Source organism: Allobosea sp. RCC_152_1, from assembly GCF_041360765.1.
In the GTDB taxonomy this organism is placed as follows: domain Bacteria; phylum Pseudomonadota; class Alphaproteobacteria; order Rhizobiales; family Beijerinckiaceae; genus Allobosea; species Allobosea spartocytisi.
Genome location: NZ_JBFUPU010000001.1, coordinates 1,185,312 through 1,350,966, shown reverse-complemented (window position 1 = coordinate 1,350,966; position 165,655 = coordinate 1,185,312). Strand labels below are relative to the sequence as shown.

General features: G+C 66.1%; 152 protein-coding genes, 3 tRNA genes and 1 pseudogene (1 of these 156 running past the window's edge). 81 read left to right on the top strand and 75 right to left on the bottom strand.

Annotated elements, in window-relative coordinates; translation table 11 throughout:
* The first annotated feature begins 101 nt into the window (after nt 1–101).
* Both AB6806_RS06325 and AB6806_RS06320 read left to right on the top strand, forming a co-directional pair.
* Complete coding sequence (locus AB6806_RS06325) at nt 102–320, top strand: hypothetical protein (protein WP_142020973.1); 219 nt, start codon at nt 102–104, stop codon at nt 318–320.
* Between the two features lie 87 nt (nt 321–407).
* A complete protein-coding gene (locus AB6806_RS06320) occupies nt 408–839 on the top strand; it encodes a hypothetical protein (RefSeq protein WP_142020972.1) in 432 nt (143 codons plus the stop codon).
* Nucleotides 840–1,027: 188 nt separating this feature from the next.
* Here the strand turns inward: AB6806_RS06320 and AB6806_RS06315 are convergent, their stop codons facing one another.
* Nucleotides 1,028–1,837 carry a helix-turn-helix transcriptional regulator gene (locus tag AB6806_RS06315; protein WP_191125150.1) on the bottom strand — a complete coding sequence of 270 codons (810 nt, stop codon included), beginning with the start codon at nt 1,835–1,837 and terminating at the stop codon, nt 1,028–1,030.
* 496 nt (nt 1,838–2,333) lie between these two features.
* Between AB6806_RS06315 and AB6806_RS06310 the strand changes: the two genes are divergently transcribed.
* The 4 genes from AB6806_RS06310 (at nt 2,334) to AB6806_RS06295 (ending at nt 11,957) form a co-directional block, all read left to right on the top strand.
* On the top strand, nt 2,334–7,160 hold the full coding sequence (locus tag AB6806_RS06310) for an autotransporter domain-containing protein (protein WP_370954296.1): 4,827 nt from the start codon (nt 2,334–2,336) through the stop codon (nt 7,158–7,160).
* A 533-nt stretch (nt 7,161–7,693) separates the two neighbouring features.
* The gene (locus AB6806_RS06305) at nt 7,694–8,899 is read left to right on the top strand and encodes an HlyD family secretion protein (RefSeq protein ID WP_142020969.1); all 1,206 of its coding nucleotides are present in this window, start codon (nt 7,694–7,696) and stop codon (nt 8,897–8,899) included.
* Nucleotides 8,899–10,869, top strand: a complete 1,971-nt coding sequence (locus AB6806_RS06300; protein ID WP_370954295.1) for a glycosyltransferase — start codon at nt 8,899–8,901, stop codon at nt 10,867–10,869. The genes AB6806_RS06305 and AB6806_RS06300 overlap by 1 nt, the downstream gene beginning before the upstream one ends.
* Nucleotides 10,870–10,880: 11 nt before the next feature.
* A complete protein-coding gene (locus AB6806_RS06295; RefSeq protein WP_142020967.1) occupies nt 10,881–11,957 on the top strand; it encodes a cache domain-containing protein in 1,077 nt (358 codons plus the stop codon).
* A gap of 535 nt (nt 11,958–12,492) precedes the next feature.
* Here the strand turns inward: AB6806_RS06295 and AB6806_RS06290 are convergent.
* From AB6806_RS06290 to AB6806_RS06280, 3 genes and pseudogenes are all read right to left on the bottom strand, one after another.
* Nucleotides 12,493–12,642, bottom strand: a pseudogene (locus AB6806_RS06290) (glycosyltransferase family 1 protein); the annotation flags it as partial.
* Between the two features lie 269 nt (nt 12,643–12,911).
* Nucleotides 12,912–13,304, bottom strand: a complete 393-nt coding sequence (locus AB6806_RS06285; protein WP_142020966.1) for a DoxX family protein — start codon at nt 13,302–13,304, stop codon at nt 12,912–12,914.
* Between the two features lie 99 nt (nt 13,305–13,403).
* Entirely contained in the window at nt 13,404–14,195 is a 792-nt protein-coding gene (locus AB6806_RS06280) for a family 1 encapsulin nanocompartment shell protein (protein WP_142021078.1), read from the bottom strand.
* Between AB6806_RS06280 and AB6806_RS06275 the strand changes: the two genes are divergently transcribed.
* Nucleotides 14,183–14,530, top strand: a complete 348-nt coding sequence (locus AB6806_RS06275; RefSeq protein WP_185747854.1) for a hypothetical protein — start codon at nt 14,183–14,185, stop codon at nt 14,528–14,530. The two genes, AB6806_RS06280 and AB6806_RS06275, sit on opposite strands and share 13 nt — an antisense overlap.
* 292 nt (nt 14,531–14,822) lie before the next feature.
* Nucleotides 14,823–15,925, top strand: a protein-coding gene (locus AB6806_RS06270) for an IS3 family transposase (protein WP_142020964.1) whose coding sequence is annotated in 2 segments (ribosomal slippage) — nt 14,823–15,084 and nt 15,084–15,925 — 1,104 coding nt in all. Because the reading frame shifts where the segments join, the coding sequence is not laid out codon by codon here.
* A 228-nt stretch (nt 15,926–16,153) separates the two neighbouring features.
* Here the strand turns inward: AB6806_RS06270 and AB6806_RS06265 are convergent.
* From AB6806_RS06265 to AB6806_RS06245, 5 genes are all read right to left on the bottom strand, one after another.
* Nucleotides 16,154–18,112 (bottom strand): FAD-binding monooxygenase, encoded by a 1,959-nt coding sequence (locus AB6806_RS06265; RefSeq protein WP_142020963.1) that lies wholly within the window; start codon nt 18,110–18,112, stop codon nt 16,154–16,156.
* Nucleotides 18,113–18,158: 46 nt separating this feature from the next.
* Nucleotides 18,159–18,857, bottom strand: coding sequence for a class II aldolase/adducin family protein (locus AB6806_RS06260; protein WP_370954294.1), 699 nt, complete (start codon nt 18,855–18,857; stop codon nt 18,159–18,161).
* A gap of 124 nt (nt 18,858–18,981) precedes the next feature.
* The gene (locus AB6806_RS06255; RefSeq protein ID WP_142020961.1) at nt 18,982–19,188 is read right to left on the bottom strand and encodes a hypothetical protein; all 207 of its coding nucleotides are present in this window, start codon (nt 19,186–19,188) and stop codon (nt 18,982–18,984) included.
* 201 nt (nt 19,189–19,389) lie between these two features.
* Nucleotides 19,390–20,586 carry a Gfo/Idh/MocA family oxidoreductase gene (locus tag AB6806_RS06250; protein WP_142020960.1) on the bottom strand — a complete coding sequence of 399 codons (1,197 nt, stop codon included), beginning with the start codon at nt 20,584–20,586 and terminating at the stop codon, nt 19,390–19,392.
* A gap of 9 nt (nt 20,587–20,595) precedes the next feature.
* Complete coding sequence (locus tag AB6806_RS06245) at nt 20,596–21,555, bottom strand: PDR/VanB family oxidoreductase (RefSeq protein ID WP_142020959.1); 960 nt, start codon at nt 21,553–21,555, stop codon at nt 20,596–20,598.
* A gap of 114 nt (nt 21,556–21,669) precedes the next feature.
* Between AB6806_RS06245 and AB6806_RS06240 the strand changes: the two genes are divergently transcribed.
* The 3 genes from AB6806_RS06240 (at nt 21,670) to AB6806_RS06230 (ending at nt 26,461) form a co-directional block, all read left to right on the top strand.
* Entirely contained in the window at nt 21,670–23,004 is a 1,335-nt protein-coding gene (locus tag AB6806_RS06240; protein ID WP_142020958.1) for a Rieske 2Fe-2S domain-containing protein, read from the top strand.
* A gap of 131 nt (nt 23,005–23,135) precedes the next feature.
* Entirely contained in the window at nt 23,136–24,599 is a 1,464-nt protein-coding gene (locus AB6806_RS06235; protein WP_142020957.1) for an aldehyde dehydrogenase family protein, read from the top strand.
* Nucleotides 24,600–24,673: 74 nt separating this feature from the next.
* Entirely contained in the window at nt 24,674–26,461 is a 1,788-nt protein-coding gene (locus tag AB6806_RS06230) for a thiamine pyrophosphate-binding protein (protein ID WP_142020956.1), read from the top strand.
* Nucleotides 26,462–26,470: 9 nt separating this feature from the next.
* Here the strand turns inward: AB6806_RS06230 and AB6806_RS06225 are convergent, their stop codons facing one another.
* Nucleotides 26,471–26,971: a MarR family winged helix-turn-helix transcriptional regulator gene (locus AB6806_RS06225; RefSeq protein WP_210245588.1), complete on the bottom strand. Its 501-nt coding sequence runs from the start codon at nt 26,969–26,971 to the stop codon at nt 26,471–26,473.
* Nucleotides 26,972–27,301: 330 nt separating this feature from the next.
* On the opposite strand from AB6806_RS06225, the gene AB6806_RS06220 reads away from it, so the two are divergent.
* The 8 genes from AB6806_RS06220 to AB6806_RS06185 all read left to right on the top strand — a co-directional run bounded on the left by AB6806_RS06220 (nt 27,302) and on the right by AB6806_RS06185 (nt 34,484).
* A complete protein-coding gene (locus tag AB6806_RS06220; RefSeq protein WP_142020955.1) occupies nt 27,302–28,153 on the top strand; it encodes an ABC transporter ATP-binding protein in 852 nt (283 codons plus the stop codon).
* A 3-nt stretch (nt 28,154–28,156) separates the two neighbouring features.
* Nucleotides 28,157–28,912: an ABC transporter permease gene (locus AB6806_RS06215; protein ID WP_142020954.1), complete on the top strand. Its 756-nt coding sequence runs from the start codon at nt 28,157–28,159 to the stop codon at nt 28,910–28,912.
* A 133-nt stretch (nt 28,913–29,045) separates the two neighbouring features.
* On the top strand, nt 29,046–29,975 hold the full coding sequence (locus tag AB6806_RS06210) for a LysR family transcriptional regulator (RefSeq protein WP_370954316.1): 930 nt from the start codon (nt 29,046–29,048) through the stop codon (nt 29,973–29,975).
* A gap of 122 nt (nt 29,976–30,097) precedes the next feature.
* Nucleotides 30,098–31,090 (top strand): ABC transporter substrate-binding protein, encoded by a 993-nt coding sequence (locus tag AB6806_RS06205; protein WP_142020952.1) that lies wholly within the window; start codon nt 30,098–30,100, stop codon nt 31,088–31,090.
* Between the two features lie 102 nt (nt 31,091–31,192).
* A complete protein-coding gene (locus AB6806_RS06200) occupies nt 31,193–32,155 on the top strand; it encodes an ABC transporter substrate-binding protein (RefSeq protein WP_370954293.1) in 963 nt (320 codons plus the stop codon).
* A gap of 42 nt (nt 32,156–32,197) precedes the next feature.
* Nucleotides 32,198–33,010 (top strand): ABC transporter permease, encoded by an 813-nt coding sequence (locus AB6806_RS06195; RefSeq protein ID WP_142020950.1) that lies wholly within the window; start codon nt 32,198–32,200, stop codon nt 33,008–33,010.
* Nucleotides 33,000–33,947 carry a DMT family transporter gene (locus AB6806_RS06190; RefSeq protein ID WP_185747836.1) on the top strand — a complete coding sequence of 316 codons (948 nt, stop codon included), beginning with the start codon at nt 33,000–33,002 and terminating at the stop codon, nt 33,945–33,947. Before AB6806_RS06195 ends, AB6806_RS06190 begins: the two co-directional genes overlap by 11 nt.
* 42 nt (nt 33,948–33,989) lie before the next feature.
* Nucleotides 33,990–34,484 carry a hypothetical protein gene (locus tag AB6806_RS06185; protein WP_142020948.1) on the top strand — a complete coding sequence of 165 codons (495 nt, stop codon included), beginning with the start codon at nt 33,990–33,992 and terminating at the stop codon, nt 34,482–34,484.
* 610 nt (nt 34,485–35,094) lie between these two features.
* Here AB6806_RS06185 and AB6806_RS06180 read toward each other — a convergent pair.
* Nucleotides 35,095–35,289, bottom strand: a complete 195-nt coding sequence (locus AB6806_RS06180; protein ID WP_429068430.1) for an IclR family transcriptional regulator domain-containing protein — start codon at nt 35,287–35,289, stop codon at nt 35,095–35,097.
* Nucleotides 35,286–35,501, bottom strand: a complete 216-nt coding sequence (locus tag AB6806_RS28970) for an IclR family transcriptional regulator (RefSeq protein WP_429068431.1) — start codon at nt 35,499–35,501, stop codon at nt 35,286–35,288. The genes AB6806_RS06180 and AB6806_RS28970 overlap by 4 nt, the downstream gene beginning before the upstream one ends.
* Nucleotides 35,502–36,226: 725 nt before the next feature.
* Here AB6806_RS28970 and AB6806_RS06175 point away from each other — a divergent pair.
* A complete protein-coding gene (locus AB6806_RS06175) occupies nt 36,227–37,120 on the top strand; it encodes a MurR/RpiR family transcriptional regulator (protein ID WP_370954292.1) in 894 nt (297 codons plus the stop codon).
* Between the two features lie 36 nt (nt 37,121–37,156).
* Here AB6806_RS06175 and AB6806_RS06170 read toward each other — a convergent pair whose 3' ends face one another.
* The 6 genes from AB6806_RS06170 to AB6806_RS06145 form a co-directional block, all read right to left on the bottom strand.
* The gene (locus tag AB6806_RS06170; protein ID WP_142020946.1) at nt 37,157–38,053 is read right to left on the bottom strand and encodes an ABC transporter substrate-binding protein; all 897 of its coding nucleotides are present in this window, start codon (nt 38,051–38,053) and stop codon (nt 37,157–37,159) included.
* A gap of 27 nt (nt 38,054–38,080) precedes the next feature.
* Entirely contained in the window at nt 38,081–39,226 is a 1,146-nt protein-coding gene (locus AB6806_RS06165; protein WP_142020945.1) for an ABC transporter ATP-binding protein, read from the bottom strand.
* 2 nt (nt 39,227–39,228) lie between these two features.
* Entirely contained in the window at nt 39,229–40,053 is an 825-nt protein-coding gene (locus AB6806_RS06160; protein WP_142020944.1) for a carbohydrate ABC transporter permease, read from the bottom strand.
* Nucleotides 40,050–40,961, bottom strand: a complete 912-nt coding sequence (locus AB6806_RS06155) for a carbohydrate ABC transporter permease (protein WP_142020943.1) — start codon at nt 40,959–40,961, stop codon at nt 40,050–40,052. The genes AB6806_RS06160 and AB6806_RS06155 overlap by 4 nt, the downstream gene beginning before the upstream one ends.
* Nucleotides 40,962–41,058: 97 nt before the next feature.
* Nucleotides 41,059–42,288, bottom strand: a complete 1,230-nt coding sequence (locus tag AB6806_RS06150) for an ABC transporter substrate-binding protein (protein WP_370954291.1) — start codon at nt 42,286–42,288, stop codon at nt 41,059–41,061.
* Between the two features lie 36 nt (nt 42,289–42,324).
* Nucleotides 42,325–43,758 carry a M24 family metallopeptidase gene (locus tag AB6806_RS06145; protein ID WP_142020941.1) on the bottom strand — a complete coding sequence of 478 codons (1,434 nt, stop codon included), beginning with the start codon at nt 43,756–43,758 and terminating at the stop codon, nt 42,325–42,327.
* 74 nt (nt 43,759–43,832) lie between these two features.
* Here AB6806_RS06145 and AB6806_RS06140 point away from each other — a divergent pair, with 74 nt between their 5' ends.
* The 8 genes from AB6806_RS06140 to AB6806_RS06105 all read left to right on the top strand — a co-directional run bounded on the left by AB6806_RS06140 (nt 43,833) and on the right by AB6806_RS06105 (nt 50,544).
* Nucleotides 43,833–43,982, top strand: a complete 150-nt coding sequence (locus tag AB6806_RS06140; protein WP_185747835.1) for a hypothetical protein — start codon at nt 43,833–43,835, stop codon at nt 43,980–43,982.
* Nucleotides 43,983–44,214: 232 nt separating this feature from the next.
* Nucleotides 44,215–44,574 carry a hypothetical protein gene (locus AB6806_RS06135; RefSeq protein ID WP_142020940.1) on the top strand — a complete coding sequence of 120 codons (360 nt, stop codon included), beginning with the start codon at nt 44,215–44,217 and terminating at the stop codon, nt 44,572–44,574.
* Between the two features lie 204 nt (nt 44,575–44,778).
* A complete protein-coding gene (locus AB6806_RS06130) occupies nt 44,779–45,120 on the top strand; it encodes a hypothetical protein (RefSeq protein ID WP_370954290.1) in 342 nt (113 codons plus the stop codon).
* Between the two features lie 56 nt (nt 45,121–45,176).
* Entirely contained in the window at nt 45,177–45,374 is a 198-nt protein-coding gene (locus tag AB6806_RS06125) for a hypothetical protein (RefSeq protein WP_142020938.1), read from the top strand.
* A 1-nt stretch (nt 45,375) separates the two neighbouring features.
* On the top strand, nt 45,376–45,633 hold the full coding sequence (locus tag AB6806_RS06120; RefSeq protein WP_142020937.1) for a hypothetical protein: 258 nt from the start codon (nt 45,376–45,378) through the stop codon (nt 45,631–45,633).
* Nucleotides 45,634–45,949: 316 nt separating this feature from the next.
* Nucleotides 45,950–46,909 carry a class I mannose-6-phosphate isomerase gene (locus AB6806_RS06115; RefSeq protein WP_185747834.1) on the top strand — a complete coding sequence of 320 codons (960 nt, stop codon included), beginning with the start codon at nt 45,950–45,952 and terminating at the stop codon, nt 46,907–46,909.
* Entirely contained in the window at nt 46,906–49,173 is a 2,268-nt protein-coding gene (locus AB6806_RS06110) for a glycosyltransferase family 4 protein (protein WP_142020936.1), read from the top strand. The genes AB6806_RS06115 and AB6806_RS06110 overlap by 4 nt, the downstream gene beginning before the upstream one ends.
* A 39-nt stretch (nt 49,174–49,212) precedes the next feature.
* Nucleotides 49,213–50,544, top strand: a complete 1,332-nt coding sequence (locus AB6806_RS06105) for a glycoside hydrolase family 130 protein (protein WP_142020935.1) — start codon at nt 49,213–49,215, stop codon at nt 50,542–50,544.
* A 290-nt stretch (nt 50,545–50,834) separates the two neighbouring features.
* Here the strand turns inward: AB6806_RS06105 and AB6806_RS06100 are convergent, their stop codons facing one another.
* From AB6806_RS06100 to AB6806_RS06070, 7 genes are read right to left on the bottom strand one after another with little or no spacing between them, the layout of a single operon-like run.
* The gene (locus tag AB6806_RS06100) at nt 50,835–51,638 is read right to left on the bottom strand and encodes an MBL fold metallo-hydrolase (protein WP_142020934.1); all 804 of its coding nucleotides are present in this window, start codon (nt 51,636–51,638) and stop codon (nt 50,835–50,837) included.
* 7 nt (nt 51,639–51,645) lie between these two features.
* A complete protein-coding gene (locus tag AB6806_RS06095) occupies nt 51,646–52,446 on the bottom strand; it encodes a TatD family hydrolase (protein WP_142021076.1) in 801 nt (266 codons plus the stop codon).
* On the bottom strand, nt 52,446–54,005 hold the full coding sequence (gene metG / locus AB6806_RS06090; protein WP_142021075.1) for a methionine--tRNA ligase: 1,560 nt from the start codon (nt 54,003–54,005) through the stop codon (nt 52,446–52,448). Before metG ends, AB6806_RS06095 begins: the two co-directional genes overlap by 1 nt.
* 21 nt (nt 54,006–54,026) lie before the next feature.
* Entirely contained in the window at nt 54,027–55,097 is a 1,071-nt protein-coding gene (locus tag AB6806_RS06085; RefSeq protein WP_142020933.1) for a DNA polymerase III subunit delta', read from the bottom strand.
* Complete coding sequence (gene tmk, locus AB6806_RS06080; protein WP_370954289.1) at nt 55,097–55,747, bottom strand: dTMP kinase; 651 nt, start codon at nt 55,745–55,747, stop codon at nt 55,097–55,099. The genes AB6806_RS06085 and tmk overlap by 1 nt, the downstream gene beginning before the upstream one ends.
* Before the next feature lies 1 nt (nt 55,748).
* Nucleotides 55,749–56,978, bottom strand: a complete 1,230-nt coding sequence (locus tag AB6806_RS06075) for a D-alanyl-D-alanine carboxypeptidase family protein (RefSeq protein ID WP_142020931.1) — start codon at nt 56,976–56,978, stop codon at nt 55,749–55,751.
* Between the two features lie 49 nt (nt 56,979–57,027).
* A complete protein-coding gene (locus AB6806_RS06070) occupies nt 57,028–58,131 on the bottom strand; it encodes a septal ring lytic transglycosylase RlpA family protein (protein WP_113252311.1) in 1,104 nt (367 codons plus the stop codon).
* Nucleotides 58,132–58,588: 457 nt separating this feature from the next.
* On the opposite strand from AB6806_RS06070, the gene AB6806_RS06065 reads away from it, so the two are divergent.
* Nucleotides 58,589–58,678 (top strand) — tRNA-Ser (locus tag AB6806_RS06065).
* A 79-nt stretch (nt 58,679–58,757) separates the two neighbouring features.
* On the opposite strand, the gene AB6806_RS06060 is transcribed toward AB6806_RS06065, so the two are convergent.
* A complete protein-coding gene (locus tag AB6806_RS06060; RefSeq protein ID WP_185747833.1) occupies nt 58,758–59,342 on the bottom strand; it encodes a TetR/AcrR family transcriptional regulator in 585 nt (194 codons plus the stop codon).
* 84 nt (nt 59,343–59,426) lie between these two features.
* Here AB6806_RS06060 and AB6806_RS06055 point away from each other — a divergent pair, with 84 nt between their 5' ends.
* Nucleotides 59,427–60,494 (top strand): aldo/keto reductase, encoded by a 1,068-nt coding sequence (locus tag AB6806_RS06055; protein WP_370954288.1) that lies wholly within the window; start codon nt 59,427–59,429, stop codon nt 60,492–60,494.
* A gap of 67 nt (nt 60,495–60,561) precedes the next feature.
* On the opposite strand, the gene AB6806_RS06050 is transcribed toward AB6806_RS06055, so the two are convergent.
* Nucleotides 60,562–61,461, bottom strand: a complete 900-nt coding sequence (locus tag AB6806_RS06050) for a LysR family transcriptional regulator (protein ID WP_370954287.1) — start codon at nt 61,459–61,461, stop codon at nt 60,562–60,564.
* Nucleotides 61,462–61,580: 119 nt separating this feature from the next.
* Between AB6806_RS06050 and AB6806_RS06045 the strand changes: the two genes are divergently transcribed.
* The gene (locus AB6806_RS06045; RefSeq protein ID WP_370954286.1) at nt 61,581–62,198 is read left to right on the top strand and encodes an FMN-dependent NADH-azoreductase; all 618 of its coding nucleotides are present in this window, start codon (nt 61,581–61,583) and stop codon (nt 62,196–62,198) included.
* Nucleotides 62,199–62,216: 18 nt separating this feature from the next.
* On the opposite strand, the gene AB6806_RS06040 is transcribed toward AB6806_RS06045, so the two are convergent.
* Together AB6806_RS06040 and AB6806_RS06035 are read right to left on the bottom strand one after the other, a co-directional pair.
* On the bottom strand, nt 62,217–62,405 hold the full coding sequence (locus tag AB6806_RS06040; RefSeq protein WP_113252323.1) for a hypothetical protein: 189 nt from the start codon (nt 62,403–62,405) through the stop codon (nt 62,217–62,219).
* A 212-nt stretch (nt 62,406–62,617) separates the two neighbouring features.
* Nucleotides 62,618–63,547, bottom strand: a complete 930-nt coding sequence (locus tag AB6806_RS06035; protein ID WP_248312670.1) for a LysR substrate-binding domain-containing protein — start codon at nt 63,545–63,547, stop codon at nt 62,618–62,620.
* Between the two features lie 174 nt (nt 63,548–63,721).
* Between AB6806_RS06035 and AB6806_RS06030 the strand changes: the two genes are divergently transcribed.
* From AB6806_RS06030 to AB6806_RS06005, 6 genes are all read left to right on the top strand, one after another.
* Nucleotides 63,722–64,555, top strand: coding sequence for a transporter substrate-binding domain-containing protein (locus AB6806_RS06030; RefSeq protein ID WP_038367363.1), 834 nt, complete (start codon nt 63,722–63,724; stop codon nt 64,553–64,555).
* 64 nt (nt 64,556–64,619) lie between these two features.
* Complete coding sequence (locus tag AB6806_RS06025) at nt 64,620–65,282, top strand: amino acid ABC transporter permease (RefSeq protein ID WP_038367365.1); 663 nt, start codon at nt 64,620–64,622, stop codon at nt 65,280–65,282.
* Nucleotides 65,279–66,058, top strand: coding sequence for an amino acid ABC transporter ATP-binding protein (locus AB6806_RS06020; protein ID WP_370954285.1), 780 nt, complete (start codon nt 65,279–65,281; stop codon nt 66,056–66,058). Before AB6806_RS06025 ends, AB6806_RS06020 begins: the two co-directional genes overlap by 4 nt.
* 24 nt (nt 66,059–66,082) lie before the next feature.
* Entirely contained in the window at nt 66,083–67,204 is a 1,122-nt protein-coding gene (locus tag AB6806_RS06015; RefSeq protein WP_112762218.1) for an enolase C-terminal domain-like protein, read from the top strand.
* 95 nt (nt 67,205–67,299) lie between these two features.
* Nucleotides 67,300–68,589 (top strand): NAD(P)/FAD-dependent oxidoreductase, encoded by a 1,290-nt coding sequence (locus AB6806_RS06010; protein ID WP_142020928.1) that lies wholly within the window; start codon nt 67,300–67,302, stop codon nt 68,587–68,589.
* A gap of 145 nt (nt 68,590–68,734) precedes the next feature.
* Nucleotides 68,735–70,489 carry a thiamine pyrophosphate-binding protein gene (locus AB6806_RS06005; RefSeq protein ID WP_142020927.1) on the top strand — a complete coding sequence of 585 codons (1,755 nt, stop codon included), beginning with the start codon at nt 68,735–68,737 and terminating at the stop codon, nt 70,487–70,489.
* 36 nt (nt 70,490–70,525) lie between these two features.
* Here AB6806_RS06005 and AB6806_RS06000 read toward each other — a convergent pair whose 3' ends face one another.
* The 3 genes from AB6806_RS06000 to AB6806_RS05990 all read right to left on the bottom strand — a co-directional run bounded on the left by AB6806_RS06000 (nt 70,526) and on the right by AB6806_RS05990 (nt 75,132).
* Entirely contained in the window at nt 70,526–71,047 is a 522-nt protein-coding gene (locus tag AB6806_RS06000; RefSeq protein WP_142020926.1) for a hypothetical protein, read from the bottom strand.
* A gap of 79 nt (nt 71,048–71,126) precedes the next feature.
* The gene (gene mfd, locus AB6806_RS05995) at nt 71,127–74,675 is read right to left on the bottom strand and encodes a transcription-repair coupling factor (protein WP_142020925.1); all 3,549 of its coding nucleotides are present in this window, start codon (nt 74,673–74,675) and stop codon (nt 71,127–71,129) included.
* A 160-nt stretch (nt 74,676–74,835) separates the two neighbouring features.
* The gene (locus AB6806_RS05990; protein ID WP_113252330.1) at nt 74,836–75,132 is read right to left on the bottom strand and encodes an FAD assembly factor SdhE; all 297 of its coding nucleotides are present in this window, start codon (nt 75,130–75,132) and stop codon (nt 74,836–74,838) included.
* A 172-nt stretch (nt 75,133–75,304) separates the two neighbouring features.
* Here AB6806_RS05990 and recG point away from each other — a divergent pair, with 172 nt between their 5' ends.
* Together recG and AB6806_RS05980 are read left to right on the top strand one after the other, a co-directional pair.
* Nucleotides 75,305–77,404 (top strand): ATP-dependent DNA helicase RecG, encoded by a 2,100-nt coding sequence (gene recG / locus AB6806_RS05985; RefSeq protein ID WP_142020924.1) that lies wholly within the window; start codon nt 75,305–75,307, stop codon nt 77,402–77,404.
* 70 nt (nt 77,405–77,474) lie between these two features.
* The gene (locus tag AB6806_RS05980; protein WP_142020923.1) at nt 77,475–78,308 is read left to right on the top strand and encodes an AraC family transcriptional regulator; all 834 of its coding nucleotides are present in this window, start codon (nt 77,475–77,477) and stop codon (nt 78,306–78,308) included.
* Here AB6806_RS05980 and AB6806_RS05975 read toward each other — a convergent pair whose 3' ends face one another.
* The gene (locus AB6806_RS05975; protein WP_081925617.1) at nt 78,309–79,019 is read right to left on the bottom strand and encodes a DUF502 domain-containing protein; all 711 of its coding nucleotides are present in this window, start codon (nt 79,017–79,019) and stop codon (nt 78,309–78,311) included.
* Between the two features lie 189 nt (nt 79,020–79,208).
* On the opposite strand from AB6806_RS05975, the gene AB6806_RS05970 reads away from it, so the two are divergent.
* Nucleotides 79,209–79,595: a YbaN family protein gene (locus AB6806_RS05970; RefSeq protein ID WP_318652288.1), complete on the top strand. Its 387-nt coding sequence runs from the start codon at nt 79,209–79,211 to the stop codon at nt 79,593–79,595.
* Between the two features lie 17 nt (nt 79,596–79,612).
* Here the strand turns inward: AB6806_RS05970 and glmS are convergent, their stop codons facing one another.
* Both glmS and glmU read right to left on the bottom strand, forming a co-directional pair.
* Nucleotides 79,613–81,439 (bottom strand): glutamine--fructose-6-phosphate transaminase (isomerizing), encoded by a 1,827-nt coding sequence (gene glmS, locus AB6806_RS05965; protein WP_370954284.1) that lies wholly within the window; start codon nt 81,437–81,439, stop codon nt 79,613–79,615.
* Nucleotides 81,440–81,559: 120 nt separating this feature from the next.
* Nucleotides 81,560–82,927: a bifunctional UDP-N-acetylglucosamine diphosphorylase/glucosamine-1-phosphate N-acetyltransferase GlmU gene (gene glmU / locus AB6806_RS05960; RefSeq protein WP_370954314.1), complete on the bottom strand. Its 1,368-nt coding sequence runs from the start codon at nt 82,925–82,927 to the stop codon at nt 81,560–81,562.
* Nucleotides 82,928–83,237: 310 nt separating this feature from the next.
* Here glmU and AB6806_RS05955 point away from each other — a divergent pair, with 310 nt between their 5' ends.
* Together AB6806_RS05955 and mdoH are read left to right on the top strand one after the other, a co-directional pair.
* Nucleotides 83,238–84,785 (top strand): OpgD/OpgG family glucan biosynthesis protein, encoded by a 1,548-nt coding sequence (locus AB6806_RS05955; protein WP_370954283.1) that lies wholly within the window; start codon nt 83,238–83,240, stop codon nt 84,783–84,785.
* On the top strand, nt 84,773–86,959 hold the full coding sequence (mdoH, locus tag AB6806_RS05950; protein ID WP_370954282.1) for a glucans biosynthesis glucosyltransferase MdoH: 2,187 nt from the start codon (nt 84,773–84,775) through the stop codon (nt 86,957–86,959). The genes AB6806_RS05955 and mdoH overlap by 13 nt, the downstream gene beginning before the upstream one ends.
* 115 nt (nt 86,960–87,074) lie before the next feature.
* Here mdoH and AB6806_RS05945 read toward each other — a convergent pair whose 3' ends face one another.
* From AB6806_RS05945 to AB6806_RS05930, 4 genes are all read right to left on the bottom strand, one after another.
* Complete coding sequence (locus AB6806_RS05945) at nt 87,075–87,956, bottom strand: VOC family protein (RefSeq protein WP_370954281.1); 882 nt, start codon at nt 87,954–87,956, stop codon at nt 87,075–87,077.
* Between the two features lie 74 nt (nt 87,957–88,030).
* Nucleotides 88,031–89,200, bottom strand: a complete 1,170-nt coding sequence (locus tag AB6806_RS05940) for a glutathionylspermidine synthase family protein (RefSeq protein WP_370954280.1) — start codon at nt 89,198–89,200, stop codon at nt 88,031–88,033.
* 1 nt (nt 89,201) lies between these two features.
* Complete coding sequence (locus tag AB6806_RS05935; RefSeq protein ID WP_370954279.1) at nt 89,202–89,831, bottom strand: DUF1190 domain-containing protein; 630 nt, start codon at nt 89,829–89,831, stop codon at nt 89,202–89,204.
* A gap of 9 nt (nt 89,832–89,840) precedes the next feature.
* Nucleotides 89,841–90,230 carry a DUF350 domain-containing protein gene (locus tag AB6806_RS05930; RefSeq protein ID WP_370954278.1) on the bottom strand — a complete coding sequence of 130 codons (390 nt, stop codon included), beginning with the start codon at nt 90,228–90,230 and terminating at the stop codon, nt 89,841–89,843.
* 133 nt (nt 90,231–90,363) lie between these two features.
* Here AB6806_RS05930 and AB6806_RS05925 point away from each other — a divergent pair, with 133 nt between their 5' ends.
* Entirely contained in the window at nt 90,364–90,750 is a 387-nt protein-coding gene (locus AB6806_RS05925; protein ID WP_142020917.1) for a GFA family protein, read from the top strand.
* Here AB6806_RS05925 and AB6806_RS05920 read toward each other — a convergent pair.
* The 3 genes from AB6806_RS05920 to tpiA all read right to left on the bottom strand — a co-directional run bounded on the left by AB6806_RS05920 (nt 90,747) and on the right by tpiA (nt 93,874).
* Nucleotides 90,747–92,375, bottom strand: coding sequence for a CTP synthase (locus tag AB6806_RS05920; RefSeq protein WP_038367398.1), 1,629 nt, complete (start codon nt 92,373–92,375; stop codon nt 90,747–90,749). The genes AB6806_RS05925 and AB6806_RS05920 overlap by 4 nt on opposite strands.
* A gap of 152 nt (nt 92,376–92,527) precedes the next feature.
* The gene (gene secG / locus AB6806_RS05915) at nt 92,528–92,953 is read right to left on the bottom strand and encodes a preprotein translocase subunit SecG (RefSeq protein ID WP_038367399.1); all 426 of its coding nucleotides are present in this window, start codon (nt 92,951–92,953) and stop codon (nt 92,528–92,530) included.
* A 156-nt stretch (nt 92,954–93,109) separates the two neighbouring features.
* Nucleotides 93,110–93,874 (bottom strand): triose-phosphate isomerase, encoded by a 765-nt coding sequence (gene tpiA, locus AB6806_RS05910; protein ID WP_142020916.1) that lies wholly within the window; start codon nt 93,872–93,874, stop codon nt 93,110–93,112.
* Between the two features lie 192 nt (nt 93,875–94,066).
* On the opposite strand from tpiA, the gene AB6806_RS05905 reads away from it, so the two are divergent.
* A complete protein-coding gene (locus tag AB6806_RS05905; RefSeq protein WP_370954277.1) occupies nt 94,067–95,980 on the top strand; it encodes a peptidylprolyl isomerase in 1,914 nt (637 codons plus the stop codon).
* A 2-nt stretch (nt 95,981–95,982) separates the two neighbouring features.
* The gene (gene trpE / locus AB6806_RS05900) at nt 95,983–97,497 is read left to right on the top strand and encodes an anthranilate synthase component I (RefSeq protein ID WP_038367403.1); all 1,515 of its coding nucleotides are present in this window, start codon (nt 95,983–95,985) and stop codon (nt 97,495–97,497) included.
* Between the two features lie 69 nt (nt 97,498–97,566).
* Here the strand turns inward: trpE and AB6806_RS05895 are convergent, their stop codons facing one another.
* Entirely contained in the window at nt 97,567–98,142 is a 576-nt protein-coding gene (locus tag AB6806_RS05895; RefSeq protein ID WP_038367406.1) for a TIGR00645 family protein, read from the bottom strand.
* A 248-nt stretch (nt 98,143–98,390) separates the two neighbouring features.
* On the opposite strand from AB6806_RS05895, the gene AB6806_RS05890 reads away from it, so the two are divergent.
* Together AB6806_RS05890 and xth are read left to right on the top strand one after the other, a co-directional pair.
* Nucleotides 98,391–98,858 carry a BA14K family protein gene (locus tag AB6806_RS05890; RefSeq protein WP_370954276.1) on the top strand — a complete coding sequence of 156 codons (468 nt, stop codon included), beginning with the start codon at nt 98,391–98,393 and terminating at the stop codon, nt 98,856–98,858.
* A 135-nt stretch (nt 98,859–98,993) separates the two neighbouring features.
* Entirely contained in the window at nt 98,994–99,773 is a 780-nt protein-coding gene (gene xth, locus AB6806_RS05885) for an exodeoxyribonuclease III (RefSeq protein WP_133564237.1), read from the top strand.
* On the opposite strand, the gene AB6806_RS05880 is transcribed toward xth, so the two are convergent.
* The 5 genes from AB6806_RS05880 to dps form a co-directional block, all read right to left on the bottom strand.
* Complete coding sequence (locus AB6806_RS05880; RefSeq protein WP_248312667.1) at nt 99,770–100,702, bottom strand: tetratricopeptide repeat protein; 933 nt, start codon at nt 100,700–100,702, stop codon at nt 99,770–99,772. The two genes, xth and AB6806_RS05880, sit on opposite strands and share 4 nt — an antisense overlap.
* Nucleotides 100,703–100,718: 16 nt before the next feature.
* Entirely contained in the window at nt 100,719–102,449 is a 1,731-nt protein-coding gene (ilvD, locus tag AB6806_RS05875; RefSeq protein WP_142020912.1) for a dihydroxy-acid dehydratase, read from the bottom strand.
* A 288-nt stretch (nt 102,450–102,737) separates the two neighbouring features.
* Entirely contained in the window at nt 102,738–103,319 is a 582-nt protein-coding gene (locus AB6806_RS05870; protein WP_113252344.1) for a YqaA family protein, read from the bottom strand.
* Between the two features lie 150 nt (nt 103,320–103,469).
* Nucleotides 103,470–106,289 carry a valine--tRNA ligase gene (locus AB6806_RS05865; protein WP_142020911.1) on the bottom strand — a complete coding sequence of 940 codons (2,820 nt, stop codon included), beginning with the start codon at nt 106,287–106,289 and terminating at the stop codon, nt 103,470–103,472.
* A gap of 147 nt (nt 106,290–106,436) precedes the next feature.
* A complete protein-coding gene (dps, locus tag AB6806_RS05860; protein WP_081925619.1) occupies nt 106,437–106,994 on the bottom strand; it encodes a DNA starvation/stationary phase protection protein Dps in 558 nt (185 codons plus the stop codon).
* Between the two features lie 243 nt (nt 106,995–107,237).
* On the opposite strand from dps, the gene AB6806_RS05855 reads away from it, so the two are divergent.
* On the top strand, nt 107,238–107,468 hold the full coding sequence (locus tag AB6806_RS05855; RefSeq protein WP_133564231.1) for a hypothetical protein: 231 nt from the start codon (nt 107,238–107,240) through the stop codon (nt 107,466–107,468).
* A 6-nt stretch (nt 107,469–107,474) separates the two neighbouring features.
* Here AB6806_RS05855 and AB6806_RS28965 read toward each other — a convergent pair whose 3' ends face one another.
* The 4 genes from AB6806_RS28965 to AB6806_RS05835 all read right to left on the bottom strand — a co-directional run bounded on the left by AB6806_RS28965 (nt 107,475) and on the right by AB6806_RS05835 (nt 110,843).
* Nucleotides 107,475–108,062, bottom strand: coding sequence for a PopZ family protein (locus AB6806_RS28965; protein WP_142020910.1), 588 nt, complete (start codon nt 108,060–108,062; stop codon nt 107,475–107,477).
* 182 nt (nt 108,063–108,244) lie between these two features.
* On the bottom strand, nt 108,245–109,561 hold the full coding sequence (locus AB6806_RS05845; protein WP_248311264.1) for a TolC family outer membrane protein: 1,317 nt from the start codon (nt 109,559–109,561) through the stop codon (nt 108,245–108,247).
* 259 nt (nt 109,562–109,820) lie between these two features.
* The gene (locus AB6806_RS05840) at nt 109,821–110,459 is read right to left on the bottom strand and encodes a protein-L-isoaspartate O-methyltransferase family protein (protein ID WP_038367419.1); all 639 of its coding nucleotides are present in this window, start codon (nt 110,457–110,459) and stop codon (nt 109,821–109,823) included.
* A gap of 309 nt (nt 110,460–110,768) precedes the next feature.
* A tRNA-Asn gene (locus tag AB6806_RS05835) sits at nt 110,769–110,843 on the bottom strand.
* Nucleotides 110,844–111,011: 168 nt separating this feature from the next.
* On the opposite strand from AB6806_RS05835, the gene AB6806_RS05830 reads away from it, so the two are divergent.
* Together AB6806_RS05830 and AB6806_RS05825 are read left to right on the top strand one after the other, a co-directional pair.
* Nucleotides 111,012–111,085 (top strand) — tRNA-Cys (locus AB6806_RS05830).
* 120 nt (nt 111,086–111,205) lie between these two features.
* Nucleotides 111,206–112,660: a cryptochrome/photolyase family protein gene (locus AB6806_RS05825; RefSeq protein ID WP_370954275.1), complete on the top strand. Its 1,455-nt coding sequence runs from the start codon at nt 111,206–111,208 to the stop codon at nt 112,658–112,660.
* A 7-nt stretch (nt 112,661–112,667) separates the two neighbouring features.
* Here AB6806_RS05825 and AB6806_RS05820 read toward each other — a convergent pair whose 3' ends face one another.
* Nucleotides 112,668–113,453 (bottom strand): SDR family NAD(P)-dependent oxidoreductase, encoded by a 786-nt coding sequence (locus AB6806_RS05820; RefSeq protein WP_370954274.1) that lies wholly within the window; start codon nt 113,451–113,453, stop codon nt 112,668–112,670.
* Nucleotides 113,454–113,623: 170 nt separating this feature from the next.
* On the opposite strand from AB6806_RS05820, the gene AB6806_RS05815 reads away from it, so the two are divergent.
* The 3 genes from AB6806_RS05815 to AB6806_RS05805 all read left to right on the top strand — a co-directional run bounded on the left by AB6806_RS05815 (nt 113,624) and on the right by AB6806_RS05805 (nt 115,905).
* Entirely contained in the window at nt 113,624–114,340 is a 717-nt protein-coding gene (locus tag AB6806_RS05815) for an alanyl-tRNA editing protein (protein WP_370954273.1), read from the top strand.
* A 168-nt stretch (nt 114,341–114,508) separates the two neighbouring features.
* Complete coding sequence (gene sseA / locus AB6806_RS05810; protein ID WP_370954272.1) at nt 114,509–115,363, top strand: 3-mercaptopyruvate sulfurtransferase; 855 nt, start codon at nt 114,509–114,511, stop codon at nt 115,361–115,363.
* Nucleotides 115,364–115,389: 26 nt separating this feature from the next.
* Nucleotides 115,390–115,905, top strand: coding sequence for a cupin domain-containing protein (locus AB6806_RS05805; protein ID WP_112762192.1), 516 nt, complete (start codon nt 115,390–115,392; stop codon nt 115,903–115,905).
* 18 nt (nt 115,906–115,923) lie between these two features.
* On the opposite strand, the gene AB6806_RS05800 is transcribed toward AB6806_RS05805, so the two are convergent.
* Together AB6806_RS05800 and AB6806_RS05795 are read right to left on the bottom strand one after the other, a co-directional pair.
* A complete protein-coding gene (locus tag AB6806_RS05800; RefSeq protein ID WP_370954271.1) occupies nt 115,924–116,139 on the bottom strand; it encodes a hypothetical protein in 216 nt (71 codons plus the stop codon).
* Between the two features lie 245 nt (nt 116,140–116,384).
* Nucleotides 116,385–116,591 (bottom strand): TOBE domain-containing protein, encoded by a 207-nt coding sequence (locus AB6806_RS05795; protein ID WP_370954270.1) that lies wholly within the window; start codon nt 116,589–116,591, stop codon nt 116,385–116,387.
* Between the two features lie 127 nt (nt 116,592–116,718).
* On the opposite strand from AB6806_RS05795, the gene modA reads away from it, so the two are divergent.
* From modA to AB6806_RS05765, 6 genes are all read left to right on the top strand, one after another.
* Nucleotides 116,719–117,522 (top strand): molybdate ABC transporter substrate-binding protein, encoded by an 804-nt coding sequence (gene modA / locus AB6806_RS05790; protein WP_370954269.1) that lies wholly within the window; start codon nt 116,719–116,721, stop codon nt 117,520–117,522.
* Between the two features lie 10 nt (nt 117,523–117,532).
* A complete protein-coding gene (gene modB / locus AB6806_RS05785; RefSeq protein ID WP_038367440.1) occupies nt 117,533–118,231 on the top strand; it encodes a molybdate ABC transporter permease subunit in 699 nt (232 codons plus the stop codon).
* A complete protein-coding gene (gene modC, locus AB6806_RS05780) occupies nt 118,228–119,325 on the top strand; it encodes a molybdenum ABC transporter ATP-binding protein (protein WP_142020902.1) in 1,098 nt (365 codons plus the stop codon). The genes modB and modC overlap by 4 nt, the downstream gene beginning before the upstream one ends.
* Before the next feature lie 90 nt (nt 119,326–119,415).
* A complete protein-coding gene (locus AB6806_RS05775; RefSeq protein WP_142020901.1) occupies nt 119,416–121,911 on the top strand; it encodes a heavy metal translocating P-type ATPase in 2,496 nt (831 codons plus the stop codon).
* Nucleotide 121,912: 1 nt separating this feature from the next.
* The gene (gene cueR, locus AB6806_RS05770) at nt 121,913–122,323 is read left to right on the top strand and encodes a Cu(I)-responsive transcriptional regulator (RefSeq protein WP_112762187.1); all 411 of its coding nucleotides are present in this window, start codon (nt 121,913–121,915) and stop codon (nt 122,321–122,323) included.
* Nucleotides 122,324–122,501: 178 nt separating this feature from the next.
* Complete coding sequence (locus AB6806_RS05765) at nt 122,502–123,920, top strand: M20 family metallopeptidase (protein ID WP_142020900.1); 1,419 nt, start codon at nt 122,502–122,504, stop codon at nt 123,918–123,920.
* A gap of 394 nt (nt 123,921–124,314) precedes the next feature.
* Here AB6806_RS05765 and AB6806_RS05760 read toward each other — a convergent pair whose 3' ends face one another.
* From AB6806_RS05760 to AB6806_RS05735, 6 genes are all read right to left on the bottom strand, one after another.
* Nucleotides 124,315–124,560, bottom strand: a complete 246-nt coding sequence (locus tag AB6806_RS05760; RefSeq protein ID WP_038367450.1) for a hypothetical protein — start codon at nt 124,558–124,560, stop codon at nt 124,315–124,317.
* A 74-nt stretch (nt 124,561–124,634) separates the two neighbouring features.
* Nucleotides 124,635–125,495 (bottom strand): energy transducer TonB family protein, encoded by an 861-nt coding sequence (locus AB6806_RS05755; RefSeq protein ID WP_370954268.1) that lies wholly within the window; start codon nt 125,493–125,495, stop codon nt 124,635–124,637.
* The gene (exbD, locus tag AB6806_RS05750; RefSeq protein WP_038367453.1) at nt 125,492–125,938 is read right to left on the bottom strand and encodes a TonB system transport protein ExbD; all 447 of its coding nucleotides are present in this window, start codon (nt 125,936–125,938) and stop codon (nt 125,492–125,494) included. Before exbD ends, AB6806_RS05755 begins: the two co-directional genes overlap by 4 nt.
* 3 nt (nt 125,939–125,941) lie before the next feature.
* Complete coding sequence (gene exbB / locus AB6806_RS05745) at nt 125,942–126,979, bottom strand: tonB-system energizer ExbB (protein ID WP_370954267.1); 1,038 nt, start codon at nt 126,977–126,979, stop codon at nt 125,942–125,944.
* A gap of 289 nt (nt 126,980–127,268) precedes the next feature.
* Nucleotides 127,269–127,619, bottom strand: coding sequence for a winged helix-turn-helix domain-containing protein (locus tag AB6806_RS05740; RefSeq protein WP_112762181.1), 351 nt, complete (start codon nt 127,617–127,619; stop codon nt 127,269–127,271).
* A 9-nt stretch (nt 127,620–127,628) separates the two neighbouring features.
* Nucleotides 127,629–128,147, bottom strand: a complete 519-nt coding sequence (locus AB6806_RS05735; RefSeq protein WP_370954266.1) for a GAF domain-containing protein — start codon at nt 128,145–128,147, stop codon at nt 127,629–127,631.
* On the opposite strand from AB6806_RS05735, the gene AB6806_RS05730 reads away from it, so the two are divergent.
* From AB6806_RS05730 to AB6806_RS05715, 4 genes are all read left to right on the top strand, one after another.
* On the top strand, nt 128,146–128,781 hold the full coding sequence (locus AB6806_RS05730; protein ID WP_370954265.1) for an NUDIX hydrolase: 636 nt from the start codon (nt 128,146–128,148) through the stop codon (nt 128,779–128,781). The two genes, AB6806_RS05735 and AB6806_RS05730, sit on opposite strands and share 2 nt — an antisense overlap.
* Before the next feature lie 15 nt (nt 128,782–128,796).
* Nucleotides 128,797–129,588, top strand: a complete 792-nt coding sequence (locus AB6806_RS05725) for a class I SAM-dependent methyltransferase (protein WP_370954264.1) — start codon at nt 128,797–128,799, stop codon at nt 129,586–129,588.
* Between the two features lie 202 nt (nt 129,589–129,790).
* A complete protein-coding gene (locus AB6806_RS05720) occupies nt 129,791–130,813 on the top strand; it encodes a DNA topoisomerase IB (protein WP_370954263.1) in 1,023 nt (340 codons plus the stop codon).
* A gap of 211 nt (nt 130,814–131,024) precedes the next feature.
* Complete coding sequence (locus tag AB6806_RS05715; RefSeq protein ID WP_038367462.1) at nt 131,025–131,324, top strand: hypothetical protein; 300 nt, start codon at nt 131,025–131,027, stop codon at nt 131,322–131,324.
* A gap of 50 nt (nt 131,325–131,374) precedes the next feature.
* Here the strand turns inward: AB6806_RS05715 and AB6806_RS05710 are convergent, their stop codons facing one another.
* The 6 genes from AB6806_RS05710 to AB6806_RS05685 form a co-directional block, all read right to left on the bottom strand.
* Nucleotides 131,375–131,791, bottom strand: coding sequence for a DUF1236 domain-containing protein (locus tag AB6806_RS05710; protein ID WP_370954262.1), 417 nt, complete (start codon nt 131,789–131,791; stop codon nt 131,375–131,377).
* A gap of 176 nt (nt 131,792–131,967) precedes the next feature.
* Nucleotides 131,968–132,156 carry a hypothetical protein gene (locus AB6806_RS05705; protein WP_370954261.1) on the bottom strand — a complete coding sequence of 63 codons (189 nt, stop codon included), beginning with the start codon at nt 132,154–132,156 and terminating at the stop codon, nt 131,968–131,970.
* 147 nt (nt 132,157–132,303) lie between these two features.
* Nucleotides 132,304–132,855 (bottom strand): single-stranded DNA-binding protein, encoded by a 552-nt coding sequence (ssb, locus tag AB6806_RS05700; RefSeq protein ID WP_038367469.1) that lies wholly within the window; start codon nt 132,853–132,855, stop codon nt 132,304–132,306.
* 217 nt (nt 132,856–133,072) lie between these two features.
* Nucleotides 133,073–133,930, bottom strand: a complete 858-nt coding sequence (locus tag AB6806_RS05695; RefSeq protein ID WP_370954260.1) for an ABC transporter permease — start codon at nt 133,928–133,930, stop codon at nt 133,073–133,075.
* Nucleotides 133,927–134,922 (bottom strand): ABC transporter substrate-binding protein, encoded by a 996-nt coding sequence (locus tag AB6806_RS05690; protein ID WP_210323676.1) that lies wholly within the window; start codon nt 134,920–134,922, stop codon nt 133,927–133,929. Before AB6806_RS05690 ends, AB6806_RS05695 begins: the two co-directional genes overlap by 4 nt.
* A 247-nt stretch (nt 134,923–135,169) precedes the next feature.
* Nucleotides 135,170–135,736 (bottom strand): biotin transporter BioY, encoded by a 567-nt coding sequence (locus AB6806_RS05685; protein ID WP_370954259.1) that lies wholly within the window; start codon nt 135,734–135,736, stop codon nt 135,170–135,172.
* A 216-nt stretch (nt 135,737–135,952) separates the two neighbouring features.
* Between AB6806_RS05685 and AB6806_RS05680 the strand changes: the two genes are divergently transcribed.
* The 3 genes from AB6806_RS05680 (at nt 135,953) to uvrA (ending at nt 142,312) form a co-directional block, all read left to right on the top strand.
* Nucleotides 135,953–137,131, top strand: coding sequence for a pyridoxal-phosphate-dependent aminotransferase family protein (locus AB6806_RS05680; protein ID WP_370954258.1), 1,179 nt, complete (start codon nt 135,953–135,955; stop codon nt 137,129–137,131).
* Nucleotides 137,132–137,371: 240 nt separating this feature from the next.
* Nucleotides 137,372–138,994, top strand: coding sequence for an ABC-F family ATP-binding cassette domain-containing protein (locus tag AB6806_RS05675; protein ID WP_370954257.1), 1,623 nt, complete (start codon nt 137,372–137,374; stop codon nt 138,992–138,994).
* A gap of 399 nt (nt 138,995–139,393) precedes the next feature.
* Nucleotides 139,394–142,312: an excinuclease ABC subunit UvrA gene (gene uvrA / locus AB6806_RS05670; RefSeq protein WP_370954312.1), complete on the top strand. Its 2,919-nt coding sequence runs from the start codon at nt 139,394–139,396 to the stop codon at nt 142,310–142,312.
* A gap of 39 nt (nt 142,313–142,351) precedes the next feature.
* On the opposite strand, the gene AB6806_RS05665 is transcribed toward uvrA, so the two are convergent.
* Together AB6806_RS05665 and AB6806_RS05660 are read right to left on the bottom strand one after the other, a co-directional pair.
* Nucleotides 142,352–143,101, bottom strand: coding sequence for a hypothetical protein (locus AB6806_RS05665; RefSeq protein WP_370954256.1), 750 nt, complete (start codon nt 143,099–143,101; stop codon nt 142,352–142,354).
* Nucleotides 143,102–143,314: 213 nt separating this feature from the next.
* Nucleotides 143,315–144,145: a putative phage abortive infection protein gene (locus tag AB6806_RS05660; RefSeq protein WP_370954311.1), complete on the bottom strand. Its 831-nt coding sequence runs from the start codon at nt 144,143–144,145 to the stop codon at nt 143,315–143,317.
* Between the two features lie 989 nt (nt 144,146–145,134).
* Between AB6806_RS05660 and AB6806_RS05655 the strand changes: the two genes are divergently transcribed.
* Together AB6806_RS05655 and AB6806_RS05650 are read left to right on the top strand one after the other, a co-directional pair.
* Complete coding sequence (locus AB6806_RS05655; RefSeq protein ID WP_370954255.1) at nt 145,135–145,452, top strand: hypothetical protein; 318 nt, start codon at nt 145,135–145,137, stop codon at nt 145,450–145,452.
* Between the two features lie 392 nt (nt 145,453–145,844).
* A complete protein-coding gene (locus tag AB6806_RS05650; RefSeq protein ID WP_370954254.1) occupies nt 145,845–147,185 on the top strand; it encodes an O-antigen ligase family protein in 1,341 nt (446 codons plus the stop codon).
* Between the two features lie 9 nt (nt 147,186–147,194).
* Here the strand turns inward: AB6806_RS05650 and AB6806_RS05645 are convergent, their stop codons facing one another.
* Complete coding sequence (locus AB6806_RS05645; RefSeq protein ID WP_370954253.1) at nt 147,195–148,361, bottom strand: acyltransferase family protein; 1,167 nt, start codon at nt 148,359–148,361, stop codon at nt 147,195–147,197.
* A gap of 241 nt (nt 148,362–148,602) precedes the next feature.
* Here AB6806_RS05645 and AB6806_RS05640 point away from each other — a divergent pair, with 241 nt between their 5' ends.
* The 12 genes from AB6806_RS05640 (at nt 148,603) to rimO (ending at nt 159,800) form a co-directional block, all read left to right on the top strand.
* Nucleotides 148,603–148,959 carry a DUF2849 domain-containing protein gene (locus AB6806_RS05640; RefSeq protein WP_370954252.1) on the top strand — a complete coding sequence of 119 codons (357 nt, stop codon included), beginning with the start codon at nt 148,603–148,605 and terminating at the stop codon, nt 148,957–148,959.
* Between the two features lie 3 nt (nt 148,960–148,962).
* Nucleotides 148,963–150,633, top strand: coding sequence for a nitrite/sulfite reductase (locus AB6806_RS05635; protein ID WP_370954251.1), 1,671 nt, complete (start codon nt 148,963–148,965; stop codon nt 150,631–150,633).
* Nucleotides 150,620–151,153 carry a DUF934 domain-containing protein gene (locus AB6806_RS05630; protein WP_370954250.1) on the top strand — a complete coding sequence of 178 codons (534 nt, stop codon included), beginning with the start codon at nt 150,620–150,622 and terminating at the stop codon, nt 151,151–151,153. The genes AB6806_RS05635 and AB6806_RS05630 overlap by 14 nt, the downstream gene beginning before the upstream one ends.
* Nucleotides 151,150–151,401 (top strand): hypothetical protein, encoded by a 252-nt coding sequence (locus tag AB6806_RS05625; protein WP_370954249.1) that lies wholly within the window; start codon nt 151,150–151,152, stop codon nt 151,399–151,401. Before AB6806_RS05630 ends, AB6806_RS05625 begins: the two co-directional genes overlap by 4 nt.
* Nucleotides 151,398–152,852 carry a siroheme synthase CysG gene (cysG, locus tag AB6806_RS05620; protein ID WP_370954248.1) on the top strand — a complete coding sequence of 485 codons (1,455 nt, stop codon included), beginning with the start codon at nt 151,398–151,400 and terminating at the stop codon, nt 152,850–152,852. Before AB6806_RS05625 ends, cysG begins: the two co-directional genes overlap by 4 nt.
* A gap of 202 nt (nt 152,853–153,054) precedes the next feature.
* Nucleotides 153,055–154,098, top strand: coding sequence for a sulfate ABC transporter substrate-binding protein (locus AB6806_RS05615; protein ID WP_142020880.1), 1,044 nt, complete (start codon nt 153,055–153,057; stop codon nt 154,096–154,098).
* Between the two features lie 4 nt (nt 154,099–154,102).
* Nucleotides 154,103–154,996 (top strand): sulfate ABC transporter permease subunit CysT, encoded by an 894-nt coding sequence (gene cysT / locus AB6806_RS05610; RefSeq protein WP_038367502.1) that lies wholly within the window; start codon nt 154,103–154,105, stop codon nt 154,994–154,996.
* A complete protein-coding gene (gene cysW / locus AB6806_RS05605; RefSeq protein WP_142020878.1) occupies nt 154,989–155,876 on the top strand; it encodes a sulfate ABC transporter permease subunit CysW in 888 nt (295 codons plus the stop codon). The genes cysT and cysW overlap by 8 nt, the downstream gene beginning before the upstream one ends.
* A gap of 26 nt (nt 155,877–155,902) precedes the next feature.
* Nucleotides 155,903–156,949: a sulfate/molybdate ABC transporter ATP-binding protein gene (locus AB6806_RS05600; RefSeq protein WP_038367506.1), complete on the top strand. Its 1,047-nt coding sequence runs from the start codon at nt 155,903–155,905 to the stop codon at nt 156,947–156,949.
* A 127-nt stretch (nt 156,950–157,076) separates the two neighbouring features.
* Nucleotides 157,077–157,514: an OsmC family protein gene (locus AB6806_RS05595; RefSeq protein ID WP_112762160.1), complete on the top strand. Its 438-nt coding sequence runs from the start codon at nt 157,077–157,079 to the stop codon at nt 157,512–157,514.
* Entirely contained in the window at nt 157,511–158,377 is an 867-nt protein-coding gene (locus AB6806_RS05590; RefSeq protein WP_370954247.1) for a sulfurtransferase, read from the top strand. The genes AB6806_RS05595 and AB6806_RS05590 overlap by 4 nt, the downstream gene beginning before the upstream one ends.
* A gap of 103 nt (nt 158,378–158,480) precedes the next feature.
* Nucleotides 158,481–159,800, top strand: coding sequence for a 30S ribosomal protein S12 methylthiotransferase RimO (gene rimO, locus AB6806_RS05585; protein WP_370954246.1), 1,320 nt, complete (start codon nt 158,481–158,483; stop codon nt 159,798–159,800).
* A 178-nt stretch (nt 159,801–159,978) separates the two neighbouring features.
* Here the strand turns inward: rimO and AB6806_RS05580 are convergent, their stop codons facing one another.
* Complete coding sequence (locus AB6806_RS05580; protein WP_370954245.1) at nt 159,979–160,305, bottom strand: hypothetical protein; 327 nt, start codon at nt 160,303–160,305, stop codon at nt 159,979–159,981.
* Between the two features lie 219 nt (nt 160,306–160,524).
* Nucleotides 160,525–161,499 carry a quinone oxidoreductase family protein gene (locus tag AB6806_RS05575; protein WP_112762157.1) on the bottom strand — a complete coding sequence of 325 codons (975 nt, stop codon included), beginning with the start codon at nt 161,497–161,499 and terminating at the stop codon, nt 160,525–160,527.
* A 135-nt stretch (nt 161,500–161,634) separates the two neighbouring features.
* Here AB6806_RS05575 and AB6806_RS05570 point away from each other — a divergent pair, with 135 nt between their 5' ends.
* Nucleotides 161,635–162,810, top strand: a complete 1,176-nt coding sequence (locus tag AB6806_RS05570) for a UbiH/UbiF family hydroxylase (protein ID WP_370954244.1) — start codon at nt 161,635–161,637, stop codon at nt 162,808–162,810.
* 137 nt (nt 162,811–162,947) lie between these two features.
* Here AB6806_RS05570 and AB6806_RS05565 read toward each other — a convergent pair whose 3' ends face one another.
* From AB6806_RS05565 to AB6806_RS05555, 3 genes are all read right to left on the bottom strand, one after another.
* Nucleotides 162,948–164,069: a CaiB/BaiF CoA transferase family protein gene (locus tag AB6806_RS05565; RefSeq protein WP_370954243.1), complete on the bottom strand. Its 1,122-nt coding sequence runs from the start codon at nt 164,067–164,069 to the stop codon at nt 162,948–162,950.
* An 11-nt stretch (nt 164,070–164,080) separates the two neighbouring features.
* Nucleotides 164,081–165,052 carry an AEC family transporter gene (locus tag AB6806_RS05560; RefSeq protein WP_370954242.1) on the bottom strand — a complete coding sequence of 324 codons (972 nt, stop codon included), beginning with the start codon at nt 165,050–165,052 and terminating at the stop codon, nt 164,081–164,083.
* 173 nt (nt 165,053–165,225) lie between these two features.
* A protein-coding gene (locus AB6806_RS05555) for an acyltransferase family protein (RefSeq protein ID WP_370954241.1) crosses the window boundary here: on the bottom strand, nt 165,226–165,655 show its final stretch. Its footprint extends 686 nt past the window's final position; only the last 430 of its 1,116 coding nucleotides appear in the window; its start codon lies off the right edge, out of view — the gene reads right to left on this strand; its stop codon occupies nt 165,226–165,228.

Here is a 165,655-nt window from a genome sequence, read left to right as displayed (position 1 = left end):
GCTCCCCAGAACCCAGCACTCTGAACGAGTGACATCTCTAACGGGGAGACCGGTGACCTTTCTAACGGGTGCCTACATCTATGATTCGCATAAGACATATTATGGAACTCAGAAGCGGTTTGGAGTGTGTTGCATTCTGCACGCAAACCGCCGTTTTCTGCGCAACGGCGCTTGCGGGTAACGAGCGATTTGGCGTGTTGCAGAAGCAGCCCGTTTCGCGGGAATATCGTGCGCGACGCAAGCCGAGGCCGAATGCGCAGCTGGTCAGGATTGCGCAGCATTCGGCCTTGGCGGTTCAAAAAGCACTGATCGCAAAATGATGTGCAAAAACCCAGACTGGCCGATTGCGCAACTGACGTCGGTCTCACAGATTCAACAGCAATGGCAAAGGCATTGGGATTACCGATATGCCTGCTGCGACCCTGAGATCGGCGATCATCCCACCAAGTCTTAGAGGCACCGTCGGCGTGCGACGCTCTGGTGTCCCGAGATTCTGGGCGTTGATTTGGCTCGATATCCTCAAAGGGTCGCTCGCGCGTTCGACGCGAAGATCTTATCTGTCAGCAATCGACCGACTGTATGATGCTGCGCATCGTCGTCATGGAACGGATTGTCTCGACCGATTGCTCGCCGACGCCGATTGGGACGCGATCGAGGACGTCTTGGCAGGCTTCTTGGTACGTCTCAGAAACGAGGCAGCGCATGCGGCGCAAGATCGATCAGCAGCTTGGGCTTCTGCCGTAACCTTCGTACGGGACATCGAGCGATTTAACAGCGCCTCCGCTGGGGCTCGAATGACGGATGTCGAGGAGGTCGAAGACGACGAGCTTCATCACTGACTCGTGCATGTCAGGCTAAAATGTCTGCTTCCGGCGCTCTGCGAAGGCCGGCAGCCGGATAACCGGAACTGGCCCATTGCTGACGCCCACATCGTCCGCTTTCGGGCAGTCGAATTACGGCAACGGGCGGAGAGCTTTAGTTTTAGCCGCCGTCCCGAGTATTTGCCTTCCGACGGCGTGCCTTCTTGCTATCTTACCCGGCCACTCCAGGCTTCCAGACCAAGCTTCCAGAGGGGCGGCAGCTTCGCGAATGGGGACACGGTATGGGCGATGGCTGCCATCGCACGGCGGTTGTCCGAGTCGACCTTGCCGTAGATCGCCTTGATGTGGGCTTTGACCGCGTTGATGCCCGTACCGAGAATGATCGCGATCTCCTCGTTCGACTTGCCCGACGCGATCAAGGCCGCGACCTCAAGCTGCCGGGGAGTCAGTTCGGGGAAGGCGAGCCGCAGCCGCTCGCCTGGCGTGAGTTTGGCGAGCGTGCGTTCCTGCGCCTGCCGATAGCTGCGCAGCACATGCGCGCGGAAGGCTTCCAGCCTGTCCCGCTCCTCGTCCCCAAAGGGCGGTCGACCCAGGACGCGGTGGCCGGCGATGGTTACCACGTAGTGCTCATGCGCCAGGACGACCGCCATGATGTGGCGCGCACCGGACGGCAGGAACACCTCTCGGGCGATGGGTAGCGCCAGGAACTCCTCCTCCGAGAAGAAATCCGATTCACGCAGAGCCCGCTCGCCGAAGAAGCCAGGATCATATTGCCAGAACGGATGCGAATGCATGTGGCGGGCGAAGGCCTGCATGGCCTGGCTGCGACGCTCGGGATCGTCCTCCACGGAGATCATCGAACGGAAGTCCCGGCTTGGTTGGTGGAACTCCGAAAAGCTCACCACCTCGGCGTCGATCAGGCGGCCGACACTGGCGAAGACAAGACCGGGCAGGCTGAGCAGGTCCGGCTGGGCTTCATAGAGAGCAATGATCTCGTTTCTAAGGTCGCCGTCCATGGTTCCTCGGCTCGTCGCGCCCAGTTCTCCAGGCGAGCGCGTCTGGCGATCATGCTCTAACGGCGATCGGTGGGGTATGCGTTAAAGTGAAAGCCTGCATCTTCTGCGTCGCATGACGCGGGGCCATACCCGTTCGGGTAGTGGGCGAGCCGCGATTCACCTGAGATATTAGCAACACACTCGGCGGTCGCGAGCGGCGGCGCGACGAGGAAACCGCTGCAGGTCCACCTGCAGGTTGTGTGGCCGTCCAGGGGGATTTCGTGAGATCTGCGCTTGTCGCCGAGACACCGTCTGCCGTTCTCGCCTCGTCTCGGAAAGGGGAAGCTGCTGGAGCAGCGGCATTGCGGCTTGGTGCGAGTCGGCGCGGTGGGCGGACCGCGCTGTTGCTCGGCAGCATGGCGCTCGCCGTCAGGAAAGCGATGTGAAGCATGTCCGCCGCACTGGTTCTATCATGCCCCCTGCCCCGCTAGGCAGACGGCTATCCAAAAAGATTTCCTTGGCGAGCACAGGCGTCCTGCTGCTCGTCCCGGCGGAGCGTGGGTGGGCTGACGATATCAGTCTGAGGGGGAACGTCATCGATGGCGCAACGCCGGCCATCACCCAAGTCATCACGGATATGGGCGTTTTCCTCAATACGAGCACCGTGACGATTTTCGGCAACTTGACCTTTGGCTGGTCCAATCCCGGCGATCTCGTCATTCAGAACGGCGGCACGCTATCCAACGTCGAAGGCGTAATCGGCTACGGGGTAGGAAGCGTTGGCTCTGTCACGGTGTCCGGTCCGGGCTCCACCTGGACGAATAGCGGTAACCTCTATGTCGGCGGCAGCGAGGCCAGTAATGGTACGCTCACCATTCAGAACGGCGGCAAGGCGTCCAACCTCAATGGTGGGGTCGGCTACGGCGTAGGAAGCGTTGGCTCTGTCACGGTGTCCGGCCCGGGCTCGACCTGGACGAATGCCGGTGTCCTGTATGTCGGCGCTGGCGGCGTCGGCACACTCACCATTCAAGGTGGCGGCAAGGTCTCCAGCGGTTACAGCATGATCGGCTACGTTCTGGTGAACTCTACCGTCGCCTCTGGCGCCGTCACGGTATCGGGTTCGGGTTCGACCTGGACGAACAACGAACTCCGGGTCGGCGTCAACGGCCCCGGTGCACTGACCATCGACAGCGGGGGCACTGTCGTTACCACCAACTTAGTGCTGGGCGATTCGACGGCAAGGGCCTCGGGCACGCTGAACCTCGGCGCGGGCGGCGTGCTTGAAACCGGCAGCGTTCAGAAAAGCGACGGAACCGGCATCTTCAATCTCCAAGGTGGGGTGCTTCGGGCCACGCGGGACAACAGCAACTTTATCGCAAACTTCGGGCCGACCGATGTGCGTCTTTCGGGAAGCAGCACGATCGACACGCAGGCGTACAATATCGGCCTCGCCCCCGCATTGTCCGGCACGGATGGCCTGGTCAAGCAGGGCACGGGCACGCTGACGCTTTCGGCGGTCAATACTTACACCGGCGGCACCCTGATCAATGCCGGCACCCTGGCGCTGGGGCCGGGCGGTAGCCTTGCCGCGACCAGCGGTGTCAACCTGTTCGGCGCGGGCGCGGTTTTCGACATCAGCGGATCGGGTGCAAACCAGACGATCGGGGCTTTGACAGGCGCTGCGGGCACCAGCGTCGCGCTCGGCGCCAACACGCTGACCCTCGGCGATAACGGGCCTGCTACCTTCGGTGGCTCGATCGGCGGCACCGGTGGCGTCGTCAAGCAGGGCGCGGGCACGCAGACGCTGACCGGTGCGAACATCTATGTCGGGGGGACGACGATCAATACCGGCACGCTGGCGCTCGGCGCGGGCGGCAGCCTGTCTGCAATCTCCGCTGTCTCGCTTGCCGGGGCCGGTGCCACTTTCGACATCAGCCTCGCAGGCGGTGACCGGACTATCGGTTCCTTGTCCGGTGTCGCCGGCAGCACCATCGCGCTCGGCTTCAACAGATTGACCTTTGGCGACGTGACGAACCAGATTTTCGCTGGTTCGATCGATGGTGACGGTGGCATCAACAAGCAGTACTCCGGCAGGCAGACACTGACCGGTACCAGCACCTATGGTGGCACGACGCTGGTCTCGGCCGGTGAGCTGCGTGTCGACGGTGCGCTGAACGGGCCGGGAGCGCTGACCGTGGCGGCCGGTGCGACGCTGTCTGGCACAGGCAGCATTGCCGGTGCCGTGACCGTCAACGGTACCCTGTCGGCGGGGCATAGCCCCGGCACACTGACGGTTGGCTCGCTTGCGCTGAACGGCGGCTCGACCTCGGTCTTCGAGCTGAATTCGCCGGGCGTGGTCGGCGGCAGCGATCCCATCGCCGGCAACGACCTCGTCGAGGTCACCGGCAATCTCACGCTCGGCGGCACCCTCGATGCCCGCGCGGCTGCCGCCGGCTATTATCGGTTGTTCGATTATGGCGGCACGCTCGCGGGCAGCTTCGCCAGCCAAGGCGTGACCTCGACCCGGAGCGGTTTCACCATCGCCAGCGCGCAGGTCGAGACGGCGACGGCAGGACAGGTCAACCTCGCCGTGTTCGGCACCGGCCAGACCCTGCAGTTCTGGGACGGCACGAACACAATCGGCAACGGCACCGTCAATGGCGGGGCCGGCACCTGGGCTCCCTTCGGCACCAACTGGACCAATAGCGCCGGCAGCTCCAATGCCGGCTGGGGCGGCTCGGTCGGCGTCTTCGCCGGCGCGGCCGGCGGCGCGGTCAGCGTTGCCGGCACGGCGAGTTTCGACACCCTGCAATTCTCGGCCAATGGCTACGCGCTGAGCGGCGGGACGCTTTCAATCCTGCCCGCGGGCGGCACGTCCGGTACATTCAACGTCGATAACGGCGTCATAGCCAACATCGCCTCGACGATTGCCGATGGCAGCGGCACGGCCATCGCCAAGGCCGGCAACGGCCGGCTCGTGCTCTCTGGCAGCAACAGCTACAGCGGCGGCACGGCGGTCGAAGGCGGCGTGCTGCAGATTTCTGCCAATGCCAATCTCGGGGCGGCCTCCGGTGGCTTGAGCCTTAACGGCGGCACGCTCGCGACCACGGCCAGCTTCGCCTCGTTTCGTCCCGTGGCGCTCGACGGCCCCGGCGGCTTCGACGTGGCGGCAGGCACGCAGTTCGAACTCGGCGGCACCGTCTCCGGGGCGGGCAGCCTGACCAAGCTCGGTGCTGGCACGCAGATCCTGACCGGGGCGAACACCTATACGGGTGGCACGACGATCAGCGGCGGCGTCTTGCAGATCGGCAATGGCGGCACGAGCGGTTCGATCATCGGCAACGTCGTCAACAATCGCACGCTCGCCTTCAACCGTTCGGACGATATCACTTTCGCCGGCACCATCTCGGGCGGCGGCGACGTGCAGAAGCTGGGGGCCGGCTCGCTCACCCTGACCGGGACCAACAGCTATGGCGGCACACTGATCCAGGCCGGCACGCTGATCGGCTCGGCGATGAGCTTCGGCCTCGGTCCGATCCACAACAACGCCGCGCTGGTCTTCGACCAGCCAGGCGACGCAACCTTCGCCCAGGCGATCAACGGCACCGGCACCCTCACCAAGCGCGGGGCAGGCAATCTCAATCTGACCGGCGACGGCAATCTGATCGGCGCGACGACGGTTGAGGACGGCAAGCTCTCGGTGAATGCCTCGTTCGAGAACTCGGCCGTCACCGTGCTCTCGGGCGCAGCGCTCGGCGGCAGCGGCACGGTCGGCTCCACCACGATCCAATCGGGGGCGACCATTGCCCCGGGCAACTCGATCGGCACCCTCAACGTCAATGGCAACCTGACGCTGGCGCCGGGCTCGACCTACGAGGCCGAGATCGCCGGCAACGGCACCTCCGACCGCATCGCCGTGACCGGAAGCGCCATCGTCACGGGCAGCCAGGTCGGCGTGACCGCGCTTGATCCGCAGACCAGCTACGTCAACGGCGAGCGCTACACGATCCTCACCGCGACAGGCGGTGTCACCGGTAGCGCCCCCGGTGCGGTCTCGCGCTCGGCCTTCCTCGACCTCTCCGTCGACCAGCAGCCGGACCAGATCGACCTCATCATCGCGGTCAAGGGGACGCCTCCGGTCACTCCTCCCGGCTCTGGCCCAACGCCGACACCCCCGCCAGCGATTTTCGAGACCGTGGCGCAGACGCGCAACCAATTTGCCACCGCTGGCGCTCTCGACACGCTGCTGCAGGTCGGCGGCACGCTGGCGCTCTACAACAGCCTGCTGATGCTCGACGCGCCAGGTGCGCGCGCCGCCTTCGACTCGCTCTCCGGCGAGGTTCACGCCTCGGCGAAGACGGCGCTGATCGACGAGAGCTGGCTCCTGCGCAACGCCGTCAACGACCGACTGCGTTCGGCCTTCGGCGCGGTCGGCGCGCAACCCATGACGACGTTGAACTACGGCTTCACTGCCGATCTCGCCCCAAGCGTGAAAGGTCCGATGCCCGAGCTCAGGTCCGACCGCTTCGCGGTCTGGGGCCAGGGCTACGGCTCCTGGGGCACAACGGACAGCGACCGCAACGCTGCCAAGTTGACGCGCTCGACCGGCGGCTTCCTCATCGGTGCCGATGCTGCGGTGTTCGACACCCTGCGCGTCGGCGTCATTGCCGGCTACAGCCGCTCCGAGTTCGATGTGAAGGGCCGGCGCTCCTCGGGCGAGAGCGACAACTACCATCTCGGCCTCTATGGTGGCGGGCAATGGGGCGCGCTCAACCTGCGCACTGGCGCGAGCTACACCTGGCACGACGTCGAGATCAGCCGCACTGTCGCCTTCGCCGGTTTCGGCAATAGCCTCAAGGCCGACTACAATGCCGGCACCGCCCAGGTTTTTGGGGAGCTCGGCTACCGGGTCGATCTCGGCCGGGTGGCGTTCGAGCCCTTTGCCGGCCTGGCCTATGTCAACCTGCATACCGATGGCTTCCGCGAGACCAGCGGCGCCGCGGCGCTCTCAAGCCGTGGCGGCGACACCAATGTAGGATATTCCACGCTTGGACTGCGTGCCGCGACCAGCTTCGATCTGCGGGGCGTGGGCCTGACCCTGCGCGGCGGATTAGCCTGGCGCCACGCCTTCGGAGACGTCACCCCGACCGCAACGCTGGCCTTTGCCGGCAGTACACCGTTCTCGGTCGCTGGTGTCCCGATCGCGAAGGACGCCGCCCTGCTCGAGGCGGGGCTCGACCTGGCCATCGGCCAGAGCGCCTCGCTCGGCCTCTCCTATACCGGGCAGCTCGCCCAGGACGCGCAGGACCACGCCTTCAAGGGCGTCCTCGCCGTCAGATTCTGAGGTTACCCTGGCTCCGCAGCGAACCCGCTGAAGGTCCGACATGGGACGTTTGAGGTCATGCCGTTTCAGCGTTCTAGAGGTCCGCTTACAGGCGATGAGCAAAGTTCCGCTGTCGGCGCATCGCAGTTGCTGGTCTGCGCTAGCCTCCACCCTTCGGCGAAGAATTTCCCTGGGCAGTGAGATAGGCGCAGAACATATCGGCCAGGCCGTCGGCGTAAGCTTGGATTTCCATGGCGGTCCTCGGTGTTTGGCCTGTTTTTGGTCCTCTCCGATCGCTCGACAGCGAAAGCTGTGGAAACCCAGCCCGGCGGATAACGCCTTGTTTCCAGGCGGCCGGTGCGTCCGAGGCCGCTTCTGACGCAAGCTACCAATGTGCGCATTCGAAGTGCATTGATGGTTTCGTAAGTCCTCGATTTTTGCGGCGCCAGAAGCTTGGACATCCATCCGCAGCTGGGGACTCTTGTCTGGTAACGATTTGGTAAGACTCGGTCCGCGCCAATGCCCGTCCGCGACACGCGTTCGGGATAGGGATCATGAAGATCTTTCGGATCGCCGTCGGCCTGCTGCTGCTCGTTGGTGGCCTCTACGTCTTGATCGGCGAGCATTTCGCTGGAACCTCGGCCGACGCGACGGTGAATGCCCGCATCAACGTGATCCGCGCCCCGATCGAGGGACAGGTCAATCTTGCCGTCCGGAGCATCGGCGCGCGCGTGAATGCGGGTGAACTCGTCGCCGACATCACGGATGAGCGCTTCGACACCGCACGCCTTATCGATCTAGAGCGCGACCGCGACAACCAGCAGATCGAGCTGAAGCGGGTGGCCACGCAAAAGGAAGCGATCAGCAATGCTCGCGCTGGCTTTGCCGCACAGCTCGATAATTACCAGAAAGGGCGCGTCAGCCAGATCGAGGCGCGGATCGCCGAGGCGAAGGCCAATCAGGATGCCGCGGCGGCCCGCCTGCGCGAAGCCGATGGCACCCTCAAGCGCGCCAACGACCTGAGCGATCGGGGCGTACAGACCGCAGCCAATCTCGAACGCGCCCGCGCCGCACAGGACGTGGCGCAGCAAGAGCTTGAGAGTGCCCGCCAGCGTGGCAGCTATTTGAACACCGAACTGGCTGCCGCCCGCACCGGCGTTTTCATCGGCGACTCCTACAACGACGCGCCCTTCTCCTCGCAGCGTGTCAGGGAACTCGACCTGCGGCTGGCCGAACTTGCTTCCGAACAAGAGCAGATCGAGGCCCGGATCGCGGGGTTCGAGAAACAAATCCGTGCCGAGCGTCTGAGGCTCAACAAGCTGACTTCAGCCGTGCTGACGGCCCGCGTCGCCGGCATGGCTTGGGACTTTCTAGTCGACGATGGCGAATATGCTCGCCGGGGTCAGGATCTGGTCAAGCTCGTCGACTGCCGCAGCCTCGTCGTCACCGCCAGCGTGACCGAAAGTCTCTATGATGACCTGTCCATTGGTACGCCGGTCCAATTCCGGCTGTTCGGCGACGATCGCATCTTTGAGGGCACGGTGACGCGTCTCGGCGGTTCTGGCGCCTCGGGGCTGTATACCAATCTTGCGGTGGGACCGAGCGCCGAGCATCTCGAACGGTTCGACGTCACCGTCAGCGTGCCCGAACTTTCGAACCAGTCTGACCTCTCCTGCGCCATCGGCCGCACCGGCCGCGTCATCTTTTCGAACGGCCCCATCGCCACCCTGCGGCGCTTCCTGACCCGTTACGGTATCTGATGCTGACGCTCCCTGCATGGCTGTCTGCCCTTGCCGGAGCGGCGGTGGTGGTCGGCCTGCGGTTGCTCGTTCTTCCGCTTCTCAATCCCAAAATGTGGCAGTGGCGGGCTCTTCTGCTCGGTGCAACCATGTTCCTGGCTTGGCGTTACATAATTTGGCGCTTCACCGACACGGTCGCGCCGCTGGGCTGGACGGCCGATGCATTCTTCAGCTGGGGCTTCGCGATCCTCGAAGCACTTACCGTCCTGTCCTCGACCATCGCCTTCATCATCCTGTCGCGGGTCAAGGAGCGCAGCCTCGAGGCCGACCGTCATCGCGATTGGTGGAAGCCTGGCCCACCGCCACAGGTCGATATCTTCATAGCGACCTACAACGAGCAGCTTGAGGTGCTGGAGCGCACCATCGTTGGCGCCAAGGCGCTCGGCTATCCCGCCCTTCGGATCTTTATCCTCGACGACGGCCGGCGGGACTGGCTGCGCGCGGTTTGCGAGCATCACGGCGTCGAATATCTGATCCGTCCCGACAACGCCCATGCCAAGGCCGGTAACATCAACCATGCCTTGCAGTTGCGTGCCGGAGATCCGGACGCGCCTGATTTCATTGCCGTGCTCGACGCTGATTTCGTGCCGCATATCGACTTCGTCGAGCGCGTGCTTGCGCTGTTCCATGCGCCTGATGTCGGCCTGGTCCAGACGCCGCAGCACTTCTTCAACCCGGACCCGATCCAGCACAATCTTGGGATTAGCTCGGCCTATCCCGACGAGCAGCGCCATTTCTTCGATAATGTCGAGCCATCGCGCGATGCGTGGGGCATCGCGGTCTGTTGCGGAACCTCGTCGATGGTGCGCGTCCGTGCCGTAGAAATCATCGGGGGCTTTCCGACGGAGAGCGTCACCGAAGATTTCCTGCTGACCCTGCGCCTATCGGAGAACGGCTGGCGCACCGTCTACCTCAACGAGCCCCTAACCGAAGGCCTGGCTCCCGAGGGTTTGCAGGAGTACATCGTCCAGCGTGGTCGTTGGTGCCTGGGCATGATGCAGATCGTGCGCAATGTCTACAGCCCCTTCGGCGAAAACCGGCTGAGTTTCCTACGACGCCTCAGCATCTTCGATTCTCTGCTCTACTGGAGCACCACCTTCCCGTTCAGGTTGGCGAGCCTGATTTGCCCGCTGCTCTATTGGTGGGGCGGCGTCGCCGTCGTGAACGCTTCGGTCACAGATATTCTCGTCTACTATCTGCCCTATTATCTGGCGGTGATGATCGTGTTGAACTGGCTGTCGAAAGGCCTGTTCATCGCTATCCTGAACGACGTGGCCCAATTGGTCGCCGCCTGGCCGATCACGCGGGCGGTCGCGCTCGGACTGCTGACGCCCGGGCCGCATAAATTCTCGGTGACTGCCAAGGGCGGCGATCGCACGAAGGTCGTTGTGCAATGGCCGCTGATGATGCCGTTCCTGCTGCTCTTCGCGCTCACCGTCGGCGGCATGGTCGTGCCGCTGACCTCGGACTTTATTTTCAATCACGCCGCCACCGCAGGCGACGGCATGGCTGTCGTCATGTTCTGGACGGTCTACAACCTCTTCGTCCTGCTGGTCGCGATCGCCGCCTGCATCGAGCGGCCGCGGCCCAACCGCCCGCAGCGCCAGATCGTCGAGCCCGTAACCCTGCTAATGGCAGGGCGCGAACAACGCGGCTGGCTGGTCAATCTTGGCGTCGGTGGCGCGCGCATCAGCGGGCTGAACGATTTGGAGCCGGGCATGACGGGGCGGCTGCGCCTGCCAATTATCGGGGACATTGAGGCGCGCATCATCGCTCCGACACAAGACGGCTATCGGGTCGGTTTTGCGCCCACGGCCGACCAGCGGGACCGCATCATCGCGCGGCTTCATACGGCCAGCGCTGCGCCTGGAACCAATCAGGGCAACATCGCGCTCATGATCCGCGAGCTGGCCCGCACGTTGACACGTTGACGGAGGAACGGATGAGCAGCCGTCTCAGCCTGCGCACCATCGCATTCGTCGGAGGCAGCATTCTGATGCTGGTTCCAGCGCTCATCGCCGGTTCCACATATACCGGCGCCTTGCAGAAGCGCGCCGAGCAGATGCTGGTCGATCGCTTGAAGGGGCGTGGCGAATTAAGTGCCAATCTCCTCGCCAAGAGCCTGCATCAACTATGGGGCGAGGTCGACGCGCTCGCCAAAACCCTGGATCCATCGGCGCTGCCGGAGGCACGCACCGCCATCAACCTGGTCGCGCGGCTCGACAATCGCTATTCGTGGATTGGCGTCGCCGATGTCGAGGGAACCGTGCTCGCGGCCGCCAACGGCCTCTTGGAACGGGAAAGCGTGGCGCAACGTCCCTGGTTTCGCCGCGGCTTGAGCGGGCCGACCGCGATCGACGTCCATGAAGCGCAATTGCTGGCGAAGCTGCTCCCGGCACGGACAGAGCCCTATCGCTTTATCGATCTATCCGCTCCCATTCAGAAGGCCGGCCAATCGCCGAGTGGCGTCGTCGGGGCGCATCTCAATTGGAGCTGGATTATCGACAGTCTCCAAGGCTTTCAGGCTCCTGGCATCGACGTCCTGCTGCTGTCCCGTGATCGCACCGTCCTGATCGGGCCGCCGGAACTAACCGATAAGCCCCTAATGATCGGTTCGGCCCAGGCTGCGAACCGCACGACGTCGAGTGTGCTCGACGAACGCTGGCCGGATGGCAAGGATTACGTAACCGTCGTCGTCCCGGCGATTGGTTATGCCGATCTGCCGAGCTTCGGATGGTCCCTCCTGATCCGTCAGAACATCGACGCTGCTCTCGCTCCGACGCGCGAGCTGGTCCGCAATTTCTGGATGACACTCGGTGGAGGGGCGCTGGTTGCTCTCGCCTTGCTTTGGCTCGCAGCAAACTGGCTGGCAACCCCGATGACGCGCTTGGTGTCTGCGGCCGAGGGCATGCTGGGTGACGGCGAACAGAAGCCACCTCATCCCGAAACGCGCTACGCCGAGGCCGAGCGTCTCTCCACCGCACTGGTCCGGCTACAAACGCGGCTGCACCGGCACTGAAAAATCAACTCGAAGGCAGACCCCTCGCGGCGTTCAAGCATGCTCTGCGCCTTGAAGGTCCGCTTTTGGGACTGGGTCGAATGTCCGGTTGTGGCGCATAGCTCCTCTCAGGTCATTGTCGCAACCCATCACTACCGTCTGATCGATATCGCTCGCTGCGCCTGTTCTGGCGGCATGGTGCATGAATTCCGGGAGTGAAGAACGGCTCTGCCCGTCGCTTGGGGGCCTCATCCTGTCGAGGGCCCAGTCATCTTGGCTGACCTCACCGCGGGTTGCGCTATCTACGCGGCAGCGCAGGGACAGCCCGTCCTATCTTTACCATTCTCTCTTTTTTACACGCATAGATTGCGTAAATGGAATAGCCTCTCGATCCGAGATGGTCTCTTCCCTGCCCCATCCGGCACTGGGGCCACGCGATGACAAGGATAACGATGTCCAGCCGCCGCGCATTTGCGTCAAACCCATTCCACCTGGTTCCAACGAGCGAGGCCTGATGTCGCTGATCGAACCGGATGCGCGCGCCGAGATCCGTCCGCGCCAGCTTGTCACGATAGAAGCGGCTCGGCGTGATCAGGCGGTCGAGCGTGCCGCGATAGAGCCCGAGGCTGCGATGGACCAGCGTCTCCATCAGGACGAGCCCGCTGACGGCAACGGAATCCTTGACGCAGCGATGGAGGAGGACGTTGGGAGTCGATGAAAGCCTAAACGGCGCGCCCGGCTGGACGACGAAATCGACTGGCGGGTTGATGATGCGCTGGATCGATTCACCGTTCCAGTTGCAGCCGAAGGTGTGGAGGCTCCCGTGCACGCCACCATCCTGAAAACGGAGAGGCCCAGGTTGAATTGGCGCTCAGCCCGGGTCTGTACGCCCTGCTAGACGCAAAGCGACGACCTATCTCTTTGTTTCGGCGTCAGATCTCTTCGAAACATCGATTTGATTTTCGGCCCTATGTTCTAAGGCAAGTAAGCGAACAGGCCGGTAGGAGCGCCTCCAAAAAGAGCCATCGAACCTGCGCCAACAACGGTCAAGGCAAAGAAGCCGCCCGCCATCGTCAGGTTCTTCAGAACCTCGGTGATATTGTTCCTGTGGGCGTCATAGCCCGTGACGAGACACCAGAGACCCAACAATGTGCTTGCGGTGCGCACCGGGTACCCAAGAACGACAGCGAGCCCCCCAACAAGTTCGCAGAAGCCGATCAGATACGCGAAGAACACGGCATCGGGTAAACCAAGCGCTTGCAAGCCTGGAACAAGCTTGGCCTCCCCGCCCCGCAGCTTCAGGATTCCCCAAACGACGAACGGCATGCCCAGAAACAACCGTGCGAGAACAAGACCTGCATCGGACATATTGATTTCCTCCCGTATTGCCGCCCTTCCCGTAAGAGAAGGCCATGATCGGCAAGGTCAGCACCGAGGCGCTGGCGACCCGACGCTCCGTCCCGCCGTTCACGGACTGCGCGGCGTCAGCGCGACGGCGGCCTCCGAGGTGAGCATGCGGAAGGTGAAGCTCTCCTGGAGATAAAGCTCGACCGTGGTCGCGGAGTGGCTGAGATAGCCGATCGAGAGGTCCTGGCCGATGTCGAGCGCGAAATCGCCGCCGCGGGTGGTGAGCAGGAAACCGCCCTCGATCGCCGGCGCCCAGATCACCCCGCCATCGACGATGCGCTCGAGATGGTGGAAGATCGGGTAGCCCTCCTCGTTGCCGCCGCTCGCCGCCCGATAGGCCTCGCCGCCCAGCACCAGCGCATAGGGACCGTTGCAGCCGGCGAGCTTGAGGTCGCTCAGCGCCCTGGCGACCGCCTCCGGATAGTCGTCGAGATCAGCCGGCAGCGGTACCGCGGCATTGCTGCTGCCGGCGCGGATGCCGCCGATCCCGGCCGCGGCATAGCCTTCAAAGACGGCACGGTCCTCGGCGAAGGCGATCGTCCTGGCCGCATCCTTCAGCGGCTGCCAGTCGGAATCCTCCGAGCCGCGCTCGACATCGTCGATCGCCTGTCGCGTCAGCGTGAAGGGAACGCGCAGTTCGACCAGCGGCTGCGCCTCGCGCAGCAGGGAGCGGATGCCCTCGCCCGGCGCCTCGATCGGGCGCGTATGCCCGGTCCCGACGGCGGCGTAAGCCGTCCCCTTCGGCCCGTCCACGTCGACGACGCGCCGCGCCGCCAGATAGCGCTTCAGCGTGCGCGAGGCCTCGTCCCCGATCCCACGCCAACCAGCAGCGGCGCGAGATGCGCGGCAAATCGCCTCCCAAAGGTGCGGAGCCCAGCAGCGGACATGCCGGGTCGAGCCTGAAGGCAACAACGCTGTCGGCTGCCCTGAAACGACTGAATGCCGAGATTCAGCGTCGCGCCGAGATGGCGAAGAACCATAGCCTGATCGAGAACGCCCAGCGCGCGCTCGAACTCAAGATGCACGCGCAGCAGAACAACATCCCGTTCAACACCCGGCACGCCAATCGGGGCATGCACGACATTCCGGACAAGGAGGTGAATTCGCTGATCCGCCCGGCGGAACGGGGACGCCTTCGCAAGGCATCCCATGTCGCCCAGGCGAAACGCGATTCCTCAGGTCACTGAAAACCTCGACAGCGCAGCGCGGATCGGAGCCTCGATTTTCCCGGTCGCCCGGCAGGTGCGGATAGGCCGCACACGGCGCGCCCGCATCCGACCTCATCACCTCCGCCATAGGATCCCCCTGTTATTTGGTCAGGGTGTGCATCTGCTACGCTTGCGGCATTCAGCCTGAGTGAGGTCGCCCTTAGCGTGAATCTGGCGGACGTGAAGGCCATGATCTGAGCCCTTAAAACTGGATCGCTTTGGGTTAGAGTTTTCCGTGTCGTTTCCCATGGGCTGGGAGGAGCGGAAGACGATGAAGGATTCGAAGTTCTCGGACGCCCAGAAGGCGTTCATCCTGAAGCAGGGCGCGGACGGGATTCCGGTGGCGGAGATCTGCCGGCGAGCCGGGATCAGCCAGGCGACCTATTTCAACTGGAAGAAGAAGTATGAGGGGCTGCTGCCGGCCGAGATGCGCCGGCTGAAGCAGCTTGAGGACGAGAACCTGAAGCTGCGCAAGCTGGTCGCCGATCTCGCGCTGGACCGCGAGATGCTGCAGGACGTCATTCGCCGAAAGCTCTGAGGCCTGGTCGCAAGCGCGAGCTCGTCGGCGTGATGTGTGGCGAATGGCAGGTATCGATCCGACGGGCCTGTGCGGTCCTGGAGTTCGACACGTCCAGCTATCACTACAAGTCGTGCCGGCCCGATCAGGCCCCCTTGGCAGCCCGGATCAAGGCGATCTGCGAGACGCGCATTCGCTATGGCTATCGCCGTGTCGACGTGCTCCTGCGGCGCGAGGGCTGGCAGGTCAATCAGAAGCGGATTCGAAGGATCTACAATGAGTTAGGCTTGCAACTTCGGAACAAGACGCCCAAGCGTCGGGTCAAGGCGAAGCTGCGCGAGGATCGCGCGCCGGCGACGCGGCCGAACGATGTCTGGGCGATGGATTTTGTCCATGACCAGTTGGCGACGGGCCGTAAGGTCCGGGTTCTGACCCTGGTCGACACCTTCTCGCGCTTCTCGCCGGCGGTCGATCCGCGCTTCAGCTACCGGGCCGAGGACGTCGTCGCCACGCTGGAAAGGGTCTGCGCCAAACTGGGCTATCCGAAGACGATCCGGGTCGATCAGGGCTCCGAGTTCGTCAGCCGCGATCTTGACCTGTGGGCCTATGCCAAGGGCGTCACGCTCGACTTCTCGCGGCCAGGCAAGCCGACGGACAATGCCTTCATCGAGGCGTTCAACGGACGCTTCCGCAGCGAGTGCCTGAACACCCATTGGTTCCTGACCCTTGCGGATGCGGGCGAAAAGATGGAGGCTTGGCCCAGATACTACAACGAGGATCGGCCGCACGGGGCCATCGGCAACAAGCCACCGATCCTGCTGCAAAATCCCGGCGGAGCACCCAGCCCGCCGCCGTGATTGAAGGCCGGAAACTCTACCGTCCGACGCTCCAGCAAATGGTCTCGGATCAGGCCGGGTGCTCATGTAGCGCACCGTCGAGGCGCATCGTCCGTCTCCGTGAGTGACAGACTCTACTCAAATCTGGAGAAAGATCAGGGTCTCAGGTCACTGTCGCAGCGCAACTGGTGGCATTCGCGATCTTTGCGCTCCGGCGCCGCGGCTGGCGCAGAACCATGCCCGCTTGACTCAGTTCACCTGCTCGACATCCGAAATGACGCCTTCGAAATAAGCCGCCAGCGCCGCGTAAGCATCCAGCGGCAGCACATGGGCGATGTATTGGTCTGGTCGCACGATCACAAGGCAGCCGCGCTCGCGGTCGATGCCGCGCATGTCGAAGATGTCCTGGCAGGAGTGGAGATCGGGACAGAATATCTTCTCGTAGTCGCGCAGACCTAAGCGCCCTTTCCGGGGCAGAAGTAGCTCCGGCATCGCCTCCAGCTTGAGATCGCGATGCCCCTGTTGGACGATCGCACGCAAATCTATGACGGCGTCGACATCGTCCCCGGCCCGCCGGGATCGCCGGACCGGCGACGAGGGCGAATTCGCCAGGAAGTCACAGAGCGCACGCAACCGCGAAGACCGCGTCGCCGGATCGCTCCGATCTGCGAAAGCGTAGAGCCGCCATCGGCCATCGGCCAGCGCGACATGACCGAGTTGGACCGGCTTGGCATCGGCCAGACGCACCACCGGCGCGGAATGGAAGCGGGTGCCGATCGACAGCCCCCGGGCCAGATCGGCATACGTCGGCTCGCCTGTAAGCAATGACGGAGCGTAGCGGGTTGCCGTCCCGGCCGTATAGCGCCCGTGTCTGACGAAATAGGCCTGGACCTCCTTCGGGTCGACACCTTCGCTGTCCGATGCCGATGACTTCAAGGGCGCGCTGAGCATCTTCGCCCATTCACGATCGAAATCGATCAGCTCCCGCGCGATCGCCCGTCGTTCGGACGAATAGCTGTGCAGCAGTTCCGGCCCGGATCGCCTCTGAAGGACGGCCGCGAGTTTCCAGCCCAGGTTGAAGCTGTCCTGCATCGAGACGTTCATGCCCTGCCCCGCCTTCGGGCTGTGGGTATGGCAGGCATCGCCGGCGATGAAGACGCAAGGCGGGCGGCCTTCCACCTCTTCGGCCGGCACATCATCGAACTTGTCGCAAAGGCGCTGCCCGATCTCATAGACGGACCACCAGACAACCTCATGAACCTCGAACGCGTAGGGATGTAGGATACGTTGCGCCGCGGCGATCAGGTGCTCGACGCCGAAATTGCGGTTCGCGACCCGCTCATTTTCGCTGAGCTTGTCGAGCTCGACATAGATCCGGATCAGATAGCCGCCTTCGCGCGGGATGATCAGGATCGAACCCTCGCCGGCCGACTGGATCAACGTCTTCAACCGCACATCCGGGAAATCGGTCACGGCCAGCACGTCCATGACACCCCAGGCCTGATTGGCGGAATCGCCGTGCAAGGCGCGCCCGATCGCTTTGCGCACGGCGCTACGGGCGCCATCGCAGCCGACGACGTAGCGCGCCCGGACGGTCTCGATCTCGCCCTCCTGCCCAGGATCGAGACGCTCCAGTTGCACCGTCACACGATGCGGCGACGCGCCCGACTCGGCCGCGCTGCCTATATCGATCTGCAGATCAACCAGACGCCGCGAATAGCTCGGCTCCAGCCGTGTCGGCGCCTTGCGCATGACGTCCAGGAAGAAGTCATGCACCCGCGCCTGGTTCAGGATCACATGGGGAAATTCGGAGAGTCCGTCCTCGACGTCTTGGATCCGGCCATGGCGGATGATGTTCTCCGGCCGCTCCGCGTCGGGCTTCCAGAACGAAACCTCGTTGACCCAGTAGCTTTCCTTGAGAACCCGCTCGGAAAAGCCGAAGGCATGGAACATCTCGATCGTCCGGCATGCAATGCCGTCGGCCTGTCCGAGTTCCAGGGGCCCGCTCTTCTGGTCGACGATCCGGGTCTTGATATCGGGGAAAGCAGCAAGTTGCGCCGCCAGCGTCAGGCCGGCCGGCCCGCAGCCGACGATGAGGACATCGACCTCCGCCGGCATGGTTTCGAAGGTCGGGGGGGGCTCGTTGCCCTCAGGGCGTTCGGAAACGTTCGGATCGCCGGCCCGAAAGCCATTCAGATGAAACTGCATGGAGGCCACCCTCGGCGCTTGGGACGATTGATGCCAGCGAGACCGTTCAGCTTCGCCGGGCGCGCGCCTGTTCCAGCCACATCTCCCAGGGGCGATGAACCTGCGCTTCGATATTCGCAACGCAGGAGCGGCTTTCGCCCTCGGTGAGATAGGTTACCTCGCCGAGCTGCATCGCCTGCAACTGGTAGCGTGCATTAAGTTCGGCATAGACCGCGCGATAGACCGCCTGCTTGATCGAGCCGCCCACTACCGTCGAGCCATGACCCCGCATAAGCACGATGTCGTGGCCGTCGAAATGTTCGGCCAGGGAGCCGCCGAGGTGGCTGTTGCTGATCAGGAGGTCGGTTGCGTCGCCACCGGCTTCGCGGATCTCGAAAACCGGCGCGCCCTGCCCGATGAAGCCGGCCATGTGGAACATCGCCCTTAGCCGCACCCCCTTCACGACGCTGAGCGGCACGATCGAATGTGAGTGGCTATGGACCACGGCCATCACATCGGGACGCCTGCGAAAGATCTCGGCGTGGATGAAGCGCTCGAGATAAACCCTGCGGCCGGCTGCGTTCACGGCCTGGCCGTCGAGCGAAAATTCAACGATGTCCTCGGCCGTGACTCCGCTCGGCGCCATGTTGCGGGCCAGCAGGAAACGGTCTGGGCGCTTGTCGTGGCGCACGCTGATATGGCCGAAAGCGTCGACGACGCCCTGGTCGAAGAGGATGTGATTGGCAGCGACGAGCTCCTCGATCATCTCCTGCGATGGGGAGACGGAGGCGTCGGCCGTATCGGCGACGTCGACCGCGATTGGATGATGATGTTCGCCATGATCTGACGCGCACATAGTTCGGTTCCTCCCAAAATCGCCGGTCGAGAGCCTAGCGTCGGTTGGCCGGCTCTTCCGGAGCCGGATTGTTCGCGGTGGAGGCTAGGATCGCGATGGTGTCCTGCTCCGCCGCAGCGGCGCTCTTATAGCGGGGCGCCGTGGTGACCAGCGGGCGCTCGGCATCGGCCGGATAATAGATCTCGATCGCGAAACGACCCGTGGCGTGGTCCTCGACAGGCTCGATGCGGATGAGCGGCATGGCGGATTCCCTGGCGGCGCGGCTGCTGTGCGTAGGCTGAACTAGACCGTGCGCCGCCTGGCCGGTCCAAGACAAAAAGGCTTCTCCTGCCAAGCTTTTTCATGCCAGGCGGGACGATGTTACTGGCGGCCGGGCCCAACTGGATCCGCCCGGGCCGAGCCGACCGGTCGGCAAACTCGTCTCCAGCTTTGCGATATCGGCTCAAGCCGCTGCGACCTGGTGGCGAAGGATGACCTCCCGTCCCCTACGCGCGGATTCGAGGATCGCGAGGCAGACTTCAAGTGTCGCCATGCCCCAGGCGCCAGAATGCAGAGGCGGAATGCCGCCCTTCGCCGCGGCATGGAGCTCGTCAACCACCTCGGCGCGCGGCACGGTTGGCGCCGGCACCGGCTCGAGCCAACGTTTGTCATCGGCATAGACCATCACGCCCTCAGCGAGGGGGCGCAGATCGGCCTGCTCGCAGCAGACCGTGATCGGCCCGAAGTGATTATGCGCGGCTGTCACGGGCGCCGCGACGGGGCTCTTCGCCACGCCATAGGTGCGGGTGTTCTTGAGCGCGGTTTCCTCCTCCGGCGTCGAGACCTGCGCCAACCCGCGCCGCGCGCTGCCATAGCTCTCAGGGTCGCGCCGCTGGCCCATCTCGCCGATCCAGCCGAGTTGCTCGTCGCTGTCGTAGCGGCCATAGCCGCTATAGGTCAGCATCGCGCTGGCCCCGTCCTTGAAGACGAGGAACGCCTGGTAAGCTCCCTCGGTCGGGCGTGCCGGATCGAACCGTCCGGTGGTGGCCCGCACGGTCGCAACCTGCCCGCCCCCGAGCAGCCGGGCGATATCGACCTGATGGGCACCCTGGCTGAACACGACGCCGCCCCCTTGCGCGGTGTCGAGCTCTTCCGGACGGCGCGGCCGGTAAAGGAAATCGGTGTGGTTGGACGCCGTAATCATGCGCGCGCGGCCGAAACAGCCCGAACGAATCAGCTCCGCCGCCTTCAGATAAGGCGCGTCGAAGGAATGGCTGTGCCCGACCAGGAGATGCACGCCGCCGGCCTGCGCCGCCTCGATCATCGCCCGGCAACCGGCGAGGGTCAGGGCCATTGGCTTCTCGACGAGGACATGCTTGCTACGGGCCGCCGCGAGCCGGACATGGGCCACATGGAATTGGTGCGGCGAGGCGATGTAGAGCGCCTCGACCGCCTCGTCGTCGCAAAGCTGCTCGACGCTGTCATAGCTGCGTGCCGGGGCATCAGGCCGCGAGAAATCGCTCTCGAACTGCCGGCGCGCCTCCGCGCGCGGATCGGCGGCGGCGACCAGCCGCACGAGCGGATGATGCGCCAGCGTCGGCAGCATCAGCATGAAGGCGCGGCCCAGGCCGACGACGCCGAGACGGAGCGGTTCGTTCATGGCAAGCCCCTAGAGATCGAGCATGAGTTCGGCGGATTTCGCTCGTGACACGCAGATCATGATGTTGCGGGCGCGCTCGTGCTCCGCCAGCGCCAGATCGCGATGCTCGGGCTCGCCCGAGACGAGCCGCGTCCTGCAAGTGCCGCAGGTTCCGCTCTCGCAGGAGGACGGCAGCACCTTGCCGGCCTCGCGCAGGACTTCGAGGATCGACTTGTCGACCGGGACCTCGAAGCGCTCGCCGCTTTTCGCCAGCGCGACCGTGAAGGGGGTGCTGTCTTCCGGCCGGGCCTTAGCCGCACCGAAATCCTCGAAATGCACCGCCGACGACGACCAATGCCCGGTCATGTCGCGCACCGCCTCCATCAGGCCGCGCGGCCCGCAGCAATAGAGATGGGCGCCCTTCGGCTCCTCCAGCACCGGCCAGAGGTCATAGGCCTTCTCCGGATCGCCGCCGTCATGGTGGATCACCACCTTGCCGCGGAATTCCGGGCTCAGGAACTCGTCGCGGAAGGCCATCATCTCGGGTGAGCGCGTGAAATAGTAGAGCTTGAACGGCTTCGCCCGCGTCGCGATCAAATGCTTGATCATCGCGCGGATCGGCGTGATGCCGATGCCGCCGGCGATGAAGATATAGCTCGAGGGACCGGGCTTCAGCGCGAAGTCGTTCTTCGGGAACGTGATCTCGATCTCGTCCCCGGCCTGGGTCTCGTCGATCAGGCTGATCGACCCGCCCCGGCCGCCGAGCTCCTTCTTGACGGCGATGACATAGTGGTCGGTCTCGTCGGGGTCGTTGCAGAGCGAATATTTCCGCATCTCGCCATTTGGGACCCGAACGCCGAGATGCGCACCGGGCGTGAATGGCGCCAGCGCAACGCCGTTCACCGGGCACAGCTCGAACAGGCAGATGTCCTGCGCGACCATCCGCTTGTCAGCGATCGTGACCCGTATGGTCGCTGTTTCCTCGGTCATGTGCGCCTCCGCCCGCCTCTCTCGACAAGGGCTTGAAACCGGAATAATCTAAGACTTAGATATCTAAGTAATTGACGATTGGCTAGCCCCGACCCGCGACTGGAGAGATCGTCCATGCTGACCCGTGAGGAAAATGAACTGCTCTGCCGCGTCGAGGGCGAAGCCCCTATGGGCGCTCTCATGCGGCGCCACTGGGTGCCGGCGCTGCTCTCCGAGCAGCTCGTCGAGAGCGACGGCGCGCCGGTTCGCGTCCGGCTCTTCGGCGAGGACCTTGTCGCCTTCCGCGATACGGACGGGCGCATCGGCGTGCTCGGCGAGTTCTGCCCGCACCGCAAGGCCTCGCTCTTCTTCGGGCGCAACGAGGAATGCGGACTGCGCTGCCTCTACCATGGCTGGAAGTTCGACGTGGACGGCAAGGTGCTGGAGATGGTCTCCGAGCCGGCCGAGAGCGGCTTTGCCGAGAAGGTCCAGCACAAGGCCTATCCGACGCAGGAGGCTGGCGGCTTCATCTGGGTCTATATGGGGCCGAAGGAGCTGATGCCAGAGTTCGAGGCGCCGCCCTGGGCGCCGACACCGGAAGCCAAGGTCTCGATCGTGAAGATCGACCTACCCTGCAACTGGGCGCAGATCATGGAGGGGCAGATCGATTCCGCCCATTCCTCCAGCCTGCATTCATCGGATATGAAGCCCGCCCGCGTGACGACGGCCGGTGCCAACGCGACGCACTGGACGCGGCCCTCGACCGATAAGAACCCGCGCATCCAGGTCCAGCTCACGAATTACGGCTTCCGCTACGCCGCGATCCGCCGGCCGATCGTCAATGCGCAGACGCATGACTATATCCGGCTGACGGTGTTCGTCGCGCCCTTCGCAGCTCTGATCCCGCCGAACGCCTCCTACAATGTCGCGACTGTGATCGTGCCCAAGGACGACGTCTCCAGCTATTTCCACTTCATCGCTTGGGGCAATGACGACTGCATCGACCAGGAAAGCTGGCGCAAGTTCTGCGTCGCGCAGGTCGGCATCGATCTCGACAAGACCTACAAGCCGATGCTGCGTAACAAGGCGAACAACTACCTGCAGGACCGCAAGGCAATGAAGCTCGGCGACTTCACCGGCGTGCCGGGCATCCCGAACCAGGACATCATGATGTGGGAGTCGATGGGGCCGATCGCCGATCGCACCAGCGAGCGCCTTGGCGCCAGCGACATCGCCATCGTCCAGTTCCGCCGCGTGATGATCGATGCCGCCCGCAAGCACATCGCCGGCGGCGAGCCGCTCGGCCTGATCGAGCCGCATATCCCGCAGGCCAAGCTGCGCTCCTATCAGGGCATCGTTCCCAAGAGCGAGGATTGGCGCAAGCTCGGTGCGTCGAGCGAGGAGGTCGCCGCGCTCGACGGCATGGAGCAGGACGAGACCGAAGCCGAGATGGCGGCGGCGCGGGGCTAGAGAATTCGTAGTCTTCGCAACTGCGAAGAAGCTTTTCGGCATCGCCGCCAAAGCGGGAAAGTCTTTGAACACCGGCCAGGGCTGCGCGAGTGTTCGCGGCGACGACGTGCACCCTCGCCGTGAGATCCGCCATGCTCGACAAACCCGCACCGACAGGCCGCAGCCTCTATATCGGCGGAAGCTGGCGGCATCCGCTGTCGGGACGCTATGTCGCCACGCTCAATCCCGGCACGAACGAGGCGATCTGCGATGTCGCCGAGGCCTCGTCCGCCGATGTCGATGCCGCGGTCGCAGCGGCGCGGGCGGGTTTCAAGACCTGGCGCCAGGTCCCGCCCCTCGAACGCGGACGCATCCTCAAGGCGATCGCCGCCATCGTGCGCGAAAACGCCCGCGAGCTTGCCGGGCTCGATGCGGCCAACTGCGGCAATCCGGTGCGGGAGATGCTCGGTGATGCCGCGATCGCCGCCGCCCAGCTCGACTTCTTCGGCGGCCTCGTCACCGAGATGAAGGGCGACACCATCCCGATGGGGCCGGATGCGCTCAATCTGACGGTGCGCCAGCCGCTTGGCGTCGTCGCTCGCATCCTCGCCTTCAACCACCCCTTCATGTTCTGCGCCGGCAAGATGGCCGCGCCGCTGGCGGCCGGAAACGCCGTCATCATCAAGCCGCCCGAGCAGGCGCCGCTATCGTCGTTGAGACTCGCGGAACTCGTCGGCGGCCTGTTGCCGGAGGGCGTGCTGAGCGTCGTGCCCGGCGGGCGCGAGGCCGGCGCGGCGCTGGCGAGCCATCCGGGCATCGACAAGGTCGCGCTCATCGGCAGCGTCCGGGCCGGTCGCGCCGTGATGAAGGCGGCGAGCGACACGATCAAGCCGGTGCTGCTGGAACTCGGCGGCAAGAACGCGCTGATCGCCTATGGCGATGCCGATCCAGAGCGGGTCGCCTCGGCGGTTGTCGCCGGCATGAATTTCACCTGGTGCGGCCAGTCCTGCGGTTCGACCAGCCGGGCCTTCATCCATCGTGACATCTACGAGGCGGTCCTCGCCCGGCTGCCGGCGAAGCTTTCCGGCTACGTGCCGGGCATTCCGACCGACGAGGCCACCACCATGGGCGCGATCGTCAGCCAGACGCAGCACGGGCGCATCCTCGACTTCATCGCCTCGGCGAAGGCCGAAGGGGCGCGGCTGGTCTGCGGCGGAGGCGTGCCGGATGCCCCCGGGCTCACCAAGGGGTTCTATGTCGAGCCGACGATCTTCGCCGATGTGACGCCGCAGATGCGGATCGCGCGCGAGGAGATCTTCGGCCCGGTGCTCTCGGTCATGCCCTGGAGCGACGAGGCGCAGATGCTGGAGACGGTCAACGCCGTCGAATACGGTTTGACCTGCTCGATCTGGACCAACGATCTCGTCAAGGCGCACCGCACCGCGCTGGCGGCGGAGGCCGGCTTCGTCTGGATCAACGAGGTCGCCAAGCATTTCCTGGGCACGCCCTTCGGCGGCTGGAAGCAGTCGGGCATCGGCCGCGAGGAGTGCCTCGGCGAGCTCATCGCCTTCACCCAGGAAAAGAACATCCATGTCAGCCTGAAGCTGCCGGGCTGAGGCCGCGAGGGTGCGCGATCGCGGCCTGAACCCGGCCGCGCGTGCACCAGATAAAAACACTCGGAGAAAACGCCATGAACGACATGACGCTGTCCGGCATCGATGTGCCCGTGGCATCGAGCGACAACGGCATCTGGGGCAGCGACGTGGTCGCGCAGATGCTGCGCGCGCTCGATATCCCCTATCTCGCCCTGAACCCCGGTTCCAGCTTCCGCGGCCTGCATGACAGCCTGGTCAACCATCTCGGCAACCAGCAGCCGCAGATGCTGCTCTGCCTGCATGAGGAGCATGCCGTCGCCATCGCCCATGGCTACGCCAAGGTCACAGGCAAGCCGATGGGCGTCATCCTGCACAGCAATGTCGGCCTGATGCATGGCGTGATGGCGGTCTACAACGCCTGGTGCGACCGCGTGCCGATGCTGATCTTGGGCGCGACCGGGCCTGTCGACGCGGCCGAGCGCCGGCCCTGGATCGACTGGCTGCACACGGCAAAAGATCAGGGCGCCCTCATCCGGCCCTATGTGAAATGGGACGACCAGCCCGTCTCGGTCGCCGCCGCGATCGACTCGCTGATCCGCGCGACCAACCTGACGCGCAGCGCGCCGCAGGCCCCGACCTATGTCTGCCTCGACGTATCCATGCAGGAGAAGCGGCTCGAAGAGATGCCGCCGCTGCCCGAACCGAAGCGCTTCGCGGTCGCTTCGCCCGGCGTCCCGGCCGCCGCGGAGATCGCGCGGGCGGCGGAATTGCTGCGCAACGCCAAGGCGCCGCTCATCTTGTTCGGCCGCATGTCGCGCGATGAAACCGATTGGGGCCGCCGCGTCGCGCTGGCCGAGCATCTCGACGCCGCCGTGCTGACCGACATCAAGACGGCAGCCACCTTCCCCACCGACCATCGCCTGCATGCGGCCAAGCCATCCTTCTTCCTCGACGCGCAGGCGGGCGAAGCCATTCGCGCCGCCGACGTCATCCTCGCCTTCGACTGGATCGACCTCGGGGGCACCTTGCGTCAGGCGGGCGGACCACTGTCGGCGCAGGTAATCAGCGTTTCGCTGGACCATCATCTGCACAATGGCTGGAGCATGGATCATCAGGCGCTCGCGCCGGCCGACCTGCATCTCGCCGCCGAGCCCGACGCGACCCTGCACCTGATCGCCGATGCGCTCGGAGTCGGGCCCGGTACGGCGCCGGCCATTCGCCCGACATTGCCCGCGCTGGCCTTCGACGGAGAAAGCCCGCTGGATGTCGTGTCGCTTGCCGCAGCCCTGGGCGAGGCGTTGCAGGACGAAGTGATCAGCCTCGTTCGCCTGCCGCTCGGCTGGGCGACGGAATCCTGGCATTTCCGGCATCCGCTCGACTATCTCGGCATCGATGGCGGCGCCGGCATCGGCTCGGGACCGGGAATGCTGATCGGCGCGGCTCTGGCCCTGAAGGACTCAGGCCGGCTGCCCGTGGCGGTGCTGGGCGACGGCGACACCATGATGGCGGCTTCCGCGCTATGGACCGCGGCGCATTACAAGCTGCCCTTCATCGCCATCGTCTCGAACAACCGCTCCTTCTTCAACGACGAGATCCATCAGGAGCGCGTCGCGAAGCAACGCCAGCGCCCGGTCGAGAACAAATGGATCGGCCAGCGCATCGACGAGCCGGATATCGACATCGCCGCCATCGCCACCGCCCAGGGTCTCCGGGGCATCGGTCCGATCAGGACGGTGAACGACCTGCGCGATGCGGTCGCCGAGGCTGTGAAGGCGGCCAAGGCCGGCGCCTCGGTTCTGATCGATGCCCGGGTCATGCCGGGCTACAATCCCGCGATGACGGCCGGCCTGACACGTCATGCCGGCGAAAAGCCGAAGGGCTGAGCGCCGGGCTCAGCCGGTCTCGGTCGGCGTATCCGGCACATCGGCGAGATTGCGCTGGACGGCGGCGAGGTAGCCGAGAAAGCGGGCTCGATCGTCCGGCGAGAAGCCGGCAGTCGCTTGCTGGACCACCTCCTGCGCCATAGGCAGCAGGGCGGCCTCGAGCGCCCGCCCCTTCGGCGTCAGCAGGACGTGCAGCTTGCGCCGATCCTGCGGGTCGCGTTCGCGGCTGATGAAGCCAGCCTTCTCCATGGCCGCCAGCGCGGTCAGTGTCGTCGGCTCCATCGTACCGATCCGGCGGGAGAGCTCGCGCTGCGTCAGCCCGTCCTCCTGCCAGAGCGCGCGCAGGAAATACCACATGCCGGTGGTGACGCCGTGCGGCTCGATCTTGCCCTGCAGGTAGCGCTGCGTCGCGCGGTTCGCCATCCGCAACTGGTAGCCCACGCTGCCTTCGAAGGGCAGTTCCCGCGGTTCCGCGATCGGCTCGCCCTTGTCCTCCGCTATGCTCGCCACGGTCGCTCGCGTCTCCGGCTGCCTCGGGAACAGTATAGGCCGCAACCCGACAGCCGATAGAGTGTCCGGGAACATCCGCGCCCATCGCGAAAAGTTTGTCAGGCCAAGCAAGATAATCTTGGACCTGACCGGTAGCGCTTCACTATCGTTGCGGTCGCGTCGGCTGCGAACCGCAACCAAGACGGCTGCGCGAGGGAAGAACGACATGCCGCCGACTCCGTCGGTCCTCGATCCTATCCGGCGCCCGCGCGCCGCGCATCGGCCGCTTGCGAAGGCTGCCGGGCGAAGGTCGGGGCGATGAGCGATGGCCAGCCAGGGGATGAGCGCGCAATGCCCGCTTCTGCCACCAAATTGCGTCTAGCCGAGACCGTGAAAGAGGCCGACCTGGTCATCGACCGCGTGACGATGCGGTTCCAGACGCGCGAGGGCGTCGTCACCGCCGTCGACGACATGTCGTTCTCGGTCGAGCGCGGCGAATTCGTCTCGATCATCGGCCCGTCCGGATGCGGCAAATCGACCGTCTTCAACATCCTGGGCGGGCTGGTGCGCGGCTATGAGGGCCAAGTCAGCGTCGGCGGCGACCTGATCTCGGGCCCGCACCCCTCGATCGGCATGGTCTTCCAGGAGGAATCGACCTTTCCCTGGCGGACCGTGCTCGACAACGTCGCCTTCCCGCTCGAGGTCAAGGGCGTGCGCAAGGCCGAGCGCTACGAGACGGCGCGGCGCTTCATCGACATGGTCGGCCTGAACGGCTTCGAGCAGCGCTATCCCGCCGAGCTTTCCGGCGGCATGCGCCAGCGCGTCGCCATCGCCCGCACGCTGGTGTTCGAGCCCAAGATCCTGCTGATGGACGAGCCCTTTGCCGCGCTGGACGAGCAGACCCGCCTCCTGCTCGGCGACAAGGTTCTCAAGATTCAGGAAGAGCTGAAGCAGACCACCCTGCTGATCACGCACAACATCACCGAGGCCGTGCAGCTCTCCGATCGGGTCATCATCATGACCTTCCGCCCCGGCAAGGTGAAGCGCATCGTCGACATTCGCCTGCCACGGCCGCGCACGGGCGATGTCGTCGGCAGCGAGGCCTTCGGCCGCCATGTCGCGGAGATCTGGAACGATTTGCGCGAGGAAGCCTCGCGCGGCATGGCCGAATCCGAGGCCGGCGCCCGTCGCAGGGGGGCCTGAGCCATGTGGCTCACCAGAATCCCGCCGCTCGCGATCGGCTTCGCCACGGTCGCCCTCGGCCTGGGCGTCGTCGAGATTCTACTGCTGCTGGGCGTGCTCAACCAGTATGTGATCCCGCTGCCGTCGACCGTCCTCGGCAGCTTCGGTCGGCTCTTCGCCGAGGAGCAGTTGCTGGAGCGGCTGACGACCACCGGCGGCGAGGCTTTGGCCGCGAGCGTGCTTGTCGCCGTCATCGGCGTCGCGCTCGGCGTGCTCTTGTACAAGGCCCGCATCCTCGCGCTCGCGACTGAATCCTGGGTGGCCGGCATTGCCGCCGCGCCCGTAGTGCTCGCCTACCCACTCTTCCTCGTCATCTTCGGGCGCAGCACCGTCACGATCATCGCGATGGGCTTCGTTGCCGGCATCGCGCCGGTCATTCTCAAGACCCTGGAAGGGCTGAAAGGCGTCAGGAAGAGCCTGATCAATGTCGGGCTCAGCTACAACCTGACCCCCGCGCAGCAGTTCTGGAAAATCGAATTCCCCGCCGCGATCCCGACGATCTTCGTCGGCGTGCGCCTCGGCCTCGTCTTCGCGCTGATCAACCTGATCGGCGTCGAGTTCCTCATCAATTTCGGTGGCCTCGGCCAGCTCATCAATGATCTCGCGGAACGCTATGATCTTGCCGGTGTTTTCGCAACGATCGTGTTCGTCATCCTCGTCAGCGTCGTGATTTTTGCGGTGCTCGAGCGCATGGAGCGCTGGTTCCGGCCAAGGCACTGAACGACACGCTGCACAGATGGCAAACCGGCCCGATCGAGACTGGAGTGCGCCGTCCGCCACTCGCCCCACGCCTTGTCCCGCTGGCTGAAGCGCCGCATGATGGGCTTCAAGAAAAAACGCCCGGGAGGCCGCGATCAATCTCCGCCAGCTCCGCTATTTCGTCGGGATCGCCGAAGTCGGGAACATCACCAAGGCCGCCGAGCAGCTCAATGTCGCGCAACCCGCTTTGGGTCTGCAGATTCGTCAGCTCGAGCAAGATCTTCAGACCGAGCTTCTGCTGCGCCATTCGCGTGGCGTCGTCCTGACCCAGGCCGGAGAACTCCTGCTCGAGCGCGCGCGGCGCATCCTGCAGGAGGTCGAGGACGCAAAGCGCGACGTCCGGGCGCTGGCCGGCAACGACCAGGAAATGCTGACGATGGGCCTGACGCCGAGCATCATGCTCCAGATCGGCCCCGATTTGCTGATCGACGCCAAGAACGGCATGCCCTCGGTCTCGCTCAGCCTGGTCGAGGAGCTGAGCCATGTTCTCATCGCCGCGATGGAGCGCGGCGAGCTCAATGCCGCCTTCGCCTATGGCGTCGACGAGCCACGCCCGGGGATCGAGCGGACCGCGCTGTTCGAGGAGGAGCTGATTCTCATCAGACCGGTGGGCGACGGGCCGCTGCCGGAGACGGTGACCCTCGCGGAAGCCCTGAGCCACGATCTCGTGCAGGCCGGCGAGCGCGACATGGTCCAGCGCCTGCTCAGGGCGGCGGCCGAGAAATTCTCGCTGCCGCTGCGCATCGTCTACGAGGCGCAGTCCATCCCGGCCATGCGTGCGCTCGTGGTGCGCGGCGTGGCGGCGAGCATCATACCCTATGGAACGGCCATCGAGGAATTGCGGGCCGGAAAGCTTGCCATGCAGCGCATCTCGGACCTGCCGCCGAAGCGGACGCTCTACCTGATCAGACCCAGCGGCGCACCGGTCTTCCGTCAGCAGGAGGCGGTCGACCGCTTTTTCGCTTCGGTCACCGATCACCTGCTCGAATCCCTGGGCACGCTCGCGCGTCGCGTCGGCACCTGAAACGTTTGCCATACGGCGCGCGTCTTGTTCTCATTTCGCGGAAGTCTTTGTGCCCTCGCCCAGCGCGGCGCACTCTCCCACAAAATGATGGCGCGCCATGTCGCGCCGGCTGGGAGGAATGCGTGTCCAATTTGCGCCTGTCCATCGCCATCGGCGACTATGATCGCAACCGCCCGCTCATCGACGGAGCGGTCCAGATCGACGGTGTCGACCCCGTCTTCATGAAGCTGGTGCCGGAGGAGATCTTCTTCCGCGCCTTCCGCCATGCCGAGTTCGACGTCTGCGAGGCCTCGCTCTCCAGCTTCACCCTCAAGACGGCGCGCGGCGATAACCCCTATGTCGGCGTGCCCGCCTTCCTGTCGCGGGCGTTCCGCCACACCGGCATCTTCATCAGGACCGATCGCGGCATCGCCCGCCCCGAAGATCTGCGGGGCAAGCGTATCGGCTGCCCGGAATACCAGCTCACGGCCTGCGTCTGGATCCGCGCGATCCTCGAAAGCGACTATGGCGTCAAGCCTTCCGAGGTGACCTGGGTCCGTGGCGGCCTGGAGCAGCCTGGCCGCGCCGAGAAGATCAGCGTCGAACTGCCGCCGGACATCACGGTCGTGCAGGCACCGGCCGATCGCTCGCTCAACGAGATGCTGATGGACGGCGAGATCGACGGCTATATCGGGCCGCGCTCGCCGCCGGCCTTCGAGGCCGGCCATCCCAAGATCGCGCGTCTCTTCCCGGACCCGACAGCCGCCGCCGCGGACTATTTCCGCCGCACCCGCATCTTCCCGATCATGCATGTGCTCTGCGTGCGCTGCAGCATCGTCGAGGCGCAGCCCTGGCTGCCGGCCGCCTTGCTGAAGGCCTTCGAGCAGTCGAAGGCGGCTGCGCTTGCCAAACTCGCCGACACTTCCGCCACCAAGGTCACGCTGCCCTTCATCGAGGAGCAATTGCAGGCAGCCCGCGCCCTTATGGGGCAGGATTTCTGGTCCTATGGTGTCGGCCCCAACCGGCATACGCTGGAGGCGTTCCTCGAGGCCCATCACAGCCAGGGACTGTCGGCACGGCGGCTTTCGGTCGAGGATCTCTTTCATTCCAGCACGCTGGAGGCCTTCAAGATCTGACAAGGGCGGATGGCCGCCAGACTTTCGACTTCGCCGCAGAAGCGAAGGCAAGACGACGACAAAGCCAGCCGCACTGAGCTGGCGATAAGGGAGGACCGGATCGTGACATTCAAGACGGTTACGTTGACGCTCGCCGCGATCGGCTTCGCGCTGTCGCTGGCGCAGGAGGCGGCCGCGCAGGACAAGCTCAAGCTGGCGATCGGCCAGCGCGGCAACTGGGACACCTCGATCTCCGAGGTCGGCACCAGGCTCGGCATCTTCAAGAAGCACAATCTCGAGCTTGAGATGCTCTACACCCAAGGGGGTGGCGAGACCCAGCAGGCCGTGCTCTCGAACAGCGTCGATATCGGTGTCGCCGGCGGCATCATGGGCGCGCTCTCAGCCTTTTCGAAGGGCGCTCCGATCCGCATTATCGGCGGGGAGACCACCGGCGCGAAGGATCTCTACTGGTATGTCAAAAGCGACTCGCCGGTGAAGACGCTGAAGGACATGGAGGGCCGCACGGTCTCCTATTCGACCAACGGCTCCTCGACCCATGGCGTGGTCAACGCCTTCGTCAAGGAGAACAATCTCAAGATTAAGCCGACGGCGACCGGAGGTCCGGCGCCGACGCTGACCCAGGTGATGTCCGGCCAGATCGATGTCGGCTGGGCGGCGCCACCCTTCGGCCTGCCGCAGCTCGACAAGGGCGAAATCCGCGTCGTCGCGACCGGCAACGACTCCTCGACCTTCAAGAACCAGACGGTCCGCCTGCTGATCGTCAACACCGCCACACTGCAGAACAAGAAGGCGCTGATCGACCGCTACATGGCCGCCTATCGCGAGACCATCGATGCCATGTATTCCGGCGACGCCGCGATCAAGGCCTATGCCGATTTCGTCGGCATCCCGGAGGCCATCGCCAGGCGCACGCGGGACGACTTCTTCCCCAAGGAAGCGCTCAACCCGGACAAGATCGTCGGCCTGGACGAAATCGTTCCCGACGCGGTTGCGCTCAAATACACCGCCCAGCCCCTGACCAAGGAACAGCTCGGCGAGCTGATCCAGATCCCACCGCGCAAATGAGCCCGTCTCCCGGTGGCCCCATCGACCAGGAGTGATGGCGCGATGACGACAGCGATCCTCGGGCGGACAGATGCCCACCCGGCAAAGATGAGCCAGGCGCGAGCCGTGCTGCTGACGCGGATCGGCATCATCGTCGCGATTCTGGCGCTCTGGGAGGTCACGGCGCGCTCGGGACTGCTCTATCGCGACGTCGTGCCGTCGCTGCTCCTCATCGTCGGCGCGCTCGCCCATCTCCTGATCGAGCCGAGCTTCTATGCCAATCTCGGCGTTACCGCGGGCGAGGTCGCGCTCGCCATCCTCATCGGTGGCGGCGCAGGGGTCGCCGTCGGCATCCTGCTCGGGAGCAATCGCTTCCTGCAGCGTGCCTACGAGCCGCTGCTGCACTATCTCGGGCCGACTCCGAAGATCATCTTCTTTCCGCTCCTGATCATGTGGTTCGGTGTCGGGCCGGGCTCGAAGGTCGCGATGGGAGCGCTATCCTCGTTCTTCCCGGTCGCGATCAGCGTCGCCGCCGCGATGCGCGAGATCGACACCGTGCTGATCCGGGTCGGCATCAGTTTCCGGCTCAATGTCGGCCAGATGATCGCGAAGATCTATCTGCCGGCGATGCGCGCGCCGGTCATCAACGGCCTGCGCATCGGGCTGGGGGTCGCGATCATCGGCACGCTGCTGGCGGAGACCAAATTATCCAATCAGGGGCTGGGCTATGCGGTGATCCAGACCTACGCGACCTTCGACATGCCGCGCATGTACGCCCTGCTGATCGTCGTCTTCCTGCTGGCCGTTGGCGTGAACGCGGTGCTCGGGCGCTATGTCGAGCTGCGCGCCACCCGGCGGCATTCCCATGCGCACTGAACCTGCCGGCGGCCCTGCCCTCACCGCAAGGCAACAGGCTGGGCTGCCCGCCTCGGCCTATTGGCTGGCGGTGCTGCCGCCTCTGTTCTGGTCGGGCAATTTCCTGATCGCGCGGCTGATGCGCGACGCGATCCCGCCGGTGCAGATGTCGTTCTGCCGTTGGAGCCTGGCGCTTCTCATCCTGGCCCCGTTCTGCTGGCGGCCCATCGCCGACTCCTGGCCACGCATCCGCGGCAACATGCCGTTCCTGGCGCTGCTCGGCGCGATCGGCGTGACCGCGTTCAACTGCTTCGTCTATGCAGCGCTGCACTACACGTCGATAGCCAACGCGGCGCTGGTCAATTCCCTGCTCCCCGTCGTCACCTTCCTGCTGGCCTATCTCATCCTGAGGGAGACGCTGAAGCCACGACAGCTCGCCGGCATCGCGCTCTCGCTCTGCGGGGCCGTCCTGGTGATCGGCCGGGGAGACCCAACCAGGCTCGCCGGGCTCGCGCTCAACGGCGGCGACCTCCTGGTCTTTGCCGGCATGAGTTGCTGGGCGCTCTACACCGTGCTGATCCGCTGGCGGCCGGCAGGGCTGCCGCCGATCGCGCTTCTCGGCGTCACCGTCTGCTTTGGCGTCCTCTTCCACCTCCCGGGGGTCGGCTGGGAATACAGCACACAGGGCGGCTTCGCGCCGACCGCGGCGATTGCCGGAGCGCTCCTCTATTTCGCGATCTTCCCGTCGGTTCTGGCCTATATCTTCTGGAACCGCTCGGTCGCCACACTCGGCCCCGGTAAGACCGGCATGTTCATGCACCTTCTGCCACCGAGCAGCGCGCTGCTCGGCTTCGTCGTGCTCGGCGAGACGATCACCTGGTTCCACCTCGCAGGCTTCGCCATCATCACCGTCGGCATTTGGCTCGTCACTGCCGCGCCGCGCGGAACTGGATCGTAGCTGCGCTCATCATTCGCCTATCGCGACGCGGAATCGTCTCGAATGGTGGCGGACACGCATGACTGGGCCCGGCGCGCCGGACATCGGCTGTCCCAGGCCTTCGGGGCAATGAAGCAGCGTATGAAGGAAGAGGAGCAGGAAGGCGAGCTTTTCCGTATCGAAGACCACATCTTCCCTCCCTTTCGATTTCACGCCGAAATGGACGTCCGGGTCTCTTATCGATGGAGAAAATCTGCCGCGGACGATTGGACGTTCGGAAGCATTACCTTCACCCACGTTTGTAGGCATCAGCCTGCCTACTGGGAGTCTAGCCCGAAGAGGAAGCCCAGCGCGGCCAAGCAAGCCGCTGCGCTCCAGGACAAAATGGCGGGAACCTGGGAACACTTTCGCCTGACTGCGCTTTGCACCCTCAGGGACTATTTTCGGGAAGGCGGGGACGGAAGCAGGATTCCTGAGACGTTTCGAGTTGTGCCGGACTCCCAAGGGCATCTGGACAACTTCAGCGCTCGCTTCTGGCAGGCGAAGCCTTCGGATTGAGGCTTGCCCATGCTGTTCGAACGCCTCGGATCAGACTACCGCCACGGATCTGGTGCGCCCGGTGGATGACGGGCGTGTTGGTGATGAACCCACCGCGCGCGGGAGGGCACGCCCGCTGCCGCCCTACTGGATCGGTGCAACCTCAGCCTGCGCCTCATTAGCCTTGGCCAGCATGGCCTCGAGCTTCGCGAATATGTCCGGCTGGAACACGAGGTTCATCACCTGCCCATCAGCCCGTAGCTGATCATCGTCTCGCCCTGCGGATCGGTCGTCAGCACGATCCGCTTCACGTCGACCACGTCGAGATCGATTTCGGGCAGCTCAGTCGGCTCAGCCATTAATCCTGCCTGGACAGGGCGCCAGCGTTCGTCGGGTTTGGCTTGCGCGACTGATCACGTCGCCAGCATTCATGAATGCTATGGAACACCTCCAGATGCTTTAAATTACGGCTGGGGCGCTAGGGTCGATTGCGGTCGCCACGCCACCTGCCACGCGGCAAGGTCTGCTTTCCGGCAACGAGCCAATGTCCGGAAGTGACGCGTTCGTCATCGTCGTGAGGGTTGGTATGGCCAAAAAGTCTCCGCCAGCTGTCCAGTTTGCGTGCGGGTGTTCACTCGGCCGGCAGCCGTGCTACGAGATGCATTGCCGCAGGCACGATGGCATCGGTCAGTTTGCGCTCGGCCGCCGCGTCGAAGCGGCTCATCAGCGTCGAGAGCGAGAGGGCGCCGCGCAGATGCCCGGTGCTGTCGATCACCGGGGCGGATACTGCCGCGACCTCCGGATCGCGCTCGCCGCGCGAGATCACGAGGCCGGCGTCTCGGATTGCCTGCAGCGACGCGTCGCCGGCTCGGTGAAGGCTAGCAGGACGCGTCTCGTCGCCCCGCGGCCAAGCGGCAGGCGAACACCCTCATCGAGATGATGCCGAGCCGAGCGCGGCGAATTCAGCCGATAGCCACAGATGCGCTGATCGCCGTCGCGGATATAAAATGAAGCCGTCTCCTGTGTGGCCTCGACCAAAGCGCGTTGAGTCGGACGGACATACTCGCCAAGATCGAAGCTACGTCGATAGAGCGAGCCGAGCCGCCAGAGTTCAGGCCCGAAGCGAAAATTGCCATTGCTGCCGCGCGTCAGGAAGCGTGTGTGTTCGAGCGAGGCGGCGCTCTTGCTTGCTGTCCGGCTGAGGTGACTTTGCGGCCGTTGGCGGGCGCCGAAAGCACCCAGGCCGAGTTGTTCCTGGCTTGGCCGGACACCAGCGGAAACCCCGTCGTTTCGGCCGTTCTACCGACTGTCCAATCACCAAGCCTGATTGGAGCCGATGATGGCGAAAGTCCCGTCGGGTGAAAAGAGACGGCGAAATCGCGATGATGAATGCGAGTGACTTCGGCATGCACAGGGTCGTTCGACATCGCCGCCATGCCGTGCGGGCGCACCACGCTGCTTCTGCGGTCTTCGCCGGATTTCCGCCGCGAAGACCAACACATTTTGATCCCAGGATCCTGGGGCCAAGGTGAACCGTAATTGGATTATGAGTGGAGTACGCGGCGAGACGTAAGTTTATACCTAGAATGGAGCCGTCGCGAACCGCGAGCTTCACTTTTCGCCGGATTGAGACGCCGGTTTGCGACCGGAGCAGCGGTTCCTCACATCATCCCGACCCATGCCCATGATCGTGCCGTTGACGAGACGGCCGGTTTACGATGCAACGTTGAGGACCATCGCGGTTGATCGGTACTCATATCTCCATGACGAAACCGGATGCTTCCTCGCTCCCCCGCTCGCTGGAAGCACGCATCTTTGCTGCTTATGCCGGCCTGACACCGTCCGAGCGTCGGCTCGCGGATGTGCTGCTGCGCCATCAGATGACTATTTCAGACCTCACGGCGGGCGAACTCGCAGGGATGGCCGGGGTCTCGAAGGCAACGGCGGCGCGGTTGTTCCGAGCCCTCGGATACACCTCCGTCCCGGCGGCCAAGCACCAGATTCGAACCGACCAGCTCTGGGGTTCGCCGCGCGCCGGCCTCACCGATCCCGACCGGGCGCCGTCCAGCGAGGTTTCGTTGCAGCACGTCATCGAGTCTGATCTCGTCAATATCCGGGATACGGCGGCAACCCTGTCCGAGGAGGCACTGGTCCAGATCACCGAGGCGATCGTCGCCGCGCGCCGGCTCTGGATCATGGGCCTGCGCAGCGGCTACGGGCTTGCCCATCACGCCGCTCACTATTTCACGCTGGTCAAGGACGACGTCCAGGTCCTGCCTGCCGGCGGAGCCTCCTATTCCCACGAGATCGCCTCGATCGCTCCCGGCGACGTCTTCATGATCATCGCCTTTCGCAGGCGCCCCCGACTTCTGCCGGTGATTCTCGCCGAGGCGGCGGCCAGCGGGGCGATCACCGTACTGATCACCGATCTCAGCATCGACGAGCGTTCTGCCGCCGCCCATCACGTGCTGCGCTGCCGCTGCCAGTCGCCCTCCCCCTTCAACTCCTTCGTCGCGGCGGTGCCGATCATCAATTTCCTGGCATGGAGCGTCGCGGCGGCGTCGGGGGAAGCCAGCCTGGCGCGCTTCCGGCGCGTCGACAGCCTGGTGAGCCTGCTCGACGACGTCGCGACGCCGAAGCTCGATCCGCGTCGCTGAGGCGGGCCGCGGCCGAAGCCGTCTTGCTGCGGGCCCTCAGGCCGGCGCAGCCGGGCGCGCGTCGATCAGTGCGTCGTAGGGGATCGGAGCTGCGGTCAAATGACCGTCCGCGATGCCGCGCTGCCAACGCTCATAGCTGGCGGCATCGATGCGCGGCGTCGTCCACATGCCGCAAGCCCGGTATTCGTTGGTGAGGCGGACGAGGAGATCGGGCGAAAGACGCGGGAAGGTCTGTGCCAGAAACTCCGCAATCTCGCGGGCATCATGCGCAAGCACCTGCTCCATGCCGCGTCCGAGGCCGCGCATGAAGCGCCGTTGCCGGTCGAGCCGTTCGGGGGAGGCCTCGCCCTCGGCGTAGTAGACGCTCCATGGCACGTCGCCTCCGACGATGGCGAGCGGGGCGGCCACATGACCGACGCCGGCGAGCTCAAGCGCCGCGGCGTTGGGATAGTCGATCGCCAGGAAGTCGGCCATGCCACCGCGGAACAGGTCGGACAGCATCGCGCCGTCGAGATCCTGGATGAAGCCGACCTCGCGCGGGTCGATACCGTTCTCGCGCAGGAGGAGCTTGACGAAGAGCCCGACGCTCGCACCGTTGCTGCCCTTCATTGCGATGACTTTGCCGGGCAGGTCACGCCAGGAGAAGGACGCTCTCGGCTGGCGGCCGAGGAGGGCGAGCGGCGCGCGCGCCGCCATCTGCGCGAAAGGCACGTAATGCTTGCCCCGGCCGCGGAACATGGACGGCACCCAGATGCCGCCCAGCACGGCATCGGCCGTGCCGTTGCCGAGCTCGTCCAGCACCAGATCCCAGGGCTTGGGCACGCTGACCGTGACCTCGAGGCCCTCTTCGGCGAAGTACCCCTGTCGAGCTGCGACATATTCCGGCAGATAGTTCAGGCTGTGGCCGGTCGCGCTGATGTGGAAGCGTTGCATGGCAGGAAATCCCGCTGGCTGGAGAGATCAGACCGTGAGGCGTCGGCCGGTTTCGGCATCGAACCAGGTCACATCCTCGGTCGAGAAACCGAGCGTGCAGCGTGCGCCGATCGCGATGCGCCGCACGCCGGGCATGCGCACGAAGATGAGGTCGTGGTCGAGCAAATGCTCCTCCGACGCGCCCGTGAGCAGCCGGCAGCCGATGACCGTCTCGGCGCCGAGGCTTTCCACGACTGCCACTTCCGCCGGAAGCGCCCCTTCGCCTTCGGGGAGTAGCCGCAGCTTTTCCGGGCGGATGCCGAGGATCTGCTTGCTTCCGCCCGGCACCGGGCCGGCATAGGCGAAGCCGAGGGAGGGCGGCACGGTCAGGCGGCCCCTGCCGGCGACGACGGGAATCAGGTTCATCGCCGGAGAGCCGATGAACCTGGCCACGAATGTATTGGCGGGCTCCGCGTAGATCTCGTCGGGCGTGCCGATCTGCTGCACGACGCCGCGGTCGAGGATGATGATCCGCGTCGCCATCGTCATCGCTTCGATCTGATCGTGGGTCACGTAGACGAAGGTCTTGCCCACTTTGTGGTGGAGCGAGGATATCTCGGCGCGCATCTGCATGCGCAGCTTGGCGTCGAGATTGGAGAGCGGCTCGTCGAGCAGGTACACCGAGGGATCGCGGACGAGGGCGCGGGCGAGCGCCACGCGCTGGCGTTGCCCGCCCGATAGCCCCGCCGGCCGACGCTCCAACAAGGGTTCGAGCTCGAGCTGGCGGGCGATGGCCTGGGTCCGCCGGGCGATGTCGGGGCTGCGCATCAGGCGCCGGCGCATGACGGAGTTCAGTCCGGGCAGATGATGCCAGGGCCGGAAGGCATCCATGACGAGCGGGAAGCTGATATTCCCGCGCACCGTCATATGCGGATAGAGCGCATAGGACTGAAAGACGAAGGCTATCCCCCGCTGCTTCGGCGTCCAGTCGTTCGCCCTTGTCCCGTCGAAGCGCAGCTCTCCGGAAGAGATCTCGGTCAGGCCGGCGATCATCCGCAGCAAGGTCGACTTGCCGCAACCCGAAGGGCCGAGCAGCACCAGGAACTCGCCGTCCGGTATCGAAGCCGACAGCGAGGGAATGATCGTGGCTTCTCCGAAGGATTTCGAGAGCTTATCGAGAACGAGTTCCGGCATGGCTATCCTTTGACGGCTCCGGAGGTCAGTCCGGAGACGATGCGGCGCTGGATGAGCAGGAAGAAGGTGATCGCCGGCAGGCTGAACAGCAGCGCCGTGCCCATGACCACCGAGAGCGGCGTCTCGTACTGCCCGATGAAGGAGGCAAGCCCGACGCTGGCAGGCCACAGCTCGCGATTCATCAGGAAGGTCGAGGCGAAGAGATATTCGTTCCAGCCGGCGAAGAAGGCGATGACCGCCGCGGCAGCGAGGCTCGGCGCCACGAGGGGCAGCACGATCATGCAGAGGATGCCGAAGCGCGGGCAGTTGTCGACCTGCGCCGATTCCTCGATCTCATAGGGCACCGTGTCGATGGCCCCCTTGATGATGAAGGTGGCGACCGGCAGGGAAAAGGCCGCGTTAGCCAGTGCCAGACCGGCGAGATCGTTCAGCAGGCCAAGCGTGATGAACATCGCATAGAGCGGCACGAGGATCAGCGCCTCGGGCACTACCTGCGTCATGAACAGCAGGAAGCCGACCAGGCCGCGCCCGCGGAAACGGAAGCGGCTGAGCGCGTAGCCCGCCAGCGAGCCGAGCAGCAGGCTCACGACCGTGGTGCCGGCGGCGATGACGAGCGAATTGACCATCCAGCGCCCGGCCGGCACCTCCCGTATCGCGGCGAGCAGGCTGCCGAGATTGCCGAGCTGCGGCCAGGGCACCTGGCGGCCCACATAGAGCTGGGCCTGGTCGGACAGCGCCGTGGTCGCCATCCAGTAGACCGGGAAGCCCGCCAGCAAGGCCAGCAAGACGACGAGTAGAAAGCGTGGAAGCTTGCCCAGAGATGTCATCGATCCGCCATCCAGCGTGCGCGCCGCCTGTCGACCGTCTGGTGAATCGCGGCAATGAGAAGGGCGAGGAGGAGCCCGACGGCGCCATAGGCGCTCGCCATGCCGAGTTCATGCGCCTCGAAGGCAGTCTGGCGAATGCGGACCACCAGCGTCGAGGTGCTGCCGAGCGGACCGCCTCCGGTGAGCAGATAGATGATATCGAAGCGCCGGATCGACCACACGGCCACCAGCAGGCTGGCGAGTTGCACCGCCGGCAGGATGTGAGGCCAGGTCACGGCGCGGAAGACGTTGAGCGGGTCGGCGCCGTCGACGCGCGCCGCCTCCCGCACCTCCTCCGGCACCGATTGCAGCGCCGCCAGCACCACCAGCATGACGAAGGGCGCCACCTGCCAGATCGTGACCAGGAGGATGGAAGGCAGCGCCCAGTCGATGCTGGTCAGCCAGCGCAGGCGCGAAAGGCCGATGCCGGTCAGGATCTGGTTGAGAACGCCGGAGCGTTCGTTGAACATCCACAGCCAGATCAGCGCTGCCGCGACGTTCGGGACCGCCCAGCCGAACAGCAGCACCGCGCGGATGACCGCCCGCCCGCGGAAGGGCCGGTTGATCGCGAAGGCTGAGACGACACCTAGCGCAACGCCCAGCACGACGGCGCAGCTCGCGTAGAGGATCGTCGCCTTGAGCGAGGCATAGAAGGCGGGCGTCTCGATCAGTCGCGCGTAATTCGCCAGTCCGACGAAGTCTCCCTCGTTCGGCGTGGCGAGCTTGGCATTGGTCAGGCTCATCCACATCTGGCGGGCGAGCGGCCAGAACATGAACAGGCCGAGATAGGTGATCGGCGGCAGAATGAAGGCGTAGGGCAGAGCCCTCGTGCCGAACGGCCTCGCTGCGGATAGCGCCCTTGCGGACATCGATTCACGCCCCTCCCCGCGACCGTTTCGTCGCTCGGCTTGCTGCTTTGCCTTCGCCTGTCGCGCGCCCTGTGAGAGGCCTGCGTCCCTACCCGTCCTAGAAGCGCGCGAGTGCCTGCTTCTGGGCCTCGTCCAGCGCGGTCTTCGGGGCGACGCCCGCGACGATCACCTTCTCGACGGCCTCCATGACCAGACGCATGATCGACGGCGTCTTGGTTTCGTAGCCCGGGATCAGCGTGCTGCGTGCCTTCAGTGCGAGCGCGGCGAAGGTGTCGGCCCAGGGATTGGCGGCGCGGAAGGCGTCGGTCAGCGGCACGTCAGTCGCCAGCGTGTCCGGTCCGGATGCCTCGCGCAAGGCTTGCTGACCCTCGCGGCCGAGAAGCCAGGACAGGAAGGCAAGTGCCTCGTTCTGGTTCTTCGAATGGCGGGAGATGCCGACGAATATCTGCTGATAGGCGCCCGGCTGCGGGAAGGGCAAGGCGGCGGCGCCGACATCGCCGGCGGCGAGCGGCCCTCCGGACGCGATGTTGAGTGTGCCGCCGCTATTGTCGATGCTGAGGCCGATCTGGCGCTGCTTGAAACGCATGCGCTGGGTCGGCATGTCATCGCCGATCGGCACGATGCTGGCGTCATAGACCTTCTTGAAGGCCGCGACAGCCGCGACCGCTTCGGGGGTGTTCAATGTCAGCTTGCCCTGGCCGTCCACCCAGTTGGTGCCGTAGCCATAGGCCCAGTTCTGGAAATCCATGAACCAGCCGGAGAAATCCGCCATCTGGTGCCGGGAGGAGAAGCCGACCGCGCCAGTCTTGTCCTGGATCGCCCTGGCGGCGGCGATCAGCCCGTCGATGTCGCGGGGGATCGCAACGCCGGCGGCCTCGACCAGCTTCTTGTTGTAGATCAGCGCATAGGGAGCGCGCTGCCAGGCCACGCCCAGCCGCTTGCCCTTGAAGACGCCCTGCTCGTTGGTGACGTTGAGCGCAATGCCCTCGGCCGCCTTGTCGAGCGGGACCAGGAAGCCGGCATCGGCGAGCGAGAAGAACAGACCTTCCTGCATCAACGCGATGTCAGGGCCCTGCCCGGCGCCGAGCTCGGTCGTGATCTTGTCGTTGAAATCGGCCGAGGGGATCGCCTCCTGCTGGAATGTCACATGGGGCGCGACCTGCTGGTACTTCTGCAGTGCGGCCCAGAGGCTCTTGCCGCGCAGGGCGTCGAGCCATTGCGAATTGGCGACGACGAGCGTGACCGGCTTCGCTTGTGCCCGCGCCGGGAGCGCGGCGGCAGCGCAGGTCACGCCGAGTGCGGAAACGAGGCTACGGCGCGTCAGCATCATCGCAATCCTTTTTTGCAGCGCAGGCGCTGGCTTTCAGAGCTTGACCCGGTGAGGTTCCAGCGGCGTGTGGCAGGACAGGTTCTCCGCCCCATCGGCCGTGACGAGATAGCAGTCGCCGACATTGCAGCCGGCCACCATCGGATCGAGCCACTGCGAATGGAGCACGAAGGTCATGCCCGGCTCCAGCCGGTCGTGGTTGTTCGAAGCGATGTTGTAATGCGTGAATTTCGGCATCGAGACCTGATGGCCGACATTGGGATTGTGCGGGCCCAGCGTCGCCGGATAGACATGCATCAGCCGGCGCCCCTGCCGCTCCCAATCCTCGTCCGGCACCGCCTGGCGCGGCACCAGCCGCGGCGAGCCGTCCTCGTTGGCCTTCCAGTTGTAGGGCATGGTGCGGCTGTCGGCGGAACTGAGATAGCCGCGCCGGATATAGGGCTCGAAGGACGCGTTCGCGACCTCCGAAACCAGCGCGCCCGGCTTGACGCGCACAGCCGCGGCGCGCACGCCCTCCACGCACATCTCCAGCACCTCCTCCTGCTTCGGCGTGATCGTGCCGATCGCGATCATGCGCGCGATCTGCGCGTTGTAGCCGCGATAGGTCGTGGCGGAGATATAGAGATTGATCAGGTCGCCATCGCGAACGACATGGCCGTAGGGCTTGCCGCAAGCCGTGCCCCAGCGATTGATGCCGATCTGGTAGCCATCGCCGCTTTCGCCGCCACGGGCGAGCTGGGCATAGGTGAAGGCGGCGTAGATTTCATGATCCGTCACACCCGGCCGGGTGACGTGATAGGCCGCCTGGATGCCGATATCGGCGAGCTGGGCGGCGGCGCGCACCAGCCTCTGCTCGGCCGGGCTGCGCAGGCGCTGCATCCGGTCGACGATATCCTGTGCAGCGATGAAGCTCGCCTTCGGCAGCTCCGCCTTCAGCCCGTTCCAGTACCCTGCGGAGGTGGCGTCGCCGATCGTGCCGATCTGCGCGCGGGCGAAGCCCTGATCCTGCAGGAAACCCGCGACTGCCGCGACGACGCGATCCACCATCCTGCCCGGGCGGTTATAGCTCTCGCGCCCCCAGGTCCCGACCTGCCAGATGTCCTCGACCAGCAGCGGTTCGCCGGCCGGCGGCAGCAACACCGAGGAGGAGAAGAACGAAAACAGCGTGAGGGGCTTGTCCTCATCGGTCGGAATGACCAGCACGCCTTCCCGCGCCCAGTCGCAGATATAGCGGAGGTAGGAATTGGAGACGTGATACCAGCCGATGCCGTCGGCATGCACCAGCGTCACATCGTGGCCTGCGACGGTAGCCTCGCGGCGGATGCGGCGCAGCCGGTCGACATATTCGGCCTCCGGCAGCGGATCGACCGGCTGAAAGATGAAGCTAGGCTCAAACCCGTCGAGAAGCCGCTCGAGGCGCCTCGCATCGATCCCTGCAGCAGAGTTCAGACTTACGACGGCCCGGTTCATGAGTATCTGTCCGCAATCTCGATAGTCCCGTCAGGCAAGATTACGATGAAAACTGGGGGGGTGAAGCTCACATCATGCCGCTTGACGCGGCAATGAGCCCGCTAAAACGCCATTTGGAAAAAATCGGCGAGGTCATGAAAAAAAGAAACTGGGTCGAACACCGCGCCGGCCGGAAATACCGCGAATTCTGCGGTGCTCCTTCACAGTCGGCTCCCGCAGTGTGAAAAAAAACGCACGCCTTCACGCGAAAATGCTTCACCCGGGCCCGCCAACCGAGGCGCAGCTGATTACGGAATAAGCCGCGCCTCCCACGCATGACGGGCGACACGCACCGGCTGCGGAGCTCTTTCCCGGTGGTGTCACGTTGATTGCCTGCTGGACAAGGAAACGAATTCGAACTCGTGGCAGGCTCAGGCCGTCGGCGCGCAATCGCAACTCGATGAGGCGGCCGCGCTGATGCTGGGCCAAATCCTAGAGAAGCATGGACTGGCGGCCGAAGCGTTACCTCCAACCGCGCTGTTGGCTCCCGGCATGGAGCGCCTTGCCGAGCGCGGTCCGGCACTGATCTGCCTATGCTATATCGGGCCGCACAACGCCGCTCACATGAAGTATGCCCTCAGGCGCCTTCGCCGCCGCCTGTCGATGGCGATCCTCGTGCTTGGTAAATTGTCGCCGGTTCCCAGTCCCCTGGCGGATATCAAAGGCCCCTTGCCGACGAAGTGGAAACCTCTCTTCGAGGCATCTGCAGGTTGTGCCTTCAGTTCGCAGAAAAAAGAGGCACAGCAGACGATCAAACGCCTCATCTCAAATGAGTAGAGATTTGTAGATGAATAGTCTGAACTAACTGAATATTAATTGGAATTTCCAGCGTCATAAACTCATATAATGCGTGAAATAAAATTGATATTCGACCTCGCCTTGGTGAGAAAAATAACCTGAATTATTTTCTGTTTCCGTGCTATATTATTTAACGGAAGATTTTCATTCCGCAAATCGGAAGGGTTTTCCATGAAAATCCCCTTGCAAACCAAGCCTGCCATCTGGGGTGCCGTTGGTGGCGCGATTGCCCTTGCCGTTGTCGGATTCACCTGGGGTGGCTGGTCGACGGCGTCGTCGAGCGAACGCTTGGCGAAGCTCAGGGCCGAGAATGCCGTTGTCGCGGCCTTGTCTCCGATCTGCGTGAGCAACTTCCAAAAGCAGCCCAATGCCGATGCCGCCCTTGCCGAGCTGAAGAAGATCAGTTCGTGGAGCCAGGGCGATTTCATCGCCAAGGGCGGCTGGGCCACGATGATCGGCAGCCCGTCGCCGGACGCTGCCGTCGCCAAGGCCTGCGCCGAAACGCTCGGCACGGCCAGGACCTGAGACGATCGGCGACAGCCGCACGCAGCGACATCGCTCACGATCACGAGCCATTCCGCGTGAGCAGCGCGGAGATGGTGGCGATCATGTCGCCTCCTGCTCCGCAAGAGGAGTTTCATATGGCCAAGGGACAGACGCGCGGCAATCGAGAGGCCAAGAAGCCCAAGAAGAAAAAGGAAGCGGCGGCAGTGCCCGTGTCCGCAAAGGGCCTGCCAGTAGCGCTCGAACTCGCGGGAAAACCGAAGAAGAAGAGCTGACATGAATACCCGCAGCCGGGAAACCACGGTCACATTCAGGAAGCCGTTCAGGCTGAGCGTGTTGGACCATACGCAGCCTGCCGGCACCTACCGCGTGGTGGTCGACGAGGAGGAGATTCCAGCCGCCTCGTTCCTGGCCTATCGCCAGATCGCCACCATGCTGCACACGCCGTCGCTGTCTTCGTCGGGCAGCTCACAGGTGTTCGCGGTGAGCCCGGGCGAACTGGCCAGCGCGTTGGAGGCTGACCTCAGCGCTTGAAGCATTCCGGTGTGGAGGCCCGCGCGACAGCCTCCGCAGCGCCGGCACATGCGATATGCGCGGCGGAGGAACGCGATGCGTCACTCCGCCATCGCGCGTTTCGATCCCGAGTCGAACGACCGGATCGATCCGATCGCTCGTAAGATTGCTCCAAAACCAGGAGTGCGGCTGTGGCGTCCTTCCGAGCCGCGCCAGCCAGCCGAGGCCGCTTGCGATAGGCGATCGCTCGCGCCGGCGCCAGCGAACGGCCGCTACCCAAGACCGGCGTGGGACGATCCGTCGTCGATGGCCGGCCGCACGAACCAGGAGCCCTATCATGGCGCTCGAACAAGCCTGCATGGAACTGATCCCCAAGCCCTGGGGATCGACCGACCTGCTTCCCTGGAGCGGAACCGGGCATCCCGGCATTCCGATCGGCGAACTCCGGTTCCAGCGCTGCGACAAGCACGCACCGGAACCGGCCCTGCTGCTCAAGCTCCTGTTCACGGAGGAGGCTTTGTCGATTCAGGTACATCCGGACGATGCCGCCGCCCATGCGATGGGGCTGCCGCGCGGGAAAACGGAAGCCTGGTACATCCTGTCCGCTGCATCCGACGCGGCGGTCGGAGTCGGTCTCGAGGCTGCCGTCAATCCGGAGCGATTGCGGGCGGCCATTGCGGATGGCTCGATCGCCCAGCTCGTCGCATGGCACAAGCCGGCCGCAGGCGAGATCATCGCCGTCCCGGCCGGGACGATCCACGCGATCGGCGCAGGCCTCGTGCTCGCCGAGATCCAGCAGCGCAGCGACACGACGTTCCGTCTCTTCGATCATGGCCGTGCCCGCGACCTTCATATCGAGCAGGGCGTTGCCGTGGCTTATGCCGGGCCTGCGGAACGCACCGCGCCGGCACGGCGCCTGAGCGGCGTCCGGACCCTGCTCGTCGCAAATCCCTATTTCGTCTTCGAGCGGATCGACCTGCCTGCCGGATCGATCTGGGAGCTCGATGTCCGGTGCGAGACCTGGCTGGCTGCCATCGCCGGCGACGCCAGGATCGGCGCGTTCGAAATCGGCGTTGGCCAATGCTGTTTCATCGAGGCGCAGGCCGCGCGCATCGCGCCGGGCGAAGCCGGCCTGTCCTGCCTCGTCGCCTATGACGCCGCAACGCCCAACCGCGATCTCCTGCAACGGGTCGACGGGGAGGGCATGCCCCGGTTCCGCGAGACGGTTTCTCCGCCGACCGGGCCGCCACAGGCCGTTGCGAGTTCGCCAGTTCCGTCCACGGAGGCACGATCATGAGCCCGACCAAACGCATCGCCTTCATCGGCAACTCGCTGCCCCGCCGCTGCGGGATCGCGACCTTCACCACGGATCTGCAGCAGGCGATCGCATCCTCCGACGTCGACACCTCCATCGTCGCCATGAATGACGTGGGCGAGAGCTACGACTATCCGTTTTCCGTGCACTGCCAGATTTCCGACCAGCGGCTCGAAGACTATGCGCGTGCGGCCGATTTCCTGAACGAGGGCCGCTTCGATGTCGTCTCCCTCCAGCACGAGTTCGGCATCTTCGGCGGCGAGGCCGGGAGCCATATCATGGCGCTGCTGTCGCGCCTGACCATGCCCGTCGTCACGACGCTCCACACTGTCCTGGCCGAACCGAATGCCGCGCAGCGCGACGTGATGGAGCGGATCATCGATGCCTCGGCCCGCGTGGTCGTCATGGCGGAGAAGGGGCGCGACCTGTTGCGGACCGTCTATCGATTGCCGGCGGACAAGATCGAGGTGATCGCGCATGGCATTCCCGAATTCACCTTTGTCGAGCCCGATGAAGCCAAGGAGAGGCTGGGCTTCGCCGATCACTCCGTCATCCTGACCTTCGGCCTCTTGTCACCCAACAAGGGCATCGAGGTGATGATCGACGCGATGCCCTCGATCCTGAGGCGGCGTCCCGATGCGATCTATGTCGTTCTGGGCGCCACGCATCCCCATCTCGTCCGCGAGCATGGCGAGGCCTATCGCGAAAGCCTGATGGCGCGTGTTCGCGAGCTCGGGGTCGAGGATCACGTCGTCTTTCTCGACCAGTTCGTCGATCAGGCGACGCTGCTCGGCTTCATCTCCATGTGCGATGTCTATGTCACGCCCTATCTCAACGAGGCGCAGATGACGTCGGGCACGCTGTCCTACAGTTTCGGTCTGGGTAAGGCCGTGGTTTCGACGCCCTATTGGCACGCCATGGAATTGCTCGCCGACGGGCGCGGCATCCTCGTGCCCTTCGGCGACGTCGTCGCCATCGGCAACGAGATCGCGGGTCTGCTGACCGATGCGCCCCGGCGCCAGGCCATGAGGCTGCGTGCCTATGCGAGCAGCCGCTCGATGACCTGGGAGCGGACCGCGAAACGCTACCTCGCCGCCTTCGAGACGGACCGCCGAGGTCGTGTACTGAGCGCCGTTGCGGGCTTGAGCCAGCCGAGTGCCCTTCCGGCGACGGTCCCGCCGCCGGAGATGCAGACCGGCCACCTCCTGTCCATGTGCGACGATACCGGGCTGTTCCAGCACGCCGTTCACTCCGTGCCGGACCGCTCGCATGGCTATTGCGTCGATGACAACGCCCGCGCTCTGCTTCTCGCCAACACCCTGAGCGGTACCGGCGAGACGGGTCTGCCGGACGCACTTGCGACACGGTTCGCCTCCTTCATCCAGCACGCCTGGAATCCGGATCGGCGGCGCTTCCGCAATTTCATGAGCTTCGATCGGCGCTGGCTCGAGGAGGCCGGGTCGGAAGACAGCCATGGCCGCACGCTCTGGGCGCTCGGCGTCTGCGCCCGTGACGATGCGAGCACTTCGCGGCGGCAATGGGCTGCCGCGCTCTTCGCCGAGGCCCTGCCCATCATCGAGCGTTTCAGTTCCCCGCGCGCCTGGGCTTTTGCCTTGCTGGGCCTCGACGCTCATTGCGCCACTGCGGTGGCCGCGTCCGTGCGCACGCTTCTCGCCGACCGCTTGCTCGGCCTCATCACGGCGGTCGAAACGCCGGACTGGGTCTGGTTCGAGGAGGGGCTCTCCTATGACAATGCGCGCCTGTCCCAGGCCCTGATCGCGACGGGACTGGCGATGAAGGCGCCGGCCTATATCGAGGCCGGCCTGCGCTCGCTGCGTTGGCTCACGCATCTACAGACGACGCGGGCAGGCCTGTTCAGGCCGGTCGGCTCGGAAAGCTTCGGCGACCGGCGCAGCTCTCCGAAGGCTTTCGACCAGCAGCCGCTGGAGGCGACGGCGGCGATTTCGGCCTGCCTCGCAGCCTGGCGGGCCGATAACGACCCGCAATGGCGCAGCGAAGCCGCGCGCGCTTTCGCCTGGTTCCTGGGCGACAACGACCTCTCCACGCCCCTGGTCGATCTCGACACCGGCGCCTGTCGTGACGGCCTGCATCGCGACCGACCGAACGAGAACCGCGGTGGCGAATCCGTGGTATCCTACCTGCTCAGCCTCGCCGAGATTCGCCAGCTTGCCCGCGTCAGCGGGGATCGCCCGAAACTGGCGCCGCTTCGGGCCTTGCATGCCTGAGCCTTCGGCGACCTTGCTCAAAACAGATCGGCGGACGTCTTGTCCCAGCCCAGTTTCCTAAACCGACAGACCCTGCATCTGCGTCCAGACCCGTCTCGGGTCGTCGTGCGTCGGTTCGGTCCCGCCGGTGAGCCACAGGATTTCAATCCCGCCGAGAAGGCCAAGGCGAACCATATCGTCAACCGGGTTCTATCGCTCGACCCGGACGAGGCGGCGAATCTGCTGGCCGAGGTGCTCGAAAACTTCAACGGCCGGCACCGCAATCTGCTGGAGAGATTCGAGGCGCGCGCCGATGAGATGGAGGATGCCTTTGCCGCTCACGGCGCCTTCACCAAGGTCCAGCGCCAGCTGGTCGGAGCCTATTTCCTGCACGAGTATTCGTTTGAGGCGGCCGCGCTCTTCAACCCGAGCATCATCGCGCATCCCGACCAATCCAATGCTCCAGCCGGCGGGCTTCGCTTCATCCTCAGCGTTCGCGCGGTTGGCGAGGGGCATATCTCGTCCCTGACGTTCCGGTCCGGATCGATCGCGGCGGATGGCGAGGTCAGCGTCGACCCGACCTCGCGCCTGGCGACGATCGCCACCTTGCACAACCGGATGGCGCGGCTCGATGGCGAGGATGTCGAGGTCGTCTTCGCAGCCGATAGCGACATCAGCGAGCGGGTGATCTTTCCCGTGACCGCGGCACAGTCGAACGGCATCGAGGATGCGCGCTTCGTCGCCTTCGAGGAGGATGACGGCATCGTCTATCGCGCCACCTATACGGCCTATGACGGCAGGTCGATCCGCTCCGAGCTGATCGAGACCCGAGACTTCCTGTCGTTCCGGCTGTCGCCGTTGCGGGGGGCGGCTGCCGTGAACAAGGGCATGGCGCTGTTTCCGCGCAAGCTCGGCGGCCGCTACGCGATGATCTCCCGGCAGGACAATGAGAACCTCCATCTGATCTATTCGGATGATCTCCTGACCTGGGACGGCGGGGTCGCGCTCCTGAAGCCGCGATACCCGTGGGAGTTCGTGCAGATCGGCACTTGCGGCTCGCCGATCGAACTCGACGAGGGCTGGCTCCTCCTGATCCACGGCGTCGGAGCGGTCCGAAAATATACGATCGGGGCGGTTCTGCTCGACAAGGCGGACCCATCGAAAGTGTTGGGACGCCTGCGCCAGCCTTTCGTCCAGCCCGAGCCTTCGGAACGGGAAGGATACGTGCCGAACGTCGTCTACACCTGCGGCGCGATACGCCACCGCGACTTGATCGTCCTGCCTTATGCGGTCTCGGACACCTTCTGCCATTTCGCCACGGTGAAGGTCGCAGCCCTCCTTGAAGCCATAGAAGCTGAAGATAGCTGGATGCGTGCCGGCGCACAGGAATAGGCCGGCTACAGCGCCAGTTTTAGGGCGCGCCGGCCCATTCCTGTGCACGGGCACTCGCCGATAGCTTCACAATGCAACACGTCGATCGTTGTTTTTTGCAACAGATCCTCGTGTGTTGCCTTTTCGAATTTGCGTTATGCAACAGACCGTTGTTGCATGAAGCTGCAACTGCAGAATTCTCCAAGTTACACGTAAGACATTGCACTTACGAGAGTATCGAAGTGCAACAGTTGCCGAAACCGCTCGATCTGGAACATAAACTCATGCCGAAACACGGCCAGGGCCGGATGTCAGGCCCGTGTCTCGATGATCAGTCCATCATACGCAACCTCGATATTTCCCTCCAAACGTTTGGACAGGCTCGCATAATCGAGATCGGCATGGAGGTTCGTCAGGATCGCGCGCTTTGGCTTCAACGCTGCGATCGTCTCAAGCGATTGCGCGAGATGGAAATGGCTCGGATGCGGCGTCTCGCGCAAGCAATCGAGGATCAGCACATCAAGCCCCGCCATGGCCTCCAGGGCGGCCGGCGGGATCAGACTGACATCCGGCAGATAAGCCAGATCGCCGAAACGGAAGCCGAGCGCTTCGTAATTCGGCCCGTGCTCGACGCGGAACGGCAGCGCCTCGATCGGGCCTCCGGGGCCGTCGATCGTCCGGCTGCGCCCGGCGCTGATCTCATTCAGATCGAGGATCGGCGGATAGTAGCTGCCCGGCGGCATCTCGAAGAGATAGCCGAAGCGTCCATGCAGCGAAGCCTGCGTCGGCTTGTCGGCATAGATGGGGATGCGACGGTGCATGTGCAGGACCAGCGCGCGCAAATCGTCGATGCCGTGGGTATGGTCGGCGTGGTCATGCGTCATCAGCACGCCGTCGAGCGCCGGAACCTCGGCCGAGAGAAGCTGCTCGCGCAGATCCGGCGACGTGTCGACCAGCACCCGCGTCGTGCCGTCCGGACCGGAACGCGTCACCAGGATCGAGCAGCGCCGGCGGCGGTTCTTCGGATCGGCAGGATCGCAGGCGCCCCAGCCGGAGCCGGGCCGCGGCACACCGCCGGAGGAGCCGCAGCCGAGGATCGTGACCGTCAGCGCCATGGCCGGATCAGGCGACCTGCGCCACGGGCGCGGCGTGATCCATCTTCCAGTAACAACGCTGCGCGTTTTCCGTGGTGATCCGGGCGGCCTCGTCGAAGTCGACGCCGATCGTATCGGCCAGAACCTTCGCTGTCTCAGCGACATAAGCGGGCTGGTTACGCTTGCCTCTGAACGGCACGGGCGCAAGATAGGGCGCGTCCGTCTCGACCAGCAGCCGTTCGCGCGGAACCATGCGGGCGATCCGGCGCAGGTTCTCGGAGGTCTTGAAGGTCAGGATGCCGGAGAAGGAGACATAGAGGCCGAGCTCGACGCCGGTCATCGCCAGCGCTTCGCCGGCCGTGAAACAATGCAGGATGGCGGGGAAGGCGCCCTTCCCCATTTCCTCGCGCAGGATCGCCGCCATGTCGTCATCGGCCTCGCGCGAATGGATGACGAGCGGCAACTGCGTCATGCGCGCCGCGGCGATGTGCGTGCGGAACCCCTGCGCCTGCGCCTCGCGCGGGCTCGAATCGTAGTGATAGTCGAGCCCGGCTTCGCCGATGGCGACGCAGCGTGGGTGACGGGACAGCTCGACGAGCCGTTCGGCCGTGACGTCGAGCTCCTCATGCGCCTGATGCGGATGGGTGCCGACCGAGAACCAGACCGAGGGAAAGCGCTCGGCGATTCCGGCATAGTCCGCGAAACGCGCCACCCGTGTCGAGATCGTCACCATCCGGCCGATGCCGGCGGCCTCGGCCCGCGCGACATAGGCCGGCAGGTCCTCGGCGAAATCCGGAAAGTCGAGATGGCAATGCGTATCGATCAGCATCACGCGGCCTGACCATCCTCGGGCTCGACATAGCGCGGGAAGACCGCGCTCGGCGCCGGCAACGCTGTCCCGCTGCCCAGACGACCGGCCTTGCCGAGTGCCGCGAAATTGCGCGCCTCGGCCGGAACGCCAAGCAGGTCGAGCAATTTGCCCGCGGCCACCGGCATCACCGGCTGCACCAGGATCGCGACCTGCCGGATCACCTCGATCGTGACATAGAGCACGGTGTCACGGCGGGCCGGATCGGTCTTGGTCAAGCGCCAGGGCTCGTTGGCGGCGAAATAGCGGTTCGCCTCCGCCACCACGGCCCAGATCTCGGCGAGCAGGCTGTGCAGGGCGAAATCCTTCATCGCCTCGCGCGCCCTGGCGAGCGCGCCGTCGGCCATGGCGAGCATCGCGTCGTCGGCCTCGGTCAGCGTCCCGCAAGGCGGCACCCTGCCCTCGCAGTTCTTGGCGATCATCGAGAGCGAGCGCTGCGCGAGATTGCCGAGATCGTTGGCGAGGTCGGCATTGATCCGCCCGACGATGGCGTCATGGCTGTAATTGCCGTCCTGGCCGAAGGAGACCTCGCGCAGGAAGAAATAACGCAACTGGTCGACGCCATAGGTCGCGGCGAGGTCGAACGGGTCGACCACATTGCCGAGCGACTTCGACATCTTGGTGCCCTTGTTCAGCAAGAAGCCGTGGCCGAAGACGCGCTTGGGCAGCGGCAGCCCTGCCGACATCAGGAAGGCCGGCCAATAGACCGTGTGGAAGCGGACGATGTCCTTGCCGATGATGTGGACGTCGGCCGGCCAGTAATGGGCGCGCGGGCTCGCCGGATCGGGAAAGCCCGTTCCGGTCAGGTAGTTGTTGAGCGCGTCGACCCAGACATACATGACATGCTTCGGGTCGCCCGGAACGGGCAGCCCCCAGTCGAAGGATGTGCGGCTGATCGAGAGATCCTCGAGCCCGCCTTTGACGAAGGAGACGACTTCGTTCTTCCGCGTCTCGGGCGAGACGAAGTCCGGCACGTCCGCATAAAGCTTCAGCAGCGCGTCCTGGTATTTGGCGAGGCGGAAGAAATAGCTCTCCTCCTCGACCCACTCCACCGGGGTCCCCTGCCCGCCCAGCCGCGTGCCGTCGGGCTGGAGGGTGGTCTCCTCTTCGCCGTAGAAGGCTTCGTCGCGGACGGAATACCAGCCGGAATATTTGGCGAGATAGATGTCGCCATTGGCCTCCATCCGGCGCCAGAGCTCGTCGGTCGAGATCTTGTGGTCAGGATCGGTGGTGCGGATGAAACGGTCGAAGGAACAGCCGAGCGCCTGCTCCATCTCGTGGAAGCGGGCCGCGATCCCGTCAACGAACGCCTTCGGCGAAAGACCGTTCTGAGCGGCCGTGCGCTGCACCTTCTGGCCGTGCTCGTCGGTGCCGGTCATGGCGAAGACGTCGTAGCCGTCGAGCCGCTTGAAGCGCGCGATCGCGTCCGCGGCCACCATCTCATAGGCGTGGCCGATATGCGGCGGCCCGTTGGTATAGTGGATCGCGGTCGTCAGGTAGAATTTCGGGGCCGTGGCCATCATCTGTCCGAGAGCTTCGCTTCACGCTGCGCGCGAGCGGGAAACCGCAGCCGACAGATCATGAAACATCGACATCACCAGCGGGCGGCGGTCGAGATTATAGGTCTCGACCTCGCGCGCCGAACGTTCCAGCTTTTCCCATACCTCCGCCAGCGGTGCAAGGCGCGCCGGTTGCGCCGCAGCATGCGCGTGGAGATGGTCGGAGAGCCAGCCCTGCACCGTCTCGATCATCACGGCGAAGTCGCGCTCGCCGGCCTTGCCGGCGACGTCCTCGGCCAGCGCCAGCAGGGCGGCAAGGTCGATCTGCGGCAAGGCATCGAGCCGTGCCCGCACCGCCTCGACCAGCGCTAGCGTCTCGGGATCGACATAGGTCAGGGCGCGCCTGACCGAGCCTTCCGCGAGATGGGACGCCCGCAGCAGGGCCGACGCGTCGAACGGCGTCTCCATGCGCTCCAGGGCGATGCTCCCGGCCTCGAGCACCTGCTCGGCCGGCAAAGGCTCGAAGCTCAGGAGCCGGCAGCGCGAACGGATCGTTGGCAGCAGCCTTCCCGGCGCATGGGCGACGATGAGGAACAGCGCCCTTGGCGGCGGCTCTTCCAGCAGTTTCAGCAGGGCGTTCGCGGTCGGCCGGTCCATATCCTCGGCGGAATCGACGATGCAGATGCGCCAGCCGCCTTCCGCCGCGCTGGCGCCGAAGCGGTCGATGACGCGGCGAGCCGCATCGACGGGGATGTTGCTGGTGTAGCTCTTGCCGTCCGGCTTCAGGCTGCGGCGCAGCAGATGCAGATCCGGATGCGAGCGGGCCATGACGCGCCGCGTCGCCGGGTCGTTCTCCGGCATGGCGAGGCTGTCGCTACGGGCCGCCCGCTCCGAGGGATCGCCCGCCGCCAGCATGAAGCGCGCGGCACGATAGGCGAAGCTCGCCTTGCCGATGCCCTCCGGGCCGCCGAGCAGCCAGGCATGATGCATCCGGCCGCCGCGCAGCGCATCGAGGAAGGCGCGTTCCTGCGACGCGTGGCCGATCAGGGCCAGGGTCTCGCGCGGATGCGGCGCGATGGGCAGCCGGTCTGGTTCGTCGCTGGTCTCGCGCATCAGGATTCCGGTCCGATTGGGAGGCGGTCGCGCAGGGCGTTCCAGGCGGCGTCGGCGAGTTCTTCCGCCGGCAGCGCCGCATCGATCACGACGCAACGTTGCGGCTCGCGCCTGGCGATGTCCAGATAGGCCCCGCGGAGCTTGCGATGAAAGGCGAGCGCCTCGCCTTCGAAACGATCGACGCTCTCGCCGGGGCTGCGACGCTTGGCGGCGCGGGCGAGACCGATTTCGGGATCGAGATCGAGGATCAGCGTCAATTCCGGCATCAGCCCGTCGATGGTGACCTGTTCGAGCTCGCCGAGCAAACTCGCGTCGATATCGCCGAGGACGCCCTGATAGACGCGGGTCGAATCGATGAAGCGATCGCAGATCACCCAGTTGCCCTGCGCCAGAGCCGGGCGGATCAGGCGGTCGATATGGTCGATCCGCGCCGCCGAAAACATCAGCGCCTCGGCAAAGGCGCCGTATTGTTTGATGCGGCCGGCCAGGATGGCCTCGCGGATGGCTTCCGCCTTTGGCGAGCCGCCGGGCTCGCGCGTCGTGACGACGCTCGCGCCGCCATCGCGCAGCCGTTGCGCCAGCGTCCTCGCCAGCGTCGACTTGCCGGCGCCCTCGCCGCCTTCCAGCGTGATGAAATGACCGTGCTGCACGTCAGGACCGCGTGATCCGGGCGAGCGCCTGACGAACCCAGCCGGTCGAGACTTCGAGCAAGGCATCGAGCGCCCGGCTCTGCAAACTCCCCGCCTTGACCGTCTCCGCGGCGTAGAGCGGAACCTCCAGCGTCTTCACATCGCCGCGCGAGACGACGAGCTGCGCCACCGCGGCGCCTTCCTGCACCGGCACATTCAAGGGGCCCTGATAGACGATCCGGGCCGAGAGGCGCTCGCCCGTGCCACGCGGCAACAGCAGGCTGACCGCGCCCTTGGTCCGCAGGGCAATGCGGCCCTTCTCGCCGCCATAGACGCTGGCCTCGCCGATCACCTCGCCATCGGCGAAGAGCTGGCGCTTCTCAAAGGCTCGGAAACCCCATTCGAGCAGCTTGCGGGCCTCGGCGGCGCGGTCCCGCCCGTTCTTGAGCCCGTTCACCACGACGATCAGCCGCTGGCCGTTCTCGATGGCCGAGCCGACCAGCCCATAGCCGGATTCCTCCAGATCGCCGGTCTGCAATCCATCCGCCCCGATCTCCATCGTCAGCAGCGGATTGCGGTTGACCTGGCGGATCTTGTTCCAGGTGAATTCCTTCTGGCCGAAGATTTTGTAGAGCTCGGGGTAGGTCTTGACGATGTGGTTCGCCAACAGCGCGAGCTCGCGCGCCGTGACCCGCTGTTCGGGATCGGGCATGCCGGTCGCGTTGCGGAAGACGGATTTCGTCAGGCCGAGCGCCCTCACCCGCTCGGTCATGATACGGCCGAAGGTCGCCTCGTCGCCGGCGATCGCTTCGGCCAGCGCAATGGCCGCGTCGTTGCCCGCCTGGACGATCAAGCCCTGCAGGATGTCGGAGAGCTTGATCCGGCTGCGCACCATCGCGAACATCGTCGTGCCGCGCGCCGGGGCGCCGCCCTTGCGCCAGGCATTCTCGGAAATGCCGATCTCGCTATCGAGATTGAGCCGCCCTGCCCCGATTTCCTGGAAGGCGACGAGCGCGGTCGCGATCTTGGCCATGCTGGCCGGCACCATCGGATCGTCGGCCGACTTCTCGTAGAGAACCGCGCCGCTGTCGGAATCGAGCAGGAAGGCGAAGGGCGCCTGCGATTGGAAATTCTGGGCTCGCGCTTCGGGAGCCGCGACGAAGACGAGAAGCAGCAGCGCCAACCCGCGCAGAAACCTTCCCGCGAGGGGGAACGGCCTGCCTTGCGATGTCGGGTCAAACGTCGCGCTCATACTCCGATCTGAAGCAGAGCGCCCCGGCCGAGGTCAAGCCGGGCCAGCGTCAATTCCGTGCCAGCGATTGCAGCGTCTGCGGTGCCAGCCGGTTCAGCGGGTGATTGCCGGAGAAGCGCTCGCCCGGCGCCTTCTCGGGCGTGGCGAACAGGCTTGCGACATTGCCCCGCACCGGCGGCAAGGTCGTACGCAGGGTCGCGGGAACCGCGACCGGCCGGGCTGCGTTGGCAATGGTGTCGAGATCGAACGGACGGTTGGGCGGCAGCGGCGCGGCATGAACCGGCGTACCCGCAGCCGTCGAAACCGGCGTATTCAGCGGCCTCGAACTCGCCGAGGCCAAGCTGGCGACGACGGGGTCGCTCGGCGCGACGACGCGCGGCTGCGGCGGCGCATAAGCCTGCGCGACCGGCTGGCTGGCTGGCGGCGCGCTGACCGGGGCCGGTTCAGGCTCGAATGCGGGCTGTGTGTCCAGGTCCGGGGTCGGCGTGCGCGTGGTCGACACCCCGCTCGCGCTCGCGACCATGGTGCGCGCGCTGGTTCCGGGGATCGGAGCCGGCGAGCCGTCCGTGCGCAGCGTCGCAAGCAGGAGATTATCGTCCGAGCCCGCCAGCGAGGCCTGGCCGAGATATTCCATCTTGATGCGGGCCGTGCCGAGATGGCGGAAGGCCAGCGCCTCGGCCGTCTTCTGCGAAACGTCCATCAGGCGGCCGCCATGGAACGGTCCGCGGTCGTTTACGCGCACGATGATCGAACGGTTATTGAGGAGGTTGGTGACGCGCGCATATGCCGGGAGCGGCATGGTCGGGTGCGCGGCGGTGATGCTGTTGCGGTCGTAGACTTCGCCGTTCGAGGTTCGGCGGCCGTGGAAAGCCTCGCCATACCAGGAGGCCGTGCCGACGGCGCTGTAGCCGACGGGCTTTTCGAATGGGACGTAGCGCTTGCCCGCGACCGAATAGGCTTTTCCGACCAGCAGGCGCCCCCCGCCCTTCGGTACCGGCTCGCCATCGGCGATGACGCGCGGGCTGGCGGCGCCGTATTTCGACTGCGGAAAGGCGCCGATTTCCTTGGAGCGGCGACCGGCAACCTGATTTCCGGCGCAGTTGGCGACGAGCAGCCCGGCGAGAACCACGCAGCCGAGTCTTGCAATGGACATGGAGCCAGAGGGCGCCGTGATCGACCCGGAGTCTTCGGAGGACGTTTCCATGGTCGACAAGCGAGCGCCTCGAATCATGCCGTCATTCCGTCTTTCAAGCCAAAAACGTCGCGCCGGACCAAAGTCGCAAGCGCGACCTTGCCGAGTTTTCGGCTAATTCCATTAAGGGATCGTTAAACGAAGACAGCGCGACGCGCCGCCATCGGAGGGCCATCCCCTGCCTTGGAGCGGGCACAAAAGTGTCGGAAAACGGACACGTGTCAACCCGATCCGCCGACCCTTCGGTTTTTTCGGGGGAACGTTGCGCCTATGCCACGCTCGGAACAGGGTGGTCGCCGGGCCTCGAAAGCGGTCGAAAATCGCCGGATCGGCGTGATTTTGAGCCGAACGGCTGTGCACGGGACAGCTTCCGGGCCACTTGCAAAATCTGTGGGCGAGCGGCATTGAACGGGCCACCGGAAGGGTGGCCGAGTGGTTTAAGGCAGCGGTCTTGAAAACCGCCGTGGGTGCAAGCCCACCGTGGGTTCGAATCCCACCCCTTCCGCCATTGGTTGCCGATCACTGCATCGCCGCCAACTGGCATAGCGAACCATACCCCCGACACGCGCTCCAACACAGAACGAGCTTCATGGTCCAGCGAGGCTGCCTGGCTCGTCTTCGGCACCCAACCCCCTGAAGATGAGCGCTATGATCCTCGCTGCCTGAGCATCCCTGCCGCGATGGGATGGGATTTGCCAGAGGACTCCGAGAAGCATCAAAACATCATCGGCATTTGCATCGCGATCAATCGCGCCGGCGGTCTCGCATGCAGCGATGAGTGAACGCACTGCCAACAGCATCTGCTGATAGGTTTCGCGTTCGTCATCCTCGGACGTGGCCCCTTGCAGAAGTTTTGCCACGCCGCGCTTCATGGCGCTGGAATCCGCCACCTGGGCGCACCACAGACGAAATGCCTCCAGCGGCGGATGCTCCTGCAGAAGCGTGGATGCGAGAGCCGCAAGGGCGTTGATCTCCTTGCGATAAATCGCCAGGGCCAGAGCTTCCCGCGTCGGGAAGTGCCGATAGAGCGTGCCTTGCCCGACTCCGGCTGCCTTGCCGATGGCGCTGAGCGGCGTTTCGGGATCGGCGGTCAGGGCCTTTCGTGCCACCTCGAGGATGCGATCACGGTTGGCGCGGGCGTCCGCTCGCAATCCATCCTCTTGTGCAGCCATATCGCCTCTTGACTAAGCGGACAATTGTCCGTTATTTGGCAACAAGCGGACAGTTGTCCGAATATAGTGCATGTGGAGACGGACATGCAATATGCCAAGCTCGGCCGGACGGGCCTCGATATTTCGCCTATCGCTATTGGCTGTATGGGGTTCGGGGACCCGTCGCGCGGTTACCCTTCCTGGTCGCTCGACGAGGCAGCAAGTCGACGTCTCGTTCGCCATGCACTCGAGGCGGGCATCAATGTCTTCGACACCGCCAATTTGTATTCGAACGGTTCCAGCGAGGAGATCCTCGGGCGGGCCCTGAAGGACTTTGCACACCGCGAAAACGTGGTGATCGCCACCAAACTCAGCGCCCCCATGCGCGACGGACCCAATAGTATGGGGCTATCGCGCAAGGCGATCATGACCGAAGTCGATATGAGCCTCAGGCGCCTGGGCACCGACTATATCGACCTCTACCAAATCCATCGTCGTGACAGGACCACCCCCTGGGAAGAAACGCTCGCGGCCCTGAACGATGTCGTCAGGGCCGGCAAGGTCCGCTATCTCGGCGCATCGTCCATGAAGGCCTGGGAATTCGGCAAAGCGCTACACCTGCAGGAATCCAATGGCTGGGCCCGCTTCGTGTCGATCCAGGATAGCTACAATCTTCTCGACCGCGAGGAAGAGCGCGAGATGCATCCGCTTTGCATCGATGAAGGGGTGCAGACCATCATCTACAGCCCTCTCAACCGCGGCCGGCTGGCCCGGCCGTGGGGTGTGACCACTGCACGAGCGGAAAGCGAAGCGGTCTACAAGCTAGGAGCAGCCACGGCCGACAGCGACAAGCTGATTGTCGATGCGGTGGGGGCGATTGCGGAAGAACGGGGCGTCGGCCGGCCCGTGATTGCGCTGGCCTGGTTGCGTCGCAATCCTGTGGTGGCAGCTCCGATCGTCGGTGCGCTGAAAGCAGAGCATATCGACGACGCCGTGGCCTCCCTGTCGATCAGCCTCACCGACGAGGAGGCGGCACGGCTGGAGGCGCCCTATACGCCGCGGCTCGACCATCAGGGAGTGTCAGACCCGGCCATGCTGCGCCGCGCGGCTGAAACAGCCACAGGATACAGCATCAGCCGTCTCCCCGTCCGTGAACTGAGCCAGGTGACATGAACCTTGCTCGTTCTGGCGACTGACATGTCATCTTCGAGGCGATACTGACGACAACTGTTTGACCGGATCAGAGCGACAGCCGGGCCTGCAGGTCGTTAAGGAGCCACCGGCCAGCCGGGCCAGGTACATGGTCCGCCATACGGGCGGCGTAGATGGTCAGGGCGTTCGCCGGGTCACGGGCATCTTCGGCCAGCTCGAGCCGAACCAGATTGCCGGCTGCGAGATGATCGGCAATCAGATACTCCGGCATGCGGCACCAGCCGAAGCCGGCCAGCAGGAAATCCAGTCTGCGGCCGAGGTCGACAAAGCGCCACCGCGTGGCGCTGGCCAGGCCGTAATTGTTCGCTTCCCGATCGACCGGATCGGACAGGACGAGCTGGATATGGCGCTCCAGGTCGTCGCGGGTTGCCGGACGACCAAGCACTGCCAATGGGTGTTCGGCGCTGACCACGGGCGTCAGCGCCACGCGCAGGATCGGCGAAGCCACGACGTCCTCGGGCACCACCGGCAGCAGCAGGCAGAAGGCCAGTGCGACGTCGCTGCTGCGCAAACGACGCAGCGCCCCGCCCAGCCCCTCGGTCGAGAAGCTGATGGGAAGATGCGGATAGGCCTGGTGCAAAGCGCGCAGGCTTTCGATGAGCGGGGCGGTAGGCACCAGCGGATCTATGGCCAGGGCGAGCTCGGGCTCGATCCCGCCTCGCGCACCGATGGCGACGGCCTCGAAGCGTGCCGCGCTCGAAAGCACCAGTCGGGCCTGATCGACCAGAACCCGGCCCGTTTCAGTCAGGCGGGGGCGATGGGTGCTGCGGTCAAAGAGCTGGACGCCCTGCGCGGCTTCCAATGTCGCTACCGACTGGCTGATTGCCGATTGCGCGCGGCGCAATTGCCGCCCGGCCGCTGAAAAGCTGCCGGTATCAGCAATCGTCACCAGGACGCGCAATTGGTCGAGGCTGAGACTGCCGATCATAATCCATCTCATTAGCCGATAGAGATGATCGGTTTATTATCGCTCCCGCCGCTGAATAGAAAGCCCTACATGTCGTCCACATCTGTTCCGGCTGTTCAGCCCAAAGCCTTGAGGACGCCATGCCCAACCTTCTCGTTGTCGAAACCAGCGCGCGCGGCGAGGCTTCGATTTCCCGTCAGCTGACCAAACGCCTTGTCGCCAATTGGCTCGAGGTGCACCCGGATGGCGCGATCGTGCGGCGCGACCTGGCCGTGGATGCGCTGCCGCACGTGACCATGCCGTGGTTATCGGCTTATTTCACGCCACCGCATGCCCATACCTCGGACATGGCCGAGCAACTGCGCCTCTCGGACGCGCTGGTTGCCGAATTGCTGGCAGCTGACGAGCTTGTCGTCGCCACGCCGGTCTACAACTACAATATCCCGGCCAGCCTCAAAGCCTGGATCGATCACATCGTGCGCAAGGGCGTAACGCTTGGCTTCGACGGCAAGGGACTGCTGATCGGCAAGAAGGCCACCGTGGTGCTGGCATCCGGCGGCATCTATGGCGAGGCTTCGCCCATCGACCACCTCAATTTTGCCCCGCGATACCTCACGGCCATTCTCAACGTCCTCGGTATCACCGATGTGAGGATTATCCACGGTGAAGGTGCCAAGGCCGTGGATATGGGTGAAGCAACGATGGACAGGTTCATCGACGCCGTCGTTCCGAAACTCGATCGTGCCGCGGCAGCCTGAGGCCGTTATCGATCGAAGTCAGCTCAGCGCGGTCCAGACCGCGTGACACAAGGACATCGCCAGGGCGAACACGGTTCCGGCGCCGATGGCGACCGCCAGGCCGACAGCAAAGTCCTTGAGCCAAGCGATTTGCTCATGCCGCTCGGAGGCTTGAAACGAGACAACCGCGGTGCGGCTTGTGTCGTGACGGTACTTAGTCTGACCCACGATGACATCTCCCGGTCCTGTACGGGCTACCGGGGCAAGCTGCGTTCCAGGGCCGTCGTCGGGAGGCGCGTTGAGCCGGCCGGTATGGGCAGCGACAGGGCATCTTCCAAAAGCTCAAAAGCCTACTTCGCGGCGGGTCGCTTTTCGGAAGGCCGGTCAGATCATCGTCCGGTACCTTCAGCCGCCCTGCCGAACGACGGAGGCGACGCGCATTACTGCGTCTTCAGCTTTCGATAGGTTCGCGTCTCGCGCGTGACCCAGCCGCGGAACGCCACGACGCTCGGCAATTGCGCCTTTCTTTCGGGATAGACCGCATAATAGGAGTCGCCCGACAAGATCGGCGGTCCAAACGGCATATGGAGTTCGTTTCGAGCGAGCTCGGCTTCGATGTAGCAGACGGGCACGATGGCAATGCCGATGCCCTGGACCGCGGCATTGATGAGCATCTCGGTGTGCGCGAACCGGGTTCCCTGAATTCGGCCCTGATAGTTGAGCCCGGAAAGCCGCAGCCAATGCAGCCACATGCTGGGGCGGCTGGCGTTCTGCAGCATCGGGAATTTCGCGAAATCCTCGTTTTCGAGCTTCGTTCCGAGCTCCACCAGCTTGGGCGAAGCCACAATGGCAATCTCTTCGGCAAACAATTCGACCGACCTGGCGTTCAGCCAGGTCCCGACCCCTCGCAGAATGGCGATGTCGAGGCGCGTGGTTTCGAAGTCCAGATCCGCGGGCGCCAGCGTGACTTCGATCGGGATCTCCGCATGCGCGCGGATGAATGTTTCGATCCGCCTGGGGAGCCAGCGCGCGCCCAATGTCGGATGGGTGCCGATCATGAGGGAGCTATCGACGGAGCGCCCCCGCACGGCGTCGATGGTGATTTCCTGGAGCTTGTCCAGCGTCAGCGCGAGGTCCCGGTAATAGTTCGCGCCGACTTCCGTCAGAACCAGACGTGGTCCCGACCGGTGGAACAACGGCACGCCGAGAAATTTCTCCAGATTGTGGATCTGCCTGCTGATGCCGCTCTGCGTGAGGCCCAGATCCTCCGCCGCCTTGGTGAAATTCATGAATCGCGCTGCCGCCTCAAATGCGTGCAAAGCTGAGAGCGACGGTAGGTAACGTCTCATGAGAACCTCGGTGGCCATCATGATTAAAAGTCATCCTAGATGAAATTTTCAACGTTTTTGTTTCATCGGGGAGCCGGTCAAACTCGGTCCGTCCGGCTCGATAAAGAGAGCCTGAGCGACTGATCCGAGGGGACAGGCAACAGCTCAGGCGCAGAAAGCCAGAGCCGCCGGATGTGAACTGGAGAGGGGAAGAGTATGGACAGGCGTGAGTTCAACAAGCTGATCGGCTTTGGCGCGGTTGCCGGAGCAGCCGGTCTCTATACGGGGAAAGGCGCTTTGGCGGCCGGTTCCCTGGAGCGGATCAAAGCGTCAGGCACCCTTCGGATCGCAGCCGTGGCGGACGGGGCTCCCTACTATCAGAAGAGCGTCACCGACGGCAGCTGGCGCGGATTCTACATCGATATCTGCAAGAAGCTCGCGGACGATCTCGGCGTGAAGATGTCGATCCTGGAAACGACGTGGGGCAACTCGGTGCTGGATCTCCAGGCCGACAAGATCGACGTCTTCTTCGGCCTCAACCCCACGCCGGAACGGCAGAAGGTCATCGATTTCTCCGGCCCGGTCTTCAAGAACGCCTTCACGATGGTCACCAAGAAGGGCCTGGGAGCGAAGAGCTGGAGCGACTTCAACAAGCCGGAAATGCGGATCGCGGTCGATGCCGGTTCGTCGCATGACGCCGCCGTCACCCGCCTCGCGCCCAATGCCCAGATCTCGCGATTGAAGACGGCCAGCGACGCGACCGCTGCCTTGCAGGCCGGGCGCGTCGATGCGCAGTGTCTGGTTCTGATCCTCTCGCTCTCGCTGCGCGCCAAGAACGCCGCGCTCGGCGAGATCGTCATGCCGACTCCGGCCGATTTCACCACCTCGAATGCGGGCTTCCGGCGTGAGGCCGATCAGTCCTGGCGCGAATTCGTGGATGGCTGGATCAGCAAGGAACGCGACAGCGGCTTCATCAAGAACGCCGTCGTGAAGAACATGGAACTCGTCGGCGTCAAGGAAAGCGACTTCCCCCCCGGATTCGAAATCTGATGGTCTAATATGGCGGGGCTTTAAGCCCCTCCATGCTCGATTTCGATCACGGGACTTCACCACCATGTATGAATGGGATTTCTCCATCCTGTGGGGCTACCGCTGGTTGCTCCTGCAGGGTCTGGGCGTGACTGTGGCTTTCACGGCCGCGACGGTCGTCGGCGGCCTGGCCATCGGCATGACCGCGGCCATCTGCCTGCTGTCCCGCTTCAGGATTCTGCGCGGGTTCGCGCTCGGCTTCATCGAGGTCTTTCGTTGCACGCCGGTCCTGGTGCAGCTGATCTGGTGCTACTATGCGCTGCCGATGATCGCGGGCATCGAAATGACCCCGATCACCGCGTCGCTTCTCGCCCTCTCCTGCTATGGCGGCTCGTTCTACGCCGAGATCATCCGTGGCGGCATCGTCTCGATCGACCCCGGTCAGTCCGAAGCCGCTTCGGCGTTGGGAATGACGCCTGCGCTGGCCATGCGCCGCATCATCCTGCCCCAGGCTCTGCGCCGGATGCTCCCGGCGCTGATGAACCAGTCGATCCTGCAGTTCAAGAACACCTCCCTGGTGTCGGTTCTCGCTGTTCCCGACCTGGTCTATCAGGGCCAGATCGCGGCCCATGACAGCTTCCGCCCGCTGGAAACCTACTCGGCCGTGGCGGTCGCCTATTTCATGATCCTCTTCCCCCTGACGCTGTATGTCCGCCGCCGCGAGCGCCGCCTGGGAGAGGCCCGATGACAGCGAAAACGCCGATGATCGAGATCTCCGGGTTGCGGAAATGCTTCGGCCAGCTGGAGGTCTTGAAGGACATCAACCTGCAGGTCGAGCAAGGCGGCGTCGTCGCTTTGCTGGGGCCGTCGGGATCGGGCAAGTCGACGCTGCTGAGATGCATCAACTTGCTGGTGACCCCCGATGACGGAACCATCCGCGTCGGGGAAGCCAGCTTCCAGTTCGGGAAATCGGTCCAGCAGCCCAAGACCAGATCGCTGGCCGCGTTCCGCACCCGCACCGGCATGGTGTTCCAGAGCTTCAACCTGTTCCCGCACATGTCGGTGCTGGGCAACGTCATCGAGGCCCCCATCCATGTGAAGGGGCTGGACCGGAAGACGGCGACCGACCAGGCGATGGCGCAGCTCGAAAAGGTCGGGCTCGCGGACCGTGCCTCGCAGATGCCCGACACGCTGTCGGGCGGCCAGAAGCAGCGCGTCGCGATTGCCCGCGCTCTGGCCATGGAGCCGGAGGTCATGCTGTTCGACGAGGTGACCTCGGCGCTGGACCCCGAGCTCGTCGGCGAAGTCCTGCAAGCGATGCAGAAGCTCGCCGCCGACGGCATGACGATGGTGATCGTCACGCACGAGATCACCTTCGCGCGCGATGTCGCGGACCGCGTGGTCTTCATGCGCGACGGCTACGTCGTGGAAGAGGGCCCGGCGCGCGAGGTGATCGACACGCCGAGGATGGACGCGACGAAGACGTTCCTGAGCCATTTCCATAAGGGCGCGTCGCCCCGGTAAACGCCTGCACAAGAGTTCGATACGATGGAAACAGTCAGCAATTTGCGCGTCTTCCTGATCGAAAGCCCGATCAAGATGGCGAGGCAACAGGGCGTCGGCGACGTCAAGGGCACGGTGAAGCGCGTCCTCGTCGAATTGACCTCCTCCTCGGGCATCGTCGGCTGGGGCGAGGCTGCGCCGTGGGAGGTCTTCACCGGCACGGCCGAGGCCGCCGTCGCGGCCCTCGACATCTATCTGCGCCCGCTCGTCATCGGCGCCCGGGTCGATCGCATCCGCGCTCTGACATTGCAGATGAAGAAGGCGCTCGTCGGACATGGCGAAGCCAAGCTCGCGATCGAGACCGCGATGTTCGACATTCTCGGGCAGTCGTCGGGGCTCTCGATCGCGGATCTGCTCGGCGGCCGGGTTCGCGACACCATCCCCCTCTCCTTCTCCATCGCCGATCCGGATTTCGACGCGGATATGCGGCGCATGGAGGAGATGGTTCCGAAGGGCAACCGGATCTTCAAGGTGAAGACCGGGGTGAAGAGCCATGCCGAGGACGTCGCTCATCTCGAGGCGATGCGGAACGCATTCGGCGACCGGATCGACCTGCGCATCGACTATAATCAGGCGCTCCAGCCATTCGGCGCCATCAAGAAGCTGCGCGACGTCGACCAGTTCAAGCCGACCTTCATCGAGCAGCCTGTGCCGCGCGATTGCCTGGCGGCCATGGCCTCTTTCACCGCGGACCTGGACACCCCGATCCTCGCCGACGAGAGCTGTTTCGATGCCCGCGATCTGCAGGAGATCATCAGGCTGCAGGCCGCCGACGCCATCTCGGTGAAACTGATGAAGACCGGCGGCATGCTCAACGCGCAGGCGCTGATGGCGCTGGCCGATCTCGCCAGCATCCCCGGCTATGGCGGAACGCTTTACGAGGGCGGCATCGCCCTCGCGGCCGGGACGCAGTTCATCGCGGCGACGCCGGGCATCTCGCTGGGCTGCGAATTCTACATGCCGCATCACGTCCTCACCGAAGACGTGCTCGAGGAGAAGATCGAGAACCGCAACGGCGAGGTCGTCGTGCCCGATGGACCAGGTCTGGGAATTCGCGTGTCCGAGCGCTCGCTGAGATCGAACGCGCGCATCCTCGCCGAGCGCTGACGCCCGACTGAAAGCACCACCGCTTTTCCTGAGCCGCTCACGGCCCCGCCGTGACGGAGACGAGAACTATTGCCCAAATTCCAGGGGATATGGTTATGCCCAACGCCGCCAGAACGCACACATTGGTCATCGGCAGCGGCATCGTCGGCGCCTGCAGCGCGCTCGAACTCGTGCGCGCGGGCCATGCGGTGACCCTGATCGACATCGGCGAGCCGGCGGGCAGGCAGTCCGCGAGCTATGGCCATGGCTGCTGGATCAGCCCGGCATCCGTCGTCCCGATGTCGATGCCCGGCCTCTGGAAAAAGATCCCCGGCTATCTGCTGAATCCCGACAGCCCCCTCGTCATTCGCTGGCGGCATGTCCCGCGGCTGCTGCCGTGGCTGCTTCGCTTCCTCTGGGCGGGCTCCTCCGTCCCGCGCGTCGAGGCAACCGCCCAGGCGCTGAGCCAACTGCTCCATGACAGCCCGCAGCGCCACCAAGCCTTGAGCGATGAGCTCGGCACGCCGGAACTGATCCGCTGCGAAGGGCTGCTCTACGCCTATCCGGACAGGCGTGCCTTCGAGGCGGAGGCGCTGTCCTGGCATCTGCGGCGGATGACCGGGCTTCGGTGGCGGGAACTCGACGCCACGGCTCTGGCCGAAAGGGAGCCGGATCTCGATCGGCATTACGGGTTCGGGATTCTCGCCGAGGACGGCGCGCATTGCGTCGATCCAGGCCGCTACGTCTCGAAGATCGTCGAGATGGCAGCCGCCCGGGGAGCAAAGGTGATCCGGGCCAAGGCGGGCGGATTCGTGTTCGCCGGCGAACGGCTCGTCGGCGTCCGAACCGATATCGGCCTGATCGCATGCGATCAGGCCGTCGTGGCCGCAGGGGCATGGTCGAAGAGACTGGCCAGCGGTGCCGGCGACGAGATCCCGCTTGAAAGCGAGCGGGGCTATCACGGCGTCATTCCCCTGAATGCGGGAGGACCGCGCCACCCGGTCATGCCGAGCGACGGCAAGATGGCGAACACGCCGACGCTGGCGGGCCTGCGCCTGTCCGGCCAGGTCGAGCTGGCATCAATCGATACGCCCCCGAACTGGAGCCGCGTCGATATCCTGATCGGCCATGCCCGCCGGACCTACCCTGCGCTGGCCCGGATGCAGGAACTGAGCGTCGACAAATGGATGGGGCATCGCCCGTCGACGCCGGACGGCCTCCCGGTCATCGGAAGATCCACGCGATCCCCGAATGTCTTCTACGCCTTCGGACATGGTCATGTCGGCTTTGCCTCAGGGCCTGTGACAGGCCGCATCGTGGCCGAGCATCTGGCGGGGCTGCCAGGCGCCTTCGACATCGGCCCGTACTCGCCCCGGCGCTTCAGGCTCGGACGGATCGAGCCATGAGGGCCGGCATCGTCGGTTGCGGCAGCTCGAGCCAACCCGCCGTCCCGGACAGGCGGCTAATGAATGCGAAACGAACCGCCCGCTTCCCGGCTCAACGGCCCGGTCGATACCAAGACATTGCAGGACATTGAAGGAGAACTCGGACATGCGTGGCGCGGATATCCTGGTCGAGATGCTGATCGGCTATGGCGTCGAGGTGATCTTCGGCGTGCCGGGCGACACGAACGTGCCGCTTTATGAAGCGCTGCAACAGAACGAGGGCCGCATTCGCCATGTCATGGCGCGCGACGAGCGTTCGGCGGGCTACATGGCCGACGCCTATGGCCGCTTCACCAGGAAGCCGGGCGTTTTCGAGTGCCCGTCGGGCGCCGGTGCCATGTATTCGCTGCCGCCGGTCGCGGAATCCAACGCCTCCTCGGTTCCCGTCATTCTCCTGACGATCGACATTCCCCTGCCGGGCGAGGGCCGCGGCGTCCTGACCGAGCTCGATTGCGCACGTCTTTTCGAGCCGATCACCAAGATGTCCGTGCAGGTCAAGTCGGCGGAAAAGCTGCCGGAGATCATCCGCCGCGCCTTTCGCGTCGCGACCTCCGGCAAGCCCGGCGCCGTTCACCTGCAGATTCCGGAGGATATGCTGATGGCGGAGGTCGATCCGGCCCGCATCTCCATGCATGTCGAGACGGAATGCATGGAGTTTCCGGCCTATCCGACGCTCCCTGCCCCGGAAAAGCTCGACACGCTGATATCGCTGCTGACCGGCAGCAAGCGCCCGCTGATCGTCTCGGGGGGCGGCGTCAACCGCTCCTGCGCCGGCCCGGACGTCACCGAGCTGGCCGAGCGCCTGAACATCCCCGTCTGCACGACGATGACCGGACAGGGCACCATGCCCGACGACCATCGCCTCGCGGTCGGCGTCATCGGCGACAACGGCTTCCATCCGCATGCCAATTGGGCGCTGGAACATGCCGACTTCGTGCTCTTCGTGGGCTCGCGGATGGGTTCGGTCGTCACCATCGGCTGGACCTTCCCGAAGATCACGCTGAACAAGCGCGTCGCCCAGATCGATATCGATCCGGAGGTCATGGCGAACAATTATCAGAACGTGGTGTCGGTCCAGGGCGACGCCAGCCTCGTCCTGCGACGCCTGATCGAGATGGCTCCCGCCGAGAACGATGCCGGCCGGACGCAGGGTTGGGTGGATCAGCTCAACGAGCTGCGCGCGAATTTCTGGGCGAATGCCGAAGCCCTGTTGAGCTCGGAGGCGACGCCTCTGCGGCCGGAACGGGCCGTGCGCTGCTTCAACGAGGCTCTGGAGCTCTACGGCAAGCCGGCTCACATCTATTCGGATGCGGGCACGCCGACGCCTCACATGACGCGTTTCCTCAAGCTCAAGGATCGCAGAACGCGCTTCGCCATCCCGCGCGCCTTCGGCGGCCTCGGTTCGGCGCTGCCGGCGACTGTCGGCGCCTGGTTCGCGGACAAGGAACGCCGGCCCATCGGCATGTTCGGCGATGGATCATTCGGGATGTCGGTCGGCGAATTGGAGACGCTGGTCCGGTTGCAGGTTCCAGCCATCCTCTTGCTGTTCAACAACGGCACTTTCGGATGGATCAAGGGCCTGCATCGCCTGAAAGGCCATAACCAGTGCTTCGGCGTCGATTTTACGCCGCCGCGCGGGCAGGCCATCGCCGAAGCCTTCGATGTGAAAGCCTGGACCGCGACGAACTCAGAGGAACTCGACGCGGCGCTGGCCAAAGCCTTCGCCTACACCGACGGGCCGTGCCTGATCGACATCCACGTCGAATCGATCGCGGACCGGGTGCCGCCGGTTTACTCATGGCTGACGAAGCGCGGCAAAGATCCGCTCAGTGTCGAGGCCGAGGACGTGCGCTACTTCTGACAGGCAGACATGCATCGAGGCGGCGGCGCGACCGCCTCACTCGACGGCCTTGCATTCCATCCTGACGCGCTCGCCCGGCTGGTTCGTCGTCTGGCAGGACACCTTGGCAGGGAGCAGCGGCGCGCTCTCCTGCGGAACTGTCGCGCGGACCGGCCCCGCCGAAACCGGCACAGTCCGGGCCGTCGACAGCCTTGCGGTCTGCTGAGGCCGGTGCCGTTCGACCGGCCGGCGCAGTTCCTTCAGCTGGATGGCGGGCTCGGAGAGCGGCACGGCTACAATCTCCTGCCGGGCGGGAGGCGTGTCTGCGATCACCAGAGGCGGCGCCTGCTCAGGCGTCGGCTTCCACGGCGTCCAGGAACTCAGCCGCGCAAAGGCTTCGACCGTCGGCTTGGTCAAGCTTTCCGCCGTCGGCATGGACTGCATGCAGCCCGATAGCGCGATCCCTGTCAGGCACAGGGCAGTCCGGTTCGAAATCGACAGCATGATCGCCCCATCTTGCTGTGGTTTTTGCTTTGCATCGGCGTTTTCCGACTGTTCGGGCCGATGCTCACGGAACATGACTGGCGGCACTATCGACCGATGCACCGCTCTGGGTCAACCGCAGGCTGCCGGAACAGTCTGCGGTCCGGCCCCGATCTCAGGCTGCCTTCTTGCGTTCGGCGATGCGGGCGAGATCTGTGAGCAGGCGGCGCGTCGCCTTCAGCCGCTGCTCGACGCTGTCGAAATCGTCGATGAAGACGACACGCATGTCGGGGCGCACCTTCGCCAGCGTGCCGATCTTCGCGACATACGAAACCAGCCCTTCCGGATTGGCGAATTCGTTGTTGCGGAAGGCGACGATGATGCCCTTCGGCCCGGCCTCGACCTTCTCGACATTGGCGCGCTTGCAGAGCGCCTTGATCGCGACGATCTCCAGCAACTGGTTGACCTCCTCCGGCAGCGGGCCGAAGCGATCGACCAGTTCGGCGCCGAAGGATTGCAATTCGGCATCGTCGTCCATGGTCGAGAGGCGCTTGTAGAGCGTCAGCCGCAGCGTCAGGTCGGCGACATAGTGCTCGGGGATCATGACGGGCGCACCGACCTGGATCGCCGGCGACCATTGCGTCTCGGTCTCGAACTCGATGCCGGCCTTGAGCGCTGCCACGGCCTCCTCCAGCATCTGCTGGTAGAGCTCGTAGCCGACCTCCTTGATATGGCCGGACTGCTCGTCGCCGAGGAGATTGCCGGCGCCGCGAATGTCGAGGTCGTGGCTGGCGAGCTGGAAGCCGGCGCCGAGCGTATCGAGCGACTGCAGCACTTTCAGCCGCTTGTCGGCCTGCTCGGTGAGCTTGCGGTTGGCCGGGACGGTGAAGAGCGCATAGGCCCGCGTCTTCGAGCGACCGACGCGGCCCCTGAGCTGGTAGAGCTGGGCGAGGCCGAACATGTCGGCGCGATGCACGATCAGCGTATTCGCGGTCGGGATATCGAGGCCCGACTCGACGATCGTGGTCGAGAGCAGGATGTCGTACTGGCCGTCATAGAAGGCCGTCATCACGTCCTCCAACGTGCCCGCCGCCATCTGGCCATGGGCGATGCCGACCTTGGCCTCCGGCACCTGCTTGTCGAGGAAATCCTTGACCTCGGCGATGTCCTCGATGCGCGGCACGACATAGAAGGAGCGCCCTCCCCGGTAGCGCTCGCGCAGCAAGGCCTCCCGCACGATCAGCGGGTCGAAGGGCGTGACGAAGGTGCGCACGGCGAGACGATCGACCGGCGGCGTCGCGATGATCGAGAGCTCGCGCACGCCGGTCATGGCGAGCTGGAGCGTGCGCGGGATCGGCGTCGCCGAGAGCGTCAGCATATGCACCTCGGCGCGCAATTCCTTCAGCTTCTCCTTATGGGCGACGCCGAAATGCTGCTCCTCGTCGACGATGACGAGGCCGAGATCCTTGAAGTCGACGCCCTTGCCGAGCAGGGCATGGGTTCCGACGACGATGTCCATCGTGCCGTCTCTCGCGCCCTGCTTCACTGCCTTGAGATCGGCCGAGCCGACGAAGCGCGAGGCCTGCCCGACATTGACAGGTAAGCCGGCAAAACGATCCGCGAAGTTGCGGTAATGCTGACGCGCCAGCAGCGTCGTCGGCACCACGACCGCGACCTGCTTGCCGTTGAGCGCGGTCGCGAAAGCGGCCCGCAGTGCGACCTCGGTCTTGCCGAAGCCGACATCGCCGCAGACGAGCCGGTCCATCGGGCGCCCGGCCGCGAGATCGTCCAGCACCGCATCGATGGTGTTTTGCTGGTCTTCCGTCTCCTCAAAGGGGAAGCGGGCGACGAATTCGTCGTAGAGCCCATCCGGTGGCACGAGGCGCGGCGCGTCCTTGAGCGCGCGCGCCGCCGCGATCTGGATGAGCTTGCCCGCCATCTCGCGGATGCGCTGCTTGAGCTTGGCCTTGCGCGCCTGCCAACCGCCGCCGCCGAGCCGGTCGAGCTGGACCTCGGTGTCCTCGGAGCCGTAGCGGGACAGAAGCTCGATGTTTTCGACCGGCAAAAACAGCTTGGAATCGCCGGCGTAATGGATCTCCAGGCAATCATGGGGAGCGCCGGCGGCCGTGATCGACTGCAGGCCGATGAAGCGGCCGATGCCGTGATCGACATGGACGACGAGATCGCCCGGCACGAGCGACGACAGCTCCGCGATGAAATCCTGCGGTCGCTTGGTCTTGCGGCGTGGACGCACGAGGCGGTCGCCGAGAATGTCCTGCTCGCCGATGACGGCAAGGCGCCCGGCCTCGAAACCGCTCTCGAAACCCCAGACCGCGAGCGCGACCGTGCCGGGCTTGAGATCGAAGGCCGCGCGCAGCGAGCCGGTCATCTGGACGCTCTTCAGCCCGTGATCCTCGAGGACATGGGCCAGGCGCTCGCGCGACCCTTCCGACCAGGCGGCGAGGATGACGCGCTTGCCGTCGGCTTCCAGCGCGCGGACATGGGCGACGGCGGCCTCGAAGACACTGCCGGACTCGCCGGCGCGCTCGGCCGCGAAGCTGCGGCCCTGCTTGCCGCCGAGATCGAGGATGAGCTTGCCCTCGCTGTCCGGCAACTGGAAGGGCGTGAGTGTCGCGACGCCCGCGGCATCGACGATGCCGCGCCATTCGGCCGGCGAGAGATAGAGCGCATCGGGGAGCAGCGGCTTGTAGGGGATGCCGCCCGCCCCGCCCTGGTCGAGCGCAGCCTTGCGGGCGTCGTAATAGTCCTTGATCAGGCTGATGCGCTCGCCGACCGCGTCCTCGGCCTGATGGTCGAGTACGAGCGGGACGTCGGGCAGATAGGTGAAGAGCGTATCGAGCTTTTCGGCTAGCAGGGGCAGCCAGTGCTCCAGCCCGGCCGGACGGCGGCCTTCGCTGACGGCCTCATAGAGCGTGTCGTCGCGGCCGGGCGTGCCGAATGTGGAAATATAGGACTGGCGAAAGCGACGGATGCTCTCGCTCGTCATCTGCGCTTCGGACATCGGCACGAGGTCGAGTCCGCGCAATTGCCCGGTGGTGCGCTGCGTCTCCGGATCGAAGGTGCGGATCGATTCCAGCGTATCGCCGAAGAAATCGAGCCGGATCGGCGCCGGCATGCCCGGCGGGAACAGGTCGACGATGCCGCCGCGCACGGCGAATTCGCCGGTCTCGCGGACGGTCGAGGTGCGCAGATAGCCGTTGATGTCGAGCCAGCGCGCCAGCTCCTCGATATCGACCATGTTGCCCGGCGCCGCCGAGAAGCTCTCGGACGCGACCTTGCCGAAAGCCGGTACGCGCTGGAGCGCGGCGTTGACGGTTGTCAGCAGCAGGCGCGGCCGGTCACCCGACTTGGTCTTGGCCAGGCGTGAGAGCGTCGTCATCCGGTGCGCGACGATGGCCGGCGCCGGGGAAACACGGTCATAGGGCTGGCAGTCCCAGGCCGGGAAGCTCATCACCTCGAGATCGGGCGCGACGAATTGCAGCGCGTTCTCCAGCACCTGCAGGCGCTGGCCGTCGCGGGCGACGAAGACGAGCAGCGCTGCCCCCTCGGCCTTCTTCGCCCGGGCGCGGGTGAGATCGGCGAGGACGACGGCGTCGAATCCATCGGGCACGCCGGCGAGCGTCGGCTTGTCGCCGCGGTTCAGTGCGTCGAGCAGGCGGTCGAGCTGCGGCTTGGCAACCTGGCTGGGAGGAGGAATGCTCATTCGATCGTCGTTCGTCCAAAAATCTCAGGTCATCCCGGACAAGCCGCGAAGCGGCGCCGAGCCGGGATCCATGCCTCAATCTCTATCGGCAGCGTTCCGGAATGGATCCCGGGTCTATGCTTCGCTACGCCCGGGATGACGGCGCACACTTCATCGGTGCTCACACATGAATCGGCTTGTCGTGGTGGTGAAACGCCTTCAGCCGCCGGTACAGTTCCGTGTCGTAGTTTTCCGGCACGGCGATCTCGCCGGTGATCCAGCCGAGTAGGTCGCGATCCTGCACCTCGATCAGCCGCTCGAACTCGTCGAGCTCCGCCTCGCTGAAGCCGGCGATCGCCTCGTCGGCGAAGCGGCCCATGATCAGGTCCGTCTCGCGCATGCCGCGATGCCAGGCGCGGAACAGGATCTTGCGGCGGCGCGGGTCGAGATCGGCGCTGGAACGGGTCGAGCCGGACATGGGAACCTCGGCAAGAAAAGATCAGGTCCGAAAACCTGGGGGATGGCGCAATGACGAACGGGCCGGCCCCGTCGCGGAGCCTGCCTTAGCGCGTTATATAACGACCCAACCCGGCGAAGTCAGCGGCCAAGCGGCCGCGATCTTCGCGCTCCTGACATATCGCTGAGACGTCTTGCGCCCTTCGATCCTCGATCCGCTCTTCGCTTCCGCCACGACGCTCTCCGGCGTCGGGCCGAAGCTCGGCAAGGTTCTGGACCGCTTCCTCGGCGACGAGACAAGGCCTGCGCGCGTCATCGACCTCCTGTTCCATCTGCCGACCGGCGCGGTCGACCGCCGGCCGAGCCCTTCGATTGCCGAAGCCCCGATCGGCGATATCGCGACCTTTGCGGCCCGCGTCAGCGAGCACCGCCCTGCCCCGGCCGGCAAGAAGGCGCCCTATCGGATCATCGTCGAGGACGAGACCGGCGACGTCACGCTCGTCTTCTTCCACGCCGATTCACGCCATCTCGCCCAGACTCTGCCGGTTGGAGCCTACCGCATCATCTCGGGCAAGCTCGAACTCTGGGAAGGCATGCGCCAGATGGTCCATCCCGAGCGCATCCTCGATCCCAAGCTCGCTGCGACGCTGCCGGCCTTCGAGCCGGTCTATCCGCTGACGGAAGGTATCGGCGCGCGCGTCATGATGCGCATCGCGCAGGCGGCGGCCGAGCGCTGCCCCGACATGCCGGAATGGCAGGATTCCGGCTTCCTGGCCAAAAGCGATTTTCCCTCCTTCCATGCAGCGATTGAAGCCCTGCATCACCCTGTCGACCGCAAGGCCGCCGAGGGCGATACCGTCGCGCGTCGGCGCATCGGCTATGACGAATTGCTGGCGAGCCAGATCGCGCTCGCTTTGGTGCGCCGCCAGCAGAAGAAGATCGCCGGTCGCGCCACCACGGGCGATGGCGGCTTGCGCTTCCGCATCCAGTCCGCCCTGCCCTTCGAATTGACGGAGGGCCAGCGGAAGGCGATCGCGGATATCCATGGCGATATGGCGAAGCCCGAGCGGATGCTGCGGTTGCTGCAAGGCGATGTCGGTTCCGGCAAGACCGTGGTGGCATTGATGGCGATGGCTGCCGCCGCCGAAGCCGGCCGGCAATCGGTGCTGATGGCACCGACCGAGATCCTCGCTCGCCAGCATGCCGAGAGGCTGGCGCCGCTGGCGGAGCAAGCCGGGCTGAAGCTCGCCTTGCTGACCGGACGCGAGAAGGGCGCCGGCCGCCGGCAGGTGCTCGAAGGGCTGGCGGATGGCAGCATCGACATCGCCGTCGGCACCCACGCCTTGTTCCAGGAGGGCGTCGCCTTCCATGACCTCGCCTTGGCTGTCGTCGACGAGCAGCACCGCTTCGGCGTGCATCAGCGCCTGCTGCTCGGCTCCAAGGGCGAGGCGGTCGATGTGCTGGTGATGACCGCGACGCCGATCCCGCGCACGCTCTCGCTGACCTGGTTCGGCGACATGGACATCTCCATCCTGTCGGAGAAGCCGGCGGGCCGAAAGCCGATCGTCACCCGCGCCATCTCCTCGGAGCGTTACGACGAGGTCGTCGGCGCCATCGGCCGCGCCGTCGAGAACGGCCAGCAGGTCTACTGGGTCTGCCCGCTGGTGCAGGAATCCGACACGCTCGACGTTGCTGCCGCGCAGGAGCGCTATGAGGCGCTGCGCGAGATCTTCGGCGACAAGGTCGGGCTGCTGCACGGCCAGATGCCCGGCCGCGAGAAGGACGCCGCCATGGCTGCCTTCGTCGCCGGGCAGACCCGCATCCTCGTTTCGACCACAGTGATCGAGGTCGGCGTCGACGTGCCCAATGCCAGCGTGATGGTGATCGAGCATGCCGAGCGCTTCGGCCTCGCCCAGCTCCATCAATTGCGCGGGCGGATCGGGCGCGGCTCAGCCGCCTCGACCTGCCTGCTGCTCTACAAGGGGCCGCTCGGGCCGATCGCCGAGGCCAGGCTCACCATCATGCGCGAGACCGAGGACGGCTTCCGTATTGCGGAAGAGGATCTGCGCCTGCGCGGCGAAGGCGAGGTGCTCGGCACGAAGCAATCCGGCTCGCCCGACTGGCGCATCGCCCGGCCGGAAACGGATGGTGATCTGCTCGCGGCGGCGCGCGATGATGCACGCCTCCTGATCGAACGCGACCCGCATCTGGAGACGCCGCGCGGCCAGGCGATCCGGGTGCTGCTCTATCTGTTCGAGCGCGACGTCGCGATCCGTTTGCTCAGGGCCGGCTGAGCCCGGAGCAATCCCGATCAAGCGGGCCGGTTGCGCTCGCGTCAGTGTTCGGCCGCTTCGTGGAGGAACCATGGACCCGGTCAAGACAGCCATCTGGTGCATCGAGAGCCGCTTCGCCTCCGAGCTTTCGCTCGACGAGATCGCGGAGGTCAGCGGCGTCTCGCGCTTCCATCTCTGCCGTGCCTTCGGGGCGTCCACCGGGCGCTCCGTCATGCGCTATGTGCGCGAGCGGCGATTGACGGAAGCGGCGCGGCAACTGGCTGACGGCGCGCCCGATATCCTCTCGGTCGCGCTGAGCTGGGGCTATGGCTCGCACGAAGCCTTCACCCGCGCCTTCCGCGAGCAGTTCGGCATGACGCCGGAGGCCCTGCGCGCGAGGCGCGATCTCTCCATCATCCGTCTCTCGGAACCCCTTCCCATGCAGGCAGAAACATCCATCACGTTGCCCGAACCCCGGATCGAACAAGGCAAGCCCATGCTGATCGCCGGGCTCGGCGGCTCGTTCTCCGTCGGCAAGGTCGAAGGCATTCCTGCGCTTTGGCAGCGCTTCGCCCCGCATATCGGTCACGTTCCCGGCCAGCTCGGCTACACGACCTATGGCGTCAGCTATAATTGCGACGACAACGGCAATTTCGATTACATCGCCGGCGTCGCGGTTTCGGATTTCGACAATCTGCCGGCGGAATTCGCCCGCACCCGCGTCCCGGCCCAGACCTATGCGATCTTCGAGCACCGTGGCCATGTCACGGCGATCAAGCGGACCTATGAGGCGATCTGGCGCGACTGGCTGCCGAAATCCGGCCGCAAGCCCGCCGACGGCCCGACGCTGGAGCGCATGGACCAGCGTTTCGATCCGACGACAGGCAATGGCGTGCTGGAGATCTGGCTGGCGCTTCAGCCCTGATCAGACGATCGAGCCCGGCTGCGGCGCGAGCTTCGGCGCCGCCTCGCCCGGCTGGATCAGACCGGCCGACATGATGAGCTTGGCTCCGTCCTCGATCGAGATCGAGAGTTCCACGATCTCGCGGCGGGGCAGGTAGAAGAAGAAGCCTGTCGTCGGATTCGGCGTGCAGGGCAGGAAGACGCCGATCTGCTGGTCGCCATCCGGCAGGCGGTCGGCGATCTCGGGCGCCGCCTCCTGCGCGATGAAGACGATCGACCACATGCCCGGTTGCGGGAACTGCACCATGCCGACCTTGCGGAACGAGGTGCCCGACTGGGAGAAGATGGTCTCGAAGACCTGCTTGACCCCCTTGTAGAGGCCGCGAACCACCGGCATGCGGCCGAGGATCGATTCCCCGGCGCTGATCAGCGAGCGCCCGACGAGATTGGCGGTCAGGAAGCCGAGCAGCGTCAGCCCGACCAGCGCGATGACGAGGCCGAAGCCGGGAATCGGATACGGCAGATAGGTATCGGGCAGGTAGGAGTTCGGAATGAGCGGCTTCACCAGCCCGTCGATGAAGTTGATGAACCACCAGGTCACCGAAGCTGTGATGGCGAGCGGCGCCGCGATGACGAGCCCCGTCAGGAAATAGCGGCGCAGGCGCGTGCCCAGCGTCGGGCGCGTCAATTCGGTCGGCAGGACGAGGCGCGGATCAGGCGGGCCGGCGGTCATGGTCGCGTTCTTTGTCCTCTCGCATTTTCGTCACGCGAACCGGCATCCACTTCGCTTGAAAATGCTGTGGCAACGATGCGCTCTCCGGTCGCCTTGCCGGCACCGGTCGGTGCCGCGATATGACATGATAGGCGAGACGGCGGCATCCGCCAGTACCTGCCCTTCCGGCCGCAAGCAAGGATCGAGCCCGTGCCGAACGACAATCAGCCGCCACGCCGCCTGACGCGGCCCGTGCTGATCGTCGCAGGCTGGCTCTTCACGGTGCTCGGCGCGATCGGGCTGGTCTTGCCTGTCATGCCCGGAACCGTCTTCCTGATCCTGGCGGCCTGGTGCTTCTCGCGCTCATCGCCGCGCTTCGAGGCCTGGCTCACCGGGCATCCGAAGCTCGGGCCGCATGTGCTGCGCTGGCGCGAGACGGGAGCCATCGCGCGGCGGGCGAAACTCCTCGCCTGCGGCTCGATGGCGGCGAGCTTCCTGCTGCTGACGCTGACCTCGGCGCCGCCGATCGCGCTGGCGACGACGGCGCTCTGCCTGATCGCCTCCGGCGCCTATGTGGCGAGCCGGCCGGAGCGCTGAGCGCCCCGGCCGCACCCTCACTCCACCGTGACGGATTTCGCCAGATTGCGCGGCTGGTCGACGTCCTTGCCCATGAAAACCGCCGTCTGATAGGCGATCATCTGGATCGGCAGGGCGTAGACGATCGGCGCGAAGGTGGGGTCCATATCCGGCATCACGATCGTCGCCTCGGGCTCGATGCCGCATTCGGCGGCGCCCTTGGCATCGGTGATCAGGATGATGCGCCCGCCGCGCGCCGCGACCTCCTGCATGTTGGAGGCTGTCTTCTCGAAGAGCGCATCGTGAGGCGCGACGACGATGACCGGCATATCCGAGTCGATCAGCGCGATCGGCCCGTGCTTGAGCTCGCCCGCCGCGTAACCTTCGGCGTGGATGTAGCTGATTTCCTTCAGCTTCAGCGCGCCTTCGAGCGCCAGCGGGAAGCTGGTGCCGCGGCCGAGATAGAGCACGTCCTTGGCCTTGGAGAGCTCGCGGGCGAGCTTTTCGATCTCGGGCTCCAGCTCCAGCGCCTTGGCGATCAGGCCGGGCAGCGCGATCAGGTGCTGCACATGGACAGCTTCCTCTTCGGCCGAGAGCGTGCCGCGGGCCCGCGCTGCAGCGAGCGCGAGCGAGGCGAAAACCGCAAGCTGGCAGACGAATGCCTTGGTCGAGGCGACGCCGATCTCGGGGCCGGCGAGCGTTTGCGCGACCGCGTCGCTTTCGCGCGCGATGGTCGAGGTCGGAACGTTGACGACCGAGAGAATGGCCTGCCCGTTCTGGCGGGCGTAGCGCAGCCCGGCGAGCGTATCTGCGGTTTCGCCGGACTGCGAGATGAACAGCGCCAGGCCCTGCTCCGGCAGCGGCGCCTCGCGGTAGCGGAATTCCGAGGCGACATCGATCTCGACCGGCAGGCGTGCCAGCTTCTCGAACCAGTATTTCGCAATGAGGCCGGCATAATAGGAGGTGCCGCAGGCGCTGATCGTCAGTCGCGAGAGGCCCTTCCAGTCGATCTTGTCGCCGAAGGGCAGACGCACCTTGCCGGCAACCATGTCGAGATACTGCGTCAGCGTGTGGCCGACGACCTCCGGCTGCTCGTAGATCTCCTTGGCCATGAAATGGCGGTGATTGCCCTTCTCGACCAGGAAGGCGCCGGCGGCGACGCGCTGGGCGCGGCGTTCCACCTGCGTGTTGCTCTTGTCGTAGAAGGTCGCGCCACGGCGGTGGAGCACGACCCAGTCGCCCTCTTCCAGATAGGCGATGAGGTTGGTGAAGGGCGCGAGCGCCAGCGCATCCGAACCGAGATACATCTCGCCATCGCCGATGCCGACCGCCAGCGGCGAGCCCTTGCGGGCGCCGATCAGCAGGTCTTCCTCGCCCTGGAACAGGAAGGCGAGCGCGAAAGCGCCATGCAGAAGCGGGAGGCTCGCAGCCACCGCATCAGACGGAGACTTGCCGCGATCAAGCTCGCGGGTGACGAGATGCGCGACGATTTCGCTGTCGGTCTCCGTCTCGAAGACATAGCCATCGGCCTGGAGCTCGGCGCGTAATTCGCGGAAATTCTCGATGATGCCGTTATGGACCACCGCGAGCTTCGACGTCGCGTGTGGGTGGGCGTTGACCTCGTTGGGCTTGCCGTGGGTCGCCCAGCGGGTGTGGCCGATGCCGACCAAGCCTTCGAGCGGCTCGTTCGACAGGCGAATCTCGAGATTCTTGAGCTTGCCCTCGGCGCGTCGGCGGGTGAGCTGGCCGCCCTCGAGCGTCGCGACGCCCGCTGAATCGTAGCCGCGATACTCCAGCCGCCTGAGCGCTTCGACGACCTGCGTCGCCACTGCTTCCTTGCCCAGAATCCCGACGATGCCGCACATGGGCGATCCCCTTCAGCCATTGCTATAGGCAAAGCGCATAGCCGCGAAACGCGCGCGGACCCAATCACTATGCATGACGAACTGTGAACGGCGACTTGCCGCTTTGACGCGATTCGCGACCTATTCCGCCGCTTTCTTGGCCGCTTTGCGGGCGAGCGACGCTTCCCGGAACCTCTTGGCCCAGCCAGCCTTCTCCACTTGCTGGCCGCGGCCGATGGCGAGCGCATCCGGAGCCACATCATTGGTAATGACCGAGCCGGAGCCGACATAGGCGCCGTCGCCGATCGTGACGGGCGCGACGAGCGCGGAATTGGAGCCGATGAAGGCGCCGGCGCCGATCGTCGTCCGGGACTTGAGGAAGCCGTCATAGTTGCAGGTGATCGTGCCGGCGCCGATATTCGCTGCCGCGCCGACCGAAGCATCGCCGATATAGGTCAGATGGTTGACCTTGGCCCCGACGCCGATCTCGGCGGCCTTGATCTCCACGAAATTGCCGGCCTTGGCCTTTTCCGCGAGCTTCGTGCCGGGACGCAGGCGGGCGAAGGGGCCGACCATGGCGGCGGGCCCGATCTCGGCGCCCTCGAAATGCGAGAAGGCATGGATCACGGCGCCGTCAGCGATGCTGACTCCGGGGCCGAAGAAGCAGTTGGGCTCGATCAGGACATCGCGGCCGACTTGCGTGTCGAAGCTGAAGAAGACGGTTTCGGGCGCGATCAGCGTCGCTCCCTCCGCCATCACGGCAAGGCGCTTGCGCCGCTGGAATTCGGCTTCGGCGACAGCGAGTTGAGCGCGGTCGTTGACGCCGTGGACCTCGCTCTCCGGCGCGCGCAACACGGTGGCGGAAAGCCCGCGCGAACGGGCGACCGCGACGGCATCGGTCAGGTAGAACTCGCCTTGGGCGTTGTCGTCGCCGATCGCTTCGAGAATCTCCAGCGCGCGAGCGCCTGACAATGCCATCAGCCCGGCGTTGCAGAGCGTGATCGCGCGCTGCTGCTCCGTCGCGTCCTTGTGCTCGACGATGGCCTCGAGCTCACCATTCCGCTCAATGAGCCGGCCATAGCCGGTCGGGTCTTGCGCCTCGAAGCCGAGCACGACGACGGCCGCGCCCGCGGCCAGGCCGGCGCGCAGCGCGGCGAAGGTCTCGGGCAGCACCAGGGGCGTATCGCCGAAAGCGACGATGACGTCGTCATAGCCGCGGCGCAGGCTCTCGCGTGCTGCCAGAACGGCATGGGCGGTGCCGCGCCGCTCCTGCTGGATCGCAAGCTCGGCCGTCGGGAACCAATGCTGGGCTTCGCGCCCGACCTCCGACCGGTCCGGCCCGATCACGACCACGGCTGCCTCGGCGCCGGCTTCGGCGACCGCCGAGAGGGCATGTCCGAGCAGGGATCGCCCGCCGACCTCGTGCAGCACCTTCGGGCGCTGCGATTTCATGCGCGTTCCCTCGCCGGCTGCCAGAACAATGGCGAGACAGGACCGGGTGGGCTGCATTTCGGTCATGTTTCTCGTTTCCTGTCTGTGCGAGCCGCGATATCCGCGGTCGTTTCATCGCATGATGGCATTGCAGGCCGCGTGGATAGCCGATCCAGGCAGCATTTGCCAAAGTCATCGCACGATAAAAAGGGGCCATTCTCATGACCAACGGCACATAGCCCGCCGACCGACCGGCAACCGCATCCGTCAAAAGCATGGCCGGCGAGATTTTTCCGCTCGCTACCGCTTTTCACCGGCCTTGGAAATGCTCTAGAAGCGCGGAGGACGAGGGCGTCGTCCGCGTAGTTTGGACCACATGGCGAAGTCATTGAATCGCAGGCAATTTCTGGAAGCCGCCGCTGGCGGCGTAGCGCTGGCGTCGCTGGCTGCTTCCGCGTCCGCCCAAACTCAGACAGGCGCCGCAGCCTTCAACATTCCCAGCCTCGCCGACGGGCAGCGCTTCGACCCTTCGCTGGTCGTCGATGCCGCGCGCATGCTGGCGCAAAAACCGCTAATACCGCTCACGGCGACGGATCTGCCCGAGGGCTACGCCACGCTGCCCTTCGACCAGTATTCCGGCATCCGGATGCAGCCCGCTGCCGCGATCTGGGCCGGCGAGAATCGCGGCTTCACCGTCGAGCCCCTGCATCGCGGCTACGTCTTCGCGAACCCGGTCAGCCTTTTCACCGTCGAGGACGACATGGTGCGCCGGGTCGCCTTCGACCGGAGCAAGTTCGACTATGGGCGGGTCGCCCCACCCCCGGACAATGCCGATCTGCAGTTTTCCGGCATGCGAATCTCGGCGGGGCTGGAACGCCCCTTCGAGGTCGCGAGCTTCCAGGGCGCCACCTTCTTCCGCGCTCTCGCCCGCGGGCAGAATTTCGGCGCGATGGCGCGCGCCCTGATCCTGCGGCCCGGCGAGCAGCGCGGCGAGGAAATCCCCTTCTTCCGCGCCTTCTGGATCGAACGACCGAACCCCGCCACCGCCGCGCTGGTCATTCACGGCCTGCTCGATTCGGAGAGCGTCAGCGGCGCGGTGCGGATGACCCTGCGGCCCGGCGACGTCACCTTCATGGATGTCGAGATGACGCTGTTCGCGCGTCAGGCGCTCGACCATGTCGGCTTCGGCTGCGCGACCGGCATTTTCCTCTCCGGCCCGCAGAGCCGGCGAACCTTCGACGACATCCGCCCGGCGATCTACGAGGTTTCGGGCGTACAGATGCAGTCGGGCTCGGGCGAGTGGATCTACCGGCCGCTCAACAACCCGGCCAATCTCCAGGTTTCCTCCTTCGTCGACCAGAATCCCAAGGGCTTCGGGCTGATGCAGCGCGAGCGCGACGCGGCCGCCTTCCAGGACGATGATCAGCGCTTCGAGCTGAGGCCCAGCGTCTGGATGGAGCCGCTCGGCGACTGGGGCGCGGGCTCGATCCAGCTCATCGAGATTCCCAGCGATTCCGAGGCGAACAGAAACATCATCATGTACTGGCGGCCGAAGCAGCCATTGGCCGCGGGCAGCGAAGTCTCGATGAGCTATCGGCAGGCCTGGTGCTGGCAACCGCCGGATCGCCCGGACCTCGCCGTCGTAACCCGGATGAGACAGGGCAAGGGCTCGCAAGGCCGCCGCCGCCGCTTCCTGCTCGAGTTCACCGGGGGCAAGCTGGGCGATGCCGCAACCGTAGCCGCGATCCGCGCCGCGGTCTCGACCGCTCCGGGCTCGATCCAGAACATCCGCCTCTGGCCTTATCCCGAACGCAAGCAGATGCGCGTCGGCTTCGAGGTCGACCCCGGCAACGACAATCTCTGCGAGCTGCGGCTCGTCCTGCAAGCAGGCGGTCAGGCCGTCTCTGAAACCTGGTTGGACCGATGGACGTGGTAACCGCGCCCCGCCCCAGCGCCGCGGGCACCGACATGCGCGCACTCGTCTCGCGCGAGCCGGCGACGCCGCCGGAGAGCCGTCTCGTCATGCCCGTGCAGTCCTTCCGGAGCTGGAAGGCGTCGGACCGCCGCGAGCCGGCCGCTCCGCGCGACTGGAAGACGCCGTGGCTGAAGCGCCTCTTCGTCTTCGGCGGCGGGCTGGCGCTCACGGCCTATGGCGCCTGGGAAATGTACCATGTCGTGTCGGTCAGCCGCACGACCTCGCTGCAGTACGTCCTGCTCCTGCTGTTCACGATCAATTTCTCGTGGATCGCGCTGGCCTTCACCAGCGCGCTCCTCGGGTTCTTCGGCGTGCTGTTCGGCGTCGGACGGGCCGAGCGGGCCGAAAGCCTGAAGCATCGCACCGTCGTGGTGATGCCGATCTACAACGAGTCCTCGGCACGGACCTTCGCCGCGGTCGCCGCGATCCGCGAATCCGTCGAGGCGACCGGGCTCGGCGAGCATTTCGATTATTTCATCGTCTCCGACACGACCAATCCCGACATCTGGGTCTCCGAGGAACGCGCCTTCCTGGCTTTGCGCGAGCGGCTCGGTCCGAATTCGCGGGTCTATTACCGCCACCGGCCTAAGAACCATCACCGCAAAGCCGGCAACATCGCCGATTTCGTGACGCGCTGGGGTGGGCATTACGAGCAGATGATCGTGCTCGATGCCGACAGCCTGATGACCGGCAGCTGCATCGTGCGCCTCGCCGCCGCGATGGAAAACGATCCCGACGCCGGTATCATCCAGTCGCTGCCGCTGATCATCAACCGCAACACCTTCTTCGCGCGGCTCCAGCAGTTCGCGGCGCGGGTCTACGGCCCGGTCATCGCCACCGGGCTCGCCATGTGGTCGGGCCGCGACGGCAATTACTGGGGCCACAACGCCATCATCAGGACGCGCGCCTTCGCCGAGCATTGCGGCCTGCCGGATCTGAAGGGCAAGCCGCCCTTCGGCGGCCATGTGCTCAGCCACGATTTCGTCGAGGCGGCGCTGATCCGTCGCGCCGGCTGGTCGGTCTACATGCTGCCGGACCTGACGGGCTCCTATGAGGAAAGCCCGCCCTCGCTGATCGACATCTCCGTGCGCGACCGGCGCTGGTGCCAGGGCAATCTCCAGCATTCGCGCATCATCGGCGCGAAGGGCTTCGTCCTGCCGACGCGGCAGCATTTCGCCACCGGCATCATGGGCTATCTCGCCTCGCCCTTCTGGCTGATGCAGCTCGTCGTCGGTATCCTGATCGTGCTGCAGGTCAACTACGCGCGGCCCGAGTACTTCACGCAGGAATTCACGCTCTTCCCGGTCTGGCCGAGGTTCGACCCCGAGCGCGCCTTGCGGCTGTTCGCGCTGACCATGGCGATCCTGCTGGCGCCGAAGCTGTTCGGCCTCCTGCTGACGCTGTTCAACAACAAGCTGCGCCGGGCCGGCGGCGGCGCCATCCGGCTGATCCTGTCCTCGCTGATCGAGGTGCTGTTCTCGGCCTTCTTCGCGCCGATCATGATGCTGATCCAGTCGGGTTCGGTCTTCCAGATCCTGCTCGGGCGCGACACCGGCTGGAATCCGCAGCGTCGCGACGATGGCTCGATCCCGCTCAACGACATCATCCGCCGGCATCGCACTCATACGGTTCTCGGCGTGGTGACGGGCCTCTCGGCCTTCATGATCGCGACTGCGCTCTTTGCCTGGATGTCGCCGACAATCGTCGGTCTCGTTCTGGCGATACCACTGTCATGGGCTTCGGGCCAGCTCGGCATCGGGCTCTGGCTGAAGCGCCGCGGGCTCCTGCTGACGCCGGAGGAAGGCGATCCGCCATCGGTCGCCCTTCGCGCCAATGAATTGCAGACCGAGTTCGCCCAGGCCGGCTTCGACGATGCCGACGGGCTGAAAGCGATCCATGCCGATCCCGAGCTTCGGCATGCGCATGAGCTGATGCTGCCCGACAGCCATCCGCGCCGACGCGGCGAGATCGACCCCGAGCGCGCGGTGGCGCAGGCCAAGCTCGTCGATGCGGAGACGGTCGATGACGCCGTGATCTGGCTGAAGCCCAAGGAGCGCATGGTCGTGCTGCATGACCGCGCGCTGATCGGCCTGCTCGCATCATTGCCGGCGGAACGCTCCGAGAACGCGGCCTGAGAGGTCGGCACGGCACCCCCTTCAACCCTCATCCTAAGGAGCGGCGTCAGCGACGTCTTGAAGGACGAGGGCTGAGGGATTTCAGCCGGAAAGTCGTGGCTCTCCGTTGAGCCGTTCAGACCGGCTCGAAGGCGACCATGCAGCCCATGGCGTCTTCCGCCTGCACGAAGAGCCGCTCCTCGTTCTGGATGAACGGAATTTCCGCAGCCGTCAGCCGCTCCGCCACCGCGTCCAGATCCGGCACCGCGACGCAGAAGCCGAGAAAGCGCGCCGGCGTCGTGTCGGGCTCGACCTGATAGGCGCCTTGCGCGGTTTCGGGATCGAGCACGTCGAGGCGCCCGCGCGGCAGCGCCAGCACGTAATCCTCGTTGCCTTCGAGCACCTCGGCCCCGCCGCTGAAAGCGGTGAGGAAGGCGCGGTGCGCCGCCGGGTCCTCGGCCAGCATCACCGCGGACGACAATGCCGTGGCGCCGTTCGGATGCTGCTGGAACGCCGGATTCCAGAAATTCTGCGGCTCGAGCTGCCGGCAGACGAAGAAGCCGCATTCAGGTGCCTTCTGATCGGCGGCGAAGGCGAGCTCGAAGGCGACCCTGACCGTCGCCCCGTCCGGCCGCTTGCCTTGCCGCTCGAAGAAGAAGGGTTCGTAATCGCCGATTCCGCCGGCCTTGAAGGCGGCGGCGTCGGCCTTGGCGTCCGTGCTTTCCAGCACCAGCATCGAGAGCCCCTCGCCCTGCCCCGCAAGGGCGTCACGCACGAAGGCGCCGAACGAGAAGGTCCGCTCACCGGCTGGCGGGATCGCGCCCGCATCGGCGATCGTCACCAGTTCGAGGAAGGAGCCGGGAAACTGGACGATCCGATTCTCGGTGCCCCAGGGGTGGCGATTGCGCGCACCGACCCTGAAACCGAGCTTTTCGTAGAAGGCTCCCGCCGCGTCGAGATCGCGGACGCCGATGACGAGATGGTCGAGGCCGCGAGGCGTGGAGGCTGATGCAGGCATGGCAGACTCTTTCGGCAGGCTTATCGGGCCGGAAGGCTAGCAACTCTTCACGGCGCGGTCATGTCGCGTTGCGGTCACGGCTCGATATAGTGCGGCAGGAAGCGCGAGGTGTTCTTCGTGATGGGCGAGGCATCCTCGCGGACGCAAAGCCCGCAGGCCTGCGAGGCGACGAGCCAGGAGCCCAGCACCGCGTAATTGCCGCCGGCCGAGAAGAGATTGGTCGCGGCATCCTGCAGGACATAGCCTTCCGCGCCATAGGGGCCATCATCGCTGTCGAGGACGCGGTCGCGCTCCATCAGCGTGACATTGGCGCCCTCGCGCGAATAGAGCGGCTTGCGGACGCGGCGGGCCGAGAGCGTCGCGGAGCGCGGGTCGCCCTCGAAGAAGGCCGGCAGCAGGTTGGGATGGCCCGGTTCCATCTCCCAGAGGCAGGCGAGCAGGCCCTTGTTGGAGAGCAGCGCCTTCCAGGGCGGCTCGATGAACTGGCAGCGCGAGCCGGCCAGCGCCTCGCCATAGCGCTCGCGGAACAGCCATTCCCAGGGATAGAGCTTGAACAGGGTCTCGATCGGCTGGTTGGCGCCGTCGCAGAAGCGCCCGTCCGTCAGCAGGCCGATCTCCTCGATATAAGTGAAACGCGCATCGAGGCCGGCCTGGACGGCGCAATCCGTCAGATAGTCGACCGTGCCCTTGTCCTCGGCACTGCCCTCGACGCAGGTGAGATGCAGGCGATAGGGCGACGGCGTGCGCAGGCCGGCGAAGGCCGCGATCAGCCGCTCGTGCAGGGAGTTGAACTGATCGCTGCCGGGGAGAAGCGCGCCACGCGCCATCGCCTGCTCGAGCCAGTCCCACTGGACGACGCTCGATTCGAACAGGGCGGTTGGCGTATCGGCGTTGTATTCCAGCAGCTTGGCCGGCCCATGCCCGTCATAGGCGAGGTCGAGCCGGCCATAGAGATTGCGCTCGCCGCTCTGCCAGCTCCGCCGGATATAGTCCCAATGCGCGGCTGGGATGGCGAGGCTGGTCAGGATCTCCTCGCTGGCGAGTGCCTTCTCGATGAAGGCGAAGCAGAGCTCCTCGATCGCCTCGGTCGGCGCCTCGATGTCGCGCTCGATCTCCTCCAGCGTGAAGGCGAACGCAGCGCTCTCGTCCCAATAGGTCTCGCCGTCGATGGTGTGGAAGGCGAAGCCCAGCCGCTCGACCTGCGCGGCCCAGTCGGGACGGGGTGGAAGCGTGACGCGACGCATCTCAGGACGAGGAATGCGAGGAGAAGGAACGGGCGATGGAGCCGAAGCCGCCCCGCGACGAGACGCTGGTCGTCGTGCTGACGCCGCGCGTGCTCGTCGGCGATACCGCGACGCTGCCGCCGGTCGTCGTCGAATAGGCGCGCGAGCGGCGGCTGCTCGAGGAGCTGCTGCTGCCATAGGAGCCGCTGCCGCCGGATGACGAGGAAGAGGAGCCGGCGGCGCGCGCCTGCTGGCATTCCGGCTGGGCGGAGCCCGGCGGGCAAGCGGCGGTTGTCGGCGGCAGCAGGGGCTGCGCCTGCGAACCGGCCAGGCCCCGCGCCAGCATGAAGCCCGCGAGCGCCGGGACAAAATACTGGGCGCCGCCGATGCTGGCGCTGGAACAGCCATTGGCGCCGTACTGCGCCTCGCATTCGTTCTGGTTGTTGAACTTCGGCGCATCCTTGAGGCGTGCGGCGGTCGCCTCGGAGAAGGCGGTCTCACATTGTTGCGCGCTGAGCTGCCCGCCGGCGCGGCAATCGCTCAGGCTGTTATAGACGAGGCTTTCCTGGGTTTCCTCGCTGGAGCGTGGCCAGAACGAGGCGACGAGCACGACCCCGACCGCGGCCAGCCCGATCTGTGTCGAGCGCTTCATGGCATGCCCTCAGATCGTCATGCTGGCTGCGGCCAGCGTACCCGAAATCACCGCGATCACCGCCAGCATCCCGGCCGATGGCAGGCGGTCTTCCGCGATCTTCCGCGAGAGCTCCGGGATGACGATCCGCGCGAGGCCATAGGCCGCGAACTGGACCAGCATCGCCGCGACGGCCCAGAGCACGCAGTCCGGGATGCTGCTGGCCTGCGAGATCGCCTTTTCGAGCGGCACGGTGAAGCCGATGAGGTTGCCGCCCAGTGCGATCGCGGCCGAGAGATTGCCACCTCGGATCAGGGCGATCTCGTCATGGGCCGTCATGCGCAGATAGATCACGGCGAAGGCTGCGATCAGCGCCGCGCCGACGACGAAATAGAGAAGGAACGCGGGCAAGCCCGCCATCGAGATCATCATGCCCCCGCCCCCCAGCCCATCCGATGCCTCGCAGCCTCATCATAGGTGAGGCATTGTCGGGCACCAGCGAAGCTAGCCGAAAAAGCTGCGTCAGCCGTCATCTAAAACGAGGATGCGCCGCATGAAGATCCGGGAAGCCTGCTGCAGCTGCGGCCAGTTGCGAGTCACCTGCCGGGGAGAGCCGGCCATCGTCGCCCTGTGCCATTGTCATGAATGCCAGAGGCGAACGGGCAGCGTCTATGGCGTGGCGGCTTTCTTCGCGCGGGAGGCCGTCGCCGTGTCCGGGGATCATACCGACTATGACCGCCCTGCCGATAGCGGCTTTCGCGTCCTGCATCATTTCTGCCCGGCCTGCGGCAGCACGGTCTTCTGGGAGCCGTCTCGCAGGCCGGAGATGATCGCCGTGGCGGTCGGCGCCTTCGCCGATCCCGCATTTCCCGCCCCGCGAAAGGCGGTCTTCGAGGAGCACCGCCATCCCTGGGCGGCGGTTGCCCTCGACAGCGATTAGACCAGACGGCTCTGCACCACGGCCGCTTCGACGAAGCTCGCGAACAGCGGATGCGGCTCGAAGGGGCGCGACTTCAGCTCGGGGTGGTACTGCACGCCGATGAACCAGGGATGGTCCGGATATTCCACCGTCTCAGGCAAGAGCCCGTCCGGCGAGACGCCGCTGAAGCGCATGCCCTGCTCTTCCAGCCGCTGGCGGTAGTTCATGTTGACTTCGTAGCGATGGCGGTGGCGTTCCGAGATCTCGGTCGAGCCGTAGATCTTCGCGATCTTGGTGTCCGGCGAGAGGACGGAGGCGTAGGCGCCGAGCCGCATGGTGCCGCCGAGATCGCCGCCGGCCGCGCGCTGCTCCAGCTCGTTGCCGCGCAGCCATTCCGTCATCAGGCCGACGACGGGCTCCTTGGTCTCGCCGAACTCGGTCGAGCTTGCCGCCTCGATCCCGGCGAGCGAACGCGCCGCCTCGATCACCGCCATCTGCATGCCGAAGCAGATGCCGAAATAGGGCACCTTGCGCTGCCTAGCAAAGGTCGCGGCCTTGATCTTGCCCTCGGCGCCGCGATGGCCGAAGCCTCCGGGCACCAGGATGCCGTGGACATGCTCCAGGAACGGTGCCGGGTCCTCCTTCTCGAAGACCTCGGACTCGATCCAGTCGAGATTGACCTTGACGTTGTTGGCGATGCCGCCATGGGTCAGCGCCTCGATGAGGGACTTATAGGCGTCCTTCATGCCGGTGTATTTGCCGACGACGGCGATGGTGACCTCGCCCTCGGGGTTCTTCACCCGGTCGGAGATATGCTTCCAGTTCGTGACGTCCGGCTCGCTCGAGGCGTCGAGGCCGAAGGCGGCCAGCACTTCGTTGTCGAGCCCTTCCGCATGGTAGGAGAGCGGCACGTCGTAGATCGAGGCGACGTCGCGGGCCTCGATCACGGCGGTCTCGCGGACATTGCAGAACAGCGCGAGCTTGCGGCGCTCCTCGCGCGGAATCTCGCGGTCCGTGCGGCAGAGCAGGATATCGGGCTGGATGCCGATCGAGCGCAATTCGGCGACCGAGTGCTGGGTCGGCTTGGTCTTCAACTCACCGGCGGTCGGGATATAGGGCAGCAGCGTCAGGTGGATGAAGATGCACTGCCCGCGCGGCAGTTGCTGGTTCACCTGTCGGATCGCCTCGAGGAAGGGCAGGCTCTCGATGTCGCCGACCGTGCCGCCGATCTCGACCAGCGTGAAGTCGTAGCCCTCATTGCCGGAAAGGATGAACTCCTTGATGGCATTGGTGACGTGCGGGACGACCTGGATCGTGGCGCCGAGATATTCGCCGCGACGCTCCTTGGTCAGGATGTCCATGTAGATGCGGCCGGTGGTGATGTTGTCGCCCTTGTTGCAGGGCCGGCCGGTGAAGCGCTCGTAATGGCCGAGGTCGAGGTCGGTCTCGGCGCCGTCATCGGTGACGAAGACCTCGCCGTGCTGATACGGGCTCATCGTGCCCGGATCGACATTGAGATAGGGGTCGAGCTTGCGCAGGCGGACCTTGTAGCCACGTGCCTGCAGAAGGGCTGCGAGAGCCGCCGCCGCCAGGCCTTTGCCAAGCGAGGACACCACGCCGCCGGTGATGAAAACATACCGCGTCATGGGAGTTCACCTCTATCGCCACGGGTTCGATTCGCTAAGCGCATGCAGTGCAGTCCCGCCTTGCTCTGCGCGCTTGTCCACAAAAGAGAGGGCCGGTCGCCCGGCCCGTCTCCACACAAAAGAGAAGGGCCGGTTTCCCGGCCCTGCCCTGGTTACTGCTGCGGTGCCGCTGGCGGCGCCGGGGTCGGCGGCTGTGCGCCGCCTTGCGTCTGGTTCTGGAGCTGACGGAGCTGGTCGAGCACGCCGCCGGCATTGGGCGCGCTCGGGGCGTTCGGCGCGGCGGGCTGGCCCGGAGTGACCGGAGCCGTCGTCGCCGGGGCGCCGTCGATGATCGAACGCTGCACGCGGCCCTGAGTGGCCATGATCGCGAGCACGATCGAGGTCAGGAAGAACAGGCCGGCGAGAATCGCCGTCGCCCGGGTCAGCGCGTTCGCCTGGCCGCGCCCGGTCATGAAGCCGCCGACGCCACCGCCGCCGGAACCCATGCCGAGCCCGCCGCCTTCGGAGCGCTGCAGCAGCACGACGCCGACGAGCGCGACGACGATGATCAGATGAATGACGATGAGAACGTTCTGCATGATCTCACGAAATGGGGATGGCGCGGGCCGCCGCAAGGGCTACCCGCTCCTCCTCGAAAGGTCGAGGCGAATTCGGCGGCGCACATAGCACGGGGTTTGCGGCTGCGCCACCCCTGAAGGCCCGCCGGCTTGCATGACCGGGGCTCGGATGACGCCTCAGCCGGCGCAAGCGCGCGCAATCGCCAGGAATTCCTCGGCCTTCAGGCTGGCGCCACCGACGAGCGCGCCGTCGACATTGGCGACATTCATCAGCTCGGCCGCGTTCGAGGGCTTCACCGAGCCGCCATAGAGCAGCCGGACGCCGGCTGCGGCGTTCTTGCCGACGATCCGCGCAAGGTCGCTGCGAATCGCGGCGTGCATCTCGGCGACATCGGCTGCCGTCGGGGTCAGGCCCGTGCCGATCGCCCAGACCGGCTCATAGGCGATGACCAGGCTTGCGGCGTCGAGGCCTTCCGGCACCGAGCCCTTGAGCTGCCTGCGCACCACGGCCAGCGCCTTGCCGGCCTCGCGCTCGCCCTGCGTCTCGCCGACGCAGATGATCGGCACGAGCAATGCCTTGCGCGCGGCCTCGGCCTTGGCGCGGACGGTGGCGTTGTCCTCGCCATGGAGCGCGCGCCGCTCGGAATGGCCGACGATGCAGAAGCTCGCCCCCGCATCGGCCAGCATCGCGGCCGAGACCTCGCCGGTGAAGGCGCCGGCGGGCTGAACGCTGCAATCCTGCCCGCCTGTCGCGATGCGCGAGCCGATCAGCGCGGCGGTGGCGGTGAACAGCAGTGTCGAGGGTGGGCAGATCGCGAGGTCGACGGCGGCCTTGAGCGAGGCGTCATAGCCGCGGGCGACCTCCGTCGCGATGGCGAGATCGGCCTTCAGCCCGTTCATCTTCCAGTTGCCGGCTACCAGCGGCCTGATGCTGCGCGTCACGTCGTTCCTCCGGAAATTGTGCTGTCCGGGCTCTATCAATGCCCGGCTGGCGCCGCAATCTCATGTGAACCGGAAACACGAAGCCGCCGCGGCGATTGCGGCTTTCGCCGCCGGTTCCTATAAGCAGCGCCGACAAAAACGCGCGCGGGCCCGTCTCCGCGCCACGAACGGGTTCAGGGAAAGACAGCTTCCATGATGATGCAGGGCATCCGCAAGGCGAGTCAGGGTTTGCTCGGCAAGCTCGTCATCAGCGTCCTGTTCGGCGTCCTGATCCTCGCCTTCGCGATCTGGGGCGTGGGCGACATCTTCCGTGGCTATGGCCGCAACGAGGTCGCGCGGGTCGGCAAGACCGAGATCAGCATCGAGCAGATGCGCACCGCCTATCAGAACGACCTCCAGAACCTGATCCGCCAGCAGCGCCGGCAGATCTCGCCGGAGACGGCGCGCGCGCTCGGCCTCGACCGGCAGGTGCTCTCGCGGCTGGTCAGCGAGGCGACGCTCGACCAGACGGCCAAGAACCTGCACCTGGCCGTCTCCGACGACACGATCCGCAACCTGATCTTCGACGACCCGGTCTTCCGCGACGCGTCCGGCCAGTTCTCGGCGGCGCGCTTCAACGAATTGCTGCGTTCGAACGGCTATAGCGAGCAGAGCTATGTCGCGCTCCAGCGCGCCACCATCCTGCGCCAGCAGATCGCCGAGATGATCAGCGGCGGCTTCACCGTTCCGGTCGCCCTGCAGGAGATCGGCAACCGGCTGCGCAACGAGAAGCGCACCGTCACCTTCGCCCGCATGCCGGCGAGCGCCGCCGGCGAGATCGCGGCTCCGACCGAGGACCAGCTCAAGGCCTTCTACAACGAGCGCAAGATTGCTTTCCGCGCCCCGGAATACCGGACCGCCTCCGTGCTCGCGATCACGGCCGAGGCTGTCGCCGACCCGGCCAAGGTCACCGATGACGAGGCGAAGGCACGCTACGAGGCGCTGAAAGCGCAGCGCTTCACCACGGCGGAGACGCGTACCGTCGAGCAGATCCCCTTTCCCAATGCCGAGGAGGCACAGGCCGCCAAAGCCAAGATCGACGGTGGCGAGACCTTCGACGAGATCGCGACCGAGCGGAACGTCGCCTTCAAGGACCTCACGCTCGGCACCTTCACCCGCGAGCAGATCTTCGACCCCGCCGTGCGCGAGGCCGCCTTCGCGCTGGAGGAAGGCGCCGTCAGCGCGCCCGTGCAGAGCGCCTTCGGGACCGTGCTGCTGCGCGTCACCAAGGTCGATAGCCAGCATGTGCGCCCCTATGAGGAGGTCGCCGAGGAGGTGAAGAAGGAGATCGCGGCGGGCCGTGCCTCGAGCCGGATCACCGAGCTGCACGACAAGATCGAGGATGAGCGCGCCTCGGCGAAGCCGCTGGCTGAGATCGCCAAGCAGTTCAACCTCGAGCTGCGTGTCGTCGGCCCGATGAGCCAGGGCATGACCAAGCCCGACGGCGCCCAGGAGGCTCCCCTGCCCGGCGGCGATGCGACGCTGCGCGCGATCTTCGCCTCTGATATCGGCGTCGACAACGAGGCGATCCGCCTGCCCCAGAACGCCGGCTATGTCTGGTTCGACATCGCCAAGATCGACCCGTCCCGCGACCGTTCCTTCGACGAGGTCAAGGGCGAGGTCGCGACGCAGTGGCGCGCCGACGAGACCGCGAACAAGCTCTCGGCCAAGGCGCGCGAGCTCGTCCAGAGGCTCGACAAGGGCGAGGCCTTCGCGACGGTCGCGACGTCGAGCGGATTGACGATGGAGACGGCCGCCGGCATCGGGCGACAGGAGCAGCGCACGGACCTGCCGGCCAACGTCGTCACCCAGGTGTTCGGCACGGTCGCCGGCAAGGCCAATTCGGCGGCCGGCGCCGATGGCGGCCGCATCCTGTTCAAGGTCGATTCGGCGACGGTGCCGCCTTACGTCCGCACGACGCAGGAGGCGGACAACTTCGTTCGCCTGCTCTCCGCCAATCTGAGCGAGGGGCTCCTGCTGCAATATGTCGCCGAGCGCCAGGCCAAGCTCGGCGTGAGCATCAATGACGCGGCGTTCCGCAACGCCACTGGCGGGGTGCAGAATTGACGATGCAGCACCTCGACGAATTCGAGCGCTTCGCGCAGATCTACGAAACGGGCGCACCGCAGCTCCTGCGGCAAGTCCTGGTCGGCGATTGCGAGACGCCGGTCGCCGCCTTCCTGAAGCTGCGGCACGCCACCTCCGGGCCGGCTTTCCTGCTGGAATCGGTGGAGGGCGGCGCCGTTCGCGGTCGGTACTCGATGATCGGGCTGGAGCCGGACCTGATCTGGCGCTGCCATCAGGGGCAGGCCGCGATGTGCCGGCCGGCGCTCGGCGACGCCTTCCTCGACGATCCGCGCCCGGCCTTCGAGAGCCTGCGTTCGCTGCTGGCCGAAAGCGCGATTCCCGAGGCGGAGGGGCTGCCGCCGATGGCGGCCGGCGTCTTCGGCTATCTCGGCTACGACATGGTGCGGTTGATGGAGCGCCTGCCCGAGCCGAAGGAGACCGGCACCGGCGTTCCCGACGCGATCCTGAGCCGGCCGACGCTGATGGTCGTGTTCGACGCCGTGCGCGACGAGATCCACATCGTCACGCCGGTGCGTCACCAGCCCGGCATCGCGGCGCGGCACGCCTATGAGAGCGCCCAGGAGCGGCTCGACGGCGTCGTCCGTGTCCTTGAAGGCGCCCTGCCCGCCGAGGCCGACATCGACATCGCCAATCTGCCCGAGCCGGTCACGACCTCGAACACCAGCGAAGCCGAGTATCTCGACATGGTGGCGAAGGCGAAGGAGTACATCCGCGCCGGCGACATCTTCCAGGTCGTGCTGTCGCAGCGCTTCGAAGCCCCCTTCGCGCTGCCGCCTTTCGCGCTCTACCGGGCGCTGCGCCGCGTCAACCCGGCGCCGTTCCTCTGCTACCTCGATTTCGGCGGCTTCCAGATCGTCTGCTCGAGCCCCGAGATCCTGGTCCGGCGGCGCGACGACACGGTCACGATCCGCCCCATCGCCGGCACGCGCCGGCGCGGCGCGACGCCTGCCGAGGACGACGCCCTCGCCGCGGAGCTGCTGGCCGATCCGAAGGAGCGCGCCGAGCACCTGATGCTGCTCGATCTCGGCCGCAACGATGTCGGGCGCGTCGCGGAGATCGGAACGGTCAAGGTCACCGATTCCTTCTTCATCGAGCGCTACAGCCAGGTCATGCACATCGTCTCGAACGTCGAGGGCAAGATCGACCCGAAGCACGATTCGCTGGCCGCCCTGATCGCCGGCTTCCCGGCCGGCACCGTCTCGGGCGCGCCGAAGGTGCGGGCGATGGAGATCATCGACGAGCTGGAGCGCGATGCACGCGGCGCCTATGCCGGCTGCATCGGCTATTTCGGCGCCAATGGCGAGATGGACACCTGCATCGTGCTGCGGACCGCCGTGGTGAAGGACGGCAGGATGCATGTCCAGGCCGGCGCCGGCATCGTCTACGATTCGAACCCGGCCTCCGAGCAGGAGGAGTGCATCAACAAGGCCAAGGCCCTGTTCCGGGCGGCCGAGGAAGCGATCCGCTTCGCCGCGCGCAGCGGGCGCGGGCAGTAAGACTGCCGCATGCGAACCGCCCGGCTGGAAGCAGCCGGGCGGTTTTCTTTTGCGGTCTTGCGTGCCGCTTCAGTGCCCCTTGCTGGGATGGGCCGTCATCCGGTCGACCCAGGCGATGCCGACGGCGGACAGGATGAAGACGACATGGATCAGCGTCTGCAGCAGGACGCCGGATTCGGTGTAGTTCGTCGTCCGGCCGAGCCCGCCGATATTGCCGGCCTCGATGAAGGTCCTGAGCAGGTGGATCGACGAGATGCCGATGATCGCCATGGCGAGCTTGATCTTGAGGATGCTGGCGTTGACGTGGCTCAGCCATTCCGGCTGGTCCGGGTGGCCTTCCAGCCGCAGCCGCGAGACGAAGGTCTCGTAGCCGCCGACGATCACCATGATCAGCAGGTTCGAGATCATCACCACGTCGATCAGTCCCAGCACGACCAGCATGATCTGCTGCTCGCTGAAGTCGAAGGCGTGGGTGACGAGGTGCCAGAGCTCCTTGAGGAACAGGAAGACGTAGACGCACTGGGCCACGATGAGGCCGATATAGAGCGGCAGCTGCAGCCAGCGGGAGCTGAAGATCAGCGCCGGCAGAGGCTTCATCGCGCCAGGCGGGGCGGAACGGGAGGGCGAGCTGCCGGTCTGGGCCATGGTAGGGTCCTGATCCTTCGAATGCATGAGGAGGTTTCTGTGAGGCGAAGCGCTAGATGGCGAGGAAAACCCGTCGACGCAAGACGCCGGATGAGGCTCCGAGCCTCAACAGCCACAATGTTGTGACGGCGCATTTACGCCGGGATTGCGGACTAGTCTTTCCGCCGGCTCGATAAATCGCTACAATCACGCCCAATCGGGGGGACATGCGAAGTTCCACTCGCACGGGACAGTAAAGGAGTTTCGCCATGATCAGGACGTTTGCCGTCGCCGCCGCCCTCGCCGGCTGCGCCGCTCTCGCTGCTCCCGCCACCGCGGCGCCGCTGGCGCCGGCCTCTGCCGCGGTCGCCTCGGCCAAGGCGGATGCCGGCCTGCTCCAGACCGTGCAATGGCGCCGCTATGGCTATTACGGCCCCCGCTATTACGGTGGCTACCGCCGCGGCCCGGCCATCGGCGCCGGCATCGCCGCCGGTGTCATTGGCGGTGCTCTGGCGGCCGGTGCGCTGGCCGCGCCTCCGCCGCCGCCAGTTTATTACGAGCCGGCCCCGGTCTATGTCGCGCCGCCGGTGGTCTATGCTCCGCCCGTTCCGCGTGCCTATGGCTACAGCGTCGAGGATACCGACGCGGTCGCCTACTGCGCGCGCCGCTTCCGGTCCTACAATCCCGAGACCGGTACCTATATCGCCGCCGGGGGCGTGGTTCGCGCCTGCCCCTGACAGGGCCCGACAGCCCGACCGGGAATCAATGGCTCCCCGCAGCGATGCGGGGAGTTTTTGTTTGCGGTGGAAAGCGGCTTGCCATCGCGATTGCGATTCCGCTTATCTGCGGCCTGCCTGATACCGGAGCATCTCGTGCGCATCGCCACCTGGAACGTGAACTCGGTCCGCCAGCGGCTCGGCCATCTGCTCGATTTCCTGAAGGAGGCCGAGCCGGACGCGCTCTGCCTGCAGGAGATCAAATGCCTCGATGCCGATTTCCCGCGGGCCGAGATCGAGGCGGCCGGCTGGCAGGTCGAGACGCATGGTCAGAAGACCTTCAATGGCGTCGCGATCCTCAGCCGCAGCAAGCTCGAAGATGTGCGCCGCGGCCTGCCCGGCGACGAGGGCGACGAGCAGGCGCGCTATCTCGAAGGCGTTCTGCCCCTAGGCACGGGCTTGGTGCGGCTGGCCTCGATCTACCTGCCCAACGGCAACCCGCCGAACACCGAGAAATATCCCTACAAGCTCGGCTGGATGAAGCGGCTCACGGCGCATGCCGAAATGCTGCTGGAGCACGAGGAGCCGCTGGTGCTGGCCGGCGATTACAACGTCATCCCCGAGCCCCGTGACGCACGCGACCCCGCGGCCTGGGTCAGCGATGCGCTGTTCCTGCCCCCGACACGAGCCGCCTTCCGGGAGCTTCTCAATCTGGGCCTGACCGAAGCCTTGCGCAGCACCACCGAAGCCGGCGGGCTCTACACCTTCTGGGATTATCAGGCCGGCGCCTGGCAGCGGAACAACGGCATCCGCATCGACCATCTCTTGCTGTCGCCGCAGGCGGCCGACAGGCTCGCCGGGGTGAAGATCGCCAAGCATGTCCGCGGCTGGGAGAAGCCGTCGGACCATGTACCGGTGATGATCGAATTGAACTAAGGCCGGCCGGCGCCGCGGCTCGGGCTGGCGCCGGTTGCGACCTGCTGGCGCTCCACCAGGGCAAGGGCGGCCGTACGGTCTGCCGGCGACGCCGACGCGAAGGCGGCATCGTTGCGCTCGAGGATCCAGGCCTCGCGCGCCGGATCGGCGCTCTCGCGGGCCAGCGCGAGCCACATCAGGCCGAGCACGGGCTGGCGCGGCACGCCCTCGCCGCCGCGCAACAGCATCTCGCCGAAGGCGGCGCGGGCCGGCGCATGACCCTTCTCGGCAGCGAGCTTCATCCAGCGCGCCGCCTGACGCGGATCGCGGGCGGTGCCCTGCCCCTTCATATAGAGACGTGCCAGATTGTACTGGCCGTCCGGGTCGCCGAAATAGGAAGCGGCGTAGTTGAACATGTCGAAGGCGCGGTCGGGATTGGGCTTCACATAGCTGCCCTTGATCCCGTCGATGAAATAGCTGCCGAGCGCCACGAAGGCGCTGCCGACCATGCGGCCGTCTGCCGTGCCGGGAATGGCGTCGGCATTCTCATCCGCGATCTTCGAGAAATATTCGAAGGCCTTGAGATCGTTGGTCGGGACGCCTTCGCCGCCGGCATACATCCGGCCGAGCTTGTACTGCGCAGTGAGATGCCCCTGCGAGGCGGCGTATTCGAGCGCGCGGACGGCTCCGACCTGATCCCCGGCGGAGGAATCGCGCATCCAGGCGCGCAGCGCGTCGCGCGCGCTGTTGAAGGGGACGAGCGGCAGGGCTGAATGCGCCATCGGCGTGTTCGGAGCCGGCGCGATCGTGGCCGTGTCGGGCGAGGTCGGGCGCGAGGAATCGGGTTCCGGGAGAGCGATTCCGGGAATCGGCCTCGGCGGCAGCATGGGCTGCCCATTGGCATAGTCCTGTGCCCGGGCGACCTGGGGGCCGCCGAGCATCAGCAACATGCAAGCTATGGTGACGTCAGATATCCGCATAGCAATGGGTTTCGGCCGCCCCTCCTGGGTGGGTGACGGCGCCGCCTTTGGCGGAGCCGACCGTCTGCGCGTATTTCCACAGCGCGCCGGAATTGTAGTCGGTCTTCCGCGGTTTCCAGTCCTTACGACGCTCCTCAAGTTCGGCATCAGAAAGGCGGACTGCGAGCTTTCCTGTGATGGCGTCGAGTTCGATGATGTCGCCGTCGCGGATCAGGCCGATCGGGCCGCCGACGGCGGCTTCAGGCCCGACATGGCCGACGCAGAAACCGCGGGTCGCGCCCGAGAAACGGCCGTCGGTGATGAGGGCTACCTTGTCGCCCATGCCCTGGCCGTAGAGGGCCGCGGTGGTCGACAGCATCTCGCGCATGCCGGGGCCGCCCTTGGGGCCCTCGTAGCGGATGACGAGGACGTCGCCGACATTATAGGTCCGGTTCCTGACCGCCTCGAAGGCATCCTCCTCGCGGTCGAAGCAGCGCGCCGGGCCGGTGAAGACGAGCTGGTCCTCCGGCATGCCGGCGATCTTCACGATGGCGCCCTCGGGCGCGAGATTGCCCCGCAGGCCGACGACGCCGCCGGTCACCGTGATCGGCTTGTCGGCGCGGTAGACGACGTCCTGCTGGTCGTTCCACTTCACCGAGGCCATGTTCTCGGCGATGGTGCGGCCGGTCACGGTCAGGCAGTCGCCGTGAAGATAGCCGGCATCGAGCAGGCTCTTCATCACCAGCGGAATGCCGCCGACCTCGAACATGTCCTTGGCGACGTATTTTCCGCCCGGCTTCAAATCGGCGATATAGGGCGTCTTCTTGAAGATCTCGGCGACCTCGAACAGGTCAAAATCGATGCCGCATTCATGCGCGATCGCCGGCAGGTGCAGCGCGCCATTGGTCGAGCCGCCGGTGGCGGCGACGACCATTGCGGCGTTCTCCAGCGCCTTGCGGGTGACGATGTCGCGCGGGCGGATGTTCCGCGCGATCAGCTCCATCACCATCTCGCCGGCGGTGTAGCAGAAGGTGTCGCGGACATCGTAGGGGGCCGGAGCGCCGCAGCTATAGGGCAGCGCCAGGCCGATCGCCTCGGCGACCGTCGCCATGGTGTTGGCGGTGAACTGGGCGCCGCAGGAGCCGGCCGAGGGGCATGCCGCCTCCTCGAGCTCCTTCAAATCCTCGTCGGACATCGCACCGACCGAATGCTTGCCGACGGCCTCGAACACGTCCTGGACGGTCACGGGACGGCCCTTGAAGGTGCCGGGCAGGATCGAGCCGCCATAGATGAAAATCGAGGGGACGTTGAGGCGGACCATCGCCATCATCATGCCCGGCAGCGACTTGTCGCAGCCGGCGAGGCCGACCAGCGCATCGTAGCAATGGCCGCGCATGGTCAATTCGACCGAATCGGCGATGACCTCGCGCGAGGCCAGCGACGACTTCATGCCCTGGTGGCCCATGGCGATGCCGTCGGTGACGGTGATCGTGCAGAATTCGCGCGGCGTGCCGCTGGCGGAAGCGACGCCTTTCTTCACGGCCTGGGCCTGGCGCATCAGGGAGATGTTGCAGGGGGCGGCCTCGTTCCAGCAGGAGGCGACGCCGACGAAGGGCTGCGCGATCTGCTTCGCGGTCATGCCCATCGCGTAATAATAGGAGCGGTGCGGGGCCTTGGCCGGGCCGACGCTCACATGGCGGCTCGGCAGCCTCGACTTGTCGAACACACGCGCATCCATCGCCACTCGCCCTGTCCTCCCAGACCAGCCCGGCCGGAAAATGCCACGCCGATCAGGCCGATCGCAACGCCGGCCTCGAAACCCCGATTTCGGCCGGGATATTGCGATCCACGGCCCTACGAAGTTTCAATTTGTCTATATCTCAAAGACTTAACGTGCCCTTGTGCTGGGCGCTCTTTGTGGCGGCTTCGCGGCGAGCGCGGGCATGGACATGGCGCCGGGAGCGTTCCCGCCACAGTGTTGCAGCGATGACACGAAAAGGCCGATGCGACGGCGGAGCGACGCGCTTCAGAGCACCATCGGCAGGACGAAGAAGCCGCCGACCACAACCACCAGTAGGGTCAGTGCTGCCAGCGGCAGGTGCTTCTCGATGAAGATGCGGATGTCGTCGCCATAGAAGCGCAGGGCCACCGCGATCATCAGGAAGAAGGTGACGCGGGAGACGACCATGCCGACCGTGAACTTCCACAGGTCGAAATGCAGGAAGCCCGACATGATCGTGACGATCTTGAACGGGATCGGCGTCAGGCCCTTGGTGACGAGCACCCAGAACCAGTAATCCTGCGAGGTGGCGATGAGGTGCGCGGCCTTGTCCTGCAGCCCGTAGATCCCGATCAGCCAGGAACCAAGCGATTCATAGAGCAGCGCGCCGATGGCGTAGCCGAGATAGCCGCCGAGCACGGCGCCCAGCGAGCAGATTCCGGCGTAGAACCAGGCGCGATCCGGCCTGGCGATGCACATCGGCAGGAGCAGCGGCAGGGGCGGCAGCGGGCTGATCGAACTCTCGACGAAGGTCAGCGCGAAGAGCAGCCAGGGAGCGGCCGGGTGCGAGGCGTAGGAAACACACCAGTCATAAGCCCGCTTCAGCATGGGTCCTGATCAGCCAATCCGAATTGCCGCCATATCGCGCATGGCGGAGTTGCGCCATGCGCATCTAAGCGATGTCCAAGGAGAAGGCGAGTCCTCTCTTACGGTAACGTCAATTTGAAGACGCAGCGGTGGCCGGAATGCGGTGGCGGGTCAGGCCAGCCGCGCCAGCGCCTCCGCGATCTTCGTCTTGCGCGCTTCCGCCGCGGCCTTGCGCTCGCGATTCTCCTCGACGATCTCGTCGGGCGCGCGGGCCATGAAATCGGGGTTGCCGAGCTTCTTCTCGACCACCGCGATGTCCTGGTCGAGCTTGACCAGTTCCTTGGTCAGGCGGGAGCGCTCGGCTTCGAGATCGATCAGGCCGGCCAGCGGCAGCGCCGCGACCTCGCCGCGCACGATGATCTGCGCCGACTGCGCCGGAGCCGCCGCCTCGAAAGCGATGTCGGAGACGCGGGCGAGCCGTTCGATCATCGGCCGCCAGCTCTCGATGGTCGCCCGCGTCGCGGCCGAGGCGTTGACGAGAACGAGCGGCGCCTGTGTACCGGCCGGCACGTTCACCTCGGAGCGGACCGAGCGGATGTCCGAGATCAGGTCGACAACGAAACCGATCTCGGCTTCCGCCGCCGCGTCCTTGAGCGCCGAGAGATCCGGCCAGCGGGTCAGGCAGACCAGCGAGGCATCGCCATCCGCGAGCTTGCGCGGCGCGCCGGCCTCGGCCTTCTGCGCCCAGAGCTCCTCGGTGAGGAACGGCATGAAGGGGTGCAGGAGCTGGCAGATCAGGTCGATGACGTAAGCGACCGTCGCCTGCGTCTCGGCGCGTGCGGCGGCATCGACGCCCTCGCCCTGCAGCACCGGCTTGGCGAGTTCGAGATACCAGTCGCAGAACTGGTTCCAGACGAAGCGATAGGCCGCGCCCGCCGCCTCGTTGAAGCGGAAGCTCGGGATGCCGGCGGCAATGTCCTCGGCCGCTTGCGCCGCCTCGCTGAGGATCCAGCGGTTGAGCGGCTGCCTGACATTGGCCGGATCGAAGCCGTCCGCCCGCGCGCAGCCATTGATCTCGGCGAAGCGCGCTGCGTTCCAGATCTTGGTCGCGAAGTTGCGATAGCCCTCGACACGCTGCGTGCTGAGCTTGATGTCGCGCCCCTGAGCCGCCATCGCCGCCAGGGTGAAGCGCAGCGCATCGGCGCCGTACTGGTCGACGAGCACCAGCGGATCGATGACGTTGCCCTTCGACTTCGACATCTTCGCGCCCTTCTCGTCGCGAACGATGGCGTGGATGTAGACGTCCTTGAACGGCACCTCGTCCATGACGTTGAGGCCCATCATCATCATCCGGGCGACCCAGAAGAAGATGATGTCGAAGGCGGTGACGAGCGTCGCCGTCGGGTAATAATGCTTCAGCTCGGCGGTCTGCTCGGGCCAGCCCAGCGTCGAGAACGGCCAGAGCGCCGAGGAGAACCAGGTGTCGAGCACGTCCTCGTCGCGCGTCAGCGCGACGGTGTCGCCGTAATGCGCCATTGCGAGCGTCTGCGCCTCGGCCTCCGACTCGGCGACGAAGACCTCGCCATCCGGCCCGTACCAGGCCGGGATCTGATGACCCCACCAGAGCTGGCGCGAGACGCACCAGGGCTCGATGTTCTCCAGCCAGTCGTAGAAGACCTTGGTCCAGTTCTCGGGCGTGAATTTGGTGCGGCCGTCCCGGACCGCCTTGATCGAGCGCTCCGCCAGCGGCTTGACGTCGACATACCACTGGTCGGTGAGCCAGGGCTCGATCACGACATCCGAGCGGTCGCCATGGGGAACCGTATGGCCGTGCGGCTCGACCTTCGCCAGGAAGCCGCGCTCGGCCATCATCGCGACGACGCGACGGCGGGCGGCGAAGCGGTCGAGCCCATCGAGCGCCAGCGTCTCGCCGTCCGGCTTGGCGCCGGCCAGGAAATCCTCGTTGCCGGCGAGCAGGATGCGCGCCTCGCCGTCGAGGATGTTGACGACGTCGAGCTGGTGGCGCTTGCCGACCTCGAAATCGTTGAAGTCATGCGCCGGTGTGATCTTGACCGCGCCGGTGCCCTTCTCCGGGTCGGCGTAATCGTCGGGCACGATCGGGATGATGCGGCCGACCAGCGGCAGCACCGCCTTGCGGCCGATCAGATGGCCGATCGTCTCGTTGTCCGGATGCACGGCGATGCCGGTGTCGCCCAGCATCGTCTCCGGGCGCGTCGTCGCGACGGTGATGAAGGTCGAGGCGTCGTCCGCGTCGTAGGTCGCACCTTCGAGCGGGTAGTTGAAATAGTAGAGATGGCCGTTCGGGTCGCGATTCAGCACCTTGTCGAGCTTGGCCAGGTCGAAGGCCTCCTCGCCGCCGCGCTCCCATTTGAACGAGCCGGTCTTCTCGATCTGCAGGACCTCGATGTCGGAGATCGCGGTCTGGAACTTGGGGTCCCAGTTCACGAGGCGCTTGGCGCGGTAGATCAGCCCCTGCTTGTGCAGGCTGACGAAGACCTTGAGGACGGCGGCCGACAGACCCTCATCCATGGTGAAGCGCTCGCGCGACCAGTCGCAGGAGGCGCCGAGGCGGCGGAGCTGGTTGACGATCGTGCCGCCCGACTCCTCCTTCCACTTCCAGACCTCGGCGAGGAAGGCCTCGCGGCCCATCGTGCGGCGGTCGGTCTTGTTCTCGGCAGCGAGCTTGCGCTCGACGACCATCTGGGTCGCGATGCCGGCATGGTCGGTGCCGGGCTGCCAGAGCACGTCCTTGCCGCGTAAGCGCTCGAAGCGGCAGAGCACGTCCTGCAGCGTGTTGTTGAGCGCGTGGCCCATATGCAGCGAGCCGGTCACGTTCGGCGGCGGGATCACGATGCAATAGGGCTCCGCGCCAGGCTGAGCTCCCCTGCCCGCCTTGAAGGCTCCGGCCTCGTCCCAGGCCTTGCTGATCCGGGCCTCGACGGCTGCCGGCTCGAAAGTCTTGTCCATCATCGCATCGCTCGAACGCAGAAAGGCCGGGGAACCTGCCCCGGCCGGAAAAATCACGGGCCAAAAGGTCTCGGCCCTTAAGAGCCCATGCACGGGCCGCGCGTCAACGTTTTCGATGATGCGCCGCACCCTGCAAGGCCAGCATGGACCTTAGGCGAGGTTCGACTGCAGGAACCAGAGCGACTTGTCGAGCATGCGGGAATAGGCGGTGAGGATGTCGGCGGAATCGGCATCGCCGGCCTCGTCGCAGGCATCGATCGCCTCGCGCACCTTGTTGCCGGCATCCGCGTAACGCTCGATCAGCGCTTTGAGATGGTCCTGAACCGGGACGATATCCGTCGGATAGGGCTTGAGCGACGTCGCATCGGCCGTCGTCTGCACGGTTCCGAGCGCAATGCCGCCGAGCTGGGCGATGCGCTCGGCCACGGTGTCGACATGCTCGTCGAGATCGGCACGGAAGCCGTCGAGCATCAGATGGACGCCGATGAAGCCCGGCCCCTTCAGATTCCAATGCGCCTGCTTGGTCACCAGCGCCAGATCGATGCCGTCGGCAAGGCGCTCATTGAGCAGCCCCACGACCTTCGCCTTGGTGTTCGATGCCAGCTCGATTCTGCTCGACTTGACGATTTTCGCGGGAGCCGATGTCTTCGCCACTGCCCTGGTGGCAGGCGCTGTCTTGGTTGCGGGATTTTTGCCGGACTTGGCCATGGGTGAGATCCCCTGAGGAAGGAAGCGGGGCCTGCGCCGGGTTGCGCGGCTCGCGCCCCTCCTACGCCTCAGACGATCGGTTGTTCCCGCCCCGCATCGCCGCGATGGCACGGAACCTCCGTCGCGCCGGACGGTTGCACCCACAAGATCAGCACGGGAAGAGCCCGCCCGCCGCGCCGGGCATTGCTGTCGCGCGCTCGGCGGCACCGCGCAACCGCAAGGTCAGATTGTGAGGACAGGCAGATGAGATTACTGGTTCACGCCCTGGGCGCCTGGATCACCGTGGAAGCCGCATCCGGCCGCTACCCGCGCCCGTTCGCGATCGGCCTGACGATGCTGGTTTCGCGTCTCGGCGCACCGACGGCCGCGCTCGCGATGGCAGGTTTCGCGCTCAAGCGCCTCGACGAGGCAGGGGCCTTCGACGGCTTGCGGGCATCACGTCCGGCCGCGAGACGCGCTCGCAGCACCGAATAAAGCTGACTAACTGCGCCCGCCGCGCGCGACACGCTCGATCTCGGCCCGGACCAGACGCTCGACCATCAACGGCAGGTTGTCGTCGAGCCAGGTCTTCAGCATGGGCTTGAGCATGTCCTTGACGAGATCCTCGAGCGTCCGCGCATTGCTGCTGAGCACGGTGTTGGCAAGCTGCCCGAACGCGCTGGTGACGGCGGAACTCGCCTGATCCGACAGGAGGCTCGCCATGTCGACGGGCCGCGGCGCCGGTTCCGGCTGGGGTGCGGCAACAGGGGCCGGCGTCGGTTCGACGGGGGCCATGGTCGCGACCGGAGCCGGCGGCTCGGACTCCTCGGTCTCGCGAAAATCGACATCAGCCTCGGCTTCGGCCGGGGCGGTGGGCGCAGGTGGCGGCTCGACGGCAGGAGGCGCGACGAACGCGGCCTCCGTGCCGAGATCCAGCACGTCGTCGTCGATCGAAGCCGGCACCGGCTCGGGGGCCGGAGCCTCAACCTCGGCTTCGGCGGGCTTGGCTTCGTCGTCGGAAATGATCCGGCGGATGGAGGCGAGAATCTCCTCCATCGACGGTTCATTGGGCTTGGCTTGCGCGTTCATGACAGTCTGGACCGTTGGACAGCGCGCGCGCCGATGGAATCAACGCCGCTCCAAAGCGGAGTATTCCATGAGACTCCGGGCAGACAAGGCGGCAAAGCCTTATCCCACAGGAGAAAACAGCGCTGTTGCCCGAATGTGCCGCCCCTGCCCGGGGGCGGCCTTGCGCGGAACTCTGCCGGGGCTCAGCGCCCGTCCGGGGTCTGGGTGCCCCACCAGAGGTCCTTGACCTGGTCATAATGCTGCCGCGAGTCGTAGTTGGCCGTCTTCAGCTTCAGGGTCTGGGCCGAAAGCTTGCCGACCGCCGAGAGCACGGAATAGGAGGCGACGACACGGTCGCGCTGGGCCGACACCAGGTTCGACCGGGCGCTGACCAGTTCCTGCTGCGCGTTGAGGACATCGAGCGTGGTGCGCTGGCCGACCTTGGCCTCCTCACGCACGCCGGCGAGCGCCGTCGAGGAAGCCTCGACCTGGGCCTGAGCCGCGATGATCTGCGCCTTGGCGGCTTCGAGCCCGCCCCAGGCGGAGATGACCGCGGCGCGCACCGTGTCGCGCTGCGTGTCGACGTCGATGCGACGCTGCCCGGCCGTCTCCTTGGCCTGGCGGGTGCGGGAATAGACCAGGCCGCCCTCGTAGATCGGGATCGTCAGGGAGCCGACGATGCTGGCCGAGGTGCGGTTATCGCCGAAATACTGGTTGTCGTAACGCTGCTGGACCGAGCCGGTCAGGCCGATGGTCGGCCCGAGATCGGCCTGCGTCACCTTGACCTGGAGCTCGGCCGCGTCGACGCCATGGAGCGCCGCGATGATCGCCGGATGGCCCGCGAGCGCCTGGTTCACCGCCACGGGCAGCGATTTCGGCAGAAGGTTCTCGACCGGGCGGCCGGGGGCGAGCGAGCGCGGCTCGGTGCCGACATTCTGCCGGTAGCGCGCCACCGAGGTCTTCAGGTTCGATTCAGCGAGAATCGCCTGGGACTGCGCCGAGGACAGGCGGGCTTCCGCCTGCGCCACGTCGGTGCGGGTCACTTCGCCGACCTGAAATCGGTCGCGCGTCTGGCGCAGCTGCTCCTCCAGAACCTCGACGTTGTTGCGGTTGAGATTGAGGATCGCCGTGTCGCGCAGCACGTTCATATAGGAGGTCGCGGCATCGAGCAGCACGTTCTGCTCGGTGTTGCGCAGCGTTTCGCGCGCACCGAGGACCTGCGATTCGGACTGGCTGATCGAATTGCGGGTCTTGCCCGAGTCGAAGATGTTCTGGGTGATCTGCACGCCGGCGCCGCGTGGATTGAGCCGGGTCGTGAGGTTGTTATGGAAGGCGGACGAAGCCGCCCCGGCGGGAACCGACGAATCGAGGACGCTGGCGCCGATATCGGCGGAGGCCGTGATTCGGGGCCGATAGCCGGCGCGCGCCTGCGGGACGTTCTCGTCTGTTGCGCGCACCGAGGCGCGCTGGGAGTTCAAGGTCGGATTGCCCGCATAGGCGCGGGCCAAGGCCGCGTCCATGGTTTGGGCTTGCGCGGCGGCACTCCAGCCGCCTGCAAGCACCAAAGCCAGAACGGCGCTGACGCCGAATCCGAAACTCTTCTTATCGCTTCGTCGTTCCACTGGACGCCTCTCGTGCGCACTAAAGTCGCGCCCAGGCATCGCCCCAGCCTCGGCATAAGTTGTCATTTCATACCCTTACCGGCGCTTCGAGCCAATGCAATGGCCGCGCCGGACTGGTTTCCGTGAACAGGTGCCGTAAAAATGCGACACCTTAAAATCAAAAAACGAAGGCCGGCGGACGCCGGAACTCCGCCAGTTCCGGCGCTGCCGCGTCGAAAACGGTACGCCCGGCAACAACATCTGCCGATTTCTGGTAGAGTTTCACGCGGGCGGCGCGCCCCTGCCCCTCCACCACGATCAAGCGACCTTCGGGACGCAGGAGCGAAAACAGATTCCGCGGTTCGAGCTCGCAGGAGCCGCTGACGAGAATGGCGTCGAAGGATCCCGCCGCGGGCTCCTTGTCGGCGACGGAGGCGCCGCTGCCGGCGGCCGCGAGTGCGGTGGCAGCCAGGGCGCGGGCCTCGCCATCGGGCTCCCACAATGTCGCCTTCGCCCCCATCCGGTCGATCAGCGCGGCGCCATAGCCCGTGCCGCCGCCATATTCGAGGACATCCTCGCCCGGCTCGATATCCAGCGTCTGGATCATGCGTGCGATCACCATCGGCGTCATCAGGGCCCGGCCCGTGCCCGGCAGCCCGATGGCCTGGTCGAGATAGGCGAGATGAGCCAGGCTCTCGGGGACGAAAGCCTCCCGGGGGACCTCGTCCGCAGCGGCCAGCACGGCCCGGTCCGTGACGTCATAGGTCCGCAACTGGCAATCCACCATGTTGCGGCGAAGCCCGGTGAAACCTTCCATGCCCTGAACTCTCCGTCCGCGACGCGGTCCGGCCGTAGCCTCAGACCTCTTGCCCGAAGCCGGCGCGGCACCGCCGCTCATGGCAGCTTTCTGTTCGAGTGCGGCGCAAAAGGCAAGCGCGCTCGCATCCCGCGAGCGTCGCATGCGCCTGCCGGATCGAGCGACAGGCGGCGGAATTTCCCGAAGAATGCGGCCATCGTCTCGTAAGCTTTGAGCCTGTGCGGGCCGGGGGGCAGGTCCGGCACGACCTGCCCTGCCCGGGAACGAAAAAGGGCTTGAGCGATCTTTCGCTCAAGCCCTTGAATTCGCTGGCTCCCGGAGCAGGATTCGAACCTGCGACCAATCGATTAACAGTCGATTGCTCTACCGCTGAGCTATCCGGGAACGGTGGCCGGGGTAATAGCGGCGTGATCCCGACAGCGCAACCCCCTTTGCGACCGCAAAACACATCTTCATGTCGGACAGGTGAAAGATGCGATGCCGGGTTGCGGTGCGTCCCGGCTTGTGGTTATAGCCGCTCTCGCGGATGCGGCTGGGCCGTTTTCGCCGGAAGGCCTCGTGGCGGAGTGGTTACGCAGAGGACTGCAAATCCTTGCACCCCGGTTCGATTCCGGGCGAGGCCTCCAAATAATCTTCTTGAAAACCGATCGTCTGGCTCCCGCGTATAACGTCCGGGGCGATTGCGATGGCTGCCGCGCCGTTCGGCAGGCCACCGTCCGTCCCCCGAGAAGCTCTGGCGAGGTCCGATGACGCAGCGCAGCCTGCACTGGTTCCGGGACGATCTGCGGCTCGCCGATAACCCCGCCCTCACCTGCGCAGCGGAATCGGACGCTGTCCTGTGCCTCTATATTCTCGATGAAGACGGCGAGCGGCGCCCTCTCGGCGGCGCGGCGCGCTGGTGGCTGTCGCGCTCGCTCGCGGCGCTTTCCGCCGCATTGGCCCGCAAGGGCGGCCGGCTGGACATCCTGCGCGGCGCCCCGACGTCGCTGCTGCCGGCCCTCACCGAGGCGGCGGGAATCGAGCGCGTTACCTGGAACCGCCGCTATGAGGCGAGATCGATCGCGCTCGATACGCGACTCAAGGAAAGGCTTTCCAGCGCGGGAATCGAGGTCCGCAGCTTCAACGCCAGCCTGCTGAACGAGCCGTGGCAGGTGACGACGCGCACCGGCCAGCCGATGAAGGTCTTCACGCCCTATTGGCGCGCGGCGCGCGAGCGCGGCGAGCCGGCAGCGCCTTTGCCCGCGCCCTCCCGAATCCGTTCCTTCCCGCTGCCCGATTCGTTCGGGAAACGCGCGCTTGCCCTGGAAGAGCTCGCTCTCGAACCGACGCGGCCAGACTGGGCCGGCGGCCTGCGCGACGCCTGGACACCGGGCGAGGACGGCGCGCGGGAGCGGTTGGAGGATTGCCTGGGCGATTCGCTTGCTGGCTATGCGGAAGGACGCGACCGCCCCGACCGCCACTCGACATCGCGGCTCTCGCCGCATCTGCGCTTCGGCGAGATCGGCCCCCGCCAGATCTGGCATGCGCTCGGAACGGCGCGTGACAATGGCGAGGCGGTTGGCTCGGCGGCGGATGCCGAGAAATTCCGGTCCGAGCTCGGCTGGCGCGAGTTCTCCTATCACCTGCTTTTCCACAATCCCGAACTGGCGACGCGGAATTACGATGCGCGCTTCGATGCCTTTCCGTGGAAGGCGGACCAGCAGGCCTTGCGCCGCTGGCAGCGTGGCCGGACCGGCATTCCGCTCGTCGATGCCGGGATGCGCGAGCTCTGGGCCACGGGCTGGATGCACAACCGCGTGCGGATGGTCGTGGCCTCGTTCCTCATCAAGCATCTCCTGCAGGACTGGCGGGAGGGCGAAGCCTGGTTCTGGGACACGCTGGTCGATGCCGATCCGGCCAACAATGCCGCGAGCTGGCAATGGGTGGCGGGGTCCGGGGCCGATGCCGCGCCCTATTTCCGGATCTTCAACCCCGTCACGCAGGGGCAGGCCCATGATCCGAAAGGCGCCTATGTCCGGCGCTGGGTGCCCGAGCTGGCCGGGCTTCCCGACACAGAGATCCACGCACCGTGGAAAGCCTCGGAGGAGACCCTGCGTGCAGCGGGCATCCGGATCGGCGAGACCTACCCTGCCCCGCTCATCGACCTAGCCCTCGGGCGCCAGCGCGCGCTCGACGCTTTCGCCACGATCCGCGGCCGTTGACGTCGGTTCAACGCTGCCGGTCGACGACTCTGGAGAGCAGCGCGAAATAGACCGGATAGGGCAACAGCCGGGCCGCCTTCATTATCCAGGCGAGACGGCGTGGAAAGGTGATCTCGAAGCCGCCGCGCTCGAAGCCGTCGACGATTCGCCGCGCGCTCTCCTCGACGCTCATCAGAAAGGGCATGGCGAAGCGGTTGCGCCGGGTCATCGGCGTGTCGACGAAGCCCGGATTGACGAGCTGAAGCCGAATCCCCGCGCGGCGGCAGTCCAGATACAGGGCCTCGCAGAGATGGATCGCCGCCGCCTTGGAGGCGCCATGGGCGGCCGCGCCGACGAGGCCGCGATAACCGACGAGCGAGGCGTTGACGGCGATCTGCCCGCGACCGCGCTGCGTCATGGGGCCCAACGCCGCCGACAATCCCCTGGCGACACCGAACAGGTTGACCGCCATCGCCGCTTCGACGTTTGCGGGCTCGAACGGGCCGCCCGTAGGGCCGGGGGCGACGCCGGCGTTGAGGAAAGCGAGCGCGATCGGCCCGTGCACGGTCTCGACGGCTTCGACGATGTCCCGCATCGCCTGTTCATCGGTGACGTCGCCGGCATGGGCGACGATCCGGCCGGGCAGGCTTTCGGCCTCGCGTGCGACGGCCTCGAGCGCGTCGGTCCGGCGGGCGGTGACCGCGACCGTCCAGCCGCGCCGCGCGAGTTCCAGCGCGACGGCGGCGCCGATGCCGGAGCTGGCGCCGGTGATCCAGGCGACGCCGTCCGTCGGTTTCATGCGGGGCAAGGCCATGGCGGCTCCGGATTGGTCGAGACCGCCATCTAGGCATTGAATCGGGGGGCGGTAAGCCTCGCAGGCTGCGTCATCCCCGTTATCCCGCCAATGAGGTGGCACACGCCCGGCAATCGGTGCAGTCTGCGGGCCGAAGGTGCCGCGAGCACCGCGAGCGAGACGACGAGATCATGCCGACCGAACTGCTGTTCCGCCAGGATGCCTATCTGAAGGAGACGCCGGCGACCGTGGAAGCCGTCAACGAGCGCGGCGGCATCGTCCTCGATCGGACGATCTTCTACGCGACCGGCGGCGGCCAGCCCGGCGATGCCGGGCATCTGCGCCGGGCCGACGGCAACCTGATCGCGATCGGCACGACGATCTACGACCCCGAGGACAAGAGCCGCGTCCTGCATGTTCCCCTCGAAGGGCAGTCGGCGCCCGCGCCCGGCGAGGCGATCACGGCCGTGCTCGATTGGGAGAGACGCCTCAAGCGCATGCGCATCCATACCGCGCTGCATCTGCTGAGCGTCGTGCTGCCCTTCCCCGTCACCGGCGGCTCGATCGGCGACGGCGACGGCCGGCTGGATTTCGACATCCCCGAAGGCGGCCTCGACAAGGTCGAGCTGGCGGAGAAGCTCAACGCCCTCGTCGCCCGCAATGCCGACGTGACCGAGCGCTGGATCACCGACGCGGAGCTCGACGCCAATCCGGGGCTGGTCAAGACCATGTCGGTGAAGCCGCCACGCGGCTCCGGCCGGGTCAGGCTGGTCGCGATCGGTGATATCGACCTCCAGCCCTGTGGCGGCACGCATGTGCGCAACACCGCCGAGATCGGCCTTGTCGCCGTCACCGACATCGAGAAGAAGGGCAAGCAGAACCGGCGCGTCCGCATCGCGCTGGCCTGAGAAGCGGTTTTCGACGGAAGCACACCGTCATTCCGGACCAGCGGCGAAGCCGCGCCGATCCGGAATCCATTGTCGGGCGATGCTCTCTACGATGGATTCCGGGTCAAGCCCGGAATGACGGCGCGGTTCCAATAACCAACAAACCTCGAATATCCCCAAGGACATCACATGGCCCGCGAAGACGTTTTCGTATCGACCGACTGGCTCGCCGAGCGCCTGAACGCGCCAGACGTCATCGTGGTCGACGGTTCCTGGTATCTCCCGGCCCATGGCCGCGATCCCCATGCGGAATTCGCCGAGCGGCGCATTCCCGGTGCGGTGCATTTCGACATCGACGCGGTCAAGGATACCGGCTCCGACCTGCCGCATATGCTGCCGCGCCCCGAGGCCTTCGCGGCGGCCGTCGGCGCCATGGGCATCGGCGACGGCATGCGCATCGTCGTCTATGACGGGCTCGGCCTGTTCTCGGCGCCGCGCGTGCGCTGGACCTTCCGCACCCTCGGCGCGAAGGACGTGGTGATCCTCGAAGGCGGCTTCCCGAAATGGGAGAGCGAGGGCCGGCCGATCGAGCACGGCCCGCCGCGCGCCCGCTCCAACCGCAGCTTCACCGCGAGGCTGGACCATTCCGCCGTCGCCAGCGCCGAGGATGTCGCCAAGGCTCTCGCCAATGGCACGCAGGTCGTCGATGCCCGCCCGGCCGACCGCTTCCGCGGCGAGGCGCCGGAGCCGCGCGCGGGTGTCCGCTCCGGCCATATGCCGGGTGCGCGCAACGTGCCGGCGACCGCGCTGATCGCCAATGGCAGCCTGAAGGACCCGGCCGCGATCGCGGCCGCCTTTACCGAGGCGGGCGTCGATCTCGACAAGCCGCTGATCACGAGCTGCGGCTCGGGCGTCACCGCCGCGATCCTGTCGACGGCGCTGGAAAGCATCGGCAAGCCGGGACGCGCGCTCTATGACGGGTCCTGGGCCGAATGGGGCGCGAGCGACCGGCCGCTGGCGACCGGGCCGGCGAAGACGGCTTGAATTCGGACGGACAACAGGAGGGTGCCATGAGCGATCATTCGCACGACCACGACCATCCGCACGATCACTCCCATGACGAGCCGCGCTGGAAGCATGACGGCGTGCGCGTCATCACCGGCGACAAGCTCGACCCCAACACCGCCCAGACGCCCGGCATGTTCCGGCAGGCGGCGATCAACCACGCCCGCGTCGGCGCGCAGAAGATCTGGGCCGGCACGGTCGCGATCGAGCCCAACGCCAAGACCGGCGTGCATCATCACGGCGCGCTCGAAAGCGTGATCTATGTGGTGAGCGGCAAGGCCCGGATGCGCTGGGGGGACCGGCTGGAATTCGTCGCCGAGGCCGGGCCGGGCGATTTCATCTATGTCCCGCCCTTCGTGCCGCACCAGGAGATCAACGCCGATCCCGACAACCCGCTGCAATGCGTGCTGGTGCGCTCGGACAACGAGGCGGTGGTGGTCAACATCACCGATGTCGACCCGGTCGAGAAGCCGGAAGAGGTCTATTGGGTCGACCCGATCCACAAGCACCCGCACGGGTGAGGAATCGTCCGTGCGCGCCTATTTCCACGCCCTGATCGCATAGGTATCGAAGAGCAGCGGAAACTTGTCGACAAACGAGCGGCATGCCTGATGTAAGCTTCCGACCTTCTCATGATCGTAGGCCGGGCTTTCCGGGTCCATTTTGAGGTCCGTATCGACCACCAGAACGCGTTGCTGTCCGTCCAGCTCCATCGCGACGATGCTCGTCGCCCTGACATTCGGATGGTCAACCATTGGTGCCCCGCCAGCGCGTCAATCCACGGGATGGTTGCAGGTCTCGAGCACCGCGCACAAGTCGCGGTGGCGGAGACAAAGCTCAACATTGCTCCCGTCACGCTTGAAACTGATGCGCCCCGAAGAGGCCGTGGCATCGTTGCCCAGACAGGTATCCGCCTTTCACCCCGTCTCGAAATCGCCAGGCTGCGGCGGCGCGACGGCGACCTCTTTGTCGCGGATCTCGTTCTCGCGAACCATCGAAATCAGTCGATCGCGATCATCACGTCGGACGCTTTCACCACGGCATAGGCTTCCTTGCCGACGGTGAGGCCGAGATCGCCGACGGCCGCATTGGTGATCGAGGCGGTGACGACCGCGCCGCCGATGTCGATGCGGATATGGGCGGTGGTGGCGCCCTTGGTGATCTCGACGATTCGGCCCTTGAGCTGGTTGCGCGCGCTGATCTTCATCGTCGCTCTCTCTTTGGTGATGTGTCGGTCACGCGGTCGCAGCCGGCCGTCCTTGACTTGGCCGAGGGCGCACGGCAACCATCGCTATATCCAACGATATACAACGACAAGCGCAGCGAGGGACAGCATGATCGACCGCCGGACGATGCTGGGGATGGGCCTGGCTCTTGCGATGGGCCTCGCCCCGAGCTTCAACGCCGCCCAGGCGCAGACGAAGGATCTCGTGATCTTCGCCGCGGCGAGCATGAAGAACGCGCTCGACGAGGCCACCGCCAACTGGGTCAAGGAAACCGGCAAGCCGGCGCCGAAGATCTCCTATGCCGCCAGCAACGTGCTCGCCAAGCAGATCGAGAGCGGCGCCCCGGCCGATCTCTTCGTCTCGGCCGATCTCGACTGGATGGACTATGCGGCGAGCAAGAACCTGATCAAGCCGGATACCCGCGTCAGCCTGCTTGGCAACAAGATCGTCCTGGTCGGCGCCAAGGATTCGACCCTCAAGGTCGAACTGGCGCCGGGCGTCGATCTGAGCGGCGCGCTGGGTTCGAGCCGCCTCGCCATGGGCAATGTCGATTCCGTGCCGGCCGGCAAATACGGCAAGGCCGCGCTCGAGAAGCTCGGCGGCTGGGACAAGGTGAAGGACAAGATCGCGCAGGCCGACAATGTTCGCGCCGCCCTGCTCCTCGTCTCGCGCGGCGAGGCGCCGCTCGGCATCGTCTACGCCACCGACGCTGCCGCCGACCCGCAGGTCAAGGTCGTCGCGACCTTCCCCGAGGGCTCGCACCCGCCGATCGTCTATCCGGTCGCCGTGACCAGGGATTCGGCCAATCCCGACGCGCAGGCTTTCCTGACCTATCTGCGCGGGCCCGCGGCCAAGCCGGTCTTCGAGAAGCAGGGCTTCACCGTCCTCAACAAGCCCGCCTCGTCGTCGTGAGCCTGTCGGCTTGAGCCACTGGCTGACTCCCGAGGAATGGACGGCGGTCAGGCTGAGCCTGATCGTCGCCACGACCGCCACGCTCGCGAGCCTGCCGCTCGGGCTCGTGGTCGCGCTCCTGCTGGCGCGCGGACGCTTCTGGGGCAAGTCGCTGCTCGATGCGGCGGTGCATCTGCCGCTGATCATGCCACCCGTCGTCACCGGCTATCTGCTGCTGATCGGCTTCGGCCGGCGCGGGCCGATCGGCCAGTTCCTCTATGACTGGTTCGGGATCGTTCTCTCCTTCCGCTGGACCGGCGCGGCGCTGGCCTGCGGCGTGATGGGCTTTCCCTTGATGGTGCGGGCGATCCGGCTCTCGATCGAGGCCGTCGACCGCAAGCTGGAGGCGGCCGCCGGCACGCTCGGCGCCAATCCGCTCTGGGTCTTCCTCGTCGTGACGCTGCCGCTCTGCGTGCCAGGCATCCTCGCCGGCATGATCCTGTGCTTCGCCAAGGCGATGGGCGAATTCGGCGCGACCATCACCTTCGTCTCGAACATTCCGGGCGAGACGCAGACCCTGCCCTCCGCCATCTATACCTTCACCCAGGTTCCCGGCGGCGAGACCGGCGCGATGCGATTGACGATCATCTCCATCGCGATCTCGGTCGCCGCCCTCTTCCTCTCCGAATGGATGGCGCGTCTGGTCGGCCGGCGGATCGCCGTCGAATGACGACGCCCGTCCTCGACATCGCCGTCCGGCACCGGCTGGGCGACTTCCAGCTCGATGCGGCCTTCCAGTCGCAAGGGCGATTGACGGCGCTGTTCGGCACGTCGGGCTCGGGCAAGACCTCGCTGGTGAACGTGATCGGCGGGTTGATCCGCCCGCGGGCGGGCCATGTGCGGGTCGAGGGCGAGGCGTTGCTCGATACAGCGCGCGGCGTCTTCCTGCCCAAGCATCGCCGGCGGATCGGTTACGTCTTCCAGGAGGCACGGCTGTTTCCGCATCTCACCGTGCGGCAGAACCTGCTCTTCGGGCATTGGTTCGTGCCGCATGCGGTGCGCAAGCCGGCCGAGCTCGACAAGGTGCTGGAGCTGCTCGGCATCGGCCATCTGCTGAAGCGGCGGCCCGGAGCCCTCTCCGGCGGCGAGAAGCAGCGCGTCGCCATTGGACGTGCCCTGCTGGCGCAGCCGCGCCTGCTCTTGATGGACGAGCCGCTCGCCGCGCTCGACGAGGCCCGCAAGGCCGAGATCCTGCCGCATATCGAGCGGCTGCGCGACGAGGTCGGCATCCCCATCGTCTATGTCTCGCATTCGCTCGCCGAGGTGGCGCGGCTGGCGACCACCGTCGCCATCGTCGATGCCGGGCGGATCGCCGCCTGCGGGCCGACGGCCGAGATCCTCGCGCGCGTCGACCTCGCCTCGCGGCCCGGTGCGCCGGAGGCGAGTGCGGTGCTCTCCGCTGCGGTGACGGGCTTCGACGAAGCCTTCGGCCTCGCCCGGCTGGCGACGCCGGCGGGCGAACTCGCCATTGCCCGCGGCGCGCTCAGGCTGGGGCAGAAGCTGCGCGTGCGGATCATGGCGAGCGACGTCATGCTCAGCCTCGCGCCGCCTGAAGGGACCAGCGCGCTCAACGCCCTGCCCGGGAGGGTCGCGGAGATCGGCGAGCGGACGGGCGAAGGCGGCAGCACCGTGCACCTGCGGCTCGATTGCGGCGATGCGAATCTCATCGTGCGGTTGACGGCGAAATCGGTGGCGAGCCTCTCCCTGTCTGTCGGCAAGCCGGTCTACGCCATCATCAAGAGCGTCTCTGTCGAGACGCCCTGAGGTCATCTGCAAAAAAGGCACAGCCGCGCCCTTGACCTTCCCATGATGGGAAGCCCCATATGAACCGTCATCACGATGAAGGAGACGGCGATGACGGTCATCGACAGGACGAAGGATGGGCTGGCGACGCTCGACATGGCCGTGGAGGGCATGTCCTGTGCGAGCTGCGTCGGCCGGGTCGAGCGCGCCATCGCGGCGGTGCCGGGCGTCGATTCGGTCGCGGTCAATCTCGCGACCGAGCGCGCCCATGTGACCTTCGCCAAAGGCGGCGACGTGTTGAGGCAGGTCGAGGAGGCAGTGCGCCAAGCAGGCTACCAGCCGATGGAGCAGACGATCGACCTGTCGGTCAGCGGCATGACCTGCGCGTCCTGCGTTGGCCATGTCGAGAAGGCTTTGCGCGGCGTGCCCGGCGTCGTCGGGGCCACCGTGAACCTCGCCACCGAACGCGCCAGCGTGAAGGCTGTGGCCGGCGGCGATCTTGGCCCCGAGCTGATCAAGGCGGTCGAGAAGGCCGGCTACGAGGCGAGCCCGGTGACGCCCGATGACGGCCATGCAGCCGGCCAGCACGACCATATGCAGATGCTGAAGGAGGAAGAACAGGCGCGGTTGCTGCGCTCGGTCATCCTCGCCGGCGTACTGACGATCCCGCTGCTGGTGATCGAGATGGGCAGCCACATGGTCCCGGCCCTGCACCACTGGCTTGCAGGCAATTTCGGCGAGGGAAATCTGCGCATCTTCTCCTTCGTGCTCGCCACGATCGTGCTGTTCGGGCCGGGGTTGGTCTTCCTGCGCAAGGGCTTCCCCGCCCTGCTGCGGGCCGCGCCCGACATGAATACGCTGGTCATGCTCGGGGCCGGTGCTGCCTGGCTCTATTCGAGCGTCGCGACTTTCCTGCCCGGCCTGCTGCCGGAAGGCACCGCGCTGACCTATTTCGAATCGGGCGCCGTCATCGTGACGCTGATCCTGCTCGGCCGCTGGTTCGAGGCCCGCGCCAAGGGCCGCACCGGCGCGGCGATCCGCAGCCTGATCGCGCTTCAGCCGAAGACGGCGCGCATCCTGCGCCAGGGCAGCGAGACCGATATCCCGGTCGACGAGGTCAAGCCGGGCGACACCGTGATCCTGCGGCCGGGCGAGCGTGTACCGGTCGATGGCGAGGTGCGGGACGGCACCTCCTTCGTCGACGAATCGATGATCACCGGCGAGCCTGCCCCGGTCCGCAAGGAAGCCGGCAGCCTCGTCACCGGCGGCACGGTCAATGGTTCGGGCGCGCTGAGCTTCACCGCCCGCAAGGTCGGCTCCGACACGCTGCTCGCCCAGATCGTGCGCACGGTGCAGGCGGCGCAGGGTGCCAAGCTGCCGATCCAGGCCGCCGTCGACCGCATCACCCTCTGGTTCGTGCCGGCGGTGATGGCGGTGGCGCTCGCGACCTTCCTGGTCTGGCTCGCCTTCTGCCCGAGTCCGGCCCTGTCCTATGCGTTGGTCAACGCGGTCGCGGTGCTCATCATCGCCTGCCCTTGCGCCATGGGGCTGGCGACGCCGACCTCGATCATGGTCGGCACCGGGCGCGGCGCCGAGCTCGGCATCCTGTTCCGCCAGGGCGATGCGCTGCAGGCGTTGCGGGATGTGCAGGTCGTCGCCCTCGACAAGACGGGAACGCTGACCAAGGGCAAGCCCGAGCTGACCGATATCGAGCCGACTGAGACCTTCGAGGCCAACGAGATCCTGCGCCTGATCGCCTCGACCGAGAACCGTTCCGAACACCCGCTGGCGCTGGCCATCGTCGCGGCGGCGAAGGCGCGTGGCCTTGCGCTGGCCGAGCCGGCCGATTTCGTCAGCGATGCCGGCCGTGGCGTCACGGCGACCGTCGAGGGCCGGCGCGTCGCCATCGGTGGCCACAGGCTGATGGAGCAGGCAGGAATCGACGTCTCGGCCTTCGCGGGCCGGGCCCAGGCACTGGCGGAAGCTGGCAAGACCCCGCTCTATGCCGCCATCGATGGCAAGCTCGCCGCCGTCATCGCCGTCGCCGACGCAATCAAGGAGACGACGCCGGCAGCCATCGCGGCATTGCACCAGCTCGGCCTCAAGGTCGCGATGGTGACCGGCGACGACAGCCGCACCGCCGCCGCCGTGGCCCGGCAGCTCGGCATCGATGAAATCCGCGCCGAGGTGCTGCCGACCGACAAGGCCGAGGTGGTGAAGGCCTTGCAGAAGGATGGCCGCAAGGTCGCCTTCGTCGGGGACGGCATCAACGATGCGCCTGCCCTCGCCCAGGCCGATGTCGGCATCGCCATCGGCACTGGCACCGACATCGCCATCGAAAGCGCCGATGTCGTGCTGATGTCGGGCGATGTCATGGGCGTGCCGCGCGCGATTGCGCTGTCCAAGGCGACGATCACGAATATCCGCCAGAATCTCGCCTGGGCCTTCGGCTACAACGCCATCCTGATTCCGGTGGCGGCCGGCCTGCTCTATCCGCTCTGGGGCGTCCTGCTCTCGCCGGTCTTCGCCGGGCTTGCCATGGCGCTGTCGAGCGTGAGCGTGCTGGCCAACGCACTCCGGCTCAGGCGCTTCAAGGTGGAGGCATAGGATGAATATCGGCGAAGCCTCGGCCCGCTCCGGCGTCAGCGCCAAGATGATCCGCTATTACGAGAGCATCGGGCTGATCGAGGCGCCCTCGCGGACGGCGGCGCAGTACCGGGTCTATGCCGATGACGACGTGCATACGCTGCGCTTCGTCCGGCGGGCGCGCGATCTCGGCTTCTCGCTGGAGGAAACGCGCGAATTGCTGGCGCTCTGGCATGACCGCAGCCGCGCCAGCGCCGATGTGAAGAAGCTCGCCATGGCCCATATCCGCGACCTCGAGGCCAAGGCCGCCGAACTCCAGGCCATGGCCGACACGCTTCGGCATCTGGCGGCGCATTGCCATGGCGACCACCGGCCCGATTGCCCGATCCTGAGCGATTTCGCCGCGCAGCCTCTTCTCACCGAAAAGGCCTGAGACGCCGCTCCGCCATGCGCCGCGCTTCTGGACGCGGGCCGAGAGGCTTGCTCATATGCGGCCGCGAGGCATCGGGTCGGCGATCACAGCCGGTCTCCGACGGATCGATGCCTCCCAAGGGGATAGATCGCCATGGTGCGCCGCTGCGGCGCGCCGCGATCCGACAAGGCAATAGATCATGGACAATCGAAACGATCTCTGGCGTCACGTCGATGCGAACAAGGAGCGATTGATCGCTCTCTCCGACCGGGTCTGGGGCATGCCGGAGGTGTGCTACACCGAGAAGCGCTCCGTCGCCGAGCATGTCGCCGAGCTGAAGCATCAAGGCTTCCGCATCACCGAGAATGTCGCCGACATTCCGACCGCCGTGATCGGCGAGGCGGGCGAAGGCGGCCCGGTCATCGCCTTCCTCGGCGAATACGACGCCCTGCCCGGCCTGTCGCAGGAGGCTGGCGTCGCCGAACACAAGGAGATTGAGACCGGCGGCCACGGCCATGGCTGCGGCCACAACCTGCTCGGCTCCGCCGCCATGCTCGCCGCCGTGGCCATGAAGGACTGGCTGGCCGAGAACAAGATTCCCGGCCGCGTTCGCTATTATGGCTGCCCGGCCGAGGAAGGCGGCGCGGCCAAGGCCTTCATGGTCCGCGCTGGCGCCTTCGACGACGCCGATGTCGCGATCAGCTGGCACCCGTCGAGCTTCTGGGAGGTCGCTCCGGCGCTCGCGCTCGCCAACACCCGCGCCGATTTCGTCTTCACCGGCCGCGCCTCGCATGCCGCCGCCGCGCCCCATCTCGGCCGTTCGGCGCTCGATGCCGTGGAACTCATGAATGTCGGCGTGAACTACATGCGCGAGCACATGCCGAGCGACGCGCGCGTGCATTACGCCCTGCTCGACACTGGCGGCATCGCGCCGAACGTCGTGCAGGCCCATGCCCGCGTGCGCTACTCGATCCGCGCCCGCGATCTCCGCGGCATGCTGGAGCTCGTCCAGCGCGTGAAGAAGATCGCCGAAGGCGCCGCGCTGATGACGGAAACCAAGATGGAGATGCGCATCGTCAGTGCCGTCTCCGACCTCGTCGCCAACACGCCGCTCGAAGAAGCCATGCACAAGGTGATGGAGGATCTCGGCCCGCCGCATTTCGACGATGCCGACAAGGCCTTCGCCGAGGAGATCCGCAAGACGCTCTCGCCGCAGGACATCGCCGCGATCTGGCGCACGGTCGGAATGCAGGACAGCGGCGCCCCGCTGGCCGACTTCCTCGTGCCGCGCAGCGCCAAGCGCAATCCGGCGATCGGCTCGACCGATATCGGCGATGTGAGCTGGGCCGTGCCGACCGTGCAGGCGCATGCGCCGACCGTCGCGATGGGCACGCCCTTCCACACCTGGCAAGTCGTGGCGCAGGGCAAGGCGCCGGCGGCGCACAAGGCCATGGTGCATGTCGCCAAGGCGATGGCGGCGACCGGCGCTGCCGTGCTGAGCGACCCGGCCCTGATGGAAGCGGCCAAGGCCGACCACAAGGCCCGGCTCGGCAAGGAAGGCTACACCTCGCCGCTGCCGCCCGAGGTCAAGCCGCCGCTGACGATGTCGCTGGGCTGACCCTTCCGCCTCGATAGGCCCGGCCATGGCGCGACGCCGCGGCCGGGCTGCTCGATCGGGCTTGCGCTTCCCTGGGCGTTTCGCCTCGCAGATGCCGCATCGAGAGGCTCCTGAGCCGGTGCCGGCAAAATTGCCCACGAAACGGGCAATGCATTCGAGAAACCCGCTCAATACCCTGATTTCGCGGTGATATTTCTCAGGCGCAATTTAAGTCAGCTTTGCTTCCCTTTTACCCTTGCAGGCAAACGATTGCCGTCCTATCTAAGGTGCAGCGCAGCAGAGATGTTGCGTCGCCCTCCTTGGGCGTTTCCTCCCTAGACTTGGGCTGCGCTCACGCGCGGCCCTTTTTTCTTGCGGCCGATCCTCACGCCGGAATTGCTGGAACCGGCGAGGGCTACCAGCGCCGCCAGTAATAGGGCGGGCCGCCGAAGCCTGAATCGAAGCGGTCGAACTGGTAACGGCGCTCTGCCGAGCGATCGAGATCGATCTGCAGCAGGCAGTTCGAGAAGCCTTCGCTGCCGGGTTTGAAGCCGTAGGAACGGCAACGCGCCTCGTCGGCCGCCCGCCGCTCCTCGAGCGTGACGCAGCCGCTGCAGGCCAGCGCCAGCAGAAGCCCGGCTGCGAGTTTCGGTGCGATCATGACCCATCTCCTGTCCGCGCCCGCGACGACCGATTAACCGCCGGAATCTCCGGCAGTTCAATCGCTGCAACGATCTATCGCGAAAACCTGATCGGCACGGACAGGGAAACCGAGCCGCCGCCGAGCCCGTCCGGCGGTGCCGGGACGGGGCTCGCCCGCCGGATCATCGCGACGGCCTCCTCGTCGAGCGCGGAATCGCCGGAGCCGCGCACGAGCCGCGCCGACAGCACCCGCCCGCCGCGGTCGATGCTGAAGGCGACCTGCGCGGTGCCGGGATTCGCCCCGTTCGGGAACCGCTTGAAGCGGTTGAGATGGGCGATCAGCGTGCCGCGCCAGCTTGCCGTCGCCGCCGGCGAGGCGGAGGACGCGCCCGATGCGGGGGCGGCAGTGCGCTGGGCAATCTGCGCCTGCGCGGTCGGGGCCGAGCTTTGCTCGGAGCGCGGCTTGTCCGGGCTCACCGGCTTGCGTCGCTGCACGACCTTGGGCTTCGGCGGCGGCTGCTTCTTCACCTCCTTCGGCGGAGGCGGCGGCTCCTGCTTCGGCGGCGGCGACAGCACGGCGGCGGCGTCCGGCAAGGGCGGAAGCTCGGGGATCTTGATGTCCGGTTCAGGCACCGCGACGGGCGCCGGCTCCGGCGGCGGCTCGGGTTCCCTAGGTCGCTCGACCACAGGCTCGGGCGGCGGCGGTTCGGGCTCGGATTCGACCATCTCGGGTCCGGGCGCGATATCCTGCTGCGGCGTTTCCGGCGCAACCGCGAGCGGCGCGAGCTCGATCATCACGGCGGCGGGCTGAGCGCCGGCCGCGGCCTCGGCGGGCTGCCAGGTCGCGATCATCCAGCCGGCCGTGCCATGGGCGCCGGCGATGACCAGCGCCGCGACGCCCCAGCGCAGCGCGGCGGGCCAGAAACGTGTCTGCGGCGAGCGCCCGATGCTCATGGCTTGGCCGCCGCCGCGCCCTGCCCGGTATCCTCGAGGCCGACGAGCGCGATCTTCAGATAGCCCGCCTTGCGCAGGAGGTTCATCACCTCCATCAGCTCGCGATAGGCGACGGCACCGTCGGCGCGCAGGAAGACGCGCTGCTCGCGGTCATTCCCGGTGCGCTGGTCGAGCGTCGCCTGCAGCGCCTCGCGCGGCAGGGCGTCGTTGCCGAGCGCGAGCGACAGATCGCCCTTCACCGTCAGGAAGACCGGCGTGTCCGGCCGGGGCTGCGGCTGCGCGTTCGAGACCGGCAGGTCGACCGCGACATCGACCGTCGAAAGCGGCGCCGCCACCATGAAGATGATCAGCAGCACCAGAATGACATCGATGAAGGGCGTGACGTTGATGTCCGCGACTTCGCCGAGATCGCCGTCCTGCGGGTCCTTGAGCGAGACGGCCATGGCTCACTCCGCCCGGACACGCGGCATCGCGGCGGCGGCCGGCGGCACCGCCTGCAGGACCGAACGCGCCGGCGCGCTCGCAACCAGGCGCTGGCGCCGCTCGAGATCGCGCGAGAGATGGCGCAAGATCTCGCCCGAGGCGTCCGACAGCGTCGCGCGATAGCCGGTGATGGCGCGGGCGAAGACGTTGTAGATGATGACGGCCGGGATCGCCGCGACCAAGCCGATCGCGGTCGCCAGCAGCGCCTCGGCGATGCCCGGCGCGACCACGGCGAGATTGGTCGTCTTCGCCTGGCTGATGCCGATGAAGGAATTCATGATGCCCCAGACCGTGCCGAACAGGCCGACAAAGGGCGCCGTGGAGCCGATCGTCGCCAGGAGCCCGGTGCCGCGCGCCATGTTCCGGCCAGCGCGAGCCTCGATCCGCGACAGTGCGATGGCCGCCCGCTCCTTGATGCCGTCCTCGCCGAGATCGACCGAGCGGCGGGTCTCCTCCAGCGCAGCGGACAGCAGCGCCCCGACCGCGCCGCGCAGCTTGCCGTCCTTGCCCGAGACGGTTTCGGCCGCATCGCCGAGGCTGTCGGCGGCCTCGATCCGGCGGAGCGAACGCAGCGCGCCGGTCTTGGCGGCGGCGAGTTCCATCACCTTGGCGAGCCAGATCGTCCAGGTCACCAGCGAGGCGAAGGCGAGGCCGATCATCACCGCCTTCACGACGATGTCGGCCGCCATGAACATGCCCCAGGGCGACAGGTCGTGCGGCAGCGTCGCGGCAGCCTGAGGCGCCGGAGCGACGGGGAGGCTGGCGGGCGTATCGCCCGGTTGCAGCGGCGGATGCGCGGCGCTCGGCGGAGCGATCCCCATCTGCGAGGCCGCCGGTGGCAAGGGATTCGCCGGCGCTGCGAGCGGGGGAGCCGGCTGCATGGCCGGCGGAGAGGCCGGCTGCGCCGGAACCTGCGGAGCGCCCTGAATCTGGGCCAGCGCGGCAGAAGCGGGCAGCAACAGGCTCAGCGCCAGAAAAGCCGAACGAAGCAGTCTCGTCATGACCAGTCCTACATCCGCCGCGTGATCGCCACCCGGCCCCGCTCTCCCCGCCATCGGGGAGCGAGGATCGCTCTCGAACAACCCCGGCGCGTACCGGCCAAGCCAAGCGAAAGCGGCGAACCTCACATTGGAATAAATAAAAAAAGCACGCTTTATCAGCGAGTTGCGAGCAGAACGAGTGTTTGAATCACACCCTCCTGTCAAGGCTTGAACGGGCCGCCAGATGGCCGGGCTGCCTTTTTCGAATGGGTGTCGGGCGGCCGCGACCCGCCCGTCGATGCGGCTCGCTTCAGCCCGTGGCGGACGGGTCGATTTCCGCCTGGATGGCCGCCAGATGCTCGGCTGCGGCTGCGGTCGCGGCCTGCTCCACCGCGCGAAACCGGCTCACCAGCACCTGGCCGAGGCTGGTCAGGCTGGCGCCGCCGCCATTCTTGCCGCCGACCTGGCGCTGCACCACCGGTTGGCCGAAAAGCGTGTTCAATTCCTCGACCAGCTCCCAGGCGCGCCGATAGGACATCGCCATGTCGCGCCCCGCGGCCGAGATCGAGCCCAGCGCCGCGATCTTCTCCAGCAACTCGATCTTGCCCGGGCCGATGCGGCCTTCGGGGTCGAGCTGGATGCGCAGGCTGAGCGAAGGCACGGCCCGGCCCTAGGAGGCCGCGGCCAGCGCGGGAGTCGCGGCCAGCGCGCAAGCCGCCAGATAAATCGCCGCGACGCGCTCGATGCCGGCCTGATCGGCGGCGTCGAAACGGGCCACGGAGGGGCTGTCGAGATCGATGACGCCGATGACACCGTCGGGCCCGATCAGCGGGACGACCAATTCGGAACGCGACGCCGCGTCGCAGGCGATATGCCCCGGAAAGGCATGCACATCCTCGACCAGGACCGAGCTGCGCCGCGCCACGGCTGCGCCGCAGACGCCCGCGCCGACGGCGATGCGCACGCAGGCCGGCTTGCCCTGGAAGGGGCCGAGCACCAGCTCGCCGCCGCGCATCAGGTAGAATCCGGCCCAGTTGAGGCCGGGCATCGTCTGGAACAGCAGGGCGGCGGTGTTGGCGGCGTTGGCGATCGGATCGGGTTCGCCATGCAGCAGGGCTTCGAGCTGCTGGGCCAGTTCGCGGTAGAACGTGGCCTTGTCTTCGGTCTCGATGTCGCGCGCCTCGAACATGACCCTGCGCCTCCGGAATTTTCGCGATTCCCAGATCGCCACGCGTCCTGCGGATGCGGCAGCGGCGATCTATGCATTTGTTATCGCATCGGATTGTCCCGAAAAGTGGCGTCCACTTTTCGCGCGATGCTATAGCACCATCGGCCGGGCTTCGCCATGCGCGGCAAGCGAACCGCCCTCGCCCCGCCTGGCCGCAACCGAGAGTTCACTGCTCGCGATGCCCCACCCCAGCCGCCCCATCCGCATCGCCGCCGCATTGCTGACCGACAGCCGCAATCGCCTCCTGCTGGTCCGCAAGCGCGGCACGGAAAGCTTCATGCAGCCGGGCGGCAAGATCGAGGCGCGGGAGGAGCCGGGAGCCGCGCTGCTGCGCGAGTTGCAGGAGGAATTGGGGCTGACGGAGCGCCGCGAAGCGCTGGCCTTTCTGGGCCGATTTGCGGCGCCCGCGGCCAACGAGCCGGGCTTCACGGTGGAGGCCGAGATCTTCCGGCTCGTTTCCGACGAGACACCACGGCCGGCGGCAGAAATCGCCGAGATCGCCTGGCTGATGCCGGGCGTCGCGGCGACTGTCACATTGGCGCCATTGACGCGCGACCATGTGCTGCCGCTCTGGCTTTCCGGCTCCGGTGATTGAGGTGACGAGATGGATATGAACGCGACCGCTGCGGCGCGCCATGCCGATGGCAGTGCCGGCGATGCCGATTACGGCCGGATCGGACGCGGCTACGCCTCCTATCGCCAGCCCGAGCCCGCCATTGCGGCGCAGATCGAGGCTGCGCTCGGCCCGGCCGGAACCATCCTCAATGTCGGCGCCGGTGCGGGCTCCTATGAACCGCGCGGCCGCGACGTCACCGCCGTCGAGCCTTCCGCCTCGATGAGGGCGCAGCGCCCGGCCGAGATCGCCGTTGCCATCGACGCGACGGCGGAGACCTTGCCCTTCCCCGACCGGTCCTTCGACGCGGCCATGGCGACCTTCACGGTGCATCAATGGCAGGATCTCGATGCGGGCCTGCGCGAAATGCGCCGGGTGACGCGCGGGCCGGTCGTCATCCTGTCCTGCGACCCCGCGCTGGTCGAAGCCTTCTGGCTCGCCGACTACGCGCCGAAGGTACTGGCGACCGAGGCGAGGCGCTATCCCGCGCTCGACCATATCGGCGCAGTGCTCGGCGGCCAGGTCGAGATCGTGCCGGTCGCGATCCCCCTCGCCTGCCGCGACGGCTTCAACGAAGCCTATTACGGGCGGCCGGAATGCTTCCTCGACGAGGGCGCGCGCTCGGCCTGCTCGGCCTGGAGCTTCGTCGATCCAGCGGAAAACGCGGCCTCGGTGGAGCGGCTGCGTCGCGACCTCGAAACCGGCGCCTGGGATGCCCGTTACGGCGCCCTGCGCGGCCAGCCGAGCTTCGACGGCTCGCTGCGGCTGGTGATGTCGCGCCCGGCGTGAGGCGAGCCGATGCTATCGCGCGACGCGATAACATCGGCTCGCAAAGTGGAAGACGGCTTTCGGAATGGCTGCCGGCGAATTGGCAGGGCGAGGCCCGGCTGAAGGGACGGTGGATCTTTCCGGCGCAGAGCGAGACGGCTCCCATTCGGAACCATCTCCAGCCCCCGGGCATTGTCTCGCGACAATCCGTGAGTCCGCGCCCATGGCCGCTTCCCGACATGCCAAGCAACGCCCCGCCGTGAAACGCCTGCGGCGGGTCTCCTCGGACGAACTTGTCATCCGCCGCGTACGGCGCGGCCGCTTCTTCAGCTATCGAGATGCGAACGACAACAGGATCACGGATGAAGAGATCCTGGCTCGCATCCGTTCTCTCGCCATTCCCCCCGCTTACGAGGATGTCCGCATCGCGGACGATCCGGCAGCGCATCTTCAGGCGATCGGGCGTGACGAGGCGGGGCGCATCCAGCATCGCTATCATCCGGACTGGGAGAAGGTGCGAGAGCGTCGCAAGCTCAAGCGGCTGGCGTGCCTGATCGCGGCGCTCCCCAAGCTGCGAGCCCGGATCGCCAAGGATTTGCGCTCACGACAGCTTGGCCATGACAAGGCGTTGGCCTGCGCCGCCGCCATCATGGACCGCTGCCATATCCGTGTGGGCAACGAGGCCTATGCCAAGGCCAATGGAAGCCGTGGCGCGTCGACCTTGCTGAAGCGACATGTCGACATCACCGGCCCACGAATTGCGCTGCACTTCCGCGGCAAGAGCAGCAAGGATATCGCCTGCACCGTCGAGGCTCCAGCTCTCGCGCGTGCCATCGGGCGGATATCCGCCCTCCCAGGCGCGCGCCTGCTGCAATATCTGCGCGAGGACGGCAGCGTCGCGCCGATCAGCGCCGACGAGATCAACGCATATCTCAGGAGGGCTAGCGGGCAGCGGATCAGCAGCAAGGATCTGAGGATGCTCGCGGCCAATGCGGCTGCTGCCGAGCTGCTCCTCGGCGGTGAAGAGGCCGTCAGCGAGATGGGCCGCAAGCGGCAGATCGCCGACATCATGCGCATAATTTCGGAGCGGCTCGTCAACACGCCAGCCGTCGTGCGGAAAAGCTATGTCCACGCCATCGTCATTGACGCCTATGCGAGCGGCCGCCTGCAGAGCAGCTACGCGAAAGTGCGCGCCTCGGCGCGTTGCTCTCGCATCGAGCGGGCCTTGGGCCAGCTCGCGGCCTGATGAAGGCACCCTGACATCTGCGTGCGATATCGCAGCTCTTATGTCTCGTTGTGACGCCCACGAACATCACGGACCGGGTGATGCATGCGCAGAGGCACGAAGGCCGCGCTCGGCAGTCGGATGCGGTTGACATTTCCCAACGTCATCGGGACACTCTGGTTGTGGTGTCCCCTTCTTACCTTCCCCCTGATTCAGGGAGGCCGGTGTCGCCATGAAACCTACGGTAGATGCCTATACGGTCGCCCTCCCCTGGTACGAGCCGGAGGACTTCGCCGCGCTGTTGAAGCTTGCTCAAGATCGGGACGAGATGCCGACCGATTACGAGACGTGGCATCGCCAGGCCGTCGCTGTGATGAATGCGTGGCTGGCCCGAGGGCGAGCGCTCGAAATCGTCACCATTCGACCGCATGAGTTCGTCGCTTGGCTCGAAAGGGAAGGTCTTCCCAACACGGCCGAGACGAGGCGGCGGTATGTCGAGGAACAGGCTCGTCACTGCCACGATGTCGCCTGAAACAATAAAGCCCGGTCTCAAGGATGAGACCGGGCCATCGCCATCGCTCGCTATTCGATCACTTGGATAATTTTCCGCGTTTTCGGCTCAACGATGACGGTACGGTCATTCACGATCGTGTATCGATAGCCTTTGGCGGCCCCATATTCGGGCGGAACTTCCCGATAGGTCACGCCGCGCTCGGGCAGAACAGCCCCGACCCGCACATCCTCGCGGTAGGTGTATGAAGGCACTTCGTGTTCGGTCACGTAGGTCTTGAAGCGGGGCGTGGCGTCGCCCGTGATGCCACCGACCACGGCGCCGCCGACTCCACCGACCACGGCACCGACCGGACCGCCAACAACAGCCCCGCCGACCGCACCAGCCGCGGCGCCGGCCGCGGCACCGCCGCGAGCCCCTTCAGGGTTCTGCGCGAGCGCCGTCAAAGGAGCCAGCGTGACCGCAGCAGCAAGAATGATCTTTCTCATCGATCGATCTCCTGGTTGCCCCCAGTTGAGATCGCAAACCTCCCGGATCGCCGGCGGTTCCGCACGCTGCAAAAATGCCCCGGAAACTGCACATTATGGTCACGACCCCGCACATTGCGGGGGAGCCCAGTGATCCTCAAACCACGCGAACGCGATGCCGGAAGCCGTTGCCGGGGTCAGGACCAAATCGTGCGGAAATGGGCTTCCATGGTGCCGGCAGAGCCTCTTAAGACACGCAGGACATGAACCGCGTCGATCGTCGGATCGAACGCGACGATGCCGGCGCCATCGACGATGCGCGGGACGCGCTCGCCGGACGGAAGCCGGCTCTGCATGACCCGGTAAGGTACAACGTGCTTATACATAGCCCCTTAGGAGCCCTTGGTTGACGAGACCAAAGACCCGCATAGCGCACAAGGGGCGGGTTGCATTTCCCTCAACAAATTGGCCCGATTTCATCAATCGGACCAACTCGTTACGAGGACAGCTTGCAAGCCTGCAAGTACCGCAGTTTAGAACGGGATATCGTCGTCGAGATGGCTCGACGAGGAGCGTCCGCCGCCACCGCCGCCGCTCGACATGGCCGGCTGGCGCGAGCCGCCGCCGCTGCCGCCCATCGCGCTGGAGCGACCGAAGGAGCCGCCGCCACCGGAGCGCTCTTCCCCATAGCCGCCACCGCTGCCGCCTTCGCTATACTCCTCCGAGCCGCCCTGGCGGCTGTCGAGGATGGTGAGCTCGCCGCGGAAACGCTGCAGCACGATCTCGGTGGTGTATTTCTCGACGCCGGACTGGTCCTGCCATTTGCGGGTCTGGAGCTGGCCCTCGATGTAAATCTTCGAGCCCTTCTTCAGGTACTGCTCGGCGATCTTCGCCAGATTCTCGTTGAAGATCACGACCGAGTGCCACTCGGTGCGCTCCTTGCGCTCGCCGGACTGCTTGTCGCGCCAGGTTTCCGAGGTGGCGATCCGCAGATTGACGACAGGCTCGCCGCTGCCGAGGCGACGCACCTCCGGGTCGCGCCCGAGATTGCCGACCAGAATGACCTTGTTGACGCTACCAGCCATGACAGGCTCCATTTCCTGCGCACCAAGCGCCCGTCGAGGCCTTCCGGGTCTCGTCGGGAGCTCCAATCACATCCGGCCGATCGACCGGAGCCGAACCCTATCGGCCTGTTCACCCAATATCAATGATGTTCCTGTTTTGTTCAAGGGGCTCAAGCGAGGTTTTCCCCGGCTGATTCGCCGCTCCGCCGAAGTTCCCGCAGCGGCCGGCCGGGCTCGGTCAGGCAAGCGGACGCCGCGCGCCCAGAACCGCCTGCGCCATCCGGTCGAGCAGGATGGCGAGCACGACGATCGCCATGCCGCCGACGAAGCCGAGGCCGGGATCGGCCCGCTGCAGGCCGAGAAGGACGATCTCGCCCAGCCCCTTCGCGCCGATCATCGAGGCGACCACGACCATGGCGAGCGCCATCATGATCGCCTGGTTGAGCCCCTGCAGGATGGTCGGCCGCGCCAATGGCAATTCGACGAGCCAGAGCGTCTGGCGGGGGCCGAGGCCGAGCGCGCGGGCCGCCTGCACCAGCCCGGCGTCGATGCCGCGCAGGCCAAGCTCGGTCAGCCGCGCGAAGGGCGGCAGGGCGTAGATCAGCGTCGCGACCAACGCCGGCGCCCGGCCGAGCCCCAGCACCATCGCCACCGGGATCAGGTAGACGAAGCTCGGGATGGTCTGCATCAGGTCGTAGAAGGGCGCGAGCGCCCGCCCCAGCCGCGGCAGCCGCGCGGCGGCGATGCCGAGCGGCAGGCCGAGAATGGCGACCAGCAACACGGCGACGACGACGAGCGCGAGCGACTGCATCGCCTCGTTCCAGACGCCAAGACCGGCGAGGACCAGCGGCAGAAGCGCCATCGCCAGCGCGAAGCCGAGCTTGCGCCCCGCGAGCCAGGCGCCGATCGCGATGGCCAAGACGAAGACCGGCACCGGGACGTGAAGGAGAGCCGTCTCGACACCGCGCACCGGGGCCGTCAGCAGCGCGCTGAAACCGTCGAGATCGTCGCCATAGCCGGTGACGATGGCATCGACCGCGCGGTTGACCAGCCTTTGCAGCGCCTTGCCGAATTCCGGCAGCCAGTCCGGAATCACAGGCCGGATGCGACCTTGGCGGCGATATCGGCCGGCAGCCACGCCTTCCAGACATCCGCTTTCGTCTTGAGGAAGACGAGCGCCTGCTGCTCCGGCGTCACGCCCTTCTCGCGCGCCTCGGCCAGCATCTTCGAGGTCAGGTCGCTGGTGGTGGTGTAGTTCTTCAGGAAGCTCGCGAGCTGCGGCGCCTTCTTCGCCAGATCGATATTGGCGCCGATGACGACCCGGCTCGTCGGATAGGCCGTCGCCTGCTTCGGCGCGTCGCTGGTCTTGAGCTCTTCCCAGATCTTGGGATCGAAGGGCGGCTCCTGAAGCTTGACGAGGTCATAGGCGCCGAGCAGCCAGCTCGGCCCCCAGTAGTAGAATACGACCGGCCGCTTGCGCTTCAGCGAAGCCTCGATCGCGGCGACCAGCGCCTCGCCCGAGCCGCCGCGCGTATTGGTGAAATCCTGCGCCAGCCCGTAGGCCGCGAGCTTCTTGGTGTTGATACCCTCGCAGACCCAGCCGGCGACGCAGTTGTAGAAGCGGCCCTTGCCGGGCTCGTCGGGGTCGGCGAAGAGATCCTTGTAGCGCTTGAGATCCTGGACCGATTTCAGCTCGGGGGCCTTCGCATCCGGACCGGAGACCAGATAGCGCGGCACGAACCAGCCCTCGCTCGCATCGGGGAAGGTCGTGCCCAGCGGCTCGACCTTGCCGGCCGCGGCCTCCTTCACCCAGGCCTCGACCGGGTTCGCCAGCCAGATCTCCATGACGATATCGACATCGCCGCGCCCCATGCCGTTGACCAGCGGGGCGATGGCGCCCGGCACGCGCTCGACCTTGCAGCCGAAGCCCTTCTCCGCGATGGCGCTGGCGACGGCGGTGTGGAAGGCGGCGGAGTCGTAGTCGAGCCCAGCGATCTTCAGCGGCCGGTCGAGCTCGCAGGCGAGGACGGGAGCGGCCAGGCCGAGGCCGAGCATCAGGGCTGCGCCTCGCAATAGGGCTTTCATCATCGCATTCCCCCGCTGGCTGTGACCCCGATCGTGCACCTGACGATCGGTCATGTCCACGAAGCGCGGAAGTCCGCAAAAAGTTCCACCACAGGGCGAACGGGGGACCCGGCTCCGTGCCGTCAGCATCGCGCAGGATGGCGGACGAAGCCAGTTCCGGTCCTGTCAGCGTCTGTCAGGACCGGAGGAGGCCGTCATTCCGGGGCAGGCCCGGAATGACGGCGCAGTTCTTGTTGAACGAAGCGCTCGCTCAGCCGCGCGGCGCGAAAGCCTTCAGCGTCGCGGCCGCCAGGGCGGATTTCAGGATCGCACCGAGCAGGAAGGGCGCCGCGCCGACCGCGATGGCCTTCTCCATGCCGATGAAGGTCGCGAGCCAGGCTGTGCCCAGCACGAGGCAGAGCGCGTTGCCGGCGAGCATGGAGAGCGTCGCGAGGCCGATCCGGCGGCCGTTCCAGCCGCGCTGGGCGAGGAAGCCCGTCAAAGCCGCGGCGAAGGGGAAGGCCAGCAGATAGCCACCGGTCGGACCGGCGACATAGGCGGCACCGCCGAGCGCGCCCGCGAAGACCGGCAGGCCCGCCACGCCTTCGAGCAGCCAGGCGATCACCGTGACGGCGCCGAGGCGCCAGCCATAGAGCGCGCCGATCAGCGTGACGGCGAAGGTCTGCATCGTCATCGGCACCGGCACCATCGGCACCTTGATCTGCGAGGAGAGCGCCAGCAGCAGCGTGCCGACGAGCACGGCGGCCGTCCGCCAGGCGAGCGAGCGGCTTTCCAGGCGCAGCGGGCTGAACGGGCGAGCGAGAACGAGATCGGTCATGGTTGCTCCGTAAGCATGATCGGCGCCGCGTCGCCGCGACTCCGGTGCCGCCTTGTGAGCGCTTTCCCGCGCCGGATGCAAGGCCCGACAGCGAAAGCCGTGCGCCCCGCATCATGCGCCGCGGGAGGGCGCGCAATGCCGCGCAGCCGCTTGCGCGCGACGCCGATATGTCGGATTGGCTGCGGAAGTCCGCTTTTCCCAGCCCGAGGATCTCCGATGACCCTGGCCAATGGCCGGCCGCTGCTCGCTATGCCCGGCCCGACCAATATCCCCGACCGCGTGCTGCAGGCGATGATGCGCCCGGCCGAGGAACTGAGCTCGGCCAGCATCGTCAGGCTGACGGATTCGGTGCTGGCCGATCTCAAGCGCATCTTCCGCACCGGCGGCGAGACCTTCGTCTATGCCGCCAACGGCCATGGCGGCTGGGAGGCAGCCTTCACCAATGTGCTGTCGCGCGGCGACAAGGTGCTGGTGCTGGAGAGCGGGCGCTTCGCGACCGGCTGGGGCGAGATGGCGCGCTTCATGGGCGCCGATGTCGAGATGCTGGCGGGAAGCTGGCGTCGCGCGGTCGATCCCGCCACCGTCGAGGCCCGGCTGCGCGCCGATACGGCCCACGCGATCAAGGCGGTGATGGTGGTGCAGATCGACACCGCCGCCGGCGTCGTCAACGACATCCCGGCGATCCGCCGGGCGATCGATGCCGCCGGGCACCCTGCCCTGTTCATGGTCGACGGCGTCGCCTCGGTCGGCTGCATGGAATTCGAGATGGACGCCTGGCGGATCGACGTCGCCGTCTCCGCCTCGCAGAAGGGGTTGATGTCCTCGCCCGGTCTGGCCTTCGTCGCGGCCAATGAAAAGGCGCTGGCGGCCCATGCCCGCGCCGACATGCGCAGCGGCTATTGGGACTGGAGCGGCCGCATGAACACGCTGGCCTATATGAAGCATTGCGGCACCGCGCCGGAGCATCTGCTCTTCGGCCAGCGCGCCGCGCTCGACATGATCTTCGAGGAAGGGCTGGAGGCGATCTGGCGTCGCCATGCCGCGCTCGCCAAGGCGACCCATGCCGCGGTCGAGGCCTGGGCGAGCGGCCAGGCGCTGGGTTTCGGCGTCACCGAGCCGCAGGAGCGCGCGCCCTCGGTCACGACGATCCTGACGCCGGGCTTCGATGTCGCCACCATCACCGATTTCACCCGCGACATCTGCGGCGTCTCGCTCGGGCTCGGCATCGGCGACTATAGCGGCAAGGCCTTCCGCATCGCCCATATGGGCCATTTCAACGCAGCCAGCCTGCTGGGCACGCTCGGCGCCGTCGAGATGGCGCTGCAGGTCAAGGACATCCCGCACGGCTCCGGCGGCGTCGCTGCGGCGGTGGCGAGCCTCGCGGAAGCGGCCTGAGGCGACCGACACCCGCCGAACGCTCCCACGCCCTTCCACGGCCGTCATGCTCGCCCTTGTGGCGAGCATCCACGTCTTGAACGCGACACTTGACCAGAGAAGACGTGGATGGTCGGGACAAGCCCGACCATGACGCGGCAAGCCTTCCATTCATAGGCCTCAGGTTCGAGCCTGGAGCCTGTCCCGAAATGACCGGCAAATTCATCCCGGTCGAACAATTGCAGCAGCTCGCAGTACCCCATGATCCGGCTCGAAAACATCAGCAAGCAGAACGGCAAGCAGATCGTCTTCATCGAGGCCTCCGCGGCCTTGCAGAAGGGCGAGAAGATCGGCCTCGTCGGCCCCAACGGCGCCGGCAAGACCACGCTGTTCCGCCTGATCACCGGCGAGGAAGCGCCCGATGAGGGCCAGGTCTCGATCGATCGCGGCATCACCATCGGCTATTTCAGCCAGGATGTCGGCGAGATGGCCGGCATGAGCGTCGTCTCGGCCGTGATGGACGGCGCCGGCCCGGTTTCGAGCGTCGCGGCCGAGCTCGCCGCGCTGGAAGCCGCCATGGCCGATCCCGACCGCGCCGACGAGATGGAGGAAATCGTCCTGCGTTATGGCGAGGTGCAGGGCCGCTTCGAGGAGCTCGACGGCTATGCGCTCGATGGCCGCGCCCGCGAGGTCCTCGACGGCCTCGGCTTCAGCCCGGCGATGGTCGAGGGCGATGTCGGCGCGCTCTCCGGTGGCTGGAAGATGCGCGTCGCGCTCGCCCGCATCCTGCTGATGGCCCCGGACGCCATGCTGCTCGACGAGCCGTCGAACCATCTCGACATCGAGAGCCTGATCTGGCTGGAGGAGTTCCTCAAGGGCTATGAGGGCGCGCTCCTCATGACCTCGCATGACCGCTCCTTCATGAACCGCATCGTCGGCAAGATCGTCGAGATCGACGGCGGCTCGCTCACCACCTATTCCGGCGATTACGAATTCTATCAGCAGCAGCGCGCGCTCTCGGAGAAGCAGCAGCAGGCGCAGTTCGAGCGCCAGCAGGCGATGCTCGCCAAGGAGATCGCCTTCATCGAGCGCTTCAATGCCCGCGCCTCCCATGCCGCGCAGGTGCAGAGCCGGGTGAAGAAGCTCGACAAGATCGAGCGCGTCGAGCCGCCGAAGCGCCGCCAGACCGTGAAATTCGAGTTCCAGCCGGCGCCGCGCTCCGGCGACGATGTCGCGGGCCTGAAGGGCGTCGCCAAGCGCTATGGCGAGAAGGTCATCTATGACGGCTTCGACTTCCAGATCCGCCGGCGCGAGCGTTGGTGCGTCATGGGTGTCAACGGCGCCGGCAAGTCGACGCTGCTGAAGCTCGTCACCGGCACCTCCGAGCCTGATAGCGGGATCGTCACCCTCGGCGCCGGGGTCAAGCTCGGCTATTTCGCCCAGCATTCGATGGAGCTGCTCGACGGCGAGCGCACCGTTTTCGAGACGCTGGAGGATGCCTTCCCGCAGGCCAATCAGGGCTCGCTGCGGGCGCTGGCCGGCTGCTTCGGCTTCTCGGGCGACGATGTCGAGAAGCGCTGCCGCGTGCTCTCCGGCGGCGAGAAGGCGCGCCTCGTCATGGCGCTGATGCTCTACGACCCGCCGAATTTCCTCGTGCTGGACGAGCCCACCAACCATCTCGACATCGCCACCAAGGAGATGCTGATCGAGGCGCTCGCCGCCTTCGAGGGCACGATGCTGTTCGTCAGCCACGACCGGCATTTCCTCGCGGCCCTGTCGAACCGCGTGCTGGAACTGACGCCCGACGGCGTCCACGCCTATGGCGGCGGGTATACGGAATATGTCGCGCGGACGGGGCAGGAGGCGCCGGGCCTGCGGCACTGAGGTGCTGCCGGCCGCGCTTTACCCTCAGCCCTCATCCTGAGGAGGCCTGAAGGGCCGTCTCGAAGGATGTTCCAGGAGGCGCCTGAGATAACTGGAGCATCCTTCGAGACGCCGCTGACGCGGCTCCTCAGGATGAGGGCTCACATTTCCGGCCAGGCATTCAGGGATGAGGGCTTGTGAAGGTCGTGGCCGAAGAGCTGCGTTCCTGCCATCCCCTGTCAGCATCGCTCTTGGCGGCCTCCCGTCCGGGCCGTCCCGCATGCTAAACATTCCCGCTGCCCGGAGGACCGGGCTGGTATGGCGCGACAATTGCCCTATCTCTAGGCCTTCTCCGAGACGGACGCCCCGATGGCCCGCAAGACCGAAACCGCCGCCGCCCAGGCTGCTGCGCTGGAAGACATGTTCGACCGCAACCGCGCGGCCGATCCGAACAGCCGCGCCATCACGGTGCGCGGGGCGCGCGAGCACAATCTGAAGAATGTCGATCTCGTGATTCCCAGAGACAAGCTCGTGGTATTCACGGGCCTCTCCGGCTCGGGCAAGTCCTCGCTCGCCTTCGACACGATCTATGCCGAGGGTCAGCGCCGCTATGTCGAGTCGCTTTCGGCCTATGCCCGCCAGTTCCTCGAGATGATGCAGAAGCCCGATGTCGACCAGATCGACGGGCTCTCCCCGGCGATCTCGATCGAGCAGAAGACGACCTCGAAGAACCCGCGCTCGACGGTCGGCACCGTCACCGAGATCCACGACTACATGCGCCTGCTCTGGGCGCGCGCCGGCATCCCCTATTCGCCCGCGACCGGCCTGCCGATCGAGAGCCAGACCGTCCAGCAGATGGTCGACCGCATGGTCGAATTGCCGGAGAAGACGCGCGGCTATCTGCTCGCGCCCGTCGTGCGCGGCCGCAAGGGCGAGTTCAAGAAGGAGATGGCCGACTGGCTGAAGCGAGGCTTCCAGCGCGTCAAGGTCAATGGCGAGTTCTACGAGATCCCGGACGCCCCTGCCCTCGACAAGAAGTTCAAGCACGACATCGACGTGGTCGTGGACCGGATCGTGATCCGGCCCGATCTCGGCGCGCGCCTCGCGGATTCGCTGGAGCAGGCGCTGGAGCTGACCGACGGCATCGCCGTCTTCGAATATGCCGACGAGAAGGAGGAGAACGGCGAGGCCAAGCGCGTCACCTTCTCCTCGAAATTCGCCTGCCCGGTCTCCGGCTTCACCATTCCCGAGATCGAGCCGCGGCTGTTCTCGTTCAACAACCCGTTCGGCGCCTGCCCGGTCTGCGACGGCCTCGGCCACGAGATGCGGATCGACCCGGACATGATCGTGCCGGACCATTCGCTCACCCTGAAGAAGGGCGCGATCGCGCCCTGGGCCAAGTCGACCTCGCCCTATTACGGCCAGACGCTGGAATCGCTGGCGAAGCATTTCGGCTTCTCGATGACCAAGCCTTGGTCGGAGCTGCCGGAAAGCGCGCGCAAGGCGATCCTGTTCGGCACCGGCACCGAGCCCGTCCGGATGGCCTATAATGACGGCCTGCGCAGCTACGAGGTGAAGAAGCCCTTCGAGGGCGTCATCACCAATATGGAGCGGCGCTGGAAGGAGACGGAGTCGGACTGGGCGCGCGAGGAGATCGGCCGCTTCATGTCCGAGACGCCCTGCGCCGCCTGCCACGGCTATCGCCTGAAGCCCGAGGCGCTGGCGGTGAAGATCGACATGCGCCATATCGGCGAGGTCTCGAAGCTCTCGGTCAAGGACGCGCTGGACTGGGTCACGAACCTCCCTGCCCGGCTCTCGAAGAAGCAGAACGAGATCGCCCCGCGCATCCTCAAGGAAATCCGCGACCGGCTGACCTTCCTGCTCGACGTCGGGCTGGAATACCTGACGCTCGCCCGCGCCTCCGGCACGCTCTCGGGCGGCGAGAGCCAGCGCATCCGCCTCGCCAGCCAGATCGGCTCGGGGCTGACCGGCGTGCTCTATGTGCTGGACGAGCCCTCGATCGGCCTGCACCAGCGCGACAACGAGCGCCTGCTCGGCACGCTGCGGCGCCTGCGCGACCTCGGCAACACCGTGATCGTGGTCGAGCATGACGAGGATGCGATCCTGACGGCCGATTACGTCGTCGATGTCGGCCCGGGCGCCGGCATCCATGGCGGCGAGATCGTGGCCAAGGGCACCCCGCAGGACATTCTCGACGATCCCAATTCGCTCACCGGCAAATACCTCACCGGCGAGATGTCGGTCGCGGTGCCGGCCAAGCGGCGCAAGGCCACGAAGGGCCGCAGCCTCAAGATCGTCGGCGCGCGCGGCAACAACCTGCGCAATGTCGATGTCGAGATTCCGCTCGGGATGTTCACCTGCATCACCGGCGTCTCCGGCGGCGGCAAGTCGACGCTGGTGATCGACACGCTCTACAAGGCGGTGGCGCGCAAGCTGAACGGCGCGATCGACCACCCGGCCCCGCATGACCGGATCGAGGGCATCGAGCATCTCGACAAGGTCATCGACATCGACCAGTCGCCGATCGGCCGCACGCCGCGCTCGAACCCGGCGACCTATACCGGCGCCTTCACGCCGATCCGCGAATGGTTCGCCGGCCTGCCGGAGGCGAAGGCGCGCGGCTATCAGGCCGGGCGCTTCTCCTTCAACGTCAAGGGCGGCCGCTGCGAGGCCTGCCAGGGCGACGGCGTCATCAAGATCGAGATGCACTTCCTGCCGGATGTCTACGTCACCTGCGACGTCTGCAAGGGCAAGCGCTACGACCGCGAAACCCTCGAGGTGAAGTATCGCGACAAGTCGATCGCCGACGTGCTCGACATGTCGGTCGAGGAGGCGAAGGGCCTGTTCAAGGCGGTGCCCTCGATCCGCGACAAGATGGAGACGCTGGCACGCGTCGGGCTCGACTATGTCAAGGTCGGCCAGCAGGCGACGACGCTCTCGGGCGGCGAGGCGCAGCGCGTCAAGCTCTCCAAGGAACTGTCGAAGCGCGCCACCGGCCGCACGCTCTACATCCTCGACGAGCCGACGACCGGCCTGCATTTCCATGACGTCGCCAAGCTCATGGAGGTGCTGCACGAGCTGGTCGACCAGGGCAATTCGGTGGTGGTGATCGAGCACAATCTCGAGGTGGTGAAGACCGCCGACTGGGTGATCGACATGGGCCCCGAAGGCGGCGACGGCGGGGGCCAGGTGGTGGCCGAAGGCACGCCGGAGGACATCGTCCGCATCGGCAAGGGCCACACCGCGCGCTTCCTCAAGGAAGTGCTCGACCGCCGGCCGATCAAGAAGGGCAAGGTGCAGCGGCAGGCGGCGGAGTAGTGAACCTGCTAACAATGTACAGGCGGCTGCTTTTAACCATCAATTCCGTTCAATAGGCGGAAGTAAAGCTCTACCGGGCGACGGAGGCGGATCATCGTCTGTAGCCCAATCGGACAGCTTAAATCTGCGGTGATAGTCTGTTTCTGGAGCGGGTTCGGTCGAATCTAATCTCAGCAGAAGCGGCTCTTGCACGCCGCGGGTAGGACGCACTGCTATGCGCGCTTCTTCGGAAAGCGGGATGTGCGGAACATCTTCTCCTAAAGCTTCCCTCATAGCCGCGCGCGCCGCCGGCTCGATGTCCGCTAAGACCGATTGAAGCATCTGCTCAATCTCGTGATCAACGTGCGCGGCATCGCCAGCGGAAAGCTGCCTTCTGTGTTCTTCGAGCCATTGCCGCTTTTCGATGATGCGTTTTATCTTCCCCGGCGTTTTGGTTCGCCTTTCACGGCGATATATTCGAGCGCCTTCAAGTTCCTTTGCCGATGTTATGCTCTCAGTCACCAACTCGCTAAACTTTCTCCCATCGCTGATGATTTCCGTCACGCTTTCTTTGAAGCCCTTATAGTCAGCGACTACCCCATAAATCGGAATCGTCAAGGCACCAATCACCGTGATCCAACCCCTGACACTGCCCTCCGCAAGTCTGACGTCGAGGATGGTATCGGGAGGAAAAAATTCGAGCGCGGTTTTTGCGGCTATCTTCGATGCATCGTCACCAAGCTGTTTTAGTTCGACAACCGATAAACTTACCCGCCGTACGTGAAAATAGGCTTCTGCAAGTTGAGCCAAGCGATTGCCCCCCGAAAAATATCGCTAACACTAAAAATTGGAAGCTGCCCGTCGGCAATCTACCTTTGCCATAAATCTCGTTTGCCTACAACTCTCGCTAGATTGGTGCAATTAGATAGGCACATATTGATAATATTCGCACTCTGTCTCGCTCGCGCAGTCCCGTCGTTCGCCTCGTCCAAGAGGATGTCGAATTGCAGGAAACCTCAGGGGTCACACTGCTTCCCGCACTGGTAGGTTTCCAATACGGCCAAGCCCTTCGCGCAACTCGATAGCGTCTACGATGCGTACGAGCTCAGACTGCAAATTGTCGAGGAGGTTATACCTGCCGACATACGGGTTAAAATTGGCTCCGTGTCCACCGTGCGCGTTATAGAAAACTAGCACCAGTTCATAGTCGGAGAGCTGCGATCGCAAGATGCGCATGTATTTTGTTTTAGGCTCCGCCAAATCGCCTGGTAGCTTAGGCAGGTCAGCTTCATCCACATACCGTACGCAGTTGTATAGAAATCGGAAATAGTGTCCAAGGTCTTGGCGACGTTGACGCCAAAAGAGGTGGTATGCCGTCGCCAGTGCCCTTTGAACGCTGCCGCCGCAGCTTTTTGCGGCTTCGGCATACTGGCGTTCAATCTCGTCAGCAAAGGCTGCAAAACAATCTCTACCAGAGTAAGCGACGGCCAGACTTTTGATGTCCATCGCCTCCACTATGCGGTTCATTTGCGCCAGCATCTGAAAGAAGGTGGACTCAAACTGCTGCCGGGCCGCTTCTTTTTGAGTTTCCCTGAGGTCTAGGCGCTGAAGGTGGATTGAGTAAAGGACACCCGCAAAGGCCAGGAAGCTCAAAATAGGGTTTAGCATCCCGCCGAAAAAGTCGCCCAGCGGACCCGCTGTCTGCTGGCCGTCCTTCCACCAGACCAGCGCTAGGGCGATGAAGGCCACGATGAATACCGACATGGCGAAGGTGAGGAACCACCCTAGCTTGTTCTTTTCGTTCCCTACCGGCCCCCCCAAAAGAGCGTCGATGACCTTTTCACCCCAACGCATTTTCACTTGTTTTCTCGGCCCCTAAGCGCTCTAGGGAAAAGTTTATGAAATTGCCGGTTGCCGCGGAAGACCTACTTGCGGGTTTTGTTCTGCAACTTTAGGGGCTGTGGCGCCTCCTCAGTCCTGCAAAGTAGCTAGACTTATTCCGGCTCTTTCCCACGTCCCCACGGTCCGGCCTTCGCCCATCATCTGAACGGGGCGGCCATCCGGAGGTATGCCTGTGGCTGGGTGAGGGTCGGCGCCTGCGGGCGGGGTTACGCCCTGCTCCCGGGAGGCTTCGGGGCACCGCACTCACAGAATCACGCGCGGGGAACCCCTCTCCTGTAAGGAGAGGGGCAGGGGTGAGGTGTAGGCCCCTCGACCAACGGCGCGCTGACCCAACGGCGGCAGCGGCAAGGTCACGGCCACGGTGTCAAACGGCCGGCCCCTACTCTGCCCCCTCCATCCGGGAGAGGGTTCCCCGCGCTGTCCGCGCGTCATGGTAGGCTAACTTATCCCCGCCCCTTCTCACCCGCCCTATCCTGCCCTCGCCCATCACCCAAACGGGGCGGCCGTCCGGAGGTATGCTGGAGGTTGGGTGAGGGTCGGCGCCTGCGGGCGGGGGTTACGCCCTGCTCCCGGGAGGCTTCGGGGCACCGCCCTGGGGACATTACGATCCCTGTGCGAGGAGCTCGCTGGGAACGGCCGGCGGTTGATGATGGGTGCGGCGACGACGCGACAACCCGATGAGGGGAACTGGCGTCGAAACCCGCCATCCTGAACCGTCCAAGCCCGATAAGCGCGGCCCGGAGTCCGAAATCGCCGGAGGCGGAGCGCCACGGGGCGTGCGACGGGTGGCTCAATCCCGCCGCGCCGCAGCCTGGCTCAACGGTTGCGGATTCCCTTGCGCCTCGCGGCGCTCCGCCAGCCCTGCCTAGCCACCCTTGCGACCCCGCCGCGCATCCGCGCGGGCGGACGATCCCGCCTGCCTCACCCGACCGGAGCCCGCCATGCCGAAACGCCAGAACACCCCATTCGCCATCCCGCCGATCACCGATTTCGAGAGCTGCCAGAGGGCGCGGTCCGCGCTGTTTCGCCGGCTGACCGACCAGCTCGAAATCTTTCGCGTCTGCCCGAACAGAAACTGCAAGCGGATGCGCGCCTGCCAGGATGCGCGCGGCGCCTGCTTCCACGCCGTCTTGCAGGCCATGCCGGACGAGGTCCGCAGATCGTTCGCCTATGCGATGCAGAACCGCGCCAATGGGCTCGACCCCGACGAGGCGATCGCGCAGGCCGAGGCCCGTATCGCGGCGGAGCGCACGCGCTAAGGCGAGTAGACGCTCGCCGCATGTTCTTGGAAACGCGGGGCATCCCGGACGGAGCCTTCGGGTCCAATCCTCGATCGGCCCAAGGATTTGAAAACTCCGCGGAGATCCGGGATCCGGGCCTGAGCCTTGCTCCGATGGGGTCCGGCATGGATCCCGGGTCAAGCCCGGGATGACCGCGGGGTTCCCGGGCCCGCCGTCGATCCGTGCGCCGCAGCCTCGTCGTCGCAGGATCCTCCGGGTCCGCGCATGACGCCGGCGGCGGGAGACCTGACCGCCGGGACGGGGCGGTCGGCGTCATGAGCGGGGAATGACGGGCTCTTAACGAGCCTCTGTCATAGGATGGCGCGTGGAGGCCCTTGCGGGCCGCAGGGCACACGGACCGCCGCGACGCCATGAGCCAGACAGGGAGCATCACGCAGGCCGCCGATGGCCCGGCCGGGAGCGCATCCGGGCGCGCGCAGGAGGCCTTGCGCCTGCGCCGGCTGGCGACCTTCCTCTCCGGTCTCGCGCTGTTCATCCTGATCCTGACGCTGCAGCCCTTCGCGCCGCCGCCGGACCCGTCGCAGATCGGCGCGCCCAGCAGCGGCAATATCGTCAACCAGATCGGCTATCTCGTGCTGGGCGGGCTCTATCTCACGGCCATGCTCCAGCTGAAGCCGCGGCCGGTGCTGGCGCGGCTCGGGCTCGGGACCTGGCTCACGGTCTTCGCCATCGCGGCGCTCTCGACCGTCCAGGCGCTCGACCAGGCGGCGGCGCTGCGCGGCCTCCTCCTCGGCGCGATCGCGATGATCCTGGTCGCGGGCGTGCTGGTGCTGCCGGAGGACGAGCCGGGCTTCGCGCTCGCGGCGGCCAATGCCTGCCTCGCCGTGCTCGCCATCGTCTATGGCGTGCTGCTCGTCGCGCCCCATCTCGCCGTGCACAGCGCCGAGGGCGTCGAGGGCGTTCATGCCGGCGACTGGCGCGGGCATCTCTCGCACAAGAACTTCGCCGCGCCGGTCTTCTCGATGATGGCGATGATCGGGATCTATTGCTGGCGCAGCGGGCTGAAATGGCGCGGCGCGATCATCGTGGCACTGTGCGTGGTCTTCGTGCTCAACAGCGGCTCGAAGACGACGCTCGGCTTCCTGCCGATGGCGATCGGGCTCGTTGTCCTCGGGCGGTTCAGCGGGCGTCCGGGGTTGGCCGTCGCCCTGCACATCCTGCTCGTCGCCGTGATCGCCTGCCTCACCGTCGGCACGGTGATGTCGCCGCAGCTCTACAAGCTCGGCGCGGCGCTGATCTCGGACCCGACCTATACCGGCCGCGACGAGATCTGGAAATTCGCCCTCGCCCGCATCGCCGAGAAGCCCTGGCTCGGCTACGGCTATGCCAGCTTCTGGCAGACCCCGGTGGTGACCGGGCTGGAGGAGAATTTCGAGGCGAGCTGGGACGTGCGCGGCATCGGCTCGGGCCATAACAGCTATCTCGACGCGATGCTGATGTTCGGCGTCCCCGGAGCCGTCGTCATGATCTGGCTGCTGATGATCCGCCCCCTGGGAAGCTATCTCGCCGCCGCCCGAGCGCCGGACAGGGCGAGGCTGGCCGATCTCTTCGTCATGATGGTCATCTTCATGACCTATGTCGGGATGCTCGAAGCCTACCTGCTCAACCGCTCGGACCCGCTCTGGACCCTGTTCGCCACGGCGGTGATGGGGCTCGAATTGCTGCGGCGGATGCGGGTGAGGACGGGCTGAGGCCGCCCGTCACCCGGCCGGCAGCACGACCGGGCGGGGCTGGCGGCGCCAGGACTTCTGGCCGAGCACATAGGGCTTCACCGCCAGGAAAGGCTTTTCGATCCAGAGCCAGGAGAACAGCGCGAACAGCACCACGAGCGGCGCGGAAACCGCGAACAGCACGAGCCCGCTGCCATGAACGACGTCGAGCTGACTGACCAGCGCCTGCTGGATCGGGAAGCCATAAAGATAGATGCCATAGGAGACGTCGAGCTTGCGGATGCGCTGTGGCAGCTTGAGCGGCAAGAGCCCGATATAGACGACGCAATAGGTCAGGAAGGGCGGCACCAGAAAGGAGAGCTCGCGCGGCGCCGACATCAGGGCGATCGAGGCTGCGAGCGCCGCGGCGAACAGGCTCCAATGGATCTTCAGCCGGTCGCGCCATTGGAAATAGAGGCAACCGACCAGGAAATAGAACACCACGACGGTCCAGTGGTAATTGCCCTCGGTGACGCCGAATCCGCGCAGATAGGCCCAGGCTGTCGCTGCGATGATGATGCCGATCGTGAGCGCCGCGGAGAGGACGCGTCGGCGTAGCAGGCCGGCGGCGATCATCAAGGCCATCACGATGTAGCAGTAGAATTCGGGCTTCAGCGTCCAGAGGTTCTGGTTGACCGTGTTCGCCACGGGATTGCTCTCGAAGACGCCGGGCAGCTCGAAGCGGATGCGGCCGATGACATTGCCGAAATACTCCCAGAACCGGATGTCGCTGACGTAGTCGCGCAGCGCCCATGTCGTCAGCAGCGGCCCGAGCACCAGCGCCGAGAGGGCGATCTCGACGAAGAGCGCCGGGACGATGCGGATGGCGCGCAGGGTGATGAAGGGGCGCACCGCGCCAGTACGCAGCGCACTGCCGGTGACGAGGAAGCCGCTCAGGGCGAAGAACGCCGGGACGAGACTGAGCAGGAAGAGGCCATGCCAGCCGGTCCAGTCTTTGCCGGTATCGGCGCCGGCGACCCAGCCGGAATGGACGGCGAGAATGGTCAGCGACAGGATCAGGCGCAGAGCATTGAAGCCGGGTCCCTCGCCGCCATTGCGATCGAGAATGTCGGCCGCGCTCGGCCATGACACGAAAAAGCCGCCGGAAGCGCCTGCGCGCATCGGCTCAGTGTTCGATTTCAGAACGTTGCGTGTCATCTTCGGCCATTCCACATCCGGGTCTCGCCGCTCCTGCAAGCGAGGCGCCGAGACGGCCGCAGGATAAAATTACTCCAAATGGATGGTAATAGAGAAAATCACGCTATCTGACGTGAATTGAAGCGTGTCGAAGGCTGCTTTATTTTAAGCGTTCGGAAAAACGAACGTATCGGACGCAAGCCTTGGCGAGCCTGACCCTCGATCATCGACCGGCTGAAGCCAGCGGCGCGGAGTTCGCCTGATGGCTGCGGCAGCCAAACGCGTTCCGCTGCCGGCGATCCTGCTGGCCAACGATCTGCTCGACGGCGATGTCGTTTTCGCGACGGCCGACGCGGCTGGCACCCTCGTCTGGACGCGCGATCCGGCGCAGGCACTGGTCGCGAACGACGATGCCGCGGCCGATGGGCTCGAAGCCTTCGCCGCGGCCGAGCTGCGCGGCAACACCGTCGTCGACGCCTATCTCGTCGATGTCGCGATCGAGGGCGGCCATCCGGTTCCGCGCCATTTCCGCGAGCGCTTCAAGACGCTCGGCCCCAGCAATCGTCCCGATCTCGGCAAGCAGGCCGGCGAGGGTATCGCGTCCGCGCCGAAGGGTTGATCGATGTACCGTTACGATGAATTCGACGAGCGCTTCGTCCGTGAGCGGGTCGCGCAATTCGCCGATCAGGTCTCGCGGCGGCTGGACGGTTCGCTGACCGAGGACGAGTTCAAGCCGCTGCGGCTCAAGAACGGCGTCTATCTCCAGCTCCACGCCTATATGCTGCGGATCGCCGTTCCCTATGGCACGCTGAATTCCAGGCAGCTTCGCCAGCTCGCGCTGATCGGCGAGAAGTACGATCGCGGCTACGGCCATTTCACCACGCGCCAGAACCTGCAGTTCAACTGGCCGAAACTGCGCGATATCCCGGAGATCCTCGGCCTACTCGCCGATGTCGAGATGCACTGCATCCAGACCTCCGGCAACTGCATCCGCAACGTCACGGCCGATCATTTCGCCGGCGTCGCGCAGGACGAGATCGAGGATCCACGCCCGACCGCCGAACTGATCCGGCAATGGTCCTCGGCGCATCCCGAGTTCAGCTACCTGCCGCGCAAGTTCAAGATCGCGGTGACGGGCGCCGAAGCCGACCGGGCGGTGATCAAGGCGCACGATATCGGCCTGCGCCTGCGCCGGCACCCGGACACGCATGAGGTCTGCTACGAGGTCAGCGTCGGCGGCGGGCTTGGCCGCACGCCGATGATCGGCAAGGTCGTGCGCGACTACCTGCCCAAGAAGGACCTGCTCGCCTATCTCGAGGCGATCATGCGGGTCTATAACCTCGAGGGCCGGCGCGACAACAAGTACAAGGCGCGCGTCAAGATCCTCGTCCACGAGATCGGCGCCGAGGAATTCACCCGCCGCGTCGAGGCCGAATTCGCGCAGCTCGACGGCCCCTCGATCAATGCCGATCCGGAAGAGGTCGCGCGCATCGCCGCCTATTTCGCGCCGCCGGCCTATGAGACGCTCCCGGCCGTCAGCAACACGCTGGAGGCGGCCAAGGCCAGCAACCCGGCCTTCGCCCGCTGGGTCGAGGTCAACACGGCGCCGCACAAGGTGCCGGGCTATACCGCGCTGACGATCTCGCTGAAGCCGATCGGCCAGGCGCCGGGTGATGCGACCTCCGAGCAGATGCGCGTGGTCGCCGATCTGGCGCAGCGCCATTCCTTCGACGAGTTGCGCGTCACCCATGCGCAGAACCTCGTCCTGCCGCATGTGCGCCAGCGCGATCTCTTCGCGATCTGGCAGAAGCTCGGCGAAGCCGGGCTGGCGGGGGCCAATATCGGCCTCGTCACCGACATCATCGCTTGCCCCGGCCTCGATTACTGCGCCTTGGCGACGGCCCGCTCGATCCCGATCGCGCAGGCGATCCAGCAGCGCTTCGCCAATGAGGCCCGCCAGCGCGAGATCGGGCCGCTCGGTATCAAGATCTCCGGCTGCATCAATGCCTGCGGCCATCACCATGTCGGCCATATCGGCATTCTCGGGCTGGAGAAGCGCGGCATCGAATCCTACCAGATCACGCTGGGCGGCGACGCCACCGAGAACGCCGCGATCGGCGAGATCCTCGGCCCCGGCCTCGCCGCGGAAGACGTGCCGGACGCGATCGAGCGCATCATCGCGGTCTATCTCGCCGAGCGGGCGGAGGGCGAGAGCTTCATCGACAATGTCCGCCGGATCGGGCTTGCCCCCTTCAAGGCCGCCTTCCAGGAGACGACCCGTGCCGCTGCTTGACCGAAACGGCGCCCGCGCGGATGGCTGGACCCGCAGCGAAGGGGCGGCGATCGACAATATTCCGGCGGCGATCGTGCCATGGGAGTTCCTCGCCGAGGCGCTCGACCGGCAGGTGCCCGGGCAGAGCATCGGCGTCCTGATCCCGAACAACCTCTCGACCGCGGAGCTCGCCCCGTTCCTGCCGCGCCTCGCGCTCGTCGCCATCGCCTTCCCCGCCTATTCCGACGGGCGCGGCTTCAGCCAGGCCCGCCAGATCCGGCGCGCGGGCTTCGGCGGGGAGTTGCGCGCCAGCGGGCCGCTGATCGCGGACCAGTTCGCCTATGCCCTCTCGTGCGGCTTCGACACGGTCGAGCTGCCGGAGGCCAGCGCGGCGCGGCAGCCTGTCGAACAATGGCTGCGCGCCCGGGATTCGTTCAGCCGGACCTATCAGCGCGGCTATGGCACGCCGGAGCGCAACATCCTGGATCAGCGGCGCGCGGCGCGTATCGACGCGGCGGCCACATCAGCGGCAACGCCATGAGCATCACCACGCCGGCAAGCGGGCAAACCGGCGCGAGCCGGCGCATCGCGCCGGTCGCGATCGAGGAGGACAGCATGGCTGGTGAGGTCGAAATGCTCCTGCAGTCTGACCAAACGGCCCGCAGCCGTTGGCTCGATCTATGCTTTCGTCTTATCATCCTCGCGCTGGCGGCGTTGTGGCTGCTGGTGCCGCCCGCTGGCGGGGCGCCTATGGCGACGGATGGGAAGGCGATAGCGACCACGCGATGAGCGAAAGACGCCCCGAGACGACCGCACGGCGCATCGAGCCGCTGGCGACGCTGCCGCTGTTCCACAAGCTGGCCGGCCGCAAGGCCGTGCTGGCCGGGAGCAGCGAAGGCGCGCTGTGGAAGGCCGAACTGCTCGCGGCCGCGGGAGCGGAGCTGCATATCTTCGCGGGCGGCGATTCGGCATCTTTCGCGGCACTCGCCGCGGATCCCGCCGCGCGCATCCATATCCACGCCCGGCGCTGGTCGCCGGAAGATCTCGATGGGGCCGCGCTTGCCGTCGCCGATCTCGATGAGACGGACGAGATTCGCGCCTTCGTCGCGGCCGCACGCGCTGCCGGCGCCCCGGTCAACATCGTCGACAAGCCGGAATTCTGCGATTTCGCCTTCGGTGCGCTGGTCAACCGCTCGCCGCTCGTCGTCGCCGTCTCGACCGACGGGGCCGCGCCGGTCTTCGGGCAAGCGATCCGGGCCAAGATCGAGGCGCTGCTGCCGGCCGGGCTGAAGGGCTGGGCGCAGGCCGCGACCGATTGGCGCCCGAGCGTTCAGGCGCGCGAACTGCCCTTCGCCCTGCGCCGTGCCTTCTGGGAGCTTTTCGCCGGCAAGGCGATGGCCGAGCCCGAACGCGAACCGACGCAACAGGACGCGGCCGAGCTTTTCGCGAAGCTCGCACAGCTCGAATCGTCCTTCGACGGCAAGGGCCGGGTCACGCTGGTTGGCGCCGGGCCGGGCGATCCGGAACTGCTGACGCTCAAGGCGATCCGTGCCCTGCAGAGCGCCGACATCATCCTCTATGACGATCTCGTCTCGCCGGGCGTGCTGGAATTCGCCCGGCGCGAGGCCAAGCGCATGCTGGTCGGCAAGACCGGTTACGGGCCCTCGGTGAAACAGGGCGACATCAACGCACTGATCGTCTCGCTGGCCTCGCAGGGCAAGCATGTCGTGCGGCTCAAGGGCGGCGACCCCGGAATCTTCGGCCGCGCCGGCGAGGAGATCGAGGCCTGCCAGGCCGCTGGCATCCCGGTCGCGATCGTGCCCGGCATCTCGGCGGCACAGGGCGCAGCCGCCTCGCTCGGCCTCTCGCTGACCCATCGCGACCATGCAAGGCGGCTGCAATTCGTCACCGGCCATTCGCGCAAGGGCGAATTGCCCGATGATCTCGACTGGCGCGCCATGGCCGACCCGGCCGCCTCGACCGTGATCTACATGGCGCGCGCCACCCTGCCCGGCTTCCGGGAAAAGGCGCTCGCCGCCGGGCTCGATCCACAGACGCCGGCCGTCGCCGTGCTTGCGGCGACACGGCCCGACGAGCTACGGATCGCGGCGACGATCGAAACCCTGCCGGAACGGCTCGCGGAACTTTCCGCGACCGGGCCGGTTCTGGTCCTGCTGGGACGTGCCTTCGGCTCGGCCCTGGCCGAGGCCGAGGCGGCGGCGGATCGCCGCCGCGCCTGAGAGCGGGCGAGGAGAAGCATCCTCGCCTTGGCCCGTAACGATGCGGGGAGATGCGTGTTCTCCCCGGCGTCGAAACTTTGGAACGGGACCGCTGCCCGGCCACATTGTGGCAAGATCGAGATTTCAGTACGTTTCGTTTGTTATTCAGAACGGGCGGAGCTTTCTCAATTGGGCTCCGCCCGGATCGCAACGGAGCCCTGACATGACACGACCCGCGTTTCGCCGCCTGCTTCGGGCCGGACTGGTTCTGGGAGCCTTCACGATCTGCTTCGGCGTGGTCGCGGGAGCCCGCGCCCAGTCCATCGAGCTGCTCAACGTCTCCTACGATCCGACCCGCGAGCTCTATCGCGACATCAACGCCGCCTTTCTGGCGGATTGGAACGCCAAGCATCCCGACAGGAAGATCACGACCATCCGCCAGTCGCATGGCGGCTCGGGCGCGCAGGCGCGCACCGTGATCGACGGGCTCAACGCCGATGTGGTGACGCTGGCGCTGGCCGGCGACATCGACGCCGTCGCCGAGCGCTCGAAGAAGCTGCCGCTCGACTGGCAGAAGCGCCTGCCGGACAATTCCTCGCCCTACACCTCGACGATCGTCTTCCTCGTCCGCAAGGGCAATCCCAAGGCGATCAAGGACTGGGGCGACCTCGTGAAGCCCGGCATCCAGGTCATCACGCCGAATCCGAAGACCTCGGGCGGCGCGCGCTGGAACTATCTCGCCGCCTGGGCCTATGCGGAGAAGGCGTTCAACAAGGACGACGCCAAGGTCCGCGACTATATCGCCAAGCTGCTCGGCAATGTCCCGGTGCTCGACACCGGCGCGCGCGGCGCGACCACGACCTTCACCCAGCGCGGCATCGGCGACGTGCTGCTCGCCTGGGAGAACGAGGCCTTCCTCGCCCAGGACGAGTTCGGCAAGGACAAGTTCGACATCGTCGTGCCGAGCCTGTCGATCCTGGCCGAGCCGCCGGTCGCCCTGGTCGACGGCAATGTCGACGCCAAGAAGACCCGCGAGGCCGCGCAGGCCTATCTCGAATTCCTCTATACGCCGAAGGCGCAGGCGATCATCGCCAAGAACCACTACCGCCCACGCAACACCGAGGCGGCCGACCCCAAGGACCTCGCCTTGTTCCCGAAGCTCGAGCTCGTCACCATCGACAAGGATTTCGGCGGTTGGGCCAAGGCGCAGCCGACGCATTTCGGCGATGGCGGCACGTTCGACCAACTCTACAAGCCGGCACGGTAAGCCTATGACAACGACGGCGTCCTTCCGCTGGCGAGAGCCCAGTATCCTGCCCGGCTTCGGCCTGGCGATGGGCATCACTGTGACGGCGCTGTCGCTGATCGTGCTGATCCCGCTGGCGGGCCTGTTCGTGAAGGCCGCCAGCGCCGGCCCGGCCGATATCTGGGCGGTGGCGACCTCGCCCCGGACGCTGGCCGCGCTCAGGCTCTCCTTCCTCGGCGCGCTGTTCGCGGCGCTGGTGAACACCGTGTTCGGGCTGATCCTCGCCTGGGTTCTGGTGCGCTACGACTTTCCCGGCCGGCGCCTGATCGACGCGGCGGTCGACCTGCCCTTCGCCCTGCCGACCGCGGTCGCCGGCATCTCGCTCGCCGCCATCTATGCGCCGAACGGCTGGGTCGGCTCGTGGCTGGCGCCGCTGGCCTTTCGTTTCACCATCCCCTTCACCGATGTCTCGATCGGCTTCGACGGCAAGGTCGCCTACACGCCGCTCGGCGTCATGGTGGCGCTGATCTTCATCGGCCTGCCCTTCGTGGTCCGCACCGTCCAGCCCGTGCTGGAAGAGCTGCAGAGCGACGTCGAGGAGGCGGCAGCGCTGCTCGGCGCAAACCGTTTGCGCACCGTCTTCCGCGTCATCCTGCCGCCGGTGCTGCCGGCGCTGCTGACCGGCTTCGTGCTGGCCTTCGCGCGGGCCGTCGGCGAATACGGCTCGGTGATCTTCATCGCCGGCAATATCCCGATGGTCTCCGAGATCGCGCCGCTGCTGATCGTGATCCGGCTCGAGCAGTTCGACTATGCGGGCGCCGCCGTGATGGCGACGATGATGCTGCTGATCTCGTTTGCGCTCATCCTGGCGGTCAACCTGGTGCAGGCGCGGGCGCGCCGGAGGTTCGGCGATGTCTGACGCCACCTTGCCTGCCGCGACCGCGCCGGCCCGGCGCGATGGAAGCCGCGCCCGCGGCGAGAGCCGGCTCGTCCAGTTCGTGCTGATCGCGGTTTCGCTCGCCTTCCTGCTGCTCTTCCTGCTGCTGCCGCTGGTCACGGTCTTCGTCGAGGCTGCTGCCAGGGGCTGGGAAGCCTATCGTGCCGCGATCACCGAACCCGACGCGCAAGCGGCGATCCGGCTCACGCTCATCGTCGCGGCCATCGCCGTGCCGTTCAACACCGTCGTCGGGATCGCCGCGGCCTGGGCCATCGCCAAGTTCGAGTTCCGCGGCAAGAACCTGCTGATCAGCCTGCTCGACCTGCCCTTCTCGGTCTCCCCGGTGATCTCCGGCCTGGTCTTCGTGCTGCTGTTCGGCGCGCAGGGCTATTTCGGTCCGTGGCTGCAGGCGCATGGCGTCTCGATCATCTTCGCGCTGCCGGGGCTCATCCTCGCCACGGTCTTCGTCACCTTTCCCTTCGTGGCGCGCGAACTGATTCCGCATATGCAGTCGCTCGGCTCGGCCGACGAGGAAGCGGCGCTGACGCTGGGAGCCTCGCCCTGGCGGGTGTTCTTCACCATCACCCTGCCGAACGTGAAGTGGAGCCTGTTCTACGGCATACTGCTCTGCAATGCCCGGGCGATGGGCGAATTCGGCGCTGTCGCGGTCGTCTCCGGCAAGATCCGGGGCGAGACCAACACCATGCCGCTGCATGTCGAGATCCTCTACAACGAGTACATGGGGCCGGCCGCCTTCGCCGTCGCCTCGCTGCTGGCGGGGCTGGCTCTCGTCACCCTCGTGCTCAAGACCCTGCTGGAATGGCATTATGGCGATGCGATCGCCGCCAGCCGCCGGCACTGACCCAAGCCTGGACGAAGGACGCCCCCATGTCGGTCGCCGTCACCATCGAAGCCATCGAGAAGCGTTTCGAGAATTTCCCGGCGCTGCGCGGCGTCTCGCTCGACATCCAGCCGGGCGAGCTCGTCGCGCTGCTCGGCCCTTCCGGCTCGGGCAAGACCACGCTGCTGCGCCTGATCGCGGGGCTGGAAGAGGCCGACCGGGGCCGGGTCCTGTTCGGCGACATCGACACGCGGGCGCTGTCGCTGCGCGACCGGCGCATCGGCTTCGTCTTCCAGCAATATGCGCTGTTCAAGACGATGAACGTCGCCGACAACATCGCCTTCGGCTTGCGGTCCCGCCCGCGCGAGGAGCGCCCCATCGCGAGCGAAATCAGCAAGCGCGTCAAAGGTCTGCTCGAACTGGTTCAACTGCCGGGTCTGGAAAAGCGCTATCCGAGCCAGCTCTCCGGCGGCCAGCGCCAGCGCGTCGCGCTCGCCCGCGCGCTCGCCATCGAACCGCGCGTGCTGCTGCTCGACGAGCCTTTCGGTGCGCTCGACGCCAAGGTCCGCAAGGATTTGCGCGCCTGGCTGCGCGAATTGCACGGGCGCGTCGGCCACACCACCGTGTTCGTCACCCATGACCAGGAAGAGGCGCTGGAGCTTGCAGACCGCGTCGCCATCCTCAACGCCGGCAAGATCGAGCAGGTCGGCTCGGCCGACGACGTCTACGACCATCCGGCGACGCCCTTCGTCTGCGAATTCCTGGGCGAGGTGAACAAGTTGCCGGTCAAGGTCGTCGGCAGCCAGGCCTTCTTCGGCGACCGGCCGGTGCTGGGCGGATTGTCGCAGAACCAGGGCGGCCCGGCCTCCCTCTATGTCCGGCCGCAGCATCTGCGCATCGTTGACGAGACGCCGCTCGCCCTGCCCGGCACGGTCGAGCATCTGCGCCGCAACGGGCCGCTGCGCCGGGCTGAGGTCGCTGTCGAGGGGCTGAAGAAGCGGCTCGACGTCGATCTCGCCAGCCAGGTCGCTCCCGCGATCGGCGAGCGGGTGCGGCTGCGCATCACGCATGGCAACCTGTTCGCCGCCGCCTGATCCCGCTCTCGGGGCATCCGGTGGTGCCGAAAACCGGTTTCCACTTTTCGGCCCGATGCCCTAGCCTCCGCCCCCGAATCCCGCCGCGACAAGGGCGGCCGGTCCTCGATCCGGACAGGAGATCGCGATGAAAGCACGCGCGAAATGGGTGGAAGGCATGGCCTTCATGGGCGAGGCCGGCAGCGGCCACGCGGTGATGATGGACGGCGCGCCGGATTATGGCGGCCGCAATATCGGCATCCGGCCGATGGAGATGCTGCTGATCGGGCTCGCCGGCTGCACCGGCTTCGATGTCGTCAGCATCCTCAAGAAGGGGCGCGAGGCGGTGACCGGCTGCGAAGTCGAGGTCGAGGCCGAACGCGCGGCCAGCGACCCCAAGGTCTTCACCAGGATCCATCTGCGCTACCGCATCACCGGCAAGGGCCTCGCTTATGCCAAGGCCGAGCGGGCCGTCACATTGTCGAAGGAAAAATACTGTTCGGCTTCGATCATGCTCGGGGCGACCGCCGAGATGAGCTACGAGCTCGATGTGATCGACGAACTGCAGAAGGATGAAGCTGCATGAGCCAGCCCGGATTCGCAGGATTGATCACGCCCGACGCCCTCGCCGCGCGTCTCGGCGACAAGAACCTCGTCATTCTCGACGTGCGCACCGCGGCGGATGGCGGCAAGGAAGCCTTCGAGGCCGGGCATATCCCCGGTGCCGTTCATTCCGACTATGCCGCCGATGGCTGGCGCGCCAAGGTCGGCAACGCGCCCGGCATGCTGCCTGCCGCCGATCACCTTGCCGCGCTGGTCGGCCGCCTCGGCATCAAGCCGCATGACGATGTCGTCATCGTCTCGGCCGGCACGGCGCCGACCGATTTCGCGGCGGCGGCGCGCGTCTACTGGACGCTGAAATTCATCGGCCACGGCCAACAGGCGATCCTGGATGGCGGATTCAGGGGTTGGACGAGCGATCCGAAGCGGCCGGTCGAGAGCGGCCCGTCGCAGCCGAAGAGCACCGAGCCCTATCCGGTCGTCGCCCAGCAGCAATTGCGCAGCACGACGGATGCGACCCTCATCGCCTCCCGCAGCAAGCAGGCGAGCCTCGTCGATGCGCGTGGGCCGAGCTATTTCGAAGGCCGCGAGAAGGCGGCCGAGGCGACGCGCGGCGGCCATATCCCCGGCGCGATCGCGCGCGACTATGCGGGGGCCTTTGAGCCCAGCTCCGGCAAGCTCAAGCCGCGCTCCGAGCTGGAAAAGATCTTTGCCGTGGTGCCGCAGGGGCCGGCGATCTCCTATTGCAACACCGGCCATTCGGCGGCGGCGAACTGGTTCGTGCTCTCCGAACTGCTCGGTCGCGACGAGATCGCGCTCTATGACGGCTCGATGACCGACTGGACGCAGGATCCCGAGCGGCCGGTCGCGACGGGCGCGGCGGCCTGAGCCGCTTTCGATTGCAAATCAGGCTGAAAAGGTTCAAAGGAAGCGCCGATCGCGTGTCACGCGCGCGGCGCTTCCTGACATTCTGGACATAAGCCATCAGCCGATGAACGCCGTCGCGCCGAAAATCTCCTTCGTTTCCTTGGGTTGTCCGAAAGCCCTCGTCGATTCCGAGCGGATCATCACCTCGCTGCGTTCCGAGGGCTATGAGCTCTCGAAGAGCCATGCCGGGGCCGACCTCGTCATCGTCAATACCTGCGGCTTTCTCGACAGCGCCAAGGCGGAGTCGCTCGAGGCGATCGGCTCGGCCATGGCCGAAAACGGCAAGGTCATCGTCACCGGCTGCATGGGCGCCGAGCCCGAGCAGATCCGCGACGCCTTCCCGAACGTGCTCGCGATCACCGGCCCGCAGGCCTATGAGAGCGTGGTCTCGGCGGTGCACCAGGCGGTGCCGCCGAAGCACGACCCGTTCGTCGATCTCGTGCCGGACCAGGGCGTGAAGCTGACGCCGCGGCACTATGCATACTTAAAGATTTCAGAGGGCTGCAACAATCGCTGCACCTTCTGCATCATCCCGAAGCTGCGCGGCGACCTCGTCTCGCGGCCGATCGGCGACGTGCTGCGCGAGGCCGAAAAGCTGGCCAAGGCCGGTGTCAAGGAATTGCTGGTGATCTCGCAGGACACCAGCGCCTACGGCCTCGACATCAAATACGCGCCGTCGATGTTCAAGGATCGCGAGATCCGCACCCGCTTCTTCGAGCTCGCCCGCGAGCTCGGCCAGATGGGGATGTGGGTGCGGTTGCACTATGTCTATCCCTATCCGCATGTCGACGAGGTCATCCCGCTGATGCAGGAGGGGCTGGTGCTGCCCTATCTCGACATTCCGTTCCAGCACGCTTCGCCGAACGTCCTGAAGGCGATGAAGCGCCCGGCCCATCAGGACCGCACGCTCGACCGCATCCGGAAATGGCGCGAGATCTGCCCGGACCTCGCCATCCGCTCGACCTTCATCGTCGGCTTCCCCGGCGAGACCGAGGAGGATGTGCAGTTCCTGCTCGACTGGCTGAAGGAAGCGAAGCTGGAGCGCGTCGGCTGCTTCAAATACGAGCCGGTCAAGGGCGCGCCCGCCAACGACCTCGGCCTCGCCCTCGTCCCCGAGGAGGAGAAAGAGGCGCGCTGGCACCGCTTCATGAAGGCGCAGGCCGAGATTTCCACCCGCATCGTCAAGGCCAGGGTCGGCAAGCGCATTCAAGTCATCATCGACGAGGCCGGGCCGACCGTCGCCAAGGGCCGCTCGAAATGGGACGCCCCCGAGATCGACGGCAATGTCTATGTCGCAAGCCGGCGCCCCTTGCGCCCGGGCGACATCGTCACCGTGAAGATCGAGCGCGCCGACGCCTACGACCTGCACGGCGTCACGGTCTGAGCCGCGCCTTTAGAGCTTGCTGATTTTAGGCGGAAACACAGAGGCATCCCGGGCCTGACCCGGGATCCATGCCAGAGCGTTTCCGACGAAGGTTCGGGCATGGATCCCGGCTCTCCGCTTTGCTCCGGCCGGATGACCCGCGTTTCCTCGGAATGCGCTCCAGCGCGTCCGACTTCCCTCAGTTGAAGGTGCAGAGCCGACGGATGGTGCGGCCGTTGCGGTCGCGCGCCGTGCCGAGGCTGCTGCAGGCATCGGCGACGGGAGCCGCCTCGCCCTGCTCGCTCCGCTTCGGCGGCTCGCTGCAGATGCCGGCGGCACAACCCGTTTCGGCGTAACGCAGGCGCGCTGCGCCGGGAACGCGGAGGCGGCCCTGCTCGGCGCCGTTCAGGATGGCGGCCGGAACGGTGGCCTGCCCGCCTTGGCCCCGGAGCTGCTGCGCCAGCGCAACGCCGGAAAGGCTCAAAATACCCAGAAGAAAAACAGTTGCCTGAAACCTGGTCGACATGACCGTCGTCCCGAAAAGATCGTCAGCATTGCGCTGGCATCCATTCGTCGCGGCGTCGTGCCGGCGGGTTCACGACGCCAACAAAAATGCGCCCGGCAAGACCGGGCGCAGGATGTGACCGTCGTCTGACGTCATGCTCGGGCTCGACCCGAGCATCTCGAAAACCAGCTTCCTCTGGTCATGAGATTCTCGGGTCAAGCCCGAGAATGACGAGCAGGATCAGGGGAGAAGCACCGTCGAGCCGGTCGTGCCGCGCGATTCGAGCGCGCGATGGGCATCCGCCGCGTCCTTCAATGGGAAGGTGGCGTTGACCGGTACCGTGACCTTGCCGGAGAGCACCGCGTCGAACAGGTTCTTCGCCATCGCCACCATGGTTTCGCGCTTCGCGGTGTGGGTGTTCAGCGTCGGGCGGGTGACATAGAGCGAGCCCTTGGCCGAGAGGATGCCGAGATTGAAGGCGTCGACCGGGCCGGAGGCGTTGCCGAAGGAGACCATCAGGCCGAAGGGCTTCAGCGTGTCGAGCGACTTCATGAAGGTGTCCTTGCCGACGCCGTCATAGACCACGTCGCAAAGCGCGCCGCCGGTGATCTCCTTCACCCGCGCCGCGAAATCCTCCTCGCGATAGTTGATGACGTGGTCGGCCTTGTGCGCCTTCGCCAGCTCCGCCTTTGCCTGCGAGCCGACAGTGCCGATCACGGTCGCGCCCAGAGCCTTGCCCCATTGGCAGAGGATCAGGCCGGTCGCCCCGGCCGCCGCATGGACCAGGATGGTGTCGCCCGGCTTCACCTTGTAGGTCCGGTGCAGCAGGTACTCGGCGGTCAGCCCCTTCAGAAGCATGCTGGCGGCGGCCTCGTAGGAGATGCCCTCCGGCAGCGCAACGACCGAGGCCGCCGGCACGATGCGCTCCTCGGCATAGGCGCCGTGCGCCGCGACGACCGCGACGCGATCCCCGACCTTGAACTCGGTGACGTTCGGCCCGACCGCCAGCACGTCGCCGGCGCTCTCATTGCCCAGGGTGAAAGGCAGTTGCGGCGCAGGATAGAGCCCCGAGCGGAAATAGGTGTCGATGAAATTGAGGCCGATGGCGCGGTTGCGGATGAGAATCTCGCCCGGCCCGGGCTGCGGCAGCGTGACGTCCTCGAATGCCAGAACGTCCGGGCCGCCGGTTTTATGCACGCGAATGGCTTTGACCATGGAAGACATCTCCCTCGAATGAATGCACCGACCATAGTTCATCGCGCGGGAAAGCAGCATCCTCGGCAAATGCAGACGCACCTTGCGACTTTGCGGCCCGTGGCCAAAACGCCGTGCATCGGATAGCGAGGGATCATGAGCATGCATGCCGGGGCCTCGGTCGATATCGCCATCGTGGGAGCGGGCCCGGTCGGGCTCGCCGCGGCGCTCGCATTGGCGAGCGAGGGCCGCAGCGTCGCGCTGCTCGGCCCGCTGGCGACGCCCCGCGACGGGCGCACCGTCGCGCTGCTCGACAGTTCGTGGCGGCTGCTCGCCGAACTCGGCCTGCAGGATGCGCTGCTGAAGAAGGCGGCGCCGCTTGCCGTGATGCGGCTGGTCGACGACAGCGGCAGTCTGTTCCGGCAGCCACCGGTCGAGTTCCGCGCTTCGGAGATCGGGCTCGAGGCCTTCGGCTGGAATATCGAGAACGCCGATCTGACCCAGGTGCTGACCGAGACCGCCGGGCAACGCGCCGGCTTGCGGCTGCTGCCGGGCCTTGTCCGCTCGATCGAGCCCGCCGCCGATTCCGTGCGGCTTTCCGGAGACGGCTTTGCGCCGCTCAGCGCGCGTCTGGTCGTCGGCGCGGATGGGCGCAACTCGCAGGTCCGCGCCGTCGCGGGGATTGCAAGCCGCGACTGGCGCTATCCGCAGGTGGCGCTGACCGGCATTTTCACGCATGCCCGCGACCATCGCGAGATCTCGACCGAATTCCATACGCGCCAGGGGCCGTGCACGCTCGTTCCCCTGCCCGGCCGGCGCTCCTCGCTGGTCTGGCTGCTCGAGCCCGAGGCGGCGGAGGCTGTCGCGGCGCTCGACGATGCCGCCTTCGCCCGGCGGGTCGAGACACAGGTGCAGTCGCTGCTCGGCGCGATGAGCGTCGCGGGGCCGCGCGGACGCATCCCGATGAGTGGGCTCTCGGTGGATCGCTTCGCAGCCGGCCGCATGGCGCTGATCGGCGAGGCCGCGCATGTCTTCCCGCCGATCGGGGCGCAGGGGCTCAATCTCGGCCTGCGCGACGTCGCGGCACTGCGCGATGCGGTCGCAGAGCGTGACGATCCGGGCGCGGAAGGGGCGATGACCGTCTATGACGCGGCGCGGCGCACCGATGTCCGGTTGCGGACGGGCGCCGTCGATGCGCTCAACCGAACCCTCCTGAGCGATCTGCTGCCGGCCGATCTGATGCGTGGCGCGGGCCTGCTGGCGCTGTCGCGGATCGGGCCGTTGCGCCGCTTCGTCATGCGGCAAGGGTTGGCGGGCGGCGCGGCGCGGTAAGATCCAGGCGTCATCCCGGATCTCCGCTTCGCTCCGTCCGGGATGACGCAGCGCTTCCGTGACAACGCAACAGACTCCAGCCTGAACTTCTCGGGTCTGCGCCTCGCTGCGCCCGAGAATGACGGTCCAGAGTTCCGTCACTGTTCTCCCAGCACGATCCTGGTATCGGCGCCGCTTGCCGCGACGCGCCGCGTCTCGGCGGCCTTGTCCCGAAACACCGGTGCCAGCGGCAAAGGCGTCGAGACGAGCCGTCGGCCGCCGGGCTCCTGTGCCTGGGCGTCGAGCAGGCCGCGCGCCGTGACATGCGGGTCGGCGACCGCCTCCTCCAGCGTGCGGACCACGGTGCAGCAGCAGTCGAGCGGCTCCAGATGGGTGCGCCAATGCGCGGCGCTCTCGCCGGCGACGATCGTGGCGATGGCGGCGCGCGTCGCTTGCGGGTTGCGGCGGTCGTCGCGCAGGGTCTCGTCGAGGCCGATGCCCTCGCAGAAGCCCCGCCAGAATTTCGGCTCCAGCGCCCCGACGGCAAGAAACCAGCCATCGGCCGTGGCGTAGAGCCCATAGCGTGGGCTTTGTCCGGTCAGCAGCGCCTCGCCGCCATCCGGGAAGGAGCCGGTCGCCTGGCCCTGCGCCAGCCCGTACCAGGCGAAGGTCGGCATGGCGTCGGCCATGGCGATGTCGAGATGGCAGCCCTGCCCGCTGCGCTCGCGCTGGCGCAGCGCCAGCAGGATGTTGAGCACGGCCGGCATGGTGCCGCCGGCGATGTCGGCGACCAGCGGCGGCGGCAGCGGCGGGGCGGCGCCACGCTGCAGCGACTGGCCGAGCAGGCCGCCGACCGCCTGGTAGTTGATGTCGTGGCCCGCCTCCTGCGCGCGCGGCCCGTCCTGGCCGTAGCCGCTGATCGAACAGTAGATCAGGCGCGGATTGAGCGCGGCCAGCGCTTCGTAGCCGAAGCCGAGGCGCTCCATCACGCCCGGCCGGAACTGCTCGATCAGGATGTCGGCCTGCGCGACCAGCGGCTTCAGCCGCTCCAGCGCATCGGGCGCCTTCAAATCGAGCTCGACGCTCTGCTTGCCGCGATTGAGCACGGCGAAGGGAGCGGACGTCTCGCCGAAGCGCGGCGGAAAGCCGCGCATGTCCTCGCCGCCCGGCCGCTCGATCTTGATCACCCGCGCCCCGGCTTCGGAGAGAAACAGGCTCGCCAGCGGGCCGGGCAGCAGGGTCGAGAAATCGAGAACCAGCAGGTCGTCCAGCGGCAGCATGGGCGGCTTTCTCAGTGGAAGAGGTCGGCCGCTATCCTGCCCGTCTTCACCAGCCACAGGAAGCCCGGCAGCGTGATCATCGAGACGATGGTGCCGACGAGGATGCAGGCCGAGGCGCGCTCGACGCCGACCCTGTACTGCGTCGAGATGACGAAGATGTTCAGCGCCGGCGGCAGCGCCGCCATGATGAGCGCGACATAGATCCAGTTCGCCGGAATGCCGCCGACGGCCGAGAGCAGCAGCCAGACCAGCAGCGGATGCAGCAGGAGCTTGATGACGACGAGACCCGGCACCTCGCCCGGCATCGACTTCATCGGCCTCAGCGCCACCGTGACGCCAAGCAGGAAGAGCGCGCAGGGCGCGGCCGCCTGCGAGAGCCAGAGCGTCATCCGGTCGATCGCAGTGGGGAGCTCGAACTTGAGATAGCTCGCCAGCACGCCGGCCAGTGTCGCGACATTGAAGGGATGGGTCAGCACCCGCCAAACCACCTCGCGCAGCGTGGCGGCGAAGCTGCGTTTCTCGACGCCCGCGAAAGCCATCAGGAGCGGCACGAGCGAAAACAGCAGGACGCTGTCGAAGACGAAGATCAGCACGACCGGGGCGCTGGCCTCCGGCCCGAGCGCAGCCAGGATCAGGGGCGGCCCCATATAGCCGATGTTGGAATAGGCGCCGGCGACGCCCTGCATCACGGCCTGGGGCATGTTGCCATGCGTATGCTTGAGCCCGAGCGCGAAGGAGAGACAGAAGGCGCAGAAGGTCGCCGTGGTGGTGCAGGCGATGAACTTCCAATTGGCGAGCTCGTTCAGCGGCTTGTCGGCGATCAGCCGATAGAACAAGGGCGGCAGCGCGACATAGATCAGGAAGAACTGCAGCCAGGCGAGCCCCTCCTCCGGCAATTGCTTCCAGCGGCCGATGACGAAGCCGAGCAGGATCAGCCCGAAGAAGGGCGCGACCAGATTGAAGATGCTGAGAAGGTCGGCCATCGCGAAACGTTCGGATCCTTATGGGTGCCGACCGAACCGGCCGGGTGATCCGTCGATGGCTGGATCAGGTGGCCAAAAAGCTTCCGGGCCAGCGCGTGCACAGGCCCCGAAGTGGATGGCAGCGCCTCGAAACAATCCGAAGGATCGACCCGGAGCCTAAAACCCGGGCGCGATCAGTTGGCAATCCCTGCCCGCGGCTGCGCCCCATTCGCTGGAAGCAAGGCGCCGGCCGCGGCCAGCCCGGTCAGGGTGGACTTCGTCCAGCTCTGAGCCGGGCGCTCCACAAAACGCCAGATCAGGCAGGACAAAACCAGCAGCACCAGCGTCACCGCCGCAACAAGGGCCGCCGGCGAAAGCGCATCGCCCAGCCGGTTGAACGCGACATAGCCGATGTGCTGATGCAGCAGGTAGAACGGATAGGTCAGCCCGCCAATGGCCAGCATCACCCCCGACGGCAGCGGCAGGCGTGGAAACCTGATCGCAGCCGCCACGATCGCGACGATCGCCACGCAGGAAGCGGCGACGGCGAAGTCGTCATAGGCAGCGTGGTAGTTCGCCCTGTACCACTGCGTCAGTTCGAGAGCTTGATAGATGGCCACGGCC

Bases quoted from the DNA above. Each gene is read 5' to 3' on its own strand.
- AB6806_RS06325 (WP_142020973.1), top strand. From the start codon at position 102: ATGGAACTCAGAAGCGGTTTGGAGTGTGTTGCATTCTGCACGCAAACC.
- AB6806_RS06320 (WP_142020972.1), top strand. From the start codon at position 408: ATGCCTGCTGCGACCCTGAGATCGGCGATCATCCCACCAAGTCTTAGA.
- AB6806_RS06315 (WP_191125150.1), bottom strand. From the start codon at position 1,837: ATGGACGGCGACCTTAGAAACGAGATCATTGCTCTCTATGAAGCCCAG.
- AB6806_RS06305 (WP_142020969.1), top strand. From the start codon at position 7,694: ATGAAGATCTTTCGGATCGCCGTCGGCCTGCTGCTGCTCGTTGGTGGC.
- AB6806_RS06300 (WP_370954295.1), top strand. From the start codon at position 8,899: ATGCTGACGCTCCCTGCATGGCTGTCTGCCCTTGCCGGAGCGGCGGTG.
- AB6806_RS06295 (WP_142020967.1), top strand. From the start codon at position 10,881: ATGAGCAGCCGTCTCAGCCTGCGCACCATCGCATTCGTCGGAGGCAGC.
- AB6806_RS06285 (WP_142020966.1), bottom strand. From the start codon at position 13,304: ATGTCCGATGCAGGTCTTGTTCTCGCACGGTTGTTTCTGGGCATGCCG.
- AB6806_RS06275 (WP_185747854.1), top strand. From the start codon at position 14,183: ATGCGCGGCAAATCGCCTCCCAAAGGTGCGGAGCCCAGCAGCGGACAT.
- AB6806_RS06265 (WP_142020963.1), bottom strand. From the start codon at position 18,112: ATGCAGTTTCATCTGAATGGCTTTCGGGCCGGCGATCCGAACGTTTCC.
- AB6806_RS06260 (WP_370954294.1), bottom strand. From the start codon at position 18,857: ATGATCGAGGAGCTCGTCGCTGCCAATCACATCCTCTTCGACCAGGGC.
- AB6806_RS06255 (WP_142020961.1), bottom strand. From the start codon at position 19,188: ATGCCGCTCATCCGCATCGAGCCTGTCGAGGACCACGCCACGGGTCGT.
- AB6806_RS06250 (WP_142020960.1), bottom strand. From the start codon at position 20,586: ATGAACGAACCGCTCCGTCTCGGCGTCGTCGGCCTGGGCCGCGCCTTC.
- AB6806_RS06245 (WP_142020959.1), bottom strand. From the start codon at position 21,555: ATGACCGAGGAAACAGCGACCATACGGGTCACGATCGCTGACAAGCGG.
- AB6806_RS06240 (WP_142020958.1), top strand. From the start codon at position 21,670: ATGCTGACCCGTGAGGAAAATGAACTGCTCTGCCGCGTCGAGGGCGAA.
- AB6806_RS06235 (WP_142020957.1), top strand. From the start codon at position 23,136: ATGCTCGACAAACCCGCACCGACAGGCCGCAGCCTCTATATCGGCGGA.
- AB6806_RS06230 (WP_142020956.1), top strand. From the start codon at position 24,674: ATGAACGACATGACGCTGTCCGGCATCGATGTGCCCGTGGCATCGAGC.
- AB6806_RS06220 (WP_142020955.1), top strand. From the start codon at position 27,302: ATGCCCGCTTCTGCCACCAAATTGCGTCTAGCCGAGACCGTGAAAGAG.
- AB6806_RS06215 (WP_142020954.1), top strand. From the start codon at position 28,157: ATGTGGCTCACCAGAATCCCGCCGCTCGCGATCGGCTTCGCCACGGTC.
- AB6806_RS06195 (WP_142020950.1), top strand. From the start codon at position 32,198: ATGACGACAGCGATCCTCGGGCGGACAGATGCCCACCCGGCAAAGATG.
- AB6806_RS06190 (WP_185747836.1), top strand. From the start codon at position 33,000: ATGCGCACTGAACCTGCCGGCGGCCCTGCCCTCACCGCAAGGCAACAG.
- AB6806_RS06185 (WP_142020948.1), top strand. From the start codon at position 33,990: ATGGTGGCGGACACGCATGACTGGGCCCGGCGCGCCGGACATCGGCTG.
- AB6806_RS06175 (WP_370954292.1), top strand. From the start codon at position 36,227: ATGACGAAACCGGATGCTTCCTCGCTCCCCCGCTCGCTGGAAGCACGC.
- AB6806_RS06170 (WP_142020946.1), bottom strand. From the start codon at position 38,053: ATGCAACGCTTCCACATCAGCGCGACCGGCCACAGCCTGAACTATCTG.
- AB6806_RS06165 (WP_142020945.1), bottom strand. From the start codon at position 39,226: ATGCCGGAACTCGTTCTCGATAAGCTCTCGAAATCCTTCGGAGAAGCC.
- AB6806_RS06160 (WP_142020944.1), bottom strand. From the start codon at position 40,053: ATGACATCTCTGGGCAAGCTTCCACGCTTTCTACTCGTCGTCTTGCTG.
- AB6806_RS06155 (WP_142020943.1), bottom strand. From the start codon at position 40,961: ATGTCCGCAAGGGCGCTATCCGCAGCGAGGCCGTTCGGCACGAGGGCT.
- AB6806_RS06150 (WP_370954291.1), bottom strand. From the start codon at position 42,288: ATGCTGACGCGCCGTAGCCTCGTTTCCGCACTCGGCGTGACCTGCGCT.
- AB6806_RS06145 (WP_142020941.1), bottom strand. From the start codon at position 43,758: ATGAACCGGGCCGTCGTAAGTCTGAACTCTGCTGCAGGGATCGATGCG.
- AB6806_RS06140 (WP_185747835.1), top strand. From the start codon at position 43,833: ATGCCGCTTGACGCGGCAATGAGCCCGCTAAAACGCCATTTGGAAAAA.
- AB6806_RS06135 (WP_142020940.1), top strand. From the start codon at position 44,215: ATGCTGGGCCAAATCCTAGAGAAGCATGGACTGGCGGCCGAAGCGTTA.
- AB6806_RS06120 (WP_142020937.1), top strand. From the start codon at position 45,376: ATGAATACCCGCAGCCGGGAAACCACGGTCACATTCAGGAAGCCGTTC.
- AB6806_RS06115 (WP_185747834.1), top strand. From the start codon at position 45,950: ATGGCGCTCGAACAAGCCTGCATGGAACTGATCCCCAAGCCCTGGGGA.
- AB6806_RS06110 (WP_142020936.1), top strand. From the start codon at position 46,906: ATGAGCCCGACCAAACGCATCGCCTTCATCGGCAACTCGCTGCCCCGC.
- AB6806_RS06100 (WP_142020934.1), bottom strand. From the start codon at position 51,638: ATGGCGCTGACGGTCACGATCCTCGGCTGCGGCTCCTCCGGCGGTGTG.
- AB6806_RS06095 (WP_142021076.1), bottom strand. From the start codon at position 52,446: ATGCTGATCGATACGCATTGCCATCTCGACTTTCCGGATTTCGCCGAG.
- metG (WP_142021075.1), bottom strand. From the start codon at position 54,005: ATGGCCACGGCCCCGAAATTCTACCTGACGACCGCGATCCACTATACC.
- AB6806_RS06085 (WP_142020933.1), bottom strand. From the start codon at position 55,097: ATGCGCGAGACCAGCGACGAACCAGACCGGCTGCCCATCGCGCCGCAT.
- AB6806_RS06075 (WP_142020931.1), bottom strand. From the start codon at position 56,978: ATGAGCGCGACGTTTGACCCGACATCGCAAGGCAGGCCGTTCCCCCTC.
- AB6806_RS06070 (WP_113252311.1), bottom strand. From the start codon at position 58,131: ATGTCCATTGCAAGACTCGGCTGCGTGGTTCTCGCCGGGCTGCTCGTC.
- AB6806_RS06060 (WP_185747833.1), bottom strand. From the start codon at position 59,342: ATGGCTGCACAAGAGGATGGATTGCGAGCGGACGCCCGCGCCAACCGT.
- AB6806_RS06055 (WP_370954288.1), top strand. From the start codon at position 59,427: ATGCAATATGCCAAGCTCGGCCGGACGGGCCTCGATATTTCGCCTATC.
- AB6806_RS06050 (WP_370954287.1), bottom strand. From the start codon at position 61,461: ATGATCGGCAGTCTCAGCCTCGACCAATTGCGCGTCCTGGTGACGATT.
- AB6806_RS06045 (WP_370954286.1), top strand. From the start codon at position 61,581: ATGCCCAACCTTCTCGTTGTCGAAACCAGCGCGCGCGGCGAGGCTTCG.
- AB6806_RS06035 (WP_248312670.1), bottom strand. From the start codon at position 63,547: ATGATGGCCACCGAGGTTCTCATGAGACGTTACCTACCGTCGCTCTCA.
- AB6806_RS06030 (WP_038367363.1), top strand. From the start codon at position 63,722: ATGGACAGGCGTGAGTTCAACAAGCTGATCGGCTTTGGCGCGGTTGCC.
- AB6806_RS06025 (WP_038367365.1), top strand. From the start codon at position 64,620: ATGTATGAATGGGATTTCTCCATCCTGTGGGGCTACCGCTGGTTGCTC.
- AB6806_RS06020 (WP_370954285.1), top strand. From the start codon at position 65,279: ATGACAGCGAAAACGCCGATGATCGAGATCTCCGGGTTGCGGAAATGC.
- AB6806_RS06015 (WP_112762218.1), top strand. From the start codon at position 66,083: ATGGAAACAGTCAGCAATTTGCGCGTCTTCCTGATCGAAAGCCCGATC.
- AB6806_RS06010 (WP_142020928.1), top strand. From the start codon at position 67,300: ATGCCCAACGCCGCCAGAACGCACACATTGGTCATCGGCAGCGGCATC.
- AB6806_RS06005 (WP_142020927.1), top strand. From the start codon at position 68,735: ATGCGTGGCGCGGATATCCTGGTCGAGATGCTGATCGGCTATGGCGTC.
- AB6806_RS06000 (WP_142020926.1), bottom strand. From the start codon at position 71,047: ATGTTCCGTGAGCATCGGCCCGAACAGTCGGAAAACGCCGATGCAAAG.
- mfd (WP_142020925.1), bottom strand. From the start codon at position 74,675: ATGAGCATTCCTCCTCCCAGCCAGGTTGCCAAGCCGCAGCTCGACCGC.
- AB6806_RS05990 (WP_113252330.1), bottom strand. From the start codon at position 75,132: ATGTCCGGCTCGACCCGTTCCAGCGCCGATCTCGACCCGCGCCGCCGC.
- AB6806_RS05980 (WP_142020923.1), top strand. From the start codon at position 77,475: ATGGACCCGGTCAAGACAGCCATCTGGTGCATCGAGAGCCGCTTCGCC.
- AB6806_RS05975 (WP_081925617.1), bottom strand. From the start codon at position 79,019: ATGACCGCCGGCCCGCCTGATCCGCGCCTCGTCCTGCCGACCGAATTG.
- glmS (WP_370954284.1), bottom strand. From the start codon at position 81,439: ATGTGCGGCATCGTCGGGATTCTGGGCAAGGAAGCAGTGGCGACGCAG.
- glmU (WP_370954314.1), bottom strand. From the start codon at position 82,927: ATGCAGCCCACCCGGTCCTGTCTCGCCATTGTTCTGGCAGCCGGCGAG.
- mdoH (WP_370954282.1), top strand. From the start codon at position 84,773: ATGGACGTGGTAACCGCGCCCCGCCCCAGCGCCGCGGGCACCGACATG.
- AB6806_RS05945 (WP_370954281.1), bottom strand. From the start codon at position 87,956: ATGCCTGCATCAGCCTCCACGCCTCGCGGCCTCGACCATCTCGTCATC.
- AB6806_RS05940 (WP_370954280.1), bottom strand. From the start codon at position 89,200: ATGCGTCGCGTCACGCTTCCACCCCGTCCCGACTGGGCCGCGCAGGTC.
- AB6806_RS05935 (WP_370954279.1), bottom strand. From the start codon at position 89,831: ATGAAGCGCTCGACACAGATCGGGCTGGCCGCGGTCGGGGTCGTGCTC.
- AB6806_RS05930 (WP_370954278.1), bottom strand. From the start codon at position 90,230: ATGGCGGGCTTGCCCGCGTTCCTTCTCTATTTCGTCGTCGGCGCGGCG.
- AB6806_RS05925 (WP_142020917.1), top strand. From the start codon at position 90,364: ATGAAGATCCGGGAAGCCTGCTGCAGCTGCGGCCAGTTGCGAGTCACC.
- AB6806_RS05920 (WP_038367398.1), bottom strand. From the start codon at position 92,375: ATGACGCGGTATGTTTTCATCACCGGCGGCGTGGTGTCCTCGCTTGGC.
- secG (WP_038367399.1), bottom strand. From the start codon at position 92,953: ATGCAGAACGTTCTCATCGTCATTCATCTGATCATCGTCGTCGCGCTC.
- AB6806_RS05905 (WP_370954277.1), top strand. From the start codon at position 94,067: ATGATGATGCAGGGCATCCGCAAGGCGAGTCAGGGTTTGCTCGGCAAG.
- trpE (WP_038367403.1), top strand. From the start codon at position 95,983: ATGCAGCACCTCGACGAATTCGAGCGCTTCGCGCAGATCTACGAAACG.
- AB6806_RS05895 (WP_038367406.1), bottom strand. From the start codon at position 98,142: ATGGCCCAGACCGGCAGCTCGCCCTCCCGTTCCGCCCCGCCTGGCGCG.
- AB6806_RS05890 (WP_370954276.1), top strand. From the start codon at position 98,391: ATGATCAGGACGTTTGCCGTCGCCGCCGCCCTCGCCGGCTGCGCCGCT.
- AB6806_RS05880 (WP_248312667.1), bottom strand. From the start codon at position 100,702: ATGTTGCTGATGCTCGGCGGCCCCCAGGTCGCCCGGGCACAGGACTAT.
- ilvD (WP_142020912.1), bottom strand. From the start codon at position 102,449: ATGGATGCGCGTGTGTTCGACAAGTCGAGGCTGCCGAGCCGCCATGTG.
- AB6806_RS05870 (WP_113252344.1), bottom strand. From the start codon at position 103,319: ATGCTGAAGCGGGCTTATGACTGGTGTGTTTCCTACGCCTCGCACCCG.
- AB6806_RS05865 (WP_142020911.1), bottom strand. From the start codon at position 106,289: ATGATGGACAAGACTTTCGAGCCGGCAGCCGTCGAGGCCCGGATCAGC.
- dps (WP_081925619.1), bottom strand. From the start codon at position 106,994: ATGGCCAAGTCCGGCAAAAATCCCGCAACCAAGACAGCGCCTGCCACC.
- AB6806_RS05855 (WP_133564231.1), top strand. From the start codon at position 107,238: ATGAGATTACTGGTTCACGCCCTGGGCGCCTGGATCACCGTGGAAGCC.
- AB6806_RS28965 (WP_142020910.1), bottom strand. From the start codon at position 108,062: ATGAACGCGCAAGCCAAGCCCAATGAACCGTCGATGGAGGAGATTCTC.
- AB6806_RS05845 (WP_248311264.1), bottom strand. From the start codon at position 109,561: ATGGACGCGGCCTTGGCCCGCGCCTATGCGGGCAATCCGACCTTGAAC.
- AB6806_RS05840 (WP_038367419.1), bottom strand. From the start codon at position 110,459: ATGGAAGGTTTCACCGGGCTTCGCCGCAACATGGTGGATTGCCAGTTG.
- AB6806_RS05825 (WP_370954275.1), top strand. From the start codon at position 111,206: ATGACGCAGCGCAGCCTGCACTGGTTCCGGGACGATCTGCGGCTCGCC.
- AB6806_RS05820 (WP_370954274.1), bottom strand. From the start codon at position 113,453: ATGGCCTTGCCCCGCATGAAACCGACGGACGGCGTCGCCTGGATCACC.
- AB6806_RS05815 (WP_370954273.1), top strand. From the start codon at position 113,624: ATGCCGACCGAACTGCTGTTCCGCCAGGATGCCTATCTGAAGGAGACG.
- sseA (WP_370954272.1), top strand. From the start codon at position 114,509: ATGGCCCGCGAAGACGTTTTCGTATCGACCGACTGGCTCGCCGAGCGC.
- AB6806_RS05805 (WP_112762192.1), top strand. From the start codon at position 115,390: ATGAGCGATCATTCGCACGACCACGACCATCCGCACGATCACTCCCAT.
- AB6806_RS05800 (WP_370954271.1), bottom strand. From the start codon at position 116,139: ATGGTTGACCATCCGAATGTCAGGGCGACGAGCATCGTCGCGATGGAG.
- AB6806_RS05795 (WP_370954270.1), bottom strand. From the start codon at position 116,591: ATGAAGATCAGCGCGCGCAACCAGCTCAAGGGCCGAATCGTCGAGATC.
- modA (WP_370954269.1), top strand. From the start codon at position 116,719: ATGATCGACCGCCGGACGATGCTGGGGATGGGCCTGGCTCTTGCGATG.
- modC (WP_142020902.1), top strand. From the start codon at position 118,228: ATGACGACGCCCGTCCTCGACATCGCCGTCCGGCACCGGCTGGGCGAC.
- AB6806_RS05775 (WP_142020901.1), top strand. From the start codon at position 119,416: ATGACGGTCATCGACAGGACGAAGGATGGGCTGGCGACGCTCGACATG.
- cueR (WP_112762187.1), top strand. From the start codon at position 121,913: ATGAATATCGGCGAAGCCTCGGCCCGCTCCGGCGTCAGCGCCAAGATG.
- AB6806_RS05765 (WP_142020900.1), top strand. From the start codon at position 122,502: ATGGACAATCGAAACGATCTCTGGCGTCACGTCGATGCGAACAAGGAG.
- AB6806_RS05760 (WP_038367450.1), bottom strand. From the start codon at position 124,560: ATGATCGCACCGAAACTCGCAGCCGGGCTTCTGCTGGCGCTGGCCTGC.
- AB6806_RS05755 (WP_370954268.1), bottom strand. From the start codon at position 125,495: ATGAGCATCGGGCGCTCGCCGCAGACACGTTTCTGGCCCGCCGCGCTG.
- exbD (WP_038367453.1), bottom strand. From the start codon at position 125,938: ATGGCCGTCTCGCTCAAGGACCCGCAGGACGGCGATCTCGGCGAAGTC.
- exbB (WP_370954267.1), bottom strand. From the start codon at position 126,979: ATGACGAGACTGCTTCGTTCGGCTTTTCTGGCGCTGAGCCTGTTGCTG.
- AB6806_RS05730 (WP_370954265.1), top strand. From the start codon at position 128,146: ATGACCCTGCGCCTCCGGAATTTTCGCGATTCCCAGATCGCCACGCGT.
- AB6806_RS05735 (WP_370954266.1), bottom strand. From the start codon at position 128,147: ATGTTCGAGGCGCGCGACATCGAGACCGAAGACAAGGCCACGTTCTAC.
- AB6806_RS05725 (WP_370954264.1), top strand. From the start codon at position 128,797: ATGAACGCGACCGCTGCGGCGCGCCATGCCGATGGCAGTGCCGGCGAT.
- AB6806_RS05720 (WP_370954263.1), top strand. From the start codon at position 129,791: ATGGCCGCTTCCCGACATGCCAAGCAACGCCCCGCCGTGAAACGCCTG.
- AB6806_RS05715 (WP_038367462.1), top strand. From the start codon at position 131,025: ATGAAACCTACGGTAGATGCCTATACGGTCGCCCTCCCCTGGTACGAG.
- AB6806_RS05710 (WP_370954262.1), bottom strand. From the start codon at position 131,791: ATGAGAAAGATCATTCTTGCTGCTGCGGTCACGCTGGCTCCTTTGACG.
- AB6806_RS05705 (WP_370954261.1), bottom strand. From the start codon at position 132,156: ATGTATAAGCACGTTGTACCTTACCGGGTCATGCAGAGCCGGCTTCCG.
- ssb (WP_038367469.1), bottom strand. From the start codon at position 132,855: ATGGCTGGTAGCGTCAACAAGGTCATTCTGGTCGGCAATCTCGGGCGC.
- AB6806_RS05690 (WP_210323676.1), bottom strand. From the start codon at position 134,922: ATGATGAAAGCCCTATTGCGAGGCGCAGCCCTGATGCTCGGCCTCGGC.
- AB6806_RS05685 (WP_370954259.1), bottom strand. From the start codon at position 135,736: ATGACCGATCTCGTTCTCGCTCGCCCGTTCAGCCCGCTGCGCCTGGAA.
- AB6806_RS05680 (WP_370954258.1), top strand. From the start codon at position 135,953: ATGACCCTGGCCAATGGCCGGCCGCTGCTCGCTATGCCCGGCCCGACC.
- AB6806_RS05675 (WP_370954257.1), top strand. From the start codon at position 137,372: ATGATCCGGCTCGAAAACATCAGCAAGCAGAACGGCAAGCAGATCGTC.
- uvrA (WP_370954312.1), top strand. From the start codon at position 139,394: ATGTTCGACCGCAACCGCGCGGCCGATCCGAACAGCCGCGCCATCACG.
- AB6806_RS05660 (WP_370954311.1), bottom strand. From the start codon at position 144,145: ATGCGTTGGGGTGAAAAGGTCATCGACGCTCTTTTGGGGGGGCCGGTA.
- AB6806_RS05655 (WP_370954255.1), top strand. From the start codon at position 145,135: ATGCCGAAACGCCAGAACACCCCATTCGCCATCCCGCCGATCACCGAT.
- AB6806_RS05650 (WP_370954254.1), top strand. From the start codon at position 145,845: ATGAGCCAGACAGGGAGCATCACGCAGGCCGCCGATGGCCCGGCCGGG.
- AB6806_RS05645 (WP_370954253.1), bottom strand. From the start codon at position 148,361: ATGACACGCAACGTTCTGAAATCGAACACTGAGCCGATGCGCGCAGGC.
- AB6806_RS05640 (WP_370954252.1), top strand. From the start codon at position 148,603: ATGGCTGCGGCAGCCAAACGCGTTCCGCTGCCGGCGATCCTGCTGGCC.
- AB6806_RS05635 (WP_370954251.1), top strand. From the start codon at position 148,963: ATGTACCGTTACGATGAATTCGACGAGCGCTTCGTCCGTGAGCGGGTC.
- AB6806_RS05625 (WP_370954249.1), top strand. From the start codon at position 151,150: ATGAGCATCACCACGCCGGCAAGCGGGCAAACCGGCGCGAGCCGGCGC.
- cysG (WP_370954248.1), top strand. From the start codon at position 151,398: ATGAGCGAAAGACGCCCCGAGACGACCGCACGGCGCATCGAGCCGCTG.
- AB6806_RS05615 (WP_142020880.1), top strand. From the start codon at position 153,055: ATGACACGACCCGCGTTTCGCCGCCTGCTTCGGGCCGGACTGGTTCTG.
- cysT (WP_038367502.1), top strand. From the start codon at position 154,103: ATGACAACGACGGCGTCCTTCCGCTGGCGAGAGCCCAGTATCCTGCCC.
- cysW (WP_142020878.1), top strand. From the start codon at position 154,989: ATGTCTGACGCCACCTTGCCTGCCGCGACCGCGCCGGCCCGGCGCGAT.
- AB6806_RS05600 (WP_038367506.1), top strand. From the start codon at position 155,903: ATGTCGGTCGCCGTCACCATCGAAGCCATCGAGAAGCGTTTCGAGAAT.
- AB6806_RS05595 (WP_112762160.1), top strand. From the start codon at position 157,077: ATGAAAGCACGCGCGAAATGGGTGGAAGGCATGGCCTTCATGGGCGAG.
- AB6806_RS05590 (WP_370954247.1), top strand. From the start codon at position 157,511: ATGAGCCAGCCCGGATTCGCAGGATTGATCACGCCCGACGCCCTCGCC.
- rimO (WP_370954246.1), top strand. From the start codon at position 158,481: ATGAACGCCGTCGCGCCGAAAATCTCCTTCGTTTCCTTGGGTTGTCCG.
- AB6806_RS05580 (WP_370954245.1), bottom strand. From the start codon at position 160,305: ATGTCGACCAGGTTTCAGGCAACTGTTTTTCTTCTGGGTATTTTGAGC.
- AB6806_RS05575 (WP_112762157.1), bottom strand. From the start codon at position 161,499: ATGGTCAAAGCCATTCGCGTGCATAAAACCGGCGGCCCGGACGTTCTG.
- AB6806_RS05570 (WP_370954244.1), top strand. From the start codon at position 161,635: ATGAGCATGCATGCCGGGGCCTCGGTCGATATCGCCATCGTGGGAGCG.
- AB6806_RS05565 (WP_370954243.1), bottom strand. From the start codon at position 164,069: ATGCTGCCGCTGGACGACCTGCTGGTTCTCGATTTCTCGACCCTGCTG.
- AB6806_RS05560 (WP_370954242.1), bottom strand. From the start codon at position 165,052: ATGGCCGACCTTCTCAGCATCTTCAATCTGGTCGCGCCCTTCTTCGGG.